We start from the raw sequence: 199,658 nt of genomic DNA on the forward strand, positions 1-199,658 counted from the left end.
TCCATCCGTGATAAACAACCCCGAAAGTCGTTGCGACGTCCTCTCCGACACCTTGTAATGCTGAAACAGTCGTGACGATTGAAAGGTAGTCAGTTCTTTAGGAATGCGTACAACTTCTGTATCCGTAAAAAGAAGGATTTTGATGCCCTTTCTTAGCAATTCTACCAATACAGGTGCTTTTTCTTCAGTTTCCGCCTGAGTGTAAACAGCGAGTAGAGAGTGTTTCGGCTCATCATCAGTTGCAAACATAATATAATCTAACCTTTCAAAGTTATTTACCACTGCAGTGTTAGTTCGACAAGAAGTATCTAAAACCTCCATATATTTATGGTATCCCCAAGTTTCTTGAAATTGTTTCTCAGACGCCGGACCTGGTTTGGCTGTGCCTTTCCCCTCTACAGGGATTACTTCCCGACGCAATATATCCGCAAAATCATTCCATTCCTCGATGCTGCTCCTCAGCCAACTGTGAGGTAGACCGAAATTCATCAGGCAATCCAATTGTGGCCCAATATATTTTTGTTCCTCAGGAGTTCTAGACAAAAGATGACTTAACTTTTTTTGATACTCACTAGCTGAAACTTGAGATATTTCGTCCTTTATTGGGACAAGTATGTTAGGGTTTAACAGGCGGTCTCCCTTTTTAAACTCGAACCAACCGGTTTGGCTGTATACCTCCATTAAATCTGATACCCAAGCATAACCTTCAATTCTCGCTTTCCACGGTTTTCCTCTATATATGTATGGATCATTTTCAAAAATTTTTCCGGTTGGAAGGTTCACTAGACGAACGATGACATAAACAAGTGTTTTGAAATTTGTAATTTTATGTTTTTCTACAACCAGCCATTTGGAATGCTTCCGAGTCCCTTTGATATCTACCTTGAATGGGAGATGATGAGGGTTCCCATTCAAATAAAGAACAGATAAGTCATTGCCTTCATCGTGGATCAACGGGTCATTCCAAACATTAAGGTCAACTTCAAACTGTATGTCAAAATAGCTGTTCAAAAAGCTGCATAATGCATATTCTGCAGCTTTCCCGAGCACATGATCAGCAATGAAATCATTTTTCTGCCGTATGATATCCCCTCGGCCGAACTGCTTTTGGCTTGCAGCATTCTTTTCATAGAGTTCTTCAGCAAAGGCAAAAGATGCTTCAATTTCTTTCACTGTAACCTCTTGTTCACTGTATGGATGATCCATGCGCTTCCTTCTCTCGAGCAATCTCTTTATTTTGTTGTATTTGGGTTGATCTCTTATGCTGTTAGATTCATTTCTTTATAACATCTTTTAATATATCGGATAGATATGATACATATGTAATAAGTGAATCATATTAGTGATAGATTTCTTAAATTAGATATTATCACTCTTTTTACCACTAACGTAACTTAAAAAACGTAATGAGGAACAACGAATTGATAATATATTAAGATTAAACTAGATTATATCTTTAAATAAATAATATAAGCGAGCACAAAAGAGTGCTCGCTCCAAGGGCGATGATATGTATAAGGAGAAAAGAACTACGAGTTTGAACTTGGCAACGTGACGGCGCAGAATAGTAAAATTCTGAAAGCCCCCTCATTTGCCTATAAGCCGAAAGTATCATAAATGATTTGTGTTTAAGTGTCTACTGCTGCTTTACAGGAATAATCAAAGTAACTCTCGCACCACCAGAGTAATTTTCTAAAATTAATTTACCTCCGTGTTTTTGGAATACTGCATTTGCAACATAAAGTCCAATACCAGAATGTGATTTAGAATTACGAGAAAGATCGTCCATAAAAAACTGTTCTGCAGCATGCTCTAATGCCTTTTGCGAGAAGCCAATCCCGGTATTCGTAATGACTAATAAATACATTGTTATCATTTTCCTCTATCGCAACGGACACTGTTCCATTCGGTGAATTATTCCCAACTGCATGGGATAAGACATTAGTGATTGCTCCCATACATAAATCAAAATCCATGTCTATTTGAGTTGATTTACAATTTTATACCCATTCTAGATTGATGTTATTAAAAAAACATAGGCCCTGTGCTTGATTCTTAATTTCGTACACGAATGTTTCTAAGTCTATAGACTGGATATGCAGAGGGTGACTGTCCCACGATCGGGCCACTGCCAATAAAGTCTGCATGTAGTGCTGCTTATGAATTGAACTGCTTTTGATGTAAACGGTGCATTCCTTTGTTCTGCAGAAAGGGCTGTATCATTTAACAATTCCTCATTATCTCTAATAATGGTTAATGGCGTTTTTAGATCATATGTGAGAGCAGCAATTTGATCCTGACGAACTTACGCGCCATCATTCTCCATCCCTTGTATTATTATTTTGTCCTATTAATCGGATGACCTCTTTCCGTTATACTTTAAAAACCAAAATGGCATGAAGGTTAAAATGATACAAGTAAATAAGCTGAGCATCTTACATCCTGATTTCACTTCTATGATCTCAGCTGGTGTTATTCCATAAGCATTTATAACATGCTGGTAGACAAACGGACTCCCCAGCCGTGAGGAATAAGGAACCACATTCCTGAGCCTAGACCAGTATAAAGCAGTGCTGATAACAAGCTTCCCAGCCCACCTAATCCAATGCCAAGATTTTTGCCAAAGCGAAACGACATCACCAGTTGAAAACAATATATAAAGATGCCAGCCCATTCTTTGGCTTATCTAAAATAATAAGCTTGGGTTGTGGAAGCAGCGCCAGCGCAATACCAAGCCGTTGTTTCTTTCCTAAAGAAAAGTGACCCGAACGTTTTTTGCCTGTGTTTGTAAGCTTTAAAATATCTAACAATTCATCAATTCGAGTTTTCGGTAAACCTAACGCGAAGGTACGAACTTTTATATTCTCGTATGCTGTCAAATTTTCATATAAAGGTGGATTTTCAATTAAAGCTCCGATATTCTTCAAGTCACTACGACGCCACAAATGACCGTCAAATTCAATCGTTCCGGAACTGGGGCTCAACATTCCTGTAATCAACTTTAAATTAGTGGATTTACCCGCTCTATTAGGTCCTAAGAGACCATAAACAGAGTTCCTTCTAATATTCAGAGAAACATTGTTAACTGCCTTTTGTCCCTTGAAATTTTTACAAAGGTGATTGGTCCTCAGAATCAAAGTCCTTTCCTACTTTTATACGGATAGATTATCAACAAATGTTGAAGATTTCATAAAGATCTCAAAGTTCCCCTAAAGATAAAATTTGCAGTTGATTTTTTGGCATACAGCAGGTTTGATAGAATAGACGAAATATAATGAATTCAGATGACAGTTCAGCATAATTTTAGAATCATCATAATGAAGGGGGAGGCATCCGTGGCATTTATTGCGTTAAACTGTCCCAATTGCAACGGAAAAATTGAATATAAGGAGGGCGAGGTATTAAAGTGTCCCTATTGTGAAACAGAGCTTTTATTGAAGCAAAATCATGTCTACTATGTGGACCAGACCATTAATCATTACCATGGTACGCCCCCAAAAACAGCGCCGAAGCTGAACGTCTCTGTGAGACTGCTGCTCATATTGACGCTGCTCCTGAGCGGTGCCATTGGCACTTATTTATATTACAGCGTCAGCTCCACTCATCCTCAAGCAGAAGCCAATCTGCCTGTACGGAAGATGCCTGAAAGCGAGGTTCTGCTCTCCTTTTTGCGGGATATCTTTGAAAAAGGCTCTGCCCTGCCTACCGAGGAGGAATTGGCTCGTATTCGCTATCTGACCGTAGATTATTCGGATGATCACCAGTGGCAGTTTACCTACAGCTTCTCAGATCCCTTCAGCGATGAACAGGCCAAAAAGATCACTTATACTACTCAGGACAAAAAGCTGAATACCCAGAAGATCGATCAGCGAGATTTTGAAGCGTTTACGGGACTGACAGCACTCGACTTGACGGGAACCTACGAAATTGCCCAGTCGAACCAAACCACGTTTGCCCATATGTCCGGGTTAAAAAGCTATGGTGGTGCTTTTAACGAATCCTTCAGCTCGTTTTCGGACTACTTTGGCGATAAGTCTAAAGTTACGGAACTTTCCACCCAGCTTCGCAGCAATCAGGAATTGGCTCTGCTCCTGGAATTCCCTAATCTGAACTCGCTATCCATTACCTATGCGGATGAGTCGATAACGGACTTTTCCTTGCTGAACAAACTGCCGCTCAAATCCCTGTCGCTCACTTACATCAACGAGCTGGGATGGTTGTCGTCCATGACGGGGCTGACCTCCCTGTCCATCCATTATAGTGAAACTGCAGACCTGCAGCCGCTGTACGCCTTAACACAGCTTCAGGAGCTTCGGCTTTCCTTTTTAACCAACGTAAAGTCCATTGACTTTGTGCAAAACATGCCTGCTTTACAAACACTGGATATTGAAAATTTAAGTTTCTCCAGTCTGGAGCGTCTGACCGGCAAGACCTCCATCACGAAACTGCGACTGGCTTCTTTAAGCAAGCTCGGCTCGGTCAAACCCATCAACAGCCTCTCCTCTCTGCGGGAATTAACGCTGTCCGGTTATTACGAGAAGCAGGAAGCTCTGACACTGCCTAAAGCAGCACGAGTGGAAATTCCGGGTGCCTTTCTCCCCGGGCTGCAGGCACCTGCCGTTACCAGCCTGACGCTTCGTGGCGGAAGTGGGGAGTTAGCATTAGCGGCTCTCCAAAAATTTCCGGAGCTGGAGCAGCTCTCCCTCTGGGAAATCAGTGAAATCACTCAACTTGGCTCTCTGGATGGTTTACCGGGTCTGCAGACCCTGAATATATACGATTCTTCACTGTACCAGGAGAGCGATGCCTTATTTCGTTTGAAGCAGGTAAAATCGCTGCTGTGCTCCGAATGCAGGTTGAACTTTAAACAAAAGGTGGGCGAAACGAACAATGCGCTTGAGCATCTAACCCTGGAGCAGCCGTATTTTAACGTAAATAATGACACTGTCTCTGAGGTTGACCAGATCATGCCCTACTTCGCCAAAATGCCTGCTTTACGGTCCTTCACGCTGCAGGACAGCAACTTGGCTTCTCTGGACTTTATGAATAACTGGCAGGCTGTCGAAGAGCTTCATCTCGAGAACAATGCCATTACCAATATAGAGCCCCTAAGCCAGCTGCCGAAGCTGCAGAAGGTATTTCTATCGGGTAATTCCGTGCAAAACAAGTCCGTGCTTGGAACGGGCGTGCAGGTGTATTGATGACCGTCCGAAATGATGGAGTTTTTCAAAAAAATCCTATAATGAACGATTGATTTTAGAGGGGCACAAGCCCCTCTTTTTGTTACGGGACAATGAACAACTGTATGATCAGCTTCGTCTGCTGCTTACTATTTCAATCAGATAAGCATCTGTTTACTCCCTACTTCTTACTTTTAATCACCCAATCCCCTGCGTAAAACCACAATTCCTCCCCTTGACTCATTAACTTGACTTCCTGCCAGTCTTGGGGATCATCACTTTCTAATGTTTCAACGATTTTGTATTCCGAAAATGCTGTCCTGGTATCCGGTAATTGGGCAAACATGTAGTCATCTGGACGATGCAGCTGCAGCGTATCTATTTTCTTGAGCCATTGTATGGCAGTATCGATTTCCCGTTTTTTCTCCACGATCTGACTGTGGACCTCGCCCTGTGCTGCTTTAAGCTCCTGAATGAATTGTTCGCGTTTTATTTCAAGCATTTTGATTACACTGTCCATGTCTACCTCCATATAAGAAACTATGAAACCTTGCAGAAAAGTTTTTACTGTCGGGTTGTTAATCGAACTAAAGCAATAATGATTATGGCACATCTGCACCGCAGTGAAAAGGTCGCTAGGGCTGTACAATATGACTACAGGTAAAAAATGAGTATAATCGAATGTTACACTTTTTTAATACCCAGCTGTGTTAATATAACTCTATCTACTTGTGAAAAGGTGGGATTTGGCGATTGGAAAGTACGTTGAGTATTGCAAAAGAAGCATTACATCATTACTCCATACCATGTAAATCGATTGACTTTATTGGACAGAGTGCAAATGTTATTTACAAAATTACGGATGTGGGTAACAACGAATATAGTCTTCGCCTACATACATCCAAAAGTGAAACCTTTGAACGTTATTGGACTGAACAGGACGTGCTTCATTCAGAAATGGTTTGGCTCCACTCCCTGGTCTTAGATACAGATTTGACCCTGCCCTCACCTGTAAAAAATACTCAAGGAGACTTCATTACAAAGGTAAACAACATAAGCTGCACATTGGTAAGATGGGTGGAAGGTGAGCAGAAGTCATTCATTACGACATTAGAAGATGCTCAGTCCATAGGCGAAATGATAGGCAAATTACATAAACATGCTTCCCGCTGGAAAACTCCAAACTCATTTGAGCGTCCTGTATTTGATGCATCTCGCATATCACAAGCTCTTGAGAAACTTACAGAGCAATCTCAAGCAGGCCTGCTTGATACGGATGATACAGCACTTCTTCAGAATGCAGGTCAGCAAGTAATGAAGATGATGAACTCAATCGAGCGAACATGCAGCCATTGGGGAATGATTCACGCCGATCTGATTCCAAGTAATATTGTGTTTCATGGCAAAGAAGCAAGGCCCATTGATTTTGGTGCTTGCGGTTTTGGTTTTTATTTATTTGATCTGGGCTGGACGTTTTCATACATCCATCCCGCGCTCCGAGACCCTTTACTTCAATCCTATTCTACATATTACGCACTGCCAGATAACTATATCGAGCTGTTAGAAGGTTGGTTCATTGCAGGCCAGTTGGAAACTATGAATTTCTGGCTGGGTCTACCCGACTCCCGGGAATGGCTTCCCGATCACATTCGTAAATTAGCCAGCAGAGAGATTACCGCTTATCTGCAGAAGGATTCCTTTCTCTTCAATGGAACACCTTACTGGGAATAACCTTTGAACAGTATTACATTCATGTGGGAGAAAACTTTTAGAGTTGTAAACATTAGGTCCAGTTATGTTAATGTTTATAGTAATAACAGCTATAGAGAGGGAGATTGTTTTGAGACAATCATCAACAGAAATAATCATTCGTCATTTTCAAGATGGAGACATGCCGTTACTTGGGGAGTTATATCAATCCGTAACCCAAAAAGAAAATGCAGTATTTTGGTGGGTCGGGGAGGAAGTCAATTGGAGTAACGTTTATTGCGCATTTGAGGATGGGAAGATGATTGCCAAGGGGCAAGTGAGCATCGTTAACGTAGTACCTCCCGGACGTCCAAAAGAGAACAACCATTCCATATACCTCAATCTGAAAACCATTCCCGAAAGAGAAAATGACATTATGCTGCTCGAAAACGTCTATCAGCATCTTCTCATAAGGGCAAATCAATTAAAGGAAACCCTGTCTAAAGAATACGACACTATACTTTGTGTAGGTAACGATTCAACAGAAACAGCAAACAATACGTTTTTTATCCAAAAAGGATTCCTTCATCTGAATAGTTTATATCGCATGAAACGGGACTTGAATGAACCAATTCCTGAGTTGACACTTCAAGAAGACTTTCAATTCTCGTATTGGAAAATGGAAACTTCTGATGAAGAAAGAGATTATCTCAATATAGAAGCTGAGATTTGGCCTGATACTCCACTTGGTATCGATCGGTTATGTGAATACAAGAATAACGACCGATGGACATCCATGGTCATACGTCAAACTGACGTTATTGTTGGTGGACTGATGGCATGGCAGGAAGCTGACCATGGTGTAATCGAGGACGTTTTTGTCCGCGAACCCTGGAGAAAGCGCGGCCTTGCCAAGTATTTGCTTACACAAGCTCTGAGATATCTCAAAGCTAATCAGCTGCAGTATGTTACCCTCATGGTACTAACTACAAACAAAACCGCTTTATCTGTGTATGAATCGGTAGGGTTCTGCGAAGACAAAGAGGAAATCAGATATTTTACAGAATTGAATTAAGCAGCAAAAAGAGGGGGCAGCCCCTCTTTACTATTTCTATTCATACATCTTCTTCTATTCATACAATTCCGATTTAGTTATTCTTCCGCACCAACATCGCCACCGATTCCACATGTGCCGTTCACAGCAAGGGAATGCAATTCCTCCTTTCATTTACGTACGATTTTTTTGCTTGAACATCTTACTTTCGACGGTATTTGTGAAGCCCGTTTTATAAATGAACTTGAGTCTATGCGGTTCAGGCTGTGTGGTATCAGAAATATTTCATTCCCTCCCTTCAACGTAAAAAAGCCGACTGCGCTGAATCTCAGAGCAATCGGCTTTTAAAGGATATCTATCTATATAATAAAGAGAGCATCCGGCGAAGGATGCTCTCTTTACTGTTCAACTGCTAAATCGCTTTATTCAGTACAACCTGGCAAGTGACTTAATATATAATATCTGAAAGAACATACTGAGTTAACTTGCGAAATGCTGAAGGCCCATCTAAATCGTCATTCTCCACACAAGTATTGAGAATATTTCTTACTATGTGCTTTCTCTCATCCGTTAGAGTAATGGATTTCATTGTCCGTAGCTCATAATTAAAACGCATATTTAGTAATTGAGCAAATTCATATTTGTAAAATGTTACAATTATCAAATGGGCTAGATTTGTCCAATCATTTAATAAAGCCTTCAAAATATCATCATAATCATCACCAAACACAGCCTGTATTTCTTTACGATTAAATTGCTTAGCAAAGCAATTTTTCAATACAATGCTTGGATACAAGCTAGCATATCCTAACCCATCATAATACAAACTTCTGACTCCACACTCCAGTGTATTCCATCTTAATAAAGAGTATTGCATAGGTACCATTACATCAATACTTGCTTTAAACATTGCATAGGTATTACTGAAAACAGAGTAATTATCTAGAGTACTAATAATTTGATCAATTCGAGCTTTATTCAATTTTATTAGCTCGGTTCGTTCATTTTCCCTATATATCTCCAAAATATTAGTCAATATACGTTTTGGAGTGTATTTTTCAAACTGCTCATTAGAGTATTTAATTGATAACTTGCAGGGCTTATCACACAAATAAACTTTACTTCTCTCAAGATTACCTAATGAAATTAATTCTTTATTCAGATATTGCTTCTCTATATAATCTTCAAAACTCGCAAGTTCTGTGTCAGATAAATCCTCTATATCAAGTCCATCCTCATCACAGTGATTCTCTAAAACAATATCTACTCTACCATAGATAACATATATCCTATTTTTGAATCCTTGATCATTCAGATCCTGTATAACATCAATAATATAGTCATCTTTTGAATCTAACCGAGTATTATAAATAATTACATCTGGATTGCACTGCTGGATTGCAGCATGTACTCTATTATAAGCAACCTTCTTTTCCTCCCCCTTTGGAATTTGACCTTGGTTAATACCAAGCCCGTCAACAACAGTTAGTTCCTCCCCATTATTAATTTCATTATTCCGGAAGTATAACTTTGCCTTTGAGATAAGAGCATCTATTGAAAAGAAATTATTGTTCTTGCGCTGCTTTTTATCGCCAAAAACATTACTAATTAAATCCTTTGTATCTACTGCATCGAATCTCTTTTTTATAGAAATAGTTTGACCATAATTAATACTAACATCATACTTAACTGAAAATTTATTAATAGCATCATAAACCTGATCATGTATATGCTTGGTAAGTTTTTTAAAATCCTGTGTTTCGCAAATAATATAAGCTATATCATCAATAGTAATTTTAAATACATTCTCTTTAATATCTCGAACGATATCCAGTTTTAATTGATTATCTGTGAGCTTATCTCTATATGAAATGCTCCTCGTGGAGTATTCCCTAATCCCTTTTAATAGTATTGCTTCGAGAACAATGTTCTCATTATCAAAATCCACTAAATTTGAAATATCAAATGTTTTATCCTTATTAATTGTTAGTCTCTCACATGCAGCAGCCATTGCAATATCCCAAATTACTTCGCTACTATCATTTGATTTAACTTCAGATTTTATAGTATCAAGAATTTCTTGTAAGGCTTCAATAACTAGTGATACTATATCCTCTTCCGCTTTATCAAATGTTTTTAATGTGAACTCAACTTCAAATTCCTCCTTATTCAGGATATCTCGATTATTAGGATTCACACAATTGTCAATCGAAAAGTTCGTGCTCTCTTTAATTGTTGTTAATTGGATGAATTTCTTAATGTAACCTCGAGGAATGATAGCATGTAAGTTACCTAGCGTCTTCCCTGCAGATGTACAACCAATATTTAATATAACTAAAGAGTTTTTTGTTTTTCCACTAATCTTTTCAACAGTATTTGAACCAACATATTCCCTCCACTCTTCCTGATGTAATAGTTTTAAAGTGATATGTAAGGCTTTTTGTGAATATCTAGACAAATATGGTAAGTTCTCTGAGACATCTAATAATTTTATAATTTGAATGAAGCTATACTTGGCATTCATAATATCACTAACTTGCCTAATAATTTCTTTCGCTAGAGTTATACTCATTTCATCAAAGGGAGCAATTGTTATTTTCTGTTGCTTTCCGTCTACCGTAACTGAGCATTTATGCGCACCATTATCCAAGATTAAATTAGGCTTATAACTCACAAGAAAACACCTCATTCCTTCATTTTAGAACGAATTTAAGAATATAATTCAATATAAATTCTTAATACTGTTCACTTCAATCATTTTATATCCCAATGATAAAAAAAGTCAATAAATCATTTTTTATTCTTAAAAATTAGATTGAGAAGAGGTTTTTCTTTTATTTAAATTTGATTTGGATTACTCTATTCATAAAAAAGAGCATCCTAAAAAGAACGCTCTCTTAAAAATATAATCTAACTATCTCAGCCTGCTATTACTATCCCCCGACGTGTCTACACACTCGACCTCAAAACCAAGGTCCAGCACGACCAAAACCTCAATTATTTCCTTTAGAACTTTATTTCCGAAATCAGGGCCATCCTTCGTAAAAATCGTAAACGGCGTAAAGAGTTGAAAACAAAGGATTTCTACGTATCTTTGTTCAGTATGAATAACCCCCTGCCAAATAACAGCCCTCAAACCCGCATTCCACCGTTGCCCTCATAAATAAAGTCATGCTAAAAAACCGTGTTTTTCTCCTACTATAATCTGAATAATGTCTTGATAGAAAAACAGGGGAAAGGCTTGATGGATCTGGGTTCTTCCCCTTCTCCATTCTTCCTCTCCCCGCTTTTATCACGTCTTTATTCGATTTTTAGCACAGGTTTATTATGGATAGCAGAGGTTTATTTTGGTGTTACACCATTCCTCACCAACATCGCCACCGATTCCACATGCACCGTATGCGGGAACATATCCACTGGCGTTACCTCCACGGTGCGGTAGCCGCCATCCTCCAGCACACGCAGGTCACGGGCCAGGGTGCTTGGATTACAGCTGACATAGACCACGCGTTCCGGCTTCATCTCCAGGATGGTATCCAGCAAACGCGGGTCGCAGCCTTTGCGCGGTGGATCGACGACGATGACGTCGGCTTCGATGCCTTGTTCTTTCCAGCGTGGAATCACGTCCTCGGAGGCGCCGACTTCGAACTTGACGTTGCGCATCTCGTTCAGCAGCGCATTGCTGCGCGCATCCTCAATCGCTTCAGGCACAATCTCTACCCCATACACTTGATCCGCATGCTGTGCGAGGAAAAGAGAGATCGTTCCGATGCCGCAATAGGCATCGATAACCGTTTCTTTGCCGCTCAGTCCAGCGTATTCTACGGTTTTTCCATACAGTACTTCGGTCTGCACCGGATTGACCTGATAGAACGAACGCGGAGAGATCGCAAATTGTACATCTCCGATAAAATCATAAATGACATCACGTCCCCATAGGACACGAGTTTCATCACCGAAAATGACGTTGGTCTGCTTTTTGTTCACGTTCTGACAGATGCTCGCCACTTGTGGGATGGCTTCACGGATACTGCCAATCCACTCGTCTTTGTGAGGAATGTCCCGACCATTCGTCACCAGGACGAGCATCATCTCGCCTGTACGGAACGCCTTCTTCACGACCACATGACGCAGCAGCCCGCGGCCTGTTTCTTCGTTGTATGCACTTATTCCGAAGTGGCTGCCAATTTCCTTTACCTTAGCTACAACTTCGTCATTGTGCTCATGCTGGATAAGGCAGGTTTCCATGTCGATAATCCGGTGACTCCCTTTGGCATAGAAACCACCCACCAAACCACCTTCGGTTACACCAATCGGCACCTGTGCCTTGTTCCGATAACGCCACGGCTCGTCCATGCCCATCGTTGGCAGCACGCGAATTGCATGCTTCGTGTCTTCTTCGTCCATGACACCTTCAAGCCGCAGACGAATCCGATGACTCTCATTGGTTTGTTCATCTGTTCGCTCGTCGAATTGAGATTGTTCCGATGGGTCTGCCTGAGCCTCGTCATTATCCACCAGCACATTCAGCTTCCCGATCCGCTGCAGATTATCGATCACGAGCTGACGTTTCCAAGCAAGCTGCCCGGCGTAGCTCATATGCTGAATCTGACAGCCGCCACATTGATCATAGATCGGACATGGCGCGGAGACGCGGTCTGGACTGGCCTTGACGATCTCGAGCAGCTTGGCGTAACCATACTGCTTCTTCGTTTTCATTACACGCACGCGTACAGTTTCCCCCGGAAGGGCCCCCTGCACAAAAAGTGTGTATCCATTCGCGCGGCCTACACCCTCGCCGTCATGATTCATACCTATAATGTCGATGACGGTTTCCTCATTTTTGCTTACGGGCAGTCCTTCAATGTGTGCAGATTCACGCGCTCGTCCTTTGGAACGCAAACCAGAAATTGATGCACCTTGCGGCTGCAGCTCTCTTCCGGATTGGCGTGTAGATGGACGAGTTGGCGCTGATTGACTTGGCTGACGGGACGATGAAGACTTCCCTTTCCCTTGTGGAGCAGCCGAATTCCGGCGGTTTTTTCCACGACCGCTGCGGTTCGTATTAGACAACGTACATTCACTTCTTTCTTATATAGTACACTGCCTGTAAGGGCAGTGGTTTGTACAGTTTGTTTTTTTTAGACTGTATTTGTTTCATTAAGATTTTACCAAAATTATTACTAATGCTGTTCTGAACGGAATCGAGGCTGCTCATCGTGAATTCCGAGCAAGGAACCTGATTCACGCCAAAAATAACGTTCCAAAATTCTAATGAATCTCAGAGACGTTATTTTAACGTAAAATTTATCGGTGGAACAGCTGCAGATGATGCTTTAGATTCGTAAACGCCGCCGGCAGCGTACCACCCAGTTCACCGTCCAGATTCAACTGCACATAACCTGGTGAAGTGACTTCCATGTGGTCCGTCTGGAAATGAACCACCTTTTTGTCATTCAGATGCTCTCCGCGCAGCGCCAGCGTAACAAGCCGGATCATATCAGCCAAGTTGCATTTGCGCACACCGATTACATCGAACAATCCATCATCAATGGTTGCCCCTGGAGCCAGCTTCTCGAAGCCGCCGACAGAATTCGTATTGGCAATAAGAAACAGCATGAATTCATCATGAATTTCTTCCTGACCATTCGCACGAATGATTAACTCCTGCGGAGACAGGCTTGCCATTTTCTCAATACCCTTCATATAATAGGCCAGCTGCCCAATCATCGTTTTCAAACGACTCGGTACTTCATAGGTCAGTTCAGTTAACGATCCGCCGCCGGCGATGTTGATAAAATACCTGTCATTCGCCTTGCCCAGGTCAAGCGGCCGCGTCTGCTGCTGAATGACCAGATCCACATAATCTTCCCATTGTCTTGGAATCCCGAGCGCACGTGCAAAATCATTTGTCGTCCCCAGCGGGAATACACCCAGCGGAGGGCGGTTCTCCCGCTCGGCCATACCATTAATGACCTCATACAATGTTCCGTCGCCACCAGCAGCAAGAATCATGTCATATCCGCGTTCAATCGCAATTTCCGCTTCCCGGGTCGCATCGCCTTCTCCCGTTGTTGCGTGACACGAAGCCTCGATGCCGCCTTGATCCAAACGCTGCAAAATATCAGCCAGACGTTTCTTCATTTCTTCCCGGCCTGAAGTCGGATTATATATCAATCGAGCTCTTTTCATCTGATACGCCACCTATTCCACATTATCCATGAGTCTGAACGACCTCATCTTCTTACGCTGCATCAGTCCACAAAGGGGCATCATTTAACATCTCTAACAACTTCCGTTAATCCTGCCCAAACATTTCGTTCTATATATTTCTATGCCGGAGGAATTTCGTCTCATTCCAAGGGCGATTGCTTCTATCATATCATCAAATGTAAAGATGTCCTAGCCTAATCCACCCGCCATTTTTGGCATATATCATAACTGTCGAAAGTCCCTTACCCAATAAACATAACCATGACTTCTTGAAACGAATTCCAGCTTCTCGCTTCTGCAAAAATAACCCGCTGATCTTCCATTCTGCCCGCTGGAACAGGAATTAATCTTCTTTCTCACCAAAGGCGTTCCTATATTATGACATAAATATACTGCAAATTTACAAATCTCAATATAAAAATATAAATAAAACCAATATTTTTCCAGTACCATTGAAGTACAGATGTAATCCATACATACCTCTCGCACACCACTACGTTTGCAAAGGAGAATTACAGTATGCGTAAAACCACAAAATTTGTACTCTTGCTTATGGTTACCCTGCTGGCCTGCCTACCGCTGGGCACCACCGCAGAAGCTGCCGTCATTAATCATGATCAGGTGGTCGGTTTCCAGGAGGTCACCCCCGTGACAGCCATGCAGATCACAGCCAAACGTTTTCAACCTTTTCTCAAGGTCTATCATGGATGCGTGCCTTTCCCTGCCGTTGATGCACAGGGCAATACCAGTGCAGGTTTGGCTACGTCCGGATCACACAATGGTGGGTGCAGCTCCAACCTGGGCCAAGTCTACTCCCGCTCCGCTTGGCACAATGGGGTGTGGGCGATCATGTACGCATGGTACTTCCCTAAAGACAATCCTTCCCCAGGACTTGGGCATCGTCATGACTGGGAAGGCATTGTGGTATGGGTCGATAATCCGGCTGTCGCCAATCCGAAAGTACTCTCAATCGCCTATTCAGGTCATGGGCAGTTCACCAAAGTGGCACCAAGCAGCAGTAACATGCAGGGTGATCACCCGAAAATCTCATATAACAGCACCTGGCCGCTCAACCATGAGCTTGGTGTAACCAACGTTGTCGGAGGAACACAACCTCTGATCGGTTGGGACGACCTGACTCCAGCAGCACGTAATGCACTGAACACAACAGACTTCGGCAGTGCCAATGTACCTTTTAACGATAACAACTTTGCGAACAACCTCAATAAAGCCTGGTTTAGATAACGGTTAGACGTTTTTTCACTTATCAGGTTCCTGATCTTACTTTTAAGGATTATATTATTCCCACGTTTAACTATAGGCACTTACACCAAAAAACCACGTCCTTGGACGTGGTTTTTCGTGATGCTAAAATTCGGCGATTAATCTTCACCGCTGCCACACTGCTCCAGCAAAAAGTGGATCTGCCGCTCCAGCCACTGCCCAAGAAGCGGATGAGGCAGCAGCGTTTCCCCGCTGTATGCATACACCAGATCCTTAAGCCGGCCTGGGATAACGCGCTGTGTAAAATAACCGGCACTCAAAAACAGCGGCGCCACAATGACACGGCTTCCACGCTCTTCACTCCAGTATTTTGCCTTCTCATATACACTTTCCGGGTTCAGCAGCGCATAGTCCGTATGAGCGACTCCGCTAACCTGCTGCACTCGTTCGGCAAGAGAGGAAATACCTGCTTCCCAGCGCTGACGGAATCCATCATGGACGCTTCCATGTCCCACGAGTAAGATCGTCTCCTTCTCCGGATGCTGTGATAGCGTTCGGACCTTGTCCCATACCATCACCGCAATATCAGGATCATTATCCACCGGATAACCGAAATGAATTCGAGCTTTAACCTCAAACGGTTCAAGATCGGTTTCACGTTCGGGAGCATCTTTGGCTCCGATCGCATATTCAATCTCATCCACATGAGTGCTGCCGGAGGACACAAACAGAGGCACAACCAAAATATCAGTTACCCCTTGGGCTTCCAATCGGTTAATACCATCCTGTATCAAGCGCCCCTCCACCAATTCCAGAAATCCGGCTTCAACAGGTAACGGTTCAGGCAGACGCAGCCGGGAAATCGCGTCATCGACGGATTCCACCCAGGTCTTCTCCTGAGAACCGTGACTAATGATGAGAACACCCGGCTTCTTCATAAACTAGCGCCCCAGGCGTTCCAGCGTCATTTTATAACCGTCATTACCATAATTCAGGCAGCGTTTCACACGCGAAATTGTAGCCGTGCTTGCGCCCGTCTCTGCTTCAATCTGATTATACGTGTTGCCTTTACCAAGCATACGTGCCACTTCCAGCCGCTGGGACATGGATTGAATCTCGTTCACGGTGCAGAGGTCATCAAAAAAGACGTAACACTCTTCAATATCCTTCAGAGTCAGGATAGCCTCAAATAATTGTTCAATGCTTTTATCATTTAGCTTTTTCAGCTGCATTATATCATCATCCCCTAGCGGTTACTGTGTACCTACATTGTACCTACCCTGAGTTGGTATTTCAAGCGTTAACGATTTCACGCACTACAGAACAAAAACACATGTTACCGCTTACAAATAGTACTATTGTCCTCTACAGGTGGACACTTACTGTGAATATCGTGTATTTTCGCCATATAAGGAACACATTTCCGATTATTCGCGTAGGATTTTACACAATATAATTGTTACAAAATTGTGTCCGATTTTCATTTTTCTTCCTCATTAGAGCTTCTAAACATTAACGCAGGACCTGCGCCCAAATCCGCAAATATCCCGTTTTCCGTGACACCCGCCTACGCCGCGTCTCCGCGAATGACATACAGTATATCAAAAGGGAGTTCCACCCTGCTTACTGCTGCTTTATTTGACCAATATTTCTCAAAAAAGAACGTAATTTCTGAATCCATGGTGGAACGCAATTCCAGAATCCAAATAGAAGGAACGTGATCGTTCATGCCACAGCATTATTACCATCGTCAGCCAGGAACACGGCAGCGTCCGGCTCCTCATGGTCAGCGGCAGGCCCGCACATCTGCCTATGTACCGTATGGCAGCGTCCCGCGCTCTTTGAATGAATCCCAGATTCAGCCTATGTATCCCGGCGTTGATCCGCATTACCCGGGCTTCGCCGAAGTCGAAGCATCCGGTCTTGTACCTTACGGGCAGGGTACATCCGGCGGCAGCTTCTACGGAGGCGGCACTCCGGCTGCTCCAGTTGTTCCAGCTCCGGCACCCGCCTCTTCCGGCAGCTCAGGCTTTTCCCTCGCTAATCTGGGTGAATTAAAAGGCATGATTGACCGCTTCGGAGGTATCGACGGGATCATGAATGGCGTTGCCAAAATGCAAAAAGTCGTAGGCGGCATCCAGCAGATGGCACCGATGATGAAACTCGTGATGGGCATTCTGCCTTTTGGAAAAAATAAGAACAGCAGCAGCGAGGCTGACGCCGATTACGAAGAATACTCGAAGCCCCGTCCACGTAAACGCCGTAAAAAAACAACAGGTACACAGCGGAAACGCACCTCATCTCCGGCCCGCCGCAAAACAGCAGCAGCCAAACCGCGTCCCAAAAGACGCAAAAGCTAGCTCCATTCAGGCACTCCCTCTACGAAGGTGGGTGCCTTAACTTGGTTCTAAGACAGTAACCGTCTCTGCCTTTGCTCCGCAATATAAGCCTATTTCAGATCGCATTACTGAAAATAAAAATCATAAATTTAGGAACTTATGTTCTTATATCTAGAAAATGAGGTATACTAGAGAATATACATAAGGAGGCAGACCATGGAACTGTTCAAAGACAAGTACACACCGGCTCTCATTGATCGGACGGGAGATCTGCTGCGTCAATTTTATCCTCAGCTGCAGAGTGGACAATTTCGGGAGTTGGTTTTCGCTGAAGGCTGGGAGGCACTGGAGTTCAAAGCAAGGATTCGCCGTATTACGGAAGCTTTGACCCAGGTGCTGCCGACCGATTACGAAGAAGCATTACATATTATTGAGCAGGCAGCTCCCCAGCTGCGTGGGGTTGAGTATCTTTTTGTGCCGGACTTCGTCGAATTGAACGGACTCGCACCAGATCAATACGAGCTGTCCATGAAGTATCTTGCGGTATTTACACCTTATTCAAGTTCCGAGTTCGCGGTGCGTCCGTTTATTCAGCGATATCCGCTTGAAACGATGAAACGGTTGATGGCATGGACCGAAAGCAGCAGTGAGCATATTCGCAGGCTTGCCAGCGAAGGCAGCCGCCCCCGTTTGCCATGGGGAGCCAAGCTTGGGGAATTTATCGATGATCCGACACCAGTACTCCCGATTCTGCATGCCCTCAGGCAGGACGAGTCCCTCTATGTACGAAAAAGTGTAGCGAATCACCTGAACGATATTTCCAAAGATCATCCTGACCTTGTACTGGATTTAGCCCAGTCTTGGCACGGCAAGCATCCCCATACCGATTGGATTATCCGCCATGCAAGCCGTTCGCTGCTCAAAAAAGGACACCCCGCTGCCCTGAGTCTGTTCGGCTACCACAAGCAGGAGGCCGTTCATATCGAAAACCTGAAGCTTGAACGGGATCAGATTGCTGCAGGTGAGGATCTTTATTTTTCATTCGATGTGGTCAATACAAGCGGCGCTTCGCAAAGGCTGAGGATTGAATATGAGATTGGTTATATGAAAGCTAACGGCAGACAAGCACCTAAACGATTCAAATGCTCTGACAAAATGTATGGTGAAGGCCGCAGTGTGATTAATACAAAACAATCATTCAAATTCATTACGACACGTAAATATTACGCGGGTCTGCATACACTTACAATCGTTCTCAACGGACAGGAGACAGAAACTGTTTCGTTCATACTTGAGGTAGGCTAAAGCTTTGATTCCTGGATGTCATTTAACTCTGTATTAGCTGTGCACAAGTTTACAAGAGCGAATGACTTATGCACATGTGGATAGAAAAACGAAACAAAGAGATGTCCGTCCGCTCAGAGGGACAGTTCATCATAAGCAGACACCAAAGGCCGCCAGGCAGCATTCCTTCGAGCAGATGGATATCGTTTGCCCGAAAGTTCGCCAAGCGGCCTATTATTTCATCAACCATCCCTATCTACTTAAACCAGCCGCGCTTCACAAACCAAGCCACCATGCAGCCGCCCAGTACAAACATCAACAGCAGCACAGCACCATAGCCATATTTCCATTGAAGCTCCGGCATATGAGCGAAGTTCATTCCGTAGATACCCGCAATTAAAGTCAGCGGCATAAATACCGTCGTTATTACGGTCAGCGTCTTCATAATCTGGTTCATCCGATTCGAATTCAGTGATATATAGCTATCGCGCAGGTCCGCCGTCATCTCCCGATCAGCTTCGATCATATCCGTCAGTTTGAGCAGATGATCATAAATATCCGTAAAATAAGCGGTATGTTCCCCCGTTCGCTGTACATGCTGTGAATTAATCACCCGATAGAGGAGATCACGCATCGGAACGACAGTGCGTCTGAGCTTCAGCAGTCGACTGCGCAGGTCAAACACCTGATTCATCAACTCTTCCACAGACTCCTGTCCTCCTCGGTTCTCCAGTTCAGCCAGCTCGTCTTCAATAGCAAACAGCGATGGAAAATAATGATCGACCAGTTTGTCCATCACGGTATACGCCGCCGCGACCGGACCTCTAGCCCAGATGGTACGTTCATGGGCATGTTTCAGCAGTCGGTCCCAGGCTTCATCGATCTCCTCCAGTCTCCCATGATGAAAGGACACCAGAAAGTTCGGCCCCAGGAAAAGATCTACCTCCTCCGCCTCCAGCGTAGTCGGATTCAGCGCATGTAATACAAGGAACTGTAAATTCTCATAATAATCCAGTTTGGGACGCTGCAGGACATGCAGACAATCTTCAATGGCAAGCGGGTGAAAATGAAAATATGTATCCAGCAGCCGGCTTTCTTCCTCTGTTGGCTGGTTGAAATCTGCCCACACCCAGGCATAATCATTCAAATCCAGCTCCTCAAGCGGCATGTTAACGGTGACTTGATGATCCCGTGTAATTGCAAGTGTACGAATCATGGATTAGACCACGTCCTTGTCTCTTGTCGATGTTCTTCCTTTATTATTATACAACGCCGTACGCAGCACATCTTCCTTCATGCAGCGTTACTCCCGATCCTTTCACTTACAGCATACACGCCAGTTCGTATGTAACAACAAAAAAAGCCAACCCGGTTGGCTTCTCTCATTTCCCCTATCCACAGTTCCCTGTATCCACAGGAAGGTTTCTTTTGGTTTATCATTCCACGGATGGCTATCCACATATCCAGCCTGTCCACACCTTCGTGCACAGGCATTTCCTCAACTCATTGTATAATTATCCACATATCCCGATATTCACATCGTTATAAACAGGTTCGCGCCCCATCTCGTTATCCGATCGACGTGCCGAGCATTTCTGTTGATAACCGTCTAAAAAATAATCCAGTACAGCAGACCAGCAAGTGCTCCCGTAATAGGAATCGTAATAAACCACGTAATAATGATGCGTCCAGCCAGTCCCCATTTTACAGCTGAGAATCGTTTCGCTGAACCTACACCCAGAATCGCGGATGTAATTGCGTGTGTCGTACTTACCGGAAGGTGCAGCAGTGTTGCTGAGAAAATAACGGAAGCAGCAGATAAATCGGCCGCAAAACCGTTAATCGGTTCGATTTTGAAAATTTTAGTCCCCATCGTTTTGATGATTTTCCATCCACCAACCGATGTCCCCAGGGCCATTGCTGTCGCTGCAGAAATTTTAACCCACAGCGGTACTTCCAGATGATCCTGTACCTTGGCTGCCACAAGTGCAAAAGTGATAATCCCCATCGCTTTTTGCGCATCGTTGGTACCATGAGTGAATGCCTGCAGAGCAGCCGTAAAAATCTGTACTGTACGAAAGCCTTTATTCACATTGTGTGGACTTCGTTTAGCAAACACATATTTGAGAATCGTCATCACGATATAACCTATTGCAAAAGCAATCAGAGGTGATAACAGCAAACCTGCGACGATATCGATGAATCCAGTCCATTTCACTTTGTCCGAGCCGGCTCCAACGAGCACAGCACCAGCGAGGGCTCCGATCAATGCATGTGAAGAAGATGAAGGAATTCCAAACCACCAGGTGACCAAATTCCAGATAATCGCGGCAATCAAGGTGACGATGACGACCTCGATCCCGTTATCCAACTTGGTGGGGTCCGTCACACTCCCCCCAATCGTCTTTGCAACACCTGTAAACATCATCGCACCGACAAAGTTCATCACAGCCGCCAAAATAATCGCGCGGCGCGGCGTTAGTGCACGTGTAGATACCGATGTTGCAATGGCATTAGCCGTGTCGTGGAACCCGTTGATGAAGTCAAACGCCAGTGCAAGGAAGACGACTATACCTAATACCCAAATCGTTGTTTCCATTATTCTCTGGCTCCTTAAGAATTACGCATGATGATGGATTCAAGAACGTTCGCTACATGCTCGCAAGCATCCGTTGTTGTTTCAAGGCGTTCGTATATTTCTTTACGCTTGATCAATTCAATCGGATCGGACACAGTAGCGAAGAGATTCTTGATACAGTTACGCAATACTTCGTCGCCTTGGTTTTCCAAATCATTCAAACGAATCGTATATTCACGAATCGCCAGCAATTTTTTCTGGGACAGTAAATGAATCGCCTTCTGAATTTCGTAAGCCGATTCGCGCAAAATCTCTGCAAATTGAACGATATATTCGTCCGGTTCAACCAATTGGTACATATAGAAACGGGAAGCCGTTGCTTCGATTCCGTCCAATACGTCATCAAGAGTCGTTGTCAGTTCCATAATATCATCGCGTTCGATCGGCGTGATAAATGTTTTGTTGAGTTCTGTAATGATCGTGTGCACGTAGTCATCACACTGAGACTCGTACTTCTTCATTTCATTAGCAAAAAGAGTTACATCCTGAAGGTTGGAAACATGCTGGGAGAAATAATCTGCCGCCTGAACAACCGTATCTGCCATGCTCTCCAGTGTTTCAAAAAATATGTCCTTCTTCTTCTTAATCTTCATAGCTCTATCCCCTCTTCGAGAAATTGCGCCGATAACCGATGAAACATGAAATGACAACCTTTGATATCTTATCATATTTGTTTCATGGTTTGTACAAAACCTGCGATCCTTTTTTATATTCTTCTCATATAAACCTGAAATGAATCTTAATTATTTGGAATTATGGCAAAATCAGACTCTGATTTTACACTGCGTTTACAAAACTCCTGGAAAACTGTTCCGGAGACCAGCTTTTATTTTCAAAACAAGCATATCTATTCAGATAGAAGTCTTCATTAAGCGACACCTTTTTCACTGTTTTCTTCATTCCTAGAACTGTATTCTGCTGGTGTGAAATCCAACAAATGATTTGCATGCTTTCTCTTATGACTTAGTCAGTGTCACATGATCAGAAAAATTCGGATGGTTCGGTACGATGTTAATAAAGGTTTTACCCGGTATAAGATTGACTTCCTGCCCATCATGAAGGAAACGAATAATATCCCCTTCTTTTTTAACCCACTGCCCGCGAATCATTTTGCCCTTCTGAAACAGCATCGCGTCACCGCCCTCATCAACGTTCACGGACAATCTGCCCACATCGTCGAGCACCTTATGATCAGCTCCGGCTGCAATGATATTCGATGCTCCAAGCTGAATGCCGTTATTTTTGTCCTCATCTGGCTTCCCGTTCACCATTCTCATATATCGTCCGCTAACTTCATCATATTCATACGTAACTTTATAACTATTTAATAAATAATGGATATCCAATTGCTTTACAGTCTCCCCTGCGGCTGCTGATCCTTCTTCATCATACTTGTACACAGGAGACTGAAATTCGTGGCTGAACCCTTTCTTCTCTGCACCTTCTCTTAGCTTGTCCACAGAGGTATACAAATTGTGCGGTGCTTTTCGGTCTTTGGAACGCCAGAAGTAAGGCCCGCCATTCGAAATTTCATCCATATGCTGTTTCCGCTGTTTTTGCAAAATCGAATAGGCTTCCGGGCTGCCTCCGGCATGAACAAGCACCCCGTCATAACTCTCGCCGAGTTCAATAAGATATGGGCGAATGCTGCGTACGGGACCAACTGTCTCTGCTCCGCCTTCACTCTGGAAAATGGCAATGAAACGGGTGATGCCGCCTTCAGCGAGCACTTCAATGATAATGTCCGCTGCGCTCATTCCCGATTGAGGACGTGCTGCTGGCGCATTGTTAATCATCACCGCCAGCGGTCGCTGTGCAGCAGCTTTCTCAACGGCCAGTCCCGTGAAAGGAGCTCTAAAGCCAGAATCAACAGGTTCCTCCACCGCTTTCTCTTCCTGAATCGGAGCCGGCGCTGGCTCGGGTTGGGGGATTTGCGCAGTCTCCTTACTCTGGCAAGCAGCAAGACTCAAGGCAAGAAGGCAGATGGATAATGCCGATACGGTTTTGTTCCAAGAAAACGACTTCAATATAGAACCTCCTGAATGATTTGGCTGAATCGCTCTTTGCGCAGCATGTGATATTCCTCTCATGCAGACAACCATCTCACGTATTTCCTTCCATTTAATCACAACGCTTCCGTTTTGTCTGCGCCCTGTAAACCTTGTCCCAGCTCAAAAATCGATTTTGAATCACGAAATGAGCAGATAAATGTGTCCTAAATGTGAACTCCTCAAACCTTACTTAAAATTTGAACTAGTTTGTGATTTTAATCACAAACAAAAACACTGCAGGACTATACAATAAAGACATCAAAGGTGATCACTTAGAAAAACAAAAACAACACACTAGATTCCATAAGAGGAGTGGTTTATATGTTCAGCTTCAACCAATGGCTTAGAGAAAACAAAGTGGCAATGTGGATTTTAACAGTACTTCGGGTGTATATCGGTTATGACTGGATGACTCACGGATGGAGCAAATTGACCGGCGGATTCCAAGCTGGCGGGTTCCTCGCTGGAGCACTTGAAAAAGCAACAGGCGATCATCCAGCCGTGCAGGCTTGGTGGGCAACTTTCCTTGAAAAATTCGCAATTCCGAATGCCGGACTGTTCGACTTCGTCATTCCGCTCGGTGAATTCCTGGTAGGTTTGGGACTCATCCTCGGATGCTTCACAACACTTGCGGCGCTGATGGCAATGGTCATGAACTTCGCGTTCCTCTTCTCGGGTACAGTGAGCACGAACGCTCAACTGGTAGTGATGGAAATCTTCATCGTCGTAGCTGGTGCAAATGCTGGTAAAATCGGTCTGGATCACTGGGTGCTGCCTTACCTTCACGGACTTTTCAAAAAAGACAGAACGATGCAGCCTACAAATACACCAACCATCACACCAACGAAAAAAACGGCTTAATCGCTAAAACATAAGAAATGCGGCCCTGCTTCCTCCCCTTGAAGCAGGGCTTTTTAACGGCCTGCTTTCCATCGCCAGCTGCCTCTCACTTGCTCACCTGTGGAATCCCATATTATGATGGAGTTAAAGTTTATCATCGTAAAGGAGTATTCCTATGCCCATTCAGCGCCGTCTTGAAACTGACGCCGATTTTCAGGAAGCCATGACCTTAAAACATAAAATCCGCGTATTTAAAGATAACCACCAGATCGACTCTGGAGGTGTTATTATCCGATTCGATGAGAAAACCGTTGTTGTTCAGTCCAGCGTAAGCGAACTAGCCTACCACTCGCGTGCAGCTTGTGAGCTTTTTGAAATTCGAAAATAGTCTTATGCTGTACTGGAGGCGAAACTTCATATACAGAAGCGTGTGATACCTCTTGGACGCGTTATTCCCGAACACAAAAAAGGTTCCTGCAGTCAGCCAGCTGACAGCAGGAACCTTTTGCTTGTTTATATTCAACGATATTGATCTATTCTGTTCTCATCTGCTCCAAGTTATATGCTGTCACCAAACTGCCAGCAATTCAAACTTAATGTGCCGCAGGCATACGATTGAAATAATCGCTTCGCGGTGCGAGACATATCTGCTGTGCCCATGGCGTAGAACAATGGGGCAAGATGTTCCATGCCGTATGACGGAACTGCCGTCCGAGCATGAGGGGCTTTTTTTTCATACAGAAACAATTCTCTGGTATTCCACTGCTGCAGACGCTCAGCGAGCCAGTCATCAAATTCTACGGCCCAATCCTGCGGCTCATCATCTTGTGCAAGCATTCTGAGGTTATGCACCGTCCCGCCACTACCGATCATGAGTACATTATCATGCCTGAGCTGTTCCAGCATACGCCCAATATCATACTGCTCTTGCGGTGAACGCAGCGAGTCTACCGATACGGCAATAACCGGAATGTTCGCTTCAGGATACATATGCAGCAGCGGCACCCATACGGCATGATCCAGCCCGCGTCCTCGAACAGGTCGATGTGACAAGTTGCTGCGCGAGAATAACGCACAGATCTCATCCGCAATCTCGGTCTGCCCAGCCGCAGGGTACTGTATGTTATACATCGCCGGAGGGTATCCATAAAAATCATGCAGGGTCTGATGGGATTCATCCATCGTCACCGAAGGCTCGGGAGAATCCCAGTGTGCGGTGAATACAACGATGGCCTTTGGAGCCGGCAGCCTGTCTCCAAGCTTGTTCAAAAATTGAGTGTAGTCACTGCTCTCCAACGCCAGAGTGGGAGAACCATGCGCAATGAATAGTGCAGGTAATGTCATTGCTGCCAACCTCCAGACACGGATAGGATGCTTACCCCTCTATTTTACCCCGAAGAAGCCGCTTTTCCAAGTTAATACCCGTGACTTTTGAATTATGACGTTCGGCTTATCCCTTAGATCATCCAGTGCTGCCAGTTCTCTTCAATCTTCTGACGCTCTCCGAGCCATTCTCTCGTACGTGTAATCAGTTGTTCACGCTCTTTACCGGATGAGAAGGTATGGTTGCCCTGGAAAATGATTTCCTTGTCGCAGCGCCCTTCCTGACGCATCCAGAACACTTTCTGATAGAGAAAGGCATAGTCTACAGGGATGACCTCATCTGAAGTACCGTGTACAACCAGCACATCCCCGTTAAACTTCACCGCTTCCTGAAACGGTTGATGCTCTGCAAGTGACTCGAAAAATTTAGGTGTGAATTTATACCCCAGATAATCGGCAGTCCCTGTTCTTACCCCCTCGTCATACACGTCCCGCCCTGTAATCTTCACAATATCATTGAACGGGTAACCAACAGCCGACCACATGACCAGATTTTTAACCCGTTTGTCTCGTACAGCGGTTAACAGCGCAACCGCTCCGCCCAAGCTGTGTCCAATCAAAGTCACACGTGTAGGGTCGACATCGCTGCAGTTCACAGCATAATCGAGCACAGAACGCGTCTGCTGTACCATAGACTCCAGCCCTTCCGCTCCGTATTCACCGCTGCTCTCTCCGCAGCCGATGTAATCGAAACGCAGCACCAGATAACCGTCTTCCGCTAGTTCACGAGCTGTCTTCACAAATAATCGATCCACGCCAATCCGGCTTCCCACAAAGCCATGGCAGATGACAGCCAAGGGGACGCGCTGCTGGCGTGTCTCCTCTTTGATATCATGTACAACCGGATAGTGAATCGTTGCGGTTAACTCCTCTTCTCCGTGACGGATGCTGATCTGACGTTCCATACCGATTTCCCCTTTCCATAGTGACCTTGCGATTGGTTTCCTTGTTATATATTCAAATATTGCGCATTAATTATATTTAATCCGATAAGTTTAGTAAGTATTAAGAAGATATTAGTATATTATCATCCCCACACCTGCAAGTCAACGCGTGAAATGACATCACTATTTCGGGTACCGGTTTTCTTTTTCACTCATTATCCTACAAAAAAAAGAGCCTGGCTGTATTCAGCCCGGCCCCGCATATTTCTGTCCTATTGCCATTCAGTTCCTACATCCATTCTATGTGCATTTTTCATTCGTGAAAACATTTAAAAAGCCTAACGCTGAAACAAGCATCGCTTTTGCTAACCTATCGTAATCATCGTCTTATGGTATGCTGCTTACGATCACGTTCTCACTCGTAGCTCCTGCGAAACATCGAATGGGTCTCGATTCGTCCGCTCCACTCATGCTGCTGACCTTCCCCGTCGTTGTTCCAAAAGCTTCGTCCCTGCAGATTATGATCGTCCAGCTCGTCGCTGAATTCCGCATCCTCCACTGCCTCGTTCATCGGCACCACTTCATCAACGACACCACGTGAGTTGCTGTTGAGCAGCATCTTTCGTGTCAGATCTGATTGCTTATCCATTTTGAACACCCTCCTATCCATCATTTCGGTTTGGAAATGCTACTATTGTGATGGATTAGGCAGCTCTTTATGCATGGTTCACAGAATCGTTGCTTCTTCCGATCGAGCAGTGTATATTCACGCATTCACGGGGGAAAATAAAACCAAAATTACAGGCACTCCTGTCCCGGAAGCCTGTTAACGGAAAGGAAGAAACTCATGGCACATCTACTTGGATGGATTCAGCATCATGGAAAACTGGTGCTCTTATGTACCTGTGTTGTGCTTGCCTGCATCGGGCTTTGGGTGAACCATAAGCAGTTATTTTATAAGGAATGACTTTGCGAAACGAGAGGCCTTCCCGTATACTAAAATACCGTCAGGGTCTTCGTGGAATGGAAGATCAGAACGTGTGAAGACAGGGGGAGCAATCATTGGGGATTTCCTATAAAAAGCTGAAAGAATTACAAAATCGGCAGATTACAGAGATGGGCCGGATGACACCGGATAACGTACAATTGTATGACCGGATCAGCACCATTGCACGGCAGGCACCAGTAGACGAGAGAACACAGGAAGAATGGATTCTCGCTGCGGGAAAAGCCATCGTACAAGCGCAGCAGGATAACAAATCTGCACGTGAACTGTACGGACCTGATCTTGAAAAAGATATTTATGTACAGCTTGGAGTACATGATGCAGATGATTCACATACAGAACCGCAGACGAATGCTGCCAAGCCCAAAGATGCAGGAAGACCAAGCAAGAAATCCAACGCCGTCTCAGAGCAGACAGTCGATCATGCGGATACGACAGAACCTGTGAAACGAACACCTAAATGGTATGTCATGATTGCTTGGACAGCTGTATCCGTTGTGCTGCTCATCCAGGGCTGTGCAGGGCTGTTCTTCGGTTGGACAGATGGAGACACCGAAGCATTTGAACATATCAGTCTGTTCTCTCTCATTATTGCCGCTGTAGGCGGGATTGCGCTCGTAGAGATGCTGCGCCGATTAGCAGAGCGCCCTGATGACCAAGGAGAAGACAAACACGTGATGCCTAAGGTGAACGTTCGTGGCATTGCCATTTACATTGTCATTGTTGTACTGGTACTCTTTGTCGGTTATCCACTTCGGGATAAACTTCCCGTGTTTTACATGGCTCCATGGGTAAGTACAGTTATTGGCGTTGTTGGGCTTGTCTTGATCCGTCCTGTTTTTGGGCAAAAGAAGCAGGCGTAAACCCGATGAATACGGCTTTCCATATTCACTTCTAACCACTACATTTATACCCACCAGGTTGATTTCAATTCAAAAAGATGATCCACGATTATACACGGATCAGCATGATTTTTATTGAGAGAAACATCATATAAAGCCTCTTATTTGCTTAGTGTATTTTTTAAGGGACCGCTCGGTCCCTTTTCTGTTATATGTTTTATTTGTTATTAGGGTTTCTTCCCCTTCGCCAGCAGCTGTTTAGGGCTGATCTTGATTATTGTGAAAAGACACGCTCTGCCTCAGTTGGAGCTGATTGCGGTGCTTCACACCTCTGCCCGGTGTTTCCCCGAATTCACGTTTATACATGCGAATGAAATAATTCACTTCCATGCCTACGTTCTCCGCCGCTTCCTTCACACTAGCCTGAGGATGCTTGTTCAACCACTCCAGTCCTTTTTGCAGACGCCAGCGCTGCATGTATTGATGGCCCGTCACACCGTAATGCTGGTGAAACAAACGATTCAGATGCTGCACAGAGTAGCCTACGGCTTCGGCCACATGTTTCAATAACAGATCATCCTGATAATGTGCCTGCATCAAGGCCACTGCCCGGTTAAGCCCATCCATACCTGCATCCGAATTAACATGTACGCGTGAATCGCCCGTCCTGTACTCCTGAACAGCACCCCCAGGTTCTAATGAGGACTGTCCGGACCTTTTCTCCCTTAAAGGAGAGGAACATACTGTCGATGTCGATGTAATGGCTTGGGTTATATCAAGAACCAGCCTGTATACCAAAGCAGATGTATTCCACATGGATACCCTACCCTGATCCAGTGCTTCCCAGAGTTCCATCATTCGTGACCATATCAGATCGAACTGGGTTATTGTGGAAGGCGTTCTCTGAATTAAACCGGCCGTTTGAAGCACCAACGCTGCCGCATCACCGCCGATGCCGATGTACCCCAACTCTCCGCCATTTTTGGGGTGAGGAATGTATTCATGAGCTGTTTCTGATTCAAGTACAAACAGCTGCCCAGCCTGGATGACTACAGTCCCTTTTCCCGAAATGTTGAAATGTCCCCCACCGCCCCGTGCCAAAAATAACTGATGCACCGGAAAACCCTGGGGTCTATGCAGTCCTTTCTCTTCCTGCGTACCCACACCGTACAGATACAAAGGCAATCGCGAATCCGGTTCCCCCGCCAAACGAAACGCTAACATTCCATCCTCCCTTTCGGCTCATGAACTGTCTCCTCTATGACTTCTATTATCCATCGTTTGTTACATCCCCAGCAATGACCTAAGGAACCCTTTTAGAAGCTTAATTACTGGAAAAATAAGGACATTGGTCACGTTAGATCATGGGAGTGATGGTTATGGTTAAAACAAAAACTACCTTCCCCGCAGGAAAGGTAGTTGATGAATCATTATACTTTTTTAGAAACTCGGAATCTGACTTAGAACTTCGGAACCTGACAAACAACTATTCGGACAGCACTTTGCTTATGAAGCAGGTGTGTCAGAAGATGGCACATTCGCCGCCGGTGGGTTCGCTGATGATTGAGCAGGCACCTCCACTGTGACTTTAGAAGCATTGGATAAGGCGTTACGAACGGATTGCTGCTGTGCAACAGAGAGAACATAAATTTGATACGTTCCAGAAGTTATTGTCTGTCCACTTGTATCTTTGGAAAGAGTTAATAACGTATCACCTTTCGTTAATTCCTGATATCTATCGGCACTGATACTGTTAGCCTCATCCAGTCCAAAACGGGAACCGTCCTTCACAATGAAAGCTCTGTATTGTGAAATACCCTGCTCATTGTCTGACTGAAGATTAACCTTTATGATTTGCCCTTCACTACTTGCAGTTACTACAGCTGCTTTTACATCGATCGGCTGTGCCTGCTGCTTCGCATTGATTTTGAATACATTAGAGCCACGAGACAGACTGGATTCTCTTGAATTGTTTTCTGACAAAGATAAGACAAAAACTTGGTACGATTTACTAGAATCAATCTTATTCCCGCTAACATCCTTTGTGAATGCAAATGGTTGAACATTCGCACTAGACCCGTTTTTAGGTACAGTCAGATAACTATTAGTAGAAGAGAGAACGGATTTGGCTGCAGCCAAGTTAAAAACTTCCGACTGACTTGAAGGCACGATCATTAAGGCATAGCTGGCGATCCCTGCATCATTTTGAGGTTTCGTGAAATTGATTGAAATGTCGGTTGCCTCTCCGGTTGCTTGTGCTGCTTCAGCAAATGTTACTGCGACATTACTTGCTTCCTGAACAGCAGAAGTCAAATTTAGCTTAACAACACCTGATGGTGACGATAAAGCATTTGACAGAGAACTGTTGTTATTCACAGCCATTACATAAACTCGATATTCCCCGCCGTTAACGATCGTGCTGCCATCTGTTGTTAAGGTTCCAACAGGCAGCCTGAACGAGGTGCTATTCGATTTATTTACAGCAGTATAAAATCTGCTGTCTAAAGAACTTGCGGTAGATAAACTCAATGAACTGTTCGCTTTTACAACAAATACACGGTACTGACTCACGTTCGCTTCATTCGCTGATCGGTTAAATGTCACTTGGATATCATTCGCATTACCGTTATCCGCCACATCAGCTGCAGTTACATTAGTCGGTGCACTTAAAGCTGCATTTTGTGTTAACGTGATTTGGGCCGAGGATGAAGATAGGGCATTCTGGCTCCAATTTCCGTTATTGTTTACCGACAGGACAAACACACGGTAAGGAAGGCCATTGGAGATCAGGTTCCCGAATGTGTCCCGTGTATTAGACTGCAGGTTTACTGTAAGATTGCTTCCCGTTTTATTTACCTGCGTGTAATAGCTTGACGAGTTGGCAGAATTCAGATTGAAGCTTCCTGCATAGCTTGCGGGCACTACAAACACGCGATAGTGAGAAATACTGGATTCATCTGACGCTTTGGTAAACGAGACACGCAGGTCAGATCCGTTCCCATTGTCCGCGATATCGGTAACAGACAGATTGCTCGCCACACCTGCAGTGCTGTTAGAAGTCAGTCTCAACACACTCGAAGAAGCTGACAGCGCATTGGTGTAGTTGTTCTGCTGCGTACCTGCTGCCATGACAAAAATCCGATAATCCTGCAAATTCGTTACGTTGTAACCGCTGGTGTCTCTCATATTCGAAGGCAGGTTAACCGTAATGTTATTACCGGTTTTATTCACCGTGTAATACAAGCTGGACGACAGATTGCTTGCTGTAGTCAGATTAAAGCTGCTTGCCACCGTATTGCGTACAACAAACACACGATAGTTCGCCACCTTCGACTCATCCGATGAACGGTTAAAGCTTACCTGAATGTCGCGTCCATCTCCATAATCCGAAATATCTCTCACTTGTGTAATGACTGGAGCTGATGCTGTGTTTACAGACAGCGTCAGGGAAGATGAAGCCGAGGACAGTTTGCTGTCTGTTGATGTATTCGTGCTTACAGACATGATGTAAACAACATAAGACGTTCCACTTTTGATCAGTTCGCCTGAAGTATCCCGCGATGAAGAGGTAAGCTGACTTTTAACTGTATTGGAGCTGCCTTTATAAATGATCGTGGAGTTGGCGTTAGATACTTTGTTCGCAGTATCCAGGTTAAACGATGATGCATCCTTCGCTTTCACAACAAAAGCGCGGTAGTACGTAATATTCGAAGTTGTGCTCGGCTGCGTGAAGTTGATCTCCATATCTCTACCATCACCATAATCGCTGACATCTGCGGCGCGCAGGTTCGTTACAGCCTGTACGGAAGAACGAACATTATTCAACTTCAAGCTCTGAGAAGACCAGCCTAACGTATTTTTGTAGTTATTGCTGCTGTTGCCTACAGTTAATACATATAAACGGTAGGTTTCATTGCTGTTTAACAGATCGCCATTAACATCACGTGTCTGGGCGTTGAGGGTAAGCTTCGGATTGCTGCCATTAGGTGTAATGGAGGTATAGTTCCCCGAAGGTACAGCTGCCGCTGCCGTTTCGTTAAAGGTGTTCACATTGCGCGTTTTCACCAGCATCACGCGGTAAGCAGATACCGTCTTCTCCGACATTGCACGTGTGAAGCTTACCGTCAGATCACGGCCATCTCCATTGCTGCCGGATACTGATCCATAGATATTCCATGCGGAATACTGTGTGTCGTCAATCGGCGGTTCAGATGCAGTTGTTGTTTTGATATCCACACGCTGATTACGTGAGTTCCAGAACACTTTTTCCCCAAAAGCTTCACTCACAAAACGAATCGGCACCATGGTATTGCCCTTGATTGTACTCGCAGGCACATCGAGTTTGGTCAGCTGTCCGTTGATATACGCAGCTTTGGAACCTAGGGTTAACGAAACCTCTTGGTCACCACGGGTTGCCGTAATCTTTTTGGTTTTGTTACTGTACTGCACATCCGCATCAAGTCCTTCAAAAATGGACCGCAGCGGAACGAGCACACGTCCAGCCTTCATTACTGGAGCCTGCATCGATGGCAGCTCGGTATCGTTAATATAAATGCTGATTCTTGCTGCTGCATCCATCACAGATAGTGGCAGCGCAGACATAAGCATGGCCGATACGGCCAGTGCTGACATCACCTTTTTCACTTGATTGCCTCCCGCTTTCCTCATAACCCTATCCCCAATCTCCCCATATTTAGTTCATCCCTATAGATTAGCTGCGCTGGTCGTTAATTCCTGTATTTTCCTATGCACATCTAAGACGTTCGGATTCATTAAAAAGTTTCCGGTTATCCCAAAAATATTTTCGCAGAAAAATTCACCCTGCATCTACCCTGCAAAGGTTAAAAATAACAGAAAAATTTGTCACTATTCCGCAACCACTTCTTGTACCATTTGCTTTAATCTGTGGTTAATGTATAACCAAACCTGATATACTTTTGTTTTAGCGTTCCTATATGCCAATTTCATACATTCAGGAGGTTCATAACTATGACATTATCTTTGCCATCTTTCAAAAATAAAACGGTACGCACGCTGCTTACAGCGACGGCTATCGCTATGCTTCTTCAAACGGCTGCTGTACCCGCTGCCGGCATTGCTTCCGCCGCGCCTGCTGCAGATATCAAAGTTACCTCAGCTAGTTCAACAGCAATATACAAGTCGTTTCAGACTAAGCTTTACAAAAAGAATGGCCTGCCCGAAGCAGATCGTTATCTGGAGTCCAAGATCAAACAGGTCACCCCATATCATGCCACACTAATGGTAATGCAGCTGGAAAATGCCCGCTACAAAGCGCTTACTGCTATAGAGGACCGTATGCTTGTACCGAATGTTCAGGATCAGATGTTGAAAATCTACAAGTGGAATGACAGCTTCACCCAAATGATGTCCCGCACCAAAGACAGCGCTCTTCGCTCACTGCTGCAGCAGGCCAGAGACAGCGGCTATCGCCTGATTCCAATCGAGGGTTCTCTCTATCCGATCATGAATTATGCTGCGTTTGAAAAATATACCTCTTACGTAAATAAGGATATCAAACAGTACATTCGAATCATGGCCGTGGAAACAAACCATATTTCTACTGAAGATGGAGGGTTGATGATTGGGTATCAGGACATGCTGAATCGTGCCCTGAACCAGGAACAATTCCTGAATGATTATCCCAACTCCAACCGGAAACAGAAGATACAGATGCTGCTGAATGAATATACCTTGTACACTTTTTACGGGCTGGATAATACACCTCTGTTCGATTACGACACCAATATCATGGATGCCAATGCCCAAAAAGGTTACAAAGCTGTCTTACAGCGCAGCTCTTCCAAGGACAGTGCTTTTCTGAAAAAACTGGATGCGTTCATGGATGTTGTGTCCGAATCCAAGTTTGAGAAGACAGAAGCCGTCGAAAAATGGCTGGAAGAGAACGTACCTGTTAATGAGTATTCCAATTATGAGTAGAGAATGATTTTAAAGCTCATTTCATGAACTCGTGCAGCTCCCCGCAGCTGCACAAAACAAAAAAGACGAAGCAGCGTCCACTAGCGAAGCTGCTCTCGTCTTTTTTGCGTACAACCGTATTTGGTAAACTCCTGAGAGCCGTTCCCCAGACAGCAGCCCTCCGTCTATTAGTACCTACAGGTCTGAAATTGTTTTGACCATATGATCGTACTCGTGTCCTCCAATGAGAATGACGTCATCTTGAACGTAGCCCTGGCGTTCATACAGCTGCATCGCACGACCGTTGTCCTGTTCCACGATCAGCGCAGCACGTGTGTGACCTAGTTCTTTACCCTGCTGCTCGAAAGCAGCCATCAGTGCACGGCCGATGCCCTGCCCCTGAAAACTCTCGCTTACCGAAAGAGTATCCAGATAATACTCCCCGGGACGGGTTTCTTTTACCAAAGCATATTTCTCATCCTGATTCCGTCCGGGCCGATCTAATATGGGTTGATCCAGACGATCTGCATCATCACCCGCGTACGCCACCAGCATCCCGGCAACCTGTCCATCCTGCTCCATCACCGTGATGTTCTGATAACTGATCCGATTATTTTCCTGTGTCACGTAGTCCCGCAAAATATCCATTGCCCGCTCATGATCCGCTTCACCCGCCAGCGCATATGCAATATCACCAATGGCCTGCACGAGCAGCGGAACAATTTGATCCACATCCTGCTTCGACGCAGGTCTGATCTGTGGTGCTGCTTTCTGATGATTTGACAGAGTATTTGCTCTCACTATGAAACGCACTCCCCTTCCCTACTTCTCTTTCTTTTTTTCTGCTCTTCTTTTGCCTTTTATTGTGTACGATGCGTCAGATTAACATATTGAACAGATTCAAGTTTTTGTTCAGTTCCGTATATGTGATACCTTTGCGGTTCATCCGTTCGATGAGCGGCTGGTAGTCTTCTTTGTACATCAACTCGATGCCAACCAGGGCAGGGCCGTTTTCCTTATCATGTTTCTTCGTATATTCAAATCTGGCGATATCATCGTTAGGACCAAGCACTTCCTCCAGGAACTCACGCAAAGCTCCTGCACGCTGCGGGAAATTCACCATGAAATAATATTTCAATCCCTCGTAGATCAAGGAACGCTCCTTAATCTCCTGCATCCGGTCAATATCATTGTTACCGCCGCTGATCACACAGACCACTGTCTTGCCTGCGATCTGTTCCCGGTACTGCTCCAGTGCAGCTACAGCCAGCGAACCTGCAGGCTCGACAACGATGGCATTTTCGTTATATAACTCCAGAATCGTTGTGCAGGCTTTGCCTTCAGGAACCTTCACGATATCGTCCAGAATGCTGCTGCAGATGTCATAGGTCAGATCACCAACCCGTTTTACCGCTGCACCATCCACAAATTTATCGATATCGTCCAGCGTAACCACCTGTTTGCGGAACACTGCCTCACTCATAGATGCTGCCCCAAGCGGCTCCACACCGATAATACGTGTCTCTGGGCTGACCGTTTTCATGTACGTTCCTACCCCGGCTGCCAAGCCGCCGCCGCCGATGGTCACAAACATATAGTCTGCATTCTCATCAAGACTTTCCATAATCTCCATCGCAACCGTTCCGTTTCCTGCAATAATCTTCGGCTGATCAAACGGATGGATAAAGGTCATGCCTTTCTCGTCGCATGCACGCATCGCTTCAGCATATGCATCATCATAGGTGTCACCGATCAAAACAACCTCCACATTATCGCCACCAAAACGACGTACCTGCTTCACCTTCTGGTTCGGTGTTGTGCTTGGCATGAAAATTTTACCGTGAATGCCCAGCGCATTACAGCTGAATGCAACCCCCTGTGCATGGTTGCCCGCGCTTGCGCAGACAATGCCCTTCTCCATTTCGGCAGGAGTCAGATTACGTATCATGTTGTAGGCTCCACGAATTTTGAATGAACGCACCACCTGCAGGTCTTCCCGCTTCAGATACACGTTACAGTTATATTTAGCCGACAGTACAGCGTCACGCTGCAGCGGTGTTCTTACAATCACTTCACGCAGCACATGATGTGCGCGCACAATATCTTCCATGCCAACACTGGCATGTCTGGAACCTTCGTTTCCGTTTCCGGCTCCTGTTGTCTCTTGATCGACTGGTTTCATCTGTCTCCACACTCCGCTTATATGGTCTAGCAATGTTATACACTGCTTTTTCTTTTTATTGTATCACTTTTACTCTGTCCCTGCGCCAACCGTGTCTCCATCACTACTCTTCTCTCTAATTTCGTTACTCCGTACCTCTTATCATTCGCAGAATCTCATTAATAATGATCTCAGGATCTGTAAACATCACCAAATGACCCGACCGTGCGGCTTCCACCCATCTTGCATTGGACAGCCTGCTCACGGTCTGTCGATGAGCTTGAACGATTGCTGGTCTGATTTTGCGCTCTCCCCTGCCCGGCAAGGTACCCGAAATGATGCTGACTTCCAGATCTCCCAGCTGCGGAGGCTGTTCCCGCAGCAGCTTCATATCCTGCAGGAAATGCTTCCCCTCGGCAGCCACCGTCTGAGCGGCTTGTACCGTATAATCCTCCCGGAGGTGATCTGCCGCAACATCAGCCGGCTGGGACCGGAATTCCTTAATGCCTAGGAACCGGTACAATCCCAGACGAGCCAGAATGGGTATAAGTGTACCGTTCATCGCAAATCCTACTTTGGCTGTCTTCGAAAAATACAATTCACAGTGTTCATCTGATGGATCTACAAGAAGGATGCCCTTCAGGCGAGACAGGTCGGCAGCCGCCGCTGCGCGAACAATAGGGCCTCCCCAGCTGTGCCCCACCAGAATAAACGGACCCGGTCCCAGCGCCGTCAGCAGGTCATTCAGGTCTTCCGCAATCCTGGCCAAAGTACGGGGAGCAGGATCAACATCACTTCGTCCCGATCCCGCTCTGTCGTATACAACGGTGCGTGCATACTCCGCAGCAGCCGGTACAATCAGACCCCATGATGACCTGGACACTCCCATACCCGACTCAAAAACGACGGTCACTCCCCCTGTCCCTCTACTCATATAATGCAGCTTGCGGCCATCCCGGGTCTGAATATATGAACTTGAACCTAACGTATGTAAGTCATCATTACGACTCATTCCTTCACCATCCCTCTTAACAGATCACACATCCTGAAGCTAACTTCACCATTCCCTAAATGAAAATGATTATCAATAGACAATTATACCTTGTTCCTTCGAAAAAAAGAACACCCGATCCGGCATCGGATCGGGTATCTCTCCCAGCTCTGCAGAGGCTGGACGGACCATATTAAACGTTCTGAGTTCTCGCCAATTTCTCGCGGATCACTCCATTCAACCAGCAGCAAACATCCTTTCGAATTAGGGAGACGGCTTCTTATCCTCGTATGCCATGATCCTTGCTGTTCAGCTGCTCCAACAGCTGATTCATCGCTTCCTTCGGTCATCGCACCGCCGCTAAAGGCCACAAGTGCCCGAAGCGGCATATATTATAAAAACGAAAAACAGCCCGATCTTACCGATCAGGCTGCTTTTGAAATTCTTATATATCGATGTGTCCTCAATCTTATAGACAAGGTCGTGTGAATCGAAGCGTCAACGATAACGCAGCACTTCACGAACATCTCGCATGTCACATCCACAGCACAGTTTAATTTATGGGAAGTACATACAAGTGTCGTACCTATACTACATCTGTGACTTATACCATGCCGCCGCAGCTTCTGCCTCAGACCGTGTCAGCTGATGTCCCTGACGTTCCCAATGCATATGCACATCAGCACCTGCCCCGCTCAGCAGCGAAGCCAATTCCTCCGTTTCACGTTTCGGCACGATTGGATCATTCTCCCCTGCACCGATAAATACCGGCATTCCCTTCAGATCAGGCAGCGTCAGTCCGCGCAGCGGTACCATTGGATGATGCAGGATTGCTCCCTTGAATACATCCGCCTGATGGAACACCAGACTTGCTGCAATGTTGGCCCCATTGGAGTATCCCAGTGCATACACGTTCGTACGGTTAAATCCATACTCCTCCGCGGCAGCATCGATAAAAGAACCCAGCTCTGCCGTCCGAGCAATCAGATCCTCCTCGTCAAATACCCCTTCTGCAAGACGACGGAAGAAACGCGGCATACCATTCTCGGAGACGTTCCCCCGTACTCCAAGGATCGCTGCTCCTGGAGCAATCATCTCTGCCAGTCCAACCAGGTCGTTTTCCGTCCCTCCGGTACCGTGCAGCAGCAGCATAGTCGGTGCATCTGGCTGTGTACCTGCTTTATAGATATGTTTCATTGTGGACGTACTCATTATTTCGTCTCCCCTTTCCATTCACGCACTTGAATTGGCGGCAGCAGTTGTTCGATCTGCGCACGCTGTGGTTCATACCATTCGGGCAGCATCAATTTCTCTCCCATCGTCTCTTGCGGCTCATCCCTTGCAAATCCCGGAGGGTCTGTCGCGATCTCGAACAGAATGCCGCCTGGCTCCCGGAAATATACCGCATTAAAGTACTGACGGTCGATCACCGGTGTTGGGTGATACCCGGTTTGATCCAGATCCTGTTGAATCTGCTCATGCTCCGTATAATCTTTGGCACGCCATGCGATATGATGCACCGTTCCTGCACCGCCGATCCCCCGCTGGATGCCTGTCGATTGAATATCGATGATCTGCCCCAGATCACCCGCTGCACGCAGACGGATCAGGCCATTTTCTTCACCAACCTGCTCCAGACCAAGCTTGCTGACAAGTACGTCCATCGTTTTCTCAGGGACGTGGCTGTATAACACCGCACCCCCAAATCCTTTGACTGCATGCTCCGGTGTTACCCCGTTAAATGCCCACTGGCTTGGCTGACCACCCTCGCGCTCAACGAGTTCAAGGAGCAGTCCTCCTTTATCGAAGAACCGAATATATTGTTCACCGAATCTGGTTTTATTTTCATATGGAATATCGAAGGAAGCAAGACGTTCTTTCCAGAAGGACAGACTGCCCATCGGTACGGCATACACAGTAACTCCCGTCTGACCCGAACCGATCACACCTCTTCTGGCATGCTGCTGCGGGAAAAAGGTAATGATCGTACCCGGAGCTCCCTGCTCATTGCCGTAATACAAATGATACACATCCGGTGCATCAAAGTTGATCGTTTTTTTCACCAATCTGAGTCCCAGTACACCTGCATAAAAATCTACATTTTTCTGTGCGTCGTCTACAAATGCCGTAATATGATGAATGCCTGACGTTCTGAACATAATCTCCACTCCCTTGGATTTGGTTTATCAATTATAGCTTGGTTGTTGTAGGCTTCTTTTATTTACTTTTATATAAGTTGAACTAGAGATGTTTACACATACACATTGATGAAAGAATCGTTTGTATTTATCTTTAAATTAAGATTCTTTAAATACATACTAATCCATTCTTCAGCATTATGCAAGCATTTATTTTAAAATTAAGATATTATAGCGATGGGTCTTGATTTATCTTGATATTCTCGGGGATAATCGGCAAAATTGGCTTCCTTCAGCCTTTTCAGACACGCCTTAATCAAGATAATAAACAGGTTTCCGCATCGAACACGGAAACCTGTCTTCTAACAAATAATATAGTTCGGGCTGGACACATCGAGCTGCGGCCATTTCCAAGACTATAACGATGTCACAGCAGCTCTTGCGTCTCTCTTACCTAGGTAAGGCAAGCTTTGGCTCCGATTGTTACACCAATTTTAATTTCTTCGGTGGATTTACCAGATCCTTATGCTCGTATTCATCCTTGATATCCCCGACAATCTCCTCGAGGATGTCCTCCATCGTCACCATGCCGATTGTTGCGCCAGCTTCGTTTTTGACTGAAGCGATATGCACACGGCTCTGCTGCATCTGAATGAGCACATCCTTGATCGGAGAACGCTCCGAGAAGCTGGGCATCGGATGAATGAACGTATTCATGCTGAACGTTCTGCCCGCCGCCACACTCGTTAACGTTTGCTTGGTATTGATAAACCCGACAAAATGGTCTGCATCCCCACTTGCAATGACAGGATATCTCGTATACTCATGCTGGTTCAACACCTCAATAATCTGATCCAAAGGCATTTCTTTATTCAGCGTAACAATTTTATTTCGAGGAATCATGATCTCCTGGAGCAAACGCTCGTCAAAGGCAAAAATGTTTTTGAGATAGTCCAGCTCCGTCTGGTTAATCTCGCCGCTCTCAAAACTTTGTGCCATAATCAGCTTTAATTCTTCTTCGGAATGCACCGTATCATGCCCGGCAGGTTTGATGCGAAAAATGCCAAGTAATAAACGTGCTGCACCATTCAGCGCATAAATGAACGGATTCATGATTTTACCGAACCAGTAGAGCGGCGGTGCAAGCAGCAGCGTCATCTTTTCAGCAAATTGGATTGCAAGTGTTTTGGGTGCCAGCTCCCCAATGACGACATGCAGGAACGTGATTACTGCCAGCGCAATACCGTAAGAAAGGACAGTAGACAGCGCAGCAGGCACTTCCAGACTCTCGAATAACGGATGAAGCATCTTCTCAACGGTCGGCTCACCCAATGCTCCCAGTACGAGCGCCGTAATGGTAATTCCAAGTTGACATGCAGACAGATAATAATCCAGATGTTGCGCCACTTTTTTGGCGACCACTGCTTTTTTATTGCCTTCCGAGATCAATTGATCAATACGGGACATCCGCACCTTCAAAATAGCGAATTCGGCTCCTACGAAAAACGCGGTCAAACCGATAAATACAGCTACTAAAAATAAATTCAAGGCTATTATTCCGTCCAATGATTTCCCTCAAGATGAGGGATTCACCTCCATTAAGTTTTGAAATATACATCAGAGCAGCGTTCCAGAGAAACAAACATCTCAAATGGCCCTTCACTTTAAATCAACAATTAAGCCAGATCGCTTGCAGGTTCTTCCGCCTCAGCGCCGCTGACACGCTCAAGCAGCACCTGCTTGATGTGATAGTTCTCGGCATCGACAACGGTCCAAACGTAGTCACCGTGCTCAACCGTATCTCCTTTTTCCACGCCGACACCCTTCTGGTACTGAATCCATCCGGCAACGGTATCCATCTCTTCATTGCCCTCGAATACAATTCCGAACTGACGCTCCAGTTCATCCAGAAGCACCCGGCCGTTGATCAGATACTGGTTTTCTCCGGTTTCCTGAATGTCCGCCACTTCATCTGCATCGAACTCATCCCGAATCTCGCCAACTAATTCCTCGAGAATGTCCTCCATCGTAATGATTCCCGAAGTGCCGCCATACTCATCCACGACGACAGCCATATGAACCCGTTCCTGCTGCATCTTGATCATCGCATCCTGAATGGGAGTTACTTCCGACACAAATGGAATTTCGCGCACGAATTCACTCAATTGATGGGCCCGGGTTGCTACCATGTCCGGCAAAATCTTCTTGACGTTCACCACGCCGATGATGCGGTCTTTATCTCCATCCTCAATGACGGGATATCGGGAATAGTTATGTTCATCCAATATAGGAATAATATCGTCATACGTCATATCCTGATTCAGGGTAACCAGTTCTGTACGCGGAACCATAATGTCTTTGGCATCACGTTCGTCGAATACGAAAACATTTTCCAGATACGAAAGCTTGGTCTTGTTGCTCTCATCACCTTCATAGCTCTGGTTCATAATGATCTTGATCTCGTCCTCGGAATAGGCTTGATCATGTCCGGCAGGCTTCACACCGAATCCACGCAGGATTACACGCGATGCGCCATTGAGCGCCCAGATAAACGGATACATGACTTTACCAAACCAGTAAAGCGGCGGCGAGAGTAACAAGGTCAATTTTTCGGAAAATTGAATCGCCAGCGTTTTGGGTGCCATCTCACCAACAACGACATGCAAAAACGTAACGAGAATAAAAGCTATCGCATAAGAAGCAACTGCCGAGGCAGAGGCAGGCACGTCCAGATAACTGAACACCGGATACAGCAATCTCTCCACCGTTGGTTTACCCAATGCCCCGAGGCCCAGAGCCGTAACCGTAATCCCCAGCTGACAGGCGGACAGATAATAATCCAGATCCGAGACGACTTTCTTAGCAAGCACTGCCTTTTTATTGCCTTCGGCAACCAGTTGATCCACTCTTGATGTACGAATCTTCACAACAGCAAACTCCGACGCAACGAAAAATGCGGTCAGTACAATCAAGATGATAAGTAATGCGATATTTAATATGGTAATTATGTCCAAAGACTTCCCCGATTCTCAGGGATTCACCTCCAAAGATAGTTGCAGCGTGATGCGGTAACATTTATGCCGTTAACCTTTCATACGCTGATTGTTTTTTCTCAAACAAGAGCAAATTTAATATATCAATTTAACGTATCAATCTTATATAAAAATCATTTCATGATCACTTCTGTATAAGTCGCATAATGACCTTGTAAATCTAAAACAGGAATCCAAGATGAAGTCAATAACGCCCGTGACGTGTAGAAACGACTTCAATCAAAACGGGTTGCCCCTCATGCTGTCCATTGTTCCTTGATCAACTCCACCTAGATTCTCCATTTGGACAATTTACAATATCGCCTACCCAATAGATATCCACCTCCCAACGTATCGATTCCTGTTTCCGAAAAGTATATCATGTTTTGATCCAAACCATCCAGCTGCACGTTATGGTTTGGCACAAGCTTACAGTCTATTGTTCACGGAATAGTCTATATGTATGTTATCTGCTGTCATTTTAACCAGCATGATCCTGCCCGTAGGAGACACACCTCTTATCATCGGTGACCCTCAGCTTTTCTATTTTTCCCGTTTTGGTGTAAACGGTTCTTTCTACTTGCTTCAGTCCATTTGTTATAGAATAGTGCAGTTTACTGAAATACTACCCGTTTCATCTAGGCACCAAACAGCTCTAGATACCCGTTCAGACAGGTCCCTGAAGGGTTTTTAACTGTCGTTTTCGCACATGATATATGTAATACGCAGCAAAAAGCCCGCAGGATGCAAATACCTAAACGGTATCCGATCCTGCGGGCTGTATCCCGTTAAACCAACCGTGGTCCAAACTGTCGTTTCCGACCACCAGCTAACTGAGCTTGCTCTAGCTGTGCTCTAGCTGTGCTTGACCTGACTCAACATACTTTATGTTTGAATATGATGCCATCGCATTACAACTTTACTTTACACTAAAGCTTTGGCCGCAATGTCGGTGCGCTGATGTTTACCCTCGAATTGGATAAGCTCAGCCTGAGCATATGCTTTGGTTCTTGCTTCTGCAATGTCAGCCCCGAGGCCAACAACTCCGAGAATACGTCCGCCGTTCGTCACCCAGTCTCCAGCTTCATTGCGGGCAGTTCCTGCGTGGAACACAACAGCATCTTCGATTTGATCCAGCCCTTCGATCACAACACCTTTGGCATAAGGCCCGGGATATCCGCCTGAAGCAAGTACAACGCATACAGCCGCCTCATCGCTCCATTCAATCTCTATATCAGCCAATTTCCCGTGCACGGCTGCCCAGAAAATGTCGAGCAGATCCGTTTTCAGACGCGGCAGCACGACTTGGGTCTCCGGATCTCCAAAACGTGCGTTGAACTCAATCGTTTTGGGCTTGCCATCCGGGGAGATCATCAAACCAGCGAACAATACCCCACGGAATGGACGTCCCTCCGATACCATTGCTTTCGCTGTTGGTTTGATGATGGTTTCCACCGCTTCTTCAATGATGGAAGCCGGAATATGTGGAAGCGGAGAGTATGTACCCATGCCGCCTGTATTTGGACCCTGATCATTGTCGAAAACAGGTTTGTGATCCTGCGCTGCAGCCATCGGGCGAACCGTCTCGCCATCGACAAAGGCCAGAATCGACATTTCCTGTCCAGCGAGGAATTCCTCAATGATCACTTTAGCTCCAGCTTCACCAAATACTTTATCGACCATAATACTGCGAAGAGCCTGATTAGCCTCCTCACGGGAATATGCCACCGTAACCCCTTTGCCTGCGGCGAGCCCATCCGCTTTAATGACCACCGGGATTGCCTGCTCGTCCAGATACGTCTGAGCCTGCTCGTAGTTATCAAACTTCTCATACGCAGCCGTAGGGATATTGTATTTGTGCAGCAGGTCTTTCATAAATGTTTTGCTGCCTTCGATTTCCGCTGCATTGCGACGTGGACCGAAGACCGGAATGCCTGTCGAGTCAAATGCGTCCACAATGCCGTCAGCGAGCGGATCATCCGGTCCAATAACGACGAGGTCTACTTTTAGTTCAACTGCCAGAGCTTTAAGTTTATCAAATTCATGTACCGCAATCGGGTGACACGCTGCCAGCTGTGCAATTCCCGCATTTCCGGGCGCACAATGAATTTTACCTGCCTTTGGACTCTTCGCGAGTGCCCAGATGATTGCATGTTCGCGGCCGCCGCCGCCGACTACCAAAATATCCATTCGTCTGTTCCCCTCCACACTTTACTGGATTGTGATGTTCCTATACTTCAAACACTTCAGGCGCTCTCTTTCCTGAAAAAAGGAGTGTCCCATACGTCATCAGCATGACAGGTGACACCCCTTTATAACACTTGCCGCTTTTTGATGAAGAGTATTTTAATGCTTCCGTTCGGACTTTAACTCTTCAATCTGCTTATTACTTGTCCTAGTGTTTAAAATGACGTACGCCTGTAAATACCATGGCGATGCCATATTCATTGGCAACTTTGATAGACTCTTCGTCTTTGATCGAACCGCCTGGCTGAATAACTGCTGTAATGCCAGCTTTGGCTGCCAGTTCCAGTGTATCGCCCATCGGGAAGAAGGCATCCGAAGCGAGAACAGCACCTTTAGCCTGCTCACCAGCCTGCTCAATTGCAATTTTGGCAGCACCCACACGGTTCATCTGCCCTGCACCTACACCTACTGTCATGTCGTTCGCAGCAAGTACGATCGCGTTGGACTTCACGTGTTTAACCACTTTCCAACCGAACAACAGCTGTTTCATCTCTTCTTCGGAAGGTGCACGATCCGTCACCACGTTAAGCTCGCTCGCTTCAATGGAGTGTACGTCCGATTGCTGCACGATCATACCGCCGTCAATCGACGTTACCACGAATTGGCTTTCACGGTTGCGAGCTGCGCTCAGCTCACCTGTTTTGAGCAAACGGATGTTTTTCTTTTTCGTCAGAATATCCAGTGCTTCTTGGGTAAAATCAGGTGCGAGTACGATTTCCAGGAAAATCTCGCTCAGCTTGTTCGCCGTATCGCTGTCGATAATGCGGTTTGCTGCCACAATTCCGCCGAAAATTGATGTTGGGTCAGCAGCATATGCTTTGCTGTAGGCTTCATAGATGCTTTCGCCAATACCTACACCGCAAGGGTTCATATGTTTCACGGCAACCACTGCTGGCTCTTCAAATTCTTTGACAATCTGCAGTGCTGCGTTGGCATCATTGATGTTGTTGTAAGACAGTTCTTTACCGTGCAGCTGCTCGGCTGTCGTCAATGTCCCCTGCGCAGCCAGTGGTTTGCGGTAGAATGCCGCCTGTTGGTGTGGATTTTCGCCGTAACGCAGATCCTGGAGTTTTTCGTAAGTAACCGTCAGACGCTCTGGCAGTGGATCGCCATTAACGTTGGACAGGTAATCGGAGATGAGCGCATCGTAAGCCGCTGTATGGCGGAACACTTTTGCCGCAAGCCGTTTGCGTGTTTCCAGCGTTGTATCCCCGCCGCTGCGAACTTCCTCCAGCACTTGGCTGTAGTCGGCCGCATCAACAACAACGCTAACAAATGCATGGTTTTTAGCCGCAGAACGAAGCATCGTTGGGCCACCGATATCGATGTTCTCAATGGCATCTTCATAGGCTACATCTGGCTTGGCGATGGTTTCCTGGAAAGGATACAGGTTTACGACAACCAGATCGATATAACCGAGACCAAGCTCCTGCATTTGGCGTGTATGCTCTTCGTTATCACGAACAGCGAGCAAACCGCTGTGAACTGCCGGATGCAGTGTTTTGACACGTCCGTCCATAATTTCCGGGAATCCGGTTACGTCCGAAATTCCGATAACAGGTACGCCTTCCTTCGACAGCAGGCTGCTTGTACCTCCTGTCGAAATAATCTCTACACCCATTTGCGACAGCTCGCGGCAAAAGTCCACGATACCTGTTTTATCCGATACGCTGACCAGCGCTCTTTTGATACTCACAATATGCTCCTCCTTTATTATCCCATAAGCTTCGCGTTTCCTGACGAAACACAGCCGATTTATTTCCCGAGAAATATCACAAAATGCGTATCAATATTCGACTTCTGTTATATAAGTTGAACCATGGTGTTTACACGGAACACTCCGATGACAGAACAACCTTGAGAGTAGCGGTTATCACTCAATTTTTTGATCCCTTTTTTCAAGGGAAAAATCCGGTGATAAAGGCACAGCCTATGCTTTCGAAGCAGCTTTCTTACTGAAAGCTTTTAGCTTCACTTTTCCAGGTTTTTTCTGTCCTCTCCGTTAATGTGTAAAAAGAGGCAGCTTATATCAAACCGGTTTGTTCACGGTGACGTGGCGCCCGTTTAACTGGACCAGACCTCGCGCGAACCAGGACACTACTTCAGGGTACAGCTGCTGCTCGGCTGCATGAATGGCTTTGCTGATCGTTTCCGCTGTATCTCCCGGCTGCACTGGAACTGGGTGCTGGGCAATAATCGGCCCCGTATCCATTCCCCCGTCAACAAAATGCACGGTTACACCGGTCACTTTCACACCATACTCCAGCGCTTGTCCAATCGCATCTTTGCCCGCAAAGGCTGGTAGAAGCGATGGGTGAATATTAATCAGTCGACCCGCATAACGATCCACCATCACTGAGGTCAGCAGTCTCATATAACCTGCCAGCACAACCAGATCGATCTGTTTGGATTCCAGCACTTCGATAATCTCTGCTTCGTATGCTTCACGCGAAGCATAATTTTTAGGCGTAAACAGATGGCATTCTACCCCTGCGTCCTGTGCTCGCTGTACAACGCGTGCAGCAGGTTTATCACAGACGAGTAATTCCACCGATGCACCCAAATCGCCATTCCGTGCCGCATCAACCAGAGACTGAAAGTTGCTTCCTGTCCCTGAGGCAAATACAGCAATACGGTAGTTCGTCATTAAACATCCGCTCCCGTGAAGGTTACTCGCGCATCTCCTTCAGTTACACGGCCAATGATGTATGCTTCTTCGCCGGAAGCTTTTAACTGCTCCAGCGCTTTCGCTGCATCCGCTTCGTTCACAACCAAGACAAGTCCGATCCCCATGTTAAACGTCGTAAACATATCACGGTTAGATACATCGCCTTTTTGCTGTAAAAGGTTAAAGATTGGCAGGATCGGCCATGAGCCATAATCGATATCTACATTCACGCTGCTTGGCAGCATACGCGGGATATTTTCAATAAATCCACCGCCCGTGATGTGTGCCATCCCTTTTACGTTGACACTTTCCAGCAAGGACAACAGTGGTTTTACATAAATTTTCGTCGGCTCCAGCAAGGAATCACCCAGTTTGCCACCTAGTTCCGTCACTTCGGAGTGCAGATCCAGGCCGGCTTCTTCAAGCAGCAATCTGCGAACCAGAGAGAAACCGTTGCTATGCACGCCGCTGGAAGCGAGACCGATGACGGTATCTCCAGGTGCGATGGTTGTACCGTTGATGATTTTTGCTTTGTCCACAATTCCTACCGTGAATCCTGCGATATCATACTCGCCTTCACTGTACATGCCCGGCATCTCGGCCGTTTCACCACCGATTAATGCACAGCCGGACTGGTGACACCCTTCTGCGATACCCGCAACGATCGCTTCAATCTTCTCCGGGATGACCTTATCGCAAGCGAGATAGTCCAGGAAGAAAAGCGGCTCTGCTCCTTGTACAACGATGTCATTCACACACATCGCCACTGCATCGATACCGATCGTGTCATGGCGATCCATGGCAAAAGCGATTTTCAGCTTGGTTCCCACGCCATCTGTACCGGAAACCAGTACCGGCTCATCATATTTGTCCTTGTTTAATCCGAACAAAGCGCCGAATCCACCCAGGTCCGTCATCACTTCCGGACGGAAGGTACGCTTCACGTGTTTCTTCATCCGCTCAACCGCTTCGTTCCCTGCCGCGATATCCACGCCAGCCTTTTTATATGCTTCGGACACAACCCTCACACCCTTCGTATCTTGTATAAATTGAGTTATATAAACTTTTGTGTAAATGAAAAGCCCAACTCATTTATTGCTACTCATCTCTAACAGATGAATTTGCACCAATTCAAATCCAGCGACACCCATTGTAATGTACTGACTGTACTCTTCTGGTGGAACCATTCGAATGTATTCGTCACCGTTGTACACCGCACCGGCACACTGGAATACTTGCAGTTCTTTTTTCGCCGGAGTCAGCGGGATGTTACCGACAATGCTCCATGTGCCATCTTTCAGCAGCTTGGGTGACGTGAAGATCACGCTGCTCTTACGTTTACCATAAGAATAGACAAGGAATTCGCCGTCTTCCAGACTTACAGTTTCGTCACGCTGAATGCTCATCACGCCGAACGAAAATGCCTTTTTGAAGCGGTCTCTCAGTGCACATATCACCTGACACACGGCAAAACGCCCATCATGCATTGGAATCAGAAAAACATCGCCCTCGTTATAGCTTTTTCTTCCCATAAGCCCTGCCTCCTAACAGCTCAGACCGAACTTCTCTTCACCGTCGAAGTCAAGCCGAGTCGGATAATCATTATCGAAGCATGCCAGGCATAGTCCGCCCTTATAGTCGTCCTGATTATCTCCCTGAATCGATGCAATCAGTCCCTCCGGGCTGAGGAACGCCAGAGAGTCCGCATTAATCTCGCGGCAGATCTCTTCTACGGACAAGGCAGATGCGATCAGTTCACGGCTGTCCGGCGTATCAATACCGTAAAAGCACGGGTTCTTGAATGGCGGCGAAGTAATCCGCACATGGACTTCTGCCGCTCCTGCATCACGCAGCATATTCACGATCCGGCGGGATGTCGTACCACGAACGATGGAGTCATCGATCATGACCACACGCTTTCCTTCAACGACGCGGCGCACGGCGCTGAGCTTCATCTTCACGCCCTGCTCACGCAGTTCCTGACTTGGCTGGATGAACGTACGTCCGGTGTATTTATTTTTGATCATGCCCATCTCATAAGGAATACCTGTTTGTTCAGCGTATCCAATCGCTGCCGAGATGCTGGAATCTGGTACCCCCGTAACCAAGTCCGCATCGACAAACGATTCAATCGCCATCTGGCTTCCCATCCGTTTGCGAGCGGCATGCTGGTTCGCTCCGTTCATATCACTATCCGGACGCGCAAAATAAATATATTCCATCGCACACAGTGCCTTACGGTGCTTCTGGTTATCGAATCGATCCTCATGGAGCCCATCCGCATCCAGCACAAGCAGTTCCCCCGGCTCAATATCACGGATCAGCTCTGCACCGATCGTTTCGAGTGCACAGGTTTCAGACGCAAATAGATAAGCATCCCCCAGCTTCCCCATTGTCAGTGGACGAAGTCCATGCGGGTCGGAAGCGACCAGCAGCTTGTCATTCGTCATAATCAGGAAGGCATATCCGCCGACGATACGCTGGAATGCGTCTTTTGCCGCCTCTACTAGCCCTTTTGAAGAACGCGCGATCAAGTGAGCAATAACTTCTGTATCACTGGTTGTCTGAAAAATAGAACCACTCTGCTCCAGCTCACGCCGGATGGTTGGTGCATTCACGATGTTGCCGTTCGTGGCAACGGCCAAGTCGCCATCGCGGTATTTAAAAACCAGCGGCTGTGCATTCGTCAGTTTGCTATCTCCACTTGTCGAGTAGCGTACATGACCGATCGAAATATCACCGGTAAGTGTCTGCATCAGGTCTTTGGTGAAGACCTCTTTCACGAGTCCCATACCGCGATGATAGTTAAATTGTGTGCCGTCGCTTACACACATGCCAGCACTTTCTTCCCCGCGATGCTGCAGCGCATGCAGACCGTAGTATGAAAGGGAAGCCGCATCAGGGTGCCGATACACCCCGAATACGCCGCATTCTTCCTTTAATTTGTCGAGTCCTTCCTTGCCGGACCCTTCGTTATAATAATCGCCTGTCCACAACGGTTCCGTCATCAGTTCATGAGACATGGAATCGCATCCTCCCAGACCTTAGCCAAACCTCCTACAGGTTCGTTCACGGCTGATGTTCCGTTCAATTCAATGGTCAGGTTACTTCCTTCAACGCGTCCGATTACAGCTGTTGGCACTCCGCGTTCACGTACAAAATCCTCCAGTTTGCCTGCTTGCTCCGGCGAAGCCGACAGCAAAATACGGGATTGGCTCTCACTGAACAAAGCGTGATCTGCACGCAGCGCAGTCTCTACATTCACCTGTGCGCCCACATTACCGCTGATGCAGGACTCTGCCAGTGCAACCGCCAGACCGCCTTCAGACAAGTCATGCGCGGAGCGAACAAGTCCGGATTGGATGGCTTCCAGCACGGTGCTGAGCAGTGCCTTCTCCGTGTTCAGGTCAAGTTCAGGCGGACGGCCTTCAGTCACGCCGTGCACGGCATACTGCAGCTCGCTGCCGCCGAGTTCCGCTTTGGTTTCACCGAGGAGGAGGATGACATCACCTTCGGATTTGAAAGCTTGTGTCGTGATATGGTCCGTATCATGAACGAGACCTACCATACCGACCACTGGCGTTGGATAGATGGAGCCTTTGGCGTTTTCATTGTACAGACTCACGTTACCGCCGATAACCGGCGTATCCAGCACACGGCAAGCCTCTGCCATACCGTCGACTGCCTTTTCCATCTGCCAGAAAATATCCGGTTTCTCCGGGTTACCGAAGTTCAGGTTGTCCGTAATCGCCAGCGGTTCCGCACCGGAACATACGATATTCCGCGCTGCTTCACTCACCGCAATCCGTCCGCCCACCTCAGGATCAAGGTACACGTAACGGCCGTTACAGTCCGTCGTCATCGCAAGACCTTTGCGCGTGCCACGGATCGTTACCACCGCTGCATCCGAGCCTGGACGCACGGCTGTGCTTGTACGCACCATGTAATCGTATTGATCGTAAACCCATTTTTTGCTCGCAACTGTTGGGGAAGCCAGCACTTGTTTCAATGCACCGCCGAGATCCGACACCTCGTCATAACGAAGCGTGTCGATGGAAGCACTTTGCTCATAATAAGCTGGAACAGAAGATGGCTTGTCATATACCGGGCACTCGTCAACGAGCGCTTTTACTGGCATATCGCCAACAACTTCACCGTGGTGAATCAGCTTCAGACGACCATCATCTGTTACTTTACCGACTTTGGCGCAGATGACGCCCCACCGTTCAAAGATTTCCATCGCCTGCGCCTCATCCTTCGGTTCAACAACAAACAGCATCCGCTCCTGAGACTCGGAAAGCATCATCTCGTACGGTGTCATGCCTTCTTCACGCTGCGGCACCTGATCCAGATACAGCTCCAGACCGTTACCTGCTTTACTTGCCATCTCCGCACTGGAACATGTCAGACCCGCTGCACCCATATCCTGAATACCAAGCACGATGCCCGTATCAATCAATTCCAGACAGGACTCCATCACAAGTTTCTCCATGAACGGGTCACCGACCTGAACCGCCGTACGCTGGGACTCGGATTCCTCCGTCAGTTCTACCGATGCAAACGTTGCACCGTGAATACCGTCACGACCTGTTGGTGGGCCAACGTAATACACCGGGTTACCTACACCTTTGGCTACACCGCGCTGGATTTTATCATGATCGATCAGACCGACACACATCGCGTTAACGAGCGGGTTACCCTCATAGCTCTCATCAAACATCACTTCACCTGCAACGGTTGGAATCCCGATACAGTTACCGTATCCCGCAATACCTGCAACCACATGCTCGAACAAATATTTCACGCGCTCGCTCTCCAGCTTACCGAAACGAAGAGAGTTCAGCAGCGCTACCGGTCTTGCACCCATGGAGAAAATATCACGGATAATGCCGCCCACGCCTGTTGCCGCACCTTGATAAGGCTCTACCGCGGAAGGGTGGTTATGGCTTTCAATTTTGAAAACAACGGCCTGGTTGTCGCCGATATCCACGATTCCGGCACCTTCACCTGGTCCCATCAGGACACGAGGACCGCTTGTCGGGAAGCGACGCAGGAGCGGTTTGGAGTTTTTGTATGCGCAGTGCTCAGACCACATCACGCTGAATACACCAATTTCCGTGTAGTTTGGCTTGCGGCCCATGAACTCACAGATCAGCTCATACTCGCTGTCGGACACGCCCATCTGTGCGTAAAGTTTGTGTTCTGCGACTTGTTCTGCTGTTGGCTCCTTAGCGGATAGCTGCTGCGTCATGCCGATCCCTCCATGCTTTCAAAATTGATGTGAACATCCGTTTGCCGTCTTCCGAACCGAACAGTGAATCTACTGCACGCTCTGGATGCGGCATCATGCCGACGACGTTGCCCGCCTCGTTGCAAACCCCTGCGATATCACCCAGGGAACCATTCGGGTTGCTGCCATATGTGAATACAATCTGATTGTTCGCTTGCAAACTTGCCAGTGTTTCTTCGTCACAGTAATAGTTCCCTTCACCGTGAGCAATCGGAATGACAATCTCTTCGCCTGGTGCGTAGTCACGTGTGAAAGGTGTGTCGGCGTTAGCCACTTTCAGCACGGTGTCATGACAGCGGAATTTCAGGGACGTGTTGCGGATCAATGCTCCAGGAAGCAGACCTGCTTCCGTCAGGATCTGGAATCCGTTGCAGATACCCAGTACATATTTGCCCTGCTCTGCAGCCTTAGCCACTTCGTTCATTACGGGTGCGAAACGGGAAATCGCTCCGCAGCGCAGGTAGTCTCCGTACGAGAAACCACCAGGAACCAGAATACAATCATACGCGGACAAGTCCGTCGCCGTATGCCATACATAATCAACCTCTTGTCCAATCGCATCTTCTACCGCTTTGTAACAGTCGATGTCGCAGTTGGAGCCAGGGAACACAAGAACTGCAAATTTCATGAGATTAACCCTCCAATTCGTAGCGGTAATCTTCAACAACGGTGTTGGCGAGCAGCTTCTCACACATCACTTTCAATCGTTTCTCCGCTTCCACACGATCTGTTGTATCCAGATTCAGTTCCATGACTTTACCGATCCGTACACTTTCCACTTCGTTGAATCCCATGGAATGCAGGGCTCCTTGTACAGCTACGCCTTGCGGGTCGAGTACGCTTTGTTTAATAGTGACATATACGGTTGCTTTGATCATGATTCGAAGTTCCTCCTCAGTAATGAACGGGATAAATGCTTTATGCTGTTAAAAAGTAATGCGTTGCCTTGGGACGGTCGCTTCGGTGTGGATGGTTCCTCCGGCCGCTGGTTGTTCCCCGGTTTTTCTGATTCGTTTTGGCCCGCGCTGCGGTCAAAACCCGGGAACAAAGGCGGACGCTTCGCTCCTTCGTGAACCATTCCACCCCTACGCCCCATCCTGCGGCGATATTTTTTAAAGGCCTAAACCCTTTACGCTGCACGACGGGTAGTAAAAGCGGTAGCCTTGGGGTGATCGCTTCGGTGTGGATGGTTCCTCCGGCCGCTGGTTGTTCCCCGGTTTTCTGATTCGTTTTGGCCTGTGCTGCGGTCAAAACCCGGGAACAAAGGCGGACGCTTCGCTCCTTCGTGAACCATTCCACCCCTACGCCCCATCCTGCGGCGATATTTTTTAAAGGCCTAAACCCTTTGCGTTTCAAGGTGGGCAACGGTAAAAACCAGTCATCACGAAAACGTAGCAAGTTTTCGATTTATATGAGTAACATTGATTTTCAGTCTTTCAGTTGCATCTCTTCAGGCTTCATACTTGGTGAAGCCTGCGCCTTAATTGCCTCATCCACCAGTTTGAACACTGGCGGAGGGAAAGATTTGAGCTGGAGAAACGAAGTGCTCGCCTTTGCAACCGGAATGTGTCCTTTTGAAAAAAGAATACGAATCCAAACATTCCGGGGGCAACAGCGATCGAAAGCCAAACTTTCCCGGAGCTTGCGCTCAAACGCCCTTCACTCAAACTTTCCCGGAGCACACGCTCAAACGTCTTCCACTTATTATTTCGTTAAACGGTTATAAATATCGACATATCGGGAAGTGGTCGCTTCAACAACTTCCTGCGGAAGCGGGTCGGGCTTGCTGTTCTTGTCCCAGTCGGTACCTGCCAGATAGGTACGGACAGGTTCTTTATCCATGCTGTCGATTTCGATGTCGAGAGCATAGTTTTCTTTTGCCCAGAAGCGGGAAGCATCCGGGGTGAAAATCTCATCAATCAGGATCACCTTGCCGTCCACGATGCCAAACTCGAATTTGCAGTCTGCCAGAATGATACCGCGCTGATCGCAGTAATCACGAGCAAACTCATAGAGGCGTAAGCTTTTCTCTTGAAGCTCGATAGCAAGGGCGTCTCCGACAAGCTCTTTCATTCGTTCCATCGAAATGTCCTCGTCATGACCGACGTCATTTTTGGCAGCCGGTGTGAAGATCGGTACTTCGAGCTTGGCGTTTTTGCGCAGGCCTTCCGGCAGTTTGATGCCGTTCACTTCTCCGGTTGTCTCGTACTGTCTCCAGCCGCCTCCAGTAATGTATCCTCGCACTACACATTCGATATCGATACGTTCGGCTTTGCGTGTAACCATGATGCGATTCTTGAGCAATTCTGGTTCTGTGACCAGATCACCCAGCTGCGTCACATCGGTATGCACCACATGGTTATCCATCATGCTTCCTGTCAGTTCAAACCAGAAGCTGCTGAGCTGATTAAGCACATTGCCTTTCTCCGGAACCGCCGGGTCCAGCACATAATCAAACGCCGAGATTCGATCCGTTACCACAATTAGAAAATGCTCACCCAGATCGTACAGCTCGCGTACTTTTCCTTTGTATAACAAAGGTGCTTTAACAAGATCTGCCGCCGTGGACAGTGCCATGGGGTCACCTTCTTTCAGGAGATGTAAGGCTAAGAACGAATCCTGATGCTGCAGACTCCACTCCGATGACAGAACAATCTTCCGATCGCTGTTATCCCCAGATTTTTCCGATCCACTTTTCGAAAGTGAAAATCCGGGGATAAAGGCGAACACTCCACTTCTTCAGCTTATTTCTGTCCTCTGCGTTCCCTGCCAGCCATCATTCGTTTCTCTAGCCTAATAAGGGATATATATTAATCGTTCAAGCCGAGTTTTTTGAAAATCGTGTCCACGTGTTTCAGGTGCCAGGATGGGTTAAATGCATCTGCAATTTCCTCTTCGCTCAGCACGGCTGTAATTTCCGGTGTGGACTTCACGATGTCCTGGAATTGACGCTGTTCTTCCCACGCTTGCATGGCACGCGGTTGAACGGTGTCGTACGCCTGCTCACGGCTGAAGCCTTTGTCAATCAACTTCGTCATAACACGGCCGGAGAATGGTACGCCGAAGGTACGTTCCATGTTGCGTTTCATGTTTTCCGGGAACACGGTCAGGTTTTTCACGATGTTACCGAAACGGTTCAACATGTAGTTCAGCAGCATCGTTGCATCTGGCAGAATGACACGTTCTACGGAAGAATGCGAGATGTCGCGCTCATGCCACAGTGTTACGTTCTCGTATGCAGATACCATGTGTCCACGGATAACACGGGACAGACCGGAGATGTTTTCACTGCCAATCGGGTTGCGCTTATGCGGCATCGCGGAAGACCCTTTTTGACCTTTGGCAAACGCTTCTTCCACTTCACGGAACTCGCTCTTCTGCAGTGCACGTACTTCTGTAGCGAACTTGTCCAGAGAAGTTGCGATCAATGCCAGTGTTGCCATGTACTCGGCGTGGCGGTCACGCTGCAGTGTTTGTGTGGAGATTGGTGCAGGCTTCGTGCCCAGCTTTTTGCAGACAAACTCTTCTACAAATGGATCGATGTTTGCATATGTTCCAACAGCACCGGAGATTTTACCGAACTGTACGCCATCCGCCGCATGGCGGAAACGCTCCAGGTTACGTTTCATCTCTTCATGCCACAACGCCATTTTCAATCCGAATGTTGTCGGCTCGGCATGCACACCATGTGTACGTCCCATCATAGGCGTATGCTGGTACGTCAGTGCTTTTTCACGCAAAATTTCGATGAAATTAATGATGTCCTTTTCCAGAATCTCGTTTGCTTGACGCAATACATAACCCAGTGCCGTATCCACCACGTCCGTGGAAGTCAGACCGTAGTGTACCCATTTCCGCTCTGCACCTAGGCTCTCGGATACTGTACGTGTGAACGCAATAACGTCATGACGTGTTTCCTTTTCAATCTCATAGATACGATCAATGTCAAAAGAAGCGTTCTGGCGAAGCAAAGCTGCGTCTTCCTTCGGAATAACACCAAGCTCGGCCCATGCCTCGCATGCACAAATTTCAACTTCCAGCCACGATTGGAATTTGTTCTCTTCCGTCCAGATGGCTCTCATTTCGGGTCTGCTGTAACGTTCAATCATGAATTTGTATGCCTCCATAGATTAGTTTGTTCGATCCATTGCAATGCTTCTTCTACATCCTGACAGAGCAGGTTCACATGCCCCATCTTCCGTCCTGTCTTCGCTTCGCTCTTGCCATATATATGAAGCTTAGGGATAACACCAAGTTCCATCGCTTCTTCATCAGGCTGCCCTGTTCTAGCGATGATGCCTTCCAGATGCTCACCAAGCACATTGACCATAACAACAGGGCTTAACAACGTTGTATCCCCCAGCGGTAATCCGCAGATGGCACGAATATGCTGCTCAAACTGTGATGTAGCGCAGGCCTCCATCGTATAGTGTCCGGAATTATGCGGCCTTGGGGCCAGCTCGTTCACATAAAGTCTGCCGTCAGCAGCAGCAAATAACTCTACCGCCAGCAGCCCCACGGCCTTCATCGATTCAGCGACAGCTGCGGCCAGCTTCTGTGCTTCAAGCTGGATATCTGCAGCCACTCGCGCAGGTACGATCGACGCATGCAAAATGTTGTTTACGTGAATGTTCTCCGCAGGCGGGAACGTTTTGATTTCTCCATTCGTGCTGCGAGCAACAATAACGGAAATTTCGCACTCAAACTTGATAAATTGCTCCAGCACCAGCTCTGCTCCTGTCGATGCAAGCTCTTGATACGCCTCTTCAGCTTCCGATGCGACCCGGATCACACGCTGCCCTTTGCCGTCATATCCACCTGTCACTGTTTTCAGAACACATGGAACACCGAGTTCGCTCACCGCAGCATTCATCGTATCCAGACTTGTAATCTCGCGGTATGGAGCAACCCTTACACCCGCTGCTTCAATCGCACGTTTCTCACGCAAGCGATGCTGGGTCGTGTATAAAAGAGAACTCCCTTGCGGCACGGATGACTCACGCTCAAGTAAAGCCGCCACTTCTGCATCCACATTCTCGAATTCATATGTGATCACATCGCACTGCCGCGCGAGTTCTCTTGCTGCCTGTACATCATCGTATCCAGCTTCAATCTGCTTCGCAATCTGACCACAAGGTGAATCCGGTGTTGGATCAAGAGTCACGAATCGATACCCCATCGCCGTTCCGGCCAGCGTCATCATTCGTCCGAGCTGTCCGCCGCCAAGAATACCGATTGTAGTATGTCCAGGTAATAAGATAGGTTGTCCCTGCCCTGTTCCATTATCCTGTCTGGTTGCCTTGTTACTCATAGCTCATCACTGCTTTCCAGTACTTCTTGTTTGATCCGTTCTCTGCGGGCTTCGGAGCGGCGCTGCACCTCCGGGTCAAATGCGCCAATGATCTGTGCCGCGAGCAGACCTGCATTTGTCGCGCCCGCTTTGCCAATGGCAACTGTGGCTACTGGGATGCCGCCAGGCATCTGCACAATGGACAGCAGGGAATCGAGGCCGTTCAATGCTTTGGATTGAACCGGAACACCGATGACTGGAAGCATCGTTTTGGATGCCACCATACCTGGAAGATGAGCCGCTCCGCCTGCACCAGCGATAATGACCTTGAATCCGCGGTCCGTCGCCTGTTCTGCATATTCAAACATCAAATCCGGAGTACGATGTGCAGAGACGACCTTTTTTTCATACCCAATCTCCAGCTCGTCCAGCACCTCGCACGCATGTTTCATCGTTTCCCAATCCGACTTGCTGCCCATAATTACAGCGACTTGCACTGACATGAATACATCCCACTCCCATCTGAGCATTTTAAAAACGAAAAAGTCCGCTACCCGCGAAAATATCACATTTTCTCCGGACACCGGACTACAAGAAATACGTATCCCTCATTTGGGCATGCCAAAAGGGGCTTGCTGTCCGCATTCATGCATGCGACTCTCAGCCGTATCTCCTCGTAGTCCGGAAATTTACGGTTTCCGGGTAGATACTTCCGGGCCCTATTCCCGGCGTTATACGAGCAAATATCTATTCAACACATTTCGTTACTATGTTCCATGAACCTACAGCTTTCGTTCCTACTCGACCATATTTTTTGACCTGATCGACACATCTAACATTTTAACAATCCCCTACAGCGAATGTCAACTTAAAGACGAACATTTAACATCTTGACAAAACTAATGTTCGGGAATCGGCATAATAATTTCAATTTAATCCCAAATCCAATTCAAACATCCTATCCTGCTGCTGCAAAATAAAAAAAGCCGGCTCCTCTTCAATCTCTCGAAGACAGCCGGCTTGTTTGTCACGGGAATGGAGTAATCCCCATTTATTTTACGATCAACACAGGAACCTGAGCATGCTGTACCACATTGTGGCTGACACTGCCCAGCACAAATTCACGGATTCCACCCAATCCACGGGAACCAATCACAATAATATCTGAACCGTTCTCTTTGGCATAGTCCAGCAGCACCTCAGCCGCAGCGCCTTGAATCAGATCCACATTTGCCGTAACACCGGCAGTCTGAATCCGTTCTTTGGCTTCATCCGTCGTCTGCACCGCAAGATTGTAATAATCATTGTTGAGTGAAGGCGGTAGCGGTGCCAGACCTTCCCCAATAAATACGCGCGGAAAATCAAAGGCATGAATCACATCCAGTACAGCCCCTGGTGATGCTTTGGCCAGCTCAATTGCACGATCCAGTGCTTTATTCGATGCTTTCGACCCATCATAAGCTACCAAAATTTTGGAAAATAACATGTAAATCTCCGTCCCTTCCTTATATATGTAGAATCCGAAGCAAGCCTCGGTCTGACATCTAGAGCCGTCAACGAGCCTTGAAACATGTACCTCTTTAACCCTTCGTGAATAACAATGAACCATTTATTAAGAAACAATTTACATACCAGATGAAATGGAACAGTCAAAACAGGCTCTCCGCGAAGCAGAATCGTTTTTTCGTCATATAGTTATAACCTACTGCAAAAAGTAACCATACAGCACTGCATTTAGAAACACCAGCAGTGGAATGCCAATTGTAAAGCTGGGGTGTTTCGTTTTATGCCTTTTCCGGTACATTGCAATCCAGACACCCAGCGCACCTCCAATGAACGCCAGCAAAAACAACGTTCGTTCAGGTGTGCGATCACGCCGCTGCTGTGCGCGCCTCTTGTCATCTGACATAACCAGATAGGTAACAATGTTGATAAAAATAAACCATGCGATAAGTCCAGTTTGCATATGCGTTTAGCGGTCCCCCTATCCCGGGACATTTCCCTGACTCCATTATAATCCTAAGGCAGGCAGATGATCAACGCGGATGGAGAACCGCAATACGTTCATATCAAACAAACGCTGAATCAAGCTCAGATTAAACTGAACGAAGGAGCTGCCGTTCTCACTGCTCTTCGTTCCATTACTGAGATTTTAGTTCCATAATCATTCCAATCTACGACTCTTGTTTTGGAATACCGTTCAGACTCGGCACTCGCTTAGCTGCTTTCTCTGGACGCACTGCGATATTCTCTTCTCGAATGCTGTCCTTGTTCTGCTGATTATGGCGTTTTTCCGATTTGTTATGCGGCATCTGAGGCTCACCTCCTCCGCCTTACGTTGCCTGAAAACGAGTCATCTTATACGAAGATGCACCTGTATTTAGTGCTGAACATGCGTCAAAACACCTCGACTGTTCAAGGAAGTGGTATAACGCTCCGTAAAGATTTGCATCATTACCGAATGTACATGCAGTGATCCTCGGGTTCGCTTTATGCAGAGGGTTAATTCGCCTCAGTTCACCAATCGCCCATTCGATTCGTTCCAGCACAACAGGCTGTGCACTGATGCCTCCTCCAATCGCAAACAATTCAGGGTCCAAAATGTACTGCAGATTCATAATTTGAACTGCGATCTGTGTGCAGTAGGTGTCAAATACGCTGTACGCGTCGGGATCATGCTGATTAATTAATTCAAAAACAGCTTCTCCATCCGCAGGGTTATCCAGTCCCTTCATCTCGCCGATTCGTCTGACCATCTCCACTGCCGAGCTTTCCAGCCCGAAATAAGCAGCTTCTTTGGTTACCGGATCAATTCGGCTCATCACATAACTGACTTCGCCAGCGGACAAATTTTTTCCGCGCTGCAGTTTGCCATCCATGATGATTCCACCCGCAATGCCGCTGCCCAGCACCAAAACCACCGAATCCTTGGCATGCTTCACACTGCCGAGCCACAGTTCAGCCAGCGCCGCACATTTACCATCATTCTCAATGGATACATCCATATCATATCGATCCGCCAGAAGTCTGGCTAAATTAATCTCATGTAAAAATGGAAAAGAACCACCATGATATACCATGCCTGTATCCACATCAACCGTCCCCGGGCAGCTCAAGGCTATTCCCTGAATTTGTTCCAGATCCTGTGCGTCGACGATGGTATAGAGCACGTCCTGCAGCTCTTGCAGATTGTTTCGCTGAACACCACGTTTCCCTTTGGACAAAAGCTCCCCGCTTTCGCTCATCACTCCATATTTTACAAAAGTTCCACCAATATCAATGACCAAATACATTTGTCCGCCCCCTGCTTGTAAATCAGTTCGTCGTATCCTAATTGAAATATAGAGCGTTTCCAATTATATTTATGGTATTCATTTGTGATTAATCGTAATTAATCATCACTCATAAGGGGGATGGAATAACTATGTCAATCGTTTCGGAAAACAAGCTTCAATGGATGATGCAGACGCTCTATGATGCTGCTTCCATCCCGGTGTTTTACATTATGAAAGATTGCAGCAGCCATACTTCTTTTAACCATGACCTTATAGAACAAATGCTCTCCATCCCTGTCCTTCAGAAAATCCAAGTCGTCCAGTATCTCATACCACATCACAAACAGGACCATAAACAAGCGGATAATATGATTCTGATGCCAGTGTTAACCGAAGAAGGGCAGGGCTTTGTTCTTTGGCCCAACGCACAGCAATATGTAACGAACAGTCCATTCACAATGGATCCCATTCCTGCACAGACAATAAATTCTGCGTCATTTGATCTGAATCAGCTGCTTAGTACAGCCCTCCTGGCTCATTATCTGCTGCATAATGAAATGCTTGACCGGAATCAGGTGCTGGAGGAGAACGACCATGTCCTAAACGGTCATACGGAAGGTGTACTGGAACTGTCTCTCCTGGAACAAAGAGAGCGGAGCTTGTATCACAAATCGTATCTCTCCGAGAAGAAGGTATTTGATCAGGTTCGTCTGGGAAACAAAAACAAGCTGCAGTTATACTTGAAACAGCATATGGAACTGAACGGTGTTTACGGCACTCTGTCCAAACATGACACGTTGCGGAGCAGAAAGAATCTGATCATCGCAGCGATCACGATGGGAACTCGCGCTGCCATTGAAGGCGGACTATACTCTGAATCAGCCCTGACACTTAGCGACACCTACATCCGACAGATCGAAACGCTGTCTCGAATAGATTCGATACACCCTATGCTGCAGCATATTCTTGGTGATTTCACCGAACGAGTATCCAAAGTCCATCGGGCCCATTTCTCCAGAGATATTCTGTTATGTCAGGAATATATCTTCAATCATTTGTACGATGACCTGAGCTTGTCTGTGCTTTCAAATCATTTGCAAATAAGCCCCTCCTATCTTTCCCGTAAATTCAAGGAAGAGACTGGAGAGGCGCTTCGCATTTTTATTCAGAAGCAGCGGATTGAAGAAGCCAGAACTCTTCTTGTTTTCTCAGACTACCGCCTGAGTGAGATCTACCCGCTGTTAAACTTTAACGATCAGAGTTATTTCATCAAGGTATTTCGGAAGCATACAGGCTTTACACCCAAGGAGTACCGTAACCGCTTTGTCGTTAAGCCATCTTGAGAATACACGTTTTTTAATTTTAAACTAACCTCTTTCCAAAGCCCAACTCTTTGCCAATCTGGCTCGTGAAACAAGCTTAGAATATTGTGCCCATGTAGATTCATTTCATAACATAGGATTCATGCGATTATGATTTCCCCTGTTTCTCCATAGCCGCCTTCAGCAAGTCTCCCAGATTGGAGCCGATCGATTCCTGCTTCGCATACTGCTTGACCAGCTTTTGCTGCTCGCGTTTGTTCACATGCTGCTTGTCCTTGTTGAGCGTCTCTGTGATCCCACAAGGCAGACACTGAACATACAGTCCAGCTTTGCCCTCTTTGATCTCCATCTTTTTGTGACACTGCGCGCAGCGGCGATTCGACAACCGCTTCTCATTGGAACGGCGATAACCACAATCCTCCGTAGGACATACAAGGAACTTGCCGCGTTTCCCCTTTTTCTCCAGCAGCTTTGCATTGCAGTCCGGGCAGTGGCTGTTTGTAACATTATGCGGCTTATACTCGGCTTTACTGCTTTTTACGGTAGATACAAGCTCCTTCGCCATAGAGCGAATACCGTCCAGGAACGGGCCTGGTTTACCCTGTCCACGGGCGATGCGCTCCAGTTCGGCTTCCCAGCGGGCTGTCAGTTCCGGTGTACGCAGCTGCGGTGCAGCAAGCTCAATCAGCTGTTTGCCTTTGCCGGTCGGATGCAGGCTGCTGCCTTGACGATCAATCGTATCCGAGCTGACCAGTTTCTCAATAATATCCGCACGTGTAGCAGGTGTACCGAGTCCATGCTTTTCCATCTGCGACAGCAGAGCTGCCTCTGTATAACGTTTCGGAGGCATGGTCCGTCCACTTTTGATCTGACAGCGATGCAGAGTTACAGACTGTCCTTGCTGCAGGTCCGGCAGCAGTGCACGTTCATGGTCGCCCGCGTCATCTGCGCGATCATCGTCTTCATCGGTGTAATCACCACCATATACTTCGCGCCAGCCGCTGTCTTTGACCGTTGTGCCCTTCACGTGGAAGGAGTCCTTACCTACCTGAACCGCAACAGCAACGGAATCATACTTGGCCGCCGGATAGAACAGACTTATAAAACGGCGAACAATCAGATCATACAGTTTACGTTCCTCCGGGCTCAGCTGATTAAGCAGTACAGTCTGTTCGGTTGGGATGATGGCATGGTGATCCGTAACTTTACTGTCGGCGACAATCCGCTTGGTAATGTTCAGATTTTTGCGCAGCAGAGGACGTGCAAGTGATGCATAAGGACCTACCGCAACACTTTCCAGCCGCTCTTTTAACGTTCCCGTCATATCGGAAGTAAGGTAACGGCTGTCTGTACGCGGATAGGTGACAAGTTTGTGCTGCTCATACAGACGCTGCAGCACGTTTGATGTCTGTTTTGCGGAGAAGCCATGTTTACGGTTCGCATCCCGCTGCAGTTCCGTAAGGTCGTATGCCAGCGGATGCGGCTCGACTTTCTCGCTTTTTTTCACCTGTGAAATCGTGCCTTTACGCCCTTCCACCCGCTGTTTCAACTGCTGCATATCCTGTTTTTCAAACACTCTTGAGTCTCCGCCAGCTGCCCGCCATACTGCCTGAAAATCGCCAAAATCCCCTGTTAACGTCTCATATTCCTGCGAGCGGAATCCGTTAATTTCATTTTCCCGATCCATAATCATGCCCAAGGTTGGAGTCTGTACACGACCTGCTGACAATTGGGCATTGAACCGCACCGTTAGGGCACGTGTTACATTAAGCCCAATCATCCAGTCTGCTTCCGCTCGGCAGCGTGCAGATTCATAGAGACGGTCGAACTGGCTGCCTGGTTTCAATGAGGCAAATCCATCCTTGATCGCTTTATCCGTCTGGGATGAGATCCACAGCCGTTTGAACGGTTTTTTCCACTGAGCCATCTGCATAATCCACCTTGCAAGCAGTTCTCCTTCACGGGCTGCATCGGTTGCAATGATAAGCTCGCCCACATCCTGACGTTTCATGAGCTGCTGCACCGCTTTATACTGGTGGTTTGTCTCTTTGAGCACCTTCAATTTTGTCCGTTCTGGCAAGATCGGCAGGTCTTCGAGATTCCAGGTGGCATACTTCTTGTCGTAATCCTCCGGTTCAGCCAGGCCCACCAAATGTCCCAGCGCCCACGTTACAATGTATTTTGGACCTTCCATATAACTTTTATGTTTATCACGCGCACCCATTACACGGGCAATCTCCCGCGCTACGGATGGTTTCTCTGCGAGTACCAATGTCTTCACTTCGTATCTCATCCTTTCTTTCAAACGCTAATCATCTGCGGCTAACATCTGTCTATTATATCATTTCAACAGGAAGCGTGTTTTTCGATAATACATCTTTACCAAGATTCCAAGTCCATTTCAGGTACATCTCCTTTTGGCGATGCAGTTTACCAACCACTCCATATTCCAAGTTTCTCAGACACAATACGTCATGTATATGTTATGTATTTTTACAATTTTTATATTTTTTCAAATAACCATCGTTTTGTAGTTTAAAGATTCAACGAGTAAATGTGACATAAGATTACACAAAACCAATTTGTATGCGTTTTTTTGGATAAATATTAGGATTGTAAGATTACCTCACATAAATATAAGATGTGCAAAAGCATATACAAAAAATCCTACAACTCACACACACATCATTTTAGACACAGGAAGGGAGCGTGGATGCATGACTTATCATGGATCTATATTAAAAAAAGGCGGGGCCTTATTACTTGCGGGAACAGTGGTTACCGCAGCGTGGGGAGGAACTGCTTTACCTACGGCTTTCGCCGCCACATCAGCTGCTCCTTCAAACCAAACCTCCACCGCCCCTGCCCTTGCAGGGAAAGCACCGGTTAACGCCGCATCCTTCGTTCAGGCCATGGAAGAAACCGCTGCCCTTGCAGGTGTACCTTTCACCATGGACCAACTCTCTGGCGCGACAATATCACGCAAAGATGCTGCATTGGCCCTGCATCAGTGGCTCCAGCTGGACGCTGCTCCGCAATCCTTCAAGGATGTACCGGACCGGTCCGAGTATGCCAGTGCCGTCGGCGCTCTGAATGCCGCCGGACTGATGAAAGGTTATACGGATTCTCTTTTCCTGCCGAATGCTGTACTTACAGCGAGCGACGTCTCTATTTTAAAAGACCGCATCTATAACTACATAAAACCGTTTGTGCTTGAAGAAGCCACCATTATGGATATGCAAACTGCCATGACTCAAGGTAAACTGACATCCAAAGAGCTGGTGCAGCAGTATCTGGACCGTATCGCCAAATATGATGATCAGGGCGTCAACATCAACGCTGTCCTGAATTTGAACCCGGATGCACTCAAGATAGCGGAACAACTCGATGAAGAGCGCGCAGCTCAAGGACCTCGCGGGCAGCTTCACGGGATTCCGATTCTGGTGAAGGATAACTTTGATACCAAAGACATGCCAACAACAGCTGGCTGCATCTGTCTGAAAGACTCCATCCCGGCCCATGATGCAGAGCAGGTAAAAAAGCTAAAAGCAGCAGGTGCTATTATTCTTGGCAAAACCAACCTGCACGAGTTTGCTTTTGGCATTACGACATCCAGCTCACTAGGAGGACAAACGCTCAATCCTTATGCCCTTGATCATTATCCAGGCGGATCGAGCGGCGGAACAGGTGCAGCCATCGCCGCCAACTTTGCTGCGGCAGGCATGGGTACCGACACGGGCGGCTCCATCCGCATACCTTCCAGCTTCAACAGCCTTGTCGGCATTCGCCCAACGATTGGGCTCTCCAGTCGTGAGGGCATCATTCCACTCGCACTTACACAGGACGTTGGCGGACCGATGGCTCGTACCGTAAGCGATGCAGCAATTATGCTGGATGCTACCGTTGGTTATGACAAAAAAGATACAGCCACTGCTTACGCTGTAGGCAAAATTCCATCCAGCTACACGGACTTTCTCGATATAAACGGACTGAAAGGTGCCCGGATCGGTGTAGCCCCAGAGCTTATTCCAAGTACCAAAGCGGAAGAAAAGGCTGTGGCAGACGTTATCAATGCTGCTGTCGAGGAGCTTAAATCCCTCGGCGCAACTGCTGTACCGATCTCTATCCCGAACTTTGCTGAAATTAATAAATATCCGAGTCTCAGCGGCTACGAATTCAAATTCCAGTTGAATGACTATCTGGATTCTCTGGGTGACAAAGCACCATATCACAGCTTGTCCGAGATCATCGCATCCGGTCAGTTTGATAAAACCCAAGAACAAGCCATGAAAGCACGGGATGCAAGAGATACGTTGGAAACATCGGAATATAAGGATATTGTTCTGAAGCGCACTCAAATTACTCGTGATTCCTTACTGAAAGTGATGGCAGATAATCATCTGGATGCAATTATCTATCCAACATCGACACAAGCTGCTGGCGTTATTGGTAAGGGTCAAACCTCTGGTGCCAACAATCGTTTAAGTCCGTTCTCCGGGTTCCCGTCTATCACTGTACCAGCTGGTTTCACAACAGATGGCCTGCCAGTAGGCATGGAATTTCTGGGCCGCACCTTTGACGAAGGCACCCTGATCAAGCTCGCTTACAGCTACGAACAAGGTACTCACCACCGTCAGGCACCCAAGTTAACACCTTAAAGTGTTAATTCCATTAACTAATCGTTTACTAATTATATGAACTTATTAATACTCATATCATTTGCGGATGCAGCTCCGTTCCAATGAGACAATCTAAATAGCTTTCAAAACAAGTACACCTGTCACGATTGCGCGGCAGGTGTACTTGTTTCATGTTCCGATTTTGATGTATTACACTATCCTGTTTATTCAAACGTCAGCACAATACTGCAGTGCTAAATTTAAACTGAGCGTACAGATTCGTTTCTAGCGATTAATTTGTATCCGGCACGCTCCAGTGAACGATGAGACCGGAGTAAGTCAGTCCGCCCCCAAAACCAAACAATGCAATATGCTGTCCATATCTTAATTTGCCCTCATCCACCGCAATCTGCAGTGCAAGCGGAATGGAAGCCGCAGATGTATTCCCACAGTATTCCATGCTCGTCAGCGTACGCTCTAACGGAACAGGCCCACGCTCACATACCGCTTCAATCATACGCATATTAGCGCTGTGTGGAACAAACCAGTCGATCTGTTCCGGAGACATCTCGGCTCTCTTTATGAGTTGACCAAGCTGTTCTGGGACCATACGAACCGCCCATTTGTATACCTCTCTCCCGTTCTGAACCAGCTTGCCCTCGATATTCAGAGGCAGACCGTTCATCTCTGTAGAAAGACCGCTTTTATATAAATGCATTCCGCCTTCTCCCTGTGTCCCGGAAACGATAGATTTAAAGTCACCTTGACCCACAGCACGCTCCACTAAAAAAGCACCCGCTCCATCTCCGAACAACACGCAGGTTGTACGATCCGTATAATCTGTTATCTTAGATAACGTCTCTGCTCCAATCACCAGTACCTTACGATACATACCACTGGTAACCAGACTGTCTGCCAGCTGCATGCCGTATGTGAAACCTGCACAAGCCGCATTCAGATCAAGTACTCCTGTGTGCGGAATACGCAAATTAGCCTGAAGACGAGATGCCGAACTCGGAAAGGAATACTCGGGAGTACTTGTTGCAAAAAGAATCATATCTACATCGGAGACATTCACTTGGTAACGACGTATCATATCCTCCACAGCTTTTGTGGCCAAATCTGATACAAACTCGTGTTCCGCTGCAATCCGGCGTTCTCTCATCCCTGTTCGCTGCACAATCCAATCGTCACTTGTATCAACCATTTTTTCTAAATCTGCATTACTTAAAATACGCTCCGGCACATACGTCCCCATAGCTGTTATTGCTGCTTTAGATTGATGATTCATAGCAGAGATCACCTCGTTCTTTTTTTACATTATAGCACTAAGTCTTAGTACTTGGTACTAATTTTTAAAATATTGTTTTTTTATTTTTTTTAAAAACCTCCCTCTGCCCCGCGGATCAACATTACTATTACCCTATACGGCTTTATTTTATAGACGAAAAAACAAGGTCCGTCTTGTCATCTGAGTGAAGTTTGTCCGTAAGTTATAGAAATAGCCAAGAACAGCTCAACAAATCTGAGCTGTTCTTGGCTATAAAAAGTGCAGCATAAAATAAAAACCACCACCGAGTTACATCGGCAGTGGTTCTTTGCTTGGCGGCGTCCTACTCTCCCAGGACCCTGCGGTCCAAGTACCATCGGCGCTAGAGGGCTTAACGGTCGTGTTCGGGATGGGTACGTGTGGAACCCCTCCGCCATCGCCACCAAACGCGATTGGATCGAAGCTGTGCTTCTTCCATTCAGTTGAAACTGAAAATCAACCACACCTTAAGGGATGTACCGATTTTCATTTCACTATTCAGAGTGTTGTTCTCTGAAAACTAGATTCGAAACGAAACTTACGCGACTCAAAACCTGCTATTGGATAAGCCCTCGACCGATTAGTACTGGTCAGCTCCATGCATTGCTGCACTTCCACCCCCAGCCTATCTACCTCGTCGTCTTCAAGGGGTCTTACATACTGGGAAATCTCATCTTGAGGGGGGCTTCACGCTTAGATGCTTTCAGCGCTTATCCCGTCCGTACATAGCTACCCAGCGGTGCTCCTGGCGGAACAACTGGTACACCAGCGGTACGTCCATCCCGGTCCTCTCGTACTAAGGACAGCTCCTCTCAAATTTCCTACGCCCACGACAGATAGGGACCGAACTGTCTCACGACGTTCTGAACCCAGCTCGCGTACCGCTTTAATGGGCGAACAGCCCAACCCTTGGGACCTACTTCAGCCCCAGGATGCGATGAGCCGACATCGAGGTGCCAAACCTCCCCGTCGATGTGGACTCTTGGGGGAGATAAGCCTGTTATCCCCAGGGTAGCTTTTATCCGTTGAGCGATGGCCCTTCCATGCGGTACCACCGGATCACTAAGCCCGACTTTCGTCCCTGCTCGACTTGTAGGTCTCGCAGTCAAGCTCCCTTATGCCTTTGCACTCTTCGAATGATTTCCAACCATTCTGAGGGAACCTTTGGGCGCCTCCGTTACTCTTTAGGAGGCGACCGCCCCAGTCAAACTGCCCACCTGACACTGTCCCCGTACCCGCTAAGGGCACCAGGTTAGAACCTAGATACGATCAGGGTGGTATCCCAACGGTGCCTCCACACAAGCTGGCGCTCATGCTTCAAAGGCTCCCACCTATCCTGTACAGATCGTACCCAAATTCAATATCAAGCTGCAGTAAAGCTCCATGGGGTCTTTCCGTCTTGTCGCGGGTAACCTGCATCTTCACAGGTATTAAAATTTCACCGGATCTCTCGTTGAGACAGCGCCCAAGTCGTTACGCCATTCGTGCGGGTCAGAATTTACCTGACAAGGAATTTCGCTACCTTAGGACCGTTATAGTTACGGCCGCCGTTTACTGGGGCTTCGGTTCACAGCTTCGGATTGCTCCTAACCACTCCCCTTAACCTTCCAGCACCGGGCAGGCGTCAGCCCGTATACTTCGCCTTACGGCTTCGCACAGACCTGTGTTTTTGCTAAACAGTCGCTTGGGCCTTTTCACTGCGGCCCCCTCGTGCTATTCACACTACCGGGGCACCCCTTCTCCCGAAGTTACGGGGTCATTTTGCCGAGTTCCTTAACGAGAGTTCTTCCGCGCGCCTTAGAATTCTCTTCTCGCCTACCTGTGTCGGTTTGCGGTACGGGCACCTTCATCTGGCTAGAGGCTTTTCTTGGCAGTGTGAGATCATGACCTTCGCTACTGTAATTTTCACTCCCCATCACAGCTCAGCCTTATGATGTGCGGATTTGCCTACACATCAGCCTTACTGCTTGGACAGGCATCCATCAGCCTGCGTCACTACCCTACTGCGTCCCCCCATCGCTCGTAACGATTTACGGTGGTACAGGAATTTCGACCTGTTGTCCTTCGACTACGCCTTTCGGCCTCGCCTTAGGTCCCGACTTACCCTGAGCGGACGAGCCTTCCTCAGGAACCCTTAGGCTTTCGGCGGATCAGATTCTCACTGATCTTTTCGTTACTCATACCGGCATTCTCACTTGTATAATGTCCAGCGCTCCTTACGGTACACCTTCAACCCTTATACAACGCTCCCCTACCCCTGATGCAAAGCATCAAGCCATAGCTTCGGTGGTGTGTTTAGCCCCGTTACATTTTCGGCGCAGAGTCACTCGACCAGTGAGCTATTACGCACTCTTTCAATGATGGCTGCTTCTAAGCCAACATCCTGGTTGTCTGTGCAACTCCACATCCTTTCCCACTTAACACACACTTGGGGACCTTAGCTGATGGTCTGGGCTGTTTCCCTTTTGACAATGGATCTTAGCACTCACTGTCTGACTCCCGGAAGTAAGTCTATGGCATTCGGAGTTTGACTGAGCTTGGTAACCCTTGCGGGCCCCGCACCCAATCAGTGCTCTACCTCCACGACTCTGTTTTCCGAGGCTAGCCCTAAAGCTATTTCGGGGAGAACCAGCTATCTCCGAGTTCGATTGGAATTTCTCCGCTACCCCCACCTCATCCCCGCATTTTTCAACATGCGTGGGTTCGGGCCTCCAGTGCGTGTTACCGCACCTTCACCCTGGACAGGGGTAGATCACCCGGTTTCGGGTCTACGTCCACGTACTCAATCGCCCTATTCAGACTCGCTTTCGCTGCGGCTCCGGCTCTTCACCTTAACCTTGCACGGGAACGTAACTCGCCGGTTCATTCTACAAAAGGCACGCCATCACCCCTAAAACGGGCTCTGACTTTTTGTAAGCACACGGTTTCAGGTTCTATTTCACTCCCCTTCCGGGGTGCTTTTCACCTTTCCCTCACGGTACTGCTTCACTATCGGTCGCTAGGAAGTATTTAGCCTTGGCAGATGGTCCTGCCGGATTCATACGGGGTTTCACGTGCCCCGCACTACTCGGGATCCGTCTCGGAGGGAACAGACTTTCAATTACAGGGCTTTTACCTTCTTTGGCGGGCCTTTCCAGACCTCTTCGCTTAACCGGTTCCTTTGTAACTCCATGTGAGACGTCCCACAACCCCAAAGAGCAAGCTCTCTGGTTTGGGCTTCTCCGCGTTCGCTCGCCGCTACTGACGGAATCACTATTGTTTTCTCTTCCTCAGGGTACTTAGATGTTTCAGTTCCCCTGGTATGCCTCTGCACAACCTATGTATTCAGTTGTGAGTAACTGGATATTACCCCAGCTGGGTTTCCCCATTCGGACATCCCCGGATCAAAGCTTGCTTACAGCTCCCCGAGGCAGTATCGTTGTTCGCCACGTCCTTCATCGGCTCCTAGCGCCTAGGCATCCTCCGTGTGCTCTTAGCAGCTTAACCAGATTGCTCCGGTTTCGTTTGCTCGCTTCCCTTGTTTTGCTTACGCAAAGCCAAAAGTCGCTCCCATCCGATACCATCGCAATTGCATTTAACTACCTTATATACACTTTCACTTGTTGACACAAGTTCAGCTTGGATGATTGTTGTTCGGTTACTTGAACCGAGCCATCATTCATCCCAAAAAGGAATGTTCTAATTCGCGTTTGTTTCGTTTCGATATCTAGTTTTCAAAGAACAAATCGGTTTTTTCAGCCCGTTCACCATCGGTGTCCGTCGAAAAAACGAGATGATTGAGAGTTTGAGCTCTCAAAACTGAGCAACGAGTGAGTTGAAAGCTTTACGAAGTAAAGCTCGCTTCGGAAGCATGCTTCCTGAAGACTTTTTTGAATGTCTTCATTGCAGAAGACGATTCTCCATAGAAAGGAGGTGATCCAGCCGCACCTTCCGATACGGCTACCTTGTTACGACTTCACCCCAATCATCTATCCCACCTTCGGCGGCTGGCTCCTTGCGGTTACCCCACCGACTTCGGGTGTTATAAACTCTCGTGGTGTGACGGGCGGTGTGTACAAGACCCGGGAACGTATTCACCGCGGCATGCTGATCCGCGATTACTAGCAATTCCGACTTCATGCAGGCGAGTTGCAGCCTGCAATCCGAACTGAGACCGGCTTTTTAGGATTGGTTCCACCTCGCGGCTTCACTGCCCGTTGTACCGGCCATTGTAGTACGTGTGTAGCCCAGGTCATAAGGGGCATGATGATTTGACGTCATCCCCACCTTCCTCCGGTTTGTCACCGGCAGTCACCTTAGAGTGCCCACCCGAAGTGCTGGCAACTAAGATCAAGGGTTGCGCTCGTTGCGGGACTTAACCCAACATCTCACGACACGAGCTGACGACAACCATGCACCACCTGTCTTGAATGTCCCGAAGGAAAGGCACATCTCTGCACCGGTCATTCAGATGTCAAGACCTGGTAAGGTTCTTCGCGTTGCTTCGAATTAAACCACATACTCCACTGCTTGTGCGGGTCCCCGTCAATTCCTTTGAGTTTCAGTCTTGCGACCGTACTCCCCAGGCGGAATGCTTAATGTGTTAACTTCGGCACCAAGGGTATCGAAACCCCTAACACCTAGCATTCATCGTTTACGGCGTGGACTACCAGGGTATCTAATCCTGTTTGCTCCCCACGCTTTCGCGCCTCAGCGTCAGTTACAGCCCAGAGAGTCGCCTTCGCCACTGGTGTTCCTCCACATCTCTACGCATTTCACCGCTACACGTGGAATTCCACTCTCCTCTTCTGCACTCAAGTCACGCAGTTTCCAGTGCGATCCGGGGTTGAGCCCCGGGATTAAACACCAGACTTACATGACCGCCTGCGCGCGCTTTACGCCCAATAATTCCGGACAACGCTTGCCCCCTACGTATTACCGCGGCTGCTGGCACGTAGTTAGCCGGGGCTTTCTTCTCAGGTACCGTCACCTTGAGAGCAGTTACTCTCCCAAGCGTTCTTCCCTGGCAACAGAGCTTTACGATCCGAAAACCTTCATCACTCACGCGGCATTGCTCCGTCAGGCTTTCGCCCATTGCGGAAGATTCCCTACTGCTGCCTCCCGTAGGAGTCTGGGCCGTGTCTCAGTCCCAGTGTGGCCGATCACCCTCTCAGGTCGGCTACGCATCGTCGCCTTGGTGAGCCGTTACCTCACCAACTAGCTAATGCGCCGCAGGCCCATCCCCAAGTGACAGATTGCTCCGTCTTTCCAGTTCCCTTCAGGCGAAGAAAACAAGTATTCGGTATTAGCTACCGTTTCCGGTAGTTGTCCCAAGCTTGAGGGCAGGTTGCCTACGTGTTACTCACCCGTCCGCCGCTAACCATCCGAGAAGCAAGCTTCTCTTCAAGTCCGCTCGACTTGCATGTATTAGGCATGCCGCCAGCGTTCGTCCTGAGCCAGGATCAAACTCTCCAATAAAGATGAATTTCGCCAGCGTAGTTAAACGCTGTGAAACCCATCGGGGTATTGAAAAGAGCGAATAGCTCATTTTGAATCTGACGAGATTAAAAATCTCATTTTAGCTTCGAAATCATACAGTCCGAAGACATGCACCGATTTCTCAGCGTCGATCTTGCAAGCAAGATCGTTACTCACTCGTTGTTCAGTTTTCAAAGATCAAACTTGTTTCTCTGCTGAGTTTCTTTCACTTCAGCAACTCTTATATCTTATCACGTCCGAACCAACTTTGCAAGCTCTTTTTTTCAAGTTTCTTTCGAAGCTTGTTTTTCATTTGCTTGCCGCACGGTGTAAACTGTGTTTTCTTGGCCGGAATTAGAATATACCATGTACGCATTTGTAATGCAAGTATTTTTTTATATCCATTTTCACAGGGCATACGACTAAAAGCAAAGGAGTAATACCTTGGTTTTGTGCATCCATATTCTGTTCATTAATTAAAAGTTTTATACAACAATAATTATATCATCATAAACTTAGCTGTTTTTCTACGCTCCCGCTGCTCTGGCGTTCATCTCTCAAAACTGAATTTCAATCTTTTAAATGTAATCATACGATTATCTGATTCATCCTAATCTTTGATATCATTAATGTGCTCAATCTTAAGGCCTGACGGTCTCCCCACCCATACCACTCACATCAAAAAAGCCTACCTTATGCTTCTTGGCCAACTCACGCATTATGCTATATGCGTCCTCGGAAGCAGACCATGCAAACGCAGCATAGATTACTTCTTTTCCAATGGTACATTCGGTTAATCGGTTATCTGTTCCGGCTTCCTCCATTGCTTCAAAAACTTCATTGCTCACATCCATAGAAGGGAATATCTGAATGAACTCTTCATAGAAGCGCTGAAGGGGCTCTGAAGTCACCTCAATATCCGAGTAGGAATGCTTTTCCGATCACCCGGTTTCCTCTACATACCATTTCATAAATAACTCTCGATCTATTGGCGCCTGAAGCGGTTCAAAAACCATCAAATCATAACTCATTTTAATTTCCTCCTTTATATACTTCGAAGAAATCAGATTTTATTATATATAGTAGATATCCATTGCTGGTAGTCCTTATAAACAGTAACTTCCAGAACTTAATATGTTTAAAATAACACCTGTTATTTCACTCACTTAAGTAATTACTTAAATAAAACAGCAAAAGAAAAAAGCGGATGCTCGATTGGATATCGAAGCTCCGCTTCATTCAAATGCTCATGTTTATTATTTTCTATATCCCTATCTCACCAGTCGCATTATTCGGACCGTGCTTTTAAGCTGGAAAACCCATCCTTACTCCCCACCAATCAATACGTAACGGCAAATGACGATAATGGCCAGTACCCACATCAGCCAGTGCACTTTCACTTTGCGCTCTGTAACGAGATTGCTGAACACAGCCAGAATGACGTAGGATACGATACCTGCGGAAATCCCGTTTGCAATCCCGCCTGTAAATGGCATGAGTACAATCGTAAGAAATGCAGGGAAAGCTTGAAGAAAATCATCCCACTCAATGCTGCGAACCTGACTCATCATAAGCACACCCACAATGATCAATGCCGGTGCTGTTGCAGCGGATGGAACAACCAATGCGAGCGGTGCAATAAACAAAGCGAGAATGAACAGCAGACCTGTTGTTACCGAGGTTAAGCCTGTACGTCCGCCAGCTTCTACACCAGAAGCACTTTCAACATAAGCTGTAATCGTACTTGTACCCAGTGCCGCACCCGCGCTGACGCCGACTGCATCGACGAGCATAGCTTTACCAATCGTTTTCTCACCTTTTGCTTTATCCTTCATGATGCCCATACGTGTCGCCGTACCAACCATCGTACCGAACGTATCAAACAACTCAACGAATGTGAAAATGAAGATGATTTCGAACAAGCCAAGGCTGATAGCGCCTTTCAGATCAAGCTGTCCAACAGCCAGATCACTGAAGTTAGGCAGCCAGCTGGCACTGGACAGGCCGCTCAGATTGGTCACTCCCATTGGAATACCGATCAGCGTTGTAGCTACGATACCGATCAGCAGTGCACCTTTCACACGCATCACCATGAGAACAGCAATCAGCAGCAGCCCAATCAGAGCCAAGAGTGCGTCATGATGTGTAACAAAGTTTCCTAAAGACAGGTTAAAGCTGCTTCCCGGAATCGGCTTGCTCAAATCTGCATCCGGCGCAACATTCACCGTTACCGCCACAAGGTTGGCGAGTTTAAAACCAATAATCGTAATAAAAAGACCAATCCCTACGGTAATTGCCATTTTAATGGACTGTGGAACCGCAACGAGCAGCATCTGCCGAACCCGAGTCACGGTCAAAATAATGAACACGATACCTGAAAGGAATACAGCACCGAGTGCTGCCTGCCAGCTGATCGCGCCGTTCGAACTCAGGACGACGGTCATAAAGTATGCATTTAATCCCATACCCGGAGCGAGTGCGATCGGAACGTTCACGAACAATCCCATAATAATTGTCATTAATCCAGCGCCGACGGCTGTCGCAAAAAATACTGCATTATCAGACATACCTGCCCCAGCTGAACCCAGGAACAATGTGTTTACAAAAAGAATGTAAGCCATTGTCATAAAGGTGGTCAGACCCGCAACAATCTCCGTTCTAACGTTTGTTCCGTTTTCTTTGAGTTTAAAGAAACGATCCATAATTCACTAACTCCTCCTTAGAGATGTTGAAGCTATATTGAAAAACGACAAATGACCCTGAGAAGTATTTTCCCCAGAGTTCAGCTTGACCAGAAGCAGGCACATTGCCTGTGAACCAAGAACAAAAAAAATTCTAATGTGCGCGGGTGATGTTCCACCGCAGTCATGTAGAATTCATGTGCTTAGCCTGCTCCTCTTCGTAGCCAGATCATTAGGGTGATCTCGTAGAGACTCCCGGGCCATATCCCCAGGATTATACGAATTAGTATGCGCTATTTGTTTGCTTTCCATCACCCATTTTAGAAGGACAGCCTTTACTTTGTCAATGAAAAAAACGAATGTTTATGGCACACCCTCTGAATAACGTTCGTATTATTTAACAAATCAAACCAGTTCAGCGATTTACATCCCAGTTACTGGCATGTTTAATAGCAAAGCATAACGACAATATATCCATATTTTCATCACTTTTTTCTGATGGATAAGGGTAAGATTTCATAAATTCAGACAAGAAGATAAGCTGTTTAATGATTTAGGAAATTTAATTACTTAGGCTGTGTTAATTCTAAATGCTGATTTTCTGCCAAAAATATAACCGCCCTGTAGAGAGCGGTTAATTAAGCTATATTTCCTATTAGTTGCAGGGTTTTAACGGGTTAAAAGACAAAGCAGCGGTCGGCTTCATCCAAGGAACCTTTTGAAATCAGCTGCAAATAGACTCGCAGGATACCGTAAATTTCATACCCGTCGTCTGCACTACATTTCCTGCAATTTCAGTGAAGCCATCTTCTACTATGGCCGAAATTTCTAGTGTTGATATCAATTTTGTCCAGAACTTAACGGCTTTTAAATTCAATTTGAACATCCCCACCTCGTATCGACCCGAATGAAGTTTGAAGATCTGCATGACTGCATCTTTGGCTATGCTCGTGCCTCTATATTTGGGCAATACGAATAGCTCCTGTACCGAATAGTCCACTCCGTCTGCTGCATAAGGAGGGGAAGTAACCAGAATAAACCCTGCAATCTTTTCATTAAACATGATGAAGTAAGGATATAAGCGTTCATCCCTATAATATGGCGAGATATCTTCCATTTCGAATGTTCCTTCTGTTCCAATATCCTCCCGTGAGTATGCAGAAAGCTCATAGAGATAATAATTAAATAAGTTTTCAAACTGTTCTTTGTTTGTATCCGTTATTTGTTGAATTGTCGCCTTCATCGTCGTAACCCCCGTGAATAATCTCTATTCAGTGCACTCTTCCTGCGTATATCGTATTGTGTATTTTCCGAAAATACACCATGCGGTGCGGACAAACCAGCCCGTCTTTATGTCATTGCACTTTAATTTCATCAATTACTCGGTTTTTTGCTGCTGAAGGAACCGGTCAGAATGTTTTACTCCAAGATATAAGACTACTGATGCATATAGTGGTCATACAGCTGCTCGAAAGTTGTAAAACGTTTGACTTCTCTGCCAACCTGATCATACTCTTCTAGATATTCATCCATTACTTTAAGGAAATTCTCACTCATAACTTGTAAATCCCCTGCATCAAAGTACTGCATGAGATCAAATTTTTTGGTCCCCTTCTCCACAGTCATATAGTCAAGGTACTCTTGTGCACCAAAGGCCGAAAGAAAGGCGTAGGAAGCATCGTTATCTATAACACTATTCAACATTTTATTGCGATAGTTGCTCCACAATTCTTCATATGTTCCCTTCAGATTCTCATAGGTCGGAGCAGGCTTAGCAGTGAAATTATCACACATTGTGCCGTGTAACCTCGCAACACTTTTTAACATATTCAAAGATGCCGTTCGGATCTCTTCAATGCTGGGAGCTTCGATGATTGACATGTATAAGGTTTTGATATCGTCCGGTACATAGCGAAACGAGCATGTCTCCTGCAAATATCGCTTGATTCCTCGCTTGATGCATGTATTATTCATACTGGCTAACGCATTGACCAGATTGTAGAGAACACCGGCGGATGCCTGCCGCACTGCGCCAATATCATCACCCAACATCGTATCGCTGTATGCCTGCTTAGCCAGATCAATCCATTTAATCGCCCGGTTAAGACAATCTTCTCCTATCGGCTTCGCAAGTGCATCCAGAGCTTTTCGCCGGAAGTCATTGAATTTTTCCAAATCTTCAGGGTTTGCATAATAGAGTATCTTGAGTTCGGTTAGACTCGATACGTGGGGACTCTCCAAAGTGGACTGCTCTTGTATTTTTGAATTCCATGGCGTGCAGTAGATATCATAACCAACGTCGTCCAGGATGAAGCAATCGGATATTCCCCAGCCCTTATCTGTATTATTAATGATAACTAGATCAAGATCGCTCTTCTCGTGGAAGTCTCCGGTATTAAATGAACCCGTAAGCCCGATAATTGCGATATCGTCAAGAAAGTCTCTTTTTACGCGTTCGATGACCATATTAATGAGCCGTTCATTTTTGTCCAGTAACTTCTTCTTTATCATTTCGTTCATTCATTATCCCCCTTCCTATGACCCGGTCTTCATTCAACACAACAGCCTTAACTTGAGTCTATCGATTTAAATCTGCAGTTACTATGTATAAATTGATTTAAATCATCTTTGAACAAAATTGAACCGCCAAAACGACGATTTAGCGGATTTTCATTAGTTTTATATCAGGGATTATTTCTCAATTGTTAATCATGTTACTTGAAGACACGAAGCCAAATTTTAAAATCACAATCCATCCTGATACCTTTACATTCACAATAAGTAAGAGTCGATTTATGTCTTTGCTCTGAGAAAGGTCTCTTGGTCCACTATAAAATCCTCAACTAGATTCTTCATTCTGGTCACAAAAAAAACTCCCTTCAATTTGCGAAACAACGCAAATAAAAGGGAGTAACTTGTACAATGTATTGCTGCAGGTGTGACCGTACTGCCAGCGGAGCAAGTGCCACAAACCCTATCTTATCAAGGCTCCAGAACGATTAATATTGTGAATAACTAACGACCTATTCCCACTCAATCGTTGCAGGTGGTTTGGAAGTTACGTCATAGACGATCCGGTTTACGTTATCCACCTCGTTAACGATCCGCACGGAGATTTTCTCGAGTACGTCCCAAGGGATACGTGCCCAGTCTGCTGTCATACCGTCGATCGAAGTCACCGCACGAATACCTACCGTGTAGGAATACGTACGTGCGTCACCCATAACGCCAACACTCTTCATGTTAGGCAGGGCGGTGAAATACTGCCAGATTTCGCGGTCCAGACCGGCCTTAATGATTTCTTCACGCAGGATATAGTCGGAATCACGAACGATTTTCAGTTTTTCTTCCGTCACTTCACCAAGCACACGGATCGCAAGACCCGGACCAGGGAAAGGTTGACGGTGTACGATTTCGTCCGGCAGGCCGCATTCTGTACCTACTTTACGTACTTCATCCTTGAACAGTGTGTTCAAAGGTTCGATCAGTTTGAAATTCATGTCTTCCGGCAGACCGCCCACGTTGTGGTGGGATTTGATCGTCTGTGCCGTAGCTGTACCGCTCTCTACGATGTCCGTGTACAGTGTACCTTGAGCCAGGAATTCGAAATCGTCGAACTGTTTGGACTCTTCATCAAACACATAAATAAACTCGTTACCGATAATTTTACGTTTTTGCTCCGGATCATCCACGCCAGCCAGCTTGGACATGAAACGTTCCTGCGCATCGATTTTGACAACCTTCATATCAAACTTGCCAACAAACGTCTCCATTACGCTCTCTGCTTCACCTTTACGCAGCAGGCCGTGGTCGATAAACATACATGTCAGCTGATCGCCAATCGCTTTGTGCAGCAGGGCTGCCACAACGGAAGAATCCACGCCGCCGCTGAGCGCACACAGCACTTTGCCGTCGCCTACTTTTGCACGAATATCTTTGATGGTGTCATCAATAAAGGTTTCCATCGTCCAATTGCCTTCGCAACCGCAGATTTCGAACAGGAAATTGCGAATCATGTCGTTACCGCGAACGGAGTGACGTACTTCCGGGTGGAACTGAACTGCATACAATTTGCGCTCGTCGTTACTCATTGCAGCGATTGGCGCACTTTCCGTACCTGCATCCAGTTTGAAGCCCGGAGGCAATGTGACAACATGGTCACCGTGACTCATCCATACGGTATGCTCGCCTTCGATGCCTTTTGCAAGTGCGGCACCTGCGGCAAACGCCAGGTCAGCTTTGCCGTACTCACGCTTCTCGGAGCGCTCGACTTTACCTTCAAGCTGCTGTGCCATCAATTGCATTCCGTAACAAATACCGAAGATTGGCAAGCCCAGGTCATAAACGCCCGGATCAACGTGCGGTGCATTCTCGGCGTATACGCTGGATGGACCTCCAGAGAACACGATCCCTTTTGGTGCAAGTTCTGCAATTTTCTCCGCTGGTGTGTTATACGGCAAAAGCTCGCTGTATACGCCAAGATCCCGGATTCTTCTGGCGATTAACTGGTTGTATTGGCCCCCGAAGTCAAGGACAACCACAATTTCATTCTGCTTATTCATTACCGTGCCTCCCTCAATTAATGAAACTAATTATACGCAACGACAAAACCTACCGTCAAGGAAAGACGAAACTCCATTTTCGGGCAGGCAACGAGGAATTGCGACATTGAGCGACATCCGCTGCCATTCCCCGGCCCGGGTTTCGTGATGCACTTTGGTTCAATACGATCTGCACATATGCTCTATCTTTTCTGTCCTTTTAGAATTGGATTAAAGCACCGATTTCATCCATTGGATTCGAAGCATATCTCAGCCGTGGGGTAGAATAGGCAGGCTTTGATAAGGCAGCTTTGTTTAGGAAAGCAGGTACGGGCCATGCTGCAAGAAATATGCCGAGCCGCAGCCGTAATAGCAATGATACGTGTAATTCAAAGTGCTAACGATTCCACAGAACCTTATTTTGAACATTGGAGGCTGTTTGGAGACCTAACGATTTTCAGGAGTCCTATTTGAACTAAAACACCTGAAAGCCGGCGAAAAACGCGGTATTTCAGGTAAATAAGGTTACTAGGGATCGTTAGGTTTTCCAAGTGACCAAAATGGGTCAAATAGCGTCACTGGGGATCGTTAAAGAGGGTAAGTTCCGTTTAGTCCCGTCCACATTGAGGTTGAAAACTGAAAGGAATTACAGCAATTGGGTTAGGCCCCCGAGAGATGACCCAGAATTCCTATTGTAAAAAACAAAAGAAGTCTCCTTCACCCTTGGGCAAACGAGACTTTATGGGAAGCGAGATAGTTCATATTTCTATCCAGCTTCAATAAAGCACGGAGCAGGATGCTCCACCGTGTTTAATACTTTAAGTAGGCGGAGCAGGCTTGTACCTGCATCGGACTTGCTCCTGTTCCTGCGCTGGCGCAGGCATTAGCGCTGGCGTCTTGGGGTACGCCGGGCCAGGCGAAGTGCCCGGCGCAGGAAATCGAGACTGTCCGCGCGCAGCGGACGGTCTGGCCCATACAGCAGCCGCTCCCAATCGGCTGCAAAGCGCGCGATGTCCGCGCCGTCCGTGCCTGCGGCTACGGCGGGTGACGCTGCGTACTCCCGCAGCGTCATGCCCGGCGGCCGCGGGCCGTACTTCCGCGCAAGCGCGTGCCAGACCGGAGCGGCAGCCTGCAGCAGCCGCTCGCGGTCCGGGAAGCTGCTGCGCGGCCACGCCAGCAGCAGCCCAAGCCGCAGTGCGGGGCGAAGCCGCCGCACGCAGGCCCACGCAGCGGCGCACAGCAGCGCCGCTGCCGCAAGTGCTGCCGCGGCTGGCCATGGCGCTGCGGCCAAATTCCGTGCGCGCGCAGCCAGCCACGCGCCTGCACGGGCAAGCCCGCTGCTCATTCCCGGCAGCAGGGCCCCATCGCCAGGCTGTGCCGCGGCGACAACCGCAGCGCTGGCATCTTCAGCCTGCGCAGAGTCAAACCCCGGCGTAGCTTCAAACGGTATCCAGCCTACGCCGGGAAAATATACCTCTACCCAGGAATGGGCATCTCCCTGGGTGACAACAACACGCCCGGGGACCTGAGGGTCTGCCTCTCCCGGGGCGTAACCCTTCACCCAGCGTGCCGGTATGCCTTCGGCACGCAGCAGTACGACCATGGCGGTGGAGAAATGGTTGCAATATCCCGCCCGGGTCACAAACAGAAAATCATCCACAAAATCCGTGCCGCGTGTCGGCATCCGGGTATCCAGCGAGTAGCGGGCATTGGCCTGCAGATAACTGCGTACGGCCTGAACCGCATCGTACCTCGATGCACTCGTACCGACAATTTCGGCAGCCAGATCTCTTACGCGCTGCGGAAGCGTACCCGGGAGCTGCAGATCCTTTCTGCGTATGGAGGCCGGATCAACTGGATTATCTCTGCTCCCGGCAAGATTCTCCTGTGTCTTCACGCCAGTGCTCGTTGTTTCATTCAAACGATTCTTCTTGTGATCCAGACCAGCACTTTTCTGTTCATCCACGCCAAAGCGCTTCTTCTCATCTTCACTAACGCTCTTCTTTTCCATACCAGCACTCTGCCGGAGTTCCTCAGGTGTCACATTCGGTACCATGACATCCACAGTATAGTTCCGAACACGTTCCGTTCGATCCCTTCCTGCAGCAAGCCATAAAGTGCCTGTATCATCACTGGACAGCAGTGACTTTTCATTTTTTCCATTCATTTTGCTGCCATCTTGAAAAGACAAGCTTACCGGCAGCCCTCCTGTAAACAGTGGATTAGGCCCTCGCCACTCCTTCTCCATGGTGATGATCTGACGAACCCGCTGCCAATGCGGATGGTCCTCCCATCCATCGGCACGCAGTAAACCCGAAGCGTCCGCGTAACGAAAGCGCTGCTCCACATCACTCCACGCACTTCCATTGTAATAAGAACGTGTTTCTCCTCTCCAATATGTAGACACTGGAGTGTTTGCCGTGAATACAGGATCATTTCCCTGTACCAGGGGTGCTCCCATAGGCGCATCGACTGTACTGTACCCTGTTACACTGAAGGCGGCCGGCACACTGCGAGAAGGAGTATACCCCGCCCATTTGGCCAATCGTTCGACCGTATCCATAACAGAGATGTGCCCGGCAGGTGACACGAAGGTCATACGGGCAGGAACCACAGACAACAGTACCAAACTGACAGCAGCTCCTAACGACACAGCTATCCAGGAGAGAAAAACGCTTCTCCGCATTGGACGAGAGCTGTTCTTTCTGCAGCTCATCCTAGTTTGAAGTGTACTTTGGTTTGTACGCTGCTGCGTGCTTTGAATTGTGCCCGGGTCTGTACTTTGATATCCACTTCGGCTTGCGTATACATTTTGATGTGTACTTCTACCTATCCTTTGATGCGCAATTCCATCTGTATGCCGATGTACTCTTCGATGTTTACTTTGAGGTTCATTGGGCTGATCCGGTCCAGATTCTACATGACCTGTTCCTTCATACAGACGCAAAAGGTACAGCATACCCTGAATACACAGCATCCAGCATACTGAACGGACCACCGAGCCATAAGCATCATATTCCGCAAAACTCTCCAGCATAATCAGGTACACTAACGTTCCGACCCCAAACAGAGAGATGCTGCGGCGAAGCATCACCAGATACTGCACCGAAGCAAGCAGCATACTCCAGCCGCACAGCATGAACAACCCTCTGGTTTCTCTGCTCATCACACGAAAGTGCCCTTTGTCGATCCATTCCCCCAGATCAGCATTAAGCAGTGAGGGATAGGATACACCCCACTCGATTGGATGACCGGCTCCGTACATCATACATAATGCAGCATATATAATAGGCACGCGCAGTACGATACTGGCAGCCCAGCCTGTTCGAATCATTCCAGCGGATAAGAGAACGGCCGAATAACACGCCATAACCGCAGCAAAGCGCTCACTGCCCGTTTGACCGGCAGCAGTCACAGGATATATCCATTCCATACACAATACGAGCAGCCCTGCTGTGATCAACCATAGATAAAGCGAAGGCGCAGTTAATGGGCCATCAACCGATAACGGCGGCACCTCTCTTGAACTGCGATTCTTAACCGCCTGATCAGGTGAAACAGAAAATGCCGTGCGAAGCTTTGTTTTACGCTCCCACATCGACAATCCCCGCCTTCCCGCCAAACGAACCCCCGTTTGCAGCAGCCTCCTGACAGACTACCCGTATCCCTTTCGATATAAGGCGCCCCGTCCACTCTTCCGTACGCTTGGTATTTACGGACGGGATGGACGCCGCAGGTGCTCCAGCAGCTGCATTCCCGCCTGCAGCCTTCCGTACCTGATCCAGTGTTTTATCCTGCTTTCCTTCCAGTCGATGCTGCTTTTCTTCAAATGGACCAACGTGAGAATCAGCTGAGGAATATCCGCTGTTCTCTGTATATCCGCCTATTGCTGCAGGAGCATTGGCTAAATGCACAACTGCCTGAAAGTCCAAGGCAGCCGCATACTCAAGCCAGACCACAAGGCGTTCATCCAGCTGTCCCGTAAATACGAGGATACTTGAACCGTAAGGAAGCTGTTCCAGCCTGCTAACATCCAGCTGGACTTCAGACGGTACGATCTCCTTACGTAAACGAGCGTAAGCCAGCCGTTTCAACGCATAGGCTAATCTTTCCTCTGAATCAATATCGGTCCCCTGCACCTCTCCAGCAGCGCCGCTTCGATTTATCTGTACTTCATGCCGTGACACAGCTCCCAAAGGCATGTCCGCTTTACCGGCCAGCTCTTCCCCGCTCAGCCAGAGCTGACAGGGCATCTGTGCATCTGCCGCTTCCCGAACCCAATCAGCAGCGCCAATCACTGCTCGTTCAAACGCTTCATGCGTCTGATCTTCAGCACCATGCTTCTCGTAACCGGAATGTTCCTCGTATACTACAACCGCCAGCGAGGTACGCTGCGGCATTTCAGGAATCAATGTGTGGAGCTTTCCGGTTCGGGCCGTGCTTTTCCAATGAATCTGATTAAAAGAATCTCCCAGCTGATATTCACGAATCTCCGTTCCGGGAGCACCCTCTACATGTCGATGCAAGCCCATACCTTCCCCGCTGTTCGTACACGCTTCCGGCCAAATGGACGACCCGGCATGTCCGGCGGAGGCTGGTACCACCACAATCGGCTGCTCACCTTCAAGCACGGTGTACGCCTTGTTCCATCCAAAAACATCTCCCCAGTACGCTCGCCCCTGCTCCCACGCATGCACTCCCCGGGCAAGACCAGTTATCTCATATTGATAAGACCACTGCCTCTTCATACCCGGAAAAAATAATTTACGATGTACACCTGCAGGGGTGTTGTCGCAGACTACAAGCCACAGCAGCGGAAGCACACAGCGAATCTCCAGCTGCACATGAACACGTATTCGTTCTCCTGCCGCAATCTGATCTTTTCGGATATGTCTGCGTATATGAATGTGACGAGGACCGAAGATTTGAAGCAGTATTCCATAACTCAAGATCAGCATGGAGACAGCCGCCAGAAACAACGCTGATTTTCCGCCATGCCAGAAATAGAGAGAGGCCAGAAGAACAGCAGCCATCACTTGAGGCCAGTTTCCGCGAAACCCTCTCATGCGCGCCGCCCTCTGCCTTGACCGCTCATCTGAACGGGTACAGGCACAGTCGATAACACTTCATGGATCACCTGCTCCTGCACTGCACTTCCGTCTGTCCTGTTCATTGATTTCAGCTGAATCCGGTGGGAGAGGACCGGTACGGCAAGTGATTTCACATCATCCGGTACAGCGTAACTGCGTCCCTGCAAATAGGCATACGCCTGCACAGCTGTCATCCAGGCCAGCGTTCCACGAGGACTGATTCCCAATCTCACCGCATCGTGACTTCTCGTCGCCACGGCAACCGCTACGAGATACTGCTTGATCACGGCATCCACATGCACCCGTCTGACTTCACGCTGCATTGCAGTAACTTCCTCAGCCAGCAGAATAGGACGCATGTTCTCCAGCACATCGTTACTCCGCTCACGAGACAGCAGCTCTACCTCCTGCTCAGGTGCAGGATACCCCAGCGTAATTCGCATCATAAACCGATCCAGCTGCGCTTCAGGCAGGCGGTACGTACCTTCAAATTGCAGCGGATTCTGTGTTGCAAGCAGCAGAAAGGGTCTTGGCAGCGCATAGGTCGTGCCGTCCACCGTCACGCTGCGTTCTTCCATGGCCTCTAATAACGAAGATTGCGTCCGGGGCGATGCACGGTTAATTTCATCGGCAAGCACAATATTGTTCATCAGCGGCCCCGGTCTAAACCTGAACTCTCCTGCAGGCGCATGGTAAATGGATACACCGGTTACATCTGCCGGCATCACATCCGGCGTACACTGAATACGCCCCATTGCACAGCTTAACGAGGAAGCTGCCGTGCGGATAAGCATGGTTTTCCCTGTACCCGGCACATCTTCCAGCAGCACATGTCCTTCACTAAGCATCGCAGTAAGTATATATTGAATTTCCCGCTTCTTGCCGATGATCACCTCGGCTATTCGACTGCTGACCCTGTTCAACAGCTCGACGGCATGTTCATGTTCAATTCGTTTCTTGGTCATCGGACTAACCTCTCCTTCCCTGTCACTTAAATCCTGATTATCGTAATCTATGATTCATTCTTACCAGGAAGTAGAGAGAATAGTCAGATGATCCTCCATTTCTTTTAAATCATGCTGTAGGAATGTTTCAAATTCATCGAAGTCCACGGCGGGTCCACGGTGATTATCCACGCATTGTCCCTTGATTGCACAGCGTACTGCTCTGCCCCAAACTGCTCCATTAATTCACCCGCATCCGCCCAGATCGTACCTCCACTGCTTTCTATAACGCCCCGTACTGTCCTGCCCTCCTGGTTATGTAAACGTTTGGACGTCAATGTTCCCTTGACCGGGTTAATCTGCACAATACGGTCTTTCCACCAGGTTGTTGCTGTACCAGAGGTTTGATCCCAGCTTATGCTGCCTCCCAGTTTGGTCATATAACTGCGCAGTGGAACAAGGATTTTCTGATCTTTGAACCGGTATTCGCCAGGCCTAAGTTCAATCGTTGTGTATCCCAATTGAATCTGAAGTGGTTTGGCTGCGAGCCATTGGTTTGCATTCGTGTCTACATGTTTGGCAATCCAGCCAGCACTCGGGGACGGACGGTTTTTATATTTAACCGCAGGTTTAACCTGAAACTGCACAGGTTTGTCTGATGCCTGCATCAATTCAAAACGGTAGCCCTGCTGTTTGTAATAGTGAATAATGTCTGGCAGTGCCTTCACCGTCTCGGCATGTGCTCCTCCGTCATGCATCAGCACAATGGCAGAAGATGTTCCTGCCGGGACGTTTACAGCATGAGCTTTAATTTCACTGGCGGGCACATTCCGCCGCTTGGAATCGCCGCTGTCCACGTTCCAGTCCATGACAGCGTATCCTCCCTTTTTCAACAGGTCAAAATAAGTCTGGTCAAAATGTCCGTATGTTCCGCCAGGTGCTCTTACAAGTGCAGGGCGAACGCCTGCAATGCGGTTAAGGATATCTTCCGTGCGTTTGATTTGCTGCCAGAACGTTTGAAAATTGCGGTAAAGCTCGTTATATTCATGGTTATATGTATGATTGCCAAGGGTATGCCCTTCACGTATCATGCGTTTGATCATTCCAGGCATGCGCTCAGCGTGTTCTCCCAGCACAAAAAAAGTAGCTGGAACCTCTTCATCGCGCAAAATATCCAGAACTTCCGGTGTATGTTTGCCTGGCCCATCGTCAAAGCTCAGGTAGACTACCTTGTCTGGCTTATCACTTTTCGCTGCCGCTTCAGCTGACATTGCACCTGCTCCAAGCACCCCTGCCAGCAGCAGTATAACAAATGAGCACCACATGGACAGATGCCGCCGCAATCGCCATCTCTCAGCGGAATGATATGAAGTTTGCTGTTCAGCAAGCTGCCCGTTTTGTTTTTGTTCCGTCCATCTTCCCGATTTCTGTGCCATTGGTGAATCAACCTCCACACTCTAGTGAATTTGCTGATAGACTTCAGCAGATTTGTTAGAATTATATGGGGACGGATCACAAAAAAGACGTCATTTGATCTATTATTTTACTGCAATTGTCACAGGCTTCTGCAATGGGGTCATTGATTCTTGATCTGCAATTCGGTAGCATTAGAAAATAATGAATATGAACGGGCATGCAGCTGTCGGAACAGCCTGATTCATATGAATCACCAGGAGTGTGAACCTATTGGAAATACTTGAGAAGGTCCAGCAGTTATTCGGCTCTTACGGATACAGCGTATTGTTTTTCGGTCTGCTGCTGGAGTTTATTGCACTTCCCTTCCCAGGAGAAACGACCATGGCATATGCGGGTTACCTGTCCTACAGAGGGCAGCTGGATTTCGGTACGCTTGTGATATTGGCGTTTCTCGGAACGACGATCGGCATGACCATAACGTATTTCATTGGTGCCCGAGCCGGCCTTCCCTTTATCATGCGATATGGAAAATGGTTTTTCCTCAAACCGGACAAGCTGGATAAAACACAGAAGTGGTTTGCCAAGTACGGCAACGCCTTAATTTTCATCGGATACTTTATTCCGGGAGTCCGTCACTTCACGGGTTACTTCTCAGGCATTGCTGCGATTCCATTCCGCAAGTTTGCTCTATATGCCTATTCGGGCGCACTGTTCTGGGTAGTGCTGTTCCTTGGAATTGGTAAGCTGTTCGGACCTGGCTGGAACGCGATTTTCACGCTCGCTCATAAATATACAGCTGTCATTCTGGCAGTCATCGGGCTTGTGCTGCTGATTGCCGTGATCTATCGGTATCGTAAAAGCTGGACAAACCGCAGAGCCCACAAGGCAGTGCCTGTTCCTCAAAGACAAAAGCAAAATGCAGACTGATCGCTGTCTGGTGATCTAGGTTTAAAGTCGTGCGACTGCACGGCTTTTTTTTGCGTTCGCTTCTATTCGTTATGAAATAAAACGTAAATTATCTTTTTTTCATAAATTGAAAAACTCCCGGTCATACTACTTGCAAATAAAGGGATGTATAGATAGGGGGGACAGCATGGCTTCAGAAACACAGACACCGCAGGAATCACAGTCAATTCATCCCAACCTGCATGAGAATATTACGTACTGCAAGGACGCCATGGGTAACAGTAATGACCTGATGATCCGTCCGCTGCAGACCCTGCATAAATGGCCATCTGTTTTGCTGTATATTGACGGACTGATTGACGTCCAGATTCTGAATAATGCCATCCTGCAGTCTCTGCTGCAGGAACGAAGTTTGCCTGACTTTTCTGCAGACGACGAACATCTGTCCTACCTGCAGAATGATGTTCTTACTGCCGGTGAAGTACTCTGGGTCAACGATATGGATGATGTAATGAATTCCATGCTGGCAGGGGATATCATTCTGCTGCTGGAGGGATCCTCTCGCGGATTGAAAATCGGCGCGGCAGGCTGGGAGGATCGTCCCGTTGGTGAGCCTGTCTCCCAAACGGTTGTACGGGGTCCCATGGAAGGTTTCACAGAAAATATGCGGACAAATACCGCATTAATCCGCAAACGAATTCGTGATCCCCATCTGTGGATTGAAGAGCGTGAGATTGGACGAGTCACCAAAACCCGCGTAGCTGTCGTATATCTGGAGCACATTGTAAACGAGGACGTCGTTCAGGAACTTCGCAGGAGACTGGATGAGATCGATATCGACAGTATTCTGGAGAGCGGGTACATCGAGGAACTTGTGCAGGACAAAACAAAAACGATCTTTCCGACCGTATATAACAGTGAACGTCCAGATACCATTTCGGCTGCCTTACTGGAAGGTCGCGTAGCCATTATCGTCGATGGCACCCCCTTTGTTCTGCTTGTTCCCGCTCTGTTCGTTCATTTTTTCCAGTCTCCCGAGGACTATTATCAGCGAGCAGATATCAGCACACTGATTCGTATGATTCGATATCTGTCCTTCTTTATCGCCATGCTGGCACCGGCCTTCTATATCGCTATTTCAACATTTCATCAGGAAATGCTGCCAACCAACCTGCTGATCAGCCTGGCTGCTCAGCGGGAAGGTGTACCCTTTCCTGCTTTTATTGAGGCCCTCCTCATGGAATTGACCTATGAAATTTTGCGCGAAGCCGGTATCCGGATTCCCAAAACAGTCGGGCAGGCTGTATCCATCGTAGGTACGCTGGTCATTGGGCAAGCAGCGGTAGACGCAGGTGTCGTATCTGCCGCTATGGTTATTATCGTATCGATTACGGCAATATCCAGTTACGTAATCCCGGAGAACGGCCTTTCAATTTCCGTGCGAATTCTTCGCTTTGTATTAATGATATTGGCCGCAGCCTTCGGTTTCTACGGTATTCTGATCGTGCTGCTGATTACGGTAACTCATCTATGCAGCCTTCGCTCATTCGGTATTTCGTATATGACTCCGTTTGCACCATATATCCAGAAAGACCTCAAAGATACGATCTTCCGCGTACCTTGGTCCCGGATGAAAACAAGGCCATTATCCACAGGAACACCTAATGTAAAGAGACAAAAACCCGGAAAAATGAAACGTTAACTTAGTCAGGAGATCATCATATGAGAAGAGGTTTATGCCTGCTGTTATCCCTTGCCATGCTGCTTCCCCTGCTGACCGGCTGCTGGGATCGCCATGAACTTAATGAACTTGGCATCATGCTCGGCCTTGGGGTCGATAAGGAAGGGGACCAGATTCGGGTAAGTGCCCAGATTGTCGTACCGAATGAAATATCAGCCAAAGCTGTGGGCGGGAAAGGTACACCTGTGACCCAGTATCAGGCAACGGGAAAGTCACTGTTCGAGGCCATTCAAAGTCTCACCCAAACCAGCCCGCGGAGAATATTTATGTCTCATATTCGGGTTCTCATATTCGGAGAGGATTTTGCCCGCAATGAGGGGATCTACGACGTGATGGAGGCACTTATGAGAGAACCCTCGGTTCGGCCAGATTATTACGTTATGGTAGCGCGTAAAACGACAGCTGCTGAAGTACTTAACCTGCTTACGCCTCTGGATAACATTCCGGCTGATAAATTGTTCAATTCTTTGGATGTCTCAGCCAAAACGTGGTCCCCCACAACGACGGTAACAGGGGATCAACTTATGGACTTTATGCTTACACCTGGTATCAATCCGGTTATTACCGGTGTTGAAATTATAGGGAATCAGAACAAAAAGAGCAGTCTGGAGAACATATCCACCATCCGTACAGGTGCGAAACTGAATACAACAGGCCTGAGTGTATTTAAAGGTGACAAGCTGATTGGCTGGCTGAATGAAGATGAGTCTAAGGGATACAATTACATCCGGGGGAATGTGAAATCTACGATGGGTCATGTGGACTGCCCAAGTGGAGAAGGAGTCGTTACGATGAAAACCCTTCGGGCTTCAACGGATCGTAAAGCCAAAGTTGTCAACGGAGAACCTCAAGTGAAGATCAAACTTCATATTGTATCTTCTGTTGCATCAGTTGACTGCAGTATGCAGATTGGTTCCATGACAGCCATTCGTGAGTTGGAAAAGGTGTCCGAAGATCGTCTCAAGGAGCTTATGCAGAAATCCGTTAATGCGGTACGCCGCAAGTATCATGTAGACATCTTCGGCTTTGGCCAGGAGATTTACCAGAATGATCCTAAATTCTTCAAAAAAGTAGAGAATGATTGGGATAAATACTTTGAAAATCTTGACGTAGTTTATGAAACAAAAGCCCAAATCAGGCGTGTGGGCGCCCTCGACAACTCTTTCAAAAATCAAATAAAGGATTGAGGATATGCTGCTCTCTATCACAGCTGTTGTAATCGGATGTTTGATTGGATTAATCGATCTGCCCAAGCTCATTCGGGGCAAGCAGTGGAAAGAAACCGCTGTGTACAGCGGTATGCTGCTCACAGCTACAGTGTTCAGTGTGATTGCTGTTAATTTGTGGGAATTCCCCAGCCCCTTGTACATCATCATCTGGATCTATGAACCCGTTAATCAATTACTGGCTTACCTCACTGGAACTTAGCCAAAGGAGTGAAATCGATGCTCGAAAAGGGACGCCTGGGTACCCGCGCACTGGCAGCCTTGACCTTTATGATGGTCGTAGGCGATATGATGCTGATCTATCCTTCAGTCATCACGTCGTATGCCAAACAGAATTCCTGGATTTGTGCCCTGATCGGTGTTCCAATCAGCATGCTTCTTATGGCGATGTTCCTCAAACTGGGTAAAGCATACCCGGATCAGAACCTGGTCTCCATAGCTCGGAGCATCCTTGGGTTCTGGCCCGGAACGCTGGTGGCTGTATTTTACTTGTACTTTTTTGTTATGGGTGCATCTACCCATACCCGGGAAGTAGGTGATTTTATGGTCTCACAAATCTTCCCTTATACCCCCATTCGTGTGCTTATCCTTTTATTTGTCATTGCTGTTTGCTGGAGCGTACACAACGGAATTGAAACCATCGGAAGAACTAGTGAGCTGTTGCTGCCGATTATTGTCATATTCATCCTTACCCTTTCCTTCTGTCTACTGCCCGAAGTAGATGCCCGCAACCTGAAACCAGTTCAAGACACCGACATTGTTACTTTGGCTCAGGGTATTTTGGTAAGTATCATCTATCCTGTGGGCGAAGCTATTCCCATCCTCATGCTGCTTCCCTATACCGTCAGCCAGCTCCACCGGAATCGGGATGTTATTATCGCTGCCGGCCTGGGCAATCTGATGCTTGCCATGCTGGTTATCATTTCTCTGCTTGTACTGGGTGCCTTTTTGTCACAGCACAGCATCTATGCCTCTTTTATACTGGCTCAGAAAATTAATGTCGCCGACTTTTTTCAGAGAATTGAGGCGTTTATGGCATCTGCCTGGCTCATCTCAACATACTTCAAAGCTGTAATCTATATGTATGCTTTCACGATAGGCATTGCTGAACTGTTTAAGATGCAGCAGTATCGTTCTTTAATTCTGCCTACCTCCATGCTTGTATTCGGTTTATCTAACGTCATTGCTCCTGGTGTGATCTTCATCGTTATTACCGTGGTCCCCTACTGGGTCGATTGGGACACAACGATAGGTATTATATTGCCTGGTATGCTGCTGCTCATCCACTTAACCAAGACCCGTTTTAGCAAAGCCTGACTTGAATTGAAAGGAGTGCACGCCATGCTGGTTCAGGAGCGATTGACGATTCGCCAGTTCACAGTCCTGGCACTCATGACAATGATTGGGGACATGATTTTGATCTATCCCACGATGGTCACTTATTCAGGTAATCAAGATGCCTGGATCTGTTCCATCATATCTCAGCCGATCGGATTATGTATATTGTGGTTGCTCTATAAGCTGCATCAAACATATCCGACCCTATCATTAATTGAAATCTGTCCCAAAATACTCGGGGTATGGATCGGTTCTATTCTGTCCGTAGGTTATTTGTTCTATTTTATGATGGGAGCTTCCATATGTATTCGAGAAGTCGGGGATTTTATGACGACGCAAATTTATCTATATACCCCAATAAGAGCTATACTTCTGCTTTTTGTTGCAGCACTCACCTGGGGAATGGTGAAAGGCCTGGGGTCTATCGGAAAAAGCGCTGAAGTTTGGGTCCCTTTTGTTATTGTCGGACTGCTCATCCTCATTATATTTTTGCTCCCAAAGGCAGAGCTCTCCCGGATAAAACCCTATTTAAGCACACCCTTTTTCCCTATGGTATCAGGCAGTATCCGCGGTGCTACAGCCTCGTATGGAGAGCTTATTATTCTGTCAATGATTCTCCCATACATTAAACATGATTCGCATGTTCGCCGGGATATGATGCTTTCTACCCTGTTTGGAGGTGCGCTGCTAACCTCTCTTCTGTTTATTGCCCTGCTTGTGATGGGCCCTATGCTCACACAGCACAATATTTATATATCTTATGTTTTGGCACAGAAAATCAATGTCGGAAACTTTTTTCAACGGATCGAAGCCCTAACGGCTACGGCGTGGCTGGTGTCCACGTACTTCAAAACCATCATATATATCTTCGGGTTCGTATTGGGTACTGCTCAATTATTTCGATTAAAAAGTTATAAACCTCTGGTTTTGCCATCGATGATGCTGTTCTTTGCAATGTCTGTCGTCCTTGCTCCAAATATTGTTTTCTATACCACAACCATTATCTATGCTTGGTTTGATTGGGATTTTACGATATGCCTGATTATTCCGTCACTGCTTATCTTGATCCATCGGGTCAAACAAGGCTTCAAGAAGCGCCGCGGCAGATCGGCCGCTGAAGCAGAATAAACAGGCTGCATCCGGAACTTTTCAGTCCATGGATACAGCCTGTTTTTAATTTTATTCAAAATGTGGACGTCCTACAGAGCCTTGACTGTCTCCAGCGCCTCTTCAATATGCCCCTTCACTCGTACCTTCGCCCACTGCTTGATCAGCCTGCCCTCTTCATCCAGCAGGAAGGTTGAACGCACGATTCCCATGTACTCTTTGCCGTACATTTTCTTCAGCTGCCACACACCGAACTGCTCCGCAACAGCATGCTCCTCATCCGATAACAGGATAAAGGGCAGTCCGTATTTGGCAATAAATTTGTCATGCTGTTTCATCTGGTCGGTACTGATCCCCAGAATAACGGTATTCAGCCCCTGAAACTCCTCATGCCGATCACGGAAATCACAGGCTTGCTGGGTACAGGAAGAGGTCATATCTTTCGGATAAAAGTAAATCAAGACACGTTTACCCCGATAATCAGACAGCTTCACCGACTCACCCGAGCTGGATGGCAGCTCGAAATCCGGGACTTGTACACCTTCTGTTAAAGTCATCTTCATGTCCTCCTTGTAATTCACGTTAAATACATGTTACCCCATCCTTGGACTCCCTTACGAACTTCTTGAAAATGGACGCTATACACTCGTGCTGGAGTCCCGGTTATGATCCCGCTCCCCGGTACCTCTTTACACCAAAGTTCCACAAGGTAAGTCCAATGGCTGCAAACACCAGTCCCATGACCGGAGTGAGCAAAGCCATACGATGCATTTCAGCTCGATCAAGGAATAGTGCTGCAGGATAGATGCCGACAAAGGCAAACGGGATGATCCAAGTGAGCAGCACCTGAATCGCTCTGTTATAGATCGTTACCGGATAACGTCCATACCCTTGAATATTGTACATTAGCGGTAGTATGCCTGTCGGCGCATCCGAGTAAAAGGACAATGATGTCAAGGTGGTATAGATGCCCGCATAGATTAGAACTGAACTAATCGCCAGAATAATCAAGGCAGGGATATGCCACCATTCCAGCACCAGACCCATCTCTGCTCCGCTGCTGATCATGATGATCAACCCGATGAATGAGCCTACGAGAGAGGGCGGATCAACATTTTCAAGCAGGATCTGGAACAGATTATGTGCCGGTCGTGTCAGAATACGGTCCATTTCGCCTTTGACAATATACCGTTCGCTGAACCCCCACAGATTGATAAAACAGCTAAAGATGCCGTATGGCACCATAAAGTACCCGTATACAAACAAAACTTCCGCCTCACTCCAGCCGCCGAGGTTATCCGTATGCCGGAACACCACAAAGATAAAGATCAGATTCGTTGCCTGAAACAGCAGATCCGAGATAATCTCCACCCAGAAGTCGGCGCGGTACGTCAGACGTGTCTTCATATAATTTTTCAAATATTCCCAGATCAGACCGATATAGTACATTCGCTTATCCCCCTTGCACGAACAGACGCTTGCGCGCCTGCCGCCAGATCAGCACCATCGGCAGCAGCAGCAGCATGAACCACAGTACCTGAATGCCGAGTACATTCCAGATGCCTGTACCCTCTACTCTGCCCGTGAAGACCGAGCCGGGAAGATACGTAATCGCCTGAAAAGGCAGTACCTTCATGATGGCGGACAACCAGCCCGGATACAGACTGATTGGAATAATCAAGCCTGAGAACAAATCAACTACGACACGTTTCATGCGCATCATACCTTCGTTGTTCTCCACAAAAAATGCCGCCAGTCCCGTAATGACATTAATCTGGGAATTAATAACGAAACTGAAGAACAGCATGACGAGAAAACCGATCCAAGCCGATGGCGCTGTGGGAAGTTCCACCGGGAACAGCAGAATGGCAATCAGCATGCCCGGAATCATGAGCAGCAGGAAGCGGAAAATACCTTCGCCAAGCCCCTGCATCATTTTGACCATCACATAGTTAATCGGCCTTATGAACTGAATCGCAATGGAGCCATCCCGAATATCAGCAGCGATCTCCCGATCCAGGTTGTTAAAATAAAACGCGCGCGCCATCCACGAGACCGCAACATACGTTGTCATCTGCGCTGCCGTAAAACCGCCAATCTCTCCGCTGCCTCCGTAAATAGCTTGCCACGTAAAGTAATACACGCCGATATTCAGCGTATATATCAAAATGCCGGAATAATAATTAACTCGATATGCGAGCATCGTCAGAAAACGAATGCGCATGAAATCGATAAACGCACTATTCATTCAGGAAGCACCTGCCGCTTCATTTCCTGCTGACACGATCTCCGGACGCTCCGCAGAACCAGACTGATAGATGCTCCGGACAATCTCATCCGTATTGGTTTCAATAATCTGGATATCCGTAATATCCGCCTGTCCCACAACACGACCGAGCACATCCGACACGTTCAGTTCCAGCGGAATCCACACGGAAGCGGACAGCTCATTCTCTACGGTCCAGCGCACAGGCATCGCAGCCGTCCATTCCTGCATCTGGGTTATCGTGTGACCTGTACCAAACTTAAAGCGAACCTCCCGCTCCGTGCCCCACTGGGACTTGAGGTGATCCAGACCCCCATCATAGATAATACTGCCTGCATCCAGCATAATGACGCGCGAGCACAGGGCTTCGATATCCTGCAGATCATGGGTTGTAAGCAGAATGGTTGTGCCATGCTCCTCATTCATATCTTTCAAAAACTCGCGAATCTCCGACTTCACCACGATATCCAGACCAATCGTCGGCTCATCCAAAAAGACGATGCTTGGATTGTGCAGCAGCGCCGCCACCAGTTCACATCGCATCCGCTGACCAAGACTGAGCTTGCGTACCGGACGACTCAACAATTCCTGCAGCTGCAGACGCTCGACCAGCTCGTCCAGTCGTTTACGGAAGTCCTGTTCCCCTACGCGGTACACTTTGCGAAGCAGATGAAAGGATTCAATAACGCCGATATCCCACCACAGCTGGCTTCGCTGACCAAATACTACGCCAATATTTTTGACAAACTTCTCACGTTCCTGATACGGAACATACCCGCCAACGGATATATGTCCGGATGTAGGCACCAAAATGCCGGTCAACATCTTGATCGTTGTTGATTTGCCGGCACCATTCTCCCCAATGTATCCGCATATTTCGCCCTGAGGAATCTGAAACGAAATATCGTTAACTGCCAATACTTCTTGGTATTGACGTGCAAACAGATCCTGGAATGCGCCCTTCAGGCCGCCACGGCTTTTCTGGACATTAAACGTCTTGCGCAAATCTTTGACATCAATCGCCAGCATGTTTATACCTCACTTGGATTATGTTGAAATTGCTTGTAGCCCAAAAAGAAATTATAATAGGAACAGTCAAAATTCAGCAAGCTTTAAAAAAAGTTCGAAGCGGCCTCCTCTTTCTTGAATTCTGCAGGGGAAGCGAACGGAAAGCTTTGACTTGAATACAGCTCTAACGCAACTTTACATGTACTGAAATCGTTTATTTTTTATCTCAAATACAAAGGAGCGCTAGCATGACCAGAAAGACGAAGAGGACCCTATGGATTTCTCTTGCCGCCTTCGTGTTAATTGTTGGAGGGGCAGCGGCCTATTATTTTGGTTCTATTCTTAATCAGTTGGATGGTTTGCAGAAAAAAGGCGAGGACTCGCCATTTGCCAATATTGAAAATGTGCAGAAAGTAAACACACCTGACCCTCCGAAATGGGAAGGTACCGAGACTGTGAACATTTTGGTTATGGGTGTCGATGCCCGCGGTCTGAAGAAGGGTGAAGTTCCTCGTTCAGACAGCATGATGGTAGTGTCACTTGATCCGCTTACTAAAAAAATTAATCTCTTCTCCATCCTGCGTGATACTTACGTGACTATTGACGGTTACGGTAAAGACCGGATTAACACAGCAATCACCCACGGCCCGAACGCAGCCATGGAAGCAGCCAGCGATCTGCTGGGTATCCCTGTTCAGTATTATGTGTATACCGATTTCCAGGGATTCATCAAACTGGTGGATGCCGTTGGCGGTGTGGACTTTGATGTGGAGAAGGACATGCATTATACAAGTAAAGCCGACAATAACGAATATGATATCGATCTGAAAAAAGGTTACCAGCATCTCGACGGGAAAACAGCTTTGATGTATGTGCGTTTCCGTCACGACGCCATGTCTGACTTCGCACGCTCTGAACGGCAGCGCGAGCTGCTCAAAGCTGTGACGGCGAAGATGCAGTCTACAACTACGATCGCCAAACTGCCTTCCATTCTGGAAGAAGTCAGCCCGTATGTGGATACCAATCTTACCCTCTCCGATATGTGGAAGCTGGGAGGACTTGGCTATCAAAGCAGCATGAATGGCAGTGAGCAGATTCCGCCGATGAATCTGTTAAAAGAAGAACGTACTCCAGGCGGGGCACAAGTCTTGTCCGTCACGAGTGAAGAAAAGCTGAAACAGCATATTCAGGACATTATTCACCCGCCAGCCAAGACAGAGGATGAAAAAGCCAAGGAAGACAAAACGGCCAGTGCCGATGAGAAAAACACGCAGCAGCCTTCGCAGTAACTTCCAGCTGAAAGTTACTCACAGCGCCTATGACTGCACCGTTTATAACATATTGATGATTGATCCATTCTTGAAAGGGCAGCCCCGATGCTGCCCTTTCGCTATGCCTGAGCGAAAAAGTATGCGAAAATAATCATATCCTTCCATGGTGATGATCGTATACACTTTGGAACTACGAAAGGAAAGGAAGTTATCAAAATGAATTCACGTACAAACTCTGAGTTGTTATATACGGAAGCCCTGGAGCATATTGTGGGCGGAGTCAACAGCCCATCCCGCTCGTTCAAAGCGGTAGGCGGCGGTGCACCCGTTTTTATGAAAAAAGCGCAGGGTGCACACTTTTGGGATGTGGATGACAACAAATATATCGACTATCTTGCTGCTTACGGTCCGATTGTGACTGGACATGCCCACCCTCATATTACAAAGGCCATTGCGGAAGCTGCTGCGAATGGTGTTTTGTACGGCACACCGACCGAACTTGAAATCAAGCTTGCGAAAATGCTAAAAGAAGCGATTCCTTCCATGGACAAGGTTCGCTTTGTTAACTCGGGTACAGAAGCCGTGATGACTACCATCCGGGTGGCTCGTGCATATACGAAACGAAATAAAATCGTGAAATTTGCCGGTTGTTATCATGGTCACTCTGATCTGGTATTGGTGGCGGCTGGTTCCGGTCCATCGACTCTCGGCATCCCTGATAGTGCCGGTATCCCGACCAGCATCGCTCACGAAGTCATTACTGTTCCTTATAACGATCTGGATTCTCTGAAGGAAGCACTCGAGCGCTGGGGTGACGATGTAGCTGCTGTTATGGTAGAGCCGATTGTCGGTAACTTCGGCATGGTTATGCCAGAGCCTGGCTTCCTGGAAGGCCTCTGTGCGATGACACGTGCGAACGGCTCTCTTGTCATTTATGACGAGGTGATCACCGCTTTCCGCTTCCACTACGGCTCCACCCAGACGTATGCGGGATTGGACAACCATGCGGAGATCGAGCCGGATCTTACAGCGCTCGGTAAAATTATCGGGGGCGGCCTGCCGATCGGTGCCTACGGCGGCCGTAAACATGTGATGGAGCAGGTTGCTCCGCTTGGCCCGGCATACCAAGCCGGAACGATGGCAGGCAATCCCGCATCCATCTCGGCGGGTATCGCTTGTCTTGAAGTGCTGCAGGGTGCTGGCGTATACGAAGAGATGGAACGTCTCGCCATCGATCTGACCGCTGGCCTTCAAGCATCTGCTGATCGCCATGGCATTGATCTGACGATCAACCGGATTCGCGGGGCATTCTCTACGCATTTCTGCAGCCATCCGGTAACCAACTATGATCACGCTCAAGATACCGATGGCGAACGCTTTGCATCCTTCTTCCGCCACATGCTGAATCGCGGCATCAATCTCGCTCCATCAAAGTATGAAGCCTGGTTCCTCACCACGGCTCATACGGATGAAGATATCGCTGCTACACTGGAAGCTGCAGATGCCTCATTCAAAGCGATGGCCCAGGAGTAAGCACAGATGCTATCTGGCGGCATCTAGAAAACCAGAGAGTCCAGCCCTTAGGGCCGGGCTCTTTGTGCTGAAAAGGGCTGACTGGTTCACGATGAGAGCTGCGCAGCATCTGAACTAACTTGTTGTGGATCTGATCTGCAATTTCATAATCTCCTCCCGAATGATCTGCATTGCATCTGCAATACGCTGTTTTGGAACGTTGGATATATTCAACCGCAGCATCTGGTCCGTATAAGTTCGGTAAGTTCCTTCGGGATAATACCGTTCTGTTGTATCTGCAATAATTCCGCGGTTCTGCAGACGGGAGAGCAGCATACGGACAGGCATATCTCCTGGTAAAGGCAGCACTGTATGCTCTGCTCCAGTTCGCGGCGCAGAGCGGAATGGTCCAAACTCGGGATGAGCTGCCAACTGCTCCTTTACAACATCCATACGCGTGGCATAACGGCTGCGGATCGTTTTGCGATGATGGGCAAACATGCCGCTATGAATGTAAACCTCCAGTGCAGCTTGAGATAGAACGGAAGTGTCGATATCAAGCATTTTTTTATACGTCCCAAAGCCGGGCACCAGCGCAGTTGGCAGAACGGCCACGCCTATACGCAGTCCGGGGAACAGAATTTTAGAATAACTTTTCAGATAAATAACCCGGTCATACATATCATAGGCCCACAAGGGATCTTGTCTTGTACTGTCCTCCAAATCAGCCAGGTAATCGTCTTCCACTAGGTATACGCCGTATCGATGTGCTAGTCGGAGAAGTCTCTTCTTCTCCGCTGCCGTCAGTGATGTTCCGATGGGGTTATGAAACCGCGGCATGACGTAAAAAAACTTGATATCTCCCTCCGCAAATTGACGTTCAAGCGAGTCCCAGTCCAGTCCTTCCTCCACCGTTCTTCGTACACCTGCAATCGGCACGTTCAGGCTCTTCAGCAGGATTGGCATGTTGTGATACGTTGGCAGCTCCACCATCACTTTAGTTCTCCCGCCCGGAAAAGGCATTAAAACAAGTGTCGCCAGTGCCTGCTGCACCCCCGATGTGATGAAAAACTGCTCCGTCCCCGCAAATACCTGATAATCGGTAAACTGTTTCTTTAAGAGCTCAATCAGCGAAGGCAGTCCCTGATCTGTCCCATATAAAAATAGTTCATCCTGTTTCTCTCTCATTGCCAGATCTACACAGTGCCGAAAATCGGCATACGGAAACACTCTCGGGTCCGGAGCGGCCGATGCAAAATCAAGAGGTTCCTGCCAGTCTACATCCTGTGCTTCTACACCATTCTGTACGGCATAATAGCCGGATTGAGGGATCGCATATACCAGATGTCTGTGCTCAAGCCATTCGTAAGCTCGAATCGCTGTACTCACACTGCATTGATACTGTGCTGCGACGGTGCGGACGGCGGGAAGTCTGATTCCTTTTTCCTCCCAATATCGGCCCTCCCGGCTCACCATCTGTTCCTGTATCCACTGCTGCAAATCTTGAGCGATCATCTCATATTTTTTCACTGTGTCTCCTCCTCTTCTAGAACTGTACCGATACAATACTGTATTTTCTCTATTGTAGCATGGGGTACGCCGAAGTATATTAAATAAGGCTCATATGTCCCATTGCTTGACAGCTAAGGGTGAGAATTAGGCAGATCAAAGATTATTAAGTTCCGCAGATATTGGACTGGGAGAGATTCATTACATCCATTCGTTTCGGTTTTGCTGACTTATAATTCAAGCCGACTTCGTTCGCTTACGTATAGAGCCTGTATTTTGCCAATTGAGTTTAGAGTCTGTATCGCATTATCTGGAGGGAAAACGAATGAATACTGCACGAAGTCGAACCTATGCTTATATCGCAGCTGTTGTTTACGCCGCTATTATCGGGTTATCTTTTTTATTTGTGAAAATGACGGTCACCATCGCTCATCCCATAGATGTGCTTGCCCATCGCTTCGCCCTGTCGCTTATTGTGGTCAGCATTCCTGTGCTGTTTGGCTGGATCAAGATCCGTCTTCGACTGGCCGACCTGTGGAGAATTGTCCCGCTTGGACTGCTCTCACCCGTTCTGTTCTTTGCCTTTCAAGCCTTTGGACTGGTGACTTCCAATTCTTCGGAAGCGGGCATCATTCAGGCGATGGTACCTGTGTTCACCCTCGTCTTGGCTTCTGTCTTTCTGAAGGAACGGACATCTATTGTACAAAAGATGTCTCTGCTCCTGTCTGTCGCTGGCGTGATCTTTATCTTTGCCATGAAAGGCAGCGGCATGTCGATGAGCAATCTGCAGGGCATTGTACTGCTGCTGCTCTCGGCGATCAGTTTTGCAGGATACGGGGTACTGGCAAGACCGCTCACTCGGAAATATAAACCTCTGGAGCTGACTTGGGTTACCTTGATGGTAGGCTGCGTGGTATTTAATATCGCTGCATTCGTTCGCCATGCATACACCGGATCGATGGCCGAATACATCCAGCCGCTCGGCGATCTATCCTACCTGGGTGCGCTCGCTTATCTGGCGATTCTGTCTACCATGGTATCTACCCTGCTGTCCAGCTACGCCCTGACTCATCTGGAAGCTTCACGCGTCAGTGTATTCAGTAATTTGTCTACTCTCATCTCCATCGCAGGTGGGGCCTTAATTCTGCATGAGCCTGTATTCGGATACCACTACATTGGAGCTGTGCTGATTATCATCGGTGTACTTGGAACCAACATGAGTACGCGCAAGCATAGTCTGGTCGTTCATTCTAAAGCCTGATACAATGTGAAAAATTGTAAACTTACGTTATCCGCATACCTGCGGCTGATGAAGGCGGCACCGCGAGCACAGCCTTGTCCTTCTGTTCTATTCCCCTAGGGAATCGGAACGGAGGACGAGGATTTTTTTCATTTTCAGACGACGATTCTGGGTTTTGGCAGCAGGACATCCGTGTGCATTAACTCTATTTTTAATTGAAATAGATCGAGGCTGAAAGGAGGTGGTGGTGGCTGAAGAAGGCTGGTGGCGGCAGCTCAAGCACAAGCTCGAAATCAAGTTAACAGCATGAACAATCTCTGATATGTATAAAGAGCAAGCCGCTGCCAAACTATCTGAGATCAGTTGAAAATGGAAAGGGGTGGGCGTCTGGGCATGAATCCCCTCTCCTGTATGAAGTTCCGCAAACACGTTAACACTGCTGAGGACAGTCTATTCGGAAAAGGAGATCCTCAGCATGAAACGTACGCAGCCGTCTTTTTTGCAAGCCATGATGTTAATCATGTTGTCGGTTGGTCTCATCAGCCATGTATTAATTATTCCTGCTCTTCTCAGCGCGGCTAAAAGGGATTCCTGGATCTCCGTTCTATTATCCGCAGGGCCGTTCGTCATCTTTGTTCTGATGCTTGCCTATGTGTCTAAGTTCCTGCAGCATCAAACTTTACATGATTGGCTGTCTTCCCATCTTGGCAGACCCGTAGGCCTACTCCTGCGGGTGGGGAACAGTCTCTTTTTTCTATCTGTCATCTACTTTACGCTGCGGGACACAACAACCTGGGCCAAGACTAACTATCTGACGGAAACACCTGTCATGGCAACCACGATTGCACTCATGGCCTTATGTGGGTATGCTGCCTATAAAGGCATGCGCTCCCTTGCCTTCACAGCGGGACTGATTCTGCCGCTCGTCGTGCTGCTCGGTTTCTACGTAGCGATTGTCAATTCCCAGTATAAAGATTACAGCCGTCTTTTGCCTGTGTTGGAGCATGGATGGTCACCTGTATTTCACGGGATGGTGTACAGTCTCGCAGGCATGTTTGAGCTGCTCTTCCTCTGGTACATTCAGCCTCACCTCAGCAAACGCATAAAGTTATGGCAGTATCTGATGCTTGCTTTCATCATAATTGGTTTAACGACAGGACCGCTAATTGGGGCTATTGTAGAATTCGATCCTTACGAAGCCGCTAAAATGAGATATCCTGCCTTTGAGGAATGGCGTATCGCTTCCCTCGGCAAATATATTGCCCAGACTGATTTTTTTTCTATCTATCAATGGCTTGCCGGTTCATTTACCCGCATCAGTCTGGCTATGTATATTGTGGTAGAAATTTGGAATATTAAAAAAACCTCCAGAAGGATGATCTCCTGCGCCTCGTTAGCTGTATTTTTTATTCTATCCATGCTCTATCCTCTGGACGACATTACCTTTTCGAAGATTCTGGTCGATTACATCTTTCCATTCAATCTCGTGTATCTGAGTGGATTTGCGGTTCTGGCTGCGGCCGTTGCCCTTATCCATTCACGTCATCAGAGGAGGAAACAACACCATGGAGAAACACCGGATTGACAAGGCATCCTATGAGACCCTGCTTGTCTCCCTAAGAAAAAATTTTGAATCCTGTGCAGATGTGGTCATTCAGACGTTTTCTGCCCAAGATGAGACCGTTCGTTCTGTCATGCTGCTCTACTGTGACGGGCTGGTAGATAACAAACAGATCAATCAATTTATCATCCCGCGTCTGGAACAGCATACATTGATCATGGAAGAGGCTGTGCCCAAGGAGCTTGGCCTAACCCTGAAGCCTATAGATGACATTGCTGATCTCCAAAACATAAACATGCTCCTGTTTAGCGGGCAGCTGCTTCTTATTTTTGAAAATGGTGTACAGGCCTGCAGTCTGGATATTGCCAATATTCCGGGGCGTGCACCAGAAGAGTCAGCCATCGAGACGTCCGTAAAAGGACCACGCGACGGATTCACCGAAGAGCTGTCCACGAACATCGCCTTGGTTCGCAAACGATTGAAAACGTCATCCATGTGTTATGAGAAAATCATAAAAGGGGATCGCACACAGACAACGATCGGCCTCTTATATGTCAGAGATATTATTAACCCCGAAATTCTAGAGACTGCTCGCAGCAATCTGAATCAGATTAACGTTGACGGCATCATGGGCACGTCCATTATGGAACGTGCCGTTATGGGAGGCGTGCGAAGCATCTTCCCGCTCACGGATAATTCTGAACGTCCAGACTACGTCGCGGATTCCTTAATCAATGGACGCTTCGCTGTACTTACGGACGGATCACCCATAGCCGTCATTGCACCGACAACGCTGTTTAACCAGTTGAAATCACCCGAAGATGAGAGCACTCCCTTTTTCATCGTGACCTTTGAACGGATACTACGGATTGCCGGGCTGCTCATTGCCTGTTTCTTTCCCGCCTTCTACATCGGTTTGACCAGCTTTAATCTGGAACAGATTCCGCTTCCGCTGCTTGCAACCATTGCTGGAACGCGGATGGGATTACCTATGCCGGTTACCCTTGAAGCTTTCCTCATGATCTTTATGTTTGAACTGTTCAATGAAGCTGGACGCAGGCTGCCTCGTGCATTGGGACAGACCGTCAGTGTGGTTGGCGGCTTAATCATCGGAGATGCAGCCATTCGAGCCGGAATTACATCTCCCACAATTATTGTCACCGTAGCGATCTCCGTCATCTCCAGCTACATTCTGGTGAACACGGTTCTTGGAGGGGCCACATCGCAAATCCGTATCGGGATGCTGATCGCTTCTTCGATCTTGGGATTATTCGGCTTTATGGTTGCTCTGTTTGCCTTGTTAGTTCATCTCGTATCCTTGGAGTGTTACGGCGTATCCTACCTCTCCCCTGTATCACCATACATTCCGGGAGATTTCACACAGGCCGTATCGATGCCTCCTTCCATGACACGCACCAAACGGCCAGCTGTATTACGCACGCAGGACTCTACCCGTCATAAGGAAAAACCTTAATGAGATGGGCTTGCGTAAGCAGCATCGTGGCGGTTTGTGTCATGCTGCTGACAGGATGCTGGGATTCCAAGGAAGTGCAGAGCATTAACTTTATTACAGCCATCGGCATCGATTATGCGGATAATCAATATACGACATACGCCCAGTTAATTGATTTTTCCAGCATTGCAAAACAGGAAGGTCCGACACCAAGAGAAGGCAGTCAAATATGGATCGGAAAAGGCACGGGCACAACGTTAAGTATGGCGATCAACAATCTGTATCAGACCTCGCAGCAGCAAACGCTGTGGACTCATGTGAAAGCAATTGTGCTGTCCAAAAATGCATTGGAAGGGCGACTAGAGGATATTTTCAACACGTTGCTTCATTCCGGACAGCTGCGATACACACCATGGATCTATGCGACGGAACAAGATATGTCCACTTTACTCTCTCCCTCCGCGATTCTGAACCAGTCGGCTCAAACGATTGAGTTGTTTGAACCGATGCGACTGTATAGACAGCATTCCGGGTATGAGCCCATACGCCTGCATCAGCTGCTTGATAGTTTGAGAGAACCCGCATCCGTCGTGCTGCTGCCTTCTGTTTCCACTAAAAATCAGACGTGGCATAACGGTGAAGAGACCCCGCCGCTGATCCGAATGGATGGATTTTACGTGGTGAGCAATGGAAAAAGTCAGGGGAAAGTTTCTGGTGCCGAAGCAGACGGCGCCCGTTACGTAAATTATGATCATGTGTACCAATATCCGCTGTACGTCTATGGGAAGCATGGCAGTACTCCTGATCTTACATTGACTCTTCACAAACCCAAAACGCGTATAAAGGCAAAAAAAAGTGCTAACGGTATCTCCTTTGATCTGTTCACTTCTGTGAAGGCTGCAATTGCCGAGGATCACGGCTCTTATCCTTCTCCTCGTTTAATGGAGCAGGAGGCAATCAAACAGATCGAGAGCCAAATCCGCAGCACCTTTGCCAAAACCCAAGCACGAAAAATAGATTCATTTGGTCTTGTCGAACATCTCTACCGACATCATTCTGATTGGTGGAGAGAAGAAATTGCTCAGCAAGCAGATCCCATCACACGTTTTCAACTTGGCCAAGTTGAAGTAAAAGTACAAATTCTCAATGCCAGTACGTATAAATATGGGGAGTAATTGGATGAGCAAAGACCTGCAATCTGCATCGAACTGTCGCAGATTACAGGTCTTTCTGTGCTTGGCCAGTGCTTGGCCAGTGCTTGTTAGCGCAGCAGGATTGGTAAGACAACGTATAATGTTCATTTGTCAGCTCTCTTCGTTTATGCCACAGGGTACGCCATGACACTCATTAGAGCCAGTTCAGGCTGGGTTGTGTCCAGACGGCTATACTGGACAATGACTGGCACATTACTTGATAGCGTAAAGGCATACGGTACGCCAGGAGGAATAGCTTCGCCTTCAGAACGCAGCGATGCGGTACGGATATGCTTTGTTCTTCGGGCCGGAACTTCGGCTCTGATCTGTTCGAGCGGCTCGCGATCTTCAAAGTAAATCGTGATGTCCAGTGCCGCATCTGTACCGCCTGTATTTAATACGCAAATACTCTCGTGACTCTCCAGTGCACCTGAGCTATCCGGGGGAATATAGCCATCCGGAATAACCCAATAGGTATGACCATGGGAGTTCGGATTTTTTTGAACGTTAGCGTGATTTGTCATGGAATGATCCTCCTTTATTTGCACTGCGAAGGTGATTTGAGTTAAAGCCTGTAGGGAGCGCAGGCGGACTCTCGGTTGGCGGATCGGCTTCGGGCCGCTGTTGGTCCGGGATTTCTTTTATTCCCCTCCATGGGGGAAATCCCGGGCCAAACGCGGACGCTTCGCTCGTTACTTCGCGATACGCCATGGAAATTAAATCTGTAGGGAGCGCGGGCGGACTCTCGGTGGGCGGATCGGCTTCGGGCCGCTGTTGGTCCAGGATTTCTTTTATTCCCCTCTATGGGGGAAATCCCGGACCAAACGCGGGCGCTTCGCTCCCTTTTCCCGATTCCGCCCTCCTCGCTGCTTCGCTCACCCTCAACTGCTTTTAAAAGGCATGGCCTTCGCTTCGTTGGGCCACTTTTTTCGCTCCCTGCTTCGCTGAACTCGCGTTTCACTTAAAGTCTGTAGGGAGCGCGGGCGGACTCTCGGTGGGCAGATCGGCTTCGGGCCGCTGTTGGTCCGGGATTTCTTTTATTCCCCTCTATGGGGGAAATCCCGGACCAAACGCGGGCGCTTCGCTCCCTTTTCCCGATTCCGCCCTCCTCGCTGCTTCGCTCACCCTCAACTGCTTTTAAAAGGCATGGCCTTCGCTTCGTTGGGCCACTTTTTCTCGCTCCCTGCTTCGCTGAACTCACGTTTCATTTTTAACAGCTGCAGTTCAAGTTAACTCTCAGACGCACAGGACTTAAAATCCCGTGGTATTAAATCTCAGTGTAAATTAGATCCTTACCACAACAATTTGTTCCTTATCCACTGCATTCGCTCTTATCTGAGGTACATCTGCAGCGGCTGCAAACGCAGCTCACGGATAGCTTCGGCCACCTGCTCTGCCAGCCGGCGTGCGCCTCGCTCCTGAAAATGTGTGTTATCTTCCACACCCGTTGGGAAGTTGATATATTCGCCGGGCAGTACCCACATAAAATCATCCTTGGTGCCTTCTTCACCCGTCTGCTCAAACATCAGACGGCTGCGTTCAGCCAAATCGATTAGCGGCACCTCTTCATCTGCCGCAAGTTCACGCATGGCGGTAATATAATCGCCGTGTGTATCGGTCAATGTACCGTCATCCGCAAAATAGCGCCGATGCACAGGTGTAATCAGCACCGGGCGAGCTTTAGCCTCGCGTGCGGCATCGATATATTTTTTCAAATACTGCTTATAGGTGGTGAAAGGATCTGTTCCCCGTTCAGGGTCAGGCTTCTCATCGTTATGTCCGAATTGAATCCATAGAAAATCATCGGGTTTGATTCGCTGCATGATGGCATCCAAGCGACCTTCATGAATGAAACTGCGAGAGCTTCGGCCTGACTGTGCATGGTTATCCACGGCCACGTCATGTTTGAACTGTGCAGGCAGCAGCTGTCCCCAGCCGCAATACGGGTATCCGCTCTCTGGCTGATCCGTTACCGTTGAATCCCCCGCGAGAAACACGGTCATGGTCTGATTCGCCAGCGTAATCTCCAGTGCATTTATACGAGGTGCAGCCCCCGAAAACGTAAGCCGAAGGCGCCCTCCTCGAACAACAACTGCAAACCTCATTTCAGCACATTGTCCGGCCACCGTGCGAATTGGAGGCAGCATCAGCCGGCCTTCTCCGGCTTTGACACGAGTAACCGTATCCGCAAGAAGATCTCCTGCGATCAGCAGCACCTGGTACGTCCCGTCCGGCACATCGACGATAAATGAAGCCTTGAGCGGGATGCAGAAGCTGGAACGCAGGCGGGCAGACATTGCTGCCTGCCCCTGCGGAGGATAAACCCCTTTTGAAGAAAACCCTTCCGTTTCCTGCTCATCATAACGCTGCTTCTCATATACCAGTGAACCCGGTTCAAATCCATATCCTCTGCTCTCGTCGTATATCGTTGTGGACGACACAGCCGCATAGCCATCTACTTTTCCTACATTCGTATGGATGCCTTCTTCGCCAGCTTCCTTATCGGATTTCCTCACAGCTGCAGTGGATACCGATGAGATTTCTGATCTATGATCAGCTTGAGCGATCGGACCAAAACTAAACTTCCACGACGAACTCTTTTGTTCGGCTTGTTCTATCTGTTCTACTTGTTCTCCATGTTCTGCGTTTTCCAAGTCTGCTGCATCCACTAATTTTTCTCCTCCAATGTATTATTGGTTTGATGCGCTGGCCTCGTTAACCCTTCAAACCGCTCGTGCTCATGCCCTGTACAATCTGTTTCTGGAAGATAAAAAATACGGCTACAACCGGAATCAGACTGACGATCGACATAGCAAACATCGCGCCCCAGTTGGAGGCAGATTCACTGTCCAGGAACATTTTGAGTGCCATCGATACGGTGTATTTGTCAGGCGAGTTCAGGTACAGCACCGGTCCTAGCAGGTCCTCCCATCTCCAGTAAAAGGAGAAGATTGCCGCTGTCGCCAGCGAAGATTTGATCAACGGCATGATGATTTGCACATAAAGTCTGAATTTGTTACAGCCATCAATCGTCGCTGCCTCATCCAATTCTTTCGGAATGGTACGAATAAACTGCACCATCAGGAAGATAAAAAACGGCATCCCGAAGAAGGTCGGAACAACAATCGGCAGAATCGTGTTCAGCCAGCCCAGTTTGGTAAAAATGATATACTGCGGAACCAATACGACGTCATGCGGCAGCATGAGCGTAAGCATCATCAGAGAGAACCAGAAGGTGCGGCCTTTGAAGTTCAGTCTGGCAAAACCGAACGCGATCAGGGAAGATGACAGCACTGCCCCGATCGTGGAAATGACTACAATGATCAGTGAATTGGCGATGTAATCCATGAATGGCCGTCCCGCCGTCCCTTTCCAGCCATCCACATAGTTGGACCAGATCCATTCCGTAGGAAACAGGCTTTCTGCTGTTACAAAAATCGTCCGGCTTTCCTTAAATGAACTGAACAGCATCCACAGCACCGGGTACAGCATCAGGAGGGCAAGCGCAGCAACGAACAGATGGTAGATTGGCCATTTGACATTTCTCCACACCATGATCATTTCCCTCCTTCAGATTCGTAGAATACCCATAACTTGGATGTCAGGAACACAGCTGCCGTAAGCACACCAATCATGATTAACATGACCCAGGCCATCGCGGAAGCATAACCCATGTTGTTAAACATAAACGCCTGACGGAACAGATAGAGCGAGTACAGCATCGTACCGTCCATTGGACCGCCCTCGCCTTTTGAAATGATGTAAGCAGGCACAAAGGTCATAAATGCACCGATCGTCTGCATAATCAGATTGAACAGTACAATTGGACTGAGCAGCGGCAGCGTAATGCTGAAAAATTTGCGAACCGGATTCGCGCCGTCCACACCTGCAGCCTCATACATCTCAGGGGAAATATTTTTGAGTCCTGCCAGAAAGATCAGCATCGAAGAACCAAACTGCCACACCGACAACGAGATCAGCATGACTAGTGCCGCGTCCGGGTCGCCAAACCAGCTGATCGGCCCAATACCGATAGCTGTCATCGCACTGTTGATGACCCCTTCATTGCTGAACAGGTTACGCCACATAATAGATACGGCCACACTACCGCCGATGATGGAAGGCAGATAGTACAGTGTACGGTACGTTCCCACCATGCGAGAGCCCGTATTCAGAATCATCGCGACAAAGAGGGCAAAGATCAGCCTTAACGGCACCCCGATGAACACATATAAAAAGGTAACCTTGACCGAATTCCAATATTTCGGATCATCAAAAAACATCTTGGTATAATTGTCCAGCCCGATCCACCTTGGAGAGGTGAACAGGTTATAACTCGTAAACGACATATATAAGGAAACAAACATCGGAATGAGCGTAAATCCGAGGAACCCGATGATAAACGGGCTGATAAACGCATATCCTGTCAAGTTTCGGCGCAATGATGAATACTGCCTCAAGTGAAACGTACCTCCTTCATGGATCAGCCTGCTGCTGCACTTTTATGTCACAGACGGGACGGGGAAAGGCCCTCGCCGTTCAGCGAGCAGCCCCGTTCCCGTCCATCCCTGCATGCGGGACGAGCAAGCTATCTTTCAACTGTTATTTATTGTTTGCTAGCACGGCCTCTGCATTTTTGCGGAAAGTCTGTGCCGCCTGTTCGGCAGTAATCTTGCCAAAATTCAGCTCTTCCACCACATCTGCCAGGGAGGAAATCACTTCAGGTGATCCAACCGGTGGTGGTGGGCTCATTGGCGAAGCTTTCGGTTCCATCGATGCCACGAATTCAAATACCTGCTTCGTCGCGTCACTCAGTTCAGGAGCAATGGCCTCTTTGATTTTCCCAGAAATCGGCACACCGCGCTCCCCTTTGATCAGTTTGTTCGCCTCTTCGTCATTCACCCAGAAATCAATGAACTTTGCCGCTTCTTCTTTCACTTTGGAGTTGGACGTTACACCCCAATACATACTTGGCTGCATATAAAGTCCTTTTTCCATGTCTGGTCCCGGCATTGGCGCAATCGCGAGTGGACGATTAGCTACCTGCTGCAGAGCTACAAACTGGTTAGACCACTGCCATACCCCGATGCCTTTTTCCTTGACCAGATCCGACTCTTCGATGATGCCTTTCGTCTGGTTAGCCACATCCGGTGAAGGAGCTGCCTTCTGCTCAATCATCCGCTGCATCAATCCGAAGAATTCTACGAATAGAGCATCGTCATCATAACCAAGCCCGGTTCCTTCTGGGTTGTAGAGTGATTTGCCTTTGGTACGCAGGAAATAGTGGAAGAAGATATCCGGCGCTACGCCGCCATCCAGATACAGCCCCTTCTCCGCTGCCTGCTTGCCAAGCGCTTCGTAGGATTCCCATGTCAGATTTTCCGGCATGGTATCTACGCCAGCTTTCTTGAGCAGTGCCGGATCATATTGAAAACCAAGTACGTTCACCCCGGCAGGTACACCGTACTGTTTGCCGTTAATTACACCTGTGCTGATGACATTCTCAGCTACATCATCCACCTTGATCTGGCTGCCCAGATACGGTGCGAGATCCTCAAGCTGACCGTTCTGTGCATATTGACTGATGTAGGAAATATCCATCTGAATAATGTCAGGCAGCTGGTTGGCTGCGGCTTGCGGAGCAAGCTTTTTCCAGTAGTCGTCAAAAGAAGCATATTCCACATCAATTTTGACGTTTGGATTTTTCGTTTTATACAGGTCGATGACCTTCTGTGTATATTCATGCCTTGTATCCGAGCCCCACCAGGCGATACGCAGGTTTACCGAATCATCCTTGCTCCCGGATCCCTGCTCGCTGCCTCCACCTGAGCTGCACGCTGCTGTAAACACAAGTAACGCAGCCATCACCAGGAATATTGCCTTTTTCACCATGTCAATCTCCCCTTTTTATGCTGATATGGTATTGTGAACGGGTTATCTCCATCTTGTTATCGATACACTGATAACGCTTTCACAAACTTGATAATGCCATTTTCGCAAAAGTACGATCCAAGTTGAATACACAAAACCGTCTTGTTGGTTCAAAAAACAGAGGAGGACATTCCCTGACGCTGCAAGCGCCGGTTGTCCTCCTCCTGAAAATATGGATCTGCGCAGCTCCACCACTGCCAATTCACTGTTAGATGCCGAATCTGCGGAATTCGGTAGGTGTCATTCCGGTCCATTTTTTGAACACCTGACTGAAATATTGCGAATTGCCTCCAAATCCGAACAGCTCCGCCAGCTCAAAAACCTTCACATCCCCGCCTCTGCGGATATGTTCACAAGCCCGTTCGATGCGCAGACGATTAACGTAATTGGAGAAATTTTCGCCAGTAACTTTTTTGAAAATTTTACCGAGGTAATCGGGATTCATATATAACATCTGATGAGCCACTCCACTTAAGGAAAGATCAGCCTCACCATAATGACGGTCTACGATGTCCATCATCTTCTCCACTGCCGAAGATTGGCGGATGATGTAATTTTTATAATAACCCGCGGTTAACCGGGTGGCACTGTCTGCGACAAATGCTTTTAAACCGGGCAGTGTATCCATATGTGTCAGTTCTGCCATCCGCTGCGTGAAATCCGCAGCCTCTTCAGGTGGGCAGACTTGAATCATCGCCGAGTACAGCTGCACGACATACGCGCGTGTAACCTCAATATCCAGCTTCTGTTCGGCCAGCTGCTCGAACAGACGGTGCACTTCAGCGGCAGCCTCCTCCGCATTCCCGGATTTAATCAGCTGGCACAGCTGTTCGGCATCCCGCTCCACATACACACCGTCGCACTCCCCTGCCAGTACTACATCCTCTTTGGTAATGAGCTTACCTTCCCCGATGAAAAAACGATGATTCAAGTACTGCATCACCTCGCGGAACAACCGACGGGACTGAGCCATCTGGTCGGCTTCACTAAGTGCGGCGGTGACCTCCAGCTTATATAGACGGGTAAAAGCCTGGCGGACTGCTTCAATTCGCTCCTGCAGTACCTGCAGCTCTACTGGTTCTGCCAGGACAATCAGGAGCTTGCCTTCAATGGTTGTGCTTAACAAAACGTCAGGAAGCATGTCAGCCGCTATATTTTTAATCGCAAACAAATGACTGTAATCATGCTCCTCCACAATACGAACCAGCAGTAACCGAACGCTTTTCTGCTGCAGCTCCAGATTGAATAGGTCCTGATAATATTCCAGATCCATCGGCCCATATGTACGATTGGTCATATACTCCAGCAAAAACTGTTCTTTCACATGGGGAAGTACTCGCTGCAGCCGCTGCTTCATCTCCCCTGCAGCATGCTCTTTCACCTGTGCATCCTGACGCTCCTGCAGCAGCTCGATCAAGGCATCGTGGATCTGATTTTCATTACAGGGCTTAAGCAGATAATGCTTCACCCCATACTGCATCGCCTTGCGAGCATATTCAAATTCCTTATAGCCGGACAGCATAATAAATCGCACAGCGGGATAGGCCTCAGATGCTTTCTCGATCAGACCCAGCCCATCCAGACCCGGCATGGAGATATCGGTAATGATAATATCCGGTTTGGAGCTTTCGATCTTCCCCAGCGCCTCGACACCGTTTCTGGCCGTCTCCACAAGCTCTGTCCCTGCAGCCGCCCAGTCAACGACCTGAGAAATCCCCTCCAGTATGACACGTTCATCATCTACGAGCATCACTTTGTACATCGTCATCGTCCTCTCTGATCCAAGGTATGCTGATCGATACTACAGTTCCTGATCCGGGCTTGCTGCTTATGCTCATGATGCCTTCGTCACCAAAGGTCAGCCTGAGACGTTCCTGGATGTTCGTAAGGCCTATGCCCTGTCCTCTGGTCTGAATCTGTCCTTCCTGCAAACGTTCCATAAATTCGGAAGTCATGCCCGGCCCGTTATCCTCTACCTCAATCCGGATATACTCTCCTTCTGCTCTGGCACGAATTCGAATCTGGCATGGCTCGATACTCGGTTCAAGTGCATAATGAATGGCATTCTCTACAAGCGGCTGCAGCGTTAACTTCGGAATTCTGGCTGTTCCAGCCTCAGGTGCGATATGCATGTCAAAATCAAGTCTTTCTTCAAACCGGGTACGCTGAATGGTAACGTAGCTGCGCACGATATCCAGCTCACGTTCCAGTGTAATCCACTTTTCGGACATATTGACCGAGCTTCGCAGCAGAAAGCCCAGCGCCTCGACCATCTCCGAAATTTGATGCTGCTTCTGTACTTTGGCAAGCCAGTTGATGGATTCAAGGGTATTGTACAAAAAATGCGGATTAATCTGCGCTTGAAGCGCTTTCAATTCCGTCTCGCGAATAACGAGCTGCTTTGCATAATTTTCATCAATCAGCTCTCGAATCCGCTGCAGCATCATCTTGAAGGTTCGATGCAGCAGTCCCACTTCGTTCTGCGGAGATACGGGAACGCTGCCAAGAGCGGCTTCTTCCAGTTTATCCAGGTCTCCCTTTTCAATATTACGCATTTTCTTAATCAAACGGGCGATCGGATGGGTGATACTGCGCGAGAATTTGGCTCCGAACATTAGAGCGACCAGGAAAATCATAATAAAAATGGCCATGACGAGCTGTTTGACAAACTGAATCTGCTTGAACATCTGATCGAATGGCGTGGTGTATAAGTAATTCCAGCTGGTATACGAGGAGTTAGCTCTCGCAACAAAAAATTTGCCCTGTTCTAACGTGGCGATTCCGTAAGGCTGCGTCCGCTTCAGCTCTTCTGCTATTTCGGACCTGCTGACCGTGGATTCGGTCGGATAGATGACCTCTGTCCCGTCAATAATCAGCAGCTGGGAGTCCTCAGCCGGTTCCTGCATCTGATCCTGTACGATGCGGTCCAGCCGCACACGGATAATCAGGGTGCCCAGCTTCTCCAGCGTAAATGCACCGCCAGTGAAAGACTTTACCTGTCTGACTGACATTAATCTGGCCTGCTGATCTCCACTCGCCTGCCAAACATTGGATCCGGCATACTGCTCTCCCAGCGAGATCAATTCCTTTTGCTTCTCCGCAGAGATGCCTTCCCGGTTACCTGCAGCCATCACATTGTTATCGTTGTCGATAAAAATCATGGAGTACACGTATTTCTCGGAACCCGCGTAGGCCACGAGGCGATTGGTAATTTTTTTGCGCAGACCGTTACGCTCATACCCCGTTTCGGACTTCTCCAGCTGCAGCAAATATTGCTGCAGCGGCTCATCCGACATCACTTTGAAAGATAAATTGGATAACTCGCGCAGCTTGTTTTCAATTCCGACGGAAGACATGTTGAGCACCTGTGATGACTTCTCATAGATCTGGCGGTCATAGATATTCAATACGTACTGCATGACAGATACATAGAAAGCAAAGCTGATTAACATCAAAAAGCCAATCAGCAGCATCGTTTTGTGATGGATGGGCATTGTGTTGAAAGCGTTTTTAATTTTACGCACTCAGGAGCGCTCCTTTGCTTGGCGAAGGGTGCGTTCGCCCAAAATGCTTCTGAATTTCTGTAAGTTATTTTGATATTTACACATTAATAGACAGATGACAAGTCATATTTAAATCTCGCATACCTTTCCCAGCATAGACTCCAATTTTCATGCAATTTCTCACCCATGTTCTATTGTGTAAAAACATATAAAACATTGTGATAAATATTTTCTTACCAGTAAGAGATAGACTCGACTCTATTCTTTTCATTTAGAGTTTAATGGAAATACATTTAATCGTTCATAGACTTTACATCTTTTTTTTAGTAGAAGGTGTTTTATTTTTACATTTTTTCTGTTATATATATATCTAGAGACATAAAGTAATTATATGAAGAAAAGGAATTATTTATTTAAATTTTTATCTTTGTCAAATCCAAGCTTATTATTCCTCAATAATAAGGAGGTGATTATTGTCGAGTGGGTCTATTTAGTATTGGCAATTATATTTGAAGTAGCCGGGACCACAAGTATGAAACTTTCCAATGGTTTCACCAAACTTATCCCCAGCATACTTCTGATTGTATTTTACTTAGGAAGTTTGTCCTTTCTTACATTAACTCTAAAAAAAATCGATGTTTCCGTTGCTTATGCAGTATGGTCAGGAATGGGAATCGTCTTTATCTCTTGCATTGGTCTTTTATATTTTAACGAACGCTTCTCTTTTGTGAAGTTTATTGCAATTATTTTAATTATTGTTGGTGTAGTTACATTAAATCTTACCAAAGATCAGCAAACTAATAGCCAAGAAGAGGCTAAGTATAGTAGTGAAATTAATTGATATTGGAGAGATTACATTGGATATATTCCATAAATGTATGAACTGGGAAGTAGTAAAGAATATGCGTGCTAATGATTCTTATCCGTATTTTAAACCTATTCAAGAAAAGATGGGTACAACAGCCATTGTTGATAATCAACATATGATTATGCTTGGGTCAAATGACTATATAGGATTATCAAGCGATGTAAGACTTACTCAAGCAGCTGCTGAAGCAATGAAAGATTACGGCACATCATCATGCGGCTCCAGATTCTTAAATGGAACCCTTCCACTGCATTTAGAATTAGAAACTGAGTTAGCAGCATTTTTAAATCGTGATCGAGCTATTGTATTTTCAACAGGATACCAAACAAACCTCGGGGTCATCTCAGCAATCATGGGACGTAACGATATTGCTATCGTTGATCGACAAGTGCATGCCTCAATTGTTGATGGACTCCGCCTCTCCTCTTGTAAAACATTACGATTCAAACATAATGATATGAATGATCTTGAAACGAAACTAAAGGCTGCTCCAAAAGATACAGGTAAACTAATAATAGTTGACGGTGTATTTAGTATGGAGGGGGATATCTCCAATCTTAAAACCATTGTTGCGCTTAAGGAGCAATACGGTGCCAGATTACTTGTAGATGATGCCCATGGAGTCGGAGTTCTTGGTATCAACGGAAGGGGAACAGGAGAGTATCTGGATGTGGAATCCAAGATAGATCTTATAACGGGAACATTCAGCAAGTCTTTTGGTAGTCTGGGAGGTTTTGTGGCTGGTGATGAAGAGATTGTTGATTATATTCTTCACAAGGGAAGAAGCATGATTTTTAGTGCGAGTATGACACCTGCGAGTACTGCTGCATGTCTTAAAGCACTTGAGATTATTAGAAACGAACCTGAACGTCGAGATCGACTTCATAGACATACCAAAAAGATGGTTGAAGGTTTACGAGATTTAGGATTCAATACCGGGAATAGCCAGACGCCCATTATTCCCATACATGTAGGCAGCGCGATGAAAACCTTTATTTTTTGGAAAGCCTTAATGGATGCAGGTATTTATACAAACCCGGTAATTTCTCCAGCGGTCCAAGAAGGCGGAGAAATGATTCGTATTTCTTTAATGGCGACACATACCTCTGAGCAGCTTGATGAATCTTTACATATTTTCGAGGATATAGGGCGGGAATTAAAACTAAGCAGTGGAAAGGAAAGTATTCCTCTACTAAATAGCTAAAAGTAACTTATAAGGAGAATTATATCCTATGCTTAATAAACTCGAATTGCTCTTTCGTATGGTTTGGTACAAAATGACCAACAAACACGCAAATAACACAAAAGATTATGATAAAGCAAGCGGAGATTACGATTCTTTTTTCTCTAAAATTATGGGAGAGCATTCAATTCATTTACTAGATAAAATAAACATTACTCCTGGTCAAGATATTCTAGAACTAGCTTGTGGTACCGGTTATATCACTAACGAGATTGCTCAGAGGCTCCAGGGTAAGGGATCAATTACTACAGTGGACCTTTCCAATGGCATGCTTGAGGTTGCTCGCTCGAAATTATTAAACTACCCTTCTCTAAAAGTTAATCTGCAGCTGAATGATATGATGACCTTCCTTAAACAGACACCCAGTTCCAGCTTTGATACTGTAGTCTGTGGTTGGGCCATCTGTTATACCAATCCTGTACTTTTTATGAGAGAAGTAAAGCGTGTATTAAAACCAGAAGGAAAGGTAGGAATAATAGAGACACGAGTTGATTCTGAGAAGGTACTTATGGATGCATTCGAGAAAGTTTTAAGTTTAAACCCTTCTTACCTGCAGCGCTATATTAAGGTAGAACTACCGCAGAATCCTACAGTATTAAACAAATGGTTTTTACGAGGAAATTTACAGACGTTACATTCATGGGAAGGAGAGCAGCCTATACCGTGCCAATCATCGGACGATGCTATGGAGTGGGTCTTACGTTCAGGTGCAGCAGCAGGTTTTTTAGATGTCATCGATCGAGAGAAAGAAGATGAAATTTTGGATCAAATTAAGAAACAGCTCGATCACGTGCTGCATTTAGAGAAAAAGCTCGATTTGTCCCATACCTTTGTTGCAGGCATTGCTCGAAAGGAAATCTCTTAAATGAATAAGAAGATTTTATATCTGGATAATATAAAGTCTTTTATGGCAGTGCTGGTAATTGTATTTCATACAAACAGTGCTTACGGGGCTGAAGGTGGCTGGTATTATGTTGAACTATCCAACGATGAACTATCCAAAACGATCCTTACCTTTGTTAATGCTGTATGCCAGACATTTTTCATGGGTCTATTCTTTTTTATATCAGCTTATTTTACACCACCTTCATTTGATAAAAAAGGATTCTATCCTTATATAAAAGGAAGAGTCTTCAAGTTACTTATTCCCGCTTTATTCTATTACTTTATTCTAAATCCTTTTTGTATATTTTTGGTAGAACCTCAGTCCCATCTTTCCTTATCTTCTTTTGGGTTTTACAACATGTGGTTCATTATGGCTCTGTTTTATTTTTCCTCAATCTATGGCTTGGTACGAAAATGGTTTGGAGGCTTTACTGTAAAAATAAACTTCCCATCCAAAATAGGCATATTGTATTTCATCCTATTAATAGGATCTTTGAATTTTGTAACAAGATTAATCTTTCCTACCAATATGTTATATATACATGATTTTTCCTTGGGATACTTTCCACAGTATATTATGTTATTTTGGCTCGGCACCGTTGCTTACAGGAATAACTGGCTAGATCAGATAGACTCGCTGCTCACGAGCTTTTATTTCCGAATCTCTTTAATAACTATTGTGACTTTGCCTGCAGCATTTTTACTCATTGATTTGTACGGAGGAAGTCTCGCTTCCTTTTATGGAGGATTCACCTTTGAATCTCTTTATTATTCTTTCTGGGAGCCGTTTACATCTATTGGGATTATTCTAAAAATAATCACTGTCTTTAAGACAAAGTTCAATTTTACTAATTCATTTTTATCCAGATTCAACCGTTCAAGCTATGCAATTTATATTTTTCAAGCTCCTATAATTGTATCTTTACAGCTAGCTCTACAAACCATTGATGTGAATATTATAATCAAGGTTATGCTGGTGAGTAGTATCACATTAATAATTTCGTTTTATTTAAGCCGTTTTCTCTTAAAAAATAAAATGTTGAATCAAATGATATGATGATTGGGAAGGAGTAACATGAAAATTTTAAAACCCTTTTTTTTGGTCACCGATATAGGTTTTATCGTCTACTGGATTATCATATATTTTCAAATCATACCTGACTCTTGGGCTTTTAAAGACTATACTAATCCCATTATGATCAACTGGAACTGGTCCTTTTTTCCTTTGGATATTCTTATCTCAATTACAGGTTTGAGCAGTCTTTATTTATATCAACGAAGCAACCCTTTATGGAGACCATGGTCACTCATATCTCTAGTCCTAACCTTTTGCTCCGGATTGCAGGCAATTGCCTTCTGGGCATATGCTGGCGATTTCGATATTTATTGGTGGGGATTTAATTTGTATTTAATGATATATCCACTGTTTTTCTTAAAGACTGTCATGAAACCTCAAAAAAATGCAATATAAAACTGACTCAACACTTTTGTTCACAGCTAATTCCTTGTAGTCGTAGCTAAACGGTGAGTACTTATTATTTCAGGTAGAACCAAAGTGCATAATTATAGCAAATAGCCTTAGTCCTAATTCTTCAGGACTAAGGCTATTTGATTTAGTTGGAAGCGCCCGTTAACTATTTTATTCATTTAAACGCTAATGAAATCATGATTTCTACGGATTTACAAATACCGTTTTGAGCTTCGCGATATACTGCACGTCAAAACCAAGACCTTCAGCCACCATAGCTACCGGTACATAGGTTTTGGATTCCTTACCTACTTTGTTCAGGAAAGCCGGGGTGTCCACAGCAACGGATGTGCCATTCACTTTTAAGGCATTAGCTCCGATCTTCACAGCTACTTTGCGGTCACCGTAAGTAATGGTTGCGGTTGCGGTTTTATTATCCCACACTGTTTTGGCTCCTACGGCGTTGACAATGTCCTGGATTGCCACAAAGTTTTTGCCGTTGCGGATAATCGGTTTATATGGAGTGTTGAGTGTTTTGCCGCTGACAATGATGTTCATCGGTTGACCTGCATCTGGTGCAGCCAGTTTGGTGTAGTCGCCCCAGATTGTTTTGGCAAACTCTTCAGCAATGGCAGCATATCCGAATTGATTCGGGTGAAAATCACGGTCTTTGATCATATGTGTCATCGTGCCTTCACCGCCAACAAAATCTTTGGCTACATGAGCCACTTTCACATCTGTACCCTGAGCTGCGAACTGAGCGGCAATGCCGTCAATCGTTTGTGTAAAGCCCTGGGAAGCCTGCATCAGCTTGGCATACAGCTCTTTGCCAGCGACTTCCGGCATCGGCTGGTACTGATCTGCAATGACGATCCGGGCCGATGGATTAACTGCATGAATATTATTAATGATCGCAGTAACATTGGTTGTATACGTGGCCAGCAGCTCTTTCACTTTCTCCTGCAGCTCCTGATCGCTCAAGGTGTTCGCTGTACCAAGCAGCTCGGATACGTCATTGCCACCAATCGTCATCGCTACGAGATTGGCCTGTGCAATGCTCTCACGGATGGAAGCCGTGTTTGCACCAATCTGACCGGCTCTCGGATCAGGCAGGTTAGGCTGAATTGCATCCGCAGTAAGCGTCTCTCCTTCGTTAACGGCATCAGTAAAGTTCTTCAGACCGCTGGTCTTAAGTCCGGCGATACCGAAGTTATCTACCTGTGTACGCCCATGCAGCAGACCTTGTTCCTGCAAACGCTCAACATAACCATATGGGGCAGTGGTCATCTTAGGCTCATACCCTACAGTAATGGAGTCACCCAGTGTAACGATGCGGAACTCTTTCGTCACTGCCGCTGCATCTTTCTTCGGTGCAGTCTTCGATGTTTCGTCCGAAGCCACAGGTAATACGCTCGTTTTGGCATCAGCAGCATGTGCAGGCAATGCGGACGATGTGAACAGCAGCATACCCGCCAGCATACTGGCTGAGAGACCTGCAGCTGTGTTTTTCCATATCCGTTTACGTTTCATTCTAGTGAACACTCCTTTGGTTGCATCTATATTTCACACAATTATATAGTAAGTCAGTCATTCTGATGACATATGCTTGTGTAAAACTATTCTATCATCTTGGAGCAGGTCCTGTCCTCTTTCCTATAAATGGGCATAAAATAACAGACTCCCCATCGTTGGGAAGTCCGTTAATCATACAATTCATCTCTATTGAGTGCCTTAGGGTCCAGGGTTTATGAATGATCATACGTTTTGTTTTGTGCGGGCTCATTTACTCTTGTCCCTGCTCTGAGTCTGCACCTTGGCCTGTAACTTGGTCTTGATCTGACAATGGTTTGCCATTCGCCTTTGTTTTCGACCCGGCAGCACGTTCCAGATAGCGATCATAGCGGTCATCCAGTTCCCGAGCCATATTGCGAAACTTTAATGTTTCCTCCACGATCGGGTCTCGTTCCGTCTGAATGCGCACCTCGTATTTGGGAGGAATGAGCTGACGTTCCTGCTCTTCAGCATCGACGGATGCTTCCATGTCTCCTTCCGTCAGCATGTCGCTAAGCCGTTGTTCAAGTTCTTTGGACTCATCCATTGTTATTCGCTCCTTCACTAAAGTGGTGTCTACTTATTCCAAACCTGTAGCCTTGGCTTCCTTCAACACATTGGTCAATGCATCATGAACCTTGCCATTGCTGGCAGCGATATGGTTTACCGCCAGTGTATATGGTGTTCCAACGGTATCCGTGACTTTACCACCGGATTCCGCTACCAGCAGTGCTCCTGCGGCAATATCCCACGGCTTGAGGCCAACTTCCGTATAGGCACTCAGCCGTCCTGCGGCAACGTAAGCCAGATGAATTGCAGCGGAGCCGCCTGCACGCAGGTTGCGAACCTGCGGAGCAAGGGCCTGAACAGCAGCCATATTCAGCGGCAGCGCAAACGTGGTATCTGCCGGGAAGCCTACCGCCACAAGGCTCTGTGCAAGTGTTTCTTCACCCGATACCGTCATCCGGTTTCCGTGCACGTAGGCTCCTTTCCCTTTTTCAGCAACAAATAATTCGTCCCGGGAAGGGTCATAGATGACACCCACGATGACTTCGCCCTTATGTGCCAGCGCAATGGAAACCGAATAGAATGGGAATCCATGCACAAAGTTCGTCGTGCCATCCACCGGATCCACAATCCAGAGGTACTCCTCCTCTGCTGCCTCTTTCAGCGCTCTTGCTGAAGCCTCAGGTCCTGGTTCGACTCCTTCCTCACCCAGAACAGCGTGATCTGGAAAATGGGTTAGAATCAGGCGGCGAATCATCTGCTCCGCGCCTTTATCGACTTCGGTTACCAAATCCTGCGGAGAATATTTGGTTCCTAGTTCACTTACCGTACCCAGACGGCTCTTGATCCACTCGCCCGCCTTGGATGCGGCATTAATGGCAACGGCAGTATAGCTTTTGCTTGTCACGACATAAGGTACCTTTTCCTTTTCACTCAAAGCGTTCACTCTACTTTCTATATCAATCTACGAAAAAGTTAAAATACTTGTTAGAAGTATACGTCCGAGCGTGTGTAAAGTTTCTTACCGCCCAAGCCCCTTTTGGCTTCAGGGATGGATGCGAACGGTGGACTCATCTACCCACTCCACACCCTCATTCTGATAGAAAGCCAGTTTCTGCATCAGCTGCACCAGAGCCTCATCCTTACGTTTCGCCTCAATCATTACATCAAGGGCTGGGGTATCTGCCGCAATATGACGCAGAAAATCAAGCAGCGGCTCAACCTCGACTCCATCCGCATGGCCACGAAGGTCCTTCTCGCTCTTCGGGCTGGAGACATGAATTTTCGGTACCAGCGGCTTATCCGCTGGTGCATCGGCCTGTGCGAGCGGTGACTGCCAAGTCTTTAAAATATCCGGCCACAGCTCCCATGGCTGCTCGCCTTCATTGTTCACCCACTGATGATGGATATCAAGTACCATAGGCAGGCCGAGGTTCTGACATACTGCCAGCGTTTCGGGCGAATTGAAGGTTTTATCATCATTTTCAAGTGTCAATCGCTCCTGGATGTCAAGGTCCAGTGTTGAAAAATTCTCCTCAAAACGCCGTGCTGCCGAGGGCTTGTCCCCGTATGCACCACCAATATGAATATTGTTCTTGGCTGTAGCATTGAGACCCATGGCATTCAGCATCCGGACATGATGACGCAGATCCTTCATTGAGCTGCGCAGCACCTCTTCACGAGGCGTACTCAGCACGGTAAAATGATCCGGATGAAAGGAGACGCGCATCTCGTTTTCCTTCACAAAATGACCGATGGCTTCGAAATCCGGCTTCAGTGCCGGGAACGGGTCCCAGTCACTTAAGTCCTCATGGGTTGCAAGTGGAATCAATTTCGAAGAAAAGCGATATACATGAATATGGCTGCCTTTATTATGCCTGAGCAAACGTAATGTATTGTGCAGGTTCTCGGCTGCAATGCGTTCCAGCTTGCGAAGAGCCGCTTCCCTGTCGTCGATTTTTTTAAAACTGGCCATCGTCATGGTCCGTGAAGGCGAAGCATTCTCCACGAGCACCGACATCGCCACGTAACCGAAACGTACAAGCATCATTTTCTTCCTCTCTGTTTAGGGCGGACAGACCGCACGGCTGCAGCAGCCGCGAAGATAAGCCGACACGGTATATAACCAAGTTTTACCCTAAACAAGGGACCATAATCGCATGCTTGCAAATCCTCCAGGCGCTCTTTGCAAGAAGTCATGCCCTCAAGTTAAACCCCAGTGATAGGCCCATCAATGGGCTCTATTCCTGAGCCTGCTCACCAAAGAACATCTCGTCGGCCAGTGCCGTCTGAATCCGTGATTCTTCCTCCGTCAGCTTACGAATAAGCTGCATTTCCACTTCCGTCACTTCCTGGTTCTGAAAATTGATCTCTGCAATGGAAGCCACGATCTTCACAATCGCCACGGCTGTATTATCCGGGGTGTAAGCAATGACCTTTTGCCCGGTTGGGAACACCCGGAAGCCTTGTTTGACCATTTTGCCGCGACCGTATTCCAGCAGTTCGAAAAGCTCCTGCTCGCTTTTGAATTTGCATACTGAATTAAACTCTGTCTGAAATCCCATGCACATTCCTCCTGATTTCCTGATTCGGTTCGTCTCAGGCTACGCCTGAACGCCGTTTTCGTAATTCAGTGCCTGCTTGCGGTTATACCGCTCCAGTCCCAGTTCGATCATACGATCCAGCAATTCGGCATACGATACACCTGTCTCGCGCCATAAAAGTGGGTACATACTGTAAGGCGTAAAGCCTGGCATAGTGTTCACTTCATTAATGAGCAGCGCTCCATCCGACTTGCGAACGAAGAAATCCACACGTGAAATGCCGTTACCTTCAATCGCACGGAATGCCTGCAGGGCTGCTTCACGGATGCGGTCAGCTGCCTCTGTGTCCAGCGGTGCAGGAATCAGCATCTGAGACTGTCCGTCAATGTATTTGGCAGCATAATCATAATATTCGCCGGAGGATACAATCTCGCCGGGAACCGATGCCATCGGTTCATCATTGCCGAGAACACTAACCTCAACTTCACGAGCTTCTACAAACTCCTCAACCACAACTTTGGTGTCATACCGTAGTGCAAACTCAATGGCTGTTTTCAGTTCATCGCGGTTACGCGCTTTGGAGATCCCTACACTAGAGCCAAGGTTGGCCGGTTTGATAAAACACGGATAACCAAGCTGGTCCTCGACCTGGACGATCATATCGTGCTGAGCCTGCTTCCATTGTGTCGCGTTAAAATACGTAAAGGCACACTGGTCAATCCCAGCCTGAGCGAACAGCTTTTTCATCACCACTTTGTCCATGCCGCCTGCCGAAGCCAGCACGCCTGCACCCACATACGGCATATCTGCCATCTCAAACATGCCCTGGATGGTGCCATCCTCTCCAAACGTGCCGTGGAGCAGCGGGAACATGATGTCCAGCGCTTCCGCCCCGCCCGATAAACGTGCAAACAATGCATTCAGTGCGTCCTGTGTGCCGCCCGCCGAGCTTTCCAGCTTCAAGTCTTCGATGCGTGCAAAAGGTGCATGCATCACCGCTCCTTTTTTCCACGTCCCCTGTTTGGAGATATAAAAAGGAACCAGTTCATACTTTTCATAATCAAATGCATTTGTTACAGCAAACGCCGTTTGCAGCGACACTTCGTGTTCGCCCGATTTTCCGCCGTATACGACGCCTACTTTTAATTTATTCATACTCATGCGTAACCTCCGATTATATCTGTACGTGATGCTGTCTGCGCAGCCATCTCAAATCCCTGCCCGGCTGCTTCCGGTTTCTATTCTTATTTTACACGGAACGGGCTGTCTGCGTCACCGCAGCCCGCAAATCTTTACCTTTTAAAACTCATCTGCAATATGAAAAAGCCGGTATGCCGTCTGCTCCGTCCAGGCATAGGAATCCCGGTAGTCCCAAAAACGGTGACGGCTGCTGACCGTATGTGCGTTCACAAGCGGCATGCCTCCCGCATCAAAAGCGGTGACCACCGTGCTGTGCTGGAACCTTCCGTCGCCGTCCCAGTCATAGAAAATAACATCGCCAAGCATAAGCTGCTCAGGGCGATCCACCTCGGTGGCTGTCAGCCCCCAGCTGCTGCCGGACAAATATCTTGCCAGGCTGTTGGATACAGCCCAGCTGTAGCTCCACATTTCCGAGCCGTTCACATACCCTTTGTACCACCAGCCTGCTTCTCTTCTACCAGTATAGTGGATGGGTGCTTCCCCTGCAAAGAGACATTGGGACACATAATTGGTGCAGTCCACATCGAATTCTTCAAAAGCCGGATTGCCCGCATTCCACCACCGATCAGCGTAGGCAACAGCCAGATCCCGACGGTAGATTTGTCTTCTGGCTCTTCGTCCCTGGCTCAATACTTCCCGGTTCAACAGCGGTCGGTTCCCCGCCTGTACAAAATCAGCCTGCTGATACGGACGTCCTTCCCCGGCTGGACGCCGTTCGGGCACTTCACGCTCCACACGCGCAATACTCCACCGCTCATTTTCGCGTAAAAAGGTTAACCTTTCCCGCTCAATTCGATCCTCGCGATGAGTAATCCCGCTCTTTTCATAGAACAATCTGCTGTAGAGCTGCACTTCAATTACCGCTTCTTCCGATCCATCAATGAGAGTACGCACAAGCTTGGCACTGGTCTCGCTGCGAAGAGGTACGGCGCGCCGTCTGCGGTACCATTCATCCAGCCTTGCCATGCGCTCTCCCCGTTCCACCACAAATTCGGGATCGGTTACGATTCGTTCACTCGCCTGTGGACGGTAATCGATCTCACAGCGATTGTACTGGTTGACGTACGTATACAAGGCGCTCTTCCATTCGCGTTCCAAGCTTATGTCCCCCTTTGACATGAGTTAGTCTCTATCCAACTGCTCATTCCATGGCTTGATCTCCTACTATGCATATGAAGGAAAAATCCGTTGTATGTACACAGTTTCGGATAAAGCCCCTGTAAAAACATTCAGGAAAGCTCGAAATCATGCTTGCTCCCATCAGATTTTAGTAAACGCCTTCATTCGTTCAAAAGCGTGCTTGCACAGGCAAAAAGCCCTTTACGTACGAAGGTGAAAACGGTATACTTAGAACTAAAGTTATGATTTTGAAATTATGTTTCATCTAGTGAAACTACTGAACAAGAACACGGAACGGTGAAGGCCTGTTCTTTATTTAGAAATGAACGTTTTCTTCATCTCACCGACACATTTTAAGGAGGTACATGTATGTCAGCAAAGAACCATTTCTCCGCCGCTCGTACGCTTGAGGTTGGAGGCAAATCTTACCGCTACTACAGTCTCGAGGCACTTCAGGAAGGCGGCCACGGCGACCTTTCCAAACTTCCCTTCTCAATTAAAGTGCTGCTTGAAGCAGCGGTTCGTCAATTCGACGGACGTGCTATTACCGAAGATCACGTAAAACAACTGACCGGCTGGGCAGAAGGCCGTGATAATAATAAGGAAATTCCGTTTATCCCTGCGCGGATCGTATTGCAGGATTTCACGGGTGTACCGGTTGTTGTTGACCTCGCGGCAATGCGCGATACGGTGAAAAAGGCAGGCGGCGATCCAAAACAGATCAACCCGCTCGTTCCCGTTGATCTGGTTATTGACCACTCCGTTATGGTCGATGCATTCGGTACCAGTGATGCACTGGATTACAACATCAAGGTTGAGTTCGAGCGTAATGAAGAGCGTTACCGCTTCCTGCGCTGGGCACAAACAGCATTCAATAACTTCCGTGCTGTTCCACCATCCACGGGGATTGTTCACCAGGTTAACCTGGAGTACCTCGCTTCCGTGGCAGCTACCAAAACGGTTGATGGCGAAACGGTTGTATTCCCGGATTCACTCGTAGGTACGGACTCTCATACTACAATGATCAACGGTCTCGGCGTTGTCGGCTGGGGTGTAGGTGGTATCGAGGCCGAAGCAGGTATGCTGGGTCAGCCGCTTTATTTTGTAACACCAGACGTTATCGGTTTCAAACTGACAGGCAGCCTGAGCGAAGGCGCAACAGCAACAGACCTTGCCCTGACAGTTACTCAAATGCTTCGTAAAAAAGGCGTTGTCGGCAAATTCGTTGAGTTCTACGGACCGGGCCTTGCCAACATTGGCCTTGCTGACCGTGCAACAGTTGCCAACATGGCACCGGAATACGGCGCAACCATCGGTTTCTTCCCTGTAGACAGCGAGACGCTGAACTACCTGCGCAGCACTGGACGTTCCGATGAACAAGTAGAGCTGGTTGAAGCGTATTACAAAGCTCAAGGTATGTTCCGCACAGCGAACACGGTTGATCCGGAATTCACAGATGTCATTGAACTTGATCTCGGCTCCGTTGTACCAAGCCTTGCAGGACCTAAACGTCCACAAGACCGTATCGAGCTGACACAAATGAAAGAAAGCTTCAACAGCATCATCCGTACCCCTGTCGACAAAGGCGGTTATGGACTGAGCGATGAGAAGATTGAACAAAAAGTGCCAGTGAAGCACCCTGACGGTTCCACAAGTGAATTGAAAGCAGGCGCTGTTGTGATCGCGGCGATCACAAGCTGCACAAATACATCCAACCCTAGCGTTATGGTCGGTGCAGGTTTGCTCGCGAAAAAAGCAGTTGAACTCGGTCTGACCAAACCAGGATACGTGAAAAGCAGCTTGACTCCAGGTTCTCTTGTCGTTACAGAGTATCTGGAAAAAGCAGGTCTGATCCCTTATCTTGATCAGCTCGGATTCAACGTTGCTGGATACGGCTGTGCAACATGTATCGGTAACTCCGGTCCACTGCCGGATGAAGTAAGCGAAGCGATTGCCGAGAACGATATGACTGTAGCAGCTGTATTGTCCGGTAACCGTAACTTTGAAGGCCGTGTACACGCACAAGTGAAAGCCAACTATTTGGCTTCTCCGCCACTCGTTGTTGCTTACGCACTGGCAGGTACAGTTGATATTGACTTCGAAACCGATCCTATCGGTCACGATCAGAATGATCAACCTGTATTCCTGAAAGACATCTGGCCTAGCTCCGAAGAGATCAAGGATGCGATTGCCAGCTCCCTGAATGCTCAGATGTTCCGCAACAAATATGAGAATGTATTTACTGCCAATGAACGCTGGAACAACATCGCTGTACCGGAAGGCGAACTGTATGAGTGGGACCCGAACTCCACATACATCCAGAACCCGCCGTTCTTCCAGGAGCTTGGCGATAAACTGAATGATATTGCTGACATCCGCTCTGCACGCGTAATGGCGCTGCTGGGTGATTCCGTAACAACGGATCACATCTCACCAGCAGGTAACATTGCTCCGTCCAGTCCAGCAGGACTGTACCTGAAAGAGCATGGCGTAGAGCGCAAAGACTTCAACTCCTACGGTTCACGTCGTGGTAACCATGAAGTGATGATGCGCGGTACGTTCGCCAACATTCGTATTCGTAACCAGGTAGCTCCAGGTACTGAAGGCGGTATTACAAAATACCTGCCTACAGATGAAGAAATGTCCATCTACGATGCTTCCATGAAGTATCAGGATGAAGGACAGAACCTGATCGTTATCGCAGGTAAAGAGTACGGTACAGGAAGCTCCCGTGACTGGGCAGCCAAAGGAACATTCCTGCTCGGTGTCAAAGCCGTTATCGCAGAAAGCTTCGAGCGTATCCACCGCAGTAACCTGGTGGGCATGGGCGTTATGCCGCTGCAATTCCAAGAAGGTCATGGCTGGTCCAGCCTTGGTCTGAACGGACGCGAGACATTTGACATCACAGGTCTGAGCAATGATGTGAAACCAGGCCAAGAATTGAAAGTAACTGTAACTCGCGAAGACGGTACGCAGTTCGACTTCCCTGTCATCGCTCGTCTGGACAGTATGGTTGATGTGGATTACTACCACAACGGCGGTATCCTGCAAACCGTACTGCGTCAAATGATGAAAAAAGCTTAATACGCTTGATCTTTCATGGGATAAAGTGATATAACGAAGCCCCGCTTCATGTGCAGCCTGCACGATGAAGCGGGGCTTTTTTTCGATTTTTGGTTATTGTGTTGTAAATTCAGGTTGGGTTGGGTTGGGTTGGGTCGGGGCCCCTATCTACTCAAAAATCGATCCTAATCCCCACTTCTGAATCATCCGGTGGTGCAGGGATGCGATAGATACCCCTGCATTTTAATTTTTCTACGTTGATCCAATCCATAAAGTCGTCCCCGCCGTAACTACGGATAAAAATCCCATATTCCAATTCATCATCGAAATTAATGTATTCCGTATATTGAGTGAACGGATGTTTACCTTCAATGCTTTGCAGAAAATCAGAGAATTCATTTCTCCACTCTTGGACCTGCCCTACATACTGGTCAGGCACATAATAATAAAAGCCATCGGGCGTATAATACGAAATTTTCATAATCAACCGATCTGCCTCCTAGATTTTCAGAATAGCCATGCCTTCCTTCAGCTGTTCAGAAACAGCCGTATAGTATTCAATCCCATCAGCAAGCTCGCGTTCCGTTTTATGTACCAGGTAATAAGAATACTTCTGCATCAGTTCATGCTCGTTCAACTCAATTGGCAGATGAATGATCTCATAATGGTCTCCATGCTCTGAACGTTCTGAATTAGCATAGAAGCGATAACCTCGTTCGGATTGTCCAATATTCATAACGGTCTGGATAACCAACAGCTCGCTCCGCGTGAAGCTGCGAATTAGTGTGGATCTTTCCTTTTCCAATGCCAGCACATCCTGTTCAGCTTCGGGCCTGCGCTTCGCCTCCACGATCTCATTTTCTATAGTTACGAGTGCTCTCATACTTCCAGCAAGTTGTTTAGCTAATAGATACAATTCAGCTCCTCCTTCAGGTATGGTGAACAGAGAATATACAGGTAATACACGTCCTCATCTTCACTCGATTCCATCAGCTGTATTCCCATTATACATGGGGAAAACTCGCTGGATAAGATCTCTCATGAAAATGAAAAAACTCCCTATCACGCATACATTATCCGCTGTGCGCTCAAAGGAGATTCCCCTAATGTCCCATATGATGTGAAGATTGATCAAACAGCTGCATCGTTCCCATCACGAGAAACAAACATGACATCACAATTAAAGCCGTCCCGATCCATCCTGCCGCAGCTCGACGATTCCTGACCTGCCTGTCTGCATCACCTGCTGTCTTCTGAGGATATACCAGAAACATGAGCCCTGTGCCGATAAACAGCACAGCCATAATAATCATATTGCCATTCCTCCTTGGAAAGAAAATAGATTCGGATTACTCTCATTCCTACAGTAATTCTCAGACGGGTTTCCTACACTCTCAGCATAGTGATTCGCTCTGTTATTCCTCTAACGGTTCAACTACTTAGTTATTCGCTGCCAGTCGCGCCCTTCCTCCCTTAAACAGCAGATTGAGGATGAGCATCAGCATGTACACCACATACCCCATTATTCCGCCAAGCGTGTTCAGCATCAGATCATCTACATCAAAGATACCTATTCCCGTCAGCAGCTGTGTAACTTCATAACCCAAACTAAGCAGGAATGACAAGACAAGTACATGAATTCCGGTGAAAAAGGAGTGCCGTGTCAGACCCGCTATAAACATGCCGAGCGGCACAAACGCTGCAATATTACCGGCCAGATGAATGGCCGTTCCTGGGCGGTGCAGCGACAGACTGTGCCAGTCACGTTTGATCTCCTGAAACGGAGTCAGATTAACGGTACGTGTATGAATCAGGTCCGGCTGGCGCAGGAGCGCAGTCAGTCTGTCCCATATCAGCTCCGTATCCACCGGACCTCCTTTGAATAAAATCAGTTTGGTCAGCAAGTAGAGGTATATCAGGCATAGAATAATCCCAATGATTCGGAGCGGATTTGATTTATTCTCATGCTTATACTTATGATCAAGTTTCCCATCCGATTGCGGCTTGTTCTGTCTCATGCTGTCCCTCCCCTACGCTGATCATTGCTGCTGCAGCTCAACGCTCATGATCAAGATGGTTCCTTAACGGTAACAATGACTCCCTCCATGTTGTCCCCGGATATATCATAAGACTCATGCTCTGGCACATATACCTTGTTATCCTCTGATACCCGGTAATAATGGATGCGGAACGTCTCGCCGTCAAGATCAACGGTCACGTCTCTCTTTTCTTTTAACATCTCCAGATACTCTTCCAAAACCATCTGATTCTCGTACATAATCGCACTATGCGGCATGCCGACATATCTAAAATGCCAGGGTTCATACTGGATGCCTGTCACGTTCACTTTATCTTTGGGATATCGCAAAATAAAACCGTATTTCCATGCGTTTTTCTCCAGCCACGCTCCCTCAGGAGCCTCACTCATTGGGGCCAGACTTGAACCTATATCCAAGGATAACCCCAGATTGTGCTCACTGTAACCCGCAGGCAGTGCGTAATCTGAACCCTTTTGCCGATACAGCTCGTCCTGCTTCTCGAAATCTCTATACCCGCTGCTCATCAGAAAATATCGCACTTCCTCCTGGGCGGCCGCCTCAACCATCTTCTGGAATCTCTCGGCCACTTCACGAGATAACATTATTTTTGTATCCAGCACGCCGTACCCGCTGAGCAGGTCCCGCTCCTTTGCCACATATACAATATCGGAACGAACACCCTCCGGCTTAATCGGATGCTCTGAATTAACCAAGACGAGATTACCTTTATGTATGTGCTTTTTCATCTCTATGTTCGCAGCTGTCCGGTATCCTTCATATTTCTTGTCTGCGTCCAAAACAATAATCGACATCTCCTTATTTCCTCCCAAGGCTGCCGGCGATTGCGTTAGGATATACCCAACCACAATGATGCATATCAAAAAGCCCCACTTTTTCATCACTGCTCCTCCTTCCTCTTCTCATTCAAGGATAGACGAAACAATTTAAAGAAAAAGCAGGGCAATTCTAAAGTTTTTCTTAATTTTCAGGAGCAACCTGTTGAAAAGCAGGCAGGCGAACCTCAAACATGGTACGTACCACATCACTTACTGCCGATATTATGCCATCGTGCTGCTCTACAATGTTGCGGGCGATAAACAGACCAAGACCTGTACCTCCCTCTTGAGCAGAACGTGCACGGTCCCCCGTGTAATACATGTCAAAGATCCGCGGAAGATCGTCCGGATGAATATACCCGCCATAATTGGTAATCTGAATGACAATCTGACCTGAATCCTGATACCCGTTAATGTCTACATACATGCCGTCTTTGCCATGCCGCGCGGCATTAATCAGCAAATTCTCGAACACACGGGCAAGCAGCTCACCATCCCCGGATACGGTCAGATCGTCAGCGATGATTAAACGGGTGACCAGATGATTTTTTTCAAAAACAGGATAGAGCTCCTCGTTCATCTGCTTCAACAGCTCGCTCAGATCCAGCCGCGTTCTGCGCACAGGCAGCATACCGTAATTCATTCGTGTGATCTCGAACAGATCATCAATCAGTTTTTCCAGCCGCTGCGATTTGGTAAATGCAATCGCGATGAAATGCCGGGCCTGCTCCTCGGTTAACTGCTCGTCCTTCATCAGCAAATCCAGATAACCCAGTACGGAGGTCAGGGGTGTACGCAGATCATGGGCAAGGTTTACGATGAGCTGGTCTTTGCTGTTTTCGGCAAAATCCCCCCGTTTCACCGCTTCCCGCAGCTTCTGGCTCGCCATATTAACACTTTCCGCAATCGTACCCAATTCGTCTTTGGCCACAATCTGCACCTGATGATCAAAGTCCCCGTTAGCCAAGTGATTAATGCCTGCGGAAATCTCTTTGAAATACGTAACGTAACGTCTGGTAAACAAGTAGAAAAATAAAATCGCAAGCGGGATGAAGAGCAGCATAAAGACATATAAATCGCCAATACTTCTCATGATATTCCGATATTCCGCCAGCGGGTCTTCCCGCCTCACCCCTGCGTAGTACATCTGAAGCAGCTTATAGACGATAAACGTGACGACACCGGAAGCCAGCATGCTCAGACCAAGCATCATAATCATCGTTGTGCGAAAACTTCTCCGTTTAGTCATTGAACGTGTACCCCACCCCCCAGATGGTTTTGATGAACTTGTTCTTGTTCACATCTTCTCCGAGTTTCCTGCGCAGCGTGCGAATATGTACCATGACGGTATTGCCGCTCTCAAAATACGCCTCGCCCCATACCTTTTCAAAAATGCTTTCTGCACTGAAGACCTGTTTAGGGTTACTGGCAAGCAGCACTAAAATGTCAAATTCCTTCGGTGTTAAATCCAGCGGTTTACCGTAAAGTGTTACGCTGTGCTGGTCAGGGACAATAACAAGTCCGCCTTTTTCCAAAACCGAGCGCTGCGCCGCAGCTGTGGACTGACTGAACTGCAAAGCACGCCTTAGTTGAGAGTTGACGCGAGCCACAAGCTCCATCGGATTGAATGGCTTGGTCATATAATCATCGGCACCCATCACGAGCCCTGTAATTTTATCCATATCTGACGTTTTCGCACTCAGGAATATGATCGGAAAATGATGCTGCTCCCGGATTTTACGGGTCACCTCATACCCGTCCATACCCGGCATCATAATGTCCAGTACAGCCAGATCAATGGCTTGTGTCTGAACAGCCTGCAGTGCCGACTGTCCGTCAGATGCCTTGACGGTATGATAACCCTCTTTTTGTAAATGCAGGGCAACCAGATCCGCGATCTCCACTTCATCGTCCGCAATCAGAATCGTAATTTGCTTCATTGCTTATTTCACTCCTATATGGGATGCTGGGCAGTATAACACCTATGAATCTAACAGATAACTCCCAGATAAACAATTGAAAGCAATGTTATATAAGTTTGACTTTTCTTTTACACTTTAACGGAGAGGACAGAAAAAACCTGAAAAAGCGAAGCGTTCGCCTAAAAGCTTTCTGCAAGAAAGCTGCATCGGAAGCCTACGCTTATCACCGGATTTTCCCCTTTTAAAAAGGGAATCAAAAAATCTGGGGATAACAGCGATTGGAAGGTTATTCTGTCATTGGAGTGATCAGTGTAAATGCTGTCCAATTCTATAAAGACCCATAAATGAAAGGAAACCAAACTATGAAACTGGAACGTTTGTTAGCGATCGTGGTACTGCTTATTAACCGCCGGCGATTACAGGCGAAAGACCTCGCGGACATGTTCGAAGTGTCCATCCGCACAATCTATCGTGATATCGACACATTAGGTCAAGCTGGAATTCCAGTGGTGACATATCAGGGAGCAAGCGGCGGGATCGGGCTGGCGGAAGGCTATCGCCTGGATCGCAATCTGTTAACGGATAAAGACCTCGCTTCCATCGTCACCGCACTGCGCAGCATCTCGACTTCCCATGATAATACAGCCCGTGATCTGCTGGTGGAAAAGCTGAGCAGTATCGTCCCTGAAGCAAGAAATGAAGATTTTCAGGCCAGCACCCATCGCTTCATCGTTGATTATTCAACATGGACGCACCCAGAAGCCCTGCAAAACAAATTGAAAGTAATTGATCAGGGTATTGATGAGCTGCAGAGCATTTGTTTTGTTTACTGCAGTGCCGAGGGTACACAGACCTGCCGCACGGTTGATCCGCATACCCTTGTGCTGAAAAGACACGCCTGGTATCTGTATGCCTTTTGCCATGAACGAAAAGAATTTCGCATGTTCAAGCTGGTCCGTATGAAGGAGGTTGCCCTTGCCGCCCAGCACTTTGAACGGAAGTCTATTAACCTCCGAGACAGGCCGTGGCAGCAGGAATGGAGCCGTCCCGTTAATCAGATTGGCATCACCCTGAAATTCCATGAACGTGCCCGGCACCTCGCAGAAGAGTGGTTTGGCATCGAAAATGTACTGCCTGATGGGAATGGATACTATGTCAGCCAGATCGCTTTTCCAGAAGACAACTGGCTGTACGGCTTCATTCTGGGCTTCGGTGCAGATGTGGAGGTGCTGGAACCGCTGCATATTCGGGATAAAGTGTGTCAGATTGCCGAGCAAATCATTCAAAATTATAAAACCTCATCGTAAACCTGACAGACAGCTGTCCAGTTCCTCCCCGTATACTTCAAATATGTTCAGGTTGAAGTTCTACATATACCTTAGGAGGAATGAATGATGAACGTTACTGTATGTCAAAGCTGCGGGATGCCGCTCACCAGCACAGATCAATTCGGCACGGAGTTGAACGGCGGCACAACCCGTGAGTACTGCATTTATTGTTACAAAGATGGCCGGTTTGAGCAGCCGGGTATGTCGCTGGAAAATATGATTGAAATGTGCACTTCCATTCTCAAAAAGGAAGGTATGGATGAGGAATCCGCCCGCTCCATGCTGCGCAACCAACTGCCTTATCTGAAACGATGGCAGCCTGCAGGTCATTCGCAGAGCGCTTCTGGCACAGGGCCTTGCGGAGAGCCAGTTCGTTATGTAACCCTTCCTGGCAAACGCCTTGCCGGGCTGGCATCACGTACGACCAACGCAGTCGAAATGAGCGGCCAAGGCAGCATCGGCGAGCTGTGGGGTCGTTATTTTGCCTCAGAGCACCTCCCCTCTTCCGAAGCTGTGCGTTACGGCTGTTATACGGACTACACGGACGGCATTGCCGGAGAATATACCATCCTGGTCGGACATGAAGTCGGCGCAGCAGATGTATTACCCGAAGGATTCGATGAGGTACAGCTGCCTCCTGCCACCTATGCCGTGTTTACTTCGAGAACCGGACCGATGGTTGAAGTGGTTAGTGAAGTGTGGGAAACCGTATGGGCGTGGGGCCAGCAGAGTGACCGGACATTTACGGGTGATTTTGAACATTACGATGAACGCAGTCTGAACCCGGAACAGATGCAGGTAGATGTATATATTGCGGTAAAAGAACATAAGTGACGTTTCACTTCAAGGAATATTTAAAAACGGAGTCTTTAATGAAAGAAAGATATAAGGAAATCCGCGGCTGCCAAGCAATCTTGGCAGCTTTTTTTCCATTTTTCGAGCAGCATACCCGACCATAGTACCAAGTTAGTTAGCAGGAACCCTACCTAATCACTTGGACATATGCCTTAGAGACAGGTACCATTGACTTCCTTAAAATTAGGACCATTCGCATAACAACCGATCCCCTGCTCCCATCTCCCCAGCAAGAAATCAGGTTCTTTATTCCTGAATTTCCCTAAAACCGTTTACATCTCCAGAATACCGGGTAAAATCACTACATCCGAGTCGGAATTGCAGAGAAATCCTCGCTCTTTCACCTAACAAGTCATATGTACCTATATGCGAACTGGAGACTCATTTAATTTTGGCCGACACAGCTCCAAGTTGAAATACATATTATATGTACGATATTAAGAACCCCATTACACAAACGATGCATGTCTATCATGCATGTAAGGAGGAACCAAGATGATCCGCATGCCTATTCAGCAAATGATCCCGTATCACCACCAATATCCGCGCAACACGGCGACTGCTGCTCCGAAAAAGGAAAATGAGAACACTCAAGGCCTATCCTTCCATGAAATCCTGCAGCAAAAAATGGCGAAAAAGAACGTATCCATGAACATGAGATAAGTCTTTACATCTTCACGGCAGATCCCTATACTACGGGGTAAAGGGGATTGCCTATGAACACTGCTGCCTGCTTTCATGCACATCACTCCAATATCAGATTGATTGAACAAGCGTTGGCTTCCTATAATATCGAATTGGTCCACTATGTCGACCCCGGCTTGGACCGGCTCAAACATGATGAGGATTTCAGCAGCACTCTTGTTCAGGAAAAAGTAAATCAGACACTGCAGTGGATGAGCCGCTGTCACGCTGATGCCATTCTTGTGACATGCACCTTGTTTACAGCAGTGCTGGAACAGCAGAAGCAACCGTTACCAATTCCGGTAACGGGTATTGATGATTCACTGCTCGCCATGATGCGCACACATCCGAAGCGATATTTGCTGGCGTTCACCAACCCGGCTACAGTGGAACCAACCATGGCCCGGTATCGTGAACATCTGGATCAGCATCTGGCAGGAGAGGACAAGCCGGAGCTTGAATCCGTGCTGCTCCCTGGGCTGTTTGACATGATTATGCGCGGTGAACAGGAAAGCTACCTGGCAGCTTTAAAAGATGCACTGCACCAGCTTGCTGTAGAACGCAAGAACAGCTGCCTTATTGCCGCTCAACTTTCAATGGCTCCCGCCTCGGAGCAGGCCTCCATCGATTCAGGCATTACCATCTACACACCACTTACAGGTTTAGGCGCAAGCCTGGAGCGCGACATTGGCATTACACCAAGAAGTTGAGTGCAGGGGATTAGATGGCCACTGCTAAACGCATGTACCATTTCTATTTTGGAGAGGAGAACATGATGAAGCACCTCACTGTAGAACCAGGTCAATCCATCGGTGATATCCGGCTGGGGATGACACAGAACGAAGTTGAGCAGACAGACGCGTTCAGCCTTGATCCCAAAGTTGAGTATGATGCCCAGGGCAAAGCTCAATTTATTGAATTTTATGAGAGCGATGAATTCAAATGTATGCTCGGTAAACTCGATCTTCTGGGCACCGAAGCTGACGTTCTCATTCCGCAGTTGGATGAAATATCGCCGTATGACCGGGAAGATCCTGAACTCGGATGCAGCTTCCAGTTCGATCAGATCGGCTTGATTCTGTGGCGTCCGGTGCCGATGACACGGCAGGATATGCAGGAGAAGTGGTTTCTGGAGATGCCGCCCGAAAATCAGCAGGACGAAATGAAACACCTCTGCTTCTCTACGGCTGCTGTCTATGCCAAAGGGTATTATGACTAGTTACGTCATGTTGGAAGTTGACTGCCTCAAGTGAACAATCCAGCATCACTGCTCACTGCTCTCATACTCCGATACATAAAAAAGTGACCCAAGTTCAGGCTCGACATGCCTGTTGGGTCACTTTTATTAGTTTGAACCATTCTATGCTCTATTCAGCTGGCCATCTACGACCTACCTTAACAGTCACGGTCTACGTCAGCAGATTAGTCATAATCTATGAACGTGCCCGATACTCCTCAGCCTTCGCCTGCATCCCAGCGGCGACTGCCTCTTCTTCCTTCAAGCCGCGATCTGCGGCAAAAGCGCGGATATCCTGCGTGATGCGCATGCTGCAGAACTTCGGCCCACACATGGAGCAGAAATGTGCCTCCTTGGCCCCTTCTGCAGGCAGTGTCTCGTCATGGTAGGACAGTGCCCGTTCCGGGTCCAGAGACAGGTTAAACTGATCCCGCCAGCGGAATTCGAAACGTGCTTTCGAAAGTGCATCATCCCGGCGCTGGGCACGTGGATGCCCTTTGGCCAAATCAGCGGCATGAGCAGCTATTTTATAAGCGATTACCCCTTCGCGCACGTCATCCTTATTTGGGAGCCCGAGATGCTCCTTCGGCGTAACATAGCAGAGCATGGACGTACCAAACCAACCAATCATCGCTGCCCCGATTGCAGACGTAATGTGATCATAGCCCGGAGCAATGTCAGTAGTCAGCGGCCCGAGTGTATAGAAAGGAGCTTCCTGGCAGATTTCCATCTGCAAATCTACATTCTCCTTGATCTTGTGCATCGGCACATGGCCCGGCCCTTCGATCATGACCTGAACATCATGCTTCCACGCGATCTGCGTCAATTCCCCGAGCGTTGCCAGTTCCGCCATCTGTGCCTCGTCATTGGCATCGTAGATGCTCCCTGGGCGCAGTCCATCCCCGAGGGAGAACGCCACATCATACCTTTTCATAATCTCGCAAATTTCTTCAAAATGAGTGTACAAAAAATTCTCCTGATGATGTGCCAGACACCACGCCGCCATAATCGACCCGCCACGCGATACAATACCCGTCATGCGTTTCGCCGTCATTGGAATATAACGCAGCAGCACGCCGGCATGAATCGTAAAATAATCCACACCCTGCTCCGCCTGTTCAATCAGCGTATCCCGATACAGTTCCCAAGTGAGGGCTTCCGCCTCGCCATTCACCTTCTCCAGCGCCTGATAGAGCGGCACCGTACCAATCGGCACCGGAGAGTTGCGAATGATCCATTCCCGGGTGGTATGAATGTCTTTCCCAGTGGAGAGATCCATCACCGTATCCGATCCCCACCGTACAGCCCAGGTCATCTTCTCCACCTCCTCCTCGATCGAGGAAGATACAGCAGAATTACCGATATTGGCATTGATCTTGACATGAAAATGACGACCAATCAGCATCGGCTCACTCTCCGGGTGATTGATGTTGGAGGGCAGAATCGCCCGGCCGCTCGCCAGCTCCTGCCGTACAAATTCCGGCTCCACCCCTTCACGAATAGCTGCGTATTCCATCTCTGGCGTAATCAGACCCTGCCGCGCATAGTGCATCTGTGTAACGCAGCGCCCACCCAGAGCACGCAGCGGCTGTCCGCGAAAGCCTGGGTATTCCTCCGCTCCAGCTCTCCGTCCTCCAGGCTTCAATCCGTTATCCTCCGGTTTAACGGCGCGGCCCTCGTATGCTTCTACATCACCGCGCTCCATGATCCAGTGATTTCGGAGCGCAGGCAGTCCCTTCCGAATGTCCATCTGGAATTCGGGATCGGTCATCGGGCCGCTCGTATCGTAGACACGCAGCGGCTCATTATGCTCCACCCCTTGGGGAGTATTCGTGTCATGCAGGGCAATTTCACGCTCCGGTACAGCTATGTCCGGTCGTGAGCCCTGAATGTACACTTTGCGGCTGCCCGGGAAGGGCTGAACCCCGCCAGCCGCTCCGGTTTTCTTTTCCACCGGATGGCCATCGTTCCCCAATTCCTCTATTCCAATCTGCTTGCCCGTTTGGTTATGTGTACTCATGTCTCCTGTTTCCTCCTCTGTGATCTTCTTTTGTGCATTCTCTCACTAATGCGTCAGCTCCAACGACCACACCTGACAGAAAACATCCAAAGCACAGAAGCACAGCAGGAGTGATCCTGCTCAAGCAGCCCGATAGATCCAAGAGACAGATTTTTATGTACAGCAGCACGAGAACCGAGATTACTATACTGATCCGTTCAGCGTAATTTCATGGTTCCGTTGTTATTTTCCATCATCAACATGCCCTGAACGGCTGCCCCAGAACTCCAAAGGTACCGCGATGGTAAAGCACAACAACGAATGACTCTCTGCTTGCCGCCGTATATAAAAAAGCCGGTTCCGAAGGAACCGACTTATGTCCATCACCCTGCACGCAGCATGGACAAACCGCTGCAATGCAGCATTTGTCCATAGACAACGTCCATGGTGTATGTGATCATATGGCCGATTACTTCCCTACGCTGGTATGATCCAGATCAGGTGCAAAGGGTCCGGGATCTCATGCGATCCCGTCTCAGTCCGGACAATTCGGACTCCCCCAGTAACGTAAACGTATTGCGGCAACCAGGCCGCGTTCAAATCAAAAGATGACATTCATCTGGCCCCGCTGGGCCGTCCATTACAGAGTAGCTTAAACTGGATATAAATACAACCTTTATATTCCAGAGGGACCGGCTCATCTGTGTGACATTCAGGCGAAGGTGGCTGAAAAAGCTCCCTTTAGCCCGCTTTGCCCCTCTATAAAACATATCGATACCGCATCACATACCAATATCAGCAGACACTTATGACAACATAAGTCCCATTTGCGCAGCTGCTTCTTTCAATACCGGCGCATACTCATGCAGTGTTTCCTGTGAGAGCCTGCTGACCGGTCCGGACACGGAAAGTGCTGCCGCAATATTACCCTTGCGATCCATAATCGGTACAGACACAGCTGCAGCTCCTGGCTCACGTTCCTCATAACTGGTGGCATAACCGCTCACCCGAATATCCTCCATCTGCGCCAAATACACTGCTGGATCGATAAACACCGGCCATTCCGGGCCGTTCATCAGTTCCTCCCGGTCCTCTTCGGCGGCAAAAGCCATCAGCACTTTGCTGGATGCCCCCACCGAAAGCGGCAGTCTCGCACCAACGGGTGCAACACGCCGAATGGCCTGATCACTCTGCACCGCCTGAATACGAATCCGCTCACTGCCGTCACGAAGGTAAAGACTCACAGTTTCACCCAGACGATCTCGGAGCCGCTCCATCGCAGGCAGCAGCAAAATGGCTGGATCATCGCTGCGCGACATATGCGCCGACAATTCCCAGATGCGAATGCCTAGCCGGTATTTCTCGGTAGCCGCATCGCGTATCACAAAGCCCTTATCCTCCAGCGTAGCCATCAACCGATGCACCGTACTTTTGTGCAGACCAATCTGGCTGGCAATTTCGGTGAGTCCAAGATCGCTCCGCGTGGTAAAACATAATAATATATCCAGCGCCCGTTCGACAGCACGGACGGTTAACTTGCGGTCTTCCATGGCATAATGCCCTCCTCATGTTTCATCACATGAAACTTGGTTACATAAATTATATGAGAAACGGTCTCATCTGTAAACCAAAAATAGCTGCGAGGCAGGGGAAAAATATATATTTATGATCATTTTATAAGGCTTTAATCTCCTGTAAATTACACGCTATGGAAATGTTATCTATACATCTAAAGAACTATATAACAATTGCGTAACAAATGCCGTCAATCAATTGACTTTGATGATATCGGAACATACGATAAAGACAGGAACCCTTTCACTTATGATCACTAAAATGTGACTTTAGGATCAGGATGTCATAATAGTATGTACGAGATAAACGATATGAAATGTTATTCTTTTAACATCGCCGTTAACTTCAGCGGAATGAATCTTTAACCGAATTTTAAAGGAGGGGCGTGCATGTATCCGACATCCCAGAGCGAAGCCCCGCTGCATACCAAAGTGTCCGATCTGCCCTCTTCATTGTCACCGAGGCTGATCCGGTTCAAACATATTGTCGTAGCGCTGCTGCTCTCCGTTGTTTTTTTCCTGTTGTTTTGTTTTATTGCCTTACATGGTTATATCGCTTGGGTGCTGTCGAATCCTACAGTTGCTCCGGTCTTTTCGAATCCGATGCAGGCTAAAAATATGAAATACGAAGACATTACCTTCCCCGCAGCGGACGGCAGCCGAACAATGCAGGGCTGGTATATTCCCGCTGCCACTGATACGGGCAAAACCATTATTTTCAGCCATGGTTATGGAGCGAACCGAGAGGAAACATGGGTACCTATGTACGATCTCGCCCACTATGCACATCAGCTCGGTTTTAATGTGGTCATGTTTGATTACGGCTTTGCATCTCAGGTCAACAGAGCCGTAGCTACCGGCGGCAAAGCCGAGTCCCAGCAGCTGCTCGGAGCGATTCAGTTTGCCAAGCAGCGCGGCGCACAGGAACTGGTTGTCTGGGGTTTCTCTATGGGAGCCGGAACCGCCCTGCAGACTGGGCTGCTGACCGATGAAGTGAATGCCATGATTCTGGACAGCACTTTCCTGCTGGAGCCGGATACACTCTACCACAACATTCACAATCAGATTAATCTGCCGCGTCAGCCTACACTGGAGATTATGAAGCTGCTCTTCCCGGTGTTGAACGGTACCGGTCTGCAGCAGATTCCGTACCAGGAAGTTAAAAAGAAAGACTATCCGTTCCCGATCTTTTTCATCCATGGTACAAAAGACGAGAAGGCCCCTTACCCGATTGCGGAGCAGCTTGCCGCCAATCAGACCAATCCATTTTCCGAAGAATGGATCGTGCAGGACGCGCATCACGAACTGATTTTCAGGGAGCATCCAAAGGAATATCTGCGCCGTGTCTCCACGTTCCTTAGTCATGTAACGAAGACAAGCAGTGAGGATGTGCAGCAAAACGAGCAGTAATCAACAAATTATCATTATATTCACCATTAGTTATCTACAGAGCCCTTCAGGGGCTCTTTTTTATGTGCACATAGGACAAAGCGCCCGGGGAATACACTGTTTAGACAGAGCAAATGTAAATGAACGTAGACTGTATTCAATGAATGATTGGAGGGTCAATGAATATGAACTGTGATGGATACGGCCGCCTGCTGCCTCTGCGGACGCTGGAAGAAATCCGCTTCTGGAAGGAACAGGAGAAAGAACATACCATCATTATTCGGGCGTTGGTTCCAGATCTGGAGGCCGCATACGTCAGGCTGCTGGAAGAATGGGAAGCCGCTTTTGCAAACAGTGAGCGGGTAGCCAATCAGCTGTTAAAGCAGCTGCTGCCCGCAACCCAGCCTCCTGCTCCCTATATGATCCGGTGTATTGATCAACTTGTCTCGGCAGCACAGCATCAGTCCAGGGAGTTTATTAAACAGCTGTACGTCATGCTGGAGCAAAGTGCGGCTGTGCATGCGGTTCCGCTTGCTGAGACCTTCATTCTGCATGTCATCCGCGAGTCCGAATATTTTCTGGGAGTTCTCGAAACGTTGAGTCAGCCCGGCATTTTTAGGGAAACAGAACCCGCATCATCGATACTACTGGAAAATGCCCTGCACGGCGCAGCCTCCCAAGACCTCCAGAACGTCCGCAATGATGAAACATCGGAATCACAGGCCCCTTCTTCCGGGAATGCAAATGCTGCTCCCACTGCCTCAGCCCTGGTGCAGGCTGCATCACTCCAGCCTTCATCCGGCGGTACTGCGCCAGCTGAGTCTGCACTTACCTCTGCCCCGGTAAAAGAAAAGCCGGTTCCCATTGGCGGGCACACACTGCCTCCTCTACCCTACCCATACAATGCGCTGGAGCCGCATATTGACGAACTGACGATGCGCATCCATCATGACAAACACCATCAGTCTTATGTAGACGGGTTAAATGTGGCGGAGAAGAAGCTGGCGGAATCCCGGAAAAAGAACAACTTTGAACTCGTCAAACATTGGGAGCGCGAACTTGCTTTTAACGGAGCGGGACATTATCTGCATACCATCTTTTGGACGATTATGAACCCTGCAGGCGGCGGCAAACCTGCAGGCATGCTCGCAGAACAGATCAAACGTGATTTTGGCAGCTATGAGGCATTCAAAAATCAATTTACCGAAGCCGCCAACAAGGTCGAGGGCAGCGGCTGGGCAATGCTCGTTTGGAGCCCGAGAGCACATCGTTTGGAAATTTTGCAGGCTGAAAAACACCAGAATCTGTCCCAATCGGACATCGTTCCACTTCTGCCTCTGGATGTATGGGAGCACGCTTATTATCTCAAACATCAGAACGAACGTAAAAAGTACATTGAAGATTGGTGGAATGTCGTCTACTGGCCTGCTGTTGCTGAACGTTACGAAACCGCACGCAAGCTGCTGTGGCCGCCTTATTAAAGTGATGCAGCTGTAAGTAAAAAAGCAAGGATTGGTAGTAGGTGTGTTAGCGAATCATCATAGTCACACAAGTAAGACCCGAGTAAGCTGCCTGATACGTCACTTGAAAATGAGAGCTGCTCAAAACACAAAAGAGATATCTCCAGTCAAAGACTGAAAGATATCTCTTTAAATAGGTTTGCGTAAAGAACGAAGATCATTCGTTTGTGCTCGTGCGCTTGATCGTATTTCAGCTTATGCTTCTACTCTCTTTCGCAGCAGAGCCGTGTTTTAATTGTTATTCTTTAATGGATGCTGCCTGAACAGCTTCATAAGCCCAGTGAGTATCAGGAACGTCCGACCATAATTTCGAGCTCGTGGACGCAGGCTGCAGGTCCATCAATTTATTGATCAGAGTTACAGCCTCAGCACGCGTTACCTGCTGTTCAGGACGGAAGGTACCGTCGGTGTATCCTGTAAGAACTCCGGCTGCATTCAGCCGGGCGATGGCTTTCCGTGCCCAGTGCTGCCCCACATCCGTGAATGCAGCTGCAGCTTCGGATCCGGATGCCTGCTCATCTTTCAGCAAATGCTGTAATACGCTCGCAATCTCTGCTCGCGTCATGGCTTGTTCCGGTCTGAAGCTGCCGTCAGTGTAACCTCTGACGTAACCAGCGTTGGCAGCGGCAGATATATTATCATATGCCCAGTGACCCGCTTTAACATCCGTAAACGCTGTTTCGCTCTCGACTGATGATGCATCCAGTACACGCGTAATGAGTGCAGTCATCTCTGCACGTGTTACGAACCGCTCCGGTTGAAAACGACCATCGGCATACCCGCGAATATAAGGTTTTGCATCCGATGTATGGTCTTTCCAATCTTTCACTTGGACAACGGAAAACGTACTGAATTGGTCTACGCTAATCTCGATGCCCTGCTGGCCGTTATCCTTGTTCACCGCCACAAGCTTGCCATGTACCAGCTCCTTGGTTCCGCTGCTGTGTTCAATATAGACACCCAGATCGGCAGGATTCACACCTGCAAGCTGTTTGCTGTCAACGGGCAGTACAAGCGTTACAGGACGGCTCTGCAGATTGGTTTCAATTGTCATGGGACGTCCCAGCAGCTGCATGTTTTTGGTGCCAGCCAATTGAGCAATGGTATCGTTAGCCCGTAATCTTTGTTCAATCTCCTGACGTGTCTCCTGCTTTTTCACCGGCACCAGACGGAAATATACATCATCCGATCTGTCCTTCAATGAGGCAGCCGGAATCGTAATTTTTACGTTAGGGTTGGAGATCACCAGATCGATTCCATGCTCTGTAAACAACCGGGCCGATTGCTGCGCCAGTTTCACATCCCACCGGGAGACTTCATCCCTGCCATCGGGAATAAGAACAACTGCTGTACGCGAGCCCGTTTTCTTCAACTGATCAATAATAGATTGCGCCTTACCCGGAAACAGCCCAAGCTCGTCTTTTACCGTACCGTCTGTTTCACGGGTTCGGCTGATCTCCAGCGAGTCAATGGTCGAAGCCTGCTCGCCATTTGCCACATCCACTTTAATGCTTTCCTTCTGCGGAGCGGTAGATGCAGCTGTTGAAGATGTGGATGGAGAAGGTGTTGGTGTTGGTGTCACGATCCCTTCACCACCGCCGCTGCTTGGGGCTTGAGGAGTCACGGATGTCGAGACTTTAAATTCTGATAAAATGGCATGTTTGGAAGACCGAACAGCAAACACATAAGGCAGGCCGCTCGTTAGATTGGAAACGGTATAATGCAGCACATTTACCGGTCCTGCGATTTGAGTCCAGCTTGCCGAGTCTTGCGGCGCATCGCTGCCCTGATACATATATACGATGTACCCATCTGCCTCAGGGACGCCAGTCCAATTCAACTGCACTTTTCCATTGGCTGCCTGTGGAGTAAGCGTGGCAGGTGCCTCCGGCAAACCAGGTGTGACTGCATTAGAGACGACATAATCAGAAACTGCATGTTCCATTTCTGAGTGATACGTCGATGTGACCGCAAAAATATAGGTTCTTCCATCTACCAAGTCCGGAACTTCGTTTTCTGCGGAAAGGGTACTCGTTATGTCAATCCAGTCGCCGGGATTGGTTGGAGCCGCAGCACCTTCATACTTATAGACGGTGTATGTCCGGTTATCTTCTGTTGTCCAGCTCAATTTCACCCTGCCATCAATCAGCTTGGCATTAACCTGATCAGGAGTTATTAAAGTTACAAACCCTACAGCCTCAATAAGCTGAAGAAGGGAGTCTTCCCCCTCCTCCAGTGTAATAAGTGAATATTCAGAGCCGGGATTTAGATTGTTGAGAACAATAGTCTTTTCTTCACCAGGCTCTATTTCGAAATACGTGTGATTTGCTAACGCATTCGCTTTGCTGCCTTCGGGATCGGAAATGTCCGGGAGAATACTGGCTTGCAGATCATAATACACTGTGGCTTTATAATCTGATTTTAGAGTAATTTTAGCCGAATGGGGTGAGAGCAGGTAAGCTGACAGCACTCGAATGCCTGCATCCGCTCTAGCCACCTGTGCCCCCCATGCAGCAAATGGTAAAGCCAGCATCATGATCATTGCAATAAACATCTTCGTTAATCTCTGGAGCGCCCTACACCCGAATGCAGCTTCCGTGCTATCCTTCATATTGTTGATCTCCTTCTCAATGAGATTGGTTTGCATCTATGATGGAATCTTAGCAAAATATTCTGAACATTTTCTGAACAAAAACCGACATTATTCACGTTTTTTTCGATGTTATCTGCTTTCCATTGCTAAATTAGCAGCAAAAAAAGCAGATCTCTTCGTAGAGATCCGCCTCAAATATTAATCCATATTACACTTCATACATAACATCGCTGTATTATGAAGCACAGCCCTCGCACGCCACATAGTTGTCGCCAACCTGCTTGCTGATGGCGATCAGGTCGCCCAGCTTGATATCGGACTCCTCTGTGAACTCCAGGTCAGCAATACGCGCCACAATAAGGGCAGCAGCTTCTTCCTTGCTGGCTGCCATCTGGCTGAACTCTGATTTTTCACCTGTCGAAACGACCTCATACAGGTATGTATATCTCAATGTTTCCACTCTATCCTCTCCTTCCGAAATCACATCATACCATCTCTGTTACCCAATTCCAAGCCTGCTGAAAAAGAACTTAATCATAACGCTGTTTCATCTGCTCTGCCGTCAGCAGCACTTCATCCGCGCCAACAGAAAGCACCCGCTCTGTCTGTGAATGAGGATATCTCCTGCGCAGCGTACGCACCAGCGATGCTGTATACGCCGCACTGGATGGCACGCCTGCCAGCTCCTGCAAACTTGCCATGGTACCCGGCTTTACCTCAGGATATCCTTCGGTTGCTTCGCCCGAAGCTTCTTCATAAAAACTGCGTACTGCAGCAGCCAATTCATCTCCCCGGCCTTCTACAATGATAAAGGCTGTAATAATATAAGCTTTGGCCTGCCGCCTCTGGGCAATACCGCAAAATTTCAATCCGCTAACACTGACGTCATAATCTCCAGGGCAAAAGGCTCCCTGCACTTCCCCGGTCTGCGCCTGGGCCGACCAAGGTGTCAAAGACTCGGCTATAATCGAGGCCATCTCGCGAAAATCATCATGGATGTTAATCGCATGCCCCGGATTAGGCAGGATTAGTGATACATTCACTACTCCCGGGTTCAACGGAACCGCAGCACCGCCAGATGGCCGTACACATACGGCTGTCCCCTCACCTCTGATGCGTTCCATTGCTTCGACAGCCTGCGGCAGTCTTCGGTCACGCAGCCCGGCCACAAAGGCATCCGGATGCCTCCAAATATGGGCGACAGGCAGGTCTCCTGCTCCTACACGTCTGCACATGACTTCTTCCCATGCAAATGCATCCAGCACACTGCTGCCGCGGCGCATAAGCGGTGTCTCCCAAATCTGCAGACGCAGCGAGGAAGGCTTTTCGACAAACATCCCTTTTGCAGCCATATTCAAATCACTCTTCTCCGGCTCAGGCAGTTGATCGGCTTGAGATGGTATGCTCATCTTCCGTAACCTCCGACTAATGAATTCATATGTACTTCAACTCACAATGGATAAAACATATATAAATAAGCCGGTTCCCCAAGGAACTCGGCTTATTGTTCATTTACTCTTTCACCAAAGACAGAAACTCGGCACGCTGTGCAGGGTTATCACGGAAAGATCCGCGTACTGCAGACGTTACCGTCTTGCTTCCCGGTTTCTTCACACCGCGGGAGCACATGCACAAGTGCTCGCCTTCAACGACCACCATCACACCATGCGGTGCTACCGCTTCCGTCAGGATGTCGGCGATCTGTGACGTAATGCGTTCCTGTACCTGAAGACGGCGTGTTACAGCTTCGACCAGACGTGCCATTTTGCTCAAACCCACAATTTTCCCGCTTGGTACGTACCCAATATGTACTTTACCAAAGAACGGTGCCATATGGTGCTCGCACTGGCTGTAGTACACAATATCTTTCACGATCACCAGTTCTTCGTGATTCTCGTCAAAAGTGACACCCAGTACGTCACGGGGGTCCACTTCATACCCGCCAAAAATTTCTTCATACATCCGTGTTACACGTGCAGGCGTTTCCAGAAGCCCCTCACGTGTGCTGTCTTCTCCGATCAATTTGAGAATCTGTTCAACATGATACTCGATCTTATCCCGATTGTCGGATACTTTGGAATTCAAATAATCTTTAACGCCAGCCACTGCCAAGCGCCTCCTTTCGAACCACATACTGCAAGCGGTTTAATCTTTCCCAGCTATTATTTTCGGCGGCCCGAGTTTTTACGCGCAGGATGCTGACTCGGCTGAGGCATTTTTGCGCCCGGCTGTTGGTTCTTCATCATCTGCTGGGCACGCTGCATTTGCTTGCCGTTCAGGTTGTACCCCATTTGCTTTGCCATTTTCTGCAGCATGTCAGGGTCGCTTTGCATTTTCTCAAGCTGTTTACGCAGGTAGAACACCCCGATGAAAAATCCACCGACCAGACCCACAATCAATGTAATAATCGGTATTACAATCTCCATCTCTTAGACACCTCTGTATGCAATCTAAAAAACCTGATGATCTGTGCCAGTACACACCATAATTTATGAAAAATCATCCTTATGATGAACACATGTCACCGACCGGATTTCCTGAGAGTTATCATAGCATTTCCACACGCCGTGAGCAAACGCATTTTCCAGTTAAATGGGCTTATGTGAGCACACCTTCGATAAAGACCGTAGTCTGTTTGGCCAGGTCAATTTCAATAACGTCCAGCGAATAACGGGTGCTGCCTCGCGCTACCCGGATGACCGGTCTGCCCGGTAACCCTCGATGCTGACGGACAATAACGCCGGTTTCTTTGGTGGACAGCCGGACAGCAGTCCCATTGGGATATACAGATACGCTTTTGTTGAACTCAATCAGGATCTCCCGATCCAGCTTCGTTTCTGACAATGCCATCATTTTCTCACACGCTTCATGCGGAAGCAGGGGGCTGCCCGACAATCCATTAATCAGATTATCATAGATGTTTGCTGCACTGACAATTTTGGCAAACAGATGAATATCCTTGCCCTTGATACCTCTGGGTATTCCGCTGCCATCGACATGTTCATGATGCTGCAGCGCGGTATGGGCAACAAGTAGACTGAACTCCCGCTTGTTCTTGATCACTTCGAACCCGCGCCACGTATGGTGCAGCGAAGAAGTGGATGTGCCGCTGCCGCCCGGCGGCTCGCCTACTTTTCCAATATCATGCAGCAGTGCACCTACGGCCAGATCTTTGAGTTGATTGTAGTTGAGTCCCATATTCAGGCCGATAACCGAGGACAACAAACATACGTTCATCGCGTGAACATACTGCGCATTGTCCTTCGTACGGATATCTGTTAACTGTACAAGCAGCTCGCGCCCGTTCAGCACATCATTCAGCAGTTTGTCGATACTGAGTGCAACTTTCTTCGGACTCCAGTCTTTCCCGGATCTTACCGCTTCAAGTGTCACACTCATCTCATTGATAATCGCCCGTTTCGTGGCTTCGTCCAGAATATCTTCTGTATCCACATCTTTATACGCTTCATCCTGGATGTACAGCGTGGTTACCCCGATACGCTTCAGCGTATTGACCATAAACACGGTAAGCTGGACTCCGGCAGATAACAGCACTGTTCCGTTACTGGAATATACCGTTTTGCCCAGAATCTCCCCCGCCTCCACGCTCTCCACGTTTACATACTTCATGAACGTCCCCCGCTCTTACGATTGCTGCTCCAATGTGAGCAATTGCTCTTTGGTTTGCAGACCGCCTGCGTAACCCACCAGGGTGCCATCTTTACCGCTCATGCGATGACAGGGAATAATAATCGGGATCGGATTCTTGCTAATGGCATCCAAAACTGCGCGTACAGCCTTGGGCCGGCCGATCTTTTCCGCAACCTGTTCGTGGGTTAAGGCTTCTCCATAAGATATATCGGACAGAACCTGCCAAACTTGTAGCTGGAATGCAGTTCCATACCGTTCAAGCTGGAGGTCGAACGTCTTTCTCTCTCCTGCAAAATACTGCCGCAGCTGCTCAGCAGCCTCACTAAGCTTCTCTTCATTTCTCTCATACCGGTACTCCCCAATCCACGTACGAGCCCACTGCTGCAGGTGGGCTTCCCGTACATGAAAAGCACCAAAATCAATATGGCACAACCCCTCATCGACTGCACATAAGGTAAGCGTGCCAATCGGTGTCAGCAGTTCATCATAATATACAGGCTTGCCGTGAATCCCCGTGACTGCAGAAGGTTTCCACGCAGCTGCTTCCGGCTTGGCAGGAGCAGCCGGCTGTTCACTTGAATTTTCATGATCACCTTCATTTTTACTCATACTGCCAGCCCACGCGGCATCCAGTCCAAATTCAGTGTCTCTTACATGAGACAAAATTTTGGCTGCCTCTGGATGTTCTGGCTTCTTTACTTGCGGCAGCTCCTCTTGCTGCGTAATCTTCATTTCATCGGTTTGCTGCTTCGTATTCCGCTGCTCAGCCTGTGACTGATCGGGTATGGTCTCGGAAGATACCAATCTCTCCTTGGCCTTCTGCAGCATACTCAGCACGTTCCCATCTTGTTCGATCGCGGCAGCTTCCCCAATAGCTCTCATGGCTTCTTCCCCTCCAATTCTGCTCAGCGCCCAGGCGGCGGTTCCCCGCAGCTCCGGACGCGGATCACGCTTTAGTACCTGTGTTAGTTTAGGTACAGCGCTTTTGTCCTTGAAATTGCCCAGTGCAATGACCGCATTGCGCTGAATCGGTTTTTTGCCCCGCCATGCGGCGGAACTTTGCCCGAAACGCTCTTTGAATTCACGGTTACCGATATCCAGCAGCGGCAGCAGCAGCGGCTTTACAACCTCCGGATCGGGATGAAACTCGGGATGATGATCCCAGTTCTTGCCCCGATTCTTCGGACATACAATCTGACATGTATCACACCCGTATAGACGGTTGCCTATTTTGAGCATAAACTCTTCATCCAGAAACCCTTTGGTTTGGGTTAAAAAAGAAATACAGCGCTGTGCATTTAATTGGCCTGGGCCAACCAGCGCACCTGTAGGACAGGCATCGATACATTTCGTACATTCACCGCAATCTTCGGTTACGGGCGTATCAGGCGGAAATGGAATATTCGTCACCAGCTCGCCCAGAAAAATCCAAGAACCAAACTTCGGCGAGATAATAGCACAGTTTTTGGCACTAAAGCCGATTCCGGCACGCTGCGAGACTGCCCGATCCACAAGCGCCCCCGTATCCACCATGCTTTCAATCATTGCTTCGGGTACGCGTTCACGAATAAAATCCACCAGCTTATCCATTGCTTTGCGAAGCACCTGGTGATAATCCTGCCCCCAAGCCGAACGAGCGAAAATGCCGCGGTACGCGCCAGGTTCCGACTTCGGCGGGTTTACCATTTTGGACGGGTAAGCTACAGCTATGGCGATCAGGGAAGCAGGTTCGCCGTCCTGCAGGGCGGGATGCACCCTTTTTTCGATATCCGGCTCTTCAAACCCCGACGCATATCCCTTATCCCGAGACTGTTCCAGCAGCGATTTAAGGGACACAAAAGGGTCCGCCGCGGCGAATCCAATATCATCTATACCCAGTTCCGGGCCTGCTGCCTTGATTTCCTGCTTTAACGTCTCCCATACGGAGGCGCCTTGTACTGCCCCGGTCCGTACGCTCGTCATTTCCTTCTCCCTCTCTTCTGTCAGACACGTAATCTGTAAACAATGAACGCCCGTCTCACTTAAGAGATCAGGCGCTTAGCTATACGGTATATGACTTGCATAAAATTGAATTTACAGCCTACGTGCCTGTATGGTTAAACGCATCATGCGCTCTGAAGTTGTTGCGATCCAACATTTTACAGCTTTTTCATCTCCGAGAACGGCCAGAAAATAAACTCGGCTTTGCCCACGATCTCACTGGAAGTTATACTTCCAAACACACGGCTGTCCTTGCTTTTACCTTCATGACGGTTATCACCCATCACAAAAAAATGGTCTGGCTCAAGCGTTATCGGCCCGAAATCAGGGTCCTGTACCTCAATGTCGGTATAACTCTCTGTCTGCTGCACGCCATTAACATATAAATGATGGTCCTTGACCTCAATTGTATCTCCCGGCAGTCCAACAATCCGTTTCACCAGATAATCCTTCTTCCCCACATCTTCACTCGGGTCACGCAGCACAATGACATCCGATCGAGCTGGCTCGCCAAAATGATAAACCATCTTGTTCACAAACAAACGATCAGACTCCACCAGGGTTGGCTGCATGGACTGCCCTTTGACCATCGACAGATTAAAGACAAACAGGTTGAGCAGCATCATGATTACAAAAGCAACCACAATGGTCTTCACCCAATCCCACAGTTCGGTTGTCCAGGACTTGCCAGCTTGCTCAGGCACAGACTTCTGATTTTGCTCTTCAACAGTCGAATCCACGGAAGGCATATTAGAATTCAAAGGGACACCTCATTTATCGGTTTGTAGATTAAACGTACAACCAGGAATTTTACTCCCTTTTAGTCTACTCTATTTGGAAGTGTGAAACAATTGGAGATGCCCACCAGTATTAAGGATAAGGACGAGCACACTCGTTTCTAAACCCATATCTCGGAAAAAGAAAAGAAGGACGCATATCAAGCGCTGCCTCCTCATAAAAATAGAAAGGCATATCGATCACGCCAAGTTGCGTGAACAGATATGCCTAATATGAAATGAAAAGCTTATATTTCTTTGTCTAACTACACCGAATTCACCTGCACCGCTTAAGCCTTGGACAAAATACTAAGTTTCTGAAAAGCACTCAGAATCTTACTCGCACCATACCCCATTGCTTCGTACAAAGGCATGGCTGCTTTGTTGTGCTCATCACCGGCCACCCATATCTGGCTGACTTTGCGCTGCTGGAATCGCTGTTCCATAGCCTCGACAAGTGTTTTGCCGACACCGCGGCGACGATAGTCTGGATGAACCGCAATACGATAGATGCATCCCTGGTTTTGATCAATCGTACCGATCAAGGCGCCAACGAGGTCTCCCTCTTCTTCCGCAACCATGATCAGGTCAGAATCCCATGACAATTGACGGGCAAACGGGCCCATCGTGTTCTCATAACACTCTTCCGATAGTGCAACCTGGAGAAGCTCCGTCATCTGGCTTGCATCACTCAACTGAAAGGAACGAACGTGCATGTCTTAAATCTCCCTTTTCGTTAGCTTAGATGAGGTTTTACAAAAAAGGGGGTCCCCTTTTACCAAAAACCCGATGTTCATATAATGACAAAAAACGAGAAAATACCGCTTCTTCGTCAATTAAACCACACTTTACTCCATAAAACACGCATTTTCTTCTGAAAGCGCTTTATTGTAAACGTTTACATTGTTTTTGTTTACATTTTGCCGATTATATCTATCAATATCTCATAATATTATTCAAATCGGGTAAAATATGTTTGTAATCTCAGGCCCGGCTTTCGATTAACAGTTCAGGGGACTTAATAAACAAAAATGTTGATTAATTATCCCGAATGCGGTTTAATAATAGAGGCAGGGGTATTATTACATATGTACCTTAACAACAAATTACAAATTCTCAGGAGGTATTTCACTATGGCTTTTCAATTACCAGCACTTCCTTACGCTAACGATGCACTGGAACCACATATCGATGCACAAACGATGGAAATCCACCACGATCGCCATCACAACACTTATGTAACTAACTTGAACGCAGCTCTGGAAAGCGCTCCTGAACTGCAAAACAAAAGCTTGGAAGATCTGATCGCTAACCTCGACAGCGTACCGGAAAACATTCGTACAGCGGTTCGCAACAACGGCGGTGGACATGCTAACCACAGCTTGTTCTGGGAGATCATCGGACCAAACGGCGGCGGCGCACCTACAGGTGAGATCGCAGCAGCAATCGACAGCGAACTGGGCGGCTTTGACAAGTTCAAAGAAGACTTTGCAAAAGCAGCTACAACTCGTTTCGGTTCCGGCTGGGCATGGCTCGTTGTAGGCAAAGATGGCAAATTGTCCATCACCAGCACACCTAACCAAGACAGCCCGCTCTTCGAAGGCCTGACTCCGGTTCTGGGTCTGGATGTGTGGGAGCACGCGTACTACCTGAAATATCAAAACAAACGTCCTGATTACATCTCTGCATTCTGGAACGTAATCAACTGGGATGAAGTTAACAAACGTTACGCTGCAGCGAAATAAGACTGCGGTTAGAATAAAAAGCCTGAATCGATCCTTGTGACCGATTCAGGCTTTTTTTAATGTGTAATGTGGAATGCATGTGCGATGCTGCCAAGTCGCTCCCCTTGGCCCTGGAGTTAATGCCAAAGCCCACTTGAGCTTGCCGAAGGGTTCAAAGCATACTGCGATGTTCATTACCCTATTTTTTGATTACTCCACTGCCTCATCATAGGCTCCGGCAAAATAACTGCGTAAAAGTTTTAAAAAGACATTCGGGAACGCTAGCTTCTCCATATCTTCCGGACCGATCCATTGGTAAGTAAGGCCATCACTTTTACCTGTCAGCGCTTCCTGTATCGCGTGAGCGGTGATGGATGCTGCATCGATGTCTTGGCTGGCGTCATCAGCGGAAGCAGATGACATGGCAGCTGGAGCCGCTCCCGCCAGTGATGCCGCTTGCGCATCGTAGGCGGCTCTGGCTTCCGCAGCGATCAGCGGAAGCTCACTGCTCTGGTCCTGCTCGGTACACTTGTACACCTGCAGGTTCCAAACAATATGGCTGAACACATGCTCCGCATGGGTGGCCAGCCCTTCCGGGCGGGCAGCGAAGCCTTCCGCCCACAGACTGCCGGCCAGCAGAGCCATGGCCGGCTCATCCGCCAGCGGCACTGCCGCCTTCCCCGCTGCGGCAGGCGCCGCCAGCACATGCGGCAGCTCCCACATCCGGGCCAGCAGGCCAGTCTGTGGACGCTGACGTACAAGCACACGGCCGCGATGCACGCCGCGGCCTTCTACCAGGGCAACCAGCCGCTGCTCAGGGCGCGGCGGCTTGGCTTTGGTCTTGACCGGCAGCGTAAGCTCTCTTCCGGCAATTCTGCCGGAACACTGCTCCATCACCGGGCAAGTCAAGCAGTGCGGCGCTTTGGGTGTGCACACCAGCGCACCAAGTTCCATCAGCGCCTGATTGAAATCACGCGCTCGCCCTTCCGGAATGAGCTCTCCCGCGAGCTCTTCCATCAAAACCCGCGTGCTGCCCTTCATAATATCCTCATCGATGAGGAAGTATCGGGACAGCACCCGCATGACATTGCCGTCCACCGCAGGCTGCGGCTGGTTGAAGGCAATGCTGAGAATGGCCCCGGCTGTATACGGGCCGACCCCTTTTAATGCAAAGACGCTCTGCTTGTCCTGCGGCATCTCTCCACCATGCAGCTCCATCACCTGTCTTGCCGCCGCCTGAAGATTACGTGCCCTTGAATAATATCCGAGTCCTTCCCAATTCTTCAGCACCTCTTCCTCCGGTGCCTCCGCAAGAGCCTGCACGGTCGGAAAATTGCCGATAAATCGATTAAAATACGGAATGACCGTATCTACCCGTGTCTGCTGCAGCATGATCTCCGATACCCACGTAAAATACGGATTATTGTGGCGACGCCACGGTAAATCCCGACGATTAACCATGTACCAATCCAGCAGATTCACGCTGAAATGTCGTTTCTGTTCTTGTAAACCCATATGCCCTTCCTTTCCTTTTCCCCGCTACTTCCACTCTTCCTTTTCTCTGTCGATCTCATATACCTGCTCCACAATGGCAAATGCCGCTGCCAGCTCTGTCTGATGTGTAATGCTCAGATGAATCTCATACTGTTTATCGTACGGCAGTTGCAACCGCTCCCAAGCCCGACTGGACAGTGAGGCAACCGGCCGTCCTGACGGATCAGGCAGTACTTCGATATCAGTGAATCCCATCACAGCGCCAATCCCGCAGCCAAAAGCCTTGGACACTGCCTCTTTGGCGGCAAACCGACCCGATACGAACTCTGCCATCCGCTTCCCGCGCCTGGCCGCGATTTCCCGTTCAGCCGGAGTCATAATACGTTTCATCAATGCTTCTGCCTGACGGCCGGACAGCAGCCTGTGCATACGTCGAATCTCTAAAACATCGTTACCGATGCCATATATCATAACGATTCACCTGCTTAATCTTTTAGACTGTAAAAGATAATTCGTAGTTCAATTCATGTGCAGTTTCCCGAACACGTATTCTATTGTAGCAGGAGGCGTGCATGGATGCGAGTATCTGTTATCCGCATTTCCACTTTTGCTAAAATTTTCAGCAGTTCAATATAATAATCTTCATCCTATTGTTTAACGACTGTGGACTTGGAACTCACGCGGCATCGTATAAATTGAAATTGTCAAAAGTACAAACGTACGGAGTTGTGGTATCCATAAAACGGTCGAGATGTGGATGTAAAACAACAAAAAGAGCCGCTGCTTAAGGCAGAGACTCTCTTTTGTAAGCAGCGATTCATTTGCAAAATAAACCCTGCTGCTCGAATTATATTTCCCAATTCCCAACCTTAGATACCGGGAATCGCATTGCGTTTGTGATGTGTACGTGTATAAAAAGCTTCCAGACGCTCCTGCGCGGCAGGGTCAATCTGCTTACCTTCAAGGTAATCGCTGTTCGCTTCATATGAAATGCCCAGCTCGTCCTCGTCGGTTTGTCCTTCCCATAGTCCTGCTGAAGGAGCTTTGTCCAGAATGGATTGCGGCACTTTCAGGTACGCAGCCAGCTGACGTACTTGGCGTTTGTTGAGCGTGCTCAGCGGTGTGATATCCACGGCTCCATCGCCCCATTTGGTGTAGAAACCTGTGATCGCCTCGGATGCATGATCCGTACCTACAACCAGCAGATTCTCTTCAAATGAGAGAGCGTACTGCATCACCATACGTGTTCTTGCTTTCACATTCCCCTTGCCTTGATGAGTCATATGGCGCGGACTTCCAAGAGATTTGAATCCCTGCTCCACTTCAAGCGCAATCTCATTCACAGCATCTTCGATATTGGTTTCCACAACATGTTTCAGGTCGTACGCTTTCGCTACCGCATAGCTGTCCTGGATATCCGCCTGCTCTCCATAAGGCTGGAACACACCCAGCGTTTTGTATTCCTGATTGTTCTCTGCGGTAAGCTCGTCTGTGGCTTGTTTGCAAAGCGCTGCCGCTACTGCACTGTCAATCCCCCCGCTGATCGCAATCAGCAGTCCCTTGGTACCGGAATTTTTCACATATGTCTTCAGGAAATCCACACGCTTACGTACTTCCTCGGCTTCATTAATGCTCGGTTTAACCTTCAATTCGGCGATGATCTGTTGCTGCAAACTCATCGTTCATACACCCCGTTTCTACAGTAATGGAAGTTTTGTTGAATAGAAGTTTGGTTATGGGTCAGCTTGAAAGGTTCGAATGGTTCAATAACCTGATCTGTCCAAAATGAAACGCCCCGGCATCGGGCATCCGAAGTGCGGGGCGTTCTATGGAGCGGATTAACGGCAGTAACGGTCAAATGCACTGGTCAAATCAGCCGCGATTTCCTCTGCTGAACGATCTTCCACTTGGTGACGCTCAATAAAGTGAACGAGTTCTCCGTCTTTCATCAATGCGATGGACGGTGAGGATGGTGGATATGGCGCAAAGAATTCACGTGCTTTCGCCGTTGCTTCCTTGTCTTGACCTGCAAATACAGTATAGAGGTGATCCGGTGTAATATCGTTCTGAAGTGCCTGAGCAACCCCTGGACGACATTGACCTGCTGCACATCCACATACAGAGTTAATTACAACCAGTGCTGTTCCTTTGGCATCCGGCAGACTCGCTTCAACCTCTTCCGGTGTGCGCAGCTCCTGGATTCCCAGACGAGTCAGCTCATCCCGCATCGGCTGAACCATATCTTTCATGTATTGATCAAATGACATCGACATTCAGTTTCACTCCTTATAATGGTTGTTCTATGATCTCGTTTGAAAAGTTAGAGGACAATAGCCATGCACAGACAGATGCGTCCATATCGAAAAAAATGGATACACTGTGCTATTCCTATTATACATCCCCAAGCAATGAAAGCAAGGTTCAGACAACACCTGCGGAACAGCTTTCCCTTACTTATTATGACTCAGGGTCTGGCAAAATATGCTGACTCTCTAGCGCTGGAAGGCAACTTTGAACGTAGTTCCCTGTCCTTCCTCCGATTCAACCGTAATTGTGCCGTTGTGCCGCTCAACAATGCTTAGACACATGGATAATCCAAGTCCGGTACCTTTTGCTTTGGTTGTATAAAATGGTTCGAACAGCTTCTCCTGCTTCACCGGCGGAATACCAGGACCTGTATCGTGTACACACAGCTCAACCTTGTCATCCACCATTCGTGTTTCCAAGGTAAGCACACCTTTTTCAGTCATGGCTTCCATTCCGTTCCGGGCAAGATTAAGTACGACCTGTTTGATTTCTTTGGAATTCAGATGCAGTTTCGGCACATTATGAGCCAGCATCAGCTCGATGCTCTGTCCCCGAAGATTGGCATCTGCCCAGAGCAGCGGACTGAGTTCATGAATGATGTCGTGCAGCTGCGATTCTTCTTTCTCCGCTATCCGATTCTGAGCCAGAGACAGAAAGTCGTTAATGATGCTGTTGGCTCTGTCCAACTCCTCCATTACGATCCGGTAATAATGATCAAGAGATTCCGGGCTCTTTTCCTGCATTAACTGGAGAAATCCCCGCACCACAGCCATCGGATTACGCACCTCATGTGTAATGCTCGCCGCCATCTGCCCCACCAGGCTGAGACGATCTACATTATCCAGTTCGCTGCGCAGCATCTCAAGTTCGGTCACATCCTGAATGATGATCATCGCTCCCGAGACTTCCTTAGAGCCATTCGCCGTATAAGCATAGATCGGTACCGTCCGGGACAGAAATACATGTGAGCCGTACCGGACCGTCAGTACATTCACTTCACCATGTACCACGGCTTGATGAATGCTGTGATCCATCTTGTCAGCCTGCTCCTGCTCTACAAATTGACTGGCATGCTGCCCGATCAGATTCTGAGCTGAAGTGCAGGGCAGCTGTTCCTTTGCTGTCTGTTTCATCAGTTCATTAACAAAAACCACTTTGCCTTCAATATCCACCGTAGCTATTGAAAGAGGAACCGCATTCAAAATCTGGTGCAGTTTCTCCGTTTCGGTCAAGTAGTATTGATGCACTTCGGAAAGCTGCCGCTCCATTCCGCGATAACGTTTCATCCGTTCCAGCCACAGCTGACTCATACTGCCTGCAGCCAGTGCACCTGCCACATATCCGAATGAGGACAAAATGAGGTAAACTTTCGAATACGCTGTATCCGGATAGACGGAGATGACCCATAACAGACTCGATACAGCCAATTCGGCGGTAACCAGAGCAATGACCATACCCATTTTGCGAGAACATGCATTGTGCTTGAATCGTTTGGCAGACAACCATACAATAGGATAGAGAAGAATACCGGTGTGAAGAAAAAATCCGTACAGATCATAGGAATGTGCTAAGAGAAAATAGAAGAGAATATGTAGAACAGACAAGGCTGCACCTATGTGGACTTTACAATATAGAATCGCCAGTGTAACCGGGATAATACTCATGGATATAGGAACGGTCTCGGTACCTTCAGATAACGCAAAAAGCAGACACAGCAGCATACTGAACACACTCGCTGCCGCAAAACTGATACTCACTTTATCTGCATGATCTATTCGCTTGACCTGTTGTTTGGAGAGACCCAGATAAAATAAGGGAATCAGGAATACTGCCGATCCGGCCAGCAGTACTTGTAAAAGAATGTCCTTTAACGCAACCACAACGTCATCTCCTCCTCTGCCCGCACATTCCCTCATTAATTCTGATTAAAACATAGGCGACAGTTTATTACAATATATCGCTTAAGGCTGCAAAATAGAACACTTTATAAGCCTGTCTGATTTCAGAAAAAGGCAGAAGTAGACATTGTCTATAAAAAACAGACAAAATCAATCAAAAAGAAGGTAATCATGAATGTATGACGTTATTGTAATAGGCGGCGGTTCCGCAGGTCTGATGGCTTGTGTGGCAGCTGCTGAGCACGGAGCATCTGTGCTGCTGCTGGATAAAGGAGATCAATTAGGCCGCAAACTGGGCATCTCCGGCGGAGGACGCTGCAATGTAACCAATGCCAAAGAAACAGATGAGCTTATTCGCCACATTCCGGGTAATGGACGCTTTTTATACAGCTCGTTTCAAAATCTGGACAACCAGGGTATCATGCGTTTTTTTGAAAATCTCGGTATTGCCTTGAAAGAAGAAGATAACGGCCGAATGTTCCCGGTCACAGACAAAGCCAAAACGGTTGTTGATGCGCTAGTGGGTAAAATCGTCTCCCTTGGCGTAGAGATCCGTACGAAAGAACCCGTCAAAGAACTTCTTCAGAACGGTCAGCATGTGCAGGGGGTTAAACTGGCCTCTGGCAAAATTATTCACAGCCGCTCTGTGATCATCGCAACGGGCGGCAAATCCGTGCCGCAAACCGGTTCGACCGGGGACGGATATCCTTGGGCTGAAGCAGCGGGTCACACCATTACTGAGTTATATCCAACCGAGGTGCCGATTGTTTCCGGGGAGAGCTGGATTCAGTCCAGAGAGCTGCAGGGCTTGTCTCTGCGTGACATCGCTCTATCCGTACTGGATGCCAAAGGCAAAACGGTCATTTCCCATCGTGGAGATATGATTTTCACCCATTTTGGTGTATCCGGTCCGGCTGCCCTTCGCTGCAGTCAATTTATTCGCAAGGTTCAGATGAAGTCGGGGAGCACGCAGGTCACGCTGAGCATCGATCTCTTCCCTGACCTTACCCCGGCTGCGCTGGAAGCACAGGTTAAGCAAGGTCTGGAGCAGGAGTCACGTAAGGCTGTCAAAAACATTTTGAAAACATGGGTGCCTGAGCGACTGATTCCCCTCTTGATGAAACGTGCCGAGATTGGGGACGACCTCACATTCCATCATTTTCCGAAAGGTATGTTAAGTCATCTGTGTGAACTTATGAAGTCCTTCACTTTTCGTGCAGACGGCACGCGATCCCTTAAAGAAGCCTTTGTTACCGGGGGCGGAGTTCACTTAAAGGAGATATACCCTAAAACAATGGAATCCAAGCTGCTGCCTGGACTATTCTTTTGCGGTGAGGTGCTCGACATTCACGGTTACACCGGCGGTTATAACATTACAGCTGCCTTCTCCACTGGATACACCGCTGGCATGCACGCAGCGGAGTACAGACATGTTAACGCGTAGGTAGATAGGTAGACGTGAAGCGTCCACGAGCGGGAAAAGGTGCTGCTGGCCTAAACATCACCAAAGGAAGCAAATAGCGTTCCCCGTGATCGGTAGAAATGATTAGGCAGCACTGGCCAAAGGATCACAATCCTTTAATCTGCATCTTACAATTGCGCCAAAAAGGGCATCCCGCATGTCATTTTCCATGACCGGGGTGCCCTTTGTTTTGTTTATACGTTTTGCCGCTCCAATTGGAGTTCAGCTTGTCGTTCATTACAATATGGTCTGATGTTGTTGAAACTGCTGCCCGGTTCTTCCTCAAGCCTTAACGCTGCCGGAGAATCCATCCGCCGAGTCGTCGTAAACAGGATCATTGCTGTAGTTATGTTCGTCCTGAGCTGCACTCTGGTCCACGCTCTGACCGCCATTCACCGCCTGTTTCCCACCGTGTACATAATTCTCATCCCAATCCTCGTTCACCAGATGCGCTGGAATAGATACACTTTGAAACTGATCCAGTTCATCCACCGAAGAGGCAAACACAGCACTCCCTCCATGGGATTGCACAATCTCAACAGCCGATTGTGGGTCCTGGCGATCCGTTGGGATATAGAATTCAAGTGGTGCAGACTGATATGGCTTATAGCCTAATTCCTCCAAGGTTGCTTTTGCCGCAAGCAGTGCCGAAGGATCGGAAAAATGCACTTGAAGCTCACTATTATCCATCACGCTAAACTTCTCCTCACTATAGATATTTCATCTTCAGTCCGTGAAACCTGTTGAAATCCAAGACATCCCTGAGTCAGGATTTCTTGAACATTCATGTGATTCACAAAACCTTTCCTCTATAGCATGGGCAGTAAGCATATGTGATATGCGTTCCCGGCAGCAGATTCCTTACAAGCGCATTTATGCAAATCATGCACGGGTCTGTCTGATCCAGCCTGCAGCGGACACTACAACATAACCAAATGCCGCCGTGCATGCAGCCGTCAGAAAACCGGCAAGCCAGCCCAGCCAAAACAATCCCATCACATAGCCCATCAGTACGGCGAGTGGAAGCAGTAACATACGCACCATAATAGAGCCTGCCTCATGCAGCGCAGCAGAATCATACGTGACAAGCTGAACATACTCCGAGGTTGCCAGTCCATCCCAGGCGCGGTACAACATCACGGTGAGCATAATCACCAGTAAACCGCACACGCTGACATTAACCGGAAACGGCGGCAGGGCTACCGCGGCAATGGACAAACTATCCAACTGTAAAAATAACTTCAGTGTCTCGGAATTGCGAAAAAATGCTTTGAAAGCAATCTCTGCCGTCCGATTCGGAATGGAGCGTTTACGAAATAGTTTGCGAGGTTTGCGAAAAATGATCGTACGTGTCTGCGGAGCCTTGGGTTTGCTCACAGCCTGACTTAACATCATGGCAGTCAACCTGAGCCTGCTTCGCAAGTCCTCCCGTACATCTCCTTCAAACGTACCTTTCATACGTAATCTCATCTGGATCATCGTAATGAGCAGTAACAGAACGGCGGCAATACTGAGCATGATTTTCCACGTATACATGTCCCCTGACATCCAAGCCGACGTGCGAACAGTCATCCATCCCATAGCGATCACAAGTGAGGCCAATGAGAGCCAGCGCCGCCATCCCGTATATCGAACTTTGATCATATGTATAGCAATGACTTGAAGCGAGGCTGCTGTTCCCAACCATAGAGTTGTCATCACGATCTGAACTAGAGACATCCCATACACACGAACGAATAGCGGTGCAACCACTGCAGTAATAAGTATCATTTTCCCAAGTTGTAACACCGTCACCCGCAGAAGCCCTCGCAGCATCAGTGTTCGCATCCATACCCTTCTGGATTTCAGGAACAACACGTCCGCTTCCTCGATAAAAAGTAGAACTCCACCCGTCAGGATGATCAGTTCGATAATCCCGGTTAGTAAAGGGAATGATATGCCGCCGCTTGCCCATGCTGGCAAAGCTTTTGTCCACAGACTGGCGTAATAGCCGATAAAATATAACATTCCTGGAACTAGCAGATACAGCCAGACTGTCCAGTCCACTACAAGCTTGAGATTGCGCCACTGTTCCCTAAGATGCTCTTTCTGTCTTCTCTGGTATAGAAGATGCGGGGTATAACGTTTGGGCTCCACCATCAGGCCTCTCCTCTCTTCAATCCGATGTCAGCGTATCAAAACAATCAAACAAAGACGCTTCCGGCATTTCCGCCGTAGCTCGAATCTCATCTAATGTTCCTTCCGCAGCCGAACGGCCAGAAGCAATCAGAACGAAGCGGTCACAGATCCGTTCCGCCGTATCCAGCACGTGTGTAGACATCAACACGCCTGCCCCGCGGCGGCGCTCATCATCAAGTAATTTGAGAAAATCCTTTGTTGCACGCGGGTCTAAACCGATAAATGGCTCGTCCACAATATAGATATCCGGTGAGGAAAGAAATCCGATCATGAGCATCATTTTCTGACGCATGCCCTTGGAGAAACTCGCTGGAAGATCATTGCGGACATGATCCATACCAAAACGGACTAACAATTCCTCCGCTCTCGCCACAAATACCTCTTCTTCTATTTCATACGCCGCTGCAGCCAGATCAAGATGTTCCCACAAGGTCATATACTCGTAAAAAACAGGCTGTTCGGGAATATAAGCATAACGCCCTTCCCCTCCAATGGTTACATCATAATCGGCATGCTCCAGCAGGCCAAGCAATGTTTTAATGGTTGTACTTTTACCCGCGCCATTAGGCCCGATAATCCCGACCAACTCTCCCGGTACCACGTGCATCCGAATATTCCGGATCGTAGACTGTCCTGGCGCATAACCAGCTTCGCGAATATGTACGTTCAGGATGGAATTAGGTAAAGCTGTTTCTTCCTGCGATGCACGCTGCATGGCTTAACACTCCTGTTCTTATCCTTTTTATACGTGATGAACTATTTATATTGTAAATGAGTTTTGAGTATCATGTTTGATCAAATTGAGCAAAAAGTAGGCAAATAAAAACAATAAACCATTAAAACTCCATGATTTATTGCTCATGCATTCTTTGATCCCTATTATGTTCTCTCCTCAGACCAACAGTGAGTTTGAATCATCGAAGTAAGATCTTCAAATGAATATTTGTGGTTGAACATATCAACCGTAAAATCCTCAGCTAAGGTCTGTTCCATTTTAAAGTAAATATGATTGTAACGTAAAAACATGACTAATGCAGTAAAGGCTGTTCGTTTATTCGCATTATGAAAAGGATGGTTTTGACCTAACGACTGAAAAATTGCAGCCGCCTTCTCATAGACTGTCGGATACGCTTCGTCACCAAAAGCAGATGATTGCGGTCTAAGAACAGCAGATTCAAGCAGATTAGAATCTTTTACACCAATCTGCTCTCCCGGGCTATACCGTTTTATCATCGCAACATTGATCGCAATTACTTCTTGAATATTTAAATAACGAATGAGACTCATCTGTCTTTAAGACCTTTCAGAGTTTGATTATACTCATCCATAACAGAAGCTAACGTATCCATAAAATCATTACTTATTCCGTTAGGCAGATTTACCTTGACCGACTTTTTAATAATAATTTCTCCGCTCGTTTGGTCGACCTCTACCAGAACCATATCTCCTTGTTCAAGTCCAATTTGCTTGAATGCTTCTGTCATCGTTATTCCAAGGCTGTTTCCAAATTTCGTTACTTTTCGTTCCATCTCTCTCACCCTACTCACTTAGATTCCTCCTATAATTATACTATTCAACTGTTATAACAATTATACCATGATTCACCCATTGTATTTGTTTAAATATAAAAAAAGAAGCAGGGGCTCCGGAGCCCCTGCTTCTTCATATTACAGTGAAAAACTCATATTATCGATTGCTCTCCACCATGGTCATCGTTTCGCTTTCAGCATTTGCATTAGCGTTCAGACCCAGCATGCCGCGGCTTTCGCCGGCATAGCTGCTGCTTGCGGTACGATCACGGTCGTTCACGTTACTATTGCGTTCGGATTGAGCCACTGCTGCACTCTCGCCTTCCGCTTTCGCGTTCAGACCCAGCATGCCGCGGCTTTCGCTGGCATAGCTGCTGCTTGCGGTACGCTCACGGTCATTCACGTTACTGCTGCGTTCGGATTGAGCCACTGCTGCACTCTCCCCTTCCGCTTTCGCGTTCAGACCCAGACCCAGCATGCCGCGGCTTTCGCTGGCGTAGCTGCTGCTTGCAGTACGATCACGGTCGTTCACGCTACTGCTGCGTTCGGATTGAGCAATGCTTGCACTCTCCCCTTCCGCTTTCGCGTTCAGACCCAGATCGAGCTTACCGCGGCTTTCGCTGGCATAGCTGCTGCTTGCAGTACGATCACGGTCGTTCACGTTACTGCTGCGTTCGGATTGAGCCACTGCTGCACTCTCGCCTTCCGCTTTCGCGTTCAGACCCAGACCCAGCATGCCGCGGCTTTCGCTGGCATAGCTGCTGCTTGCAGTACGATCACGGTCGTTCACGTTACTGCTGCGTTCGGATTGAGCCGTGCTTGCACTCTCCCCTTCCGCTTTCGCGTTCAGACCCAGACCCAGCATGCCGCGGCTTTCGCCGGCATAGCTGCTGCTTGCGGTGCGCTCACGGTCGTTCACGTTACTGCTGCGTTCGGATTGAGCCATTGTTTTACTCTCTCCTTCCGCTTTCGCGTTCAGACCGAGATCGAGCATGCCGCGGCTTTCGCTGGCATAGCTGCTGTTTGCGGTACGCTCACGGTCGTTCACGTTACTGCTGCGTTCGGATTGAGCAATGCTTGCACTCTCCCCTTCCGCTTTCGCGTTCAGACCCAGACCCAGCATGCCGCGACTTTCACTTGCATAGCTGCTGTTCGTGTTACTGCTGCGTACCTGACCGTCTCGTGAATACTCGTTCATCGCTGCTGCTTCTCCCGACACGCTGGCATTCAGGCCTAGACCTAATTTGCCAGTGCTGCTCTGCTGAGTTGTAACATCAGAAGAATGGTTATTGTAACGGTTCATGTTCTCTGCGGATACACCGGCGTTTAAGCCTAGATCCAGATTTAATGCTCCGCTTGCACTGGAGGAACCCCCATAGCTCTCATTATTCCCGTAACCAGCGTCACGTTGTCCTGATAGCAACGATCCCAGTTCCAGACGCAGACCTGCATTCAAATCCAAATTACCGCTGCTGTTGCTGTTATAGCTATCTGCATAGGTTGCCTGCGAAGCTCCCAGCAATCCAGCTGCCAGCGTACCCGACAATACCGACAATTTTACCCAACGATTCACTTTTTTCATGATTATATACACTCCTTCTCAATTTTGGTTGAATGAACACCTTTGTTTTTTATGAGAAAGAGGTATATTTTGGCGGCTGACCTGGTGGTGCTTGTGACCACTGGCTGAAACCATCCAAACGTTCCATGTCAAAAGCAAAACCATAACCCGGCATCACCGGGCTAGTTAACGCCAAAGGCAGTGCTACAGCTGGAATGGATGCTCCGCCCCCCGCCACACCGGACGAACCGGAGCTTGTACCTGTAGAGGTACTCGTTGCAGAAGGAGCTATTGCCATAACAGACCAGTTGGCCGGTCGTTCAGTCCGTGGTTGCCATGGTGCAGAGGCTTCATCCTGCTTTTCAGGTATTACCTGATCTATTTTCAGATTCCCCTGATTCTGGTCCTCGGCTGTTGATCTGCCAAAGATTGTGTCCATTTGCAACCACTCATTATCCAGTAAAGATACGTTTGCATTCGTCTCCTCAGCACGCTGGTTCAGACGATCCTGTTCCACAGGCACAGCCTGAGAAACGGTAGGTTCGTTGATTGAGTCCGGATTGATCTCAAGATCAATCACCTGACTTGTAACCTGTATTTCATCTTGTGCCGTGTTCTGTCCACTCACCTTGCCCTGAGACGAAGGTGAATCCGTTGCTGTACTAGAAAATTGTTTCTCAATTCTAGGTGTTTGCACAACATCAGGCTGATCCGAAATGTTCGCAGGCTTCCTTTGTTCTACAACCGGATGCTGCACCTCTGCCTTTCCAGGGTCAGGGTCAAGTTCAAGCTTGGCATCAGCGACAGGCACTTCTGCCTTCACCTTTGGAAGCTGTACCTTGCCTTCGCTCAAGTTCACACCCGATATCGAGACATCTACCGATGTGACTTCAGGAATATCAACTGTCACGGAAGGCAGTTCAACCTTGCCTTGCCGCAGGTCTGTTTGCACAGCAGACGTCTCTGCTTTGATGACCTCAGGAACCTCGGCAGTAATGCCTGGCAGGGAAGCTGTTCCTTCGTTAAGATTTACCTGGCTGCTGGATACATCTGCTCGAATGACAGGCGTGTCTGCCTGCACTGAAGGAAGATCCACCGTCCCCTGCTTCGCATCGATGCCTATCTTCGATGTTCCTGCCGATCCAAGCGGTGTATCTACTTCCAGCTCAGATACACTCAGCTTGCCGGTAGATGCATTCGCTTGGATCGAAGGAACTTCTACATCCAGCAGTGGGGTGGACACGGATATTGATGGGGTCAGATCAAGACCGCCATCTGCATCACGTGAAAACAAGTATAGCGACAATCCACTGGACGGTTTACTCGAACCCGCCTGATTCTGAACATCATCTGCATACACATGCGATGAACCGATGCCCATAACCAACGTTCCCGCCAGAATGGCTAACGGGATGCTTGCCAGACGAGTAATTGTTCTGGGTAATTTTACTTTTAAGTTCAAGCTGCTTCACCCCCTTTCCGCACTAGCCTTGGTGGGAAAAGGCATATGAGTTTCCCCCTTAGGATTAATTAGAATACAGGGATTTCTGCCTGTTCCTCATTAAACGTGAAGGCATCTACTCAAACGATTTTTCAATAAAAAAAATTTAAATTTAAATTAATTTCCGCCTTCATGCTGGGCGATTACCTCTCAAAAATCAACTTACGACACCTCTCTGGTTGACACAGATTTTGCCGGAAGAACTGCTTCCACATCTCCACTCTTCGCTCTTGCCTTCAACAAATACAATAGACCCAGCAGTGTCAACAGAATGCCTGAACTTACAAACGCAGGTACAACACCAAACGAAGTCACTAATAACCCGCCTGCCACAGGGCCGAGAATGTTACTCGTTGTCATCACACTGCCTACGGTACCAAATACCCTGCCTGTCATTGGCTCAGGGGTCTGTTCCTGCAGCAGAATCTGAAAAGGCACGACTGCAAACCCGATGCCCACACCCGCCAAGGCAAACAGCGAAATAAGAAGCAGCTGTGCGCCCATTCCTGCTGAAGGCCATACGACAACAACTAACCCAGCCGTCCCGATCACGAGGCCTGTTACAGCGGTACCCAGCCCCATTTTTAACCCGTGGCTCGCTGTTTTCCATTTCCGGACACTCATCGCCGCTATTAACGTTCCGACACCGCTTGCCGCAACACACCATCCAAGCAGATCACCCGAAATGCCGGGAAGCTGCCTGAACAACACAACCGTTTGTGAATCGGCAAATTGCAGAAACAAAATCGCAGCTGCCAGCAAAAGAAGTGACGTCCCTACGCGAGGAAGGGAAGCAAGCATACGGATGCCCTCAATTGTTTCTTTCCAAAAGGATGGTTTTACTTGAGTCGATCCTGCTGTCTCTTCCTTTACTCCTGTTACGTCAGAATCTGTCCGTTGGATCACCCGATAACCGGGAATCCACAATAAAATAATGCCAGAGATCAGAAATGATGCCGCATCCAGCACAAAACACCACGTGATTCCAAATCCGGCTGCAAGTAATCCGCCCAGTGCCGGGCCGATAATTTTGGACATCTGTTCGATTACAGAGCTGATGGACACAGCTTGAGCAAGCTGATGATGCGGCACGATCTCCTTCAGTTTGCCGTTCTTGGCAGGAGAGAACACCACATCAAACAGAGATTTTAGAATGAGCAGCACGTAGATATGCCAAATCTGATCGGCAAAAATGAACGCACCCACGATGATCATTCGGGCGCCATCGGCTGTAATCATCAACCATTTCCGGTTCAACCGATCTGCCAGTGCACCGGCAAAAGGTCCGGTAATCAGGACAGGCAGCGCAGCTGACAGCATCACAAAAGTGATCTCCAAAGGCGCTGCATTCCAGCGAAGACCTACCAGTGTCAGAATAGCCAGCAGATGAAGCCAGTCTCCCAGATTAGATACAGCCTGAGATACCATTAATGTGACGAAAGAGCGATTCTGTTTCAGTGTCCTCTGCCCTTCCAATGCGTATGTCGTAGTCATTCCGTTTCTCCCCCATCAATTCCGAATAATCACTATGAAAATGATTATATAGAAGAGGGCCCTTCTGAACCTCCTGCCAGAGACGGAGATCAGAGTATCCTGCAGAATGATTTTTCTAACGATCCGGGCTTTGATCGATACAGCTCCTCCAATTGCGGATATGTATGTTAAATCATGATAATGATCAAATTTTAAATGCTAAAAATGCAAATCTTGTGACATATCGCATGTTTTTCACCAAAATAGAGGTCTACAATGTACATATAACGAGACGATTCACTGATTCGTCAATCGATATAATGATCCAACTCATATAAGTTGATCTGATCTTTTACAAAACGCATTGTATAAGTTTAACTTCATTTGCCCAGGACCGAAGGGGAGAGAATACATCTGGAAAAGCGCAGCTAAAAGCATTCTCAAAGAAAGCTGCATCGAAAGCATAAAATCTCGCCTTATACTCTCATTGGAGTGCAGGAGTAAGTCAGCCTTAGTTCAAACTTATACAGCAAAGAGAACCTTCATATCATGTCAACTTATATAAATATCACTGAAAGGCGGGATCAGCATGCTGGAATTACAAGAAATCGGGACCGAACGTTCACTTCATCTGTACCGCACCTTGGCCCATACGTTCAAAAGTGTGAATGAACACGCTGTATCTGGAAGTAAAGTACATGGATTTAATCCGACTGCGTACGGAGTGCTCGAAGTGTTATATATGAAAGGTGCACAGCCGATTCAACAGGTAGGCGCGCAGCTGCTGTTGCAGAGCGGGAATGTCACCTATGTCATTGACAAGCTGGAGCAAAAAGGACTGCTGCGCCGCAAACATTGTCCGCAGGATAGACGCATCATTTTTGTCGAACTGACGGAGGAAGGTCAGCGTACGATGGATGATATCTATCCGGGTTATGCAGTCAAGATTGATCGGGCGGTCAGTGGTCTGAGCGAAGAGGATAAGGAACTTTTATCCGAGCTGCTGTGCAGGCTGGCTCACGGTGCAGAAAGTCTTTCAGCGAGCAGCTAGGGGCGGCATAAGCATCGCACAACCACATCAGCAGCAGGATAATGATAATGCAGACTCGCTAGAAAGCTTTTGAAAGTAAACAGAAATAAATAAAAAACCGGATGGGCCTATCCAAGGCTCATTCGGTTTTTGCTTGTATATTGTTTTTTAGCCCGTGGGACCCTGCCCGCAAAACATACTGCCAGCCTAGAAAGATCAGGGTGATGACAAACATCTGGCGAATAGCCCCCATGTAAAGAAACGTATTTTCCCGAAACACAAAGATAGAGAACAGAAGACCGCTTAATCCTGCTAGTAGAACATAACCAATCATTATAGAGACAACCTGCATCGCAACTCCTTTGAATCGTCGCGCTAAGGACATAGACACCGCATCCGTCAAGAGTGACAGTGGAAGAATAAGAAAAGTGACAATCGCTAGACTAATTAGTGCAGTAATAAGCAGTGAATACCAAAACGGATAATAATACGTATGATCCATTCGCTCAGCTGCAGGCACGTATTCCATGAGGACAACGATTAGAGCCATTGAAATACAGGCCAGCAATGCTGAAAAGATTCGAACAGGAGAGGAAACAGGTCGTAGGACAACTAGCTTTGGTTTACTCAAATCAGTTCATCCTCCTTTTTCCAGTCCATCATACCAAACCTGTTGTAATATAAAAAGCAGCTGATGTTCAGTTGCTTTTTAGGATATAACGAAAATATGCATCGATCCGGCGAATGCCATTACTTACCGTGCACTTCCAATCCTTCACCCGGCATGTTAGTTACTTCTGCATAGCTTCCACCTGAGGAGGTGCATCTCCATCTTCAGGAACAATCAGTCGTTTGCGCAGGGCCAGTGTGGTGACCCACGAAATGATCGCAATAACAAACATAATGACAAACAAGGAGTGCAGGCTGCCCTCAAGCACGCTGCGCAGCAGCGCCCACTTCTCATCCGACAACGCTGCATCTGTATGCGGCGCCAGCAGCTCGTTCAAATCCTGTTCCGAAATCCCCGCTGCCGCCAGATTCTGTTCACTCGATAGAGCCGAGATACGGAAATTTAACCACGTACCAAAAGCCGCCGCCCCAATGGTCTGCCCGAGTGTACGCATGAACGTATGCAGTGCCGTTGAAGAACCGCGCTCCTTATATCCCACAGAGGACTGTGCAATAATGGTGAAGATTGTAAATGCAAAGCCGAACCCCAGACCATATATAAAGGTCAGAATAAACAGCACGACCTGCGGGGATGTCCCGCCCACCAGGAACAGCCCACCCGAACCGACGGCAATGCCCGTAAGTCCGATTAATGTGGTCAACCGTGATCCAATCTTCAGCAGCAGGCGGCCTGCCAGTACGCTGCCGATCAGCCAACCGACGGACATGGGTGCGAGCAGCAGCCCGGACTCGGTTGCATTGCCTCCGCGAACTCCCTGCACCCACAGCGGCAGATAACTGGTTAAGCCGATCATTAATGTGCTGGTCAGCAGGCCTGCGATATTCGCCACCCGGATGTCCCGAATACGGAACAGATGGAGTGGAACCATCGGGGCCTGAGCTCTTTTTTCCACCACAAAAAACAAAATAATAAACAGAACGGCAGTGATACTCAGTCCCACAATTAATGGAGAACTCCAAGCATAGTACTGCCCGCCCGCCGACAAAACAAAGAGCAGTGCGGTGATGCCTACGGTGAAAGTCAGCGCCCCGAAATAATCGATTTTGGCCGTACGTGGCGAGATATCCTCTTTCAGATACCGGAATACAAACCACATCGCAAGCAGGCCAAACGGCACATTAAACCCGAAAATCCACTGCCAACCAAGGTTGTCCACAAAATAACCGCCAAGCAGCGGACCCACAAGAGATGAAATGCCCCATACCGAGCTGATCCAGCCCTGAATTTTGCCGCGTTCCTCAATGCGGTAGATATCCCCGATAATCGTAAAGGTCACCGGCACTACAGCTCCCGCACCAATCCCCTGAATGGCACGATAGATGATCAACTGCTCCATATTCTGGGAAAGACAGCACAAGAGTGAACCGAGCAGAAATAAGGCACAGCCGATGAGGAAAACAGGTTTACGTCCATACAGGTCACTGATTTTGCCAAAAATCGGGGTACTGACTGCCATCGTGAGCAGATACGCCGTAAAAATCCAGCTGAGCAGCTGCACGCTTCCCAATTCGCTGACAATCGTTGGACCCGCCGGGCCAATTACGGTGCCTTCAATCGCAGACAAGAACGTGGCCAGCAGCAAACCAGCCAAAATGAAACTGCGCTTTAAACCTCCTGATGATGTATTCACACAAACCCTTCTCTCTTTTTTCTCTTTAATCATAAGAAGAATATTATTTACATGCCACTACGAGCCAGAACAATTTTTCGATCGTTATTGCCCCCGGATTTTTTGAATTTCATTATTTAAGAGGGGGAAATCCGGTGGTAAGCCTATGCTTCCGATGCAGCTTTCTTGCCGAAAGCTTTCAGACGAACGCTTCGCTTCTCCAGCTTTGTTCTGTCTCTCCGTTAATATGTAAATAAAAACTCTTATTAATAAAATCGCATCTTATTTCCTTCTCTTACTGCGAAGAAACTCATCATATAATAGCGAATACATGACCATGTCCTTGTATCCGGTGGACGTGTGCTGCACTTGACGCAGCAAACCTTCACGTGTGAAGCCTTGACTTGTCAGGAAAGACCCCGAAGCTGCATTACGCGGGTCAACAAGTGCTTCAATCCGGTTCAGTCCCATCGTCTCGTAACCGAAGGGCAGCAGCGCCGTAAATGCCTCGGACATATAACCGTAACGCCAGTAGTCACGACCCAGCTCATACCCGATCTCCCCACGGAATGCCCCTTCCAGCTGCCAGGTGTTGAAGCCGCAGCTGCCGATAAGTTTGCCTGAATCCTTCAGTTCGATCCCCCACCGGATGGCATCCTCTTCCCCTGCCATATGGTTCAGCAGCCCGATCATATCAGCCGCCTCGCTTGTCCCGATCATCGGTGCGAGATTCATATACCTCGTAACCTCCCGGTCTGACCAGTGAACGAACATCTGGGCAGCATCCCTGCGGCGCATTTTACGCAAACGAAGACGTGTTGTCTCGAGCTCGGGAATTCTTCCTTTACATTTATACATCATCTGACACTCCGATCCGATCCTTTGTTGCAGACCATAAGATTCATTAGCCATCTAACCATAACCTGCACCAATTGGCAACTGTTCACTCTTCGGATCATATCAAAAAACCGGGCGCACCTGCTCCCGGTCTTGATGTACATATGAATCCATCAGCACAGGATATCCTGTCTTATGGCAAGGGTCCTACACATTTGCTTTACTTTGCTTCAAGCCGATCTGTTTCAGACTTATGCTGGAGAGGCTTTCTTACTGCCAGCGAGCAGTTCCTCGCTCACCCGTCCAAGCACAGCAACAATCTCTTTATATTCTTCAATGCCTGTCCCGGTCAGGCTCCACTGGTCTCCGTGGGCAGTCAGGAAGTTCTCCTGTGTGAGGTGTTCAAGCTCCTGCTTGATCTCACGTTCACCAACACGATATCCACGCTCTTCTAACAGAGGCAGCGCATCGCTTACGGTTAGATCCTCATTTTGGGCAAAATATAGAAGATGAATTCGTACAAACAGGTTCTGTACTTCTGCATGCATAAGCTAAGCTCCTTCCCGGGTTGTAGCCCTACTTGGTTGCTAAGTAATTACCCCGTGAAAGAAGCGGAGAAACAGGAGCAGAATCCAGCTGCTGTAATCTCTTTCCAGAATCATTCCGCTTGACTAACCGCATCCGCTGCACTATCTTGAAAATAAGTACCATTTTTGCTCGGGAGGGTGATTCACCATGTTTCAAGCTGTTTCCTATGAAGGAACACGAAGCGAGCAGCACACCGCCGTCCTGGGACAGTTAAGTGCTCTGATCCGCGATGAACCTAGTGCGATTGCCAATCTGGCTAACGCTGCTGCGCTGCTCAACGTATTTCTAACCGACACCAACTGGGTCGGATTCTATCTCTATGACGGAAAAGAACTGGTCCTCGGACCGTTCCAGGGATTGCCTGCCTGCATTCGTATTCCACTTGGACGCGGGGTATGCGGGACATCTGCTGCAGAGAGACGCACACTCGTTGTGGATGATGTGCATGCTTTCCCGGGCCATATCGCCTGTGATGCCGCATCCAATAGTGAGATCGTTGTTCCAATTATTAAAGATGGACAATTATACGGTGTGCTGGATATCGACAGCCCGATTAAAAACCGTTTTGACGATGAAGACCGTGTCTTCCTGGAAAAAGCGGTCAGTTTGCTCACGGAGCAGCTGTAGGCCATTTAATTGACTTTCAACTAAACGGTACAAGAGGACTCATCTCCTCTCACCACAATGATGGTGATATCGATAAGTGTGAGCAAAAAGCGCAGACCTCGCCGAGGTCTGCGCTTTTTGCTGCTATGTTCATACCGATGTTCTTGCCCGCCCAAGTTACTTTATGCATCTAGGATAGATCCTGTGCTGCTTTGATGATCATTCCTTCCCGTAGAAACTCAGCTAGCCTTGGGTGATAGCCGTCATACATGTTACGAAAATCGCGATGCTCCACGTACAGATTGGCTAAATCCCGGTAAATCTCAGCTGTTGGTGTGTAATATCCTTTGATCCATTCAAGATGTCTGCCGATAATCTGCTGCACATCCGGGCTGCCCGGCTCAAGGCCAAGTTCCAGTGCCTGTTTCAAATCCAGATGAATTCGATCAATCTTCGCCTGCGATTCCAAAAAATCTTCTTTGGATTTCAGCTCCATTTCCTTCGCTTGCAGATCTTGTGTCGGGAAGGCGTCAGCAGCATCAGAAGAGTGCTGTGTTTCACCTGCTTGCAGCAGCGGGACATGACGCGTGTTATGCGCAAAACCATAGTACAGTTCATGCTCCTCCATCGTCTGCTCTCCTTGGAGATAAGAAACCGTTCGATCCAGTGTCTGAATTAAACCGTGCAGTCGCAGCGCTTCCTCCAGAATTTGAATCCGATGCTGCTGCATCACACGTACAATTTCTGCAGGATCTTCTTTCAGCATAGAACCAATTTCTTTTTCCGGCACACCTGCTTCTTTACAAAACATGATTTGCTGAAGCTTCAGCAGCTCTTTTTTTCATAGTAAATATCTTCGTCCAGTCCACGAAAGGCAGGGGACAGCAGCCCCAGCTCCGCATAATAGCTTAACTCACTCAAACTTACACCTGACATACCAGATACATCGGTCATGGAATACGCCATGATATCACCTCCTGCCTCTTCTGTTTGCTCTGTGTGTTCACTCGCCGGTTGATTACTGCGTTATATTTAAAAGATTGAAATGTAAAACGTTAATCCTGCTTAATGCCAAAAGCATTCATGATCCTTGAAACATCGTTGAAACGCATTCATTATTTTTCACAAAGCGTTAGACATCCATATTCCAAGGAGACCAACGGGTTCATACCGTTGTTCGCAGTATGTACCTAATTAATACCCCCCTCACTCTATGTGAACCCGTAGTCAGTAAATAATTTTATGTATTTTTTGAGACCAATTTCTTGGTTTTGAAACCCAAAAAATCCTGCACCCCTGAGGTGGATGCAGGATTTCCAATCATTTTATACTACAGGCTGTAACCCTCAATAAACCCGATTAATTTTTGTTAAACATGACAAACTTTAATTCCGTCATTTCTTCCGCCGCATACTTGACACCTTCACGTCCGATCCCGCTTTGCTTCACTCCACCATACGGCATATGATCTACCCGGAATGTTGGGATATCATTGATCATCACGCCACCCGCTTCAATCTCATCCACGGCTCGAAGCGCCGTTTGAATGTCATTGGTGAACACTCCTGCCTGAAGCCCATACATGGAGTCGTTGACATGCTTGGTGCCTTCTTCTACGGAATTGACCGTGTTAATGACAACAATTGGTGCAAACACTTCCTGACACGATACCTTAGCTTCACGCGGCACATTGACAAGTACCGTTGGACGCAGCACGCCTGCTTCAGCTTTACCACCCACTGCAACCGATGCACCTGCCTGCTTCGCTTCTTCAATCCATTCCAGTGTGCGCTTCACATCCTTGGAGGTAATCAGTGCTGAGACCATCGTATCCTCATTCAGCGGATCACCGATCACAACCTGTTCGGCCGCTGCAGCGAAACGTTGGATAAAATTCTCGGCAATGGCCTCGTGCACATAGATACGCTGTAATGAAATACATACCTGACCCTGATATGTGAACGCACCCGTGACGCAGCGCGGAATCACCTTGTCCAGATCGGCATCTTTGTCTATAATTACAGCGGCATTGGAGCCAAGCTCCAGCGTAACACGTTTCAATCCGGCTTTGCTGCGGATACCCGTTCCTACGGCTGGACTGCCTGTAAAGGTGATATAAGCCACATCGGGATGCTGCACGAGCACGTCACCGATTGTTTTGCCATCGCCACTCACCACGTTCAATGCTCCATCAGGCAGCCCTGCTTCGTGAAACAGGTTCGCTATGAAGTAGGCAGACAGCGGTGTCTGCTCCGCAGGTTTGAGCACGATCGTATTTCCTGCTGCCAGCGCGGGCCCCACTTTATGTGCAGCCAAGTTCATTGGAAAATTAAACGGTGTGATCGCCCCGATGACCCCTATCGGCTGTCGCATAGTATAACCGATGCGGCCTTCGCCGCCTCTCGCCGCGTCCATCGGAACCGTCTCTCCGGTTAAACGTTTCGCTTCTTCGGCGGCAAAACGGTATGTCTCAATTGTACGGTCGATCTCGGCTCTCGCCGCAGTGATCGGCTTCGCTGCTTCCAATGCAACAATGCGGGCCGCCTCTTCTCTGCGTTCTTCCAGCATGGCGGACAGCTTGTACAGCAGGTCTGCACGCTGATGTGCAGGCATCTGACACATGGCTTGGCGTGCCTGCACTGCCGCAGCTACAGCTGCCTCCGTCTCCTCTGCTGAGGCGGAAGCCACTTCTGCCAGTGTTTCTCCGGAATACGGCGCCTGGAGTGTCGTATACCGCACTGATTCGGTGTGCTTGCCGCCAATAAACAGATGTTGTTTTTTCATAAACTGCATCCTCCATTCATTCGATTCCTTATCAAAGGCATATAATGCAACTTATAGCTCAAATAACTCACATGCAGCGCATAATTCATATTCAGTTGTAACTGACAAGCATCACAGTTCATTCAAGTTAATAACGCATAGAACAAAAGCCGCGATGCACGAATCGTTTAGAACACCCCGCACAAAGCTTGACTCAAAAACAACGAACCTGCCTGCACAGCAAGCTGTAATCTCAAGTAGATAACACAGCCTCTGAGGCAGACCTGAGAAGGTTATACTTTAGTTATACACTATTTCTGCATGATCCACCCAGTAAACGAGATTGAAAGACAGGGTTAGTACCCTCGCTCTCAATTCTAACGATCTCCAGAAACCTTATTCAGCCTAATATGGGGCATTCCAAATTCTAACGATCTCCAGAAACCTTATTTCATGTCCTAACATGATAATCAACCTTTTTCCACACCCAAAAGGCAATATAGCGTTTCTACGAATCGTTAGAATTTCAAAATGGCATTTTCCAGCAGAATAGGGTTTCCTGAGATCGTTAGAATTTACAGCGTGAATCACTCACCAGACATTCCGTTCACTTCACCGTCAGAACTGGACAATCTGCGTGCTTCAGCACACCATGACTGACGCTGCCGACCAGGATCTCAGCCAGCATCCTTTTACCTCCGGTGCCCATCACAATCAGATCGCATTTTTGTTCACGTGCCGTGCGGCAAATTTCGGTCACAGGATCACCTGCAACCAGACGTGTCTCATATGACACGGCCCGATTAGCCAAAAGTTTCTTCACTGGCTCAATAATATGCTTTCCTTCCTCGGCGATGCGTTCTTCCAAATCCACCCCAAGGGCAGGCTCGTTAATCGAAATGGAAGGATTCACATGCAAAATGGTCAAATGAACTGAATTCTTCATCTGTTCAGCCAGCATGAGAGCCTGTTCCAGTGCTTTATTCCCATGATTCGATCCATCCACAGCTGCCAATATTCGTTCCAGCATTTCAATTCCTCCAGTCTGATGATTAACCCGAAATGTTAGTTAATTAGTTAGTTAATAAGCTGATCTCGGCATATTTCATTAATGAGCAATTGAAGCATCGATATCCCGCAGGTGACGACGACGCATCAGCAGTACACCGACGCCGATCAGGACCATCAAAGCACCGAAATAAAACGGCGTTTCGGGCAGAAACCATTCGGACAATTTTCCTGCAAGCCAAGGCGCAAGTGCTCCACCCATAAACCGTACAAAGCTGTATGCTGCAGATGCGACCGAACGTTCGACAGGTGCTGCCTCCATAACAGCCGTGGTGATCAACGTATTGTTAATACCCAGGAAAATACCGGCGACAATTACCGCAACGATAACCGTCATTGATGAACCCATTACCGTACCAACAGCCATTACCAGCAGGTCGGCCGCAAACAGTGTGAGCATCACACTCATGGATGGCACTGAGCCAAATCGCCGCTGCAGCTTCGGTGCCACAAAAACGGACGTAATCGCCAGCATTAATCCCCAACCGAAAAAGACATAACCTAGACCGTGCTCATCTAGTTTCATCACATATGGTGAATAAGCCATCAAGGTAAAGAAACCAAAATTGTACAGAAAAGCGGTAATCGCCAACGTTTTCAGTGAAGGGTAACCGAGTGCTTTGAACGGATCGGACAGTGTACTGCGCGTTTTCGGTTTGGCCATTTTGGGCAGCATAAACATGATACTGATAAAAGCAACCGCCATCAGGGCAGCTACCCCGTAGAACGGACCGCGCCAGGAGATCGAACCCAGCTCACCGCCAAGCAGCGGACCAACGGCAATCCCGAGACCGAGTGCTGCTTCGTATAAAATAATAGCCTTGGCTGTCCCTGATGTGGACAACCCAACAATGGCTGACAAGGCGGTGGCAATGAACAAGGCGTTCCCAAGTCCCCAGCCTCCGCGATAACCGACCAGCGCTCCGACCGTGTCGGATGTACCGCCCAGGAAAGAGAATACAATAATCAGCAGGATGCCGCTGAGCAGTGTCCATTTCACGCCAATACGGCTGGATACAACACCGGTGATCAGCATAGCAATTCCCGTTACTGCGTTATAGCTTGTAAACAGGAGGGACACCTGGCTTTTGGATGCGTGAAGCTGATCAGCAATAGCTGGCAGGATCGGATCGACGAGACCCAGTCCCATAAATGAGATGATACAGGCGAAGGCCACGGCCCACACTGCTCGCGGCTGGGACAGCAGGCCTCCACGGGATGACGGTAACTCGTCAGGTAATGATGGTTCTCTTTTCATAAATCATTCCTCCGATATGAATTAATTATGGTATTGAAACGAAACATAATGAAAATTTTCGCAATGCATCTATTCCATTTTCAAAATTCGAGACAAAAAAACAGCACAAGCACACCGGAGTCACCAGTGTTTGTACTAAAGCATGCTGCAATTCATCTGATCCTGATTTAATCCGTAATCAGTGCAATCCGGATCATGCAGACATACTTGCTATCCATCCGTTTCCGTTCCTTTTTCTCTGCATTGATCTCATGCTGGTTAATCGTCCTTGGTCTTCGTCTGCTTGCCAGCACGGATCTGCAGCGTCTGTATACCTGTTCTAACCCGTTCGCGCAGCTCTTCCAGCTCATGCTGTACGGCGTGAATGCTTTGCAGTTTCTGCTCCAGCAGCTGCAGCTGACCATCGAGTGTTGTTTCCATGCGGCTGAGCTTTTCGATACGTTTCTCCACCTCAGTTGTCTGCTGGTAGTCAAATCGCTGTTCGTTCAGCGTATCGGCCGTGGCGACATAAGCATGAAGCTCCTGTAACGAGAAGCCAAGCACTTCTTTGGCACGAACAACTTTTTTCAAATAGTCGATGTCCTCTTGTGTATACAGCCGCGTTCCACCATCTGTCCGCCGAGGTGAAGGCATAACTCCAATCTCTTCATAGTATCGAATGGTTCGTTTCGTAAGTCCGCAGGCTTTGGCAGCATCATCAATTTTGAATAAACCCATCTGCTTCACCTCTTTTCATATGTCATCATTATTATGTATATAATTATATATATTTATAACGTTAACGTCAACGTAAGATTTATAAGGCAGAGACAAGGAAAGACACAAACATGATCTGAAATACAATTGGAAACGAAAACAAAAAAGACCCGCTTGCACGGATCTTGGTGTATTACATAATCCTTATTCAGGTTTCAATACGCATACCGATACCATTCTGCTCCATGTTCCCATACATCGGCAGCTTTTCATCAGGCTCTCTATTTTTTCTTGCGCTCCCTGTGCTTCCTGCGCATGCTTCTCACTTTCACCGCTAGGACTACCTGGTTTGCCTGACCTTCTTTACTGCTTGTCCTGCTCCTGCTGCGCTCGCTGCATTTGTTTCAAACGTCCTTCTACCCGGGTAAACAGCCTGATCGTATAAAAACCCACTGCAATCAGACTTAATACCAACGCGCGCACATCCGTAAGCCAGAAACCGATGACACCAAAAACCGTTATAATAAACCCGAACTGCATCATCAATGCCGAACTGTACCGCTGCGCTTCCTCCCACAAGGTGGAATTGCTCATTGCCCGTGGTGTCCGATAACCGTATATTCCGTTAATTTGTTTTGGCGGCTTCTTATACACCATCAATCCCAAAATGAAATAACATACTCCGCATATAATGCCCAATAATGCTCCTGCCAAAATGCTCGCACTCCTTCTCTTCTCGTTAGCTTTCAGACCGATATCATTCATACAAATATCCATAAAAATAGTAAAACAGCTCTACGTATATACGCAGAGCCGTGCTGTACGTTTCATCAATCTAAACGTCCTTGATCCGAAGCACCCGCATCGCATTCAACACCGCGAGCACCGTAACGCCCACATCGGAGAAGACAGCTTCCCACATGGTGGCGATCCCGAATACACCGAGCAGCAGGAAGACGGCTTTGACACCCAGCGCAAATCCGATATTCTGCCAGACGATCCGGCGTGTACGCTTGGCGATCTGAATTGCACTGGCAATTCTGGACGGTTCATCCGTCATGATGACTACGTCCGCTGCTTCAATTGCCGCGTCTGATCCAAGTCCGCCCATCGCAACTCCGACATCGGCCCGTGCCAATACGGGTGTATCATTAATGCCGTCCCCAACAAAGATCATTTTTTCCTTCGGAAATTTGGCTGCTTCCAGCTGCTCCAGCCGTTCGACTTTGTCCTGCGGCAGCAGTTCCGCATACACCTCATCTACGCCAAGCTGACGTGCTACTGCTTCGCCTACCGCTTTGGCATCACCTGTCAGCATCACTGTTTTGCGGATGCCCAGCTGTTTGAGTTCCTGAATGGCAGATGCTGCGTCCTCCTTCACTTCATCGGCAATGATCAGGTGACCGATATATTGTCCGGCTTCCGCAACATGCACGACCGTTCCGACGGTTTGCGGCTTTGTATACATGACGCCTGCCTGCTCCATCAGCTTCGCGTTGCCAGCAAGCACTTCCTGACCATTCACATTCACTTTAATCCCGTGACCTGCTGCCTCGTCATATCCATCCACACCTTGAGACGGAATATCTTTCCCCCAGGCTGCACGAATAGATTCAGCAATCGGATGATTGGAGTTCGCCTCAGCAATCGCTGCCAGCCTCATCAATTCTTCTTCCGTACGTCCGCCTTCGGGTTGAACAGATGTGACCTTGAAAACACCTTTGGTTAGTGTGCCCGTTTTGTCGAACACCACCACTTTAACATCATTTAAAGCTTCCAGGTAATTACTGCCTTTAACCAGAATGCCGTTCCGTGAAGCTGCGCCAATACCACCGAAGAAACCAAGCGGAATCGACACGACGAGTGCACAAGGACATGAGATAACTAGAAAGACGAGTGCACGATAGATCCAGTCGGCAAATGCTGCACCGCTAAAAAGAAGCGGAGGAACAAAGGCAATCAGAGCAGCGAGAATGACCACAATCGGTGTATAATACCGGGCAAATTTGCTGATGAAATGTTCTGTTTTTGCCTTCCGGCTGCTGGCATTCTGCACCAGGTCGAGAATTTTGGATACCGTTGATTCACCAAACGTTTTGGTAACCTCAATCGTTAACATGCCGTTTTTGTTCACGAAACCGCTGAGCACATCACTTCCAGGTTCCAGCTGTCTCGGCACGGACTCCCCTGTCAGCGCTGATGTGTCCACCATAGATCGGCCTGCCTTCACAATCCCGTCCAGCGGGACTCGTTCACCCGCTTTAACCATGATACGGTCGCCTATGCGGACCTCTTCTGGTGATACACGCCGAGTCTCGTCACCCGTACCCGTAAGAATATTCGCATAATCCGGGCGAATATCCATCAGGGACTGGATCGACTTGCGTGAGCGGTTAACCGCCATGCCCTGGAACAGCTCTCCGAGCTGATAGAACAGCATGACCGCAACTCCTTCGGGGTACTCCCCGATGGCAAAAGCACCGAGTGTAGCAACCGTCATCAGGAAGTATTCATCAAATACCTGTCCGCGAATGATGTTTTTGACCGCCTGAAGCACGATATCTCCACCTGCGATAAGATATGCCGCCACATAAAGGGCAAGCTGCGCCCAATCACCCAGTGGTGCCCAGACGGCTGCAGCAAGCAGCACAGAGCCAGCAGCCAGTCTGGCAAGCAGCACCTTCGTCTGCCCCGCACCATGTTCATGGGAATGGCCGGCATGAGCGTGACCGCTCTCCTCATGACTGTGCGCGTGGCTGTGGTTATGACCATGATCGTGTCCATGTTCATGAGTGTGTTCGTGACTATGTTCTTGAGCTTGGCTCTGATCATTGTGCCGATGTATGCCCGTGCTGTTCGTCACGGCTTCTTGTGCACCGCCCTTATCCGAGATACGGATATGCGGTTCCAGGCGGAGCACCTTACGTTTGGCTTCTTCCACCACCTGCTCATCCATATCGGATGTGGTGTACATAGATAACGTCTTGGTCACAAAATTAACGGAGCATTCATTAATGCCTTTAATTTTGCTCACACCATTTTCAATTTTCAGTGCACAGTTTGCACAATCCAGTCCATCCAGCAGCAGTTCCCTTTTCACCTGTTCCTGTCCGGTTCCCATGTGAATTCTCCCCTTTGCAGTCCGTCAAAAGTTGAACTAAAAGTGCTTATCCTTCCGAAAAGCTTTCAGCTCCGCTTTATCATTTTTTTCGTCTTCTCCACTTTGTGTGACAAATAATTTAACTCTTTAATATAAAGTTTATGTTTGATACAATACATGAGCAATCATTCATATATTCAATTAACCCTATTATATGCACCCCCAAACGGGAGTGTCAACATGAGTTGTTGATTTTGGATACAGAATATGCTAATAGTAATCATTTCGCTTTAGGCGTTTTTTGGATATAATAGAGCTATCAGTTGTTAAACATAGGCGGTGATAGGAATGGAACAACCGGTTAAAGCTCCACATGATTGCGATGATGCCTGCTCAGGTACGGAAGCCGATGTGCAAACCATTCGCACCTCACTCATAGATCGGGATACTTCTTCCGAGATGGCGGATTGGTTCAAAGCATTTAGTGATCCAACACGTCTACGTATTATTGATGCACTGTTACAGAAAGAATTATGTGTGCACGATCTGACCGTGCTGCTGGATATGGGCCAGTCAGCCATCTCCCATCAGCTGCGGTCACTCCGCAACATGAGGATTGTGAAGCGGCGTAAGGAAGGCAAGACGGTGTACTATTCCCTGGATGATGCTCACATTGAGCAAATTTTCCTGCAAACGCTCCAGCATATCAAACACGGCTAGGCATCATGCCTGCTGGTTTAAACCAACAGAACCCCCGCTTCTTGGCGTTATGCCAATGGGCGGGGGTTCTTGTTGTGTAAGGGAACTGTTTTAAGCAGCATGCTTATCTTGCTTTCTGATCTTGCTTCCCAACCTTACTCACCTTATTCACTACAATAATTTGTTTTTGTTTGGATCATACAGACCCGACTTGTCCTTGAACAGATTGAAAATATGAGACACGATCACTTTGAGTACTGCGTACCCCGGAACTGCCAGCAGGATACCCACCACCCCGAACAAATTGCCTGAAGTCAGAATGACAAAGATGATCGTAATTGGATGAATTTTAAGCGTTTTGCCCATGATCTGTGGGGAGATGAACTTGCCTTCGATCAGCTGTACAATCGTCCATACCGCAATCATCTTCAGCAGCATCACGGGCGAAGTTACCAGAGCCACGATCAGTGCAGGCGTGATGGCAATCGCAGGTCCCAGATACGGAACCACACTTGTAAAGGAAGCGATAATCGCAAGAATCAAAGCATAATCCAGACCGATGATCATATACCCGATGTAGAGCAGCACACCGATACAGAAGCTGACGATAATCTGTCCACGGATGAATGAGCTGATCTGGTGGTTGATATCATGCAGGACATGCATTGCACCGGTACGGCTTTTGATTGGTAGAAAAGACAAGATTTTCTCCGGCAGTTTCTTGCCGTCTTTGAGCAGATAGAACAGGATGAACGGAACGGTTACAATGGATAACACCGTCTCGGTAAACGCACCGAGGAATCCGCCAAGCTTCGTCCACGTGGAGTTGAGAATCTCGGTTGCTTTCTGGGAGATCGTGCCCCACCAGTCCTGCCAGTTCATGTTGATGGTCTCCTGTACCTGACTGAACAGCTGACTGCCTGTCAATTCCTCGAATTGATCCCTTACGGTTTCACTATAGGTAGGAAAATTGGCGATGAGTCCCATGATCTGGTTACGCAGCACAGGAATAACAGCCAGCACCACAACGGTCAGCACCCCGCCAATGGCGAGATAGAGAATGAGAATGCCCCAGCCTCGCTTGATTTTCCATCGTTCCATCACGTCCACAAGTGGATTGAGCAGGTAATAAAGTATGCCAGACAGAATGATTGGTAGTACAATCGTTTTGATCAACACCGCCAGCGGGTGGAATACAAACGATACTTTGGTCAGAACCATTATGTTCAGTCCAACCAGCAGTAGAATTAATAGAAACAGTACAAATTTATTATTCAGAAAAAAACGTTTGAATCGATCCGGCCAAACACGGGTTTGGTTCTCGGACTGCTGCTCAGGCTGCTCCATAGGCTTGTCGTCCTCTCTTATGTATCTCACTTCCGTATTTATCGGTTACGATGGGTAATACAGTAAGCTGCATCCCGCCTTTTCTGCCTGACGGGTACAATTCACTTGTACAAGCCAACATATGTACGATACTTCAGATTTATACGTATGGGCCGTTTGCCCGTTTCAAATTCGGCAAGTAAACTCATTTTACCCCAAAACGACTCCACTGCCCCACAACATTCTATTGAAAATTTTCCCACGCAAAAAACGGCCCGCCTCCCTCGGAGACGAACCGTTGATCTGCAATCCGATGCTGCTCACATGCGGCTCCAGGCCAATCTATTATATGTTTCCCGCCAACTGCGCGATCAACTCGTATGAGTGCAGGCGTGCTGGATGGTCATAAATCATCGACGTAATGATCAGTTCATCCGCCTGTGTCTGGCGGATAAAGGATTCAAGCTGTCCGCGCACCTTCTCCGGCGAACCGTTTACCGCTGCTTTCAGCGTCTGGGCTACAGCAGCTTGTTCACGATCCGTCCACTTGCCGTCCATCACTGCTGGCGGCTGCACAAGTCCGGTTGTACCGCGGATAATGTTCAGGAACTGCTGCTGCATCGTTGTTCCAAGCCATGCGGCTTCTTCATCGGTATCAGCTACCACGGCGTTAACACCCACGATTACATATGGCTCCTTTAAGTTCTCGGACGGCTGGAAGCTGCTGCGGTAGGTATCCAGAGCAATCCGCGTATAGTCTGGCGAGAAATGGCTGGCAAAAGCAAACGGCAATCCCAGCTGGCCCGCCAGACGTGCACTGAAATCACTGGAACCCAGCAGATAAAGCGGGATGTTCAGTCCTTCGCCGGGTACAGCCCGCACTGGTGCATGATAAGACGTTGCCGAGGCATCAAAGTAAGCCCGCAGTTCGGCAAGCAGCTCAGGAAAATCTTCTCCGCTGTTCAGATCTTTGCGCAGTGCCAGTGATGTACGGCGGTCACTACCAGGTGCACGTCCCAATCCTAAGTCAATCCGACCTGGATACAACGATTCAAGCGTGCCAAACTGCTCCGCAATCACAAGCGGGGCATGGTTAGGCAGCATAATGCCGCCCGAACCGACACGAATTGTTTTCGTCCCGCCTGCAAGATGACCGATCACGACTGAAGTTGCAGATGAGGCAATGCCCGGCATGTTGTGATGTTCGGCAACCCAGTAGCGATGATATCCCCAGCGCTCGGCATGCTGCGCCAGCTCCAGACTGTTGCGAAGTGCATCTGCGGGTGTTGATCCTACAACTACTGGGGCAAGATCAAGCACGGAAAGTTTGACGTCGGTAATATGTTCTTTATGTTGATGTTCTTTATGTTCGATATTCATTAACGTTCATACTCCTCTGTAATTATATTTTTGTATATCCAGATATATAGATATATATGAACAAAAGTGTCGCTTCCCGGATATACCATGTGCTCCAAAGATCATTTCTCTTAACCTGGCCGTTCACATCCGGACGGAATTTCCTGCTTGCTGCATGTCGCATCCTGACTTCCGATCCGGCATCCGGCTTATAACTCGTGCTGTACGTACTCGGCAAATGCCTGTATCGTCTCTTCGTTGCGGCGATAGTACGTCCATTGTCCTCTACGCTCCGACAGCAGCAGCCCTGCCTTAAGCATCGTCAACAAATAGCTTGAGATTACGGACTGAGCCAGTCCTGCCTTTAGTTGAATTGTGCCTACACAGATCCCACTCTTTCCGCCATCCGGATGCTGGGACAGCTCAAGCGGTGAGAAATGCTGCTCCGGGTTTTTTAGCCACAGCAGAATCTGTCTGCGTGTCTCATTGGATAATGCTTTGAAAATGAGTATAGGTTCCATGGGTCGATTATACCCCCTTTTTACCCTTTTGCCAAACGCCAGAAATAAACAAACCGACTCAGGAAAGAGTCGGCCTCTCATTTTTCATCCGTTTGATCTGGGTCGAGGTTCGCCAATCTATAAAGAAATCACCCAATTATTTGATCCAATGTGTAATTTGCTCAACAGACTGGCGAGATTTCTCACGAGGCGGCTCTGCTGCACGGTAACCAAAGGCTGCCATAACGGACACATCCCATGCACCGTCTTCAAGCAGTCCTGCCTCTTCCAGAATACGATGTACCTCTGCATAGTTGTAACCCTCAATCGGGCATGAATCGATGCCAATCTGAGCCGCTGCAGTCATCATATTGCCGAGTGCAATGTACGTCTGTTTAGACGCCCAGTCAAATAACGTTTTTGCATTTTCAAGCAGACCTTGATTGTTCTGGAATTTGCCATAAGCTTCACTTGTCAGCTTGAATACGTCGTCCGGCATACCCTGAATCTCTTTCAGCATATACTCTGCATGTGGAGAATTATAGCTTGCATCCGTACGAGCCAAGATCACGATAAAGTGACTGGCTGTAGCCAGCTGCCGCTGCGCACCGGAAGATACCTCGGACAGACGCTGACGGAACTCCGGGTTTTGTACAATCAGAAACTTCCATGGCTCAAATCCGATGGAGCTTGGGGATAAGCGGCCCGTTTCAAGTATGAACGAGAAGTCTTCTTCACTAATTTTGCGTGACGCATCAAACAGCTTGGTGGCATGCCGAAATTGAAATGCCTGCAGAATTTCTTCTTTTTTCTTCGTTTGCACTGTAACGTCCATATTAATCCACGTCCTTTTCTCTATATGTTTTACATAAATCCAGTATTATTTCTCTGTTTATATGATGATTGAAGGCTTAGGTATCAGTTTAGACGTTATGTTCCGAATTGAAAAGTACGTACCTGATTGTTTCTTAGTTCCTAAAAGTAAGTTATATGACTTGTTACATTTTAGCATTAACCTGTAATTCCGTGCACTTCAGCTTATTCATGAATTACTTTATAACATTTGAGCACCAAAATCACTTTACTCTTCCCCTCTCGTTACCATGGTGATGCGTCCATCTTCTTTATATTCGACCTTAAACATGTCGCGGGCAGACTCCAATTCAAAAGTTACAATGCCCAATGCATCGGCTTTCCGATGAAGCTTGTAAGCATCCAAATCAATGTTAAATATGCTCTTAATGATTGGCCCTGCTTTTTCTCTAAGTACAGCTTCATCTATATTGTATAATTTCTCTTGATAAGCCTCCATTTCTTTTGGGTCATCGATTACTGGCTCATAATTATTAGCGTCTCGGACGGTGTACCCCAGGCCTCCTTTTCCTTCGGTCATTTGAACAAAGTAATTATGGGCAAATCGAAAAAAGAAAATCTCTCCTCCCAGCTTAATATCCTTGGTTAGATGTATGCTCTCCAAATTTAAATCCGTTTTCCCTGATAAAGCAGCCACCGATTTCCGAGCATCTTCCAAAGCGGTCTGAGATACCTCATCTGAAGTAATTTCCCCTGATAACGATACGACCTTATCCTGCTCCCATTCAATATACCCAAAACTGTTGTCGTTCTTTAATGCAAGTGTAGTACGTGTTTTCGGCACAGTCTCTCCTTGCTCCATGCTTACCTTCCGCCAAACGAGTACTGGTTTAAGCGAAGGAGCACTGCGAATGCTCTCCAAAAGTGACGGGATCTGGCGCAGGTACCGATGCTCCAACTGATCTGGCTGCATCTCGGCTTTCATCTGAACTTCACGAAGATCACCCGTTTTGGCATCAAGCCAAATTTGGGCATAATCTTCTTCTTTCTCCTGACCGGCTTCAATGTATATTCTGCCAGACACGGATAGATGCTGCACTTTGGTAATGCGCAGCTGTTTGCCCAGATCGTCTCTCATCGTGATCGCAACATTCTTTTTCATCTGATTCGTAAGGATATCCACATTCAGATGATCGGCAAATAACAAAGCGGAAGCCGGATTGATCTGTGCAACCAACGGTTTGGCGAGCCGCCCGTCGTCCCAGCTCCACATAAACATCCCGCCTGCTATAACCAATGCACTCAACCCTGCAGCGAGAATGCCGATACGTCTTTTTCTAAGACGTTGATGTCTTGATGTAACTTTCGCTGTATCTTTAACTGCATATGTGACTGTACCTCCATCTCCGCTGAACGTATCGGAGCGTGAGCCAGAGCGTTTCAATGCGGGTTCTGAAGGGCTCATTTCGCGCATTTCCTGTCCCTTGCTGCCTGCCGTCTTCATCCATTCTACCTGCTGCAGCACCTTACTCTTATGCTGTTCGGTAAAAGGCGACACTGCAAACGGCCCTTTACGAATTTCTTTTTCCCACTGCTCATCCTCATGCTTCATTGCCTTCTCTCCTCCCACTGGCTTCGTACCTTATTCTTAGCCCGGGATAACCGCGATTTCACAGTTCCTTGGCTGATTCGTAACATGTCTGCGATCTCCACCGTTGTAAGTTCATACCTCAGATGCAGTAAAAGAATCTCCCGAAACTTCTTCGGCAGCGCCAGAACGATATCCCAGATTTCGTGCATATGTGCTCTTCCCATTACTACCATCTCGGCAGATGGATGAAAAGATCGCTCCGACCTCATCTCATTTGACCCTGAGCGGTCCTGATCTGACACCAAAGGTAATGCCTCTCCCCATAAACTGCTTCGAAAAAATCTCGATTTTCGGTATGTAAACGTTGTGTTTCTTGTAATCGTCAACAGCCATGTTTTGATTGTGCAATCTCCTCGGAAATGAGCAATTCCCGTATATGCCCGAACAAAAACCTCCTGTGACAAATCATCCGCCTGCTCCGCATTTCTAGTTAAAAAATAAGCATAATTCCACACATCATTACCGTAATCATCCATTAGGCTGGCAAGTGTGTCATTGTCGATAGTCTGGGCCTCTGCCAGAAACGAATAGTCCAATTGATGTTCACCTCACTTAATAGGACTTATCCCGATGTCATTTGGTTCCCTAATTCGCACAGTATTTCTTATATTTTAGCAAAATAAAAAATCAGCATGTTCATGTGCTGAACAAGCCGATTCTCCAACCCTTGCATGATGTATATATAGTCTATTACTTATCCTTTGATTGCGGCCATCATCAGAAACATCGGTCTTCGATTCTCATCTGACATACCTGGAACCTGCTCTATCATCTCCAGCGAGGGTCTCGATTCTGCCATCTGCTCAATAACGAATCCTGCACGAATTAATTCATTCAGATATGCTGCCATTGTCCGGTGGTATTTGACGACGTCATGGTTCAAAAAGTTGGCAATTCGCTGTCCCTCCTCGTGGTAATGATCCACAGGCCAGTGCAGTTTCTCGCCTTGCGCGCCATAATGCCAGTCCTGCTCTGCACGAGCAGTGAAAATCGGATGTTCAACAGATAAGACGAACGTTCCGCCCGAGACCAGACAATGATGAATTTTACGATACACATCATGTAAATGCTCAATGTAATGCAGCGCAAGGGAACTAACTACGACATCAAACTGGTTTTGTTCAAAATGGATATCTTCTACAGCCATCTGCCGATACTCAATCTGTGGATCAGTCGTCAGTTCGCGTGCACGCTGCAGCATTTTTTCCGATAGATCAATACCGATGACTGAATTCGCTTGTTGTTCGCGTGCATATCGGCAATGCCAACCAAAACCGCATCCCAAATCAAGCACTCGTTTATCCTTGAGATCAGGTAATAAGGTCTGCAGCTCATGCCATTCACCAGCTGCATCCAGCCCTTTAACGGAACGTTCCATCTTGCTGTAATTCTGAAAGAACGCATCTTCATCATACTTGTTTTGCTTCATTTGATTCTTCCCCCCCTGACTAGCCCTTTCTCATACTCTATCAAATAAACAATGTGAATTTCAGAAAAGTTGCCATTTGAATTGTTCTCATGTTATTATACAGAACGAACGTTCAGTATAAAATATGGCTTTAAACTTTTAAACTTTTAAACTTACTACCGGAGGTCATTATGAGTACGAATTGGACGCATCCGCTTGAGAGGCAAACCGTAGGTAGAGCTTTTATCAGCTATCTGGTGCCTTCTGTCCTGGGGATGCTGGTCATCGCGTTTAACTTTATTATCGACGGCATTATGGTCGGGCACAAACTTGGGTCAACCGCTATGGCAGGGATCGGTATTGCTTCTCCTGTCTACACCCTATTCGTAGCCATGTCTCTGTGGATCGGCATGGGCGGAGCTGAGTTATATTCTAATCATATGGGCAGAAAAGAAAACAAAAGGGCCAAAGAAGTGTTCACCAAATCCATTATTCTCATTCTGTTGATTACAATGGCTATCGGGTACACTGCCTATATGTTCAAAGACAAGCTCGTGTACGCGCTTGGAGCGAACGCCGATACGTTTTCTTCTGCATCCGACTATATGAATGTCATGTTACTGTTCGGGTTTGTCTTTACGATTGAAAATGCATTATCCGTGTTTGTTCGCAACGATGGGAATCCAAACACCTCGATGTATGCTCAGATTACCTTTGCTGTGGCCAATATTGTAATCAACTATATTACGTTATATGTGCTGGAGTGGGGAGTAAGTGGGGTTGCACTTGGCACGATTGTATCAGCGGCACTGGCGCTGCTTGTGCTGTTCAGTCACTTTTTCAAAAAAACAAACAATCTTACGTTTACAAGGTTCACATGGAGCTCCAAGCTGCTCGGCATGATTGCCCTTATTGGTTTTCCCAGCTTCTTGGCCGAACTTGGCATGTCTGTCTTTTCGGTATCACACAATATCTCCATGGAGAGAATTGGAGGTACCAATGGTGTCGCTTCGTTTACGGTTCTAAATTACATCCATGGGGTTGTCTTGTTAGCTTTCCTTGGTCTTGCTTCGGCTGCGCAGCCTCTGATCAGTTATTATCATGGGGCACAGCGAATGGAGCGAATCCAGGAAACGATGCGCATTGCCGTTAAAACAGCCTTCATTAGCGGTGTAGTTTTACTTCTCGTTGTTCAAGTCGGGGCGCCTTATTTTGTACAAATCTTTGGTAACTTCAGCAGCACTGTTACCGATAGCGCTGTCTATGGCTTGCGGATCTTCACCATTGCCTATGTTTTCATGGGAGTAAACTTTGTGATGAGTACGTATTTTCAATCCATTGGTAATGCCAAAATGGCTATCTGGATCACAGCCGCACGCGAGATGATTATCATGATTGCTTTACTTATCATCCTACCATCATTCATGGGCGGTACTGGAGTATGGCTGTCCGTACCTTTATCTGAGATGTTCGTTCTTATAACCATAGCAATCTATAATCGAAAGCGGTCCCGAATGGAGGAGAACAGCCTCTTACAAACACACTAATTATTATAGGATTTGAAAAAAACCAGCATTACTTATTTGCCGAACATCATGACTCAAAACCCTGCACCTAACCCCTGAGAGAATCTTAATAGATTCATTAGGGGGTTAGGCGGTTTGTAAAGATTCATGGTTGTACGTATCCGTAATTGTACATATCAATGAGCAGCACAAAAAAACACACCTGATATGATCAAGTGTGTTTTTGATTCTGCTTGGCGGCGTCCTACTCTCCCAGGACCCTGCGGTCCAAGTACCATCGGCGCTAGAGGGCTTAACGGTCGTGTTCGGGATGGGTACGTGTGGAACCCCTCCGCCATCGCCACCAAACGCGATTGGATCGAAGTTGTACTTCTTTCCATTCAGATGAAACTGAAAACCAACCACACCTTAAGGGATGTACCGATTTTCATGTCATTCAGAGTGTTGTTCTCTGAAAACTAGATTCGAAACGAAACTTACGCGACTCAAAACCTGCTATTGGATAAGCCCTCGACCGATTAGTACTGGTCAGCTCCATGCATTGCTGCACTTCCACCCCCAGCCTATCTACCTCGTCGTCTTCAAGGGGTCTTACATACTGGGAAATCTCATCTTGAGGGGGGCTTCACGCTTAGATGCTTTCAGCGCTTATCCCGTCCGTACATAGCTACCCAGCGGTGCTCCTGGCGGAACAACTGGTACACCAGCGGTACGTCCATCCCGGTCCTCTCGTACTAAGGACAGCTCCTCTCAAATTTCCTACGCCCACGACAGATAGGGACCGAACTGTCTCACGACGTTCTGAACCCAGCTCGCGTACCGCTTTAATGGGCGAACAGCCCAACCCTTGGGACCTACTTCAGCCCCAGGATGCGATGAGCCGACATCGAGGTGCCAAACCTCCCCGTCGATGTGGACTCTTGGGGGAGATAAGCCTGTTATCCCCAGGGTAGCTTTTATCCGTTGAGCGATGGCCCTTCCATGCGGTACCACCGGATCACTAAGCCCGACTTTCGTCCCTGCTCGACTTGTAGGTCTCGCAGTCAAGCTCCCTTATGCCTTTGCACTCTTCGAATGATTTCCAACCATTCTGAGGGAACCTTTGGGCGCCTCCGTTACTCTTTAGGAGGCGACCGCCCCAGTCAAACTGCCCACCTGACACTGTCCCCGTACCCGCTAAGGGCACCAGGTTAGAACCTAGATACGATCAGGGTGGTATCCCAACGGTGCCTCCACACAAGCTGGCGCTCATGCTTCAAAGGCTCCCACCTATCCTGTACAGATCGTACCCAAATTCAATATCAAGCTGCAGTAAAGCTCCATGGGGTCTTTCCGTCTTGTCGCGGGTAACCTGCATCTTCACAGGTATTAAAATTTCACCGGATCTCTCGTTGAGACAGCGCCCAAGTCGTTACGCCATTCGTGCGGGTCAGAATTTACCTGACAAGGAATTTCGCTACCTTAGGACCGTTATAGTTACGGCCGCCGTTTACTGGGGCTTCGGTTCACAGCTTCGGATTGCTCCTAACCACTCCCCTTAACCTTCCAGCACCGGGCAGGCGTCAGCCCGTATACTTCGCCTTACGGCTTCGCACAGACCTGTGTTTTTGCTAAACAGTCGCTTGGGCCTTTTCACTGCGGCCCCCTCGTGCTATTCACACTACCGGGGCACCCCTTCTCCCGAAGTTACGGGGTCATTTTGCCGAGTTCCTTAACGAGAGTTCTTCCGCGCGCCTTAGAATTCTCTTCTCGCCTACCTGTGTCGGTTTGCGGTACGGGCACCTTCATCTGGCTAGAGGCTTTTCTTGGCAGTGTGAGATCATGACCTTCGCTACTGTAATTTTCACTCCCCATCACAGCTCAGCCTTACGATGTGCGGATTTGCCTACACATCAGCCTTACTGCTTGGACAGACATCCATCAGTCTGCGTCACTACCCTACTGCGTCCCCCCATCGCTCGTAACGATTTACGGTGGTACAGGAATTTCGACCTGTTGTCCTTCGACTACGCCTTTCGGCCTCGCCTTAGGTCCCGACTTACCCTGAGCGGACGAGCCTTCCTCAGGAACCCTTAGGCTTTCGGCGGATCAGATTCTCACTGATCTTTTCGTTACTCATACCGGCATTCTCACTTGTATAATGTCCAGCGCTCCTTACGGTACACCTTCAGCCCTTATACAACGCTCCCCTACCCCTGATGCAAGCATCAAGCCATAGCTTCGGTGGTGTGTTTAGCCCCGTTACATTTTCGGCGCAGAGTCACTCGACCAGTGAGCTATTACGCACTCTTTCAATGATGGCTGCTTCTAAGCCAACATCCTGGTTGTCTGTGCAACTCCACATCCTTTCCCACTTAACACACACTTGGGGAC

At 47.7% G+C, this 199,658-nt stretch carries 165 protein-coding genes, 5 rRNA genes, 1 pseudogene and 3 riboswitches (2 of these 174 running past the window's edge); of the genes and pseudogenes, 43 read left to right on the forward strand and 128 right to left on the reverse strand.

What is annotated here, in order from left to right:
- From ABXS70_RS22225 to ABXS70_RS22235, 3 genes and pseudogenes are all read right to left on the reverse strand, one after another.
- Nucleotides 1–1,206, reverse strand: partial view of an ATP-dependent helicase gene (locus ABXS70_RS22225; RefSeq protein WP_366290924.1) — the start only. 2,229 nt of this gene lie to the left of the window's left edge; only the first 1,206 of its 3,435 coding nucleotides appear in the window; its start codon is at nucleotides 1,204–1,206; the stop codon falls past the left edge of the window.
- 430 nt (nucleotides 1,207–1,636) lie between these two features.
- Nucleotides 1,637–1,867, reverse strand: a complete 231-nt coding sequence (locus ABXS70_RS22230) for an ATP-binding protein (RefSeq protein WP_366290927.1) — start codon at nucleotides 1,865–1,867, stop codon at nucleotides 1,637–1,639.
- 761 nt (nucleotides 1,868–2,628) lie between these two features.
- Nucleotides 2,629–3,137: pseudogene (locus ABXS70_RS22235) on the reverse strand (hypothetical protein); the annotation flags it as partial.
- A gap of 198 nt (nucleotides 3,138–3,335) precedes the next feature.
- Between ABXS70_RS22235 and ABXS70_RS22240 the strand changes: the two are divergent.
- On the forward strand, nucleotides 3,336–5,201 hold the full coding sequence (locus ABXS70_RS22240) for a leucine-rich repeat domain-containing protein (protein WP_366290930.1): 1,866 nt from the start codon (nucleotides 3,336–3,338) through the stop codon (nucleotides 5,199–5,201).
- 160 nt (nucleotides 5,202–5,361) lie between these two features.
- Here ABXS70_RS22240 and ABXS70_RS22245 read toward each other — a convergent pair whose 3' ends face one another.
- Nucleotides 5,362–5,700, reverse strand: a complete 339-nt coding sequence (locus ABXS70_RS22245) for a hypothetical protein (RefSeq protein ID WP_366290933.1) — start codon at nucleotides 5,698–5,700, stop codon at nucleotides 5,362–5,364.
- 233 nt (nucleotides 5,701–5,933) lie between these two features.
- Between ABXS70_RS22245 and ABXS70_RS22250 the strand changes: the two genes are divergently transcribed.
- Nucleotides 5,934–6,911: a phosphotransferase gene (locus ABXS70_RS22250; protein WP_366290936.1), complete on the forward strand. Its 978-nt coding sequence runs from the start codon at nucleotides 5,934–5,936 to the stop codon at nucleotides 6,909–6,911.
- Between the two features lie 109 nt (nucleotides 6,912–7,020).
- A complete protein-coding gene (locus ABXS70_RS22255) occupies nucleotides 7,021–7,944 on the forward strand; it encodes a GNAT family N-acetyltransferase (RefSeq protein ID WP_366290939.1) in 924 nt (307 codons plus the stop codon).
- A gap of 427 nt (nucleotides 7,945–8,371) precedes the next feature.
- Here ABXS70_RS22255 and ABXS70_RS22260 read toward each other — a convergent pair whose 3' ends face one another.
- The 3 genes from ABXS70_RS22260 to ABXS70_RS22270 form a co-directional block, all read right to left on the reverse strand.
- Nucleotides 8,372–10,597, reverse strand: coding sequence for a hypothetical protein (locus ABXS70_RS22260; protein ID WP_366290942.1), 2,226 nt, complete (start codon nucleotides 10,595–10,597; stop codon nucleotides 8,372–8,374).
- A gap of 668 nt (nucleotides 10,598–11,265) precedes the next feature.
- Nucleotides 11,266–12,834 (reverse strand): 23S rRNA (uracil(1939)-C(5))-methyltransferase RlmD, encoded by a 1,569-nt coding sequence (gene rlmD, locus ABXS70_RS22265; protein ID WP_366296735.1) that lies wholly within the window; start codon nucleotides 12,832–12,834, stop codon nucleotides 11,266–11,268.
- 396 nt (nucleotides 12,835–13,230) lie between these two features.
- Nucleotides 13,231–14,115, reverse strand: a complete 885-nt coding sequence (locus ABXS70_RS22270) for a diacylglycerol kinase (protein ID WP_342554209.1) — start codon at nucleotides 14,113–14,115, stop codon at nucleotides 13,231–13,233.
- 540 nt (nucleotides 14,116–14,655) lie between these two features.
- Here ABXS70_RS22270 and ABXS70_RS22275 point away from each other — a divergent pair.
- Nucleotides 14,656–15,381 (forward strand): NPP1 family protein, encoded by a 726-nt coding sequence (locus ABXS70_RS22275; RefSeq protein WP_366290945.1) that lies wholly within the window; start codon nucleotides 14,656–14,658, stop codon nucleotides 15,379–15,381.
- Between the two features lie 137 nt (nucleotides 15,382–15,518).
- Here the strand turns inward: ABXS70_RS22275 and ABXS70_RS22280 are convergent, their stop codons facing one another.
- Both ABXS70_RS22280 and ABXS70_RS22285 read right to left on the reverse strand, forming a co-directional pair.
- Entirely contained in the window at nucleotides 15,519–16,298 is a 780-nt protein-coding gene (locus ABXS70_RS22280; protein WP_342554208.1) for a CbiX/SirB N-terminal domain-containing protein, read from the reverse strand.
- A gap of 3 nt (nucleotides 16,299–16,301) precedes the next feature.
- Nucleotides 16,302–16,592, reverse strand: coding sequence for a YerC/YecD family TrpR-related protein (locus ABXS70_RS22285; RefSeq protein WP_017690665.1), 291 nt, complete (start codon nucleotides 16,590–16,592; stop codon nucleotides 16,302–16,304).
- Between the two features lie 495 nt (nucleotides 16,593–17,087).
- Between ABXS70_RS22285 and ABXS70_RS22290 the strand changes: the two genes are divergently transcribed.
- Together ABXS70_RS22290 and ABXS70_RS22295 are read left to right on the forward strand one after the other, a co-directional pair.
- Nucleotides 17,088–17,720 (forward strand): tyrosine protein kinase, encoded by a 633-nt coding sequence (locus tag ABXS70_RS22290; RefSeq protein ID WP_342554207.1) that lies wholly within the window; start codon nucleotides 17,088–17,090, stop codon nucleotides 17,718–17,720.
- Between the two features lie 195 nt (nucleotides 17,721–17,915).
- Complete coding sequence (locus ABXS70_RS22295; RefSeq protein ID WP_342554206.1) at nucleotides 17,916–19,004, forward strand: DNA alkylation repair protein; 1,089 nt, start codon at nucleotides 17,916–17,918, stop codon at nucleotides 19,002–19,004.
- Nucleotides 19,005–19,239: 235 nt separating this feature from the next.
- On the opposite strand, the gene corA is transcribed toward ABXS70_RS22295, so the two are convergent.
- From corA to ABXS70_RS22315, 4 genes are all read right to left on the reverse strand, one after another.
- Nucleotides 19,240–20,199 carry a magnesium/cobalt transporter CorA gene (gene corA / locus ABXS70_RS22300; protein WP_342554205.1) on the reverse strand — a complete coding sequence of 320 codons (960 nt, stop codon included), beginning with the start codon at nucleotides 20,197–20,199 and terminating at the stop codon, nucleotides 19,240–19,242.
- A 393-nt stretch (nucleotides 20,200–20,592) separates the two neighbouring features.
- Nucleotides 20,593–21,582, reverse strand: a complete 990-nt coding sequence (locus ABXS70_RS22305; RefSeq protein WP_342554204.1) for an inorganic phosphate transporter — start codon at nucleotides 21,580–21,582, stop codon at nucleotides 20,593–20,595.
- 14 nt (nucleotides 21,583–21,596) lie between these two features.
- Nucleotides 21,597–22,214 carry a DUF47 family protein gene (locus tag ABXS70_RS22310; protein ID WP_342554203.1) on the reverse strand — a complete coding sequence of 206 codons (618 nt, stop codon included), beginning with the start codon at nucleotides 22,212–22,214 and terminating at the stop codon, nucleotides 21,597–21,599.
- Between the two features lie 363 nt (nucleotides 22,215–22,577).
- Nucleotides 22,578–23,648, reverse strand: coding sequence for a DUF3048 domain-containing protein (locus ABXS70_RS22315; protein ID WP_342554202.1), 1,071 nt, complete (start codon nucleotides 23,646–23,648; stop codon nucleotides 22,578–22,580).
- A gap of 345 nt (nucleotides 23,649–23,993) precedes the next feature.
- Between ABXS70_RS22315 and ABXS70_RS22320 the strand changes: the two genes are divergently transcribed.
- Nucleotides 23,994–24,533, forward strand: coding sequence for a DoxX family protein (locus tag ABXS70_RS22320; protein ID WP_366290953.1), 540 nt, complete (start codon nucleotides 23,994–23,996; stop codon nucleotides 24,531–24,533).
- Between the two features lie 154 nt (nucleotides 24,534–24,687).
- The gene (locus ABXS70_RS22325; RefSeq protein ID WP_342554200.1) at nucleotides 24,688–24,900 is read left to right on the forward strand and encodes a hypothetical protein; all 213 of its coding nucleotides are present in this window, start codon (nucleotides 24,688–24,690) and stop codon (nucleotides 24,898–24,900) included.
- Between the two features lie 170 nt (nucleotides 24,901–25,070).
- On the opposite strand, the gene ABXS70_RS22330 is transcribed toward ABXS70_RS22325, so the two are convergent.
- The 3 genes from ABXS70_RS22330 to ABXS70_RS22340 form a co-directional block, all read right to left on the reverse strand.
- On the reverse strand, nucleotides 25,071–25,856 hold the full coding sequence (locus ABXS70_RS22330; RefSeq protein ID WP_342554199.1) for a class III extradiol ring-cleavage dioxygenase: 786 nt from the start codon (nucleotides 25,854–25,856) through the stop codon (nucleotides 25,071–25,073).
- A 113-nt stretch (nucleotides 25,857–25,969) separates the two neighbouring features.
- Entirely contained in the window at nucleotides 25,970–26,800 is an 831-nt protein-coding gene (locus ABXS70_RS22335) for an alpha/beta fold hydrolase (RefSeq protein ID WP_342554198.1), read from the reverse strand.
- Between the two features lie 394 nt (nucleotides 26,801–27,194).
- Nucleotides 27,195–27,428 (reverse strand): hypothetical protein, encoded by a 234-nt coding sequence (locus ABXS70_RS22340; protein WP_342554197.1) that lies wholly within the window; start codon nucleotides 27,426–27,428, stop codon nucleotides 27,195–27,197.
- A 413-nt stretch (nucleotides 27,429–27,841) separates the two neighbouring features.
- Here ABXS70_RS22340 and ABXS70_RS22345 point away from each other — a divergent pair, with 413 nt between their 5' ends.
- Nucleotides 27,842–28,648, forward strand: a complete 807-nt coding sequence (locus ABXS70_RS22345; protein WP_342554196.1) for a hypothetical protein — start codon at nucleotides 27,842–27,844, stop codon at nucleotides 28,646–28,648.
- Between the two features lie 237 nt (nucleotides 28,649–28,885).
- Here ABXS70_RS22345 and ABXS70_RS22350 read toward each other — a convergent pair whose 3' ends face one another.
- Both ABXS70_RS22350 and ABXS70_RS22355 read right to left on the reverse strand, forming a co-directional pair.
- On the reverse strand, nucleotides 28,886–29,851 hold the full coding sequence (locus ABXS70_RS22350) for an AraC family transcriptional regulator (protein WP_342554195.1): 966 nt from the start codon (nucleotides 29,849–29,851) through the stop codon (nucleotides 28,886–28,888).
- 282 nt (nucleotides 29,852–30,133) lie between these two features.
- A complete protein-coding gene (locus tag ABXS70_RS22355; RefSeq protein ID WP_342554194.1) occupies nucleotides 30,134–33,295 on the reverse strand; it encodes a copper amine oxidase N-terminal domain-containing protein in 3,162 nt (1,053 codons plus the stop codon).
- A gap of 321 nt (nucleotides 33,296–33,616) precedes the next feature.
- Here ABXS70_RS22355 and ABXS70_RS22360 point away from each other — a divergent pair, with 321 nt between their 5' ends.
- On the forward strand, nucleotides 33,617–34,585 hold the full coding sequence (locus ABXS70_RS22360) for a hypothetical protein (RefSeq protein ID WP_366290960.1): 969 nt from the start codon (nucleotides 33,617–33,619) through the stop codon (nucleotides 34,583–34,585).
- Nucleotides 34,586–34,759: 174 nt separating this feature from the next.
- Here ABXS70_RS22360 and ABXS70_RS22365 read toward each other — a convergent pair whose 3' ends face one another.
- The 25 genes from ABXS70_RS22365 to ABXS70_RS22485 all read right to left on the reverse strand — a co-directional run bounded on the left by ABXS70_RS22365 (nucleotide 34,760) and on the right by ABXS70_RS22485 (nucleotide 61,674).
- Nucleotides 34,760–35,365 (reverse strand): GNAT family N-acetyltransferase, encoded by a 606-nt coding sequence (locus tag ABXS70_RS22365; protein ID WP_366290963.1) that lies wholly within the window; start codon nucleotides 35,363–35,365, stop codon nucleotides 34,760–34,762.
- A gap of 76 nt (nucleotides 35,366–35,441) precedes the next feature.
- Entirely contained in the window at nucleotides 35,442–36,674 is a 1,233-nt protein-coding gene (ilvA, locus tag ABXS70_RS22370; protein WP_342556223.1) for a threonine ammonia-lyase IlvA, read from the reverse strand.
- Between the two features lie 196 nt (nucleotides 36,675–36,870).
- Nucleotides 36,871–37,737, reverse strand: a complete 867-nt coding sequence (locus ABXS70_RS22375; RefSeq protein WP_342554191.1) for an alpha/beta hydrolase — start codon at nucleotides 37,735–37,737, stop codon at nucleotides 36,871–36,873.
- A gap of 570 nt (nucleotides 37,738–38,307) precedes the next feature.
- On the reverse strand, nucleotides 38,308–38,913 hold the full coding sequence (locus tag ABXS70_RS22380) for an alpha/beta hydrolase (RefSeq protein WP_342556222.1): 606 nt from the start codon (nucleotides 38,911–38,913) through the stop codon (nucleotides 38,308–38,310).
- 14 nt (nucleotides 38,914–38,927) lie between these two features.
- Entirely contained in the window at nucleotides 38,928–39,878 is a 951-nt protein-coding gene (locus ABXS70_RS22385; protein ID WP_342556221.1) for a ring-cleaving dioxygenase, read from the reverse strand.
- A gap of 459 nt (nucleotides 39,879–40,337) precedes the next feature.
- Nucleotides 40,338–41,420 carry a hemolysin family protein gene (locus ABXS70_RS22390; RefSeq protein ID WP_366290966.1) on the reverse strand — a complete coding sequence of 361 codons (1,083 nt, stop codon included), beginning with the start codon at nucleotides 41,418–41,420 and terminating at the stop codon, nucleotides 40,338–40,340.
- Nucleotides 41,421–41,530: 110 nt separating this feature from the next.
- Nucleotides 41,531–42,868, reverse strand: a complete 1,338-nt coding sequence (locus ABXS70_RS22395) for a hemolysin family protein (protein ID WP_342554189.1) — start codon at nucleotides 42,866–42,868, stop codon at nucleotides 41,531–41,533.
- Nucleotides 42,869–43,810: 942 nt separating this feature from the next.
- Nucleotides 43,811–45,076, reverse strand: a complete 1,266-nt coding sequence (gene purD / locus ABXS70_RS22400) for a phosphoribosylamine--glycine ligase (protein ID WP_342554188.1) — start codon at nucleotides 45,074–45,076, stop codon at nucleotides 43,811–43,813.
- A gap of 205 nt (nucleotides 45,077–45,281) precedes the next feature.
- On the reverse strand, nucleotides 45,282–46,829 hold the full coding sequence (gene purH / locus ABXS70_RS22405; protein ID WP_342554187.1) for a bifunctional phosphoribosylaminoimidazolecarboxamide formyltransferase/IMP cyclohydrolase: 1,548 nt from the start codon (nucleotides 46,827–46,829) through the stop codon (nucleotides 45,282–45,284).
- Between the two features lie 333 nt (nucleotides 46,830–47,162).
- Nucleotides 47,163–47,780, reverse strand: a complete 618-nt coding sequence (purN, locus tag ABXS70_RS22410) for a phosphoribosylglycinamide formyltransferase (RefSeq protein ID WP_342554186.1) — start codon at nucleotides 47,778–47,780, stop codon at nucleotides 47,163–47,165.
- Entirely contained in the window at nucleotides 47,780–48,820 is a 1,041-nt protein-coding gene (purM, locus tag ABXS70_RS22415; protein ID WP_342554185.1) for a phosphoribosylformylglycinamidine cyclo-ligase, read from the reverse strand. Before purM ends, purN begins: the two co-directional genes overlap by 1 nt.
- 69 nt (nucleotides 48,821–48,889) lie before the next feature.
- Nucleotides 48,890–49,333, reverse strand: coding sequence for an immunity 26/phosphotriesterase HocA family protein (locus ABXS70_RS22420; protein WP_342554184.1), 444 nt, complete (start codon nucleotides 49,331–49,333; stop codon nucleotides 48,890–48,892).
- A 12-nt stretch (nucleotides 49,334–49,345) separates the two neighbouring features.
- On the reverse strand, nucleotides 49,346–50,824 hold the full coding sequence (gene purF, locus ABXS70_RS22425; RefSeq protein WP_366290972.1) for an amidophosphoribosyltransferase: 1,479 nt from the start codon (nucleotides 50,822–50,824) through the stop codon (nucleotides 49,346–49,348).
- Nucleotides 50,809–53,052: a phosphoribosylformylglycinamidine synthase subunit PurL gene (gene purL / locus ABXS70_RS22430; RefSeq protein WP_366290975.1), complete on the reverse strand. Its 2,244-nt coding sequence runs from the start codon at nucleotides 53,050–53,052 to the stop codon at nucleotides 50,809–50,811. The genes purF and purL overlap by 16 nt, the downstream gene beginning before the upstream one ends.
- Complete coding sequence (purQ, locus tag ABXS70_RS22435) at nucleotides 53,030–53,719, reverse strand: phosphoribosylformylglycinamidine synthase subunit PurQ (protein ID WP_342554181.1); 690 nt, start codon at nucleotides 53,717–53,719, stop codon at nucleotides 53,030–53,032. The genes purL and purQ overlap by 23 nt, the downstream gene beginning before the upstream one ends.
- Nucleotides 53,720–53,723: 4 nt before the next feature.
- Nucleotides 53,724–53,969, reverse strand: coding sequence for a phosphoribosylformylglycinamidine synthase subunit PurS (purS, locus tag ABXS70_RS22440; RefSeq protein ID WP_090923368.1), 246 nt, complete (start codon nucleotides 53,967–53,969; stop codon nucleotides 53,724–53,726).
- 251 nt (nucleotides 53,970–54,220) lie between these two features.
- Entirely contained in the window at nucleotides 54,221–54,385 is a 165-nt protein-coding gene (locus ABXS70_RS22445) for a hypothetical protein (RefSeq protein ID WP_342554180.1), read from the reverse strand.
- A 410-nt stretch (nucleotides 54,386–54,795) separates the two neighbouring features.
- Complete coding sequence (locus ABXS70_RS22450; protein ID WP_342554179.1) at nucleotides 54,796–55,668, reverse strand: phosphoribosylaminoimidazolesuccinocarboxamide synthase; 873 nt, start codon at nucleotides 55,666–55,668, stop codon at nucleotides 54,796–54,798.
- A gap of 233 nt (nucleotides 55,669–55,901) precedes the next feature.
- Nucleotides 55,902–57,200 carry an adenylosuccinate lyase gene (gene purB, locus ABXS70_RS22455; RefSeq protein ID WP_342554178.1) on the reverse strand — a complete coding sequence of 433 codons (1,299 nt, stop codon included), beginning with the start codon at nucleotides 57,198–57,200 and terminating at the stop codon, nucleotides 55,902–55,904.
- Entirely contained in the window at nucleotides 57,197–58,402 is a 1,206-nt protein-coding gene (gene purK / locus ABXS70_RS22460) for a 5-(carboxyamino)imidazole ribonucleotide synthase (protein ID WP_342554177.1), read from the reverse strand. Before purK ends, purB begins: the two co-directional genes overlap by 4 nt.
- On the reverse strand, nucleotides 58,399–58,884 hold the full coding sequence (purE, locus tag ABXS70_RS22465) for a 5-(carboxyamino)imidazole ribonucleotide mutase (protein WP_342554176.1): 486 nt from the start codon (nucleotides 58,882–58,884) through the stop codon (nucleotides 58,399–58,401). Before purE ends, purK begins: the two co-directional genes overlap by 4 nt.
- Before the next feature lie 154 nt (nucleotides 58,885–59,038).
- Nucleotides 59,039–59,140, reverse strand: a riboswitch (purine riboswitch).
- Between the two features lie 292 nt (nucleotides 59,141–59,432).
- A complete protein-coding gene (locus tag ABXS70_RS22470) occupies nucleotides 59,433–59,867 on the reverse strand; it encodes a universal stress protein (protein WP_342554175.1) in 435 nt (144 codons plus the stop codon).
- 216 nt (nucleotides 59,868–60,083) lie between these two features.
- Nucleotides 60,084–60,347: a DUF1294 domain-containing protein gene (locus tag ABXS70_RS22475; protein ID WP_342554174.1), complete on the reverse strand. Its 264-nt coding sequence runs from the start codon at nucleotides 60,345–60,347 to the stop codon at nucleotides 60,084–60,086.
- A gap of 208 nt (nucleotides 60,348–60,555) precedes the next feature.
- Entirely contained in the window at nucleotides 60,556–60,693 is a 138-nt protein-coding gene (locus ABXS70_RS22480; RefSeq protein WP_342554173.1) for a hypothetical protein, read from the reverse strand.
- 21 nt (nucleotides 60,694–60,714) lie between these two features.
- Nucleotides 60,715–61,674 (reverse strand): ROK family protein, encoded by a 960-nt coding sequence (locus tag ABXS70_RS22485; RefSeq protein ID WP_342554172.1) that lies wholly within the window; start codon nucleotides 61,672–61,674, stop codon nucleotides 60,715–60,717.
- 131 nt (nucleotides 61,675–61,805) lie between these two features.
- Here ABXS70_RS22485 and ABXS70_RS22490 point away from each other — a divergent pair, with 131 nt between their 5' ends.
- Nucleotides 61,806–62,999 carry an AraC family transcriptional regulator gene (locus ABXS70_RS22490; protein ID WP_366290984.1) on the forward strand — a complete coding sequence of 398 codons (1,194 nt, stop codon included), beginning with the start codon at nucleotides 61,806–61,808 and terminating at the stop codon, nucleotides 62,997–62,999.
- 127 nt (nucleotides 63,000–63,126) lie between these two features.
- On the opposite strand, the gene ABXS70_RS22495 is transcribed toward ABXS70_RS22490, so the two are convergent.
- A complete protein-coding gene (locus ABXS70_RS22495; RefSeq protein ID WP_342554170.1) occupies nucleotides 63,127–65,259 on the reverse strand; it encodes a DNA topoisomerase III in 2,133 nt (710 codons plus the stop codon).
- 436 nt (nucleotides 65,260–65,695) lie between these two features.
- On the opposite strand from ABXS70_RS22495, the gene ABXS70_RS22500 reads away from it, so the two are divergent.
- Nucleotides 65,696–67,636, forward strand: coding sequence for an amidase family protein (locus ABXS70_RS22500; RefSeq protein WP_366290987.1), 1,941 nt, complete (start codon nucleotides 65,696–65,698; stop codon nucleotides 67,634–67,636).
- Between the two features lie 253 nt (nucleotides 67,637–67,889).
- Here the strand turns inward: ABXS70_RS22500 and ABXS70_RS22505 are convergent, their stop codons facing one another.
- The 13 genes from ABXS70_RS22505 to ABXS70_RS22565 all read right to left on the reverse strand — a co-directional run bounded on the left by ABXS70_RS22505 (nucleotide 67,890) and on the right by ABXS70_RS22565 (nucleotide 89,055).
- On the reverse strand, nucleotides 67,890–68,888 hold the full coding sequence (locus ABXS70_RS22505) for a ketoacyl-ACP synthase III (protein WP_342554168.1): 999 nt from the start codon (nucleotides 68,886–68,888) through the stop codon (nucleotides 67,890–67,892).
- 309 nt (nucleotides 68,889–69,197) lie between these two features.
- A 5S ribosomal RNA gene (gene rrf / locus ABXS70_RS22510) occupies nucleotides 69,198–69,314 on the reverse strand.
- A 152-nt stretch (nucleotides 69,315–69,466) separates the two neighbouring features.
- A 23S ribosomal RNA gene (locus tag ABXS70_RS22515) occupies nucleotides 69,467–72,392 on the reverse strand.
- Between the two features lie 419 nt (nucleotides 72,393–72,811).
- Nucleotides 72,812–74,363 (reverse strand): 16S ribosomal RNA (locus ABXS70_RS22520).
- Together the 16S, 23S and 5S rRNA genes form the textbook arrangement of a ribosomal RNA operon.
- 641 nt (nucleotides 74,364–75,004) lie before the next feature.
- A complete protein-coding gene (locus ABXS70_RS22525; protein WP_342554167.1) occupies nucleotides 75,005–75,274 on the reverse strand; it encodes a hypothetical protein in 270 nt (89 codons plus the stop codon).
- A gap of 414 nt (nucleotides 75,275–75,688) precedes the next feature.
- Complete coding sequence (locus tag ABXS70_RS22530; RefSeq protein ID WP_342554166.1) at nucleotides 75,689–77,065, reverse strand: NCS2 family permease; 1,377 nt, start codon at nucleotides 77,063–77,065, stop codon at nucleotides 75,689–75,691.
- A 180-nt stretch (nucleotides 77,066–77,245) separates the two neighbouring features.
- Nucleotides 77,246–77,346, reverse strand: a riboswitch (purine riboswitch).
- Nucleotides 77,347–77,768: 422 nt separating this feature from the next.
- Entirely contained in the window at nucleotides 77,769–78,287 is a 519-nt protein-coding gene (locus ABXS70_RS22535; protein ID WP_342554165.1) for a GNAT family N-acetyltransferase, read from the reverse strand.
- Between the two features lie 194 nt (nucleotides 78,288–78,481).
- Nucleotides 78,482–79,564: a nucleotidyltransferase domain-containing protein gene (locus ABXS70_RS22540; RefSeq protein WP_342554164.1), complete on the reverse strand. Its 1,083-nt coding sequence runs from the start codon at nucleotides 79,562–79,564 to the stop codon at nucleotides 78,482–78,484.
- Nucleotides 79,565–80,067: 503 nt separating this feature from the next.
- A complete protein-coding gene (guaA, locus tag ABXS70_RS22545) occupies nucleotides 80,068–81,606 on the reverse strand; it encodes a glutamine-hydrolyzing GMP synthase (RefSeq protein WP_342554163.1) in 1,539 nt (512 codons plus the stop codon).
- Nucleotides 81,607–82,468: 862 nt separating this feature from the next.
- Nucleotides 82,469–85,183, reverse strand: coding sequence for a transglutaminase domain-containing protein (locus ABXS70_RS22550; protein ID WP_366290994.1), 2,715 nt, complete (start codon nucleotides 85,181–85,183; stop codon nucleotides 82,469–82,471).
- Nucleotides 85,170–86,651 carry a DUF58 domain-containing protein gene (locus tag ABXS70_RS22555; RefSeq protein ID WP_366290997.1) on the reverse strand — a complete coding sequence of 494 codons (1,482 nt, stop codon included), beginning with the start codon at nucleotides 86,649–86,651 and terminating at the stop codon, nucleotides 85,170–85,172. Before ABXS70_RS22555 ends, ABXS70_RS22550 begins: the two co-directional genes overlap by 14 nt.
- A complete protein-coding gene (locus tag ABXS70_RS22560) occupies nucleotides 86,648–87,640 on the reverse strand; it encodes a MoxR family ATPase (RefSeq protein WP_342554160.1) in 993 nt (330 codons plus the stop codon). The genes ABXS70_RS22555 and ABXS70_RS22560 overlap by 4 nt, the downstream gene beginning before the upstream one ends.
- A gap of 104 nt (nucleotides 87,641–87,744) precedes the next feature.
- Nucleotides 87,745–89,055: a polysaccharide deacetylase family protein gene (locus ABXS70_RS22565; RefSeq protein WP_342554159.1), complete on the reverse strand. Its 1,311-nt coding sequence runs from the start codon at nucleotides 89,053–89,055 to the stop codon at nucleotides 87,745–87,747.
- A gap of 250 nt (nucleotides 89,056–89,305) precedes the next feature.
- On the opposite strand from ABXS70_RS22565, the gene ABXS70_RS22570 reads away from it, so the two are divergent.
- The 6 genes from ABXS70_RS22570 (at nucleotide 89,306) to ABXS70_RS22595 (ending at nucleotide 95,374) form a co-directional block, all read left to right on the forward strand.
- Nucleotides 89,306–89,962 (forward strand): DedA family protein, encoded by a 657-nt coding sequence (locus ABXS70_RS22570; RefSeq protein ID WP_342554158.1) that lies wholly within the window; start codon nucleotides 89,306–89,308, stop codon nucleotides 89,960–89,962.
- A gap of 166 nt (nucleotides 89,963–90,128) precedes the next feature.
- Nucleotides 90,129–91,643 (forward strand): spore germination protein, encoded by a 1,515-nt coding sequence (locus tag ABXS70_RS22575; RefSeq protein WP_342554157.1) that lies wholly within the window; start codon nucleotides 90,129–90,131, stop codon nucleotides 91,641–91,643.
- Nucleotides 91,644–91,663: 20 nt separating this feature from the next.
- A complete protein-coding gene (locus ABXS70_RS22580) occupies nucleotides 91,664–92,869 on the forward strand; it encodes a Ger(x)C family spore germination protein (protein ID WP_342554156.1) in 1,206 nt (401 codons plus the stop codon).
- A 4-nt stretch (nucleotides 92,870–92,873) separates the two neighbouring features.
- Nucleotides 92,874–93,110, forward strand: a complete 237-nt coding sequence (locus ABXS70_RS22585; RefSeq protein WP_342554155.1) for a hypothetical protein — start codon at nucleotides 92,874–92,876, stop codon at nucleotides 93,108–93,110.
- 17 nt (nucleotides 93,111–93,127) lie between these two features.
- Nucleotides 93,128–94,225 carry an endospore germination permease gene (locus ABXS70_RS22590; RefSeq protein ID WP_366291004.1) on the forward strand — a complete coding sequence of 366 codons (1,098 nt, stop codon included), beginning with the start codon at nucleotides 93,128–93,130 and terminating at the stop codon, nucleotides 94,223–94,225.
- 24 nt (nucleotides 94,226–94,249) lie between these two features.
- Nucleotides 94,250–95,374: an endospore germination permease gene (locus ABXS70_RS22595; RefSeq protein WP_342554153.1), complete on the forward strand. Its 1,125-nt coding sequence runs from the start codon at nucleotides 94,250–94,252 to the stop codon at nucleotides 95,372–95,374.
- Nucleotides 95,375–95,445: 71 nt separating this feature from the next.
- Here the strand turns inward: ABXS70_RS22595 and bcp are convergent, their stop codons facing one another.
- The 4 genes from bcp to ABXS70_RS22615 form a co-directional block, all read right to left on the reverse strand.
- A complete protein-coding gene (gene bcp, locus ABXS70_RS22600; RefSeq protein WP_342554152.1) occupies nucleotides 95,446–95,910 on the reverse strand; it encodes a thioredoxin-dependent thiol peroxidase in 465 nt (154 codons plus the stop codon).
- Nucleotides 95,911–96,016: 106 nt separating this feature from the next.
- Complete coding sequence (locus ABXS70_RS22605; protein ID WP_342554151.1) at nucleotides 96,017–96,802, reverse strand: ABC-2 family transporter protein; 786 nt, start codon at nucleotides 96,800–96,802, stop codon at nucleotides 96,017–96,019.
- A gap of 4 nt (nucleotides 96,803–96,806) precedes the next feature.
- Nucleotides 96,807–97,601, reverse strand: a complete 795-nt coding sequence (locus tag ABXS70_RS22610) for an ABC-2 family transporter protein (RefSeq protein ID WP_342554150.1) — start codon at nucleotides 97,599–97,601, stop codon at nucleotides 96,807–96,809.
- A complete protein-coding gene (locus tag ABXS70_RS22615; RefSeq protein ID WP_342554149.1) occupies nucleotides 97,602–98,648 on the reverse strand; it encodes an ABC transporter ATP-binding protein in 1,047 nt (348 codons plus the stop codon).
- Between the two features lie 227 nt (nucleotides 98,649–98,875).
- On the opposite strand from ABXS70_RS22615, the gene ABXS70_RS22620 reads away from it, so the two are divergent.
- The gene (locus ABXS70_RS22620) at nucleotides 98,876–99,916 is read left to right on the forward strand and encodes an LCP family protein (RefSeq protein ID WP_342554148.1); all 1,041 of its coding nucleotides are present in this window, start codon (nucleotides 98,876–98,878) and stop codon (nucleotides 99,914–99,916) included.
- A 198-nt stretch (nucleotides 99,917–100,114) separates the two neighbouring features.
- A complete protein-coding gene (locus tag ABXS70_RS22625) occupies nucleotides 100,115–101,431 on the forward strand; it encodes a glutamate-1-semialdehyde 2,1-aminomutase (RefSeq protein ID WP_342554147.1) in 1,317 nt (438 codons plus the stop codon).
- Nucleotides 101,432–101,545: 114 nt separating this feature from the next.
- On the opposite strand, the gene ABXS70_RS22630 is transcribed toward ABXS70_RS22625, so the two are convergent.
- Entirely contained in the window at nucleotides 101,546–102,940 is a 1,395-nt protein-coding gene (locus ABXS70_RS22630; RefSeq protein WP_342554146.1) for a PLP-dependent aminotransferase family protein, read from the reverse strand.
- A 304-nt stretch (nucleotides 102,941–103,244) separates the two neighbouring features.
- Between ABXS70_RS22630 and ABXS70_RS22635 the strand changes: the two genes are divergently transcribed.
- From ABXS70_RS22635 to ABXS70_RS22650, 4 genes are all read left to right on the forward strand, one after another.
- The gene (locus tag ABXS70_RS22635) at nucleotides 103,245–104,180 is read left to right on the forward strand and encodes a DMT family transporter (RefSeq protein WP_366291011.1); all 936 of its coding nucleotides are present in this window, start codon (nucleotides 103,245–103,247) and stop codon (nucleotides 104,178–104,180) included.
- A gap of 454 nt (nucleotides 104,181–104,634) precedes the next feature.
- A complete protein-coding gene (locus ABXS70_RS22640; protein WP_342554143.1) occupies nucleotides 104,635–105,744 on the forward strand; it encodes an endospore germination permease in 1,110 nt (369 codons plus the stop codon).
- Complete coding sequence (locus ABXS70_RS22645; protein ID WP_342554142.1) at nucleotides 105,725–107,194, forward strand: spore germination protein; 1,470 nt, start codon at nucleotides 105,725–105,727, stop codon at nucleotides 107,192–107,194. Before ABXS70_RS22640 ends, ABXS70_RS22645 begins: the two co-directional genes overlap by 20 nt.
- Nucleotides 107,194–108,348, forward strand: a complete 1,155-nt coding sequence (locus tag ABXS70_RS22650) for a Ger(x)C family spore germination protein (protein WP_366291015.1) — start codon at nucleotides 107,194–107,196, stop codon at nucleotides 108,346–108,348. Before ABXS70_RS22645 ends, ABXS70_RS22650 begins: the two co-directional genes overlap by 1 nt.
- 143 nt (nucleotides 108,349–108,491) lie before the next feature.
- Here ABXS70_RS22650 and ABXS70_RS22655 read toward each other — a convergent pair whose 3' ends face one another.
- From ABXS70_RS22655 to ABXS70_RS22685, 7 genes are all read right to left on the reverse strand, one after another.
- On the reverse strand, nucleotides 108,492–108,890 hold the full coding sequence (locus ABXS70_RS22655; RefSeq protein ID WP_366291018.1) for a sensory rhodopsin transducer: 399 nt from the start codon (nucleotides 108,888–108,890) through the stop codon (nucleotides 108,492–108,494).
- 807 nt (nucleotides 108,891–109,697) lie between these two features.
- On the reverse strand, nucleotides 109,698–110,807 hold the full coding sequence (locus ABXS70_RS22660; protein ID WP_366296738.1) for a rhamnogalacturonan acetylesterase: 1,110 nt from the start codon (nucleotides 110,805–110,807) through the stop codon (nucleotides 109,698–109,700).
- A 274-nt stretch (nucleotides 110,808–111,081) separates the two neighbouring features.
- A complete protein-coding gene (locus tag ABXS70_RS22665) occupies nucleotides 111,082–111,921 on the reverse strand; it encodes a carbohydrate ABC transporter permease (RefSeq protein ID WP_342554139.1) in 840 nt (279 codons plus the stop codon).
- Nucleotides 111,922–111,923: 2 nt separating this feature from the next.
- Nucleotides 111,924–112,826, reverse strand: a complete 903-nt coding sequence (locus tag ABXS70_RS22670; protein ID WP_342554138.1) for a sugar ABC transporter permease — start codon at nucleotides 112,824–112,826, stop codon at nucleotides 111,924–111,926.
- 142 nt (nucleotides 112,827–112,968) lie between these two features.
- On the reverse strand, nucleotides 112,969–114,258 hold the full coding sequence (locus tag ABXS70_RS22675; RefSeq protein ID WP_342554137.1) for a sugar ABC transporter substrate-binding protein: 1,290 nt from the start codon (nucleotides 114,256–114,258) through the stop codon (nucleotides 112,969–112,971).
- 247 nt (nucleotides 114,259–114,505) lie between these two features.
- Nucleotides 114,506–116,059 carry a response regulator gene (locus ABXS70_RS22680; RefSeq protein WP_342554136.1) on the reverse strand — a complete coding sequence of 518 codons (1,554 nt, stop codon included), beginning with the start codon at nucleotides 116,057–116,059 and terminating at the stop codon, nucleotides 114,506–114,508.
- Nucleotides 116,034–117,791, reverse strand: coding sequence for a histidine kinase (locus ABXS70_RS22685; protein ID WP_342556219.1), 1,758 nt, complete (start codon nucleotides 117,789–117,791; stop codon nucleotides 116,034–116,036). Before ABXS70_RS22685 ends, ABXS70_RS22680 begins: the two co-directional genes overlap by 26 nt.
- A 481-nt stretch (nucleotides 117,792–118,272) precedes the next feature.
- Here ABXS70_RS22685 and ABXS70_RS22690 point away from each other — a divergent pair, with 481 nt between their 5' ends.
- Genes ABXS70_RS22690 through ABXS70_RS22710 form a run of 5 tightly spaced genes read left to right on the forward strand, consistent with a single transcriptional unit; the run spans nucleotide 118,273 to nucleotide 122,267 of the window.
- The gene (locus ABXS70_RS22690) at nucleotides 118,273–118,641 is read left to right on the forward strand and encodes a multidrug efflux SMR transporter (RefSeq protein ID WP_366296739.1); all 369 of its coding nucleotides are present in this window, start codon (nucleotides 118,273–118,275) and stop codon (nucleotides 118,639–118,641) included.
- Nucleotides 118,628–119,872: an aminotransferase class I/II-fold pyridoxal phosphate-dependent enzyme gene (locus ABXS70_RS22695; protein WP_342554134.1), complete on the forward strand. Its 1,245-nt coding sequence runs from the start codon at nucleotides 118,628–118,630 to the stop codon at nucleotides 119,870–119,872. The genes ABXS70_RS22690 and ABXS70_RS22695 overlap by 14 nt, the downstream gene beginning before the upstream one ends.
- Before the next feature lie 28 nt (nucleotides 119,873–119,900).
- Complete coding sequence (locus ABXS70_RS22700) at nucleotides 119,901–120,776, forward strand: class I SAM-dependent methyltransferase (RefSeq protein WP_342554133.1); 876 nt, start codon at nucleotides 119,901–119,903, stop codon at nucleotides 120,774–120,776.
- Nucleotides 120,777–121,853 carry an acyltransferase gene (locus tag ABXS70_RS22705; RefSeq protein ID WP_366291024.1) on the forward strand — a complete coding sequence of 359 codons (1,077 nt, stop codon included), beginning with the start codon at nucleotides 120,777–120,779 and terminating at the stop codon, nucleotides 121,851–121,853.
- Between the two features lie 18 nt (nucleotides 121,854–121,871).
- The gene (locus ABXS70_RS22710; RefSeq protein ID WP_342554131.1) at nucleotides 121,872–122,267 is read left to right on the forward strand and encodes a YvaD family protein; all 396 of its coding nucleotides are present in this window, start codon (nucleotides 121,872–121,874) and stop codon (nucleotides 122,265–122,267) included.
- A 201-nt stretch (nucleotides 122,268–122,468) separates the two neighbouring features.
- Here the strand turns inward: ABXS70_RS22710 and ABXS70_RS22715 are convergent, their stop codons facing one another.
- From ABXS70_RS22715 to ABXS70_RS22745, 7 genes are all read right to left on the reverse strand, one after another.
- Complete coding sequence (locus tag ABXS70_RS22715; RefSeq protein WP_342554130.1) at nucleotides 122,469–123,794, reverse strand: stalk domain-containing protein; 1,326 nt, start codon at nucleotides 123,792–123,794, stop codon at nucleotides 122,469–122,471.
- 253 nt (nucleotides 123,795–124,047) lie between these two features.
- The gene (locus tag ABXS70_RS22720; protein WP_366291028.1) at nucleotides 124,048–124,362 is read right to left on the reverse strand and encodes a hypothetical protein; all 315 of its coding nucleotides are present in this window, start codon (nucleotides 124,360–124,362) and stop codon (nucleotides 124,048–124,050) included.
- A gap of 33 nt (nucleotides 124,363–124,395) precedes the next feature.
- Complete coding sequence (locus ABXS70_RS22725; protein WP_342554128.1) at nucleotides 124,396–125,259, reverse strand: inositol monophosphatase family protein; 864 nt, start codon at nucleotides 125,257–125,259, stop codon at nucleotides 124,396–124,398.
- 108 nt (nucleotides 125,260–125,367) lie between these two features.
- Nucleotides 125,368–126,369 carry a UV DNA damage repair endonuclease UvsE gene (uvsE, locus tag ABXS70_RS22730; RefSeq protein WP_366296741.1) on the reverse strand — a complete coding sequence of 334 codons (1,002 nt, stop codon included), beginning with the start codon at nucleotides 126,367–126,369 and terminating at the stop codon, nucleotides 125,368–125,370.
- Between the two features lie 193 nt (nucleotides 126,370–126,562).
- A complete protein-coding gene (locus tag ABXS70_RS22735) occupies nucleotides 126,563–126,886 on the reverse strand; it encodes a hypothetical protein (RefSeq protein ID WP_342554127.1) in 324 nt (107 codons plus the stop codon).
- A gap of 39 nt (nucleotides 126,887–126,925) precedes the next feature.
- The gene (locus ABXS70_RS22740; RefSeq protein ID WP_366291032.1) at nucleotides 126,926–128,026 is read right to left on the reverse strand and encodes a D-alanine--D-alanine ligase; all 1,101 of its coding nucleotides are present in this window, start codon (nucleotides 128,024–128,026) and stop codon (nucleotides 126,926–126,928) included.
- 138 nt (nucleotides 128,027–128,164) lie between these two features.
- A complete protein-coding gene (locus tag ABXS70_RS22745; RefSeq protein ID WP_366291035.1) occupies nucleotides 128,165–129,163 on the reverse strand; it encodes an amidase domain-containing protein in 999 nt (332 codons plus the stop codon).
- 390 nt (nucleotides 129,164–129,553) lie between these two features.
- On the opposite strand from ABXS70_RS22745, the gene acnA reads away from it, so the two are divergent.
- Nucleotides 129,554–132,268: an aconitate hydratase AcnA gene (acnA, locus tag ABXS70_RS22750; protein WP_342554124.1), complete on the forward strand. Its 2,715-nt coding sequence runs from the start codon at nucleotides 129,554–129,556 to the stop codon at nucleotides 132,266–132,268.
- A gap of 151 nt (nucleotides 132,269–132,419) precedes the next feature.
- Here acnA and ABXS70_RS22755 read toward each other — a convergent pair whose 3' ends face one another.
- The 7 genes from ABXS70_RS22755 to ABXS70_RS22785 form a co-directional block, all read right to left on the reverse strand.
- On the reverse strand, nucleotides 132,420–132,734 hold the full coding sequence (locus ABXS70_RS22755) for a hypothetical protein (protein ID WP_366291038.1): 315 nt from the start codon (nucleotides 132,732–132,734) through the stop codon (nucleotides 132,420–132,422).
- A gap of 12 nt (nucleotides 132,735–132,746) precedes the next feature.
- Entirely contained in the window at nucleotides 132,747–133,163 is a 417-nt protein-coding gene (locus ABXS70_RS22760) for a hypothetical protein (protein ID WP_366291041.1), read from the reverse strand.
- A gap of 187 nt (nucleotides 133,164–133,350) precedes the next feature.
- The gene (locus tag ABXS70_RS22765) at nucleotides 133,351–133,560 is read right to left on the reverse strand and encodes a hypothetical protein (RefSeq protein ID WP_366291044.1); all 210 of its coding nucleotides are present in this window, start codon (nucleotides 133,558–133,560) and stop codon (nucleotides 133,351–133,353) included.
- Nucleotides 133,561–133,686: 126 nt separating this feature from the next.
- A complete protein-coding gene (locus tag ABXS70_RS22770; protein ID WP_366291047.1) occupies nucleotides 133,687–134,265 on the reverse strand; it encodes a VanZ family protein in 579 nt (192 codons plus the stop codon).
- A gap of 50 nt (nucleotides 134,266–134,315) precedes the next feature.
- Nucleotides 134,316–135,185 carry a M15 family metallopeptidase gene (locus tag ABXS70_RS22775; RefSeq protein WP_366291050.1) on the reverse strand — a complete coding sequence of 290 codons (870 nt, stop codon included), beginning with the start codon at nucleotides 135,183–135,185 and terminating at the stop codon, nucleotides 134,316–134,318.
- A gap of 79 nt (nucleotides 135,186–135,264) precedes the next feature.
- A complete protein-coding gene (locus ABXS70_RS22780) occupies nucleotides 135,265–136,371 on the reverse strand; it encodes a HAMP domain-containing sensor histidine kinase (protein WP_342554118.1) in 1,107 nt (368 codons plus the stop codon).
- Nucleotides 136,364–137,062, reverse strand: a complete 699-nt coding sequence (locus tag ABXS70_RS22785; RefSeq protein ID WP_366291053.1) for a response regulator transcription factor — start codon at nucleotides 137,060–137,062, stop codon at nucleotides 136,364–136,366. Before ABXS70_RS22785 ends, ABXS70_RS22780 begins: the two co-directional genes overlap by 8 nt.
- A gap of 344 nt (nucleotides 137,063–137,406) precedes the next feature.
- Between ABXS70_RS22785 and ABXS70_RS22790 the strand changes: the two genes are divergently transcribed.
- The 5 genes from ABXS70_RS22790 (at nucleotide 137,407) to ABXS70_RS22810 (ending at nucleotide 141,130) form a co-directional block, all read left to right on the forward strand.
- Nucleotides 137,407–138,351, forward strand: coding sequence for a YafY family protein (locus tag ABXS70_RS22790; RefSeq protein ID WP_366291056.1), 945 nt, complete (start codon nucleotides 137,407–137,409; stop codon nucleotides 138,349–138,351).
- Between the two features lie 84 nt (nucleotides 138,352–138,435).
- Entirely contained in the window at nucleotides 138,436–139,206 is a 771-nt protein-coding gene (locus tag ABXS70_RS22795; RefSeq protein ID WP_366291059.1) for a zinc ribbon domain-containing protein, read from the forward strand.
- A 516-nt stretch (nucleotides 139,207–139,722) separates the two neighbouring features.
- Nucleotides 139,723–139,890: a hypothetical protein gene (locus ABXS70_RS22800; protein ID WP_161557043.1), complete on the forward strand. Its 168-nt coding sequence runs from the start codon at nucleotides 139,723–139,725 to the stop codon at nucleotides 139,888–139,890.
- Between the two features lie 53 nt (nucleotides 139,891–139,943).
- Nucleotides 139,944–140,621: an aspartate/glutamate racemase family protein gene (locus ABXS70_RS22805; protein WP_366291063.1), complete on the forward strand. Its 678-nt coding sequence runs from the start codon at nucleotides 139,944–139,946 to the stop codon at nucleotides 140,619–140,621.
- A 14-nt stretch (nucleotides 140,622–140,635) separates the two neighbouring features.
- The gene (locus ABXS70_RS22810) at nucleotides 140,636–141,130 is read left to right on the forward strand and encodes a hypothetical protein (protein ID WP_366291066.1); all 495 of its coding nucleotides are present in this window, start codon (nucleotides 140,636–140,638) and stop codon (nucleotides 141,128–141,130) included.
- A 214-nt stretch (nucleotides 141,131–141,344) separates the two neighbouring features.
- On the opposite strand, the gene thiC is transcribed toward ABXS70_RS22810, so the two are convergent.
- Together thiC and ABXS70_RS22820 are read right to left on the reverse strand one after the other, a co-directional pair.
- Complete coding sequence (gene thiC / locus ABXS70_RS22815) at nucleotides 141,345–143,168, reverse strand: phosphomethylpyrimidine synthase ThiC (protein WP_366291069.1); 1,824 nt, start codon at nucleotides 143,166–143,168, stop codon at nucleotides 141,345–141,347.
- Nucleotides 143,169–143,604: 436 nt separating this feature from the next.
- Nucleotides 143,605–143,718: riboswitch (TPP riboswitch) on the reverse strand.
- Between the two features lie 235 nt (nucleotides 143,719–143,953).
- On the reverse strand, nucleotides 143,954–144,697 hold the full coding sequence (locus ABXS70_RS22820; RefSeq protein WP_342554111.1) for an IclR family transcriptional regulator: 744 nt from the start codon (nucleotides 144,695–144,697) through the stop codon (nucleotides 143,954–143,956).
- Nucleotides 144,698–145,111: 414 nt separating this feature from the next.
- On the opposite strand from ABXS70_RS22820, the gene ABXS70_RS22825 reads away from it, so the two are divergent.
- Together ABXS70_RS22825 and ABXS70_RS22830 are read left to right on the forward strand one after the other, a co-directional pair.
- Nucleotides 145,112–146,131, forward strand: a complete 1,020-nt coding sequence (locus ABXS70_RS22825; RefSeq protein ID WP_342554110.1) for an alpha/beta fold hydrolase — start codon at nucleotides 145,112–145,114, stop codon at nucleotides 146,129–146,131.
- A 164-nt stretch (nucleotides 146,132–146,295) separates the two neighbouring features.
- On the forward strand, nucleotides 146,296–147,591 hold the full coding sequence (locus tag ABXS70_RS22830; protein WP_366296743.1) for a Fe-Mn family superoxide dismutase: 1,296 nt from the start codon (nucleotides 146,296–146,298) through the stop codon (nucleotides 147,589–147,591).
- A gap of 277 nt (nucleotides 147,592–147,868) precedes the next feature.
- Here the strand turns inward: ABXS70_RS22830 and ABXS70_RS22835 are convergent, their stop codons facing one another.
- The 9 genes from ABXS70_RS22835 to ABXS70_RS22875 all read right to left on the reverse strand — a co-directional run bounded on the left by ABXS70_RS22835 (nucleotide 147,869) and on the right by ABXS70_RS22875 (nucleotide 157,346).
- Entirely contained in the window at nucleotides 147,869–150,241 is a 2,373-nt protein-coding gene (locus tag ABXS70_RS22835; RefSeq protein WP_366291074.1) for an S-layer homology domain-containing protein, read from the reverse strand.
- A 217-nt stretch (nucleotides 150,242–150,458) separates the two neighbouring features.
- Nucleotides 150,459–150,683 carry a hypothetical protein gene (locus tag ABXS70_RS22840; protein ID WP_342554108.1) on the reverse strand — a complete coding sequence of 75 codons (225 nt, stop codon included), beginning with the start codon at nucleotides 150,681–150,683 and terminating at the stop codon, nucleotides 150,459–150,461.
- Between the two features lie 70 nt (nucleotides 150,684–150,753).
- Nucleotides 150,754–151,575, reverse strand: coding sequence for a lipoate--protein ligase family protein (locus tag ABXS70_RS22845; RefSeq protein ID WP_342556216.1), 822 nt, complete (start codon nucleotides 151,573–151,575; stop codon nucleotides 150,754–150,756).
- Between the two features lie 160 nt (nucleotides 151,576–151,735).
- Nucleotides 151,736–152,329 (reverse strand): GTP cyclohydrolase I FolE, encoded by a 594-nt coding sequence (gene folE, locus ABXS70_RS22850; protein ID WP_342554107.1) that lies wholly within the window; start codon nucleotides 152,327–152,329, stop codon nucleotides 151,736–151,738.
- A 56-nt stretch (nucleotides 152,330–152,385) separates the two neighbouring features.
- Nucleotides 152,386–152,649, reverse strand: a complete 264-nt coding sequence (locus tag ABXS70_RS22855) for a YneF family protein (protein ID WP_272040305.1) — start codon at nucleotides 152,647–152,649, stop codon at nucleotides 152,386–152,388.
- Between the two features lie 172 nt (nucleotides 152,650–152,821).
- Nucleotides 152,822–153,853 (reverse strand): HD domain-containing phosphohydrolase, encoded by a 1,032-nt coding sequence (locus tag ABXS70_RS22860; RefSeq protein WP_342554106.1) that lies wholly within the window; start codon nucleotides 153,851–153,853, stop codon nucleotides 152,822–152,824.
- A 15-nt stretch (nucleotides 153,854–153,868) separates the two neighbouring features.
- Nucleotides 153,869–155,836, reverse strand: coding sequence for a tRNA epoxyqueuosine(34) reductase QueG (gene queG, locus ABXS70_RS22865; RefSeq protein WP_342554105.1), 1,968 nt, complete (start codon nucleotides 155,834–155,836; stop codon nucleotides 153,869–153,871).
- A 176-nt stretch (nucleotides 155,837–156,012) separates the two neighbouring features.
- The gene (gene lepB, locus ABXS70_RS22870) at nucleotides 156,013–156,603 is read right to left on the reverse strand and encodes a signal peptidase I (RefSeq protein WP_366296745.1); all 591 of its coding nucleotides are present in this window, start codon (nucleotides 156,601–156,603) and stop codon (nucleotides 156,013–156,015) included.
- Between the two features lie 317 nt (nucleotides 156,604–156,920).
- Nucleotides 156,921–157,346 (reverse strand): GNAT family N-acetyltransferase, encoded by a 426-nt coding sequence (locus ABXS70_RS22875; RefSeq protein ID WP_342554104.1) that lies wholly within the window; start codon nucleotides 157,344–157,346, stop codon nucleotides 156,921–156,923.
- A gap of 417 nt (nucleotides 157,347–157,763) precedes the next feature.
- Between ABXS70_RS22875 and ABXS70_RS22880 the strand changes: the two genes are divergently transcribed.
- Entirely contained in the window at nucleotides 157,764–158,375 is a 612-nt protein-coding gene (locus tag ABXS70_RS22880) for a superoxide dismutase (protein WP_342554103.1), read from the forward strand.
- 189 nt (nucleotides 158,376–158,564) lie between these two features.
- Here ABXS70_RS22880 and mutY read toward each other — a convergent pair whose 3' ends face one another.
- The 5 genes from mutY to ABXS70_RS22905 form a co-directional block, all read right to left on the reverse strand.
- Nucleotides 158,565–159,869, reverse strand: a complete 1,305-nt coding sequence (mutY, locus tag ABXS70_RS22885; RefSeq protein ID WP_366291081.1) for an A/G-specific adenine glycosylase — start codon at nucleotides 159,867–159,869, stop codon at nucleotides 158,565–158,567.
- 24 nt (nucleotides 159,870–159,893) lie between these two features.
- Nucleotides 159,894–160,319, reverse strand: a complete 426-nt coding sequence (gene acpS / locus ABXS70_RS22890; protein ID WP_342554100.1) for a holo-ACP synthase — start codon at nucleotides 160,317–160,319, stop codon at nucleotides 159,894–159,896.
- 398 nt (nucleotides 160,320–160,717) lie between these two features.
- On the reverse strand, nucleotides 160,718–161,527 hold the full coding sequence (gene nadE, locus ABXS70_RS22895) for an ammonia-dependent NAD(+) synthetase (RefSeq protein ID WP_342554099.1): 810 nt from the start codon (nucleotides 161,525–161,527) through the stop codon (nucleotides 160,718–160,720).
- Between the two features lie 159 nt (nucleotides 161,528–161,686).
- Entirely contained in the window at nucleotides 161,687–162,121 is a 435-nt protein-coding gene (locus tag ABXS70_RS22900) for a BrxA/BrxB family bacilliredoxin (protein WP_342554098.1), read from the reverse strand.
- A gap of 219 nt (nucleotides 162,122–162,340) precedes the next feature.
- The gene (locus ABXS70_RS22905; RefSeq protein ID WP_342554097.1) at nucleotides 162,341–164,035 is read right to left on the reverse strand and encodes an ATP-binding protein; all 1,695 of its coding nucleotides are present in this window, start codon (nucleotides 164,033–164,035) and stop codon (nucleotides 162,341–162,343) included.
- Between the two features lie 193 nt (nucleotides 164,036–164,228).
- On the opposite strand from ABXS70_RS22905, the gene ABXS70_RS22910 reads away from it, so the two are divergent.
- A complete protein-coding gene (locus ABXS70_RS22910; protein WP_342554096.1) occupies nucleotides 164,229–165,497 on the forward strand; it encodes an NAD(P)/FAD-dependent oxidoreductase in 1,269 nt (422 codons plus the stop codon).
- 300 nt (nucleotides 165,498–165,797) lie between these two features.
- On the opposite strand, the gene ABXS70_RS22915 is transcribed toward ABXS70_RS22910, so the two are convergent.
- The 8 genes from ABXS70_RS22915 to ABXS70_RS22950 form a co-directional block, all read right to left on the reverse strand.
- Nucleotides 165,798–166,208, reverse strand: a complete 411-nt coding sequence (locus tag ABXS70_RS22915; RefSeq protein ID WP_366291086.1) for a hypothetical protein — start codon at nucleotides 166,206–166,208, stop codon at nucleotides 165,798–165,800.
- A gap of 189 nt (nucleotides 166,209–166,397) precedes the next feature.
- Entirely contained in the window at nucleotides 166,398–167,654 is a 1,257-nt protein-coding gene (locus tag ABXS70_RS22920) for an ABC transporter permease (RefSeq protein ID WP_366291089.1), read from the reverse strand.
- Between the two features lie 16 nt (nucleotides 167,655–167,670).
- Nucleotides 167,671–168,408 carry an ABC transporter ATP-binding protein gene (locus tag ABXS70_RS22925; protein ID WP_366291092.1) on the reverse strand — a complete coding sequence of 246 codons (738 nt, stop codon included), beginning with the start codon at nucleotides 168,406–168,408 and terminating at the stop codon, nucleotides 167,671–167,673.
- A gap of 164 nt (nucleotides 168,409–168,572) precedes the next feature.
- Complete coding sequence (locus ABXS70_RS22930; protein WP_366291095.1) at nucleotides 168,573–168,980, reverse strand: type II toxin-antitoxin system death-on-curing family toxin; 408 nt, start codon at nucleotides 168,978–168,980, stop codon at nucleotides 168,573–168,575.
- Entirely contained in the window at nucleotides 168,977–169,240 is a 264-nt protein-coding gene (locus tag ABXS70_RS22935) for an AbrB family transcriptional regulator (protein ID WP_366291098.1), read from the reverse strand. Before ABXS70_RS22935 ends, ABXS70_RS22930 begins: the two co-directional genes overlap by 4 nt.
- Nucleotides 169,241–169,379: 139 nt before the next feature.
- Nucleotides 169,380–170,804 carry a hypothetical protein gene (locus tag ABXS70_RS22940; protein WP_366291101.1) on the reverse strand — a complete coding sequence of 475 codons (1,425 nt, stop codon included), beginning with the start codon at nucleotides 170,802–170,804 and terminating at the stop codon, nucleotides 169,380–169,382.
- 49 nt (nucleotides 170,805–170,853) lie between these two features.
- Nucleotides 170,854–172,245, reverse strand: a complete 1,392-nt coding sequence (locus ABXS70_RS22945; protein WP_366291104.1) for a hypothetical protein — start codon at nucleotides 172,243–172,245, stop codon at nucleotides 170,854–170,856.
- 201 nt (nucleotides 172,246–172,446) lie between these two features.
- Entirely contained in the window at nucleotides 172,447–173,778 is a 1,332-nt protein-coding gene (locus tag ABXS70_RS22950; protein WP_366291107.1) for an MFS transporter, read from the reverse strand.
- 568 nt (nucleotides 173,779–174,346) lie between these two features.
- On the opposite strand from ABXS70_RS22950, the gene ABXS70_RS22955 reads away from it, so the two are divergent.
- On the forward strand, nucleotides 174,347–174,808 hold the full coding sequence (locus tag ABXS70_RS22955) for a MarR family transcriptional regulator (protein ID WP_342554088.1): 462 nt from the start codon (nucleotides 174,347–174,349) through the stop codon (nucleotides 174,806–174,808).
- A 118-nt stretch (nucleotides 174,809–174,926) separates the two neighbouring features.
- Here the strand turns inward: ABXS70_RS22955 and ABXS70_RS22960 are convergent, their stop codons facing one another.
- The 4 genes from ABXS70_RS22960 to ABXS70_RS22975 all read right to left on the reverse strand — a co-directional run bounded on the left by ABXS70_RS22960 (nucleotide 174,927) and on the right by ABXS70_RS22975 (nucleotide 178,472).
- Nucleotides 174,927–175,418: a hypothetical protein gene (locus ABXS70_RS22960; protein ID WP_366291112.1), complete on the reverse strand. Its 492-nt coding sequence runs from the start codon at nucleotides 175,416–175,418 to the stop codon at nucleotides 174,927–174,929.
- 160 nt (nucleotides 175,419–175,578) lie between these two features.
- Nucleotides 175,579–177,108, reverse strand: coding sequence for an MDR family MFS transporter (locus ABXS70_RS22965; protein ID WP_342554086.1), 1,530 nt, complete (start codon nucleotides 177,106–177,108; stop codon nucleotides 175,579–175,581).
- 261 nt (nucleotides 177,109–177,369) lie between these two features.
- Nucleotides 177,370–177,945, reverse strand: coding sequence for a GNAT family N-acetyltransferase (locus tag ABXS70_RS22970; protein ID WP_366296747.1), 576 nt, complete (start codon nucleotides 177,943–177,945; stop codon nucleotides 177,370–177,372).
- 230 nt (nucleotides 177,946–178,175) lie between these two features.
- Nucleotides 178,176–178,472, reverse strand: a complete 297-nt coding sequence (locus ABXS70_RS22975) for a hypothetical protein (protein ID WP_342554085.1) — start codon at nucleotides 178,470–178,472, stop codon at nucleotides 178,176–178,178.
- 187 nt (nucleotides 178,473–178,659) lie between these two features.
- Between ABXS70_RS22975 and ABXS70_RS22980 the strand changes: the two genes are divergently transcribed.
- The gene (locus ABXS70_RS22980) at nucleotides 178,660–179,139 is read left to right on the forward strand and encodes a GAF domain-containing protein (RefSeq protein WP_342554084.1); all 480 of its coding nucleotides are present in this window, start codon (nucleotides 178,660–178,662) and stop codon (nucleotides 179,137–179,139) included.
- A 169-nt stretch (nucleotides 179,140–179,308) separates the two neighbouring features.
- On the opposite strand, the gene ABXS70_RS22985 is transcribed toward ABXS70_RS22980, so the two are convergent.
- The 8 genes from ABXS70_RS22985 to ABXS70_RS23020 form a co-directional block, all read right to left on the reverse strand.
- The gene (locus tag ABXS70_RS22985; RefSeq protein WP_366291117.1) at nucleotides 179,309–179,929 is read right to left on the reverse strand and encodes a TipAS antibiotic-recognition domain-containing protein; all 621 of its coding nucleotides are present in this window, start codon (nucleotides 179,927–179,929) and stop codon (nucleotides 179,309–179,311) included.
- A gap of 14 nt (nucleotides 179,930–179,943) precedes the next feature.
- Entirely contained in the window at nucleotides 179,944–180,084 is a 141-nt protein-coding gene (locus ABXS70_RS22990; RefSeq protein ID WP_366291120.1) for a hypothetical protein, read from the reverse strand.
- 393 nt (nucleotides 180,085–180,477) lie between these two features.
- A complete protein-coding gene (locus ABXS70_RS22995; RefSeq protein WP_366291123.1) occupies nucleotides 180,478–181,902 on the reverse strand; it encodes an aldehyde dehydrogenase family protein in 1,425 nt (474 codons plus the stop codon).
- A gap of 586 nt (nucleotides 181,903–182,488) precedes the next feature.
- Complete coding sequence (locus ABXS70_RS23000; protein ID WP_342554081.1) at nucleotides 182,489–182,911, reverse strand: universal stress protein; 423 nt, start codon at nucleotides 182,909–182,911, stop codon at nucleotides 182,489–182,491.
- Nucleotides 182,912–182,989: 78 nt separating this feature from the next.
- A complete protein-coding gene (locus ABXS70_RS23005; RefSeq protein ID WP_342554080.1) occupies nucleotides 182,990–184,207 on the reverse strand; it encodes an MFS transporter in 1,218 nt (405 codons plus the stop codon).
- 258 nt (nucleotides 184,208–184,465) lie between these two features.
- Nucleotides 184,466–184,924, reverse strand: a complete 459-nt coding sequence (locus tag ABXS70_RS23010) for a MerR family transcriptional regulator (RefSeq protein WP_342554079.1) — start codon at nucleotides 184,922–184,924, stop codon at nucleotides 184,466–184,468.
- Between the two features lie 342 nt (nucleotides 184,925–185,266).
- Nucleotides 185,267–185,617: an SdpI family protein gene (locus ABXS70_RS23015; RefSeq protein WP_342554078.1), complete on the reverse strand. Its 351-nt coding sequence runs from the start codon at nucleotides 185,615–185,617 to the stop codon at nucleotides 185,267–185,269.
- A gap of 121 nt (nucleotides 185,618–185,738) precedes the next feature.
- Nucleotides 185,739–188,024: a heavy metal translocating P-type ATPase gene (locus ABXS70_RS23020; protein ID WP_342554077.1), complete on the reverse strand. Its 2,286-nt coding sequence runs from the start codon at nucleotides 188,022–188,024 to the stop codon at nucleotides 185,739–185,741.
- A 327-nt stretch (nucleotides 188,025–188,351) separates the two neighbouring features.
- On the opposite strand from ABXS70_RS23020, the gene ABXS70_RS23025 reads away from it, so the two are divergent.
- On the forward strand, nucleotides 188,352–188,723 hold the full coding sequence (locus ABXS70_RS23025; protein ID WP_342554076.1) for a metalloregulator ArsR/SmtB family transcription factor: 372 nt from the start codon (nucleotides 188,352–188,354) through the stop codon (nucleotides 188,721–188,723).
- Nucleotides 188,724–188,873: 150 nt separating this feature from the next.
- Here ABXS70_RS23025 and ABXS70_RS23030 read toward each other — a convergent pair whose 3' ends face one another.
- From ABXS70_RS23030 to ABXS70_RS23060, 7 genes are all read right to left on the reverse strand, one after another.
- Nucleotides 188,874–190,049, reverse strand: a complete 1,176-nt coding sequence (locus tag ABXS70_RS23030) for an AI-2E family transporter (protein WP_366291129.1) — start codon at nucleotides 190,047–190,049, stop codon at nucleotides 188,874–188,876.
- Between the two features lie 324 nt (nucleotides 190,050–190,373).
- Nucleotides 190,374–191,408: an LLM class flavin-dependent oxidoreductase gene (locus tag ABXS70_RS23035; RefSeq protein WP_366291132.1), complete on the reverse strand. Its 1,035-nt coding sequence runs from the start codon at nucleotides 191,406–191,408 to the stop codon at nucleotides 190,374–190,376.
- 188 nt (nucleotides 191,409–191,596) lie between these two features.
- Nucleotides 191,597–191,908, reverse strand: coding sequence for a helix-turn-helix transcriptional regulator (locus ABXS70_RS23040; protein WP_123066816.1), 312 nt, complete (start codon nucleotides 191,906–191,908; stop codon nucleotides 191,597–191,599).
- Between the two features lie 136 nt (nucleotides 191,909–192,044).
- Nucleotides 192,045–192,722, reverse strand: coding sequence for an NAD(P)H-dependent oxidoreductase (locus tag ABXS70_RS23045; protein WP_342554073.1), 678 nt, complete (start codon nucleotides 192,720–192,722; stop codon nucleotides 192,045–192,047).
- A gap of 246 nt (nucleotides 192,723–192,968) precedes the next feature.
- Nucleotides 192,969–194,312: a hypothetical protein gene (locus ABXS70_RS23050; protein ID WP_366291136.1), complete on the reverse strand. Its 1,344-nt coding sequence runs from the start codon at nucleotides 194,310–194,312 to the stop codon at nucleotides 192,969–192,971.
- Nucleotides 194,309–194,887 (reverse strand): RNA polymerase sigma factor, encoded by a 579-nt coding sequence (locus ABXS70_RS23055; RefSeq protein WP_342554071.1) that lies wholly within the window; start codon nucleotides 194,885–194,887, stop codon nucleotides 194,309–194,311. The genes ABXS70_RS23050 and ABXS70_RS23055 overlap by 4 nt, the downstream gene beginning before the upstream one ends.
- A 158-nt stretch (nucleotides 194,888–195,045) precedes the next feature.
- Nucleotides 195,046–195,780, reverse strand: a complete 735-nt coding sequence (locus ABXS70_RS23060) for a class I SAM-dependent methyltransferase (protein WP_366291140.1) — start codon at nucleotides 195,778–195,780, stop codon at nucleotides 195,046–195,048.
- A gap of 170 nt (nucleotides 195,781–195,950) precedes the next feature.
- On the opposite strand from ABXS70_RS23060, the gene ABXS70_RS23065 reads away from it, so the two are divergent.
- On the forward strand, nucleotides 195,951–197,306 hold the full coding sequence (locus tag ABXS70_RS23065; protein WP_366291143.1) for an MATE family efflux transporter: 1,356 nt from the start codon (nucleotides 195,951–195,953) through the stop codon (nucleotides 197,304–197,306).
- A 210-nt stretch (nucleotides 197,307–197,516) separates the two neighbouring features.
- On the opposite strand, the gene rrf (ABXS70_RS23070) is transcribed toward ABXS70_RS23065, so the two are convergent.
- Nucleotides 197,517–197,633: ribosomal RNA gene (rrf, locus tag ABXS70_RS23070) — 5S ribosomal RNA — on the reverse strand.
- 150 nt (nucleotides 197,634–197,783) lie between these two features.
- Nucleotides 197,784–199,658, reverse strand: a 23S ribosomal RNA gene (locus ABXS70_RS23075) (it continues 1,068 nt past the right edge of the window).

Source organism: Paenibacillus sp. AN1007, assembly GCF_040702995.1.
Lineage (GTDB): Bacteria > Bacillota > Bacilli > Paenibacillales > Paenibacillaceae > Paenibacillus.

Excerpts from the sequence above, each read along its gene's own strand:
- ABXS70_RS22705 (WP_366291024.1), top strand. The coding sequence starts at position 120,777 with ATGAATAAGAAGATTTTATATCTGGATAATATAAAGTCTTTTATGGCA.
- ABXS70_RS22575 (WP_342554157.1), top strand. The coding sequence starts at position 90,129 with ATGGCTTCAGAAACACAGACACCGCAGGAATCACAGTCAATTCATCCC.
- ABXS70_RS22420 (WP_342554184.1), bottom strand. The coding sequence starts at position 49,333 with ATGGGAAGAAAAAGCTATAACGAGGGCGATGTTTTTCTGATTCCAATG.
- ABXS70_RS22535 (WP_342554165.1), bottom strand. The coding sequence starts at position 78,287 with ATGAAGGCGACAATTCAACAAATAACGGATACAAACAAAGAACAGTTT.
- ABXS70_RS23020 (WP_342554077.1), bottom strand. The coding sequence starts at position 188,024 with ATGGGAACCGGACAGGAACAGGTGAAAAGGGAACTGCTGCTGGATGGA.
- ABXS70_RS23040 (WP_123066816.1), bottom strand. The coding sequence starts at position 191,908 with ATGGAACCTATACTCATTTTCAAAGCATTATCCAATGAGACACGCAGA.
- ABXS70_RS22270 (WP_342554209.1), bottom strand. The coding sequence starts at position 14,115 with ATGAAAAGAGCTCGATTGATATATAATCCGACTTCAGGCCGGGAAGAA.
- ABXS70_RS23035 (WP_366291132.1), bottom strand. The coding sequence starts at position 191,408 with ATGAATATCGAACATAAAGAACATCAACATAAAGAACATATTACCGAC.
- ABXS70_RS22685 (WP_342556219.1), bottom strand. The coding sequence starts at position 117,791 with ATGCCCATCCATCACAAAACGATGCTGCTGATTGGCTTTTTGATGTTA.
- ABXS70_RS22485 (WP_342554172.1), bottom strand. The coding sequence starts at position 61,674 with ATGTATTTGGTCATTGATATTGGTGGAACTTTTGTAAAATATGGAGTG.
- acpS (WP_342554100.1), bottom strand. The coding sequence starts at position 160,319 with ATGATATATGGCATCGGTAACGATGTTTTAGAGATTCGACGTATGCAC.
- ABXS70_RS22330 (WP_342554199.1), bottom strand. The coding sequence starts at position 25,856 with ATGACATTACCTGCACTATTCATTGCGCATGGTTCTCCCACTCTGGCG.
- bcp (WP_342554152.1), bottom strand. The coding sequence starts at position 95,910 with ATGACTTTAACAGAAGGTGTACAAGTCCCGGATTTCGAGCTGCCATCC.
- ABXS70_RS22475 (WP_342554174.1), bottom strand. The coding sequence starts at position 60,347 with ATGCAAACTGGACTTATCGCATGGTTTATTTTTATCAACATTGTTACC.
- ABXS70_RS22715 (WP_342554130.1), bottom strand. The coding sequence starts at position 123,794 with ATGAAACGTAAACGGATATGGAAAAACACAGCTGCAGGTCTCTCAGCC.
- ABXS70_RS22880 (WP_342554103.1), top strand. The coding sequence starts at position 157,764 with ATGGCTTTTCAATTACCAGCACTTCCTTACGCTAACGATGCACTGGAA.
- nadE (WP_342554099.1), bottom strand. The coding sequence starts at position 161,527 with ATGAGTTTGCAGCAACAGATCATCGCCGAATTGAAGGTTAAACCGAGC.
- ABXS70_RS22555 (WP_366290997.1), bottom strand. The coding sequence starts at position 86,651 with ATGAGAGGGTTTCGCGGAAACTGGCCTCAAGTGATGGCTGCTGTTCTT.
- ABXS70_RS22950 (WP_366291107.1), bottom strand. The coding sequence starts at position 173,778 with ATGACTACGACATACGCATTGGAAGGGCAGAGGACACTGAAACAGAAT.
- ABXS70_RS22860 (WP_342554106.1), bottom strand. The coding sequence starts at position 153,853 with ATGAAGTATGTAAACGTGGAGAGCGTGGAGGCGGGGGAGATTCTGGGC.
- ABXS70_RS22490 (WP_366290984.1), top strand. The coding sequence starts at position 61,806 with ATGTCAATCGTTTCGGAAAACAAGCTTCAATGGATGATGCAGACGCTC.
- ABXS70_RS22550 (WP_366290994.1), bottom strand. The coding sequence starts at position 85,183 with ATGTGGGAGCGTAAAACAAAGCTTCGCACGGCATTTTCTGTTTCACCT.
- ABXS70_RS22765 (WP_366291044.1), bottom strand. The coding sequence starts at position 133,560 with ATGATTATTATGGCTGTGCTGTTTATCGGCACAGGGCTCATGTTTCTG.
- ABXS70_RS22480 (WP_342554173.1), bottom strand. The coding sequence starts at position 60,693 with ATGCCGCATAACAAATCGGAAAAACGCCATAATCAGCAGAACAAGGAC.
- ABXS70_RS22560 (WP_342554160.1), bottom strand. The coding sequence starts at position 87,640 with ATGACCAAGAAACGAATTGAACATGAACATGCCGTCGAGCTGTTGAAC.
- ABXS70_RS22325 (WP_342554200.1), top strand. The coding sequence starts at position 24,688 with ATGCCCATTCAGCGCCGTCTTGAAACTGACGCCGATTTTCAGGAAGCC.
- ABXS70_RS22350 (WP_342554195.1), bottom strand. The coding sequence starts at position 29,851 with ATGTTAGCGTTTCGTTTGGCGGGGGAACCGGATTCGCGATTGCCTTTG.
- ABXS70_RS22295 (WP_342554206.1), top strand. The coding sequence starts at position 17,916 with ATGGAACTGTTCAAAGACAAGTACACACCGGCTCTCATTGATCGGACG.
- uvsE (WP_366296741.1), bottom strand. The coding sequence starts at position 126,369 with ATGCTTGTACGTTTCGGTTACGTGGCGATGTCGGTGCTCGTGGAGAAT.
- purB (WP_342554178.1), bottom strand. The coding sequence starts at position 57,200 with ATGATTGAACGTTACAGCAGACCCGAAATGAGAGCCATCTGGACGGAA.
- ABXS70_RS22450 (WP_342554179.1), bottom strand. The coding sequence starts at position 55,668 with ATGGCACTGTCCACGGCGGCAGATCTTGTTAAAGCACCTTTGTTATAC.
- purD (WP_342554188.1), bottom strand. The coding sequence starts at position 45,076 with ATGGATATTTTGGTAGTCGGCGGCGGCGGCCGCGAACATGCAATCATC.
- thiC (WP_366291069.1), bottom strand. The coding sequence starts at position 143,168 with ATGAGTACACATAACCAAACGGGCAAGCAGATTGGAATAGAGGAATTG.
- ABXS70_RS22940 (WP_366291101.1), bottom strand. The coding sequence starts at position 170,804 with ATGAAAAAAGTGAATCGTTGGGTAAAATTGTCGGTATTGTCGGGTACG.
- ABXS70_RS22955 (WP_342554088.1), top strand. The coding sequence starts at position 174,347 with ATGCTGGAATTACAAGAAATCGGGACCGAACGTTCACTTCATCTGTAC.
- ABXS70_RS22355 (WP_342554194.1), bottom strand. The coding sequence starts at position 33,295 with ATGAGGAAAGCGGGAGGCAATCAAGTGAAAAAGGTGATGTCAGCACTG.
- ABXS70_RS22635 (WP_366291011.1), top strand. The coding sequence starts at position 103,245 with ATGAATACTGCACGAAGTCGAACCTATGCTTATATCGCAGCTGTTGTT.
- ABXS70_RS22625 (WP_342554147.1), top strand. The coding sequence starts at position 100,115 with ATGAATTCACGTACAAACTCTGAGTTGTTATATACGGAAGCCCTGGAG.
- ABXS70_RS22830 (WP_366296743.1), top strand. The coding sequence starts at position 146,296 with ATGAACTGTGATGGATACGGCCGCCTGCTGCCTCTGCGGACGCTGGAA.
- ilvA (WP_342556223.1), bottom strand. The coding sequence starts at position 36,674 with ATGGAAGATATTGTGCGCGCACATCATGTGCTGCGTGAAGTGATTGTA.
- ABXS70_RS22530 (WP_342554166.1), bottom strand. The coding sequence starts at position 77,065 with ATGGATCGTTTCTTTAAACTCAAAGAAAACGGAACAAACGTTAGAACG.
- ABXS70_RS22375 (WP_342554191.1), bottom strand. The coding sequence starts at position 37,737 with ATGAGTCGTAATGATGACTTACATACGTTAGGTTCAAGTTCATATATT.
- ABXS70_RS22500 (WP_366290987.1), top strand. The coding sequence starts at position 65,696 with ATGACTTATCATGGATCTATATTAAAAAAAGGCGGGGCCTTATTACTT.
- ABXS70_RS22275 (WP_366290945.1), top strand. The coding sequence starts at position 14,656 with ATGCGTAAAACCACAAAATTTGTACTCTTGCTTATGGTTACCCTGCTG.
- ABXS70_RS22230 (WP_366290927.1), bottom strand. The coding sequence starts at position 1,867 with ATGTATTTATTAGTCATTACGAATACCGGGATTGGCTTCTCGCAAAAG.
- purQ (WP_342554181.1), bottom strand. The coding sequence starts at position 53,719 with ATGAAATTTGCAGTTCTTGTGTTCCCTGGCTCCAACTGCGACATCGAC.
- ABXS70_RS22595 (WP_342554153.1), top strand. The coding sequence starts at position 94,250 with ATGCTGGTTCAGGAGCGATTGACGATTCGCCAGTTCACAGTCCTGGCA.
- ABXS70_RS22925 (WP_366291092.1), bottom strand. The coding sequence starts at position 168,408 with ATGCAGCGTGCATCGCAGGAAGAAACAGCTTTACCTAATTCCATCCTG.
- ABXS70_RS22540 (WP_342554164.1), bottom strand. The coding sequence starts at position 79,564 with ATGAACGAAATGATAAAGAAGAAGTTACTGGACAAAAATGAACGGCTC.
- ABXS70_RS22820 (WP_342554111.1), bottom strand. The coding sequence starts at position 144,697 with ATGGAAGACCGCAAGTTAACCGTCCGTGCTGTCGAACGGGCGCTGGAT.
- ABXS70_RS22245 (WP_366290933.1), bottom strand. The coding sequence starts at position 5,700 with ATGGACAGTGTAATCAAAATGCTTGAAATAAAACGCGAACAATTCATT.
- ABXS70_RS22825 (WP_342554110.1), top strand. The coding sequence starts at position 145,112 with ATGTATCCGACATCCCAGAGCGAAGCCCCGCTGCATACCAAAGTGTCC.
- ABXS70_RS23045 (WP_342554073.1), bottom strand. The coding sequence starts at position 192,722 with ATGGACGTTACAGTGCAAACGAAGAAAAAAGAAGAAATTCTGCAGGCA.
- ABXS70_RS23060 (WP_366291140.1), bottom strand. The coding sequence starts at position 195,780 with ATGAAGCAAAACAAGTATGATGAAGATGCGTTCTTTCAGAATTACAGC.
- purS (WP_090923368.1), bottom strand. The coding sequence starts at position 53,969 with ATGATCAAAGCAACCGTATATGTCACTATTAAACAAAGCGTACTCGAC.
- ABXS70_RS22290 (WP_342554207.1), top strand. The coding sequence starts at position 17,088 with ATGCCACAGCATTATTACCATCGTCAGCCAGGAACACGGCAGCGTCCG.
- ABXS70_RS22445 (WP_342554180.1), bottom strand. The coding sequence starts at position 54,385 with ATGGTTCACGAAGGAGCGAAGCGTCCGCCTTTGTTCCCGGGTTTTGAC.
- ABXS70_RS22585 (WP_342554155.1), top strand. The coding sequence starts at position 92,874 with ATGCTGCTCTCTATCACAGCTGTTGTAATCGGATGTTTGATTGGATTA.
- ABXS70_RS22470 (WP_342554175.1), bottom strand. The coding sequence starts at position 59,867 with ATGTTATTTTCCAAAATTTTGGTAGCTTATGATGGGTCGAAAGCATCG.
- ABXS70_RS22610 (WP_342554150.1), bottom strand. The coding sequence starts at position 97,601 with ATGAATAGTGCGTTTATCGATTTCATGCGCATTCGTTTTCTGACGATG.
- ABXS70_RS22720 (WP_366291028.1), bottom strand. The coding sequence starts at position 124,362 with ATGGATGAGTCCAAAGAACTTGAACAACGGCTTAGCGACATGCTGACG.
- ABXS70_RS23005 (WP_342554080.1), bottom strand. The coding sequence starts at position 184,207 with ATGAAAAGAGAACCATCATTACCTGACGAGTTACCGTCATCCCGTGGA.
- purK (WP_342554177.1), bottom strand. The coding sequence starts at position 58,402 with ATGAGTAACAAGGCAACCAGACAGGATAATGGAACAGGGCAGGGACAA.
- ABXS70_RS22305 (WP_342554204.1), bottom strand. The coding sequence starts at position 21,582 with ATGGAAACAACGATTTGGGTATTAGGTATAGTCGTCTTCCTTGCACTG.
- ABXS70_RS22900 (WP_342554098.1), bottom strand. The coding sequence starts at position 162,121 with ATGTCGATGTCATTTGATCAATACATGAAAGATATGGTTCAGCCGATG.
- ABXS70_RS23030 (WP_366291129.1), bottom strand. The coding sequence starts at position 190,049 with ATGGAGCAGCCTGAGCAGCAGTCCGAGAACCAAACCCGTGTTTGGCCG.
- ABXS70_RS22740 (WP_366291032.1), bottom strand. The coding sequence starts at position 128,026 with ATGAGTATGAATAAATTAAAAGTAGGCGTCGTATACGGCGGAAAATCG.
- purL (WP_366290975.1), bottom strand. The coding sequence starts at position 53,052 with ATGACGCAGCAGCTATCCGCTAAGGAGCCAACAGCAGAACAAGTCGCA.
- ABXS70_RS22985 (WP_366291117.1), bottom strand. The coding sequence starts at position 179,929 with ATGTTTTGTAAAGAAGCAGGTGTGCCGGAAAAAGAAATTGGTTCTATG.
- ABXS70_RS23050 (WP_366291136.1), bottom strand. The coding sequence starts at position 194,312 with ATGAAGCATGAGGATGAGCAGTGGGAAAAAGAAATTCGTAAAGGGCCG.
- ABXS70_RS22710 (WP_342554131.1), top strand. The coding sequence starts at position 121,872 with ATGAAAATTTTAAAACCCTTTTTTTTGGTCACCGATATAGGTTTTATC.
- ABXS70_RS22565 (WP_342554159.1), bottom strand. The coding sequence starts at position 89,055 with ATGGCACAGAAATCGGGAAGATGGACGGAACAAAAACAAAACGGGCAG.
- ABXS70_RS22790 (WP_366291056.1), top strand. The coding sequence starts at position 137,407 with ATGAAACTGGAACGTTTGTTAGCGATCGTGGTACTGCTTATTAACCGC.
- ABXS70_RS22675 (WP_342554137.1), bottom strand. The coding sequence starts at position 114,258 with ATGGTGAAAAAGGCAATATTCCTGGTGATGGCTGCGTTACTTGTGTTT.
- mutY (WP_366291081.1), bottom strand. The coding sequence starts at position 159,869 with ATGGGTTTACAAGAACAGAAACGACATTTCAGCGTGAATCTGCTGGAT.
- ABXS70_RS22805 (WP_366291063.1), top strand. The coding sequence starts at position 139,944 with ATGAACACTGCTGCCTGCTTTCATGCACATCACTCCAATATCAGATTG.
- ABXS70_RS22795 (WP_366291059.1), top strand. The coding sequence starts at position 138,436 with ATGATGAACGTTACTGTATGTCAAAGCTGCGGGATGCCGCTCACCAGC.
- purN (WP_342554186.1), bottom strand. The coding sequence starts at position 47,780 with ATGACGAACTACCGTATTGCTGTATTTGCCTCAGGGACAGGAAGCAAC.
- ABXS70_RS22910 (WP_342554096.1), top strand. The coding sequence starts at position 164,229 with ATGTATGACGTTATTGTAATAGGCGGCGGTTCCGCAGGTCTGATGGCT.
- ABXS70_RS22665 (WP_342554139.1), bottom strand. The coding sequence starts at position 111,921 with ATGGTGTGGAGAAATGTCAAATGGCCAATCTACCATCTGTTCGTTGCT.
- ABXS70_RS22580 (WP_342554156.1), top strand. The coding sequence starts at position 91,664 with ATGAGAAGAGGTTTATGCCTGCTGTTATCCCTTGCCATGCTGCTTCCC.
- ABXS70_RS22775 (WP_366291050.1), bottom strand. The coding sequence starts at position 135,185 with ATGAAAAAGTGGGGCTTTTTGATATGCATCATTGTGGTTGGGTATATC.
- ABXS70_RS22970 (WP_366296747.1), bottom strand. The coding sequence starts at position 177,945 with ATGTATAAATGTAAAGGAAGAATTCCCGAGCTCGAGACAACACGTCTT.
- ABXS70_RS22800 (WP_161557043.1), top strand. The coding sequence starts at position 139,723 with ATGATCCGCATGCCTATTCAGCAAATGATCCCGTATCACCACCAATAT.
- ABXS70_RS22920 (WP_366291089.1), bottom strand. The coding sequence starts at position 167,654 with ATGGTGGAGCCCAAACGTTATACCCCGCATCTTCTATACCAGAGAAGA.
- ABXS70_RS22380 (WP_342556222.1), bottom strand. The coding sequence starts at position 38,913 with ATGAAACATATCTATAAAGCAGGTACACAGCCAGATGCACCGACTATG.
- corA (WP_342554205.1), bottom strand. The coding sequence starts at position 20,199 with ATGATTCGTACACTTGCAATTACACGGGATCATCAAGTCACCGTTAAC.
- purF (WP_366290972.1), bottom strand. The coding sequence starts at position 50,824 with ATGTCTCATGAACTGATGACGGAACCGTTGTGGACAGGCGATTATTAT.
- ABXS70_RS22615 (WP_342554149.1), bottom strand. The coding sequence starts at position 98,648 with ATGCTGGCGATTGATGTCAAAGATTTGCGCAAGACGTTTAATGTCCAG.
- ABXS70_RS22835 (WP_366291074.1), bottom strand. The coding sequence starts at position 150,241 with ATGAAGGATAGCACGGAAGCTGCATTCGGGTGTAGGGCGCTCCAGAGA.
- ABXS70_RS22590 (WP_366291004.1), top strand. The coding sequence starts at position 93,128 with ATGCTCGAAAAGGGACGCCTGGGTACCCGCGCACTGGCAGCCTTGACC.
- ABXS70_RS23000 (WP_342554081.1), bottom strand. The coding sequence starts at position 182,911 with ATGCTGGAACGAATATTGGCAGCTGTGGATGGATCGAATCATGGGAAT.
- ABXS70_RS23065 (WP_366291143.1), top strand. The coding sequence starts at position 195,951 with ATGAGTACGAATTGGACGCATCCGCTTGAGAGGCAAACCGTAGGTAGA.
- guaA (WP_342554163.1), bottom strand. The coding sequence starts at position 81,606 with ATGAATAAGCAGAATGAAATTGTGGTTGTCCTTGACTTCGGGGGCCAA.
- ABXS70_RS22280 (WP_342554208.1), bottom strand. The coding sequence starts at position 16,298 with ATGAAGAAGCCGGGTGTTCTCATCATTAGTCACGGTTCTCAGGAGAAG.
- ABXS70_RS22360 (WP_366290960.1), top strand. The coding sequence starts at position 33,617 with ATGACATTATCTTTGCCATCTTTCAAAAATAAAACGGTACGCACGCTG.
- ABXS70_RS22655 (WP_366291018.1), bottom strand. The coding sequence starts at position 108,890 with ATGACAAATCACGCTAACGTTCAAAAAAATCCGAACTCCCATGGTCAT.
- ABXS70_RS22875 (WP_342554104.1), bottom strand. The coding sequence starts at position 157,346 with ATGCACGTTCGTTCCTTTCAGTTGAGTGATGCAAGCCAGATGACGGAG.
- ABXS70_RS23010 (WP_342554079.1), bottom strand. The coding sequence starts at position 184,924 with ATGGGTTTATTCAAAATTGATGATGCTGCCAAAGCCTGCGGACTTACG.
- purE (WP_342554176.1), bottom strand. The coding sequence starts at position 58,884 with ATGTCAGTGCAAGTCGCTGTAATTATGGGCAGCAAGTCGGATTGGGAA.
- ABXS70_RS22780 (WP_342554118.1), bottom strand. The coding sequence starts at position 136,371 with ATGACTAAACGGAGAAGTTTTCGCACAACGATGATTATGATGCTTGGT.
- ABXS70_RS22980 (WP_342554084.1), top strand. The coding sequence starts at position 178,660 with ATGTTTCAAGCTGTTTCCTATGAAGGAACACGAAGCGAGCAGCACACC.
- ABXS70_RS22645 (WP_342554142.1), top strand. The coding sequence starts at position 105,725 with ATGGAGAAACACCGGATTGACAAGGCATCCTATGAGACCCTGCTTGTC.
- ABXS70_RS22620 (WP_342554148.1), top strand. The coding sequence starts at position 98,876 with ATGACCAGAAAGACGAAGAGGACCCTATGGATTTCTCTTGCCGCCTTC.
- ABXS70_RS22995 (WP_366291123.1), bottom strand. The coding sequence starts at position 181,902 with ATGAAAAAACAACATCTGTTTATTGGCGGCAAGCACACCGAATCAGTG.
- ABXS70_RS22605 (WP_342554151.1), bottom strand. The coding sequence starts at position 96,802 with ATGTACTATATCGGTCTGATCTGGGAATATTTGAAAAATTATATGAAG.
- ABXS70_RS22505 (WP_342554168.1), bottom strand. The coding sequence starts at position 68,888 with ATGAATCATCAATCTAAAGCAGCAATAACAGCTATGGGGACGTATGTG.
- ABXS70_RS22310 (WP_342554203.1), bottom strand. The coding sequence starts at position 22,214 with ATGAAGATTAAGAAGAAGAAGGACATATTTTTTGAAACACTGGAGAGC.
- ABXS70_RS22640 (WP_342554143.1), top strand. The coding sequence starts at position 104,635 with ATGAAACGTACGCAGCCGTCTTTTTTGCAAGCCATGATGTTAATCATG.
- ABXS70_RS22700 (WP_342554133.1), top strand. The coding sequence starts at position 119,901 with ATGCTTAATAAACTCGAATTGCTCTTTCGTATGGTTTGGTACAAAATG.
- ABXS70_RS22320 (WP_366290953.1), top strand. The coding sequence starts at position 23,994 with ATGTTCAGCTTCAACCAATGGCTTAGAGAAAACAAAGTGGCAATGTGG.
- ABXS70_RS22340 (WP_342554197.1), bottom strand. The coding sequence starts at position 27,428 with ATGGATAAGCAATCAGATCTGACACGAAAGATGCTGCTCAACAGCAAC.
- ABXS70_RS22285 (WP_017690665.1), bottom strand. The coding sequence starts at position 16,592 with ATGCAGCTGAAAAAGCTAAATGATAAAAGCATTGAACAATTATTTGAG.
- ABXS70_RS22335 (WP_342554198.1), bottom strand. The coding sequence starts at position 26,800 with ATGGAACGTCAGATCAGCATCCGTCACGGAGAAGAGGAGTTAACCGCA.
- ABXS70_RS22680 (WP_342554136.1), bottom strand. The coding sequence starts at position 116,059 with ATGTACAAAGTGATGCTCGTAGATGATGAACGTGTCATACTGGAGGGG.
- ABXS70_RS22855 (WP_272040305.1), bottom strand. The coding sequence starts at position 152,649 with ATGGAGATTGTAATACCGATTATTACATTGATTGTGGGTCTGGTCGGT.
- ABXS70_RS22770 (WP_366291047.1), bottom strand. The coding sequence starts at position 134,265 with ATGAGACAGAACAAGCCGCAATCGGATGGGAAACTTGATCATAAGTAT.
- ABXS70_RS22810 (WP_366291066.1), top strand. The coding sequence starts at position 140,636 with ATGGCCACTGCTAAACGCATGTACCATTTCTATTTTGGAGAGGAGAAC.
- ABXS70_RS22930 (WP_366291095.1), bottom strand. The coding sequence starts at position 168,980 with ATGAGTCTCATTCGTTATTTAAATATTCAAGAAGTAATTGCGATCAAT.
- ABXS70_RS22785 (WP_366291053.1), bottom strand. The coding sequence starts at position 137,062 with ATGAAGCAAATTACGATTCTGATTGCGGACGATGAAGTGGAGATCGCG.
- ABXS70_RS22975 (WP_342554085.1), bottom strand. The coding sequence starts at position 178,472 with ATGCATGCAGAAGTACAGAACCTGTTTGTACGAATTCATCTTCTATAT.
- ABXS70_RS22650 (WP_366291015.1), top strand. The coding sequence starts at position 107,194 with ATGAGATGGGCTTGCGTAAGCAGCATCGTGGCGGTTTGTGTCATGCTG.
- queG (WP_342554105.1), bottom strand. The coding sequence starts at position 155,836 with ATGACGAGCGTACGGACCGGGGCAGTACAAGGCGCCTCCGTATGGGAG.
- ABXS70_RS23025 (WP_342554076.1), top strand. The coding sequence starts at position 188,352 with ATGGAACAACCGGTTAAAGCTCCACATGATTGCGATGATGCCTGCTCA.
- lepB (WP_366296745.1), bottom strand. The coding sequence starts at position 156,603 with ATGCCTTCCGTGGATTCGACTGTTGAAGAGCAAAATCAGAAGTCTGTG.
- acnA (WP_342554124.1), top strand. The coding sequence starts at position 129,554 with ATGTCAGCAAAGAACCATTTCTCCGCCGCTCGTACGCTTGAGGTTGGA.
- ABXS70_RS22845 (WP_342556216.1), bottom strand. The coding sequence starts at position 151,575 with ATGGCTGCAAAAGGGATGTTTGTCGAAAAGCCTTCCTCGCTGCGTCTG.
- ABXS70_RS22735 (WP_342554127.1), bottom strand. The coding sequence starts at position 126,886 with ATGGGATTTCAGACAGAGTTTAATTCAGTATGCAAATTCAAAAGCGAG.
- ABXS70_RS22990 (WP_366291120.1), bottom strand. The coding sequence starts at position 180,084 with ATGGCGTATTCCATGACCGATGTATCTGGTATGTCAGGTGTAAGTTTG.